A 230,686-nucleotide genomic window follows, 5' to 3' on the forward strand; every position below is an offset into this window, starting at 1 on the left:
GCCATTATAACATTGGTACAGTCTATGGCATGTTAGGTAATTATTTCTACGCCCATAAATTTTTAACCAAAGCAGAAAAATCACAACAATTCTGTGATGATTTTATTACTGGGATCATTAAAAATAATATCGGTGATATTTTCCGCCAAATTGGTAATTTCAGCGAAGCTCTTAACTATTTGCACGAAGCAACAATTCTATTAGAGCAAAGTGGGCCAAACTCTCCCACTGCTCTTTCTTGGTTAAATATAGCTGAAATAAAAGCAAAACAGACTCATTTTGATGAAGCATTAAGTATTCTCAATTACCTTTTTCCTAAAATTCAAGACCAACCACGATATCTAGGTTTTTATTTTAAAATTCATGCAGAAATAGCAAATGGATTAAATGAGATTGGTGATGCAGAACATTACCATCTGCTATCTATTGAAAATATGAAACAGTGCCAAAATGATTATGACCATTCCGAAATGATCTTAGAATATTGCCAGTATTTAACCGGATATAACCAACATTCAAAATTGGATGCTTATATTGAAGAAGGGCTTAATATTGCTAAATGCATTGAAAGTGATAAGCTAATTGATGGCTTTAACGACATCATCTTACTTCGTATTAAAGACATTGAAAATATTGAAGTAAGGGAAAAACATTATCAATCATTAACTTCTTCTTTACTCAACTCAAGAAGAGAGCTATTGAAAAGAGAAAGTGATTATCTACAACAACTTTATCGCTTAAATACGGCAAAATTAGAACTCAGCACGATGAAGTCACTGTCTCAAAATTTATCAGTGATTAATAAAATCGGTCAATACATTAATAATAATACTGATATTCAAACTATTTTACCGCAAATACAAGAAGACTTATCTACGTTATTTCAAATTGATATGCTTGGTTTAGGTTTCTATGATAGTGAAAAAGATAGTATCACCATTCATTATTTAGATGATAAAAAAGCTGCACATCCTCCCTATATTTCTCCTTGTCATACACAAGCAACTTACATGAGTTATTGTATCAAAAGTAACTCAGCTTTCTATTTTAATCATATGAATAGCGAACAAAAAGTTGCAATGCTTGGAGAGAGTTGCGACCCTCAAGTAGAGTTTAAATCTGTTATGTTCTCTCCAATTAAAATTAATGGCGAGATACAAGCAGGTTTTACCCTACAAGCAAAAGAAAGTTATCAGTACCAAGCTTTCCATTTTGAGCTTTTTACTCAACTGATAAACTACATTTCTATTGCGCTTGAAAACCAATTTAACCGCAAGCAGCTTTTACATCTCTCACAAACAGATCATTTAACTCAGTTATTAAATAGAAAATCTCTTGAGGCGAATTTTAAACAATTAAAATCTCAGCACTGCCAGAATTACACCGGCATTATGATTGATATTGATCACTATAAAGAATATAACGACACTTATGGCCACGTTGAAGGTGATAATGTTCTAATTCAGATCAGCCATTTAATTAAGCAGCAGTTCTACGGTCTAAATCAGCAGGTATATCGCTATGGTGGAGATGAGTTTTTTATACTAGCTTCTGATATCTCTCAAAAAAGCCTGAATAAAAAATTACAGTCAATTATTGACTAGTATACAAGCCTTATTGATCCCTCATCATGAATCAACGTGCTCCCCTTACCTTTCTGTTTCTATCGGAATTAGTCAAATTATCGATCATCAACATATTTTAACTCTTAATCAATTAATTGAACGTGCAGATAAGGCTCTTTATACCGCAAAAGAGAAAGGTCGAAATCAATATCATCATCAATCAGAGGGTGAGATATTATACCAACTCAGTTGATTATGTTATGATTTTATATCGATTTTCGCGTAGAAATAACAATGAAAAAGATAGAAATAAATAGCACGATTACAATAAATGATTCATCTAATAATTCATTATTAGAAACGTTAGAAGATCAAGGTATTATAGCTGAATCTCAATGTCGAAATGGTGATTGCGGTAGCTGTCGTTGTACTTTAGTTTCAGGGGAAGTTAGTTATTCAACGTTTCCCCTAGCCTTTTTAGCGCCTAATGAAATCTTACCTTGTGTCTGTAAAGCAGAAACTAGCTTAGTAATAAAAGATCTTAATTATCAATTATTCAATGATAGAAAAACAAAAAACGACTCTAAATAGAGCCGTTTTAATCGCCATAAATCTGAGTTTAATTTAATGCACTTTGGGGCACATAAATCTCAGACTCTCTATTTAATGACTCATAATGACCAAACATAGGTTTCTTTTCTAAACATCGACGTAGCATATCTAACATTAAAGTTGATAATATAGAGCGCACTTCATTATAACTGTAATCTCTTTTTAGACTAACTAGCTGCCCCCATTCACCGTAAGAGGTAGATAAAGCGACTGCAACTTTGCCTTGTAACATAGGGCCTGACGACAAACCTATAGCTGTTTGAGTACGTTCACGTGTTGCAGCAGCTAATGCTAAGGCAGCGGCAAGTGGGTCTTGTCCTGCCATTTGTTGGTCGACTTGAGAAGATAGGATCCAACCCTGCTTCATATGAGATCTGACCTGCTCATCTTCCTGCAGCCAATTAGTTAACCAACCACCTGTTGATTGTTCTGCTACTGTGAAGCTAAGTGAGAATTCATTTAATAACGCACCAACATTAGGCAATATAGATTCGTCAACGCTAACTACATTATCCCCTAATAGATGATACATCTTTTCTAAAACAGGAAAACGACCATCATGATTTGCAGGGCCAAATAATTTAACCTCAATAAAAGGTAATGAAGAGCGATAGCCAATTTCGAATCCATGTGGTAAACGAAGTTGTTGTAACTTATCTTGAATACCAGATTCTGACAAACCAAAAGTAAATAGACGGCTGCATTCAGAAGCTTCTACCATTGGGTGCCATTGCTTCATTCGAGGTAATATCTGATGCTCAGTCATCACTTTAAATTCAGATGGCACACCTGGAGTAAAAATCACAATAGACTTATTAACTTCAATAAAGAAGCCACAAGCAGTACCCACAGGGTTATCAATTAGTTGCGCCCCTTCAGGTAACATCGCTTGCTTGATATTACTTTTTGGCATTTCCTTGCCCTGCTCTAAATAACGAGCTTGCATTCTATCTAACCAATATTGAGACATCACCAATGGTGCATTTAACACCTTAGCCGCAGCCTCGCTAGAAATATCATCAGACGTTGGCCCTAAGCCACCATTTACAATCACAACTGACGCACTTTTCGTTTGATGCTGAATCTCAGCCACTAATGCCTCAATATTATCACCCACAGTAGAGCGGTTAGATAACTTAAAACCATGCTGATAAAATAATTGAGATATCCATGCCGCATTAGTATCTACAATGTCTCCATGTAGAATTTCTTCACCTGTGCTAATCATTGCTACTTGCAACATGCACCTTTCCTCTTTTGATATTTCTATAATTGACTTTAATTTATCATATTAATCGATTTAAAAAACCTATGTCACTTTAAATTTCGATCAGCATCATCCCTACCACTAGGTGTAAATATTTAATTACATCGAGTGTAATTTAATTATTACAATAATTTGAATTAACAAGAAATAAAAAGTACATTGCACTCATTGATAAAATCATCAAATTTCAATTTATTTAGCATAGAAGTATAGATATATGAAAACAAAAGTACTCGGAAGCTCATTAATTATAGCAGGAACAACAATAGGTGCAGGTATGTTAGCCTTGCCTCTGGTATCTGCTAGTTTAGGATTCTTTACAGCAAGCTTATTAATGGTTGGGATCTGGGCTATTATGAGCTATACAAGTTTATTGATGCTAGAAGTACACCAACACGGCGAGCGTAATGCGACACTCCACAGCCTAGCATTTCAGTTTTTGGGGAAATACGGACAACTCATTGCTACATTTGCTATGTTATTTCTCTTCTACGCTCTTTGTGCAGCCTATATCGCAGGCGGGAGTGAGCAGTTTCATTCAAAAATAAATTCTATTACACCATTTGAGTTATCAAAAACAGCTTCTACTGTGTTATTTACTGTTATCGTTGCGACCGTTATCTCACTAGGAACCAAGGCTGTCGATATTATCAATCGTGGTTTATTTACCTTAAAACTGGTCATGCTGGTTTCTATTTTAGTTTTTTTAACACCAAATATTACAGGTGAATACTTATTATCATTGCCTGTTCATCAAGGTGTTTTTATTACTGCATTACCTGTAATCTTCACATCATTTGGTTTCCACGGCAGTATTCCTGCCATTGTAAACTACCTAGAGTTAGACATTAAAAAAATCAGATTAAGTTTATTAATTGGCTCATCCCTTCCTTTGATCATCTATCTTTTCTGGCAAGGGATCACTTTAGGTCAATTATCTCAAGCTGATTTTGAGCAAGTCGAAGGGCTAGGACATTTTATTCTAACCATACAGCAATCTATCGATATGTCTTTTATACAACAAGCATTATCATTGTTTGCTGATTTGGCTTTATTGACCTCTTTTATTGGTGTTAGCTTGGGCTTATTTGAATTCCTTCGTGATTCTTCAAAAAAATGGCAACAATCTTCAATTATTACGGCTTTGCTAACTTATACACCACCAGTCTTATTCGCAATTTTCTATCCTGAAGGCTTTATTCTCGCGCTTGGATACGCAGCAATAGCTCTAGTAATTCTAGCTTTATTTTTACCAGTAGCACTGACTATATCTGCACGTAAGATCCACAAAAATGCAGCTTACCAAGTCGCAGGTGGCAACATTGGGCTTTTTGTTGTAACCATGTTTGGCTTCATTATTATTGGTAGTCAAATAATTAATTCTCTCTAAGTTCTCGCAAATAGATTTTTAACATTCAGTAGCTAAAACTGCTTAACACTCCAAATAAGGTTTGCCTCTCTTATAAAAATAAGATTAGCAGACCTTTATTTGTTTTATGTTTTGCATTTTATCTCTAATAGTAGATAATTGTGATCTAGCTCGGTATTTTATTAAGGACTTTTCGTGAAAAAACAAGCAATCGCCAGTTTGCTTTTAGGGTGCGCTGCTTCAACACAGGCACTAGCATTAGATACTAACAGTGCGTATGACATAAATTATCAAACGGATTGTTCTATAGATATTTACTCTAGCTATTGTTCCACTGCATCTTTTGACTTTTCACCAATGCGCTTAGATAGTGACATTACTCCCTCTAAAATTGCTGAATCTGATTCTTTTTCAACAGATCAAACTCTGCCTCATTATTTGCGAGTTTCTGATGAACGTGATTGGGATTACCTAATGGAACAATCTTATACCATCCTAGGTTTAAGTGTTGCGACTGTTGGTCTAATGACCCTACTTCCAGAAAGCATTACTAAATGGGATTCAGAGGATTCTAGTTTTAAGAATATCGGAAGTAAATGGAAAGATAATGTAAGTTCAGGCCCTGTATGGGATAAAGATGAGCACTTTTTAAATTACGTTATGCATCCTTATTTTGGTGGGGTGTACTACACTGCTGCACGTCACGCTGGCTTTAATGAATTTGAATCCTTCTTATACTCAACAACAATGTCTACATTCTTCTGGGAATACGGCGTTGAAGCCTTTGCAGAAGTTCCTTCTGTTCAAGATTTATTTGTAACGCCTTTCTTTGGTGCTGTTGTTGGTGAACTAATGTTACAACAAGAATTAAGCATTACTGATAATGGCGGTGAAGTAATGGGCTCAGAAACGCTAGGTAGTGTAAGTTTATTCTTCTTAAACCCTGTTGGACATATCCACTATTGGGTAACTGACGCTTGGGGTGATGATACAGAAGTAAACCTTGCTTATAATGCATGGTTTAGCAATGGAGATGCAGCTCAGTTTGCTTACGATGCTGGAATGCCTTATACCGACCAATTTGTTGGCTTAGAAGTTAAATTAAAATTCTAATAAGTAATTATAATTATTGGAATTAAACTAATTAAGGGGATCCGTTGCGATGCCCTTTTTTATGAATTTATACCAATCACAGTAAGTAAGTGAACAGAAATAGCGAAGGAAAAATGCTTGAAAACAAGGCGGCACTTTTCGACAAATAGTTTCGATAAGTAGTTATTCTACAATCAAAAATTTTAACCCAGTTATCGAGTATTTTAACCCGCTAGGATGATCAGTTATTCACTACGATTGGTATGATAATACCAACTATTTCATTACTCCAAGTGTAGTAAAAAAAGAGCATCGGTTAATATTAGCATTGTTGAAAAAACAATCAGATATAACCGTGTTGATTGTTCAATATTGAAAATATAGATTAAAGGTTTATATTCAGTAAGTAGCCATAAAATAACCAAAAGTAATATTTTCAATAAAGGTATTATTTCTATAAATAGCATAAGAGTAAATATTATAGCTATATACCCATAAATCATAAAGGTATTGCGGATTAACTTATTTACCTTGATGTAAAGAAATTGCAACAAGCCAATTGTAAATGCTAGTGTAATACTAATTATAATTGTATTCATCTACGCTCTCCGCAATAACTATTTCCAGATGTGTGGCAGAAAAGGCAAAGGTTTGTTTTTCTAATCACCTCGGTGATACCGTAAATACTGAGAAACACTTTCAGGCTCAATTTCAAATATATGTTCATCTTTAAAACGCACCAATAGTAATGATACTTATTATCATATGAGTATTTGGAAATTATTACTACCTCTAAATTTGACGATCTTTCAAAAATTGAAGGGGTATTATAAAAAAGCCGCTAGCTGTTAAGCGAGCGATATTAAATCGTTGCGATGCCCTTTTTTATACCATTGCCATTAATTAAATGGTCTATTTATTACGCAGGAAAACCACTTAAGAGCAAGGCGAAAATTCTGATAAGTAGTTATTCTACTTAAATAATTTTTAACGAAGCTATTATGTGATTTAACCAGTAATAATGACTAGAGAATTACTGGAATTGGTATTATGAACTCAAAATATTACAGACACAAAAAAGCCGAGATAAAAATAATCTCGGCTTTTTTGTGTCTTAAAGAGATTTACAGCAGCATTATGCAGCTTTATAAATCACTTTATTACCAGCAAGTTGTTCACGAACAACTAGGTTTTCTTCAACTAGCTTTTTCAAGCCACCTGTAGCCCATGCTGCCGCTTTTGATTCTTCTTGACCTGCTGCTAGACCAATATTCTTTGAATTGATCCCTTCAGGGTTCTGACAAACAACATCAAATACAGTCTGTTGCTTTGGCGTTAGAGCGATGTCTGTCGCTACTGTTGCCGCTTTAGGCGCTGCTGTAGCTACTGCTTCCACTTTTGTCTCAACTGGTTTAGCTACTTTTGCAGGTTTAGCTGCTTTTTTCACTTCAGTTGTTGGTGCAGATTTCGGTGCCGTTGCTTTGATGCGTTTATGCAGCTTAGACTGTACTTTACGTTTGTGAGCAATTTTCATGAAACTTAAACTCCGTTGCGCTATTTCTACTTTGAAGCAATCAAGGCTCAAAAATGATAGCGGAAAAAAGATGTCAATTCCTAAAATGAAACTCATAATAGTTGTATCGGAATTGGCGAAGCGCGTTTTATACCAAAAAACGAGCAATATTTATAGAGATGGAAGCACTGTATGGCGAAAAGTGCGGCACTTTTGCCAAATTACTTACCAAAGGGGCATTTCATCCGCCACAAATGGGTTAGTTTTACGTTCATGACCAAATGTAGATTCTGGCCCGTGACCCGGAACAAATTTCATCTCATTACCTAAAGGCCACAATTTTGTTTTAATTGAGGCAATCAACGTTTCATGATCTCCTTTAGGGAAATCAGAACGACCAACACCGCCTTTAAATAGCACATCACCAACAAATGCCATCTTTGCTTCTTGATTAAACAAAACAACGTGACCCGGTGTGTGACCCGGTGTATGTACTACATTTAATTCTTGATTACCAAATTTAACTACATCACCTTCATTTAACCATGTTGTTGGTTCAAATGCGTCAGTGTGAGGAAAACCAAACATATGGCTTTGTTTTGGTAATCCTTGCAACCAAAAATTGTCTTCTTTATGAGGGCCAACAACTGGAGCATTAGTAATTGCTGCTAACTCCTGTGTACCACCAACATGATCCAAATGACCATGAGTTAATACCAAATTCACAACTTCAATTTTAAGCGCATCAATCGCTTGTTTGAGTAATTTCACATCACCACCAGGATCAATAACGACACCTTTCATGGTTTCATCACACCATACAATTGAACAGTTTTGCTGGTAAGAAGTCACTGGAATAATTTGGTATTGTAAGCTCATAATTTTCTCTTTCTAAAATAATTGCGCTAAGAATAACACGGCGATTATTGTAGGGGAATTATTCAGGCATTTGGCATATGATTCCAATGATTATCCCACATAACATTTGTTTGATGGCCTTCCACATAACCCTGTTCAGTTCGACTGACGATCTTTCCAGTCCCTGAGCTGATATACCATTGTGGTGTTCCATTGTTACTTGTACTGATCACAACACCAGACGCATCAGATAGAGCCGCGATTTCAATCAATTGATTCGTTGCTAAATTCCACACGCCATAACAGTTTCCTCTAGGAGAAGTCGCCACCACATGCTCACCAAGCACTGCAATACTTGCCACATAATGATTAAATCGAAGCCACTCTTCTGGCTCAGCATTTAACTGTACTAATGGTCTACCACGTTGATGTATCGCAACAAGTGGCATGCCCTCTTCAGGCTCTCCACGGTACTGCTGGCCACACAACACTCTGCCATCATCAGTCAATGAAAGATGCCGGATACTCAGCTTATGATCTGGTAAACCAACACGTTCAAGTACCTTCCCTGTTTCTGTAGAGAGGTAAACCAAAGCGGGATTCATCGAATCGATATTCATAGGAACTCGCCCTTGAGTATGAACACCGCCAACGCCAATCGCTAATGTTACTTCATCAACGCGTATTACCTCATGAGGACCAATACCAAACCCTGAGAACTCATTAACTTTTATAAGCTGAGATCCCTGTAATTGATACACACCAATAATGCCTTGGCTAGTTTCTTTCTCACCTTCTGTCGTATAAAGCGTTAAGCCGTCAGAAGAAAATACTCCATGCCCATAGAAATATCGATTAGGCCTTGATGGGGTAATGGGATAACTCACACCGGTTTTTATATTAAATAATTGCATGTAATTACCCGGACGTCGAGCAAAGGCAACCGCCAACTCGCCATTAGGCGTAATTGCAACTCCATGCCCTCTTTCTGGTAAAGGTATCGAATGAATCGGAGATCCTTCTTTATTCGCAACAACCGCACCAAAATTCCCATTCGAGGTTCGAGAACAGGAGATCAATGCAGGTCTATTATCTACCCCAGAAATCGACGAACATGCAGTAAGCCATGGCGATAAAGCAATAGATCCAATCCCAGCTTTTAATATGCTTCGTCTTTGCTTATTAATCACCATCGGTTGCATTAAACCCTATAGCAATGTCTAATTCTATAGCTACTTCTTCATGAATTAGGTATTTCAAATATTCTAATTTATTGTACAAAGCCAAGGTGTTTTGATAACCAGATTTAGTCTGTAATTCAGCAAATAACGATGATGATTGAGGCCATGTCTCTAGCGTAGAGTTAAAATGGTCTTCAATTCTTTCTGCTAAATCTGAATGACCTTGCTCTTGTAAATAACGATTAAGCCCAACACCATTTGCCAAATACAGATCACGCATAGCCACTACATTATATTTAAGCCAAGTCAGTGAAGTTTCTGAGCGCCACGATTCAGAAAAATAAGGTCGAGGCTGCCCCACTTTTGCCAACGGTCGACTGAGCTTTTTCATACTATAATCAAGTTGATTCGCAAGCAGAGCAATGTACTCATTTAACCACATAGTTTCATCTAACTGTGACCATGGGTTGGCCTGCCATGCTTGAGCAATCTTACTCGTATTAAGTGCCAAATTTGCAGTAATCGCTTGGCCTAATTGACACGAATCTACTTTTGGTAACGTCGATGAAGGATCAAATAATAACCATTCCACCGCACCTAAACCTTGAGTCGTAACACTCTGTTGTTGGATCAACTCACTATCCCAAGTTTGATCTTTTTTCAACAGTTGAGACATTTTACGCCCAGTGGTGTTTTTCTTATCAGGCCAAAATTGAATATTCCAATTTAAGCTCAATGCCGCTTCTGGCCCTCTCTCCTGACCTTGCAATGCCATCCACGATTGCATGGTCTGCTGCCATTGTATAACCACCGTCTCTTTTGCTGTTTGATTCGTACAATACCCTTCAAAACTCTCAGCCAATCGTTGACTAGATTCAAACAAACGTTGAGCAGATTGCTGTTCAATATAATAAACATGGTCAATCATATTTGTTGAATCAGGGATTTGATTCGCATCATTGGTGCTTTGGCAGGCTGTAAGTAACACTGTGCTGCTCAATAATAAATACGTTGTTTTCATGACCAACTCCTTATAACGAATCTAAAAATGCCAATAACGCCTTGCGATCTTTTGTTGATAACTGAACCACGTTATCGCGGGCTTGCTGTGCCTCACCACCGTGCCATAAAATCGCTTCTAGCGTATTTCGAGCTCGGCCATCATGCAGCATTTCGGTATGGCCATTCACTTCTTGTGTGTAACCAAGCCCCCATAACGGTGGCGTTCTCCACTCTTGGCCATTCGCTAAGAATTCAGGTCGATTGTCAGCAAGACCTTCGCCCATATCATGAAGTAACATATCCGTATAAGGATGAATTAACTGATTAGATAACGCCGGTCTGTCTTCAATTTTTGCTGTCTTAATATTCGTTTTATGACAACTTTCACAGCCGATATCTTTAAATAACTGTTGTCCTTTAATTACTTGAGGATCTTGAACATTTCTACGAATAGGTACAGCTAAATGCTGTGAATAAAACTCGACAAAATTTAAGATCTTGTCACTCACTTCTGGAGCTCCACCATGAGGCAGTTTTTCACAAATAGTTTGAGCTTGAGTGCAATCATCTTTAGGAAACATATTACTGGTTAAGCCTAAATCACCATTAAATGCCGCGGCATTCTGTTGCATTAGCGTTGGCTGCCCTGCTTTCCAACCAAAACGACCTAACGCTAACTCTTGAGCCTTAGCATCCCATACTTGATTAGCTTTACCTGAAATCCCTTTATTCTCTTGTTTCTGTTGCTCAGCAAAACCTAAAATTGTAGATTCAGGGATAGATTCTAATAAACCTAAACCAATCATTGGTGGAGCAATACGTGCAGACATCAATACATTATCTGCCATATCTCCATACGCTAGCTCTGTAATGGATAAATTGGGCTTACGTAACGTGACAACGTCACTATCAGAAAGCGTAATATGTTGTGATGTGTAAGTTATATGGATTTGCCCTTCTGGTTTAGCTCCAGATAGTGAAAAATCTTGTAACTGACCACCATAAATAGGCTCAGGGATCACCCCTTCTAAAATGACACGCCTTTTTTGCTCAGGAGTTAATGCTGGAATACTTAAGCGCACCAACATGGATACCGCATTTGTATCTCCCTCTCTCGGAGCATGACCTCGACCATCTTTAATATGACAATTCTGACAACCATTAGTATTAAATAATGGCCCTAAACCATCTCTCGCATCAGTAGAGGCTGGAGCTTGTACCCAAGGATTACGGAAAAAACTATTACCCACACTAAAATCTAATCGCTTACTCATAGGTAGATTTGCTGCGGGTAAAGAAAATGCGTTTTGGCCCTCCTTCTTCACACTCGTTTTACCACCAGACGTGATATCCATAGAAGTGTTACTTGAAGAAGCAGAGAAAGAAAGAGTTGAAAGTAAAGCTATTGCTCCAAGCATTACAGGTTTCATAATATCTGTATCCTGATAAATATTGCGCTTATCGATATACCTAATGTCGGTATAATTATATTTGTTTTATTTTGTATCAATAAGGCCAATAGTTGAAAAATAAAAGAGCTCAATCACTATATCGGGGGGAGTGATTGAGCTAATACCTATTTTTTAGATTGGTATAATGGTACTACTGCTTTTTCTTAAAATTCATGATCCGCAGTATCAGGATTTAAGCTTGTAATGCCAATTACATTTGCTGCACGCTCAATTGACGCCGTTTGCAACACCAAAGACATGATTGATTTGTTCACCAATGCATTACCCGCTGCATTATCTGATGCAATCAACTGATCAAAATGTTGGTTATCTTTTTCAGCCGCTGATACTAACGTACCAACTTGAGTGCGCGTTGCATCAAACTGCTGTTTAATTTCTTTCGCTGCTTTTTTATCTTCTTTAGCAACAAGATCATGGATACTTGGGCCAGATAATAGAGAGCCATCAGCACGCGTATAAGTACCTGTATATACGTTATAGATACCTTGCTCATTATAATAATGAGAGTTATGCGTGTTATCAGAGAAACAATCGTGCTCATCTTCGGTAGAGTTTGCTTCTAATGCCACTTTCATACGCTCACCAGCCAGTTCACCCAGCGATAATGAACCCATGCCAAACAACATTTTGCGTAAACCTTGTGTTGAAGACTCAGATAGCAGCTCAGCGCGGTAGTTTTTCTCGCCTTCTTTCCATTGTTTTTCCATCCAAGCAAGATCTTTAATTAGCAATTCAGATGCTGATTTTAAATATTCAGCACGACGCTCACAGTTACCATTAGTACATGCAGAGCCAATAACATAATCGGTATATGGACGCTCACCTGCACCTGCATTCGTACCGTTTAAATCTTGGCCCCATAAAAGAAACTCAATCGCATGGTAACCAGTTGCTACGTTTGCTTCTGAGCCACCAAGCTCATTAAGATCAGCCAATTTATCCGCTTCAATGCTTTTAACATCCAGAGTTTCTGCACCAATTTTGATTGAGGTAGAAGCAATGATATTTGCTTTAGCGCCATCATTACCTAATTCATATTGGTAATCATCAGCAACATAATCAATTAAGCCTTCATCTAATGGCCATGCGTTTAATTGCCCTTCCCAATCATCAACTACCGCATTACCGAAACGGAACACTTCTGATTGTTGGTAAGGAACTCGCGCTGCTTTCCATGCTGTTTTAACCGTTTGTAAGCCTTTCTCAGATGGGTTATTCAAAAAAGTGTGAATGGCTTTATCAAGTTGCTGAGCTGTCGTTAGTGAATCACTGTATACCGCGTGTGCAATATCAGCATAATGCTCTACCACATCCGCTTCTGTTGCTGCATAAGAAAAAGTCGGTAAAACAAAAAGTGATGCTGTAATAATGTTTCGAGCAAATTTGACGTGGTTCATAAATCGTCCTTGTTGAGCAAATGAATAGACTATGTGAATCAATAATTGAAATCTGTAAGAATTCATTAATGATAATAATTTTTATTTGCGTAATATACTTAAATCAAATAGAAATGCAAATATTTATCATTTAGATTAACCAAAATGCTGGAGATACAAAAAAGCCCCGTACAACGACGAGGCTTGTAATTTAACCAGCTAGGATGACCAGTTATTTACTACGATTGGTATTACTTATCTAAATTCAATTTATGACCATGATTTACTTTAGATTGTAAGTAGTGCTCATTCCCTTTTTTTACATGGGCGTGCGTATTCACAACCTCATCAAGTTTTATACCAAACCCTTGAATATCCTGTATTTTCTTAGGGTTATTGGTGACTAACTTAATAGTCGTAACCCCTAATGCTGCCAACATTTGTGCCGCTTCTTCAAAGTCACGTAGATCATCACCAAAACCTAAATGATTGTTGGCTTCATAGGTATTCATACCTTGGCTTTGAAGCTCATAAGCATCTAGCTTATTATATAAACCAATACCACGCCCTTCTTGACGTAAATATAAAATAATTCCGCCACTTTCTGACATTCGATTAATCGTTTCTTCTAATTGCTCACCACAATCACAACGTGATGAATGAAAAACATCACCCGTTAAGCACTCAGAGTGCATACGAACTAATGGTGTTGTTTGTGTTTTATCTGCTTGATTAAAAATGACAGCAACGTGCTCTTTTTCTGTTTTTAATCCCTCAAATGAGAGCATTTCTGCAGGGATATTACTTTGCTGCCCTACCATTAATTCAATACGAGCTCTTACGTTTGCCATGCTGATTTACTGCCTTTTTCAATGAGAAGATAAGTCTTCTACGATTTAATCAGATAAAAAGATCATAATACCAATCTAAATAAGTGACACTAACTTAAATTAGATGGCTATAAGCATACCTAGTGAAAAAGCAAGAATCAAAAAAAAGGCCTAACAAATGTTAGACCTTTATAGATAAATGACTTATTTATTACATTGCTGCTTTAAAAATACTCACAATTTCTTCATGAGTTGCTTGTTTAGGGTTAGTAAAACCACACGCATCTTTTAATGCATTTTCTGCTAGTGTATCAAAATCTTCTTCTTTCGCATTTAACTCAGTAAGGCCCGCAGGAATACCAACATCAGTTGACAATACCTTAATTGCATCTAGTGCAGCTTGAGCTCCTTCTTCGTTTGTCATACCTTCAACGTTTACACCCATTGCTTTTGCAACATCTTTTAGACGCTCTGGACATACTTTTGCGTTGTAGCTTTGTACGTGAGGAAGAAGAATTGCATTACAAACACCGTGTGGAAGGTCGTAAAAACCACCTAACTGGTGTGCCATTGCATGAACATAACCTAAAGAAGCGTTGTTAAATGCCATACCAGCCATGAATTGTGCATAAGCCATTTGCTCACGAGCTTCAAGGTTTTGACCATCATTTACTGCTGTACGTAAGTGCGCTTGGATTAGTTCCATCGCTTTAATCGCTACTGCATCTGTAATTGGTGTTGCTGCAATTGATACATACGCTTCGATTGCGTGCGTTAATGCATCCATACCTGTTGCCGCTGTTAATGATGCAGGCTTAGCAAGCATTAACTCAGGATCGTTCACTGACATTAATGGTGTTGTATGCTTATCAACGATAGCCATTTTAATGTGACGAGCTTCATCAGTAATGATACAAAAACGTGTCATTTCTGATGCTGTACCCGCTGTTGTATTGATAGCAATAAGTGGCATTTGAGGTTTTGGTGATTGATCAACACCTTCATAATCTGCAATTTCGCCGCCATTAGCCGCAACTAGTGCCACGCCTTTCGCACAATCGTGCGGAGAACCACCACCTAGAGAGATAACAAAATCACACTCATTTTCTTTTAAAATTGCAAGACCTGCATTTACATTGCCAATCGTTGGGTTTGGTTGTGTACCATCATACACTGCAACTTCAACATTACGCTCTGCCAGTAAATCAGAAACTTGCTTTACCATACCAATAGCAACTAATACATTATCAGTAACGATTAACGCTTTTTTGTAGCCTTGAGATTTAATGCTGTCCATTGCTTCTGTAAGACAACCTGCGCCCATAAGGTTAACCGTAGGGATAAAAAATGCACTCATAACTAACTCCAATAATTTGATATATAAATTTTAAGAACTGACTATGTTGTACCACTTTTTAGTTACACTTACTTTTGATCTAAAACAACTTATGCAACGGGTTTATTTCTTTGCAACAAAAACGTGAACTAGAGCATTAACACTAATGCGTGAGATCACATAAAAACACGCTAATTTATTGATAACAAAGATAATAAATAATAGATAAGAAAAAAGCCAACAAATCAATTCATTGGCTTTTGGAAGTAATGGGATAACTAAACTGCGATTAAGAACGCTTTGGCTGCTGGTAAGTTTTACCTGCGGCTTGGTACGTTTCTTTTTGCTTGATATCGAACATTGCGTAGAAGAACCAAGCAACGAATTTAATGACATCGTCACCTTCGTTCATGATCCACTCAGCAAGCTCTTGTGCTTCGCCGTTTTCGTCTTCATCATTAAATACATGATAAATACGTTGCTCGCCTTCAACTTCAGCAAGACGGAATTGACCTGCTAGCGATTGTGCAGCATCAACGATTTCTTGGTCTTCACACGCTTTTAATGCTTCTAGCACTTGAGGAAGGTTTTCTTTTTGGCATAGTTCTTTAACTAGTGTTTCAAATTCATTCTGTTGCATGATTATTAAGCTCTTTTTATTCAACATGTAATCTAGATAGTGCAATTTTAGCAGCAATAAAAATTTATTCGATAAGAATTCGTTTTAATCCTTGATATTTCGTCTTCACTTTGGCTTTATGGAGTTATTAATTACTTATTATTGAATGGATTCAGATGTCAGACAAATTAGATACCAAATACGTTACCGCTGGTCGCAGTAAAAAATGGACAAAAGGCGTGGTAAATCCACCCGTTCAACGTGCCTCTACCGTAGTTTTTAATACTGTTGCTGAAAAAACACACGCAATGATTAACCGCGCAAAACAGACTCTATTTTATGGTCGTCGTGGTACTGAAACCCACTTTGCCCTGCAAGATGCTATGGTTGAATTAGAGGGTGGCACAGGCTGTGCACTATACCCTTGTGGTACCGCTGCGATTGCGAATGCGATTTTGTGTTTTGTAAAAACGGGCGATCATATTCTAATGGTTGATGGCTGTTACGAGCCGACTCGTGATTACTGTGACACCATCTTGAAGAAAATGGGTATTGAAACCACCTACTACGATCCAATGATTGGCGAAGGCATTCGTGATCTAATCAAACCAAATACCACGGTGCTATTCACTGAATCCCCTTGTTCTATCACGATGGAAGTGCAAGACGTTCCGCTTCTTGCTCGTATCGCGCATGAGTCCGATATTGTCGTCATGCTTGATAATACGTGGGCCGCAGGTGTGAATCTCTCACCTTTTGACCATGGTGTTGATATCTCTATTCAAGCCGCAACTAAATACATTGTCGGTCACTCTGATGTGATGCTAGGTACAGCAGTAGCAAATGAAAAACATTGGGATCAATTGCGTGAACAAAGCTATTTAATGGGCCAATGCATTTCACCTGATGATGCTTATCTTGCTATGCGTGGTTTGCGTACTATGGGCGTTCGTCTAAAACAACATGAAGCAAGCAGCCTTAAAGTAGCGAATTGGTTAGCTGAACATCCACTTGTTGATCACGTTCGTCACCCTGCCCTTGAAAGCTGTCCGGGTCACGAGTTTTATCAGCGTGATTTTAAAGGCTGTAATGGCTTGTTCTCTTTTGTTCTAAAACAGTCTGACACCAAAGCAACAACCGCCCTACTTGATGGCATGAGTCATTTTAGTATGGGCTATTCTTGGGGCGGATTTGAAAGTTTGATCCTAGCTAATGAACCAAAAAGCTTTAATGCGTTAAGAACGGTTGCTCATCCTCAGTTTGAAGGCACATTAGTCCGAGTTCATATTGGCTTGGAAGATGTGGATGATTTGATTGAAGATTTAGATCAAGGTTTAGCTCGATATCAAGAGATGTTATCTGCTTAATTCAATGATAAGAGATGGTGTCATGTGGGATAAAACCACGCTAACATTTAGTTATTGACACCATAGTCGTTTGTTAATTCAAAATCAAATTCGTCGGGAAAAAGGGCTTGCCCTTCTTCGTTTTGATTTGGGAATACAACAACCGCTAATTCATCATCTTCAAGACCAGTCGTCCAACGGCTATGCCATTTGTTTAATGAAATAGACTCAGCTTTACATTTTTGTATAGTGTAACCATTGCTTGATATGCATCTCGCTTTCTACTTTCTTTGGAATTGGCGAGGGGTATCGTTAAATTATTTTAACCAATAGCGGTCAAAATCTTCCGGGAGGCCTTCCCACGATTTGATCAGGTTCATATCATTTGCACTCAAACGCTCATACGCATCAGAATAATGATCAACCGCAACCAACCACGCAAAGTCTTCATCGTATTTAAATTTCATATCAAAGCTGCCATCAGGCTTTAATTCAAAACGTGCTTTGTTCCAAGGAATATCAGACTCATCTTTTTTCATTAACTTATAGAGTGCTCTGAATGCTTCTGCACACTTAGCATTTTCATATTCCTCATCAATCTGATTCACATCAAAGTCAAACGAGTTATCATGTAATAAATACTTATTTATGTACGTACAATCTCCTCTTTCATTAAGCATTCTAAAATAAAAAAATGCACTATCCCATTTTTCTGGCAATGCATTAAACATTGATTGCCCAATGTGATGATAAATATTTATTTCATTCTCAAACATAACGAACCTACTAATCTAATTAGGGAATCTAAACACTTCCGGTTTTTCTATACCTATTTTATATTCACCAAATATCGTACTTGTCACCTTGCTATCACTATGCCAGACGCACTAAAAAGGCCGCTTGATAGCAACCTTTTGGCATTGGCGATACAGGGCTATCGTTAAATTATTTTAACCAATAGCGGTCAAAATCTTCTGGGAGGCCTTCCCACGATTTAATAATGGTAACAATCCCTGAATCTAAGAGAGCATCAAATAAATCAGATTCTTGTTTTTTTCCAAGGTCAAGGCCTTTATAGAACGCAAAGTCTTCATCGTATTTAAATTTCATATCAAAGCTGCCATCAGGCTTTAATTCAAAACGTGCTTTGTTCCAAGGAATATCAGACTCATCTTTTTTCATTAACTTATAGAGCGAAAAGAATGCATCTGCGCACTTAGCATCTTCATACTCACCATCAATCTCATCCACATCAAAATCAAAATCAAACGAGTTATCATGCAATAAATACCCATTTATGTACGTACAATCTCCTCTTTCATTAAGCATTCTAAAATAGAAATACGCACTATCCCATTCTTCTGGTAATGCATTAAACATTGATTGCCCAATGTGGTGATAAATATTTATTTCATTCTCAAACATAACGAACCTACTCATCTAATTAGAAAATATAAACGCTTCCGGTGTTTCTATACCTATTTTATATTTACCAAATATCGTTCTTGGCACCTTGCTATCACCATCGTAAGCGAACTTGATTTCCACTACCTTGACCGCGTAAGGTAAAATCTACATCATATCTAATGTTACCTGAAATAATGCTTAAATTTGATAGTGTTACGGAATATTCATCGCATTGGCGATACAGGATTTCGTTCAATTATTTTAACCAATAGCGGTCAAAACCTTCCGGGAGGCCTTCCCACGAATTAATAATGTCATCAACCCCTGAATCTAAGAGAGCATCAAATAAATCAGATTCTTGTTTTTTTCCAAGGTCAAGGTCTTGAAACCACGCAAAGTTTTCATCGTATTTAAATTTCATATCAAAGCTGCCATCAGGCTTTAATTCAAAACGTGCTTTGTTCCAAGGAATATCAGACTCATCTTTTTTCATTAACTTATAGAGCGAAAAGAATGCATCTGCGCACTTAGCATCTTCATACTCACCATCTATTTTATTTGTATTGAAATCACAATTCACACCATTCATAAAATAGCCTTCCTCATAAACACAATCTCTTTTTTCACTAAGCATCATTAAATAAAAATACGCACTATCCCATTCTTCTGGTAATGCATTAAACATTGATTGCCCAATGTGATGATAAATATTTATTTCATTCTCAAACATAACGGACCTACTAATCTAATTAGAAAACATAAACGCTTCCGGTGTTTCTATACCTATTTAATATTTACCGAATATCGTACTTGGCACCTTGCTATCACCATCGTAAGCGAACTTGATTTCCACTACCTTAACCACGTAAAGTAAAATCTACATCATATTTAATGTTACCTGAAATAATACTTAAATTTGATAGTGTTACGGAATATTCATCGCATTGGCGATACAGGGCTATCGTTAAATTATTTTAACCAATAGCGGTCATAAACTTCCGGCACGCCATCCCACGATTTGATCAGGTTCATATCATTTGCACTCAAACGCTCATACGCATCAGAATAATGATCAACCGCAACCAACCACGCAAAGTCTTCATCGTATTTAAATTTCATATCAAAGCTGCCATCAGGCTTTAATTCAAAACGTGCTTTGTTCCAAGGAGTATCCAAATCATTAGTTTGCATCATTTTAAATAAACAATCGAAAGCTTCAAATGTTTCAGAGTATTCATCTTCATCAACATCAAAACCAAAAAAATCATTACCTTTCATATAAAACTGTTCAGATAGAGCAGCATTATCAACTTCAAGCATTTTGAAAATAAAATAAGCCCTATCCCATTTGTCTGGTAATACATTAAACATTGATTGCCCAATGTGATGATAAATATTTATTTCATTCTCAAACATAACGAACCTACTCATCTAATTAGAAAATATAAACGCTTCCGGTGTTTCTATACCTATTTTATATTCACCAAGTATCGTACTTGGCACCTTGCTATCACTATGCCAGACGCACTAAAAAGGCCGCTTGATAGCAACCTTTTGGCATTGGCGATACAGGGCTATCGTTAAATTATTTTAACCAATAGCGGTCAAAATCTTCTGGGAGGCCTTCCCACGATTTAATAATGGTACCAATCCCTGAATCTAAGAGAGCATCAAATAAATCAGATTCTTGTTTTTTTCCAAGGTCAAGGCCTTTATAGAACGCAAAGTCTTCATCGTATTTAAATTTCATATCAAAGCTGCCATCAGGCTTTAATTCAAAACGTGCTTTGTTCCAAGGAATATCAGACTCATCTTTTTTCATTAACTTATAGAGCGAAAAGAATGCATCTGCGCACTTAGCATCTTCATACTCACCATCTATTTCATTTGTAGAGAAGTCACAATTCACGCCATTTATAAAATAACCTTGCTCATACTCACAAGCCCTTTTTTCACTAAGCATAGTGAAATAAAAATAAGCACTATCCCATTCTTCTGGTAATGCATTAAACATTGATTGCCCAATGTGATGATAAATATTTATTTCATTCTCAAACATAACGAACCTACTAATCTAATTAGAAAATATAAACGCTTCCGGTGTTTCTATCCCTATTTTATATTTACCAAGTATTCACTTGGCACCATGCTAGACGCACTAAAAAAGCCGCTTGATAGCGACCTTTTGGCATTGGCGACACAGGGCTATCGTTCAATTATTTTAACCAATAGCGGTCAAAATCTTCCGGGAGGCCTTCCCACGAATTAATAATGTCATCAACCCCTGAATCTAAGAGAGCATCAAATAAATCAGACTCTTGTTTTTTTCCAAGGTCAAGGTCTTGAAACCACGCAAAGTCTTCATCGTATTTAAATTTCATATCAAAGCTGCCATCAGGCTTTAATTCAAAACGTGCTTTGTTCCAAGGAATATTAGACTCATCTTTTTTCATTAACTTATAGAGCGAAAAGAATGCATCTGCGCACTTAGCATCTTCATACTCATCATCTATTTCATTTACGCTAAATGCATTAACTTTATTATCAATAAGATACCATTGTTTATACGTACAATCCCCATTTTCACCAAGCATTCTAAAATAGAAATACGCACTATCCCATTCTTCTGGTAATGCATTAAACATTGATTGCCCAATGTGGTGATAAATATTTATTTCATTCTCAAACATAACGAACCTACTCATCTAATTAGGGAATCTAAACTCTTCCGGTGTTTCTATACCTATTTTATATTCACCAAATATCGTACTTGGCACCTTGCTATCACCATGCTAGACGCACTAAAAAGGCCGCTTGATAGCAACCTTTTGGCATTGACGATACAGGGTTTCGTTCAATTATTTTAACCAATAGCGGTCAAAATCTTCCGGGAGGCCTTCCCACGAATTAATAATGTCATCAACCCCTGAATCTAAGAGAGCATCAAATAAATCAGATTCTTGTTTTTTTCCAAGGTCAAGGCCTTGAAACCACGCAAAGTCTTCATCGTATTTAAATTTCATATCAAAGCTGCCATCAGGCTTTAATTCAAAACGTGCTTTGTTCCAAGGAATATCAGACTCATCTTTTTTCATTAACTTATAGAGCGAAAAGAATGCATCTGCGCACTTAGCATCTTCATACTCACCATCTATTTTATTTGTAGAGAAGTTACAACTCACACCATTTATAAAATAACCTTGCTCATACACACAATCTCTTTTTTCACTAAGCATCATTAAATAAAAATACGCACTATCCCATTCTTCTGGTAATGCATTAAACATTGACTGCCCAATGTGTTGGTAAATATCACTTTCATGATTAAACATATAATTAATTCCTAATTTGAAAATATAAATTCTTTCGGTGTTTCTATCCCTATTGTATATTCACCAAGTATCGTACTTGGCACCTTGCTATCACCATCGTAAGCGAACTTGATTTCCACATCGACTGACTGGTTATCTTTTAAACTTGATTTCCACTTCCTTTCCATATTCGTCCATTTACTACCTTTACCACGGTTCAGTGATTTTAGTTGTGGAACAATGTTAATTTTTTCAGCTGGCCCCATAAAGACTGCAGCGACAGCGTGTCCCCCATCATACGCTTCACTCTTTCCTTCACTTCTTGCTATGGCTCCACCATTTTTTATCTGTCCATTACCATCTCGATGTACTTTATTACGCTCTTTATGTTTTAACGATGATAACTCTAGCTTTCCTTTAACACTTATTGTCCGACCTAATCCATCAGTTTCATAGGTATACATCGCTTTCTTTCCATTATGTATACACTCAACTTCATAAATCGTATTGGGCTTAGGGTTATTTAATGTCTCATTCCAATTATCTTTTATCCCTGCCTTTTCTTTAACAACAGGTTTGACAATCTTTTTCTTTTTCTTTGATTTCTCAAGGATTCTCTTTATTGGTACTGCATCAATGGCTTTATCTACCCATTTACCCGGGATAGCAGCAGCAGCTACCATTGCCGCTGTTGCTAACGATGGATTAGCAACAAACTCTTTTCCAGCATTAATACCATCTACAACACTCGCTGCTGGTGTTAGCGATAATACTCCAGACAAATCACGATTTTCTGAATGTTTTACATAACCTTCGACAAAACGTTCATCGTTACCATAGCTCGGGTTTCCACCTTGAGGGGCAACCATTGCTTGATATGCATCTCGCTTTCTATTTTCTTTGGTGTCAGCTTGCTCTTTTTCTGTTTTAGCTGGCTTAGGTGGCTCTTCCACTGGACGATAAGCGCCGCCTACTTGACGTACTTTATTCTCTCCTAACTGGTGCTGCTTAATGAGATAATTAAAATGACCACGTAAGATAAAATCCACATCATATCTAATATTACCTGAAGGGTCTAAAACTCCGTCGTGAAACGGTAGCTGCTCTACAAGTAAAATGTCATAATCATCTAAACGACTCATCAGTCTCGTTTTTTGATAATACGATCTTAATAAATAAGGGTGAACAACCTTAGGGATATCCTCATATTTTATCTGAAATAAGGTTTTAATTTGATAGTGCATCAATATATTTCATTCATAATTTAACGTGAATAAATCGTATCAAAGTTTTGAAAATCAAATTAACTGAAAGACTAGTGATAATACCTAAATGAAGAAAAAGTAGATCTTAGTTCAGAGTATCCTTATTCTCACGTGCAGCCACGCAACCGCCTTTACGCTCGTTTTAAGCGAAGTTATACCAATAGTAGTAAATAACTGGCCATCCTAGCTTGTTAGAATAATCGATAAAATCCACATTTTAACTGACGCCATAACAGTTTCTGGCGTGTCATTCCTCCCCTACATTGACAGACGATGACATTTATTTTGTGAATTGGTTGAGTTCTTTGCAATACTTAGGCGACATAATTGAATAGCTCAATATGTTTTAGAAGAGAGAATTATTTGGATAAGATATGAAGGCTATTTCTGCTGACAAAAACAGCCTAATTTTGAATGTTATTAACGCTTTCTTTCTTGCTTTGTTAGTTCAAAATCAAATTCGTCAGGGAAAAGGACTTGCCCTTCTTCGTTTTGATTTGGGAATACAACAACCGCTAATTCATCATCTTCTAAACCAGTAGTCCAACGGCTGTGCCATTTGTTTAATGAAATAGACTCAGCTTTACATACATCCCATTCGCCTGTTGCCCATGCTTCTGCAAACTCTTTATTTGGCCATACAGGAACGCAATCTTCTTCTTCGGTATTCAACATCACACAACCGTGTTCATCAGTCAAAATCCAAATTTCACGATTAGCGACAACTTCTTTCATAAAGTAAGTAAAACGCTCTTCTTCATGAGAATTTACGATTTTGTCCATTGCTTGTTGATCTAGTTGGCTCATTACCAATTCCTATCAGTGGGAAAGACTTTCCCGTGCATAATACCAAAAAAAGCCCACACTGCGTATGACAATGTGAGCTTCAATTAGAGTTTATAGCAATCTTTGATTAATATTCGACTACTTTAATTTTATGGAACATGCGATAGAGCACGGGAACCACGATAAGGGTTAGTATTGTCGCAAATCCTAAACCAAACATAATGGTTACTGCCATTGGTTTGAAAAAGGTATCTGGTAGTAGCGGGATCATACCTAAGATGGTTGTTATCGCCGCCATACATACTGGACGAACACGACTCAATGCCGCATCAACCACCGCATGGTATGGTTCTTTGCCTGAATGTATTTCTATCTCAATTTGATCACAAGAAGTACGATGCCGTTTTTCAACAGCATGCCACTTAAACTCAAGAAGCCAAGCAATGCCATAAAGCCAAATGGCGTATTAAGTAAGAGTAAACCGCTAGTTACACCAATGAGTGCCAATGGCACTGTTAACCAAACAATCACCGACTCTTTCACGCTATTGAACAAGAACACAGTCACTAAGAACATGAACAGATAGCCCATTGGCATAGTTTGGAATAACGACGCTTGAGCATCACGTGACGATTCATATTCACCGCCCCATTCTAAGCTGTAGCCTGTAGGGAAATCGATTTTCTCTATTTGTGGTTGTAAGCGCTTTTGCAGTGTCGCCGCCGTTTCTTCACCTAGAATATCTGGGTCTGCCATTACGGTTAACATACGTTTACGGTTTTTACGCACAATCAGTGGATCTTCCCAAATCACATCGTAGCCCAATACCACTTGTTGTAATGGAATGTATTGTGATAATGCAGGGCTCCAAATCTTCATCCCTTCAATGGTGCTGATATCAACACGTTCACTTTCAGGTAAACGAGTCACAATTGGCATTAGAGTTGTACCATCACGGTAAACACCAATCGCTTTACCAGAGAACGCCATTTCAAGCAGTTCATTGACATCTGTTTTTGAAATACCGTAACGACGTGCCTGACTTTCATTAAATTGAGGCTCCAGTACTTTAGTACGCTCACGCCAATCATGACGAACGTTGGTTGCACCCGGATCGTTATGCATCACTTCAATTACTTGTGCAGCTAAGTCACGTAAAATGGTTGGATCAGCACCCACAATTCGCGCTTCAACTTTGGCACCACCACCTGGCCCCAATTCAATTTGCTTTAATTTGTATTGGATTTGTGGATAGTTGGCTTCTATATGTTGACGGAATTTAGCCATTAATGAAGGTAAAGCGGTGTAATCATCAACACGTGTCATTATCTCACCATATGCAGCATAGCTCTTCTCTGGTGCATAGGTCAGCATGAATCGTTGCAAGCCTTTACCTGCTGTTGTGGTTACGTGATCAATATGTTCCTGCTCTAAAATCCACTCTTCTAATTCTTTAAGTGTGTCATTAGTTGAGCGAATATCGGTTCCTTCTGGCATCCATACATCTACCAAGAAAATTGGGGTTGTCGATGATGGGAAGAACGACTGTTTAACCTTGGTAAAGCCATACATGCTGCCGCCAAGTGCAATAACCAAAATAATCATGGTTACCACTGAGTAGCGCATACAAAACTCAAGGAATCGCTTATAAATAACAAAGATCATTCCGTTGTATGGATCTTTTTCTTCTTGCTTTTCACCTTCTTTTTGTACTGTTTCTTTAAAGAACAGAGACGCAAAGAATGGCGTAAGAGAGATTGCAGTGAACCAACTCAACATTAATGAGATCAATAGAACGGTAAATAACGTTCCACAATATTCACCCGTTGCATCATCCGATAAACCAATCGGAGCAAAGGCAGTTACAGCAATAACGGTTGCGCCAAGTAGTGGCCATTTAGTTTGCGTGACGATATCGGTCGCAGCTTGCAGTCTCGTTCGGCCTTTTTGCATACCGATAAGAATACCTTCTACCACCACAATGGCGTTATCAACCAACATCCCTAATGCGATAACTAATGCACCTAACGAGATACGTTGCAGATCTATCGCAAAGTACTTCATGAACACGAACGTACCACACACTGTCACTAATAGGATTAACCCAATAAGTAGACCAGAGCGAACACCCATAAAGAAAAGCAATACGATGATAACAATGGCAACCGCTTGAGCAAGGCTGACCACAAAACCACTCACCGATTTATCGACTTCTTTTGGCTGGCTGTATATTTCAGAAATATCAATGCCAATCGGTTGTTGATCTCGCAGCTCTAGCATACGTTGGTCAACTTGTTTACCGATCTCAACAACGTTAACACCTGCACTAAAAGAAACGCCCATGTTCAGTGCAAAGTTACCATTAAAGTTAACCAAATTACTTGGTACTTCAACATAACCTCGTTTTACTTCAGCAATATCTTTTAAGTAGATTAAACCTTGAGCACCGCCTTCTGTGATGATCAAGTCACCAAGCTGTGAAACGTCTTCAAACTCACCAGTTGGATGAATTTGAATAAACTCTGAACCGATTTTCACAGCACCAGCATTAGATACGGTATTTTGATTTGACAGTAGACTATAAAGTGTTTGCGGTGAAATGCCTAAGCTTGTCATGCGTTTCAAAGAGGCTTCAATAAAGACTTGCTCTTGCTGAACGCCAGAAACAGAGACCTTACTTACGCCATCAACCAATTCGAGTTCACGTCGTAAATAATCAACATAATCCAGTAATTCTTTATATGAATATCCTTCTCCCGTAACAGCAAGAAGTACCCCATATACATCACCAAAATCATCAATAACAGTAGGCTCTCCAACTCCTGGTGGTAATTGGCGCTTTAAGTCATTCACTTTACGACGTAATTCATCCCAAATTTGTGGTAAATCATCCGGCCCATAGTTGTTTTTCATGGTGACGGTAATTTGCGACAAACCTCGACTAGAAATTGAATTCACTTCATCAACATAGGTAAGCTGCTGAATGGCTTTCTCTAATGGGTAAGTGACCTCTTCTTCAACTTGCTCTGGCGTTGCCCCCGGATAATTAGTTACCACCATGGCATCTTTAATGGTAAAAGCCGGATCTTCTAAACGTCCAAGACCAAAAAATGCCGATGTACCACCAATCATGAAGATCAAAGCCAACATCCAACTAACCACTTTATTATTAATAAAGTAAGCTGCGATTCCTTTTTCTTGACTCATTATTTCTCCTCCTTATTGATAATATTCACTTCGATACCATCACGTAAACGAGAGACGCCCGCAATTACAATACGATCGCCTTTTGAAATACCATCAACGACTCGTAATCCAAACGAGGAAGCTTTTGTGGTCACTACTTTTTGTTTTCTTACTTTACTGTCGGGATCTATTACCCAAACGTATTTTTCGTCTTTATCAAGCGCATCACCATCTTCATTGAAAACAGCTTCAATAGGAATGATCATTCCAAACTGACTTGATTCATTCAATGCACTTTGTTGGGTTGTGACTTCTACCGCCATTCCATCTAAAATAAATTGATCTTCAGGCATCGGCATTGTCAAAGTAACAAGGTATGCTCCTGAATCAGGATCAGGCTCTGTAGTGTATTCTTTTACTTTTGCCTCATAAGACGATCCATTATCCAAACGAACGGTCGCGTTTATCTTTTCGACAACGCCACTGTTTGGCTGCTTTGAATACAATTTATCCGGAACTTGAACAATAATATCCACTGCATTACGATTATGAATATTTACGATCTGTTGCCCTACTTGAATGTTCTCAAATTGCTCAACACTAACCCGTGAGATAATTCCATCTATCGGTGCTTTTAATTCAGTAAAACTTAGACGAAGTTTCGCCAACTCTAAATCTGCTAAGGCAATTTGACGCTGTGCAGCTAACTCATCAAATTGGGATTTTGCAAGCAAGCCTTTATCAACTAACGGTTTTGAGCGTCGATATTGACTGTTTGCTACGTTATATCGTGCTCGTGCATTATCAACATTGATGTTGTAATCTGTTTTATCTAACACGGCTAACACTTGGCCTTTTTTCACCGTTTCACCGGCTTTAACATTAAGGTTAGTGATCTCACCTGAAAGGCGAAAGCTTAAATGAGAACGATCGGCTGCCGTTGCAACTGCTGGCAGGTATAACTTATCACCAACTAACCCTGAATCTATGGTTTTAATTTCGACTTTTGGCAGCTCAATCACCACATCAACAGGGGCTGGTGTACAACCACTGAGTATCAAAGCGGTGGATATTAAAGAAAGCGTCATTAACTTTTTCATGCTTACAATCCTCTTTCCTTAACCCATTTACGCACTTTCATGCCTTCTTCTAAACTAGCGATACCCGAAATAACAATTCGTTCTGCATCGTTTAAGCCTGAAAGCACTTGACGTTTTTCACTCAATTTCACTTCAACTTTTTCAATTACGCCATTTTCGCCAACTCGCCATACATAGGCGGCTTCGCCTTCATACTCAATAGCTGATAGAGGTAGCTTTTCATTCTCGCCACTTGGAATAGTAACTTTAACCTGACCTGACATGCCAGGAAGAATACCTAAATCAGTGGGTCTAGCCATACTCATTTTAACAGTATAGCTCGATGTTTTACTGTCGGCTTCTGTATCAATTTCTTCAAATTCTAAAGGGAAATTAACATTAGGGAACGAATCAAAAGAGACGGTAGCGACAACTTCTGTAAAGCTGAATCGTTGTAATAGATAATCAGGAAGTTGGAATACCACAAAAAATAGATCATTGGTTTGAATATGCATGATCGATTGTTTTGCGTTTACGTATTCAAAGTTTTCGGCTGGTAGTAAAGAGATAGTGCCATCATAAGGCGCGATAAGTTTGCTATAACTTAAATTTGCGGTTGCTTGATCTAATGTCGCTTTCGCTGTTTTACGGTTAGCTACCGCAGTATCGTAATCTTGCTCTGAAACGACTTTATCTTTACGTAGTTTTTTCACTCGCTGATATTGCACGTCTATTAATTGATATTGCGCTTGGGCTTGCTTTTGAATTAAACGATATTCATCAGGGTTAATCGATGCTAATAACTCCCCTTTTGATACCTGCTGTCCTGCATGCACATCAAGTGTATTTAGTTGTCCTGGAACTCTAAAGGCTAATACTGCCTTGTCTCCCGCTTCCGCTTGTGCTGGGAATAGTCGAGATGTTTCATTATTGCCAACAGAAACTGTCATTATTTTAGCTGGGCGAGATTCAGGCTCTGCTATCACAGGGGCTTGTTTATCACACCCCGCTAATAAAACGGAGCCCAGAACTACTGCAATGGCCGTTTTCTTGAACATATACTGTTCCTTATTGAAATTATTGATATAGAAAGAATTATTGCTGATTTCTTTCTTTTCATCCAACTAATATATGAGATTTAGTTATTAAAATTCTGGATTTAATTCTTTTTTATGATTACTAGCTTATTAGTATTCATCAATACAATTTAATCACCTTGATCACATAGTTCAAAATATGGTTCTCTATTAAATGGCTTTCAGGTTGAATTAAGCATCCATTGTTATTCTGCTCCTATCCTACCTCCATACTAAATATCAAACACTTACTCATACCAAACTATACTACACTCAATTCATTTACATTAAAGACACAAATATAAAAAAAGCACTCATTTTACTGAGTGCTTCTTAAAATTATAGAATAAATTTAATTATTTACAGATTTATTCCATTTCAGCGATTTTGACCTTCCATGTATCTGGACCAATTTGGTGAGCATTCGCTCCCGTTGAATCTACCGCTACCGTTACAGGCATGTCTTCAACATCAAATTCATAGATGGCTTCCATTCCAAGCTCTTCAAAAGCAACAACGCGTGCTTTTTTAATCGCTTTAGATACAAGGTACGCAGCACCACCAACAGCCATTAAGTACACCGCTTTTTTGGCTTTAATAGAAGCAACGGTTGCAGGGCCACGCTCTGCTTTACCTATCATTCCCATTAGACCCGTTTCTAACATCATGTCAGTAAACTTATCCATACGTGTTGATGTCGTTGGACCAGCAGGACCTACCGCTTCATCACCGACGGCATCAACAGGACCAACGTAATAAATGAACTTGCCATTAAAGTCGACACCTTCTGGTAAACCTTCACCACTTTCAATCATGCTTTGTAGGCGTTTATGAGCAGCATCACGACCGGTTAAAATCTTACCGGTTAATAGAACCGTTTCACCAGTTCGCCATTCTTGTACGTCAGCTTTGGTCAGTTCATCAAGATTCACACGGCGAGTATTTGCACCGGCTTCCCAAGTAATATCTGGCCATTCTTCTAATTTTGGCGGCTGTAAGTCCGCAGGACCTGAACCATCAAGGGTGAAATGAACGTGGCGTGTTGCTGCACAGTTAGGGATCATACAAACAGGTTTAGAGGCTGCATGAGTCGGTGCAGATTTAATTTTTACATCAACAACCGTTGTTAAACCACCAAGGCCTTGTGCACCAATGCCCAGTTTATTTACTCGGTTAAAGATATCAAGACGCAGTTCTTCTTCTGCATTCTCTGGCCCACGGTCAATCAATTCTTGAATATCAATATGGCCCATTAATGATTCTTTCGCTAATACGGCTGCTTTTTCTGCTGTTCCACCAATGCCTATTCCAAGCATACCTGGCGGACACCAACCTGCGCCCATTAATGGTAAGGTTTTTTCTACCCACTCAGCAATATCATCTGATGGATTTAACATCACCATTTTAGTTTTGTTTTCAGAACCGCCGCCTTTAGCTGCGATTTGAATTTCCACTTTATTACCTGGCACCATGTTAATGTGCACAACCGATGGCGTGTTGTCTTTAGTGTTAATACGCTTGCCTGCAGGATCGGACAATATTGAGGCACGCAGTGGATTATCTGGATTAAGATACGCCTGTCGTGTACCTTCATCTATCATTTGCTGGACAGTCATATCCCCTTCCCAGCGAACGTTCATACCGATGTTAACAAAACAAGTAACAATCCCCGTATCTTGACAAATAGGACGACGTCCTTCTGCTGACATACGTGAATTAATTAAAATTTGAGCAATAGCATCTTTAGCTGCTTGGCTTTGTTCTCTGTTATATGCTTTTTCTAGTGCTTGAACGAAATCAAGTGGATGATAGTAAGAAATATATTGCAGTGCATCAGCAACTGAGCTGATCACATCTTCATTACGGATGATAGTTTCTTTACCAACAGTCATCATTAGACCCTCTTATATATATGCTTCCATAGCGGTGTGAAGTGTGTTTTTTATATTATGACGTGAGTAATCGCCATCTATTATTATCTATTAGAACTCGCAGTATGATACTCTTGCTCTCCATTCAAGGCTATCGTTGCTCATCACATTCTGGTTATAAAACTCAAAATGAACAATCAATTAGACACAAAGTTACATCTCTCCCTACTTGATTATCAATCGAATTCCGTGATTGATTTATTTTCTGCTATAGAAAACCAACCTTGGGCGATGCTGCTTCATTCATCCGCTCAGGACCACATTGATAATCGTTATGATATTTTAGTCGCAGACCCTATAGCTACATTACAAACTCATCATAATGTGACTCGTATTAATGTGATAGGTAAACAACCTGTCACCAGTGAGGCATGCCCTTTTCAGCTACTTTCTCATTATCAAGAGCGCTTGACTCCTCATTGCAATTCAATAAAAGATCTCCCTTTTATTGGTGGAGCATTAGGTTACTTCAGTTATGACTTGGGTCGCCGAGTGGAATCTATTCCTAATATTGCTGAGCAGGATATTTCAACCGCGGATATGGCTGTTGGTATTTACGATTGGGCACTAATCGCAGATCATAAAGCCGCTACACTTACTTTGGTTCAACCTGAAGGTGCTGATCGCCTTTATTGGTTACAGCAATTTGTCGCTATAAAAGAAAAAAAAGAGTCTTTTTCTTTACAAACTGAATGGCAATCAAATATGACTCAATCAGAATACGCTGCAAAATTTACAGTAGTTCAAGAGTATCTTCACTCTGGTGATTGTTATCAAATTAATTTAGCTCAACGTTTTCACGCTCAATATCACGGTTCTGAATGGCTTGCCTACCAAAAACTGGCAAGTCATAATGGCGCTCCTTTCTCTGCATTTATTAGGACACCAGAAGTAGCTATCCTTTCTGTCTCACCGGAACGATTTTTACAAGTAAAAGACAAACAAATTGAAACTAAGCCGATTAAAGGGACACGCCCTCGCTCATTAGACGGTGAACTTGATATAAAAGAAGCTGAAACTTTACGTAACAGCCCCAAAGATCGCTCTGAAAACCTGATGATTGTTGATTTATTACGTAATGATATCGGTCGAGTCGCTAAACCCGGCTCGGTTAAAGTGCCTAAATTATTCGATATTGAGTCTTTTCCTGCGGTACATCACCTTGTTAGTACTATCACTGGCGAATTAAAAACTGAATTTTCTTCAAGTGACCTATTAAAAGCTTCCTTTCCTGGTGGCTCTATCACTGGTGCACCAAAAATTCGAGCAATGGAAATTATTGAAGAATTAGAGCCACACCGTCGTAATTTATATTGTGGCAGCATTGGTTACCTCAGCCGATGTGGAACCATGGACACTAGCATAACTATACGAACGTTAATTGCTTATCAAGATACTTTATACGCATCTGCTGGTGGTGGAATTGTTGCTGATAGTGAAGTTGAACTAGAATATGAAGAGACGCTGCATAAATTGAGCAAAATATTACCTATTTTATAATTAAGGATCCGGCTTATGGATACGCATTTGATCTCTCAACTTCTCTTACATCAGCCGAATTCTTATAGCAAAGAATTACTCTCTCATCCTCGCTTCCAAAATAGCAATTTTAAACCTGCGGCGGTTCTTGTTCCTATTGTTCAAAGACCGTCGGGTTTACATTTAATTCTTACTCAAAGAGCGTCACATTTACGTCATCATCCAAGTCAAATTTGCTTCCCAGGAGGTAAGGTTGAGCCCTCTGATTTATCCCTAATTCATACTGCTATTCGTGAAACAAATGAAGAAATAGGGATCCTTCCATCGCAGATCAAACCATTAGCAAAACTTAACAATATATCAACAGTTTCGGGCTATAAAGTAACCCCTATCGTGGCACTCATAGATGAAAATTATACCACCGCAATCGATTACGGTGAGGTTAGTAGCACATTTGAAGCACCGATCAATCATCTAATTAACCCTAATAACACCTTTAAACACCACGTATTTAACAAAAAGCACACGTATGATCTAATTTTAATTCCATTTGATAAAAAATTGATATGGGGGATGACTGCCGAAATCATTCATTCCATGAATTACATTTCAACTTAAAAAAATTAGCATTATTGATAAGTTTTACTAATATCAAAGTCACATCTATTGTGATCATTATCAATTATTTTTCGATCTCGCTTCCTCTTTTTTCATTATCCGATCTGGGTCAAAGTTTTTCTCGTCAAAATAACGACAATAGCGCCGTTCCCAAAATTCCTGTTCTAAAAATTAAGAGTATAATTATTATGCAAACAACAAATACTGCATCAATAGGTGCAAAAAAAGCAAAGTGGACTTATAAAGATTTCACTTGGTGTCTTTCTCTTTTCGGTACTGCGGTAGGTGCTGGTGTTTTATTCCTTCCAATTAAAGCTGGCGCTGGCGGTTTTTGGCCTCTAGTTATCCTTGCATTAATCGCTGCACCAATGACTTGGTTTGCACACAAAAGTTTAGCTCGCTTTGTACTATCAGCTAAAAATCCTAATGCAGATATCACTGATACTGTAGAAGAACATTTTGGTAAAACTGGCGCGAACCTTATCACTTTTGCCTACTTTTTCGCGATTTACCCAATTGTACTTATTTACGGTGTTGGTATTACAAACACGGTAGACTCTTTCATGGTTAACCAACTAGGTATGGAATCAATTCCACGCTGGTTACTTTCAGGTGTTCTTATCACTCTGATGACATGTGGTGTTGTATTTGGTAAAGAACTTATGCTGAAAGCAACTTCTGCAATGGTTTACCCACTTGTATTCATCCTAATGGCATTGTCTATCTACCTAATCCCAGGTTGGAATACTTCAATGGTTTCAGTTAGCCCTGATTGGAGCTCTATGCCTTCAATTGTTTGGCTAGCAATCCCTATCATTGTTTTCTCTTTCAACCATAGCCCAGTTATCAGCCAATTCTCTAAAGAACAACGTCGCGTATACGGTGAAGATGCAGTTGCTAAAACTGACATGATCACTGGCGGTGCGGCTATGATGCTGATGAGCTTTGTTATGTTCTTTGTTTTCTCTGTAGTTCTTTCTCTATCTCCAGAGCAACTAGCACAAGCACAAGCTGAAAACATCTCTGTTCTTTCTTACTTAGCTAACGTTCATGAATCTCCACTGATTTCTATCATGGGTCCTATCGTTGCTTTTGCTGCTATTACTTCAAGCTACTTCGGTCACTTCCTTGGTGCTCACGAAGGTCTTGTTGGCCTTGCTAAGTCTCGCTCTAACGCTCCGATTGCTAAGCTTGAAAAGTTCTCTCTTATCTTCATCGTTGTTACTACTTGGATCGTTTCTATTGTTAACCCAAGCATCTTGGGCATGATTGAAACAATGGGTGCGCCAATGATTGCTGCAATCCTATTCATAATGCCTGTATTCGCAATGCGTAAAGTACCAGCTATGGCTAAGTACAAAACTTCAGCACCTGTGCAAATCTTCACAGCATTATGTGGTGTTGCAGCGATTACTTCTGTAATCTACGGCGCTCTTTAATAAAGACTTTATAAAACCTTGTAAGGTTTAGCTATACGAAGTTAATAATAATGATAATAAAGCCCCCTCTTTTTGGGGGCTTATTCGAGGTAATAACATGATTAGTGTTTTTGATATCTACAAAATCGGAGTTGGTCCTTCTAGCTCTCACACCGTTGGTCCAATGAAAGCAGGTAAAGAGTTTATCGACGATTTACGTGGCATGGGCAAACTACGTGATATCACTAAAATCACTGTTGATGTTTACGGTTCATTATCACTGACAGGGAAAGGTCACCATACTGATATCGCTATCATTATGGGTCTGGCAGGTAACACGCCAGAACACGTAGATATTGACTCTATTCCGGGCTTCATCGCTCGTGTTGAAGAAACAGAGCGCTTACCTGTGGGCATGCACTGCCATACGGTTGAATTTCCAAAAGAAGGTGGAATGAACTTCCACACATCTAATCTTTCACTTCACGAAAATGGTATGCAGATCCATGCGTGGATTGATGGTGAGGTGGTTTACTCTAAAACATACTACTCTATCGGTGGTGGTTTTATTGTTGATGAAGAGCACTTCGGTAAAGAAGTTGAATCATCAATCCAAGTTCCTTACGCATTTAACACAGCAGAAGAGCTAGTTAACTTATGTAAAGAGAATGGTTTATCTATTAGTACATTAGTGATGAAAAACGAACACGCTATTCTTGCAGAGGATGACGTTCGTACTTACTTTGCTAAAATCTGGAAAACCATGCGTGACTGTATGGAAAAAGGCATGAACACTGAAGGTATCCTTCCTGGGCCTCTACGTGTACCTCGCCGCGCAGCTGCACTTCGCCAACAACTACTCACTTCTGAAAAGACATCTAAAGATCCAATGGAAGTTGTTGATTGGGTAAACATGTACGCATTCGCTGTAAATGAAGAAAACGCAGCTGGTGGTCGTGTAGTTACTGCTCCAACAAATGGCGCATGTGGCATTATTCCTGCTGTTTTAGCTTACTACGATAAATTCATTCAAACAGTTACAGAGAAAGATTACATCCGTTACTTTGCAGCTTCAGGCGCAATTGGTGGTCTTTACAAGCAAAACGCTTCAATCTCTGGTGCTGAAGTAGGCTGTCAAGGTGAAGTCGGTGTTGCCTGTTCTATGGCTGCGGCAGGTCTTGCTGAATTAATGGGCGGAAGTCCTGAGCAAGTTTGTATGGCTGCAGAAATTGGAATGGAGCATAACCTTGGTTTAACTTGTGATCCTGTTGCAGGCCAAGTACAAGTTCCTTGTATCGAGCGCAATGGTATTGCTGCTGTTAAAGCAATTAACGCAACTCGTATGGCACTTCGTCGTTCGTCTGCCCCTCGCGTTTCTCTTGATAAAGTAATTGAGACTATGCTTGAAACAGGTAAAGACATGAACGCTAAATACCGTGAAACCTCTCAAGGTGGTCTAGCAATTAAAGTTGTTTGTTAAGAAACATAAACTTTATTAAACAGTAAGGGCGCATATGTAGCGCCCTTTTTATTTTCTATCACTCCTATCAAACTTCTTCTATACTCAAATTAGTTAATAAATTGGTGAATAAAACACCTTTGCTATTAACAAATGACTCAGTTGCTGTAATAATACCTTTATGCAAATAATTAGTATATTTCTATTATGAATAAGAAAAAACATACGCTTTCTCCAAGAGCACAAAAGTTAAGAGCAGAATGGACAGGGATGGAAAGTAATCATCGCTTTATTTCTCATTCATTTAATTGCGTTAAAATCCATATTCATACACCAGATGATGGCATGTATAACCGCTCTGTCGGTTGTTTAAAAGAAGGCAGAGAAAAGGCCTTGAAAGAGGCAATTAAGCAACGCAATAAAGTTGGTAAAGAATTATGGGGTACTTGTTGGAGTATGGTACTCAACTACCCTAGCTTATTCGAACGTCTACCACACAGTCTAGAACCAGATATCATCACAAAAAAACGCACCTTACTTTCAGGGGAAGTTCGTACCACTGATTATTATATCGTTCGATGGAAAGAGTTAGTTGATGGCGAGTATAAGCCTAAAAGTCGTTTATTCTCTCATGGAAATGGGAATGATAAATTAAGTGCTTACAGTAAAGCCAAAAAAGTTATGCTTGAAGTAAACAAAGAATTCTTACCAATTTTGAAAAAAATGGGCCGCTTTAATATTGTTAAAGTACATTAGAATCAAACTGTATATAAAATGGCTATCGTATTGACAGCCATTTTAACTTATACACAATATTTATTAAATTTGACTCATTAATAACAGAAGACCAAAGATTAACGTCAGCCCTAATGCAATTTTCCCACCTTCAGCTTCATAAGTATGAATCGATAATTCCGCCGTATTTTTGTCTTTCTTTCTTAGCGCTACTACCATCGCCAATGGAATAAAAATCGCTAGAAATACTAAGATCACCCCCGCATAACCCAATACTGACAAAAACTGGTCAGCGGCAAGACTTGCACCTAATAGTGGAAGAATAAAAGTACATACATACGTCACGACTTTATTGTGTGAAATCATGTCTTTATTTTGATTGTACAGCGCCATTGCCACACCAAGAAATGACGTCAATAGTGCTAATGAAGTAAAGATAGAAAGGATGATTTCAATATTTTCATTCTTTGCACTAAAGGTTTGAATTAGATCTGAAATATTAGAGAAGTGAGTCAACTCATCAGCATTTAGATTCCCAACAACTGCATAAAGCCAAACTAAATAACAAATTAATGGAATGATAGAACCCAAAATAATCATATTTCTTAGCTGTTTACTTGTAGCTTCTTTATTGTAAGCAACAAGTGATGGGATCACCGGCATTGAAGCAAAACTAGTAAACAAGATAGTACTTGTGTTGAATAACCTTCCAGTATCAGTGTTAGTTACCTGCATTAAATTATCTGATGAAATGCCAGGAACTAATATCACCAAGGTAATCGCAAGCATTGAAATCATAAACAAAAACAAAACACGATTTAGTTTATCGATAATTTGAGTACCACAAACGACAAATACACTCGCTACTAATGTGAAGCCAATTTGTGCCGTTTCTATACTCATCTCAATAGCAAGCATTGAGAATATACGCTTAATTAAGTCTGCAGCACCTAAAATATAGGCAATCAACATACAAATAAGCAGCAAATAAAATAAGGTATTCGTGATAATTTGACCACCTTTACCTAGCGTTCTATTTGCAACCGTATTTATACCAAAAGCTAATTCTGTTTTAGAGCATGCTTCGGTTAACAATAATGCTGAGTATGTTGTCCCTGCACAAATAACAAGCATCAGTAACGTGCTGTAAAAAAGACCAAATTGCGCCAATACCATTGGAATAGCTAGCATTCCAGCGCCAAGTGCCGTACCTGATAAGATCAATGCACTGCCAAATAATTTAAAATTCATTACTTATTCTTAATTTTATAGATTGGAGGCTCATAAAGAGCAGAAAAGAGGTACTCTACTCATAAAAAGTAGAGCACTATATAATACCAATTCCATTAATTATCTGAACATTATTACTGGTTAAATTACTCAATAGTTGCGTTAAAAATTATTATTGTAGAATAACTACTTATAAGAATTTTCGCCTTACTCTTAAGTGATTTTCCTGCGTAATAAATAGATCATCTAATTAGTGACATTGGTATAGCTAGATAACTTGTGAGATCAGTAAGAAATTACCGAAGATGAACGAGAAGATCAGCATTGCCACTCCTCCTTCAGCTAAATAGCTTTTTGCTTGGCCATCTGTTTGTCTAAGCTTAATTACCATAGCGAGTGGAATGAATACCGCTAAGAAAACTAGAATAATTCCAGCGTAGCTTAATACTGATAAAAATTGGTCCGCAGCAAAAATAGCGCCTGCAAGTGGTAAAATAAAACTGATCACATAGGTAACAACTTTGTTTTGCTTAAACGTATCTTCATTTTGTGTAAACAGCGCCATTGCCACTCCTAAGAAAGAAGTCAGTAATGCAAGTCCTGTAAAGCTCGATAACACAAGATTGATAAACGAATGCTCAGCACTAAATACTGAAATTAGCTCGGACACATTCGAGAAATGCGTAATTTGCTCTGGGGTTAAATTACCTACCACCGCATATAACCAAATTAAATAACAAACTAGAGGGATAGAAGATCCTATAATAACCATATTTCTCAATTGCTTAGGCGTTGCTTCATGGTTGTAAGAAACTAATGAAGGAATAACAACCATAAAGCCAAAGCTGGTAAAGATAATAGCACTGGTCTGTATTAGTTCTGATGGATTTGAATTAGATACCTGAGTCATATTATCCAATGAGATACCTGGAACCAAAAATACAAGGGTCAGCAATAACATAAATAACATGATGGCAAATAAAGCACGGTTAATCTTATCAATTACTGCGGTTCCAGAAGCAACAATCACCCCTGCAATTAAGGTAAATGCAACTTGGCTTTGCACTAAACTTAGATCGAATCCGATATTTCGGAGTAATTTATTAAGCAGGTCTCCTGCGCCTAAAATGTAGGCCATCAGAAGACAAATAAGTAAAGCATACAGCAAGCCATTAGTAACTAACTGCCCCCCTTTACCTAAACTTTTACGAGCGATGGTGTTCATACCTAAACCACCACCCACATTAATACTTGCCTCTAACAGCAATAAAGCAGCATAAGTTGTTCCGATAAAAATAAACAACATTAACGCCGTTCCCCACAGTAGGCCAAATTGAGCCAAAACCATAGGAATTGCAAGCATGCCTGCACCCAGTGCAGTACCTGAAATAATAAGAGAGCTGCCGATTAATTTTAAATTCATAATTGTTCCTTCGTTTTTATTCGAGTTTGAACTTTCGTTCTAGTTTATTTTTAGTTTTAGCTTTTCAAATTCAACGCGCGCAAAAATACACCACAAATAAGGGCAAACGGTTGAAGTTAGAGCTGATTAATTACGAATAAAAACGGAGAAATCGAAAGTACGAGAGGAAACGAGACGCGAGAAACTGAAACGAAAGGAAGCGTGGAAAAGTAATTGCTGTCGATGTAGAGCAAGTAGCGTGTGGTGAACCTTCTGTAGGCTCTAATAATGGGCCTGATGTTAATTGAAAAATCATGTGTACATCCTAATTAGTCACATTCCATTTTATAAAAACGTCAATAAGTCCTTTACTGAACGAACTACCAATAGATAGTTCGATCCATTCTATATAATGAGGTTGTCAATGCAACCCCTTAAAGTACAAGTTTTTCCTATGCTTCTTTCTCAACTAGGTTATTTATCCATTTCTTACTTTTTAAACATTCCAATAACTATCTAAAAAAACGCCCCAAATCTATCATTAAGATTTGAGGCCATAACATCTCACCAGGTTAAAGAGAGTGTATTTATTATTCGAATTTAAAGGCTACTATTTTATTTCAAATACTTAACGTGGGCTTCCATCTCTTCACCTATCTCTTTACGCATGTTCATCAGTTTAATTGCTGATTCACGTAAATGAATATCTTCATCCGTTTGAGGGATCCACTCTGGCACCTCTGTCGGCTTGCCGCTCTCATCCACAGCGACCATAATAACGATACAATGGGTTGTTAATCGATTTTCAAGCTCTTTAGGATCACTGGCTTGAACATCAATCGCAATGTGCATTGAGGATTTACCAGTATAGATAACCTTTCCTGTTACTTCGACCAGATTACCGACATGAATTGGCTGAACAAAACGAATACCACCAGCATAAGCTGTTATACAGTATTTACCACTCCACCCAGCTGAGCAGGCATAGGCAGCTAAATCGACCCATTTCATTACCGCACCACCATGAACCTTACCACCAAAGTTTACATCACCTGGTTCTGCAAGAAAACGTAGTGTTACTTCGCGTTTATTCTTACTCATCTTAATTTCCTTTTGCTGCTAACTATGAGCTATATAAATTTAACTGACTTTTTATATTGTTTTTCTAGTTCACTCACGCCTAATCCACTGCGTTTGGTGACTTTTATTTGTACTGGAATACGTTCTTTCATCGCTTCAATGTGGCTTATCACACCGATCATTTTTCCTGATGCATTTAAGTTATCTAACGCATCAAGCGCCATGTCTAATGTTTCACTGTCTAGCGTACCAAATCCTTCATCTAAGAACAGTGAATCAATACTTGTTTTGTGACTGACTAAATCAGAAAGCGCCAAAGCCAGAGCCAAACTAACAAGAAAACTCTCACCGCCAGACAAGGTTTTAGTATCACGAACTACATCACCCTGCCACGTATCTACTACTTGTAATTCTAGACCATCACTGGCTTTGCGTTTAAGTTCATAGCGACCATGCAAACGAGTTAGTTGCTTATTAGCTAAATAAACCAAGTTCTCTAACGTTAATCCTTGGGCAAACTTACGGAACTTGTCGCCTTTCTGCGAACCAATTAATGAGTGTAGATATTGAATATCATCATACTCAGATTGATACGCTTCAATCGCTTCAAACAAGGCTTTTTGATTAGTTTTACGCTCGCTGTCTGAACGTAATGCTTGAGCTATTTCACCCTCTCGCTTCACTAATGTTTCGGATTGAGATTTCACTTGAGCTAACTCAGCCTCAACTGTTTCTCTTGGTATTAATTGCCACTCAACGGCTTTGGGCTCTTGGTAATGTTGTTCTTTGGTTTGCTGTGCACTCTCTAGTAGAGCAATAGTTCGCTCAATCGCTTGTTGTATTTCAGTTTTTAAGCTTAGTAGATGTTGGCGATCTTCTTCTGAAATCAACGCACCTTGGAATAACTCAAGTGTTTCAAACGGACTGTGCGATAGTGCTTCTCTCCATACATCAGAACGCTCTGCTGATAGCTTTTTACTGCTTACATGATTCTCTTTAAGGTTATTTAGTTTGCCATCTAAAGCCGCAAGATCTTGCACCAATACGTGCAATTTCTGCTGTTCAACATCATAAGTTTGTTCTGAGGTATTCAACTTATCTGTCATTACAAAACGTGCGGTTTTGATATCTTGTGTTCCAAACAACTCAATACGTTTTTGCTGATGTTGTTCCAACTCACTAGCCAATCTTTGCACTTCAGTTTGAGAAACCTGCTGTTGAGAGTTTAGCTCTTTCAACTGTTCAGCTAGATGACCTTGATCACTTTGCATTTTTTGCTGCTGTTGAAGCAATGCTTGACGATTTTCAACTTGTTGCTGAATTTGTTGTAAATCTTGCTCTTTTTGCACAAACCAAGATTGAATTTGAGTAAACTCAGGAGTAATAAACCCTGCTTGCTCAATCTCTGTGGTTAACTGTTGATTCAATTCTGTTTGATGTTGTTGTAACTGCATTAATTTTTGATTGTCATCTTGCAGTTGCTGAGTTGCTGCTTGGTATGATTGACGATCATAATTAAGATCTTTATTTAACGTATCGAGACGATGCTGAACTTGTTGTAATTGAGTTTGTTGAACTCGGCGCTTTTCATCTGCTTGGCGTAATTGTTTTATCTGCTCACTTAAAGTAAGTAACGACGCTTCACATTCAGTAATAAATTGAGTAATACCATTGGTATCTCCCAAAGCCAAAGTGAGTTGCGTGACTTCCATTAATGCTGACCATTGTTGCTTGGTCATTTTTGCCGTTTGTTGCCATTGAATTAATTGAGTTTGGGTGTGCTCTTGTTTTACTTTTAATGAATCTAGCTGCTCACGTACCGATTGACCTTGCTCTACAATCTCAACTCGCTTTTGTTCTGCCTCTTTTTTACGCTGTATCGTTACATTAATATCTAATGCTTGCGCTTTTTCTAGTAACGGATGATGCGTTGAGCCACACAATGGACAATCATGATCTTTTTCTAATAGAGCACGATACTTAACGAGATCACCTTCTTGCTCAATTAGCGTCGTTAAATCTAAGATTTGCTGATCTTGCAGCTTACAGGCAATAACAAGTTCAGCACGCTGCGATTCTAATTTTATAATCGTGTCACTCTGCGTTTTTTGGTCTTCGCTTAACGTCTTTTGCTCTTTTTCAGCACGTAAAAACTCATTATTAGTATGATTCAGCTCTACACGATAATGATGACGAGTATTAAGTGCATTGATTTGCTCTGTTAATTCCGTTTCAGTGCCTTTTTCTTGTTGCTGTTTAAATACAAGTTCAGCGTTTTCCGTTGCTTCTGTTTCATTATTTAATGTGCTTTGAATTTGCGTTAATTCCGCATCTTTTAAACTTACGTTCTCAAGTAAAGTCGCGATTATTTTATTGGCTTTCTCAACTTTATTAGCTAAAGATGCAATATCTTTATCTTGCTGTAAAATATAACTAACTTTAGTCTTCCATTGACCTAAATAACGATCTAAATTCAAATCTGATTGATGCGTTTCTACATAGCTATTCAGTACTGCTAATTTAGACGTTAATTCTGTTAATGATACCTCTAGTAGTTGTTGTTTATTACTACCATCTTGAAGACGAGTATTCACTTGCGTGAGTTGTTGCTGCTTTTCTTGCGATTGTTGAGTTAACTGTGCAATTGCAGTATCTAATGGTTGCACTGAATCATTAATCAATATTTCTAACGATTTACTCTCAACCTTAATGCTATCAAATACTTGTTTTAATTGCGTAACAGTTAACTCAATAGCAACTTTCTCAGCTGATGCCTTCTGATGTAATTGCTCAGTCAGTGTTAGCTCTTTTACGACACCATCAAAGCGAGTTTGTGCTTCTTGCCATAATTGATACGGTACGCGCAGTTTTTCTGCTGGCTCACTTTGCGCTAAACGATGTAGCTGAGTACTCGCTTCTTTTTGCTTATCTAACGCGAATTGGTTCTTTTCAGCCGCTTGCTGCCATTGTTGTTGATTTTTCGCATCTGCAATCCACCACTCTAGATGAGCTTGCCACTCTGCAACTTGAGCTTGCTGTTGTTTTTGATTGGTTTGTAATTCAGATTGTTCATCGATTAATGCTTGCTTGTCTTCTTCAGAAAGCAGCTCAACACCTTCAGCCTTGGCTTTAAGCTCTGCTAACTTCTGCTTTGACGCAGTGTAATGCTCATGCACTTTTTCGGAGATCTGACCGTAGATCTCTGTGCCAGTGAGTTCTTCTAATAAACCGGCACGATCATTAGCATCTGCATTTAAAAACGCCGCAAACTGACCTTGAGAAAGCATCATAGATTTTGTAAAGCGAGAGAAATCAAGACCAGTAATCGAGTTGATTAGCTCATCTTTCTTTTTGACTTGTGTTGCTAATACTTTTTCAGAATCGACTTCTGCAAGCTCAACTGTGGCTGATTGTAAATTACCATCCACTTTGCCACGAGAACGACGTTGGCTCCAAAACGCACGATACGCTTTGCCTTTCACTTCAAACTCGACTTCAGCCGAACACTCCGCTGTACCACGCGTCATGATCTCATTGCTTGATGTTGAGATACCACCGAGACGAGGGGTTTTATGATAAAGCGCTAAACAGATCGCATCTAAGATTGTCGTTTTACCTGCACCTGTTGGGCCGGTAATCGCAAACAATCCATTTTCAGCAAAAGGAGACGCTGAGAAATCAATTTTCCACTCACCTTTTAATGAGTTCAAATTTGAAAAACTTAGGCTTAAAATTCTCATGCATCACCTTCTTGTAAATCGGTATCTTTATGTTCTACTTCTGACAAAATCTGTTTAAATTTCATTGTCATTCTTTCTGCGCGTTGCTGCTCTTTTTCTGTCTCAAACGTCTCTTGCTCTATCCGCTTGGTAAATACATCAAAAGGCGTTAACTCCGCTAGAGTTTCTGTTTTTTCTTGCGCTAACGTTTGTTCACTGCGATTTCTAGCTCGACGCAATTGCAGCACTTCAACGTTAAGATCTTGAGTTAAAGATTGAATTCGTTGTTGTAGATCAGACAGGTAATCTTGTACTTCTACTTCGATACATAACCATGTGGTTTCTTCGCACTCTTTAAATTGTGCTAACTCTTGCTCTATTGTCTTTAAATCGCCTTTTAATGCTTTCATTTGCTGAAACATAGGCACATTAATCGGGGTAATTTGAGTTACGTTTGCTTTGTTAAACTCCACCATCACGACTTGTTTTTGAGATTTAAGCTCATCAAAGCTCAATGGAATTGGCGAGCCTGAATAACGGATGTGATCAGATTTTGCAACCAGTTGAGGACGGTGAATATGACCAAGGGCAATGTAATCAGCGGGTGGAAAACCATCGGCAGCAAAGCCATCCAATGTGCCAATGTAGATATCACGAACTGAATCTGATTGTTTAACACCTAGTGCCGTTAGGTGACCAGTAGCGATAATAGGTACATCAAGATCTAACTCAGATCTTAGTTCTAGCGCTTTTTGATACAGTTGATGATAATGTTGTTTAATCGCTTCACCGAGTGCTTGTTGCTTCTCTACACCGGTTGAACCCGCCACGCTAGTGACAACGTCACGTGGTCGTATAAACGGAACCGCACATAAAATAGCGCCGACAGAACCGTCACTGTTTGGAAGTGTTAATAATTGAGTCGATAAATCATCATTAGTATTAGCAATTACTCGTGCATTTAAATGTGCTAATAGTTGTTTTGATTCATTGAGTGTCGATACAGAATCATGATTTCCACCAAGCACGATCAATTCGCAATTTACTTTGTTCATCTCCACCACAAATTGGTTATACATTTCACGCGCATAACTCGGTGGCGCGCCCGTATCAAACACATCTCCGGCAATGATCACCGCATTAATGGCATTTTCTTGAACTTGCTCAAGCAACCAGGCAATGAATTTTTGATGCTCATTACGGCGGCTTTTTGTGAAGAAGTTTTGACCTAGGTGCCAATCAGAAGTATGTAAAATACGCATAAATATCAACTTGTTTGATGGATAGAGAAGACGATACCTCTTTTATACCATCTGGGAGAGAAACTATGTACTTTTATAAGCTTTTAAACTTAAAACTATTAGCACGTGTTGACCTTACTTCATGCTGTTATACTTTGTTTAATAAACGTCAATTCCATCAATAATAACAACATGAGTATCTAATTTGCCATCTCCTGAAAGCCTAACGTTTACCACCATCAATATGTTCAACTTTGTTGAGCCGCCTAATGCGTATTACGATTTTGAAAATATACTAACTCAAGATGAATGGCTGAAGAAACAGGGCTGGTTTAAGGATAAGATCACGGCATTAAACTCTGATGTGATTGGATTTCAAGAAGTCTTTAGTCCAAGCGCTTTAAAGGCTTTAGTTAACGAACTTGGTTATTCATATTTTGCCACTGTCGATGAGCCAAAATCTGAAGATGGTTATGTCTTTAATTCCCCAGTGGTTGCCTTTGCTTCACGTTACCCAATTCTAAATGCTCAACCAGTGATTGCAGAACCAGAGCAATTAAAACGATTCGGAATTGAGTTTGAATTTAATCGTGTGCCTGTCCATGCCTCTATTGAACTGCCTCATCTTGGGATTACTGACTGTTATGTCGTGCACTTCAAGTCTCAGCGCCCTAAAGAGCCAGAAGAAAGTGATGTAACGGATGAAGTCAATAGCTCACCTCTTCATCAACTGCATGATGAACAGTTAGGCTCTTGGCTTTCGACTGTTCAACGTGGATTAGAAGCTAATATCTTACATAATCATATAATTCAACAACGTAAAGAATCAAACCAACCCGTTATTATGATGGGTGATTTTAATAAACCTTTGTTTCATGATGAATTTAAAGGGCTACTGTCTCATGAGTTACGATTTGATAAATTTAGTACTGATTATTTAACTCGATTTCAGCTTAAAGACAGTTGGGATATTTACTGTGGATTAAAAGGCGCAGATTTATTGGAAGAGCGAGTAAGTACCCATTATTACGGAGCAAAAGGCTCGGTATTGGATTACATACTGCTATCTAACGAGTTTGATAGTTCATTTTCGGGCAATATTTTAGAAGTTATTGATTACACAGTAACAGATCAGCACATTGTGAATCCAAGATTTGATATTGATCAATTCAGTACGGATCATGCGCTAGTTTCGATTACTGCACATATACGACAAGCATAAAAAAGACGTTTGATATCTTACCTATTTGGATAATATCAAACGCCTGATATTCAATATGAATATACCAGTGAAACTAAGCTAAACGCTCATCTGCAATTATTTTTCCATCTTTAATGTTGATAATGCGCTTTGTTCTCTGAGCTAGGGCATTATCGTGAGTTACAATAATTAAGGTTCGTCCTTCCTGATGCAGTTCATTAAAGAGCGCTTCTATGTCTGCCCCTGACTTTGAATCCAAAGCCCCTGTTGGTTCATCAGCCAATATAATTTGAGGATCATTAACTAAAGCTCTCGCAATCGCAACACGCTGTTTTTGCCCACCAGATAGCTGATTCGGTTTATGATTCATCCTATCACCTAGCCCAACTCGCTCTAGTAGAGCTGCCGCTTTCTTTTTCCTTTCTGCGGATTTAACTCCACGATAAACCAAAGGTAATGCTACATTCTCAAGTGCACTCGCATACTCTAATAAATTAAAGCTTTGAAATACAAAACCAATGCTCTTATTTCGTATTCCTGCTAGCTGGTGACTACTCAAGGCTGATACATCTTTACTATCCAGATAATATTCACCCATTGTCGGGGTATCTAAACAACCTAGCATATTCATCAAGGTTGATTTTCCAGATCCTGATGGCCCTAAAATCGAAAGAAATTCCCCTTTTTTAATTGAGAGAGATACGCAATCCAAAGCTCGAACTTCTTCTTCTCCGCTCTTATAATGCTTGCTAATATCACGCAACATTACTAAGTCTTCAGATCCAGATATAGCTGTATTGTTATTACTATTCACTTTGTAATGCCTCTAATGGGGTTATTCCTGCGGCTCTATTTGCGGGGAACCAAGCGGCTAAGATACCGACAAATCCTAAAGCAAATATAACTAAACCAACAATAGGTAAAGAGAGTTCTGGTTTTGGCTGGCCTAGTTGATCATACAAACCATTTCCAGTCAAAGGGAGCGTTTGCATTAATACAATCAACAGATAAGTTAAGCTTAAACCCAACATACCTCCAAGGCTCATAGTAAACAATGATTGTGTTAAATAGTGTAGACGTATGGTTGTTGGAGTTGCCCCAATTGCCATTCTGACACCAATATCTTTAGTCGCTCGTTTAACTGTGGCGTACATTACATTTGCAATCCCAATCCCTGCGACCCCCAAGGTAACTAAACCAATAATGCCTAAAAAACTTTGTAAACCAATTAAAAATTGTCGCATGGTTTTTTGTCTTAATAACATATCTTGAACTTGAACCAATTGATCATCTTCAATGCTTGCACCATACTTTCTAGCAATCACTTGTTTAACTGTTTTCGCAACTTGTATGCGATCTGCACTCGCTATTGGCTCTATATTAATGGCAGAAATGGCACTGTTTTGATGAAAACGCTTCCAAGTAGTAAACGGTACAAAAAGAGACTCATTAAGTGGTATACCTTGCTCTATATTTGCACTACTGCGCTTAATTAAACCAATGACGGTAAACTCTTCACTGCCTACTTTTACGTTTTTTACCAACCGGATCAACCTCTAATTTCGGAGTATTAATCCAATCAAAGTCATCCGACTCATTGAATAAAGAAATAGCGGCGCTTTCACCTAATATAATCACTTTACGCTGTTCTTTGATATCTAAAGGATTAAACCATCGCCCTCCTGGTACTATTTCTAAGCCAGTTAATGCTTGATAGCCAGGGAATACGGCAAGTGGGTTTTGCCAAGTCCGATGATCTTTATAACTTGCACGTTCATCCCAAATAGCACTTGCTTGAGCATGCTTTACACTTGGTAAGGCTTTTATTACATCTAAGTCTTCCGATTTAATCTGCAATTCTTTACCTGTGTAGAAATTGCCTGAATTTATAGTGGCATAACCTCCGGTAAGGTAGATTAACTTCCCATTCCCATTCTCTGAGCTTCGGATCAACCCCTGACGTAAGCCTTCACCGGCAGCAAGCATGGTGGCTATACATAATGTCGCCCATGCAACTGCTAAGATAGTTAAACTCAAACGTACTTTCTCAGCAGCCATTTCTTGAAATATTTGTCTCATTGGCAACAGCATTATCAAGCCCTCGCACTTAAGGCAATTACAGGAAGTAAGTTCGATGCTCGACGTGCAGGAAAGTACGCGGCTAACAATGCAAATACTGCCGTTACTCCTAATGATATTTTAATGGCATCGAGTGTGATCATTGGTTCGCCAAGCCATTCAGGCATACCAATCATATTTAATAGCATGACTATGCCATAGGAGAACATAACTCCAATGACGGTTCCGCACACAACGAGGATCCCTCCTTCTATTAAAAATTGGCCTAAAATATTATTAGGTGTTGCACCTATCGCAAGTCGAACTCCAATTTCTCTAGTTCGTTCAGTTACTGATAAAAACATTATATTTGCAACACCTAGTGAGCCAACAGCTAGAGTCATGGCACCACTTGCTCCTAAGAACAGTTGAATACCCCTTAATAGTTTTTTAAAAAATTCAGCTTCTTGTCCAAAGTCAGGCATATACATCGCATCTTTATCATTAGGATCAAAATGTTGCTGATTAGCAAAAAATGACAATATACTCTTTCTTAATAGCAAACCAGAAACACCTTCAACAGGAGAAATAAGCAACATATTCGGTTTACTTTTCCATAAATCACTAAAGGTTGTACTTGGGATCATTGCTTGACTAGCATCATCATTTAATGAAATCCCACCTTCATTTTTCTTTGTAATACCAATAACGTTAAAAGGGATACCATTAATATTTAAAGAGCTTCCTATATGTAAAGAACCTATCTCTGCTAACTGCCAACCAACCAAGGCAACACGGTTATGATTAACCAAATCACTACGGTTAATTTGTCGTGAACCCTTGTTTAGTTTCACATTTCGCAATTCAATAAATTGATCATCGATACCAGTAACATTACCGGGTAAAGAGCGACCTTGATTATCCGTAACGCTAGCATCCCATTTACCATATATCACTGATATATTCTCAATCGCGGGGTGATGAAGCATTTGGCGAGCTTCTACTTCAGAAGGCAAGATCAATCTTCTCACGGGCCTTCCTTTCCACTCCTTGGTAGTTTGTCCAGGAAACACTATCTGAGTATCACTCATTAATAGGGCAAAAGATTTTGTATTTGTCTGATAGAACCCCTCACCAAGAGCAACTAAAACCAAAACTGAAATAATGCCCCATACAATTGCGAGGATAGCCAGAAAGCTTCTCAAACGATGAGCCAATAAGGTCTGTATCGTTTGAGATAATAAAGCTATCATGATTGCAATGCCTGTGAAATCAAGGTTATGGTTTCATTATCTAATTTACCAACAGACTTAAGTAAAGAAATACGATATTGCCAATATTGATAAAGCAATGATTGCAAAGTATTTTTACTGCTAAACAAACGATTATGTGCATCAATAACATCAGATGCTTCAGCCATACCTGCCTTATAAATCGCTTGTTTACTTTTTAACACTCGTTCTCTCGACGCAACTTGTTTCTCTGCCATTTCAACACGTTGCCAATTCAACGATAGCTGAGTATATCGGTTAGAAATGGTACTTTTTATTCCGATCTCTACCGCTCGAACATCTTGTCTAGCACGATGAACTTTTAACTTAGCACGATCAACACTGGCTGCTGTTGAACCATTTAAATCAAGAGGTAAACTCAAGTTTAAATTGGCATTCAGTTCATCATCTGAGTGAGTACTGTCGCTATATCCCACAGACCCTGTAATCGTAGGGTAATAACCTGTTTTAGCCTGCTCTGTCTCCAACTCTGCAATTCGAATACTCTGTTTTGCCGCTAATAATTCAGGGCTATGATTACTTGCTAATTTCAGCCACTCTTGTTTACTGTTCACTATCAATTTCGGCGGTGATAAGTTAGTAGTCTTAATTTCATCAACTTGAGTAGGTTCCATATTGATTAACCCAATCAAACTAGCTTTTTTATCTTCAACTCGTGAGCGACTCGCTAATATCTCTGCTTCTTCATCAAGATGGTTAGATCGCATATCCTCCAACTCAACAGATTGAATTTTCCCAGCTTTGTAACGTAGCTCAATGATACGTAACATTTTTGTGCCTTCATCAAACTTTTGCTGTGCTAAACGGAGATCTCCTTGAGATTGAGCAAGGTCAAGGTATGCATTAATTAATCGTTCAGCTAACTCATTATGACTCTGTTTTACTTTCAATTGAGAAGCTAATAATGAGGCTTGAGATTGATCAAGTACTGACCATTTGCTGCTATCCCAAATGGTTTGATTTAGCCTAATTCCGTAATTATTGGTATTATCACTACCTTCATTCCAAGTAGAACCTGCAGTAATCTCTGCACTCGGAAGTAGAGCGCTTCTACTTAAGCGTATTTCAGTTTCACTTATTTTTTCATCTAATTGTGACTGTAAATACGTTGGGTCATATTGCTTTGTCGCTTGCCATGCATCTTCAATAGTTAACGCATAACTCATCGTACTTACGCTATTAACCATAAGACTAAAAGAAAGAAGGCGAAGAGCATTTTTTGCTGAGGATTTATCACGCATTTGGTTCACCCATCATCATACTCATATCAACAATCTCTTCACCCTCAGCTAATCCAGAAAGTACTTCTACCATGACTCCATCAGATAAACCGAGTGTCACCGCTTTAGGTGAATAACCATTTTCACTCTCATCAATAACCCAAACCTCTGGCTCATCTCCATTAAATTGTAATGAACGCTCTGGGATAGTGATTACATTGATTGATTGTTGAAGAATAATTTGAGCCGTTGCTGAAAAACCTGAACGAATAGTGATGTTCTTTGGAAATTGGATCTGACCAACTTCAACTTGAAAACCATTATCAAAGCTTTGTGAGCTGTTGGTGGTTGTTAAGTTTAATGTCTCTGACTGCACTGCAACTTTACTTAATTCTCCTGACATCACAATATCTGGATATGGAGCTAAAATAACGGTTACTGGAGTTCCAACAGTTAATTGAGCTGCATCATGCTCACTAACACTGCCTTTAAAAATAATATCGCTCATATCTGCAATCGACATCATCTCCGTCGCTTCTTGATTCGATACTGTAGATATAATGGGCTCACCAATTTCAACTTTCAAATTTAGTATAGTACCGTTAATTGGCGCGACAATTGTTGAGTTCAATTTAGAATTACCAACAGAAGACTCTCCACTACGGATAAGATCAAGATTTTGTCTTTTTTGCTGTACATCTGCCTTGCTAGATTTCACATCAGATTTAGCTTGAATATATTCTCCATAATTTTTAGGAATAATATTTTGCTCAATTAATTGGTTAAGGTTCTCTAGCTTTTTCTGCGCTGATTCTAGTGTTGCTTCACTTTGCATTAAATCCGTATTTGCTAGCATTAATGCAGCTGGCGTTGGGTTTGGTCGAACTTTAATTAATGGTGTATTAGCGGTAACGACTTCACCAACTTGATGATATATTTCTCCAACAATTCCATCTATTTGCGATTTGATTGAAATGGAATGAGCAGGAACAACATGACCTACAGCTACTGCTTTCTTCTCAACAGAGCCAAGAGAAGCAACCACAAACGGTAATGCCTCATTTTGTACTGCTGCTTGTGTTGAAAAATAATACCCTGCTCCGGCAATAGATGTAGATAATAAAGCCATAAAGAGCCAACGCTTTTTCATAATGAATTCCATATAAAAACTGAATGATAATATTAATAAACATAGGACAAGCAGAGGTTTATTATGTTCAATCCAACTATAATAATATATTTTTATAAAATAAAATGTATGGATTTGTATAGATTTGTATTTATACCAACCTGAAATAAGCCAGTGGCGAGATAATTACGTAAAAGATTTGATTAAAATAAGAAACAAAAAAGGCGTCTAAGTATATAGACGCCTTTCATCATTTAACGAATATACGTTAATTATTCACCGCGGTAAGTACAACCTGCAGTACATGTTTCTTTAATTTCTATTTTGCTTAGTAATGGAAGGCTCGGTTTTACTTCGTTCCAAATCCATTTAGCTAATACTTCACTTGTTGGGTTTTCTAACCCTTCAATATCGTTTAAGTAGTAGTGATCAAGACGATCATACGTTGGTTTAAATGCCGCTTTAATTTCAGAGAAATCAATAACCCAACCAGTATGTTGATCAACTTCACCTTCAACATATAGACGAACTAAAAAAGAGTGACCATGAAGACGACCACATTTATGACCTTCTGGTACATGTGGTAAATGGTGTGCTGCTTCAAACATGAAGTCTTTATATAGTTCAGTTGTCATTAGTTAAAATCTCTATTACCTATATTATGAAGCAGGAATAGTACTCTACTTCCCTATTCTTCGACAAGTAAGTTCCCAATATGCAGCCATTATTGGTGGTTTTTTCGCCTTTTGACACGTGAAAATTGATTCATCTCCTGAATTTTTACCTTTATAGAGCAACAACACTTGATGCGAGCGACAAGAAAGGTAATATGTCTCTCTTGAAATGAAAATATTCGTGCATGTAGCACAACAATGGAGAATGTAATTAACATGACTTACGCGCCTGTAACAGACGTATTAAGCGGCAAACTAGCGGTTGACAGTGAAGTAACTGTTCGCGGTTGGATCCGTTCACGTCGCGACTCTAAAGCGGGAATTTCATTCCTAGCTATTTATGACGGTTCTTGTTTCGATCCGATTCAGGCCGTAGTTCCTAATGACTTAAATAATTACAATGAAGAAGTCCTAAAACTAACAACAGGTTGTTCTGTTGAAGTAACAGGTACTATCGTTGCTTCTCCTGCTAAAGGCCAAGATTTCGAACTTGCTGCAACGGCAGTAAAAGTAGTTGGTTTAGTTGAAGACCCAGATACTTACCCAATGGCGAAAACTCGTCACTCAATTGAGTATTTACGAGAAGTTGCTCACCTTCGCCCACGTACTAACGTGATTGGCGCGGTTGCACGTGTTCGTAACTGTCTGTCTCAAGCGATTCACCGTTTCTACCACGAGCAAGGTTACTTATGGATGTCTGCACCACTAATCACATCATCTGATGCTGAAGGTGCTGGTGAGATGTTCCGTGTATCAACACTTGATCACAACAATCTACCTTTAGATGACAAAGGCAATGTTGATTACGACAAAGATTTCTTTGGTAAAGAAACATTCCTTACAGTATCTGGTCAATTAAATGCAGAAACTTACGCGTGTGCATTAAGCAAAGTTTACACATTTGGCCCGACTTTCCGTGCTGAAAACTCACACACAAGTCGCCACCTAGCTGAATTCTGGATGGTTGAACCTGAAGTTGCTTTTGCTGATCTAGATGATGTTGCGAAACTGGCTGAAGACATGCTTAAGTATGTATTCGAAGCGGTTCTTGCTGAACGTCGTGATGATCTAGAATTCTTTGCTTCTCGCATTGATAAAGAAGCAATCACTCGTCTAGAGCAATTTGTTAGCTCTGATTTTGCACAAGTTGATTACACTGACGCAATCCAAATCCTTATCGACTCTGGTAAGAAATTTGAATTCGACGTTGAGTGGGGCATCGATATGTCTTCTGAGCATGAGCGTTACCTTGCTGAAGAACACTTCAAAGCACCTGTTATCGTTAAAAACTACCCGAAAGACATCAAAGCATTCTACATGCGTCAAAATGACGATGGTAAAACAGTTGCTGCGATGGACGTTCTTGCACCAGGTATTGGTGAGATCATCGGTGGTTCTCAACGTGAAGAGCGTTTAGACGTTCTTGATGCTCGTATGATTGAAATGGGTATCGACCCTGAACACATGACTTGGTACCGCGATTTACGTCGTTACGGTACTGTGCCTCACGCAGGCTTCGGTCTTGGCTTTGAGCGTCTAGTGTCTTACGTAACTGGTATGGGCAACGTTCGTGACGTTATCCCGTTCCCACGTACTCCACGCTCAGCTAACTTCTAATTGGCTCTATCTCAATTGAGATAAGTAATCTAGAAGACAGAAATACAAAAATGGCGACCAATGCGGTCGCCATTTTTTTATAACTAATTATTATTCTGCTACTGCTGTTACCAGAAACGGACTCGACCTGTATCAATATGAACAAAGTTGCTACCTGGGTAATACCCTACTCCGCCCGCTTTTAATGATAACGCCGCTTTCCTTACCTCTGCTAATGGTACACCTTCTAAGCGAAAATCCATCGCTTTCCCAAGCATATGTAAACTTTTTTTAGCAACACCGCCTGACTTCGCACTTAGCATTTCATTCGTCGCCGGAGAACGGTAACCCGAGATAATTTGCACTTGAGTATCACAACCAATTATTTTTTGAATCGCTGATAATTGATCAAATAATCCCGTATCCATTGCTATGCTTTCATTGCGACGAAAATCGCGACACAAATGATTTAATTTTGCTAGTTCATCATTCTGATAGCCTAAGCCATTAAAATATTCAGTGTGTAGCTCTTCACCTGTGTGTAAATTATTTAAAGCTAGCTTTCGAGGCGTCTCTTTAAATTGAGAAGCAAAAGAAAATGATGGGAAGGCACTTAAACCAACAACAGCAATACCGCCAAGAAATATCTTACGACGTAATGGACTAAACTCAGACATGTAGCAAATGCTCACTTATAAACAAAATAATCAATAACTGAGCAAAAGATACACATTTAATTATTCATGGTCAAATAACAGGCAAACAACTTTTTCCTGTTTATTCAAATTTTCTAGCATTTACTTGTTAAATGATAATGACTTAGATTAATTTAACGATGAATGTTAAAATTAAGTCAATTTCTGGATTTACTCCATTTATCATATTTATATATGTCATTTCTAAATTGAATCTGATTTTTATCATCAACCCAAGCAGTTTGATAAATTGTATAAACTAATATCCGCTTACCGAGCCCTACTGTATTGGTCTTTGGTAATTGATGATACTTTTTGTAATCTTGAGCTGAAAATTGAGATTCCTTCATCAATAATTGTGCAAATTCAGAAGCTCTTTCTACTCGAATACATCCTGAGCTATATGCTCGATGCTGCTTTTTGAATAACGATCGGGATGGAGTATCGTGTAAGTAGATTGCATTTCTATTAGGAATATTAAACTTATAGCGACCTAGTGCATTTGAATTTCCTGATTTCTGTCTTAATTTATAAGGGAAATTATCGACTGTCATCGTATCCCATTCAATCTCATTAAGAGGGATCACATCATTACTCCGCCAAGTAGGGAGCACCTCATAGTTATGCGTTAATAGATAATCTTGATTATTAAAAGCTTTTGGCAAAATATCTTCTTTCATGATTCTTGTTGGTACTCTCCAATTCGGATTAAATACGATTGAATCGAGTCGTGAAGATAGCAATGGTGTTTTCCTCGCTGGCTTTCCAACAATCACTTTACTATGAAACAACAGCTTATCTTCTTGCCAATACCCCATTTCATAGGAAGGTATATTAACTAACACAAAGCGGTTCTTTTTATCTTGCCATAAGCGTAGTCGTTGAATATTTAACGCCATAATCCTTACGCGCTCTTGTGCTGACATATTTAACCAAAATATCGTTTTTGGTCCAATAATTCCATCAGAGACTAAGCCATGCCGAGTTTGAAATTGTTTTACTATACCAACTAACTCAGAGTGATAAATACCACTAATGTCTTGAGAAAGACGTTCAACATCCTCTTGATTTAATTCACCAGAAACTTGAAGGCGTAATAATAAAGTCTGATTAGATAAGACTTCATTCGGCTTAATTACGCGAGAAAAAGGCATTTTATCAACGGGTACATGATAAGGGTCATAATACGATAATAATTGCTCATATAATGCCGCGTATTGTGAAGAATTAGGCGGTAACGTTTGAGTGATGTTCTCTAATTCTTTATTTTCGAATGCTTGATGTAATTGAGTGATTATTTGTGGTGATGGCTCCCCTAGATGAGTTTCAAGCCGTCCACCAAAAAACCAACTAGTTCCCTTCTTAGATATTAACGATTGATAAGTCAGTAAATAAATTAACGTATCCGTTGCTAAAATATCATACTCTAAGCCAATGGCCTGTTGCAGTAGATAGTAACGATTTTCAAGCGCGCTGTTAAGATCGGCGAGTATTAATAGAGCAAGCTGATTCTCTAAATCTTTTTGTGCTTTATCTGAGTTCCACTGACGTTGAGAATTAGGATATAACATAGAAACAGCTTCAGGATAAAATAACTGCATATCATATTTGTTAATATACTCGTCCACTCTTGAGGCCTGGCTCAAAAATGACACCGACATTAAGCATATAAAACACAAAGCCGTTAACTTACCCATTAATATCCCTTACAAAATAACAACACTACATTCATAGTAGTCTCAATGCTTTGAAGATCAAGATATTATCCTTGAATACCACCGTCTATTTGACAGGAGTCTTAAATTAAAGAATCAATACTCAAGCCCAGAGTAAAATTGCTAAGATCTAGATAAATAACAAAAAAGGCTAGAACATAAGCTCTAGCCTTTATTTAAAGTTGATTTAAATAGTTATTAGCTATTTAAGTAGATATATCATTCAATATTATTGAACAACTTCACCACTCTCAATAACCGTTTTACGAACTAGTTTTGTAAATTCAATGACTTCTTTTCGGATCTCTTCTTCATTTACAGTTAAGATGGCACGATCTTTCATGATCACTTTACCATCAACAATGGTATGACGAACATTACCAGAGTTTGCTGAGTAAACTAATGCCGAATATGGGTTATAAACAGGCATCATATTTGGTGCTGTTGTATCAACGACAATAATATCCGCTAATTTTCCGACTTCAATTGAACCGATTTTATCTTCCATATGAAGTGCTTTTGCTGCACCCATTGTAGCCATATCAATAACTTTGATTGGAGGCATTGCAGCACGGTCTTTATTGACTAATTTATGTACTTTAGCTACTTGGTTAAACTCATCAATAATACTTAATGTATTACCAGACATTGGGCCATCAGTACCTAGCCCGATGCGAACGCCTTCATCATACATCTTAAGAGCTGGAGAAACACCTTTAGCCGATTTGATATTAGCGCTCATATTATGAGCAACACCCATGTCAGATTGTTTCACTAATTCGATGTCCTTATCATCAACTAAGATCATATGAGCTCCGATTAAGTTCTTGTTCAGCGCACCGATGCTATCCATGTACTGAACTGGAGACAAGCCATTTGAACGTTTTGCAATTTTCTCTTCTTCACGATGAGATTCAGCTAAGTGGATCATAACTGGAACATCAAGCTCTAAAGACAGTTTAGCCACTTTTTGCAAAATTTCTGTTGTATTCGTATATGGTGCATGAGGAGCAAACGCAGGTGTAATACGGGGATGATCTTTATATTCTTCAATAAAGTTTAAGGCATATTGAATGCCCTCTTCTGCATTTGCAGCATCAGCAACAGGGAATTTGATAACGCTTTCACCTAAAATGGCACGCATACCAATTTTATCAACCGTTTTAGCGACTTCATCTTCAAAGTAATACATATCAGCATAAGTCGTAACGCCGCCCTTAACCATCTCTACGTTACCTAAGTTAGCACCAATACGAACCATATCGCGTGATACTAACTTTTTCTCTAAAGGGAAAATATAACGATGGAGACGATCTGGTACATCATCAGCTAGTGAGCGGAAAACCGTCATTGAAGCATGCGTATGTGTGTTAATTAAACCAGGTAAGACAATGTCACCATCAACATCTAATACTGTTTTTGCTGTGTAATCCTTTGCTAGGCTTTCATCACCAACTGCAATAATTTTATTACCCTTTATTGCAACAACACCATTCTCAAACGTTTGCTTAGATTCATTCATGGTAAGAAGTGTTGCATCAGTGATCAACAAATCAACTTGCTGAGCTGCAAACGCAGAAAAAGCAGTAAACGCATTTGCTGCAATTGCTGCCGCTACTATTGTCTTTTTTAAATACATGGATAACTCGCTAAAAGTAAGGATAATATTCAAGGTGGGATGGTATACGTTAATTTTCTTTTATCAAGTAAATTATCAATAGAGAAAGTCAACATTCATTCAAAGTAGTGATCAGCTTCATACTTTCGGTAATTAACTTCTCTCTATAAAATACAAAAAACCGTACGTAAAACCTTTAACGTTTTAAAGTTAAGTAATTGGTTTTAATAAAATGTAAATGTTAATTCGCTCAATAAATTATTTTAACTCACATGAACTGGTTAACATTACGCCGTTTTTTTTACTTTAAAACTTATTAACAATATGTAAATATCCTCTCGATTTTTGAAACAATAGTGAAACATAACAAGGATTCACCCAAAGGTGAGCACAACATTCTGGAGAAAACCCATATTATGAAAAAGTCACTTTCAAGCAGAATATTTGTAGGTCTGTTCGCAGGTCTATTAATTGGTACAGCGATACAATATATGTTTAATGGCATCGCTTTCTTTGATTCATTTCTATTAGGAACCGCTGAAGGCGTTGGTGGGATGTTTGTCTCATTGATCAAACTGCTAGTTGTTCCTTTGGTCTATGTTTCAATTGTCTGCGGTATTGTTGAATTAAAAGATATTGCTTCATTTGGTCGTCTTGGTGGTAAAACTTTTGCTTTATACCTTATTAACACCATCATCGCGATTACAGCAGCACTTACTGTGGGTATGATTTTTGCCCCAGGTGCAGATGCTAATCTAATGGGAACGATTGCTGCAGGTTCTGTTGAATTAAAAGCAACAGAGACTCCTGATATCTTCTCACTGATTACGAATATTGTACCTAGCAACCCTGTTGAAGCATTTGCAAGTGGTGATATGCTACAAATCATCTTTATGGCGATTCTAACTGGTCTTGCTATTCAAGCCTTGGATCACCGTGGCGGTCCTGCAATCAAAACATTTAAAGTCGCTAATGAGATCATGATGAAGCTAATCAGCTTAGTGATGAGCCTTGCTCCTTATGGTGTATTTGCACTTATGATCCAACTAGGTGCAACATTAAATGCTAATACTTTAATGTCTGTTGCGGGTTATGTTGCTCTTGTTATCTCAATGCTGACTTTCTGGATTTTCATTTTCTATCCATTAATGGTGAGCATTACGACAGGAATTTCTCCAAAAACATTTTTGCGTGCGGTACGTGAGCAGATCTTGTTCTCTCTATCAACAGCAAGTTCAAATGCAACAATTCCAGTAACTATGCGTACACTAACAGATAAGTTAAATGTATCTAAATCTGTAGCAGGCTTTGGGGTTCCGCTAGGTGCAACCATGAACATGTCTGGTGTATCTATCTATATTGCACTTGCCGCTATCTTTGTTGCTAACGCATTTGGTCAACCTATCGATTCTGCAGATTTATTTACTCTAGGGTTTACTATTCTACTACTTTCAATCGGTGCCGGTGGTGTTCCTGGTGGTGGTGTTGTTATGGTCGGTGTTATCTTGCACCAATTAGGTCTTCCACCTGAAGGTCTTGCTATTGTTGCTGCCGTTGACCGTATTAATGATATGTTCTGTACGTCTTCTAACGTAGTTGGTGATACAGCAGTAAATACTATCGTTGCCAAGTCTGAAGGTGCTATTGAAGTAGCAAAAGAAGATGAGACATTTACAGAAAAAGCTAATAGCTAATAGTTTGAATAAAAAAAAGCCACTACTTAATAGGTAGTGGCTTTTTTATTATATAAAGAAAAGGAGATTATTCGCCTTCTACCTCAGCATCAACATCATTACGTTGGTTGTGTTGAACACCTTGTAAGAAATTACGTAAAACTTGATCTTTACAGATACGGTAGTGTTTATGATCTGCCTTGCGGAAAAATGCACTTAGTTCATGCTTACTTAAACGGAAGTTAACTAGCTTCATCAGGTCTAGTACATCATCTGCTTTTAAGTTTAATGCAATCTGTAGCTTCTTAAGAATAATATTGTTCGTTAGCTTTTCTTCAGGCTTTGGTTGCTCGCCTTCGCGCTTACCACGACGATCATTAATTAAGCCATTTAGAAACGTTGCTAATTGAACATCTTGACAGCTTTTGTAATCTTTATCGTCATCTGCTTTTAACCAGTTACAAACTTGCTCACGAGTTACTTCTAGATCTGCTGCTGCAAACAGTGCAATCATCTTAGTATCATCAAAGTCAAAAGCGTAGCGAATGCGTCGTAAAATGTCGTTATTAGTCAAGGTATATCCTAAATGTCTTAATTTAAATGAGGGGCAGACTATAACTTGTTATCCCTCTCGGTAAAAGATTTATGTGATCTCCACATACAAAAAACCCGAGAATTACCTCGGGTTTATTTTAATCTTTTACTAATGTATTAAATTACATTTGGCGTAATGCATTAATACGCTTATCTAATGGTGGATGACTCATTAATAATTCAGTTAATGATTTTTTACCATTAATACCAAATGCCATCATAGAGCCTTCTAGTTGAGATTCTTGTCCCATACGTAGACGTTCTAAAGCAGCGATCATTTTTTCTTTACCAACCAATTGAGCTGCACCTGCATCGGCATGGAATTCACGATGACGGCTAAACCACATCGTTAAGAAGCTTGCTAAGAAGCCAAAGGCAATTTCAAGAATGGTAGAAACGATGAAATACGTCATGAAACTACCGCCTTCGCCCTCACCTTCTTCATCGCTTGATGTGAAACCACTCACTGCATTTGCAATCATACGTGATAAGAAAATAACGAAGGTATTCACGACACCTTGCATTAACGTCATTGTTATCATGTCGCCATTCGCAATGTGACTCACTTCATGAGCAAGAACCGCTTCAGCTTCATCACGAGTCATGTTGTGAAGTAGGCCTGTAGATACCGCAACTAAAGAATTATCACGCTTAGCACCAGTAGCAAAAGCATTCATATCAGGCGAGTCGTAAATTGCAACCGTTGGCATACCAATACCAACCTGTTGAGCTTGACGAGAAACCGTCTGCATTAGCCAATGTTCTGTTTCATTGCGTGGTTGCTCAATAACTTCACCGCCAACAGAACGTAGTGCCATTGATTTTGACATCATTAGTGAAACAATTGATCCACCAAAACCAAATAATACCGCCATAACCAGCAACCCAGAAAGGCTACCTTGTTGAATCCCCGTAACAGAATAAACAATATTCAGAACAATACTGAATACAATCATTACCGCTAAGTTTGTTGCTAAAAACAGCGCAATACGCTTCATTTATATTTTCTCCAATTAATAATAAACTCTACTTATTTATTCTATATTCTTAAGTAGACACCCTACGTATTTGTGACACGTTTTAGGTATAAGCATAAGATAGTGCCATTTAGCTCAATTACAAGGGCTTGACGCACTTTGATACACTTTCTTGCTCTCTATTTATCTTTATTCTTACTTTTCCATGATTAGAAGAGTAAGAATAACTTAGGAATATTAGACTTAAGTCGTATTGTGATCATTTCTCTTTCACTTTACTTTGTCATTATTGATTTAAAACATAATGCTCAAGGATCGAACATGACAGAAAACGAAACGCACTTAATGGCTATTGATATGCTTTGTTGCCATCTAGGGTTATCAAAAGAAGAAGCGCAAAAGCAACTTGGGATCCAATCTCAAACGGATTTGCAAACTCAAATCATGGAAACTCAAGAGGCGTTGATGGGTTTAAAACGATAAGAACTGAAGCTATTTATTTCTTAAATCTATTTCAAGCAAACACTAAAAAAGCGGCTCACTATATAATATAGTGAGCCGCTTTTTAAATTAAAGTAGATTAAATATTTAAGCAGTTACTGTTGCAGCTTTTGGTTTCATTTCACCAACAGGTAAGACTGTACGACCGTATTCAGCGTTAATTACTTGCGCCATAGAGAAGTACATTGCACTTAAACCACAGAAGATACCTTCATAACCTGCAATGTGACCAATTAACTCGCTACCAGTGAAATCACGAATCGCTAACAAAGCAAATAGAATGGTTAAGCTACCAAAGATCACCTGCTTAGCTCGTGGGTAGTTAAATGTACCTAAAAATAGGAAAAACGTTAGTACGCCCCACATTGAAAGATACCAACCCATAAACTCTGGTGATGTTGCTTGGCCTAGACCCATTTCTGGCATAATAATTAAGCCAACAAGAGATAACCAGAAAAAGCCGTAAGAAGTGAACGCAGTAGTACCAAATGTATTACCCTTTTTATATTCCATAATGCCAGCAATTACTTGCGCAAGACCACCGTAAAAAATACCCATCGATAAGATCGCAGTATTTAAAGGGAAAAAGCCCGCATTGTGTAGGTTTAGTAAAACAGTTGTCATACCAAAAGCCATTAAGCCTAATGGAGCTGGGTTTGCAAGTTTGTTTGACATTTAGATGCCTCAAAAAAAAGTGTAATGATTAAAAAAATGTTTAGGAAGCGCATTCTATTTATCAGTGACAAAGATCACAAGTGTCATTTATGGAATCTTACATTTCATTTATTGCACTTTTTAAATTAAAGGGGGTTTACAGTTATTTTACAAATAAGAACACTCTCTTTCCCCTCTTCTATTTAGACACAATACTTAATTACGATTAAACTAAAGACCCCTGCTTTATCTATAGAGAATCTTCATGGAATTGGTGTTTTCCCTACTACAGCAATTAAGTGTTTACCTCGTACTTGCTTACCTATTAAGTAAGACGCCTTTATTTCTGCCTATTACTACTATTTCAGGTCGCTGGAGCCATCGCTTTCTTTGTTACATCATCTTTTCTGGCTTCTGTATTCTAGGTACTTACTTTGGTTTAGCAATTCAAGACGCCATCGCAAATACAAGAGCAATTGGTGCTGTCATGGGAGGAGTATTAGGCGGACCTTTAGTTGGTTTCTTTGTTGGTTTAACTGGCGGACTTCACCGATACTCTATGGGAGGATTTACCGATCTAGCCTGCGCTATTTCAACCACATCTGAAGGACTTCTTGGTGGGTTATTTCATCTGTATTTTGTTAGAAGAAATCAAATAGAACAGTTATTTAGACCAAGAACTGTTCTCATGATTGCTTTTATTGCTGAACTTCTACAAATGGCTATTATTTTAATCGTAGCCAAACCATTTGATCAAGCTTACATCCTTGTCTCTTCTATTATCCTACCTATGATTGTAGCCAACTCTGTTGGTGCTGCCATGTTCATGAGTATTATCCAAGATAGAAAAACGATTTATGAAAAATACTCCGCAGCATTCTCCAATAAAGCACTTAATATTGCACAACGATCTGTTGGTATATTAAGCCAAGGTTTCAACCAAGAAAATAGCAAACAAATCGCTGAAATCATCTACGAAGAGACCGGTGTTGGCGCTGTATCTATTACTGATAAAGAGAAAATACTAGCCTTTATTGGCATTGGTGATGATCACCATTTACCAGGAACCCCTATCGCTTCTGATTACACTCGCCAAGCGATAAAGCAAAGTAAAGTAATGTACATAGATGGGGATGAATACCCTTATCAATGCTCTATTGATGACAAATGCAAACTCGGCTCAGCATTGGTTATTCCTCTAATTGGGGTAAATAATGAGGTTATTGGTACTATTAAACTGTATGAGCCAAAACTGAAGTTATTTTCCTATATCAATATTACTCTTGGAGAAGGTATTGCCAAATTACTCTCTAATCAAATTTTAGCTGGTCGCTATTTGCAGCAACAAACCTTATTAACTCAAGCAGAATTGCGTTTATTACAGGCTCAAGTTAATCCACACTTTCTGTTTAATGCATTAAATACCATTAGTGCAGTTATTCGACGAGATCCAAATCGCGCTCGTGAACTAATTCAACATTTATCTCAGTTTTTCCGCCGAAACTTAAAGCAAAACTTTGAGCAAGTCACATTAAAAGAAGAGTTACATCACGTACAATCCTATTTAGAAATCGAATTAGCTCGGTTTTCAGATCGATTAACAGTAACGGTTGATATCGATGAGAGTTTATACGACTTAAAGCTTCCTACATTTACTCTTCAACCTTTAGTTGAGAATGCTATCAAACATGGAACCTCTAACATGTTTGAAGAAGGAGAGATAAAAATCAACGCTTATCTATCCCATCATCAAGTCATCCTTGAGGTTATAGATAATGCAGGGCTGTACGTAGAACAAACTAACAGTGATGGTTTAGGCACAACCATCGTTGATAAACGTTTAAAAAATCAATTTGGTGAGGCGTTTGGGTTAACCATGTCTTGCATTGAAAACCAACAAACCAAAGCTACTATTCACTTACCACTAGAGACGATAAATCATGCTTAAAGCGATTGTGATTGATGACGAACTATTTGCTCGTGAAGAGTTAATTGAACAATTAAATGAAATTGGTCACATTGACGTTATTGCCGAATGTGGCAACGCTATTGACGGATTAAAGCAGATTAATCAGCTCAAGCCTGATGTGGTATTTTTAGATATTCAAATGCCAAAGATTACCGGAATGGACTTGATTAGCATGCTTGATCCTGAAACCATGCCAAATGTGGTTTTTGTTACCGCTTATGATGAATTTGCAGTAAAAGCCTTCGAGGATAATGCCTTTGATTATCTACTCAAGCCTATTGAACCTCGCCGCCTTGAAAAGACAGTCAAACGCTTATTAGCTCTAGAAACCAAGCTAGATCTTACGCCTATCACTCAAACTGAAATTGAGCTGATCCCATGCTCTGGCCACAACCGTATTCTTCTACTTCCCTCTCAAGAGCTTGAGGTTGCAAGTATTCAAGCTTCAGGGGTTCAGCTACTAACAAAAACAGAAGCCGCTTGTACACAATTAACATTGAAAGTACTTGAAGAGAAAACGCCACTCATTCGCTGTCATCGACAATTTCTGATAAACCCTCATTTTATTCGAGAGATTAAGTTACATGAGAATGGCACGAGTGAGATCCTCACTCAAAGTGGGCATATAGCTCAAGTGAGTCGACGTTATCTTAAAGAAATCAAAGAACGATTGGGGATTCATGGTTAGTTTTAATTTACTCATACAAACCAGTTAATATTACTCAAAACCACTTAACATTAAATAACACCGTTTAACCTCTCATCACAACCACTCACCTTTTTTGGGCGTGAACTCTTTACGCCCACCAGTATGATAACCAGCATATAAATTTGTTTATTTAATTAACCAGTAATTCAAACAAGGAATAAATTATGGTTTGGTTTCTAACCTGCGTTGCAGCACTTATCGGTGGTTACTTCATCTACGGTGCGTTTATCGAAAAAATCTTCGGTATTAAAGAAGACAGAAAAACCCCCGCTCATACAAAAACAGATGGCGTAGACTTTGTTCCAATGTCGACACCAAAAGTATATCTAGTTCAACTTCTTAATATTGCAGGCGTCGGTCCAATTTTTGGCCCAATCATGGGTGCCCTTTACGGCCCTGCAGCTATGTTATGGATTGTACTAGGTTGTATTTTTGCAGGTGCTGTACACGATTACTTCTCAGGTATGCTTTCTATCCGTAATGGCGGAGCGTCAGTTCCAACGATTACTGGTAAGTACCTAGGTAATGGCGCAAAACACTTTATGAATGTGTTCGCGATTGTTCTGTTACTTCTTGTTGGTGTGGTATTTGTATCTGCTCCTGCAAGCATGCTTACAAACCTAATGAATGACCAATTTGATTTAGGCATCACAATGACGGCGATGGTTGTTATCATTTTTGGTTACTACATCATTGCTACGATTGTTCCGGTAGATAAAATCATTGGTCGCTTCTATCCGTTGTTTGGTGCACTACTAATATTCATGTCTGTTGGTTTGATTACTGCAATTGCACTTTCAAGTGACCACTCTGTTCTTGGTAGCTATGAGCCAAGCCAAATGTTCACTAATATGAATCCAAACGACTTACCATTATGGCCTGCTCTATTCATCACTATCGCTTGTGGTGCTATCTCTGGTTTCCACGCAACACAATCGCCACTTATGGCGCGCTGTATGGAAAATGAAAAAAATGGTCGCTTTGTATTCTACGGAGCAATGATTGGTGAAGGTATTATCGCTCTTATCTGGTGTGCAATTGCTCTCTCTTTCTTCGATGGTATGGAAGCACTTCAAGCAGCAGTTGCAGACGGTGGTCCTGGTAATGTTGTTTATACTGCATCATTTGGACTTCTAGGTACGTTTGGCGGCATCCTTGCTTTCTTAGGCGTAATCATTCTACCAATTACCTCAGGTGATACTGCGTTCCGTTCAAGTCGTTTAATCCTTGCTGAGTACTTCAACATGGAACAAAAAACACTGCGTAACCGCCTACTTATGGCCCTACCATTGTTTGTTCTTGGCGGTATCTTGACTCAAGTTGATTTTGGTATTATCTGGCGTTACTTCGGCTTTGCTAACCAAACAACAGCAGTAATGATGTTATGGACAGCTTCAGCTTACCTGCTTCGTCACAATAAACTTCACTGGGTTACCACGGTTCCTGCGATATTCATGACAAGTGTTTGTATCACTTTCATTCTAAGCAACAGTCAGTTAGGTTTTGGTTTACCAATGACGCTATCGACTATCACAGGCGTTGTCTCTGCGTGTGTAATTGCTGGTCTAGTGATTGTAAAATCAAAAGGCAAAGGTGAGATTGATTCAGAAGAAGAGAGTCTACAATCTTAAACTAATGTTATAACTTTCCCCCTATAGCTTTAGACTTAAGCCGAAACAAAAAAAACGCCAGTGATAATAACCACTGGCGTTTTTATAATTTGTACTTACTTTGTATTTATTGACAGCGTTACTTCTGTTTCGCAGCGATTGCGGCGTAATCACCAAGCAATTTAGATAAAACCGGCAACCAATTCAATGCATCTGTTGGTGGTTTCGCCAAAATCTGCTCAACCAATTCACAGTGTTCCTCTAATGATACCGCTTCTTCTAAGTTAAATAACATTGCATAAGCATGCCATAAAACAAGACGCATCATACGTAAGCTATTTTGTTGTGAATTATCAGACTCTGAAAATGCATGAGTCACTTCACCAAGAGCAACAGCAGCAAGACGAAGCATGGCATCTAGTTGAGCCGTTTGCATACGATCTTGATTGGCTGTTTCTTCTTGTTCAAACGTAAAGATCTCTTTTATTGTCTCTTCAGGAACCATGCGACTAATCACACGGTGGCTGAACTCTTCAAGATCATGACGTGGCATTGTTACCAAACAAGAGAAAGTATAATCACGTTCCATTTTACTCTCCTACTTTTTAAGCTTAGTAATACCAGCTTTCTTTTGGATCACGTTCTTCAAACGCATACGACGCTCTGCAGAAGCCTGATCTTGATTCGCATTGGTTACATTATTAGTACGACCTTTACGATTTTTAAATCCTTCTTTCGTGTTCACTTTTTCAATGTAAGCATCACGGCTCTTAGGCTCGTAACCCGTTTGAACTACACGGTGAATACGTTGCTGAATTAGTGTTTCAACTTGAACAACTGTTAGCTCTTCTTCACGGCTAACAAATGAAACTGCATGACCTTTTTTACCAGCACGACCAGTTCGACCAATACGGTGAACATAATCTTCTGCTAAGAAAGGCATATCGTAGTTAATTACGTGTGGTAAGTCAGCAATATCAAGACCACGAGCAGCAACATCCGTTGCAACCATTACACGAGCTTTGCCTTCTTTAAACTCTTCTAGTGCACGACGACGAGCACTTTGTGCTTTATCACCATGACAAATAACCGCTTTAATACCATCAAGCTTAAGCTCTTTAACGATGTTATTTGCTGTTTCTTTATAGTTTACAAATACCAGAACTTGCTGCCAGTTTTTACGACCAATCAATTCTGATAATAATTCGGTTTTACGCTCTTCATCTACAGGATAAACAACGTGAGCAATAGTCGATGCTGTCATGTTTTCACGATCAACAGAAACACGTTTTGGACGACGTAAAATATCGCTCGCTAACTTGTTCATTTGTGCTGAAGACGTCGCAGAGAACAGCATGATTTGTGGTGCAGAGTTCACTTCCATCATGATATTACGGATAGCATTAACAAAGCCCATATCTAACATACGGTCAGCTTCATCGAATACTAAAAATTCAAGATTAGCGATAGAGATATTGCCCTCTTCGATGTGCTCTTGAAGACGACCTGGAGTCGCGACCAAGATATCAACACCTGGATCCAATGCTCTCTCTTGAGAAGACATTTTCTTACCGCCAAATACAGCGGTTACAGATAATGCTGTATATTTTGTGTAATCAGCAATGTTTGATGCGATCTGCTCTGCTAGCTCACGAGTTGGCGCTAAAATTAACGCACGAGCTGAACGACGTGTTGCTGTTTTTTTAGAATCAAGCAATTGCTGAATAACAGGCAATGCAAATGCAGCCGTTTTACCAGTACCGGTTTGAGCATTCGCAAGAATATCATGACCTTTACGTGCCAAAGGAATGGCTTTTTGCTGGATTGGGGTTAATTTCTGATAACCACATTCAGTTAATGCTTTTACGACTTCAGGTGAAAAACCTTGAGATGAAAATGACATAAAGTGGATTCCTTAAGCGAACAGTCTATGTATTCAATGATCTATAATTTAGCCGCGCATTATAGATGATTTACGGTGAGTTAGCGCACATTTTTTGTTATTCCATCATAAAAAAAGGCAGAAATACCAAAGTATCCCTGCCTTTTTACTGATTTATTTTTAAAACACCGTGATTAGTGAAGTTTTAAGTTTGGACGAAGCACTCGGTTAATACGGCCAACCAACATAATCAAGGTTGTTTTAAATACACCATGCAGTGCAATTTGGTGCATACGATACAATGAAATGTACACAACACGAGCAATACGACCTTCAACCATCATAGAGCCTTTAGTTAAATTGCCCATTAAGCTACCAACGGTTGAGAAGTTACTTAATGAAACTAAAGAACCGTGATCTTTATAAATATATGGCTTCATTTCACGGTTAGTCATTTTAGCAACGATATTCTTAAAAGCATGACTTGCCATTTGGTGTGCTGATTGTGCACGAGGTGGAACAAAACCACCTTCAGGTTTCTCGCAACACGCTAAATCACCAATGACGAAAATATCATCATCACGTGTTGTTTGCAGCGTTGGCTTAACAACAAGTTGGTTAATACGGTTCGATTCTAAACCTGCGATCTCTTTCATAAAATCAGGAGCCTTGATGCCTGCAGCCCAAACCATGATTTGAGCAGGAATAAGCTCGCCATCTTTAGTATGTAAACCTTCAGAATCGGCTTTGGTTACCATCGTCATCGTTCTAACGTTTACACCCAGCTTTGTTAATTCACTGTGCGCAGCTGAAGAAATACGAGGAGGAAGAGCTGGAAGAATACGCTCACCCGCTTCAACAAGGTTTACATTTAATTTTGCAGAATCTAAATCACCGAAGCCATATAAACGTAGCTCTTTAATCGCATTATGAAGTTCAGCAGAAAGCTCAACACCCGTCGCACCTGCACCAACAATCGCTATATCAACGGTTTTTTGTGTTGGATGCATATGAAGTTTTAAGAACTGATTATTCATTTCCGTACGGAAGCGATGTGCTTGCTCTGGGCTATCAAGGAAAATACAATTTTCACGAACCCCAGGAGTATTGAAATCATTCGATGTAGAGCCAATCGCAAGGATTAAATAATCGTATTCAATCTCTCTTGTTGGGATGAGTAACTCACCATGCTCATCTTTAATTTCAGCCAAAGTAATAAATTTACGATCACGATTAATATCGCACAAGCTACCCATTTGAAAATCAAAAGAGTGATTTTTAGCATGTGCACGGTAACTGATTGCATCAACGCCTTCATCTAAAGAGCCTGTTGCTACTTCATGAAGTAATGGTTTCCATAAGTGACTTGCTTTACGATCAACTAAAGTAACTTCTGCGCGACCTTTACGACCTAATGTACGACCAAATTTAGTAGCAAGCTCTAGACCACCAGCTCCACCACCAACAATAACAATCTTAGTCATTGCAATCTTCCTCTAAAAAATAAAAAACGGCATTAACCTAAGTAACTCAGATTAAAAAATTTGTGCTCTCTTTGTTTTGCTAACTCGCAGTACAAAAAATAAGAGTCTTGAGGAAACAGCGTTCACGTTACGCTAACTTGAGCAATTTATGCTTCTTTTCTTTGTTTTTTGCATTATATAACCCTATTTCTGATGTTATCAAGCAGATATAGATGTTATGCAGAAGATTTTTTTAGATGTGTAAAATAAATAGGTAAATTGATCGAAATTGTAACAGCAGATCGTTTCTTTGGTTTAGATCAAAAAACCTCACGATAATGTGAGGCTTTTATTATGTTACTGAGGTTTTTTGGCATCAAATCAAATGAATCAATATAGGCACTAAATGAGCGTTTCAGCTTCTTTAAAAGCTTTCATTACCTGTAGATGCTGAGAGATCTTCTTAAATTTATGCGTTTCATTCTCATCCCAAATAATTTGATAATATGGTTCAAGCTCTGTCGCCGTTGCTGAATTATCACGAATCTCATCACTTCTTGATAAAATACATAAACAATTTTCTTTATTTTTATTACGGAACTTCTCAACACACTTGGTTGCAATATCAGTATACTCTTCAGGACGATCGATACGACCTTCCATATTCACTTCTGGATGCAAGTTAGGATTAAACATAACCTGACGAATACCGCATAAAAAGCCAATGCGTTCAGCCCAAAAACCACCAAGGCCAACACCACAAATAATTGGGTTTGGATCACCAGCTTGTTCTATAACCTTATGCACTTCTTTCAATAAGTACTGCATGTCATGTTTAGGATGCAGAGTGCTGTAGTTAATAAAGCGCACATCTTCATCAATAAACTGAAGCTGCATAATCTTTTCATGATTACCTGGGCTTGTTGAGTCGAAGCCGTGAAGATAAATAATCATGTATTCCCCCTGTTTCCTGAATAAGAATTTTCCATATAGTAAATTTAATCTACCATGAAAAATAAGGTTTTAAAGCCCTTAGCTTGAGCAATAATGAGAACAGTGATCTAGCCTAGATAATTGCCGATTTATTTCTTAATTAATGGTAATAATTTCTTGAGCTTGTTCATTTCTCGCTCAGCCAGTTCTTGATAACAACTATCCTTGAGCAACTGATAACCTAACGAAAACCATAATGCGCCCATAAAACAGACCCAAGGCGTCCAGTATTTAACGGCGTACTTCCATTCATTATCATCAAGATCTCTTTGCATACAATAACTATGGATAACTTCATCGACATCAAATTGATTGGCAATGATCATCGTTGCTAAGTCTTGGCTCGGGTCCCCGATAGAAGCGTATTCCCAATCAATTAAGCCATACCCTTGCTCTTTAACAATAATATTATAAGCACCAATGTCGAAGTGGCATAAGCAAGGTTCAAACAACGGCCGTTCATCTTCTTGAGAGAAATAATCAACATAAGCGTGCATTTCATTTGTTTGGTTTTCTGGTTCTAATGATGACCAATAGCTCAAAATTCGTAATTTCAAACTCATCACATCATTAATAAGCTCATCATCAAACCCATTCGTTGTAAGTTGATGAACCGACGCTAATAACTCAACAGCAGCATCTTTGGCTTTATCAAGTGCAATGACTTCTCCTTTGAACCATTCAACCAACAAACCCTCGCCATTTGAATCGTAAACCTTAGGTGCAAAAGGCACTGCGTCTAATGCAGTTAAAATCTCACGTTCTTTATCTCTATCTGCACCAAGTAATGTCGCTTGTTCAGAAACAGGTCGCCAAACAAAAGTCCCCTCTTTCGCTTCGACTTTTAAACAAGCATTAGTTAATCCACCAGACAGTAACGATACTTTGTGAGCATTTAATCCAAAACCATCAAAATTAATATCCATATCTACTCCATAAATCTCGTAATAACATAATCTTATAAAAGTTTATCACAATTATTCAAGAGCTTTTATTTTGTCTCAAATTTGCATTAGAAATTGATTTCAAAATCTTAATAGTTTTAGCTATTCAAATCTAAAAAATTGGATTACTATCCGCGCCCTACGCGTCTCTTTAGGCTTAACTATTATACAGTTCCTCATCTGGCGTACTTCTTATACCAATCACAGTAAGTAAGTGATCAGAAATAACGCAGGAAAAGTGCTTGAGAACAAGGCGGCACTTTTCAACAAATAGTTTCGATAAGTAGTTATTCTACAATCAAAAATTTCAACGTAGTTATCGAACATATTAACCAGTTAGGATGAACAGTTATTTACTACAATTGGTATTATATACCTCTCCAAATAAGCGGTTAATCAAACACTTAAAGTAGACTGGTGTTATTTTGGATAGACTATAATGTCCTCTAACGCTTTATATACTGATTTATCTGGCTATTACGATTTAATGTGTGCTGATATCGATTATCAAGAGCAAAGTAACTTTGTTCGCCGTATACATCAAATCTTTGGTAATCAAGGAAGAGATTATCTCGATTTAGCTTGTGGTACAGGCCCACACGTTAAACACTTTATTAACTATGGATATCGAGCAAAAGGGTTAGACATCAACCAACCTATGCTTGATATTGCAAAGCAACGTAACCCTGATGCTGAATTTATTTTGCATGACATGAGTAACTTCAAAGTTGAAGAACCTCTTGATTTAATCACCTGTTTTCTCTATTCCATTCACTACAATGCGAATATTGAAAAGCTGTCAGAATGCATTGCCAGTGTTCATGCAGCATTGAAGTCAGAAGGCGTACTGTGTTTCAACTCTGTAGCAAGAAACAAGATCGACAATCGCTCATTTGTAAAACATCCGGCAGAGCATGAAGGCAGCCAGTTTTCCTTCCAATCAGGTTGGAACTATTGCGGTGAAGGTGAACAACAACACTTATTACTAAAAATAGAAAAGACAACGGATGGTGTAACAGAAGTTTGGGATGACAAGCACCCAATGGTTGCGGTTGATTTTGAGCAGTTGCAAACACTGTTAGAACCTTACTTTGAGGTTCATATGTTTGAACATGATTATGAAAAGATCACACCATTAAATGATGGTTCAGGCAATGCTATCGTTGTTTGTGTGAAGAAATAATCCATACCTAGAGTTTAGAGTTCAAAAACAAAAAATCCGCCAACAAAGGCGGATTTTTTCATTCTGATTTATCGACAATCAAAATTATAGGTAGTTAGCATCAACTAGTTCGCTGATCTCTACTTTTTTCACTTCAGGGCGGCTGTCTAACCAGTTAGCAACTAGAAGCTGCTCTTCTGCTGTTGCTGAACGGTAGCGCTCAGTTGAACAGATAAAACCTTCAAATAGCTCTAGGCCACCACCACCAAAACATAACTCAATGCTGTTGATGTAATCAATGAAGTCATCTACGAATACATCATATTGATCAAAATCTTTAAATTCAGTAGTACAGCTCACTTCAAAACCAAGAATAGCGAACTCGCCTAAGTATAATTTCTTACGAATACGACGGTTTTTATTTTCTAACTTATTCAGTTTCATAGCATTTCTCTCTTTGATTTATCTACTACCTTTATACTCCTTTCCACCATATTTCCCAAGCTTTGATTGCAAGAAATTAATAAGTTTATATAAACAAAAAAGCCAGAGCAGTTTCCCACTCTGGCTTTCATCTCATCAAATTAGAGTTTAGTAATTACCAACCTAATAAGCTTTTCTCTTGTTGTTTACGGATCTCAGTCTCATCAGCCCATTCGATAAGGCCAGTTTCTAGATCCATTAAACGCATTGTCATTTTGTAGTAAACGTCTTTGTCGCTACCTGCATTTTTCACGATGCTAGAAAGGTTGCCATAAAGCATGTATTGAGCGCCGACCATTTTACCAAATTGAACCGCTGTATTTTGGTTTACTAATTCATCATTATTTTGGAAGTTAAGTTGTGAACGTACCGCTTCTACGCGATCCATATCTACAAAACGGAACTTACCAGAATTAAGTAATTTAGTACTGATTGAATCTGTTACTGATTCAGTATCAATGTGCTCACTAGTTTTGTTCTTAATGCTCTCAACAAAAACAATTGGACGATTGCCTTGAGTAATTTGAGCAACTGAACCTGATGACAGCATACTTTCTGTCATTTCTGCAGCAATTTTTTGTAGATCAGTTGAACCAAAGTCTACTGTTGTGGTTTCAACGGCTTGGGCGTCACCATAGCTTACTTTGTTAGAACAGCCACCGAGTAATACAGCTAAGCTTAATAATGCAATAACACTTTTTTTCATTTTTCATTTACCTCTAGTGAGTGTTTCAAATTATTCTAATGTGCGGATTTGAACACGGAATTGAGTCGCTTCTGGTTTCATAGCAACTCCCTGAATACTCATTGTATCTAAACCACGAATAATAAAGGTACGCCATGGTGAATCTGAACCAGCAACTTCTAAGCCTTGAGCATCATACCAATAAAAACGATATTGAAGACGTTGGTCTCCTGAAAATTTACTGGTAACTGCAACAATACCGCGAGCTAATCCATTGTTATACTGAGTATTAATCTGGTCTACCGCTAATCGATAGCCCAGGACATTATCGCCAAATAAGACTTTTTGTGTACCGCTATCAACACTTATCCCCGCAGTTTGACTTGAACTACAAGCCATTAATGCAAATGGTAATAATATTGCGATAAGCCATTTTTTCATTATATTTCCCCTAGTTGTTTATACCACCATGTGACCGCATTCCCTTGTCTTGATACCCAAACCACTACGGTATGACCTTTTTGTATAGTAAAGTCTAGTTCATGATTTAAATATTGAATTCGATTCGATCCTGCATTCACATTTTGGCTTGTTACACTCACTGTTGATGGCAATGTTTGCCAACTACGAGTATCTGGCTGTTCTGTTAAAGAATTAAAGATGGTTAATACTACATTTGCCAACTCATCTTCTTTTGCTTTTCTTGACGTTTTTCTTAATTCATCTTTTGCAAATACTCGTAATGCCTGACGAAGCACCATAGCTGGCATACGTTCACTCAGATCATTTCTCGCCATTAACGTAACATCTGAAATTTGATCTGATACAGAAGCATTACCGTTTAACTTAAGAGGGGAAAACGTTTCATTTTTCATTTCCTGATAATACGGTAATGCTAGATTATATTGAACAAAGTCACCTCGACTATCCCACATTGGCAATCGTAATCTCCAATCAGATAACTGCGGTAGCACCCCTTTCTCATCAATAATAATAACTCGACTTTGAGAGCTATTTGGAGCCTGATACGCACCATATTTTTGCTCTAACATCTTTATGTCGTTACGCATTCCTAATCGACGAGCAAGACGCTGAACCGATTCAATCACAGTTTTATTATTCGGAGCAACCGCTAATGCACGCTTATAATCAATATAAGCATCACTAAAATTTCGATTAACCTCAAACAATAAACCTGAATAATAAAAAAGGTAGCCGTTTTGTACTGCCGCTAGATCGCCAGTTACATCTGGGTAGTTCGCTAGAATCGCTCCAACATTAGCATCTACCCCTTTCTTTTTAGCCTCTTTCTCAGCTAATCGTAATTCTTTCTCACGATCTTTCTTTGCTTTTTCTTGAATATAATTGGCTTTCCGAACTTCAACTAAAGCGCCTTCCAAATCATTATTTTGTAAGTAGTTCAATGAAAGATAAAGATGTAGATAACCTAGTTCATAATCAGCAGGCTTATAAGCAAGTAAATTATCATTAGTCACCAAAGAGCCTACTTGGTTCGCAGAATCTGATACTGAAATTACCGCTTGCTCACTCTGTATCCTGACCGCTTGTTCCGCAGCTTCAAAATCAGATTGGCTTTTTGCATACTGCTCACTGAGTAAACTAATTCGCCCTTGCTCTAAGTTAGCTAAAATAGTCCCACCGACCTCAGACGTTTCTTCTGTGTATGCCTGTTGTGCTCTCCCACTTTTAACTAATTGATAAGTATCGGCAGTTTGAGCAGAGTAGTGACTAAAGAGATTACCAACAGATAGGTTCGCACACCCTGATAGCAACAGAGTGAAAGAAAGTATGATGGTTTTTTTAAATATCGACGTCATTAAAATAGAAAAACTCTCAGTAGAAAAAAGTAAGGCTCCGAATATAGGAGCCTTATTAGAGATCTATTAACTTAGCAGCATAGGGCCTAATGGACGACCGCCAACAAGGTGCATATGAATATGGTATACCTCTTGGCCACCGTGTGGATTACAGTTTACAATCAAACGATACCCATCTTTAGCAATGCCTTCTTCTATCGCAATTTTTTTAGCAACAGTAAATAATCGCCCCATAACTAATTCATCTTCAGCCTCGATGTCATTTGTCGTTGGAATCAACTTATTTGGAATAATTAGCACGTGGCTTGGCGCTCGTGGATTAATATCACGAAATGCGGTCACTAAATCATCTTGATACACAACATCCGCAGGGATCTCTTTACGAATAATCTTACTAAAAATCGTTTCTTCAGCCATGAAATCTCTCCAATAAAACACAGTTTTTTATTTTCTATTCGCTCTAGTATGCGTCACAACTTTCTCAAAAACAATAATTTGAATGTTAACTTCATGACAAAAAACCTTACATTTAACAGAATGGCAACTCATTAAGATACAGAAAAACTCATGACTTATTATTAATTTTATAGACAGACTCGCAATATTGAAATGTAAAAAAACATAATATAGTTATTTATTGTCAATAATTAAGGCTTAATGTTATTCATATCATTAGTTATTATAGCCTGAATAAAATAAATAATTAGAGAGAGATAGAACATGAATAGTTCGGTAGTACGTCGAATGTATGCAGGATTTTCACTTATTGTGATTTTGTTTATTACGACGGTGATTCTTATGCTCAATGGAACGAGTAATATCCACAAACAAATGCAATCTGTCTCTTCTGACTCTATGCCATTAGTTAGTTTATCTAATGAAACCAGTGTCGCTCTTTCTTACCGCAGATAAGTTGTTTAAAGATTTTTTAACCACTCGCAACCCTGCACAAATGCAGCAGGCAAAAGAGAAATTTACAATCGCAGAAACTGGATTTAAGCAAACATTCCAGAATTTAGTTAATAAAGCTCAAAATCAAAATATAGGAGCTCAACAACGTTCTGAGTTAGCAACTCTTCAAAATGCTTATTTTAATGAAGCAAAAATAGCAATGAATAACTATCAAGCACTCCTTGTTGCTGAAAATAACAAACAGCAAGCAACACGGAGTTTTCAACGTCTTTATACTGAGCTAAGTGTTCGTATGAAAGAATTTGTTGATGATCAAGAAAGTATTGCTGTAAAAGTTATGGCGAAGAGCTATTTTGTAAAACTAGAAGATGCAGAAGGAATAACTTCTGATGCACTGGCAAGTAATGATATTGAGCTTGTAAAAAAAGCCGTCAATAAGAATAAAAAAGCCGTTACTCATTTAAACTATGCTTATCGTGGTTTAGTTAATCAAGCACCAGAATTAAAAGAAATGTTTGATGATTCTGTAGCTAAATTCAGCTTAGAAGTAGGTAAAAAAGAAGGTATTTTAAACACTCACTTTACTTATTTAAATGCAAAAAACACCTTATATAGCAACATTTCTACCCTAGCTAAACAAATTGATACTTCAATCGTGATTCTTACATCATTTAACGAATTGGCCACTAGAGACCTTCAAGACTCTTTAAATAAAGCCGATACCATTTATCAACAGAGTTTCTATAAAGCTATCATCTTAGGTTGTTTCGTTTCTTTATTAGCAACATTCATTGGTTTCCATTTAGCATCATCAGTAAGAACACCGTTACAAAACATGCTTAAGATTTTAGAGTCATTAACCTCTGGAGATATGACCCAACGAATCAAAACAAAGCACAACACTGAATTTAGCCGAGTTTCTCGACATATCAATACTTTAGCGGATAATTTACAAAAAGTATTATTGCAGTTAAATGGCGCTTCTGATGAGTTAACTGCAGTAGCTCAAAATAACAGTGCAACGGCAGAAAAAGCCAAACAACAACTGCTTAATCAACGTGAACAAACAACCAGTGTCGCTGCTGCTATGACTCAGATGGAGCACTCCGTTGTTGAGGTGGCATCAAGTTCAGAAAGCTCTCTACTCAAAGTTCAAGAAGTAGAAGCCGCCTCTGAACATGGTCAGCAAGTAATGCAAAGTAATTTACAAACGATTGAACAATTATCAAGCCGCCTTGATGAGTCAGTACAAGCTGTTGGTAATTTACAAAAAGTCAGCGGTGAAATTGGATCTATTCTCGATGTAATTAATAACATTGCAGAACAAACGAACCTACTTGCACTTAATGCAGCAATCGAAGCAGCACGCGCAGGCGAACAAGGCCGCGGCTTTGCCGTAGTTGCCGATGAAGTTCGTATTCTTGCTCAACGTACAGCAAAATCGACCTCTGAAATTGAAGTGATGATTGCGAATCTTCAATCAAGCTCAAAAACCACCACCACAGTTATTGAAAGCTGCGTTGTTGATATGCAACAAAGCGTCACCCAAACTAACGAAGCCAACAATGCAATGGTGATGATCCAAAGCCTGATTGATGAGATAAGTCACATGAGTAACCACATCTCTCAAGCTGCTAACGAGCAAAGCGCCACAACAACAGAAATTGCACGTAGTCTTGAAGATATTAGCCACATTGCAGAAGAGAACCAAACCGCAATGAATGATATTGCCAATGTCAGCTCAACACTTAATGAATTAGCTCATCAGCAAAGTGATATCGTTCATCAATTCAAAGTCTAGTTAACATTATTTCAATAAGTGAAATAAAATATTTACCTTTTGCGTACATGATACTATCATAATCATAGTCTTACATATCTGATGTATTTATAAGGAAATAATTTATGAAGAAGTTGTCTATTTTAATCGCTGCGACATTAGCTACTGCTGGTTTAACTGCACCTGCACAAGCCGAGTTTTATTATGGTGCAAAACTTGGACTGGGCTTAATGAGTGACGCTTGCTCACTTTCATCTCCATGTGATGATGACTCTTTTGGTTACGGTGCATACGGTGGTTATAACTTTACGGAACGACTAGGCCTAGAGCTTGGACTTGATGCCATTGGCGATTTTAAAACAAATCACAATTACAAAGGTACTAACTACAGCACTGATAGCATGTTGAGCGCGATTTCTATTGCTCCTAAATATACGCTTCCATTAACAGAGTCTGTAGATTTATTTGCTAAAGCTGGTGCAGCTTTCATGAGCCATAGCGAAGCAGAAGATACTGTATTTACAGTAGGTTTTGGTAGTGAGTTCGAATTAACTCAATCTTTAGCGCTTCGCCTTGAATACCAATATTTTGATGGTATTGAGGATAAGTTCATCAATGATGTTGCCTCTCACTTTACCTCTATTGGTTTAACTTATACCTTTGGTGGGTCTTCAGATTCAGCAGCGGCGGCAACAGCTGCTGCTACAACCGCTGCGGTTGCTGAAACAGTGAAAGAAGAACCAATTGTAGAAAAAGTAGTGCAAGAAGAGAAAGTTGTTGTTCCGACGTATATCACAAAACAGCAGCAACAGAAAACACATCAAAACCTATTTGCTAACAACAGCTCTGAGCTATCAGCCGCTGCAGCCTCTGAACTAGAGCCTGTATTAGCAATTTTACTTGCACACCCAGAAGCAAAAGCAACTATTGTAGGCCATACTGATTCTTCAGGTAGTGAAGCGTATAACCTACAAATTTCTGAAAAACGAGCTCAAACTGTTGCTGATTACTTTGAACAAAAAGGCGTATCATCAGAGCAACTAACGGTTAGTGGTGAAGGTGAAGCAAACCCAATCGTAACGAATACAACACGAGAAGGTCGAAGCCAAAACCGTCGTGTTGATATCACGGTTCCAGGTTTTGAGTACCAAGTTTTAAATAAATAAAACGAATGTAATTAGTTAAATAATCAAATAAAGGGCAAGAGTTAATTCTTGCCCTTTCTACTATCTACTTTATAGAGACTGAAATAATAAATACGAGTGCTTAGGGATCTCAAACGTAAACTTCCCTTCAAGATTACTGCTCTGCTTCGCTGAGGTCAGTTCAACCCATTTATTATTTGATTTTAAAGAAATTTGAACAGGCTTATTCGATTTATTAATAGCAACTATGCCGCTATCTCCCCTCATAAACACCAAATGATCATCACTTGCTTCAATTATCTTTTGCGGTTTTCCATACATTGCATGATAAAATGCAATCAACTGCGCCATTTTTTTACACGACCACTCATCTTTCCATCTAGGTTGGCCTAATGTATTTTTTATACCACTAATCTCCAATTCAGAATAAATTAGCGGGATCCCACCTTCTCTACCAAATAAATACGCATAAGCTAACCATTCATTTTTCTCTGTCATCACTAAATTCTTAAACACATCATTATTAGGAATATCGTGCGTGACAGCAAAGGTGATAGCTCTAAGCGGTGAAAGTGCCATACCATAACAATAAGGATCAATTAAACTCGATAGTGAGCCTTTCTTTTCAAATGCTTGGTGTAAGGTATTAAATAATGGAAAATCATAAGCCCCTAACCTTGTTTCTTCCAAGTAAGGGCTTAAGAAAGTTTCATATTCTTCTTTTGTTGCTCCACCGTCTGTAATGATCTCACCAAAGATATGTACATCTTTTGCAATCTCCTCATCCCAGACTTTATTGAGGTGTTCTAGTGTCATATGTTTCGCGGCATCGATACGAAACCCTTTTACCCCAATTTTTTTCAATGCTTTTAGATAAGCACGTTGCTGGGCAATGACATGGTCACTGTCTGATAATGTTGGTAAACCGGGATCATGCGCTCCACCTGAAATACGGCCATTTTGCACTTCCCATTTATCATTCCAGTTTTCAATCCCAAACGCTTCTACAAAATCAGATTCAGAAAATAACGGTTTAGATAAATCACCAAATAATCTTAATGGCTCATATTTTTCAGGATAACGTGCATAATCTTCTCTATCCCATTGATTTGGATATTCTAAATCTGCTCTAATATCTGATTCATTTGCCATGTGATTAAACACCACATCCACATAAACCCAAATATTAAGCTCTGCTAATCGAGTAACCATACGTATAAAATCAATAGTATTACCAAGTGCATTATCAATTAAACGGTAATCTTGTGGCTGATATCTCTGCCACCATTGAGTCCCTGATGGCAAGCATAAGGACTTCATCGCTGGTGATACCAATACAGAACGATATCCTAAGCTGGCAATTAATTCAGCCTGTTCAGTAATATGCTGATAACTCCAATCAAACGCATGAAGAATGATATTACTAACTGCGGGAACGTTACCTGAATGCCATTGTGTTTGCTGGCTCATTATTTTTATCCTTTTGCATAACATCACTCAATTATAAAAGCCCTGATTTTACTGCCCTCCTCCCTAACTCTATAAAATGGAGTAGGAGTCATAAGGCGTAGAGCCAAATGCAAACACAAGCTTTCGCTGATACCGTATTATCAACCAATTATTAATGTCTTTTATAACAATAAATTATCTTCAATTGGAATAAAGCGATCTGCCGCCTCAATTAAGGAGTTTGCGGTTAAATTGGCTACACCATACACTTCAACTTCTTTGTTAAAACGTGACTGAATTCGCTTAACGAGTAAGTCAAAATCACCATCACCAGATAAAATAACCACAATATCCGCCTGCTCAGCCATCTCAATCGCATCAAGAGCAATACCTACATCCCAATCGCCTTTTGCTGAGCCATCACGACGTTGGATAAAAGGCTTAAGCTTTACATCAAAGCCAATACCACGAAGGATATTATGAAATTGCTTCTGTTTATCATCACTACGTGCGATAGCATAAGCATTAGCACCGACAACTTTACGGCCATCAGTCACTTTTGCCCATAATGCGTTGTAATCAAAATGACGTTGGTAGACATCACGCGTGGTGTAGTAAATGTTTTGTACATCAACAAGAATTGCAACCGTTTTCATATTTCACCTTCCTAGGAAATTATCCAATGAGTCTATATGAATCCCTTTAATTTAGGTATACTTCGCGCAAATTTTGTATTGGAAAGACGGTAAAATGACTAAAGGCTACTCTTGTATTGGATTGGTAAACCCAAAAACACCTGAAAACGTAGGCTCGGTAATGCGAGCGGCAGGCTGCTATAATGTAAACTCTGTATTCTACACGGGCAGACGTTACGATATCGCAAAGCAGTTTTGTACGGATACAAAAAGCCAGCATCTTAACGTTCCATTGATCGGCGTTGAAGATCTAAAAGACATCATTCCTTTAGATTGCGTACCTGTTGCCGTTGACCTTATTGAAGGTGCAAAACCTCTACCAGATTACAAGCACCCACCACGTGCGTTTTACATTTTTGGCCCAGAAGACGGCACATTGAAAAAAGAGATCACTGATTTCTGCCGTGAGACTATTTATGTACCTACCAATGGCTGCATGAACTTAGCCGCAGCGGTAAATGTGATCATGTATGATCGCATGGCAAAAGGCGAAAACTTCTCCAACCATAAATAATCTACGTTAAGCTAGATGAATAAAGGAACTCGACATGTTTGATTTATCACGTATTTCGGGTTTCGAAAACGCATCAATTACTCAAACCGATACCCTACAAACCTTGTGGGGCGGTTATGGTGAATTGGTGCGTTTGCATTTAACCCAAGCACCCACCTCTTCTATCATCATTAAACAAATCACCTTACCAAAGCCTAAAGTGCATCCTAGAGGCTGGAATACCGATTTATCGCACCAACGTAAACTCGACTCATACCAAGTGGAACTCAATTGGTATCAAAGTTACGCCAATTCGGTTTCTGAGCATTGCCCTGTTCCTCGCTGCTTATACGTAGAACAACGTGATAACGAACTCATTTTAGTATTGGAAGATTTAGCCACTTGCGGTTTTCCAATCGTAAAAACTGGACCATTACAAACCAGCGCCTCAATAAATGAAACCAAAGCCTGCTTAACGTGGCTTGCAAATTTTCATGCAGCGCACCTTTATGTTGAACCGATTGGCTTATGGCAAACAGGTACTTATTGGCATTTAGACACTCGCCCTGATGAGCTGGAAGCCTTAACGGATTTACCATTAAAACGCGCAGCAGTTAAGATTGATGACACGCTCAAAAATACCCGCTACCAAACCTTGGTTCATGGTGATGCTAAGTTAGCGAATTTCTGCTTCTCTGAAGATGGTAATCAGGTAGCCGCTGTGGATTTTCAATACGTAGGAAAAGGCTGTGGCATGAAGGATGTGATCTTATTTATCAGCAGTGCAGTTTTACCAGAAAACTGTGCGGAGCTTGAGAGTGAGCTGTTAGATCATTACTTTACTCAGCTTAAAATCGCCCTATTGCGTTTAGGCCACACAAAAGCAAGTAACGATATTGAGCAAGAGTGGCGACCACTGTTCAGCGTTGCTTGGGCAGATTTTCAACGCTTTGTTAAAGGCTGGAGCCCAGATCATTGGAAGATAAATGGGTATACGGAAGGGCTTAAAGAAAGAGCGTTGGGGGTGTTGTAGGGAAAAGGTCGCAAGTGAGCGACCTTTTTTTGTGGGGATTTAGTGGCTAATTGATTTTTGGACAAAAATTAGTTTCAGAAAATCGAACATTAGCGATTCATGAATAACTAAAAGTAAGGAAAATAGCTGTACTTGACGCCCAACGAAGATAAGGAGAAGCGCTACCTAATACAGCCTATGCAAGACAATTCACTCAATTAACTCTTTCCCTAATAGAACATCAAGCTCTGTAGCTAACACCGCTTGACCTTTCTCTTTTCTAAATAATGTTACGTAAATGCTAATCACCTCACTGGGCGATAGCTTTGCTGTTTTGGTGGTAGCTCCTCGCTTGTCGATTAGCTTCCCTACAGCATTTTTTTCTGCCACACCAGCATTCATTCGTCTCTTAATTCGTCGATAATTTGAATTGGTTAGCTGACACAATTTATGAGTTGTGATCATCTTACCGTCGTATTCAATGAGGTGCTTTTTGAAATAAGTGGCTGCGGTCTAGTTACCTCTGTTGCAGATATCGCGGCAGCTAAACAGGTCTCCCCTAACCGCTTAGAACTATAACAATATCAAAATGGGGTATCAATTAGAGCAAATCGTAGTATTCCATACTACAAGTGTGGGATCTATGTCGCACTGGCTGAATATTCCTCATGTCCGATTGTCTCAAAGGTGATTGCAACCAATTGACTATAATGAAAATAGGCGTATATATTCCCGAAACATAACCTGTTTGGAGAATAAAATGTCGATAGAAAGCGTTGTTGGCTGGGCTAACAAGCTAAAGAAGAACTTCTGGTGGCGTCACGCTCTCAGATTGGCAGCAAATAAAGGCGAACTTGATGACGGTGATCTGCAATTACTGTTTGCTCTTTCTAAAGAAGAAGCAGGTTTGCAACCACAAAGTGATGCTTATGCGGCTAGCATAGCTTTGCTAGATCTAGCAGGCTTTGGCGAAGAAAAGCATCCAGTAAAATTGGCATGTATTAGCAACGTTGCTAATGTTTCAGCGCTTGCCCCGAACAAATCCATTGCATTTGAAAGCGAAGGACTGACCGCAATTTATGGCGATAATGGTTCGGGTAAATCTAGCTATGCAAAGATTTTAAAGAACGCCTGTCTTACTCGCGGTAGTACTCCAAAAATCCTCTCGAACATCTACGACGCACAAATCGGTGAGCCTGCTGCGGACATTTCTCTTTTGATTGGCGAGGACAAGCACGACATTCCATGGCTTCTCTCTGGAAGCTCACATGAAGATTTGAAATCGATTCGAATTTTTGACAACACTTCGGCGGCGCATTACATCTCTGACGAGGACTCGATTGATTACAAGCCTGCGGGAATGAAATTATTGTCTCAGCTAATGAGGGCTTGTGATTATGTAAGAGCCGCAAACGAGTCAGAGAAAAGACCATATAACGTTGCCGCTCCGTTACCTCAATGTAGACCTGGAGGTAAAACAGCAGCGTTTGTATCTAGCTTGTCTGGCGCCACAAAATCAGAGGCCGTTGATGCCATCTGTCTGAGCAAAGAAGAAGATGAGTCAATCCCAGAATTAAAAGCAGAACTTGTTAAGCTGCAGACCAGTACACCTGAGCAGCTTAGAAAAGGGTTTAGTGACCGTCGAAAAGAGCTAACCCCTCTTAGTGCTTATTTTAATCAACTAAGAGCCAAACTCGATGAAAAGCAGTTTGAGACGATAAAACTCAATTACGATGACTATCAAACCAAACAGGCAGCAGCAGAGATAGCTCGCAAGCAGGCAATTGAAGGTCACGAACTATCAGGCATTTGCTCACCTGAGTGGAGAGAGATGTGGAATCACATTCAGACATTCGTACTAAAGCATAATGCGACATTATCGTTCCCAGCAGCAGCGGGCGAAGCCTGCCCTACTTGCTTGCAACCTGTCTCAGAAGCATCTGCCGAAAAACTAAAGCTATTTAACGACTATCTGCAAGATAAAACTCAGATGGAAGCAGGCAAAGCCAAAGTTAAATTTGATAGTTCAATTGCGGCTCTAAGGCGACTGTCATTCAACCTAAAACCTTATGAGTTTATTCTAGGCAAGGTGGCTGAATTTAATCCAGAAATCAGTAAGAGTTTTATCGCACAGGAAGAATCATTCAAGGTTCTCTGTTCGAATCTTACTAAACAGGTACCGGACTTCTCTATTGTTCCAATTGATTACAAAGCGCTAGATTGGATCAACGGGCAAATTGTCTCTTTAAAGGCCAAAGAAGATGCAGTTAAAACCAATGAGGGGTTAACTAAGCAGATCGTTACTGCGTCACAGGCTATTAACGAACTTGATGACAGAAAGCTGTTTACATTATCTAAGCAAAACATTCTCCACGAGATTGAGCGCCTGAAGATGATTGGTTTATATAACGCTGTCACTCAATCTTGCTTATCAACAATCATAACAACTCAAACAAACAACATTGCTAAAATGGGTGCTATTGGCGAGCTTAGCAAAGTGTTTGAGGCTGAATTGAAGAAACTTGAGTTTAGAAACTTCGATGTAGGCACTGAAACTCGCGGCTCTCGCGGCAGGCAAATGTTGAAGTTTAGTATAACAGGCAAGCGAAACAACATTTCTGACATCGCCAGTGAAGGCGAGCAAAAGTGCGTTGCTTTGGCTGGATTCATGGCTGAACTTATTGTTGATGACCGAAAATCAGCGATTGTTTTTGATGACCCAATTAACTCTCTCGATCATAAGTGGCGAAGAAAGTTTGCTGCCCGCATCGCAGAGGAAGCACAAAGCCGTCAGGTCATTGTGTTTACCCATGACATGTCATTTTTAGTCATGCTCGGAGAGGCAACTAAAAAGGCCAATTCGAAGTACTCGGCTATTTCAATTGTTAAACGTGGGAAGCTTGCTGGGTTCCCTACATCTGAGCCGCCGTGGGATGTTAAATCAACAAGCGATCGAGTCAAAGATCTAAACAAGATAATGGTTCCTTTGAAGCAGCTTGAAGATGCCGGAGATGTTGACAGCTATGAAGCTATGGCCAAGTTAACGTATAACAAGATGCGTGAAACATGGGAAAGACTTGTTGAGGAATGGCTATTTAAGAAAGTCGTTGAAAGATTTGGTCGAAGTGTGAAAACACAAAGCCTCAAGGATGTTGTCGAAAAGGGAGGTATCACCCCAGAAGACTATGCTGCCATCGAGGAAGGCATGTCGAAGTGCAGTACTTTTATGTATGGACATGACCAAGCGCCTGAGCTGAATGAAGGCGTGCCTGACTTTGCAGAAGTTGCAGATGATTTCGAGAAGCTAAAGGCTTACTTTGCTGCTCTAAAAGCGCGCAGAACCAAAAAATAGCGCTTAAATGATAAAAAGCTCACTTCGCGAGAGGTGGGCTTTTTCTAGCCTAGAGTGGAGAGAGTTATTCTGATATCTGATTGCACATTTGGTACATGCCGCATCGCTTGTTTGGGTATCTGTCTTTCTTAGGTTCTGGTTTAGGTTCTTTAAATACAGGGCAACTTTTACTTTTTTCAATAGAGTTAATTTTGGTTCATCGCGATTAGCGGGAACTAAAAACAAAAACGATAGTAAGTGATATGGTTTAGTCGCCAAACAAAAATCATACACAAACTACCGTTTCCATGCCGAATCATACTTTCCTATCTTCATTCTGGGAAAGCTTTCAAAGCTATTTCTTGGCCCACACAATAACAAGCCTGAGATTAGCTAATATAAGCCCTGAAATTACTCAAGCACGGTAATAAATATGTATTATGAAAATAAAATGACTTCCTCACCCTTCCAAAATTACAGTGCATCGCTCAGTAAAACATCTCCTAGTTTTACTTAAAAAAAACTCCCCAGCACAAAGTACCAGAGAGTTTTATTGTAGATCTAATTTTTGCTTTAGCTCTTAATCTAGCTACAAACTAACGTAATTAGTTAACTCGCTTAGTCGCTACCTTTGGCTTATCAACTTCCGTCAATAATCCTTTAAGTAGACTTCCACTGCCTAACAACAAAATAATCGTAAACGGCATTGCTGCAATAATGGTGATTGATTGCAGCGCTTGAATTGATTGAGTACCACCAACCCACAACATAATCATGGCAATAGCACCAGAGATCACAGCCCAAACCACTTTCTGTTTAACAGGTACTTCTAATTTACCACCCGCTGTCATGCCATCAATAACGATAGAGCCTGAATCCAACGTTGTCACAAAGAAAACGATGATCAGTGCTACCGCAATAAAAGATAAAATATCCCCGAACGGATAAGCATCTAGCATATGGAACAAGCTTAGAGAGACATCGCTAATACCTTGTTGAGCACCCAATAACCCTACTTTATCCATCACTTGTTGAATAGCCACACCGCCGAAGATTGACATCCAAGCCGTTGTTACCATTGTCGGAATAAGCATTACACAAAGAAGGAATTCACGAACCGTACGGCCTCTAGATATACGCGCTACGAACATACCAAAGAAAGGTGCATACGCAACCCACCATGCCCAATAGAATACCGTCCAACCATGCAACCAAGAAGTATCTTCACGACCCGAGGTTTGACTTAGCGGAATAATATTTTTCACATAACCCGTCAAAGCAGTAACTAATGAATCCAATACGGTTGTGAAATTCAATACCGCAATTAAGCCAAGGAAGATAAAGGCAATAACCATATTCAGGTTACTAAGAAACTTAACGCCGCCATCCATACCACGCAGAACAGAAATGATCGCCAGACCCATGATCAATACGATAACCGCCTGCTGAAGATAGATGTTATTGTCCATTCCGAAAACATGGCTAATACCACTAGCCGCTTGCGTACCGCCTAACCCAAGAGACGTAGCAAGACCAAACAAGGTAACCAATACGGTTAAGATATCAATCACATCACCAGTTTTACCCCAAACTCGATCACCTAATAGTGGATAAAACACCGAGCGCATTGATAATGGCAGCCCTTTGTTATAAACAAAATAAGCAAGACAAAGCGCTGTCATGCCATAGATAGCCCACGCATGTAAGCCCCAGTGGAAAACAGTTGCACCTAATGCTAGCTCACGCCCTGCTTCAGTATAAGGTTCTACATTAAGCGGAGTTCCAAACCAATTGGTAAAGAATGCGGTTGGCTCTGCAACACCCCAGAAAATAAGTCCAATACCCATGCCAGCAGCAAATAGCATCGAGATCCAAGAAGCTTTTGAATAATCAGGCTTCGCACCCTCACCACCTAATCGAATTTTACCCAAAGGTGAAAACGCGATAATGACGGCAACGATTAATAATATGTTAGCTCCCCACATAAAGAGGAAGTCGAAGTTTGATAATACAGAGCCTTTAAGGGAATCAATGGCGGCTTTTGCGTCTGCTGGAGGTAGTGCAAGAAGAGTGATAATGAAGAGAAGAGATAAGCCGACTGAGGCTATAAAAACTGTGTTATGGACATCCATGCCCCATTTACTGATGTTATCTTGACCGACTTCATAATCTGTCGATTCAATACTGTATTTTTCTGATTTAAAACCCATAAACGATAATGTTCACATATCCGGCTAAGCGAACAGCTAGACGAATATAAGGACAACTCCTTATCCAATTACTATTTGATTGAGTAGCGGTACCATATAAATAAACATGATAAGAATCACCACTGTAGGTGATTAATTGCTCTTTTTCTCAATCCCAAGTGACGAATTATAACACAAAATGGGTAGTTATTGGTGAATTGGTATTACCACAAGTGTTTAGAACGAAAACCATACACAAACGTTGAGGCTATGAATGATATAAATATGACATCAAAAGCCAAAATAAAAACCCAACTATTTAGCGAATCCATCTCAGTAAATGCCCATGACCAAACATTAACCATATAAAGTATTGGAATAGCAAATAATATTTGAAAAATAGAGAGTACTTTCCACGCTTCACTTTTAAAGATTGGCTTTTGATAAACATACCCATACGAAGCTAATATCGAAACGGAGCCTCCAACTAGCACATACAGTGATTGAAATAGACCGCCAATACCCTCTTTATAACCTATCACTACACAGCACAAAGCGACAATTATGCATTGACCCAATAATATAATTTTCCACATACGCCTACCCTTATCAATCCATTACTGTCAGCTCTATTACTGATACTTGTTACGCTTGGTTTTATCATATACAGGAACAAAGGGTAACCATGCTCTTTAAAAAACTAGCAGTACTCACTCTTTATGCGCGTTAAAAAAATAACCCAAATAGATTAGCAAAACTAATGCTTTTTATTACACAAAAACACAATGAAATCACATTAATAAAATTCAAGCTTAACTTTTCAGCAACTTAAGTAACCTTGCTGATACTTAATTGAACTATTAACTAAAATATTACTAATGGTTAATTATTGGAGTATTTAATCTAATGCGACATAAATCACAGAGAGTAAATTACAAAACAAACAAACCTCACAGCATTTAAAAAAATAACAGTGTTAAATGCCACCTAAATAATAAATAGCTAGGTGAAATAACTAATATGGATAATAAAACAAGTATATTAAACCAACCAAAACCATTTAAGATGATATTTTTCATTGAACTATGGGAACGATTTGGTTACTACGGACTTCAAGGGATACTCGCCGTCTACTTTGTAGATAAACTCGGTTTTAGCATGCAAGACTCTTTTGTTACCTTTGGTGCATTTGCTGCCTTAGTTTATGGCCTTGTCTCTGTCGGTGGCTACGTCGGAGATTATGTTCTAGGGACTAAACGCACCATGGTCTTTGGTGCTGTCGTTCTTGCTCTCGGTTATTTCTTAATGGGGTTCTCTATTTTGAATCCTAATTTTATCTATTTAGCGCTGGGCTCTATCGCGGTTGGTAATGGTTTATTCAAAGCAAACCCATCAAGCCTATTAGCCAAGTGTTATGAAAAAGGTGACTCACGCTTAGATGGCGCATTCACTCTTTATTATATGTCGATTAATATTGGCTCTTTAGTTTCGCTTTCTCTAAGCCCTGTCATTGCGAATAATTACGGTTATGAATATGCCTTTCTGATCTGTGGTCTAGGTCTTGTTGCCAGTCTATTTAGCTACTTTGCATTACGTAGCACAGTGCAAGGTATTGGCTCTGAACCTGATACCCTGCCACTCAATAAAACCAAAGCCTTAATTGTTTTGATCGGTACTGTTGCATCGACTCTAGTGTGTGCATGGTTACTGCAAAATATTATGATGGCGAACTTAGCGCTAGGTGTGATTGGTGTTGGTGTGGTTGGCTTCTTCTTAAAAGAAACCTTTAAAGAGACAGGCGAACAACGTAACAAAATGATCGTCGCTTTCATTCTTATGCTACAAGCGATTATTTTCTACGTACTATATGCACAAATGCCAACGTCACTAAACTTCTTTGCGATTAATAACGTTCACACTGAATTGTTCGGTATTGATATTAACCCTGTTAGCTTGCAAGCGTTAAATCCATTCTGGGTGGTATTCTGTAGCCCTATCTTGGCTTACTTATACACTTACTACGGTAACCAAAATAAAGACTTATCTATGCCTGGTAAATTTACTGTTGGTATGTTTATGTGTGCCTTTGGTTTCTTATCTGTTGCTGCAGCAGGTAATTGGTTTGCAGACCAAGCCGGTATGGTTTCTGTTTGGTGGATGGTTCTGGTTTACTTATTCCAAAGCTTAGGTGAGTTGATGATCAGTGGTCTTGGCCTTGCAATGGTAGCAAGCTTAGTTCCGCAACGTTTAATGGGGTTCACTATGGGTGCATGGTTCTTAACTCAAGCGGCGTCATTCATCATTGGTGGTTACATTGCAACATTCAGTGCGACTCCTGAGCATCTTACTGATCCTCTAGATACTCTGCCTGTCTATACTGAGCTGTTCCAAAATATCGGTTTTGTGACTCTAGCGGTTGCTATCGTAATGGCGATCACTGCACCAAAACTGAATCGTATGATGACAAGTTCACAGCCTGAAGAAGTTGAGCTGGTTGAACAACATTAATTATGTATTCGGTCAATGACTTAATAGACAAGTTATTTAATAGAAAAGTTACTTAATAAAAAAAGCAGAATGAAGCGTGATGCTCATTCTGCTTTTATTACTGAGTGTTAAGCAATAAGCTGATCTGAAATATCTTTAAACGAAGTAAAACAAGTATCAAAATCATATGGTTCAGCGCTATATACCATCGGAGCTACAAAAGCGTCAAAACGATTACGAAATTCCACGTTAATTTCTAGTTCTACTAATCCCAGCTTTAACTCATTTTTCGGATCGTCGACAAACTCTTGATGTTGATTCCCATACCGTCTCTTATCTTCCTCCAAAACGACATCAAACATCGGTTTTAATACGTCCATATCAATTTCATGTTCTGCGCTAATGCAGTGAACATCATAGATATGACGAACTAGCGTTTCGTCATCCTTACGCTTTGGATCTCGCTTGACTGACATGGTGCGGCGCAACATAGAAAGCACTTTTTCAACTAACGTCGAATCAATAGAAATACACGACATTGCGCTTACTTCGGCAGGTTGTTTATAGCTCTGTGCTACTAATGATGAGATCGAGCGTGATTCGATATCCTGAATCTCAATAGTCTCGATAAACTCCAACTTAATATAAGGTCGTAAGCACGGTGCTTGATGATATTGTTGCGGATATTCTATTTCTATTTCAACATAGCGATAATTATCACTTACTGATTTATCACTGTAATTTAGATAAGGGTGTTCAACTAACTTAGCGATGAGATATTCGACTAATGCCTGCGTGCCTTCCTCTTCGCTCCATTGCCCTTATCGAGAAATTCTTGAGTTGGGATCAATTTTATATCGACGTCTTCCGACATTCTTAATATCTTAATGTTGGACTTAGCTAAAGCTGTTCCACCTGAAAAGACAAGTTGATGATGTTCGCTTTCCACATTTTCCAACATGGCTAGCAGTGACACTACCCAATAGTCTTTTTCCGTTATCGACGGATTACCTAATTCAAGCGCATCAGAAACTTCAAGAAACTGTTTCTTAAGTTTTGGTATGCTCATTGTCGATTACTCAATACTCTGTTACCAACCTTAAGGCTACGGTTGAACAGCTTAGGATCCCACTTGTATTTGATTGACGCTGGTATTTGGGTTGACTGTCCATTAATGCTCTTCAAAGACATAGCATCCATCTCAAAGTCTACACCGCGCAATCTTAGTATCTCGCGCATAATTGCGTCAGTACCACCAGGATTCGTTGGCATCGGTTTATTAGTTAGGCTGTTGATTGTTGACTTGGTGTATAAGCCATAGCCGATTTTCATCAGCACACCTTTATCTACAAGCTGTTTCAAGACACGACCAACTTGGTCATAGCTTGCATCGTTGTAAAAATCTTTACGTTCGAATACATAGCGACGAGAACGCTTTATTTTTTGATAAATACGGTCGGCTGCTGTCATGATTCACCCTCCTACATAATGCTTGAATTTAGTATACTAGAAGATCACTATTATTTAAAATTCTTACGGCATAACATCAAAAAAAAATACGACATAACTGAACAGGTAAATAAACATATCCAATTGTTTATATTGAAATTAAAACAAATTAAATTTTCTTCACTTACTGATTTATTTTTTATCGACCTAACTCTCAATGGCATCAATTCGCGAGATAGAAAAGCAGAATAAATTTAGTCCTCATTCTGCTTTTTATTACTGCATTTGTTTATTGTGTTCTAACTATTGGTGTATAAAACTCAAATCACTTAAACGGATTCACCTTCATGTTACTCAGTGTAAAGGCATACACATCTGCCATTAAATCCATTGATTTTGAAATTGGCATTCCTGCACCATGACCTGCATTCACATCAATACGAATTAACACAGGGTTATCGCCTGATTGCTTGGCTTGCAGCTCTGAAATGAATTTATAGGAATGTGCAGGTACAACGCGATCATCATGATCAGCGGTTGTCACTAAGGTTGCAGGGTATTCCACACCCTCTTTTACGTTGTGCACTGGCGAATAATTTAACAGGTATTCAAACATCTCTTCACTTTGCGCTGAGGTACCAAAGTCATACGCCCAACCTTCACCTGATGTAAACGTATGATAACGAAGCATATCTAATACGCCGACGGCAGGCAGAGCGACTTTAAATAACTCAGGACGCTGCGTCATACACGCGCCAACTAATAACCCGCCGTTTGAACCACCACGAATCGCAAGATATTCTGAGCTTGTATAACCTGAATCTATCAAATATTCCGCAGCTGAAATAAAATCATCAAATACATTTTGTTTTTTCTGCTGTGTTCCTGCTTTATGCCATTCTTTGCCATATTCACCACCTCCGCGAATATTTGGGACTGCATAAACACCACCTAACTCTAACCAACTTGCCATTACTCCACTAAAGCTTGGAGTTAGGCTGACATTAAAGCCACCGTAACCATAAAGAATCGTTGGATTTTTACCATCTAAGACAATCCCTTTTTTATGCGAGATAATCATAGGAATTTGAGTACCATCTTTTGAGGTGTAGAACACTTGAGTAGACTCAAACTTTTCACTCTCAAACGGTGAGGCTGAAGGTAAATACAGCTCGATATGACCCGTCTTAGCATCAAATTGATAAATGGTCGGTGGCGTTACGTAATTGGTAAAGGTAAAGAACAGATCGGTTTGCTCTCGCTTGCCAGAAAAGCCTGTGACTTGTCCCTCTCCCGGTAGTTCGATCTCTCTTAGTAAATTACCTGAGAAGTCATATTGTTTCACTTGGCTTAGCACATCAACCATATAGCTTGCGAACAAGGTTCCACCGCCAACGCTGATTTCAAGAGGCTGTAATTGCTCTGGAATAACATCGGTCCAATCGCATGTTACTGCGTTATAAGAGACAATTTTACCGTTTGGTGCATTCAAATTAGTAAACATTAGCAGACGAGAATCATCATTTTCAATCACGTAGGTATCTGAATCAGTATGATCTAACACGGTAATTCTTGTTGAGTTCTCACAGCTTAAACGCTCAAGATAAAGTTTGTTACCAGAGGTTGATGTCGCTGCCGTAATAACCAAGTACGCATCGTCTTCTGTTGTATATCCACTGACATAACGATGCTTCTCTTCTTCTTTAGCACCAAACACCAAAACATCGTCTGCTTGCGGTTTACCTATCTCGTGAAAATAGAGTTTATGTTGATCCGTTCTTGCCGATAATTCACTGCCATCTGGCTTATCATAGCTTGAGTAATAAAAACCTTTTGAGCCTAACCATGAAATATCGGTGAATTTAGCATCTACAATCGGCGCTTCAATTTGTTCTTTGGTTTCTGTGTTTAATACGAAGATCTTACGCCAATCACTACCTGCCTCTGAAATCGAATACGCTACTAATGAGGTGTCTTTTGAAAAGCTAACAGATCCTAGAGAAGTGGTTCCTTCTTCACTGAAAGTGTTTGGATCGAGAAAAATTTCGATTTCTCCGCCTTCTTTTGAGCGATACAACACACTTTGATTTTGTAAACCATCATTTTGATAGAAGTAAGTGTAATCACCTCGTTTGAATGGCTGTGAGGTTTTTTGATAATCCTGACCTTTTGCGATTAAAGCCCGAATATCATCACGAAAATCGATATGTGAAAGAGTGTCAAATGTAACGTTATTTTGTTTATTTACCCACGCTTCTGTTTCTTCGCTTCTGTCATCTTCTAACCAACGATATGGGTCAGCGATGGCATGAGAAAAATAATGGTCAACCGTTGAGTCTTGCTTTGTTAAAGGATAAATCATGGTACATCCCTATTTATAATTAGTTATCTATTTGTAGAATACGCTCATTAAAAATAGGAATACAACTGTTTGATGGTTTAAGGCTAGTTATTGACGTCTAGGGTATTAAGATCCAGTCTATGGTCGATTCATTAAGGCTTTTGGTAAGTTTAGGGTGTTTATTAAACAGCTGATTTTTTGGGTTAAATCGTTATGATATCTCGATCACAGTTTTTATAAAATTTAGATCTAAGTTTGTCGACAGATTGATGAATTAGCACTATTTTATCTCGAATCCACATCAATCGTGATTTGGATAATTTTCGAGCACTAGATTACTCACAAAAAACCGTCCGCATACACTATTTATACTCTATTAATTTTAAGTTAAACCCGTCTGAACCCCTCAGTACGGGGAGTTTTTGGTGCGCGTACTTAATAATTGACTCTGTTTTTATTACGGACAATAGAAATGAAAAAACACTTCGAGCTTATCGATAAACCCACTTTTTTCGGCGCAATATTACTGCTTTGTGCTGTTGTAATTCCTCTACTGGTATTTCCAGAAGAAGGGGCTGCGTGGATAGCCGTTGCTAAAACATTTATGACCGACAAACTAGGCTTTGCTTATTTAGGCCTAGGTTTGGCGGCATTTTTCTTCATGATCTACATCGTTTTTTCTGATATCGGTCAGATCAAACTGGGTGACCCAGATGAAAAACCTGAATTTGCACTGGCGTCTTGGGCGGCAATGTTATTCTGTGGTGGTATCGGTGCTAGTATTTTGTACTGGGGTACTATTGAATGGGCATATTATTACCAAAATCCACCATTTCAACTAGAAGCTGGCAGTGAAGAAGCAATCCGTTGGGCTGCGACTTATGGCCTGTTCCACTGGGGTCCAATTGCTTGGTGTATCTATATGATCCCTGCAATTCCAATCGCTTACTTCTTCTATGTGCGTAAACAACCTGTACTAAAAGTTTCTGCTGCACTTATGCCTGTTATTGGTGAAGCAAACAGTTTTGGTAAGTTAGGTAAAGTCATTGATGTACTGTTTATCTTTGGTTTATTAGGCGGCGCGGCAACGACCTTAGGGTTAGCAGCACCACTGATTAACGAAGGTATTAGCTACCTATTTGGTATTCCTGCAACAACAGGCAGCCAGATTTTAGTACTGATGGTTTGTACCGCTATCTTTGCTTACTCATCGTACATGGGTATGGACAAAGGCATTAAGATTTTAAGTAACATTAACTTCTGGGGTGCGTTAGGTTTACTGCTGTTTGTATTAGTTTGTGGCCCTACCATCTTTATGCTGGAAACCGGTCTAGATTCAATCGGTCGTATGCTGTCTAACTTCTTTGTGATGGCAACATGGGCAGAACCTTTTGGTGGCATGGGTACGTTTGAAGATACGCACTTCCCACAAGATTGGACTATTTTCTACTGGGCATGGTGGTTAGTATTTGCGCCAAGCATGGGTCTGTTCGTTGCGCGTATTTCACGCGGAAGAACAATTAAGCAAATGGTTTCTGGTGCGGTTTTCTTTGGCTCTTTAGGCTGTTCAATGTACTTCATCATTTTAGGTAACTACGGTTTATCACTACAGTTATCAGGTGAGTTAGATGTGGTAAGCGTTCTTAATACTGAAGGGGCAACTCGTGCCATCTTCGCCATTTTAGAAACACTGCCGTTTAGTACTTTCGTTATTGCTTTATTTACCTTGTTATGTGTAATTTTCACCGCGACAACGTTTGACTCTATCTCTTATATTTTAGCGTCAGTAGTACAAACAAACGTGACTGAAGATCCAATGCGTTGGAACCGTCTGTTCTGGGCTTTCACTTTATCATTTATGCCATCGGCGTTGATGTTTATGGGCGGCTTGGCAACACTACAAACAGCGGCAATTGTTGGTGGTTTACCGCTATTAGTTATCGCAGTTATGCTAATGATCTCTGGTGTTAAAGCGGCAATGCTAGACTTATCACACCAAGATGATTATGTAGATCCTGTGATCAACATTTCTGACTTACCAGATGTAGATCCTTGGAGTAAAGAAGGCCAAGCATTGGCTCGCTTTGAGCAGCTACGTGATAACGCAATTGAAGCAGCCGATCTTGAACGTGAAGCTAATGACGCGATTTGGATGCTGAAAAAACAATTACGTAAAGAAGCATTAGCACGTGGAGAATCAAGCGTTGATTTAGGCGATGCGCCTGATGAAATCATTGAGAAATTACGCCAATTAACGGATGACTCAATGAATGCTAAAGATGCGAAACTGGCAGCGTCTGAGCTTGCTCAAGAAGCACGTGTTTCTTTTGATGATCTAATGCGTCAAAAGGGTGAAGACGAAGCTTTACAAGCGAACGAAGATGTTAAGTTAGCGATTAAGACAAGATTGAATTCAACAAGTTAACCTAACCTTATGGTTAATGCCTGCTATGAATTCGCAGGCATTAACCCTTTTCGCTTTCTCTTTTCATCGATTTACAAGGCGCTACCTCATTCCCAACACAATCGCCGCTACACCCGATACTGAACACATCACTAAAGACACCTTTCTTATTGTCTCTTTATCTATTTTATCCACCACTTTCATTGCAACCAAATAACCAATATATGACGCAGGTAATAATGGTAAAGTAAGATAAAAATGCGACATGCTCATATAGCCTGCTGGTACTTGAACTATCAGTGAAATAACACTACTCACCACAAAGAACGCGGATAAATTAGCACGAATTAAATTTGCCTCTTGATGCTGTAATAATAACGCCATTGGAGGCCCACCAATACCTGAACTGGTGCCAAATAGACCAGAGAAGAATCCGGCAATGGTCATTCTTGAGTTATTCGGCTCGATACGAAATGGCAGCAAGCTAATCGCAACAGCAAGTAATACAACCACGCCAATCCAAAGTGACAGCAGTTTTGCGTCTACATAATAAAGCAGTAAACCACCACATATAGAACCGGGAATTCGACCTAAAAAGGCATAACCTAATCCACGAAAAGAGACATTTGCTTTATGTTTATAGGCATTAATAATGGATAAGAATAAACCGACAATTACGATGGGTGCAGGTACATAGCTTGGAGAGATTAAAAATAATAGTGGAGCAGTAACAATGGCTAAGCCAAAACCAATGGCGCTTTGCACAAATGAGCCCATAAAAATCAAGATCATTGCAAAGAGTAAACCAAGATCCATCAGTGGTAGTTCCATAAAAAATGCCTTCTGATTATTAATATAAAACAGAAGGCATTATGAACTAGATTTTAGAAAGGAAATAGCAGTATTACACTCTTTACCCTTTCATTATTATTCAACCGATTGCAAAGTTTCCCACGTCACTTCACAGTCGCCTTTCGCTGCTGAAATAAACGCAGAATCACCAGTGATCATCACTGACATCTCCATCGTTCTTTCTAATAATGCAGAAAATGAGTGAATTTGCTCAGAGTCAAAACGAACCACATCAACAGGGTATTGTTTATATTTGCTTTCGTTCTGTTTCCACCACACTTCAGATTTCGAATTAAAGCTGTATACCTTAGTGACTTTGGACTGACGCGATGCTTTTTTCATGCGCTCAGGATCAGGTTCACCGGCATCAATCCAAAGAGAGATCGTATCGTCGTATTCACGCACCCAAATATCAGGCTCATCAATCGCTGACAATCCTTTCGTAAACGTTAGGCGCTCTTCTGCATTCAAACAAAATGCCAATACACGAGCCATCATACGCTCTTCACTTTCTGATGGGTGCTGAGCGATGGTTAAACTGACTGAATCATAATGGTCACGGTTCATGTCCGTTAGAGCAATACGAAATTTGTAGATGGTTGGTTTGATAGCCACTGGCTTTCCTAACTATTGAGAATTGCAGGCATTGTACGTGATATACAAAATAAACCTAATTTATTTCAGAGCATCACGAATAAAGCCATTTGCTTGTTCAAGTTTGCTTCTCGCTTCTGAAGCAGAAATATCAGCCAAAATCATCAAGATTGCCGTTTTACAGTGACGGTTACATTCAAACAGTGATTTTTCAGCTAACTCTGCATTACAACCAGTAGCTTCAACGACTATGTTTTGTTGACGCTGTATTAATTTAGCATTAGTCGCTTCTACATCAACCATTAAGTTACCAAACACTTTCCCCAGTTTAATCATTGCGCCAGAAGTGATCATGTTAAGAACAAGTTTCTGAGCTGTTCCCGCCTTCATTCTCGAAGAGCCAGTTACAACCTCAGGACCAACAACTGGTGTTATCGCAATATCAGCTAATTCTGTCATTGGACTATTGGCATTACAACTAATACAAGCAACCGTTGCTCCAACTGATTTTGCAAATGTCATTGCTCCAATAACATAAGGAGTTCTACCACTTGCAGCAATACCTACTAATACATCATTTTGATTAAAATCTAATGCTTGTAAATCTGAAGCGCCAAGATCTCGATTATCTTCAGCGTTCTCAACTGCTTTTAAAATAGCTTTATGGCCACCAGCAATTAAACCAACCACCATTTCAGGATCTGAGCCATAAGTTGGAGGGCATTCACTTGCATCTAAAATACCTAAGCGCCCAGAAGTACCTGCACCACTGTAAATTAAACGTCCACCTTGTTGAAATGCTTTAGTTACCGCATCCACCACTTGCGAAATCTCAAAGATAACCTCTTCTACTGCGAGTGCTACTTTTTTATCTTCAGTATTGATAACTTTTAACATGTCAATTGTAGATAAAATATCAATGCATTCACTTTCTTTATTTCGACTCTCTGTTATCAACTGAGTTAAATCAATTTTCATTATAATCCCTACAAGCTAGAGTGTTCATATACACTAAATATTAATACAATTAATGTTTTTTTTGAACCAATATCAAAATTTTCACTAACTACAATTATATATTTAAAATAAAAGTAACTATTGATAATAATATCACATGTTGGTATTTAAAAAAACACTAGGAGGAATTACAAATAATAGAACTATCAATTTAAAGATATTAATATTAATTACTGTAAAACCTATTTCAATTTATATTATTTTACGTATAATCCGGTCGCTTATAATTATAAAGGAAGGACAAACAATGAAATCTATTCTATTTTCGTTTAAAGGACGTATTGGCCGTAAACAATTCTTTTTAGGTATAGGCTGTATGTTATTGCAAACACTAATCTTATTTCTATTATTATCAATGACGTTTAATCCAGAAACACCAGTTCCTGGGCCAGCAGGTTTTGCTATATTAGCTATCATGATGATTTTAAATACATGGCAATCTTTTGCTCTTTATACTAAAAGATTTCATGATAGAAATAAAAGTGGTTGGTGGGTGCTAATAAGCCTTGTACCTCTTATTGGTGCAATATGGATTATCGTTGAGTGTGGTTTCTTAAAAGGCTCAGACGAAGAAAATAGGTTTGGTGAAAACCCTATATTAAATAAATAGTCTTGAACATTTAATATACAAATAATGGAGTTTTAAATCGAATATACAACTTAAAAACTCCATTTTATTTGTGCGTATAATAATGTGCTTGGGCTCTCACCAAATACACTATTATTTTTTCCATCAAAATATTGTGCTACACCGAGAAGTTCCCAATCATCCGCTAATGAATAAGTCTGATTCACACCTACAAAATACGAACCATCACCGTAATAACTATTCATGAAGGTGAACCTCGATAATGGCGATATATCCACACCTAAGCTTGAATACCATGTCCAATGGGTAAAGCTAAGGGTTCTGGCACTAAGTGGAAGGTTAAGATAAGCCATTGCATTGCCAGTACCTTGAGGCTCAGAGATATACATGAGCGAGCCTTGAATTACCCAGTTTTGAGTTCCATCAAAGCGATAATCCATCTCAACACTTGATACACTTGATGCGATTAACTCTTCTTGTTGGGTGCTACCTTCTAATTGATAGCTATCTTGTGTCGGCTCAAACCAACTGAACTCACCACGTAACCCTGCGCCATAAATATCCCCAGCAATACCAGCACCAACTACATAATCTAAGTGAGATTTACCTAGCAGAACCTGCATATCCCACCCTTGATGATTAAACAAATAACGCGCCGCATAGCTGTTTAATTCACGGTCGCTATTGGGGTTAAACACCACATCAATCGAACTTGCAAAGCCAAGTCTTTTGGTGACCATGATTGCATCGGTTCCCGGACGTTCTTCATAATCAAAATCATAAATTGAATACGAGTTGAAGATATCATTTGGGTTCCATACGGTTGTCATTCCCCAATTAATACGAAAACGTCCTGCTCGAAATTGCCAATCATCTTTATTCCAGTTGAGGTAAGCGCGATCAAATTGCGAGTTCCCTACCATTCCCTCTTTATCTATCCAATTTTTAGATAAATCAACATAGCCGGGATCATAAGAGATGAAATCACCATAATTTGGATACTCTGCGCTATCACCAAATAACAGGCGATTACGCATCCCCAAATTCACTCGTAACTGATCATTAACTCGGTATTCAAAATTAAAACGTTGATGAACGATGTGATCAAAAATAGTATCGCCAGAATTAGGGATGGTGCTGGTCGCCATGTATTTTACATAGCCGTTTAGGTCCCAATCTTTCTCAGGGGCTAAACCAGGAATTTGAGCATAGCTCGATAGGCTAATTGGTAATAAAAAAGGCACGAACCTTGTGAATGCTTTCTTCATCAGTTCATGCCCTCTTAGTGATACCTATTCTAGATAAGTATTATGTTTGTTCGATAACAGTCAGGTTACGACAGTTCCTTAAACTTTATCAACAACTCTTTCTGCTCTTCCGTCAGATTCGTCGGTGTTGCCACAGTAATTACGACCATTAGATCACCCGTCGCGCCTTTACGACTCTTCACGCCTTTTTCTTTCATGCGGAACTTGCGACCATTTTGTGTTCCTGCTGGCACTTTTAATTTAAAGCGACTTTCTAAGGTTTGGATCTCAACCTCTCCACCTAATGCAGCTGTCGCAAAATTAGTGGTTACAGGACAAATTAAATCATTGCCTTCACGTTTTAAATGGGTATGTGGGCGAATGTTAATTTGAATTAATAAGTCACCGGCAGGACCGCCATAAGCACCTGACTCACCTTTACCAGCAAAACGAATTTTTTCACCGTCTTCAATACCCGCAGGAACTTTTACATTAATTTTTTTGCTTACACCATTAACGGGCAATTCAATCACTTGCTCACAGCCATTAATCGCCTCAGCAAATTCAACGGTTAGATTAAACTGACGGTCTTGCCCCTTTTGAGGACGAGGCTGACGCTGTTGAGAGAACATATCGTCAAATCCACCACCAAATCCTCCACGGCCTCGACCGCCGCCGCCAAATCCACCACCAAAAATATCTTCAAAGCCACCGTAACCTTGACCTCCGCCAAAGCCACCTCCGCCACCATTTTGGAATGCTGCATGACCATAGTCATCATATTGACCACGCTTGTCGGCGTCAGTTAGAATTTCGTAAGCTTCTTTTATTTCTTTAAACTTATCTGCTGCATGTGCATCACCCTGGTTCTTATCTGGGTGGTATTTCATCGCAAGACGTTTGTATGCTTTTTTGATCTCTTTCTCTGTGCTGTTTTTTTGCACACCAAGAACATCATAATAATCACGTTTAGACACGACTTAACCTCGTCAATGAATAGAAACAGGGTAAGAGATAGCTCAAAAACCTGTTATTGAATAAATCTAATCAGTGAAGTTTATGTCCTATCAGATTTAGGTCAAGATCTATCTCACATTATGCGATAAGTTCCTGTCATTTATCCTCTTTAAGCATACCATCTTCAAATACTATAACTCGTTTTGCTCTCTCAAATACTCTGGAATCATGGGTTGAGAAGATAAATGTAGTGCCCTCCTCTTTGTTTAAGCTCTCCATAATATCAAGTAATTCAGCGGTACTTTTAGCATCTAAATTGGCGGTGGGTTCATCAGCCATAATAAAACGAGGCCTTGGTGCTAATGCTCTTGCTACAGCGACCCGTTGCTGTTGCCCACCAGAGAGCTGTGCTGGCCTTTTATGCTGTTGTTGCTCTAGTCCCACTTTTTTTAATAGCTCTTGAGCTCTCTGTTTACACTTGCTTTCAGCGTGACCCTGTAACTGCATAACGAACTCTACATTCTCTAATGCAGTTAAAACAGGCAATAAACTGTAGTCTTGAAAGATAAATCCAATATTATCTCGACGAAACTCGATTAGCTGCTTTTCATTCATTAATGTCAGCTCATTCCCATCAATGTTAACCGTTCCCGAACTCACTTTATCAATGCCACCAAGCATATTAAGCAATGTTGTTTTTCCTGAACCTGATGGGCCAATTACGGCAACAAATTCACCTTGTTCAATGTTTAAATCAAGATGATCAACCGCATGAACAGGGAACTCAGATTCTGGATTATAGGTTTTGCATAACTGTTCGATTTTTATCGTCATACTTTTGCCTTATTGTTTCTCTGCCATAGCTTCAACGGGATTCTTTTTAATGATTTGATGTGCAGGGTATAAACCTGAAAAAATACTAACAAGCCATACCATTGTAAAGACAGTGACATAATCATTTAAAGAGACACTTGGGTATAAGGTAGAATCAACACCAAATGCATTCAAGCCTTCAGCCATTGTATCTAGTGGTATACCAGTTTGATTAAGAACATAAATAAAGAAGATCGAACAGATCACGCCTAATCCTGCCCCCACGCCTCCAATAAATCCAGATTCAAGTATGATTAAACGACGTATATTGGTTTTTTTCATACCAACAGCCATTAAGACTCCAAACTCTCTGGTTCGCTCAAAGACAGACATTAATAAAATATTAATAATGCCAAAACCCATTGCTGCAACGAAAATAATAAGAATAATCTGATTACCCGCATCCATCGAGCTCATCATGGTTGATAACAATGGCTGCAATTGAAGCCAATCTTGTACGATATTGTTGCTTTTTGAATGGTTATTTAAAGAAGGAGCAGAAAAGGTCTTATTTAGTTGATCGCTAAAAGCGCTAACTTGATCTTCAGCGTGTAATAAAATTGCAATTTCATGATCAAAATATACTTGGCCAAGTTGTTGAATATCCGTTTTTCTGACATATACATTAGCATCATCAAACGTACTGGATGAGGTTTTAAAGATCCCTCTCACCCGAAACGCTGCACCAGTCACTTCGCCAGTCGTATCCGTAAACGTAAGCACTATTTTAGAGCCAACTCTCAGCTTTAAGCGATCCGCGGTTTTCTGTGATACCAAGATAGGGTTACGCCCTTTATCATCAAGCCATTCCCCTTCAAGAATATGCTCTGCAATTGGTGTTATCTTTGGCTCTGACTCTAAATCAATGCCATTAACTTGAATACCACGAGTGCTGCGTGCTGACGCTATCATGCCGTTAACTAAGGTTCTACTTGTCCACGCTTTTACCTGTGGTGCTTGTTCTAACCACTTTGTTATTTCAGCTTCATTATCGATCACCAGATTAATGTCTGGATTTAATGCATAATTTTTTTGATGGATTTGGATATGACTGGTTTGCCATTGGATGGTGTTTTTAACGAGGTTATCGATAATACCATTCATAAATCCCATCATTAGCATCACACCAACGACTCCAAAGATCATCGCACCCAGCATGATGGAGGTTCGTAATTTATTGCGCCATACATTGCGCCACGCTAATTTAACTAGCATGCGAACCTCCTTTTAGTGCTGAAACAATATCTAAATGATAAATACGCCATAATGGATAAATAAGACAAAGCAGCAATAGACCTATCACGATCATAATTTGATCAATAAACAGCCATGAACTAATTAATACAGGAATAATAGGTTCATAGCCCATTTCAAGCATGGCTTGTGCCGTATTTCCGGTTAAGGTAATAGGATTAATATACAAATAGCCTAAGATTGGTGCCGCGATAATCAGCCCAATAACAATACCTAACAAGCCTATAAAAAGGGACTCAAGAGCTAATAATTTTAATAGCTTTGCTCGAACCATTCCTGTCGCTAGCATCACACCAAATTCACGTTGTCTTTCCAAGGTCATCATTAATAAAGTAGCGAATAGACCAAAGCCAACAATGCCATATAAGATGTACATCATGATAATGCCGCTCACCCGATCAATTTGGATCTGCTGTTCCATTTCAGGGCTAAGATCATTCCAAGGTCGAACGGCTACATTTGCTCCATAACCTATTTGTAGATCATCCACCGTTTGCGGCAATTGAGAAAAATCACGAGTATGGAGTACCCAAGCGGTGACTTGATCTTCTGTGCTAAATAAATTGGAGGCTTCTTTGATGGGTAAATAGATAAGTTGATTGTTCAGCTCTGGCATCGGAAAATGCACAATGCCTTTAATTAGGTATAGCCCTGCTGCGGTTTGACCTCGATAACCCTGCCCATACAACACAACCTCATCACCAAGGGTAAGATTAAAAAATTGGGCAAGCCCTTCAGATATCAGTATGGCTTTGTCATCTGATGAAAAATAATCCCCTTTAATCACTTTATCTGCCAAACCTGAATAGGCAGTTTCTGGTTTTGGATCAACGCCCACTACCATGACGCCTTTTGATTTATCATTCGCAGCGGCAAGCGAAAAGGTTTCAATTCGTGGGATAGCAAACTCAATATTAGGCTGTTGCTTGGCTGGTTTGATAAATCCATCGCTCATTGGCAATAAATCATCAATGCTTTGGCTTTCTTTAAACTCGGGATTTTGCAGCTGAATAAGACCGGTAGATAAACGCGCCGCATTCTCAATATTTGCTGTGTAACTTCCCTCTTGGATGCTTCGCATTAATAAAGAGAGCAGTAAGGCCAATGCTAGAGCAGAGGCCGTCAATATGGTTCTTCGTTTTTGTCGCCATAGGTTTCGCCAAGCTAACTTAATGAGCATGTTTACCGCCTAAAAATAAAATGATTGAAGATTAATTACGTAATGACTTCATTTGACCTTGCGAGAAAAACTCATCGTTAATAAGAAAATTAAATTGCGCTTTATGAGTGATCATTTCCGTTTTATTACCTGATTTGTCCGCTGGTACCATTTCCATTCGAGTTGCTACCATGCGATTTCCCATTTCTTTAATATCATAGGTTGTCATCGTATTAACTAACTCATCGAACTCATCATATGACTCTACTTTGCGCTGTAAAAACGTCTCTTGTGAGATCCACAAACGCACTTTACTCCATACCACTGGAGCATCTGGTTTTGCTATTGCATCAATCACCCACGTCTTATCACCATCGATCACTTCTTGTTTCACCATTTTATGATCGTAATCCACCACGATAGAAGACTGGTTTATCAAATCATCATTGGTAAAATCTGAACCCATCCATGATTGACCAAGCATCGATGGGGCTATTTTTATCACTCGTTCAATATTTGGTATCCAGCTCCACATCTCTTTATCACGCTTAAGAGAAGCACTACCGCGATCTTTCGCTGGCCCTGTAATTAATACTAGAGAGAGGTTTTGTTCTTTAGTCCAACTCTTCATGCTCATGCTACGTGTCCAATCAGGACGTATAATGTTCATGGTTAATTCTGTGTAACTCGAATCACCACGCATTTGAGCATCCGATTTCTCAACAATAATATTCGCACTAAGTTTTTCTGCTGCAAACACATGCCCAACAACACCGAAAAAGGCAAAAAACAGTACAATTTTGATGATAAATTTAATTTTTTGTTTCATATAACACCCCAGCCATGATGCTTAATTTCTAGGCATATAATAGGATATTTAGGCTGGGTATTTCGTGACCTCTAAGACGAAATTATCTAAATCTCTGTCATGAAAATGTCAAATTCGTTCCATAGCATTCATAATACGATCGATTAATATGGTTAGCGCTTTGGGTTGAAATTTTCGCTGCTTATAAACCAGATAAGATTGCCTTGGTGGAAATTGATATTCAGAGAAAACCTCAACGAGATCCATCTCTGGCGTGACAAGATGAATGGGTAATCGCGCCGCGCCTAATCCTTTAATAACCGCATGCATGACTTGATCCAAATCGTTCACTTGCAGACGAGGGTGTACATTAATCTGTTTTAGCGTTTGCTTTGCATCAGTATAAGTTAAACTTTTCTGGTCATCTAAGCGGATCCAATCAATGGTCTCTATGTCTGTTACGTCATTATTTAGCCAATACGCTTGAGAGACAAACACGCCATGCTTTGCTAAAAATAGCGGACGAGCGATCATTCCTTCTGCTCGGCTAATATCAAAAGTTAGAACTAAATCTCGATCAGTCTCTGGTAAAGCATCTTCAGCACATAAATTAACTTCTATTTGAGTGTGTGGAAATTCTAATAAGAAATCAGTAATCAGCTCTCTAACATAGGTGTTATAAAAACGATAAGGCAGAGATAAACGTAACGTGCCTGTTACTTCTTCTTTGTGATCTTTTAACTGATGGCAGTGACTTTCTAAGTCGGTAAACTGACTTTCAAGCAGTTGGTAGTATTGTTGGCCCGTTTCAGTAGCAACAAGCTCTCGCCCCTTTTTTTCTAACAAGCGAACGCCGAGTTTTTCCTCCATTAAAGAGAGTCGTCGGGACACGGTTGATACTGGTAGTTTTAACTCTTTTGCTGCACCTTGTTGAGATCCAAGCTGAACCACTTTACAAAATAAAAACAGATCATCAATACTTCCAAATATGGAATTCATGGTTTTATTTCTCGCTATTTTTTATCATTAATGAAATTAATATACTTTACTCTATCGAAACAAGCACGGTTAGTGTTAAAAAATAATTCGTTAATAAAGAGAGAAATATGTATGAGTAAAAAACAGTTTTGGGTATCCGCTTTGCTTTCTTCTATCACAATGGCGCTATTAATGTCAGGATCAATGTCTGCAATAAGAATGGGAGGTGTAAGCCTAGAGTGGGTATCCGCTTGGATAGACGGCTTTACTATTGCATGGCCAGTTGCGATTGTGGCAAACCTTACAGTACTTCCTAAGATCCGCCAACTTGCCGCTTGGTTATGCCGAGACAAAAACACTCAAGTTGCCACGGCATCATAGTTATTTGTTAATTAAAACCAACGCTTTACTCTACTGGTATATTCAACAAATTCGTCTCCAAACAAGGTAACCAACATTTTCTCTTCTGGTTCAATTTGAAAGCGATTTATATAAAGAACAAAACCTAGCGCACTCACCAAACCAAGTGGGTGTTGGGTATAAACAACACTACTTAACAAAGCTAATAATAGACCAAGGTACATAGGATTTCGGGTGTATTGATAAATACCAGAGCTAACTAATGACGAGCTACTTTCTGGTTTAAGTGGATTCACCGTTGTTTTGGCTTCTCGAAATTCTTTTACTCCCCATAAAGCAATTACTCCACCTAGAACAATCAAGCTAATGACAAGAACATAGCTCAACCAAGGCAAGTAAAATAGATTAAAGGGAGCAATGTAGTCAAAAACAAATACTGTCATCATAAATAACAGCATTACTAACGGTGGTGGAACTCTCAGTTCTAATTTTGATAGCATATTTTATCCTTAAAAATGTGGTATATTCTTTCCATATTATTGTATTAACTTTAACAGTCGAGATTAAGATGTCATCAGATTTTTATGGCTCTAGTGCCGCCTATGCCCGCCAAGAAAGTGGCTATCGTGAAAAAGCATTAAAATTATACCCTTGGGTTTGTGGTAATTGCGCGCGTGAATTTGTGTACTCAAACTTACGTGAATTAACCGTTCACCATAAAGATCATGATCATACTAATAACCCAAATGATGGTAGCAACTGGGAACTTTTGTGTCTTTTCTGTCACGATCATGAACATTCAAAATACACAGAGCATGATCAGTTTGGGTCAGAAATTAAAGCTGGTGAAGATGATCACCAAGGTGCAACTCACAACCCGTTTGCCGCTTTAAAATCAATGATGAAAAAATAATTCTCATTATATACTTATATGACCTTTCTATTTCACGGAAGGTCATTATCCTCTTCTTACCCCACTAACTATTCAAGCCTCATAATGAAAATCCAAAACAGCCCAATAACTCAACATCAATTCAATGGTGTCGATTTCTATCTAAAACGCGATGATCAGCTCCATCCTCAATTCTCTGGTAACAAAGCTCGAAAGTTCATGGGATTATTGGATGGAGATTTTCCTAATATCACGACAATCATTGGCTATGGATCTCCACAGGCAAATTCTCTGTATTCATTAGCGGCCTTAGCGACATTAAAAAACTGGCAATTAGATTTTTATGTCGACCACATTCCTTCATTTTTGCAAGAGAGCCCAAAAGGAAACTACCGTGCAGCATTAGCACTTGGGGCAAATATTATTGCTCTAAATACACTTGAAAATGCAAAACAAGATGATGGTTCAATATTAAACAGTTTGGATTATATTCAACAAGTACGACAGCCCAAAGAGCATGAACTCTTTGTACCAGAAGGTGGTCGTTGTGGCCTGGCAGAAAGTGGCGTAAAGCAATTAGCTCAAGAACTTATCCTTTGGAAAAATGAGCAACAATTATCGCAGCTGACTGTTGCTCTACCCTCTGGTACAGGAACAACCGCACTCTTTCTTCATAAGCATTTAAAAGCACACGATATCAAAGTCATTACCTGTGCTTGCGTTGGCGGAAATCAGTATCTCACAGATCAATTTTTGGAGCTTGACGAAACCGACCATCCAGATATATTAACACCAACTAAAAAGCATCACTTTGGTAAATTATACCGCCATGATTACGACATTTGGCAACAGCTTAAAACACAAACAAACGTTGAGTTTGAGCTATTATACGATCCATTAATGTGGCGCTGCTTAGTCGATTGGATGCTAAACAATACAGAGCAAACGCTAGTTTATATCCACCAAGGCGGTTTGTTAGGTAACGAAAGTATGTTACCTCGATACCAACGAAAATTTGATTGAAGCATAAATAATCAATCTTCTATTCAGCCTGCATAACCTGGGCAGATACGAGTAAAGCACGTATAATCCTCTCAATTAATTTTAGAAAAGACGTTAACATCATGATCATTTTCACTACCAATTTCGGCGATATTCACATTGAGCTAAATAAAGAAAAAGCACCTGTAAGCTCAAAAAACTTTTTAAAGTACTGCCAAGACGGTTTTTATGAAGGCACCATTTTCCATCGTGTTATTAAAGGTTTTATGATCCAAGGCGGTGGTTTTACTACTGATATGCAAGAAAAAGAAATGCGCGCCCCTATTGTTAATGAAGCTAATCGTGGTTTAAAAAACTTAAATGGCACTATCGCAATGGCTCGTACTGATGCACCTCATTCTGCAACCAGTGAATTTTTTATCAATATAGCAAATAACACCTTCCTTGATCACACTGCAACCACAAACGCTGGTTGGGGCTATACGGTATTTGGTGAAGTGACGATTGGTATGGATGTAGTTAAGAAAATTGCCAAAATTAAAACTAAATCTGTCGGTGAATTTGACGATGTTCCAAAAGAGATCATCATCATTGAAAAAGTAACGATTACTGAAGATTAAATAATCTCATCATATTAACGAGGCATAAGTAGCCTTTGCTTATGCCTATCATCAATACCTCCTAATAACACATTCATCAATAAGATACTACGACTCACTGACAAAACTTACAAACCCAGACATTACATTACAAAATCGCGACAGATCTATAAAACAAAACCCTGTACATTAGCCCACAGTATTTCAGTCTTATACGGTTAGTGCTTCATCAAGAATAAACCTTTCCTATATGTATAGAAAAATACAAAAAATAAGTCACATCTTATTTAACACCACTTTTTCTGATTAATTAGAATAAAAGCACCCCTAAATTATGTATACAAAAATGCAAGTTTTAGTGTGCTCCAATAACTAATTATCAGTAAATAATCATTACATAATAACAATTAATAGGTCTTATTTTGAAACCAGGACAAACAGGTCTTCGCCGCGTTGTAGATGCAACGGGATATTCAATGAAAGGATTAAAAGCAGCTTGGATTAATGAGGCTGCTTTTAGGCAAGAAATTATTTTAGTTCTTATTCTTTCTTTTATTGCTTTCCAATTACCAGTAAGTCATTTAGAACTCGCTCTTCTTATTGCTAGCTTGCTTCTAATTGTTATTGTTGAACTTATTAACTCTGCTATAGAAGCTGTTGTCGATAGAATCAGTGATGACTGGCATGAATTAAGTGGTAGAGCTAAAGACATTGGTTCTGCTGCTGTTTTTGTTTCTCTCTTCTTAGCATTTGTTGTTTGGGCTTTAATTTTAATTGATAAACTATGAAAAACAATAAACCACTAATGAATAGAAACCTACCTTTTGTTGCTTTCACTCTCTTACTTGCTATCTATTTTATTACCGTTATTAATATTTCGCTTTATAAAGAGTTAAATAATATTTTAGGACAACTAGATAATGTAAAAATAGGGTTTATTCTCTCTATTCCATTCTTCTTTTTGGCCATCTTCAATTTACTATTTACTCTTTTTACTTGGCCAAAATTTAGTAAACCTTTTTTTATTATTATTACAATAATATCAAGTGTCGTAAGCTATGCTAGTTATAACTATGGCATACTTTTCGATCAAAATATGATCGTTAATATTGTAGAAACTGACAGTAGTGAAGCCACCTCTTATTTAAGTACCTACTCTGCCATCTGGGTTCTACTAATGGGAGGGATCCCTTCTCTTTTAATCTTCAAAGCTCCTCTACCAAAGCGCATTAAACTTGTGAAGTTGGTCTTAGCAAAAATAGTCTCAATACTGGTATCTATTGCTGTTATCGGAGTTATAGCTAGCCTATATTATCAAGATTATGCCTCTGTCGGTCGTAATAATACGATCTTAAAAAGGATGATAATCCCTAACCAGTTTATATCCAGTACTGTTGGCTACATTAAAAAAGCCTATTTTTCAGAGCCTATTCCGTATAAGCAAATAGCCCTAGATGCCAAGCAAATAACAAAGCTACAGGATAAAAACAACACAAAGCCGACATTAATTGTTTTTGTGGTTGGAGAAACAGCACGCTCACAAAACTATCAGGCAAACGGCTACCCTCGCCCAACTAATCAATATACTCAAGACCTTGATATGGTGTCTTTTCAAGATGTTGATGCCTGTGGTACAGCAACGGCTGTCTCTGTCCCTTGTATGTTCTCTGCGTTAACCCATCACACCTTTGATCGCAATAAAGCAGATAACCAAGATAACCTCTTAGATATTCTACAACGTGCAAACATATCTCTATTGTGGAAAGAAAATGATGGTGGTGATAAAGACGTAGCCAAAAGAATCAACAAGATGTCGGTTGATCGCTCAAGAAAGGATGCTGTGTGTAATGGAAGTACCTGTTATGACATCGCTCTTTTAGAGAATTTCGAACAAAATGTTGACGACCTAACGGGTAATAGAATGATTGCTATGCACTTAATTGGTAGTCATGGACCAACTTATTACCAACGCTACCCACAAGATAAAGCGACTTTTCAACCTGATTGCCCACGTGCCGATATTGAAAATTGCTCAATAGAAGAGATCGTTAATACTTACGATAACACCATCCTCTATACAGATTACGTCATCAGCCAAACTGTAGCTAAGTTGAAATCATTACAAGATAGATACAATACAGCCCTGATTTATGTTTCTGATCACGGTGAATCTCTTGGTGAAAATGGCATTTTCTTACATGGTTTACCCTATAGCCTCGCTCCTGAGTATCAGACAAAAGTACCTCTTATGGTGTGGATGTCTCCAAGCTTTAAAGAAAGTAAAAATGTGAATTACGACTGTTTACAACGCCGCTCACAGCTACGTAACAGTTATTCCCATGACAATATTTTCCATTCAGTTCTCGGCATCATGGATATTGAAACAAAAGAATATAACAAGACATTAGATCTGTTTAGTTTATGCCGAACATCATAGAGAAAAATTACATGAAAAAAATACACTTTGGGCCATTGCAGCCCATCATTACCTTTGCTCTCATCGCCTTTAGTATTCTAACTATTTCACGCTTAGGTCTTACTATTTGGCTTTCTGATCGCGTATCAAACGTTAACGGTTGGAGTGACGTTCTATTACAAGGAGCGAGGATAGATATTGCTACATTATGCTGGTTATTTATTTTGCCTTCATTACTTGCTTCGTTAATACCAATGCGCGGTATTATTGGCAAGATTTGGCGACTAATCTTACGTATTTGGTTAGTTCTTGGTTTGTGGATCATTGTCTACATGGAGTTGGCAACACCTTCCTTTATTATGGAATATGATTTACGACCAAATCGCCTTTTTGTTGAGTACCTTATTTACCCAAAAGAAGTTTTTGGCATGCTATGGTCTGGCTATAAACTTGAACTTTTCATTGGATTTATTGGCTCTACGCTAACTTTATTCTTTGGTTGGATGTTAAGTGGGAAAGTCACTCAACGTCACATACCAATGAAGATTTACCTACGTCCTCTTCTGGCAATTGCAGTATTACTCATTGGTGTTTTAGGCGCTCGTTCATCTCTTGGTCATCGTCCTATTAATCCAGCGATGGTCGCTTTTTCAAGTGACCCATTAATTAATGACTTAGTATTAAACTCTTCTTATTCACTATTGTTTGCTGTTAATAATATGAAATCAGAACGCAGTGCAGACAAATTCTATGGCAAGATGAATAGCGATAAGGTGATCGAGTTGGTAAAAAGATCATCAGCAAAATCAAATTCTTTTGTTGATGGTAAATTACCAACGTTAAACCAAAATATTGCGACTTATCAAGGTAAAAAGAAAAATCTAGTTATCTTGTTACAAGAGAGTTTAGGTGCTCGATTTGTTGGTGAAATGGGTGGTTTACCACTAACACCAAACCTAGATAAATTACTAAAAGAGGGTTGGCGTTTTAACCAAATGTACGCAACAGGTACACGCTCTGTTCGTGGTATTGAGGCGATGATTACTGGTTTTCCACCGACACCATCACGCGCCGTTGTTAAGTTAAGCAAAAGCCAAACTGGATTTTTCACTATTGCTGATTTACTTAAAAATGAAGGGTACCACACACAGTTCATCTATGGTGGTGAATCTCATTTTGATAACATGAAAAGCTTTTTCTTTGGAAATGGATTTGAAGAGATCGTAGAAGAAAAAGATTATATAAATCCTGAATTTAAAGGTTCATGGGGAGTAAGTGATGAGGATTTATACAATAAAGCCCATGATGAATTTACTCAACTGAATAAACAAGATAAACCTTTTTTCAGTTTGGTATTTACTTCAAGTAATCACAGTCCCTTCGAATATCCAGAAGGAAAAATTGAGCCCTATGATACAGAGTTTAAAACTCGTAATAATGCCGTAAAATATTCAGATTATGCTTTGGGGACTTTCTTTGATAAAGCCAAAAAATCAGAGTATTGGGACGATACCATATTTATTATTATTGCAGATCATGATGCTAGAGTGTATGGATCTCAGTTAGTACCTGTCGCTCACTTCCATATTCCTGCACTTATTTTAGGAAAAGGTATCGAGCCAAAAATTGATGAGCGATTAGCTAACAACATTGATATACCGCCCACTCTTCTTTCTCTAATAGGTGTTGATGCATTAACACCTATGATTGGACGAGATCTAACTAAACCTCTGGCAAAAGAAGATGAACGCGCAATGATGCAATTTGATAAGAACTTTGGTTATTTAACCAGAGATAACTTTGTTGTTTTCTCTCCAGGAGAAAAAGTAACCAGTTATAAATATGACTTTTCAGATAAGACATTAACCCCTAGTGAGGTCGATAAATACTCTCTAGATAGAGCAAAAGCAAATGCCTTGATTGGATCGATGGCTTATAAAAATAATTGGTATAGCTCTAAATATTAGATTAGCGCCATTTATCATAGAGCTGTTCTTACATACTAGAAATAAAAAAGGTTGCGATTTATTATCGCAACCTTTTTATTGTCTCATTGTCTTGAAATCTGTTCTTAATCTATAGTGATAAAATTACCCCAGCTATCGCCGCACTCATCAAGTTTGCTAATACACCAGCAGTAATCGCCCTGAACCCCATTTTAGCTATGAATGGACGACGCTCAGGAACAAGACTTCCCAAACCACCAATCAAAATAGCCATCGTTGAAATATTGGCAAAACCACACAATGCGAAAGTCACTATTGCAACTGAATGCGGACTTAATTGATCTTTCACTTCCATCAATTGAATAAAGGCAACAAATTCATTCACAACAATCTTATTACCAATTAATGAACCAGCAAGAACAGCTTCGTTCCACGGTACACCTAACAAGAAAGCCACTGGGGCAAATAAATAACCAAGGATCAATTCAAAGCTCAAATTAAAACCAAATAAATCACCTACATGACCAAGCAAGCCGTTTAATAGTGCGATCACACTCACGAACGCCAATAAAGTTGTCCCGACTGCTACTGCAATACGTAAACCAGACATTGCACCATCAGCTAATGCTTCAAATACATTAGTTGCGTGATCGATTTCTACTGAAGTAATCTCATCGTCATTGTTCTCTTCGTCACCCGGTGGCACCATCATTTTTGCCATTAATAAGCCGGCAGGTGCTGACATGAATGCCGCTGAAATAAGAAAATTAAGATCTACGCCCAGTGAGGCATAACCAACCATAGTACCACCAGCAACTGACGCTAAACCACAAGTCATTACTGCAAAAAATTGCGAATCACTCATGTGCTTTAAATACGGTTTAACTACAAGTGGAGCTTCAACCATACTTACAAATATATTTGCTGTAGCTGCAAGTGATTCCGCACGGCCAGTGCCCAATAAACGTTGTAACCCACCACCGATAAAGTTGATCACTTTAGGCATTATACCAAGGTGATAAAGTGCTGAAATTAATGCTGAGAAGAAAATAATGATCCCAAGAACATTAATCGCAAACACAAAACCTACTTTACCAGTCGCTAACCCACCAAACAGAAATGCGATACCTTGTTGACCGTAATCAATGATGCCTGAAACACCTGCGGTTACTGAGTTTAAGACCTCTTTACCAGCAGGGACATAAAGTACCAACAGAGCAAATAAAACTTGTAAACCAAACGCCAAAGAGACAGTTCTTAAAGGGATATTACGGCGATCAGTCGAACAAAGATAAGCAAATAGTAAAATGGATAAAATACCAACGAGCGATGTCATGATAGAAACCTGTGCTATCGAAAATGAATCCGCATTCTAATGCGCAAAGGTTTGCGTGCAAGTCGGGTTTGCTAACACCCTGTTAATGGTGACTTAGATCACACTCCGTAGGTGTTTTTAAGTTATTGATTTATAAAATAACTTGAAGTCTAAAAGTAAAGATTATTGCCATATGGAAAAGATATTTTTTTCAAGGCAAATAATTAACATAACACCTTGATTAAAAAGGAATCATTATCTAGGTGATAATTTAACCAATAATGTATTGTGCTCATCATTTCTAATTACAGCTTTACCCATTTCATCAGAGCTTTATCCCAATATGGTTGTGGACCAATATGCTGACGTAAGAAATCAATAACAGCGCTTATCTTTCTTGGTAAATGCTTACGGCTTGGATATACCGCATAAATTGGCATTTTTTGACTTGCTTTCCAATCGGGTAATAGCTGAATTAATTTACCATCATTAAACTCATTAGTTAGCAAATAACTGGCTAGATAAGCCACGCCCCACCCTGAAATAGCAGCATCCCTTACCGCTTCTGCTAAATCAACACGATAATTTCCAGACACCTTAATACATAATGCTTCGTTGTCTTTAGTAAAATCCCAATTGCTGTAATCGCGATGACAACTTTGATAAGTCAAACAATTATGCTCTATTAAATCTTCAGGATGGTGAGGAACGGTTTTATCAATTAAATAACTAGGGGCTGCTGCAAGTATAAAGTGTGAATCAGCTAATCTCTGTGCTACATACCCTTCTGGTAAATCTTCAAAATTAGTAACCCATAAATCTAAACCATCTTTTAACATATCAGCACGATGATCAAACAATCTAACTTCCACTTGAAGATCAGGGTATTGATGACGTAATTTATCTATTGCTGGAATAATATGCATAGTACCGAAAGATTGGGATAAACCTAAGCGTAAAACCCCTGCGACTTCATCTCGCTCATCATCCATAATGGCACTGGCTTCAATCATCGCACTGTGCATCTTTTCGCAATACAAATAAAATTGTTGTCCTGCATCGGTAAGCGTTAATGATCGTGTCGTTCTTTGCACTAACTTAACGTTAAGATCGGCCTCTAATATCCCAAGCTGCTTGCTTACATGAGAAGTTGACACTCCCATTTGTTTTGCGGCAGACGTAAAACTCCCCGCTTTTGCTAGAGTGTAAAATATCACCATTTGACTGGCACGTTCATGCATCATTGTTCCTTTAACACTAAGGATAATTAGGGCGCAGATAATACCATTAGTAAAGAAATTTACCGAAAAATATCCTAATTCCAAAAATTATCACAGTAAAAAGCCAACCTCTTAACAATATAGAAACTGTAAACACCTTCATCACATTAATAAAATGCAACATAAAGTGACTCAAATCACTAAATTTAAGTAACAATATTATCATTTCACAGCAAAGTGAGGCACAGCACATTAAAATATATTTGATTAAGCCAGAATCACGCAAATATTATTTTATTGCGGGGGATTTATGAAGGAAGTGCAGTTTAGAACGATTGATCGACTATTTATAAAAATGTCAATTAATGACAAGATGTGGGTGGTTTTCATTTTATTTTTGATCACAATAACATCGACAGCGGGCGCTCGTTATTTCGACAGCATTGAACAAATTGAAACTCAGTCTATTACTACTGTCGAATACAAACTTCAAGGTATATTAACTAATCCGGATGTTAATACACTCCCATCATCTCTGCATAAAAGTAATAATATTCAAGCGACTCAATACAAAAATGGTATTGTTACATCAAGTGCATCTCATTCCTCTGGTCAAGTATTTTCATTAACAGAAAATGTGCGCTCATTGGAGGAGAATAAAAAACAACAGGCCCTAATTTCCTTCTTTCTCACTTATCTTTGGGCAATTCCTTTTGGTATTTTCATTTATTGGGTTGCCACTTTTCTTGGTGGTGCGCTGTGGGTTCTATATACAACCACAGAGAAAATTGGTGCCGGAGATCTTACCTCACGCCTAAACTTTCACCCAGGCCGTGATGAGTTTGGGATCATTGGTTGTGCTTTAGATAAATCAATGGACACACTTACTGATCTTGTTGTTAGTGTTAAAGATAATGTAGAGACTCTTACTAATACTTCGTCCTCTTTTGAAGAGGAAATGAAAAAAAGTGAAGAACAAATAGCAAACCAATATGCATCTCTAGACTCGGTTGCTACTGCGATGGAGCAAATGACCGCATCGGCACAAGAGGTTTCAAATATTGCGCAAAAAGCAACAGAGCAAACAGATCAAGATGCCAAGCACGTAGATTCCAGTAATCAACGAGTTCAAAAAGCTATTAATGAAATTGGTCAGCTTTCTCAATACATTGAGCACACCTCCCATTCAGTGGCAACTCTGAATGAGAATACCACCCAAATTAATGACGTCATTACAACAATCAATGCAATTTCTGAACAAACGAATCTATTGGCATTAAACGCTGCCATTGAAGCAGCTAGAGCTGGAGAGCAAGGTCGTGGTTTTGCCGTGGTGGCCGATGAAGTTAGAACGCTAGCAAGCCGTACTCAAAGTGCAACCGTAGAAATTCAAGTAATGATAGAAAAACTGCAATCAGAAAGCCAAAATATTGCCAATATCACCAAGCAAACAGTCAGCCAAGCCCATAGCAGTAGTCATTTGATTTCAGACATTGGTAATAATGTAAGTACCATTGCTAACTCTTCGACGACTTTAATGGATATGAGTATTCAAATTTCAACCTCTTCTGAAGAACAAAGTGCAGTAGCTAATGACATAGCCTCTGAACTCAGTGATATTCGACTTCAATCAAGCACGATAAAGGCAGTGGCTGAGCAATCATCAATTAAGATATCTAACATCACACAAGCCTCACTCTCTCTTGGGGAAGCATTAAAACATTATCGTACTATTTAATTCTAGCGCTAATGCAATTCATTAACTTTATAAAATTAGGTCAATATAATAAGCATATTGACCTAATTTTCATCCATAAAACCACTTAGGTTATACCTTTTCAAACGTTACTGTACTCTTCACTATTAATGATAAAAACTCTGTTGAATCTGATTTTTTAGTAGAGTTTTGCAAAGTTTGTTTGTTTCGATTTAAACGTTCTCTTAGCTCTTTCATCTCTTCTTGAGTTGAGCTAATTTTCTCATTAGAAACTGAATTTTCCATTTAAATACCTTTTACTATTAATTTAATACCTCGTATTATTATTCAATATTTTGATATTCTATAATTAATAACTATCTGATAAATAGATGGGTCTAACCAACGGACGAATGAACTATGTTTAATCTTCAACAACTCGAAACACTGGTACTGTGTGTAGAATGCGGTTCATTCTCTGCTGCTGCTCGAAGATTAGGTAAAGCACAATCTGCAGTTAGTACCGCAATCGCAAACCTAGAAATAGATGCTGGAATTGATATATTTGATCGCTCAACTCGCATTCCTACATTAACGCCTCATGGAAAGCGCCTATATACCCACTCTATTCATTTACTTTCACAAGCAAAAGAGATGAAAGCTATGCTCCACTCTTTTAGTGTCGGAGTAGAAGACACATTAACAATCGTAATAAATGAACTCTTACTAACACCTAACTTTTTTAATATAATTAATAGTTTCTATCATGAATTCCCACATACTGAATTACATATCAATACAGCAGATAATAAAGAAATTAGTCAATTAATTGCACAAGGAAATGCATCGATCGGCTTTATGCTATGTGAAGATTTTATCCCTCAAGACGTTGAGTTAGGCCTAGTAGGATACTTACCAATTTCAGCAACTGCAGCAATAGAGCATCCACTGCATGAGCAAGTATCAACGACACTTGATGAACTAAAAGGATTTCGTCAAATATTACTCAATAATATGCAAGGTCCTTGGAATATCCATTTCTCACCATTAATCACTAGAACTAATGATTTAAATACACTTCAATCACTTCTTGCTGCGAATAATTCTTGGAGCTTCGTTCCTGATCATATCATTGAAAAAAACAACGCTATAAAAATAATCGAACTTGATTCAGAAGAAAAAAACTGGCTATTACACATAGATCGAGCTGTACCTAAAAACAAAAATATGGGTCAAGCATTTACTTGGCTTTATCAAAAATCAATTCATATGTTTGAAGTACAATCAGATAAATAAATGTACGTTACAGATACCTTAAGCTAGATTATTTTTCTATAAAATATTCAGACAAGATTTCATGCCATTCTGTCGTTTCACGTATATGTAATAAGGCTCGATTAATCTCTTCAGCATAAGGACTACCTTCAATCAGAACTAATCCGTAATTTTGTTTTTCAAGTTGATAAGGAAGTACTGTAAAATCAGAAAAACGCCCTGCTGTTTTCCCTTGTTTTATCATATAACGTAAGACGGCGTCGTCTGATACAACCGCACTTATTTCATCATTATCTAAAGCTATTAATAGATCATCCATCGTGTTGTATTTTTCATGTGCAATACTATGATCACTTAAGAATAAAGAAGATGTGGTCGATTTTAATGCTCCTGTTTTTATTTTAGATAGGTCATTTACGCCTTTCACGTCAAATCTTAATTGCTCTAAAGTTAACGAACTTGCGAGAATTGCTGTAATACTGGCAATAAATACCGTAGAAAACATCGCAAGTAATACTGTCATCATACGAGCTGGTAACGTTTTGAACTCAAAATAATTAAAAGGACCTTTACTAATGAATAAAATGCCTAAAATAAGTGCTTCAGCTAAACGCCCCATTTTCGTTGGCATCGAATATAGCTTATCGTTCTTCTTATGCTCTAAACAGTAATAAAAGCTACCCACCATCATTGCAACGAAAAAAAATGCGCCAATAACTTTCCACAATTTACTGTTTGTTATCACACTGATAAACGAATCCCAATAACTTTGTTTTTTTACTGCAATAGCTAAATGAGTTTCATAAAAGGAATGAGAGAAATCGACGTGTTCTTCACGATCTGGGGTTATTGAAATACAAGAAACACCGACATCAATAATCTCTTTTTCCGCCGACAGTAAGAGATCTTCTAATTCATAATTTTGAACAGAGTAACCGACTCCCATAGTTTCAGCTATTCGCTGCCATAGCATCATACTTAAACCATTCCGATCTTTAACTTCTGCATTAAAGATAAAAGGTGGGCAGTGATACGTACCGACTTTTAGGGTTCTCGCTTGAACTTGATTTGGTAACGTAACTAAAAATAAAGTCGCACATAAAATAGTCAATAAACGTATGTGATAACAATATCTTTTACTTTCATCTAGCATAGTATTCTCCCTAATACGTGGTATCACGCTCTAGGGTAGTTCGAAAAAGAGATGAAATAGAATGTACAATATCGAAATTACCCTACCGAATTGATTTCTCTTACTAAAATGTAGCAGCTGAACAACATTTTCTCGACTAGTTATCCATATTAATTAAGATCTTTAGCCAAATTCATTATGAAAAAAGTCTATATCTCTGAGGTAACTCAACATTTTAAAAATCAATATTAATGAGGTGAGACTTAAATCAATTCATCAATAAAGCGACTATCAAGACTTATAAAGTAGGACACAGAATCAATATTCTAGGATACACTGTAGATATTAAATTTTGCTCAATAATTAAAATAAACATCGCTCATCTAACACTAATTACAACACGACAGTTCACCTTCATCATTGATAACTAAAAAGAGAATATATTTTGAACGACTTATCGAAACTAACCGTTAGAACTCGACTTATTATCGGATTCGGGCTCACCCTTTTCCTTATGTTGCTATTAACCATACTAGGCATCCAAAAAGTAAATATTATCGATCATACGTTAACGGAAATTACAGATGTTAACTCCGTAAAACAGCGTTATGCCATTAACTACCGTGGTAGCGTTCATGACAGAGCGATTGCAATCCGAGATATCGCAATTGCAAGAACACCTCAAGAAATATCCAAATTGGAACAAGAGATTAATCAGTTGAAAGAATTCTACCGAGATTCTGAAAACAAGATGAATCAAATGCGCTCACAAGGTGTAATGTTCACCAGTGATGAACAACGAATTTTATCGAATATAGAAAATATTCAACAGCAAACATTACCTTTAGTTGAACGTATAATTAATGATAAAAAATCAGGTTCAGTGATGACTGATACCATTTTAGACTCAGCTCGTCCTGCCTTCATACAATGGTTAAAAGTGATTAATGAGTTTATTGATTATCAAGAGGCTCGTAACCAAGAGCTTACTCCTGAAGCACGAAATGTTGCAGGTGGTTTCCAACAGTTAATGCTTTGGTTAAGTGCATTTGCTTTAACGTTATCTTTATTTATTGGCTTCCTAATTGAACGCAGCTTCCGAACATCTCTAGGTGGTGAACCATGGCAGTTATCTGAAATGATCAAAAAAATATCAGAAGGTAATTTATCACAATCATTTGATAAGCCAGAAGAAGCTGTTGGTATTTACCGTTCATTAATTACTCTTAATGATAAAGTCGGCTCTGCAATTAAAAACAGCAGCGAGATATCAAGCCGAGTAGCCCTATCTTCAGAGCAATTAACCGTTGTAATGCAAAATACGGCAAACAATGCTCAACATGAGTTAGCGCAAGTAGAAGAAATCTCACACTCAATTAGTGAATTATCTAACACATCAAGAGAAGTGACCTCTAACGCTACGCATGCTGAAGATGAAATGAAAAAAGCCATTGATAGTGTTTCACAAGGTAATAAAGCCTTAGATGAATCAATTTTACTGACTCAAAATATTAATGAATCAGTACAGCAAACAGCAAATATGATTGCTGAGCTAAAAACTAATGCGATGGATATTGGTGAAGTAACTGCTGTGATCAGCTCTATCTCAGATCAAACTAATCTTTTAGCGCTAAATGCCGCAATTGAAGCCGCCCGTGCTGGTGAATATGGCCGAGGCTTTGCCGTGGTAGCTGATGAAGTACGTAATTTAGCCTCTAAAACACAAGAATCAACACAAAGTATTCAAGACATCATCGCTCAACTACAGGCTCAATCAGAAAAAGCCAATGATAATATGATCAGTAATGTGGAGTTAATTCAAGAATCAGTGGTTTTATCTGAGAATGTAAAATCATCTTTTGATTATATTTCCAATTCTGTCGAATCGATTTCAAAAATGAATTCTTTGGTAGCTAGTACCTCTCAAGAGCAATTTAATTTAACCGAAAAAATTGCATTGAATACCACTAATACTTTTGATCTAGTAAATCAAAATGTCTCTGCGGTAAATCAAACACAACAAGCCGCAAAAGAGTTATCTCAACTAGCTATAGAACAAAAAGAAGAGTTAGCTTACTTTAAAATGTAACTCGATAAAATAAGGGCAATCACACTTATGATTGCCCTTAATGTTAATTCCCACTCCACATTATTACGCAGAGAAGCACACAAAATTACTGTCTTCATTGTTGATTCTATTGTAGAAATACAATCGTTCATCATCAATAAGGAATTTTAAATCCGCTTTAAACCCTTTAAGGGAGTCTGCATCTCTGACAAAAATAGGGGAACCTTCCGGCTTTTGATACCAATCAATACTCTTATAAGCGAGGGATATTCTATTCTTTTGTACTGTATACGTCATGTCAAACAGCACTTCATATTTTTCACGTTTCCCTGTTTTAAGTACTAATTCTCCTGATTGAAAAATGGTTAAATTAGAAGAGGAAGCAAATGTTAAAACATTACGTTCACCAATTTCTTGGTATTTCTTATAGGGCTCTGATGTGAATTTTTTTGATAACTCATGACAAGACCAACGCGTCCCTGATAGCTCTGAATCATCAAATTTCCATTGATAAAAACCAAAGATAATCAAAAAGACTAACAGCATAACATTGATTATTCGCATATTCGTTTCGCTCTTTTTAACGCTTCTGTAATAACAATAGGAAGCTCATCAAATGAAAACTGGCTTAACGTGTAATTACCATTACGATGACTATTTTTTGCCATCATATAACCTTTTAACGAATAGATGTCGTCATCATAAACAGAGCGATATATTCGAATATACATATCAGCATGGCAGGTAGTTAGGGGTAAAGATTCAAGCTGGGATTTAATCTCAGTAACATTCATACTTTCTTTAGTTTTATTCAATAAATAGAAATCAGTATTGCTTATCTCAAAATGCTGATAATCACTTTTAACAAGAAAGTGGGGAATCGAGGAGGCTTTCCCGTACCAATATACTCCCCCAATAGCAATGAGCAGGCATAGCGTAATAAGTACCGAAGCTATAAATCGCTGTACAGATATATGTTGATGAACTGAAACTAGGGCATCTTCCATCACTGCTTTTTTATTATGGTTTAAGGCTGGATCTGCCATTTGGGTGTTATTACTTTCTTTGGAAGAGAGCTCATTGGTTTTTTCTTGATGAGATGTAACCGAAGCCTCTTCATCGATGGTAAGTAAATAACCTATTTTACTCACTGTTTTTAACGTAATACCGTTAGCTTGTAATTGCGTAAGGTTTTGTCTTAATCCAGAGATAACATTCGTTAACGCTTGATCGGTAACAACAGATCCTTCCCAGCATTTATTAAAAAGTTGATCACGCGAAACGCTTTGTCCTTTTTGCTCAAGAAGTAGCGTGAAAACATTGTAAGGTAATGGTCTCAGTATTATTGTCTGCCCAACATGATTGATTAGCGTCCTAGTTTCTGGGTCTAAAGTCAAATTAGCGATAATTATTTTCTGCATCTAAGCCTTATAACAATAAAAGAGTCTATTAATTTTTAGGAAAAAGTTAATAAAAACAAGCCTAAAGAAACTTTTATGAGCTTATTTATAAAGCCTGAAGTTTACCTCATAAATAATACAAATCAACGCCTTGCTACTTTTTCCGCTTTAAGAATAAAGAAATTTAATAATAATCAAGACGTTAAAAGCAACTGAGCTTTCAACATATTTAGTTATCAATAAATATAAATCAAATAAAAATCAAATATGTGAATTTCATTTAGTTTAAATTATCCAACCTCTTATAATTTTTCTAACTTTTATACACTCAATTTAAACGAGATTTACATGAAAAAGATTGTATTTTTATTAGCCCTATTTTCGGCATTTACTCACGCTAATGATGACATTTCAGGTTTTTACTTAGGTGGTGGTTTTGGTACTACTAACTATGATGATGGTGGTGCATTTGATAATACATCGATTTACACTAACGAAGATGATAGTACTTTAAAATTAATTGGTGGTTATCAATTTAACCGTATCGTTGCAGTAGAAATGCAATATACTAATTACGGCGATATTACCTTGAGCCATGTAAATTCGACTCAAAAAATTGCTGTTGAACCGTCTTCTATCTCACTTGCTGCAAATTTAGGTTACACCTTTGATAGTGGTTGGCGACCATTTGCTATTGTTGGTCTAGGCTCAACTGAATTTGAAACAAAAGTTCAGGGTCTCTCTGTTAGTGATAGTAAAACATCATTCCACTTCGGTGCAGGGGCAGAGTTCGCACCAAAAGCACTGGAAGGCTTAGCTTTTCGTGTGGCTTATGAAGGTGATGTTTTCGTAGAAGAAGGGGTAAGTAATTACGGTTATAACGAAGATTACGCAATGACTGTTGGTACATTTTACGCTGGCGCAACTTACAAATTCTAATAATAACAATTGTTAGTTGGCAGATCGATAAAACGGGGAGCATATATATGCTCCCCGTTTTCTATGGATTTGACTAACGGTGATGAATCAATATTAAGCCATATTCTAATCTCATCGAATAAAAATCAGCTAACTCTTCATCTCCCTCATCATGACAATCAATACACATTTCTTTTGGATCAGACTGTTCATGAGGAAGGTGACACTCTACACACTCCATATTCTCACTCTCTTGGTGCTTCATGTTATGTTGTTTCCCTTCTAAATTTGATAACACATCATGACACTCCACACAGCTTTGATATTCGAATGCAAGGTCATCTGAAGGTGATTCATCTTGATGGCATTGTCCCGAGCAGGTCTCATCTAATAGATGAAAATTAGCGAGGTTGTCCTCTTTAGGGTTAGGCAACTCATCTGCCACCACGAATCCGTTAGTGGTGATAATGAATAATACCGTAGTAGCCCATCTAATTATATTCATGAACTCGCTCCTTATTATTCCTCTGTGCTTTTTTATCTCTCTGGATCGCCTCATGACAAGTCGCACATAAATCAATTCTGAAGGTTCTATTTATACCAATAATTGGATCAAATTCTTTATGCAAACTATGACAAGCAGAACAAACAAGCTTTGTCGCATGAGTATCATGTGTCCATTCAATATTTCGTAACTGTTCAGGAGAATGGCATACAATGCATTGTTTATTTTGTTCAAAAATTGGGATTTCACTATCTGTATTAAATGGAATAATTGTTGTTAAATTAGTCTCTTTAGGATGCACCCCTTTATTACGATGACATGCAGTACAATTATTATGAAATTCAGAACTAACATGAGCTCCTACAGTAGTAATAGCATCAATATCTTTAATTAGACGCTTTTTTTGATGGCATCGGATGCAGCGTTGATTTTCTTTTATCAAGATTTTCATGTCATCATCATTAGTCACTTGCCTAGAAAAGGCTTTAGGTACGAGTTCGGTTAACTCACCAATTGCAAAGTCAGAAGAATAAGAAACTGATGCGGTCAACATTACCCCAAGCAGAACGCATAGAAACCGAGAAATTGTTTTAACCATAATCGCTCTCTTTTTAGGTTAATGACTTTTCTTGGTAAAGTAGAGTCAACATTAACTGACCCTACTTCATTAAACGATTCGAGTTATTAACATTATTTAAACTCAAGATTCAATACACCTCGATGGAAGATATGATTAATTTGTGAGTTATCAAACACTGCAATTCCAAATGGATATTCTTTTGATAAGTCATTAAATTGCACATCTTGCGTTTCTGCATTCTTTCCTGTTGTTACAAGTTTACGCTTCATCTCCAATATCCATACACCATCTACCCACATAGCACCAACTTCTATATCACCACGAGATCCCATAAAAGGTTTACCTGTTAGACCTGGAATTCTGTCAGTTTTATTGTAGTCAATGGTAAAAGGAATTTTCTCAGAATCTACAATAAGCAAGGTTTCATCAGTCAAGGTTTCTGATACATACGCAGGTTGGCCGTCTTTTATATTATTAACATAACCACCACCTGTTTTACTATCTCCTTTACGTCCCCACCCTTTATTCGCTTTTGGATCGGTATTACTATCAATGTATTGATCATCTAATTGATTATGGACAGCAGTTCTTACCCCTTTCCAATGCCACATATCAATATACTCATCTTCTTGCGTGTATTTACGCGCAGGATTTTTATCTTTATGACCCGCATTCATTCCTTTTTTGACACGATGACAGGCGTCATTACAGCCTTTTTTAGCAAATCCTTTAGTATTTATATCCCAAAAAACAGCAAATTTATCTTCATAGTAAGTATTATCATGTCCTGTGCTGTCTTTGTTTGATAGTTGCTTCCAAGTGCCATCTTCTTGTTTTATCCAAGGAAATCTATCAATACTTTTAGTTGGGTCGGCATAACTAAATAAGAAATAAATATACTCATCGTCATATAAGGACTTCATTTCAACGCTTGTTTTTTTTATTCCTTCATACCCATTATTTGGTTTGTACGGTAATTTATTTAACTTTTGAGTAATTGATGCTGCTTCTTCCCATATAGCATCAACATTTCCATCAATGACAATATGTGAATTAATCTTACTACTTTCTAAAGTACTCCCTTTAGCTTGTACTGTACTAGCTGGGACTACAGCTAAAGCGACTATGATAGATACTGCAATAATAGAAAACTTCATTGCTATTCTCCTTGTGTTCATTCATCTATTTTATGGACCTAACCTTTTCGTTAAGAAATCTTGTTATACCAATCTAGGCAAACGTTGTTCACATGGATGCATGAAAATTGATGCGAATATTATTTAGGCTGGTATTAACATAAAGCTTAGTAATGATACAAATAGTTACAATTGATTAACATCAAAGAAAGGGAAGAAAAATACATTGGAAAGATAATTAGCGAGTTATTTTCAGCCTTAATGATTCAACATGAACCTTATATAAAGGCTGAAAATAACTACAATTGGCTAGGCATTGATTTCTACATTTACCAAGTTTGATTTTCGGCTTATCAACTTACTAATTAAGATTGCGGTACATACAGGTAAAAACCAACTCGCATGTGCTTCAAACATTGGAACATAATCATTTAATGGCGTAGCTAATGATTCAGGCAACAACCCAAGAATATGCAATGCATCTAAACTACCAAATAGAAGTGTAATACACACAATTGTCACATAAGTAGCTACATTTTGTTTTGTGGTTGGTAAAAAAAGTGCCGCTAATACCAAAGCAATGGCTATTGGACATAAAATAAGTATTGCAGGTAAACTAATTGCTAAGATTTGCTCTAAGCCGAAGTTTGCTACTACTCCTGTTAATCCCGTCACTATAATAGCGGTAATCGCAAATGGAGAGCGGAATGTTTGCTGATAATATTCAGCACATGCATTAGTTAAACCTACCGTCGTTGTCAAACACGCAATAATAATAATACCCGCTAATAAATATTGTCCTAGAGGACCAAATATCTCAGCAACATAACGAGTTAATAGCTCACCACCATTAGTTGTGCCTTCAGCAATTGATGCAGAAGTCGCACCAACATAGGCCATTGCTAAATAACATGCTGACATTAGTAGTGCATAGATAAACGTCACTTTAAGAGTAGCTTGAAAAATTTCTTGTGGCGATTCACAACCTTTATCTTGAATGGCTTTTATAATGATCCAACCAAAACCAACAGCAGCAATCGCATCCATGGTCATGTAACCCTGAATTAAACCACTGGTTACCGCTTTAGCTTGATAGGCCGCACTTGGTTCATTTAACACTCCTAATGGTGTAATAATGGCAGCTACAGCTAATGCCGCTAACATCAATACCAATAAAGGTGTCATTATTTTTCCAATATAATCAACTAGCTTTCCACGCTGAAATGCCAAAATCAAAGTGGCCCCAACAAATAATACTGAAAAAATTAACAAATAATCACTTGATACAAATGGTTTAATTCCCATTTCATAAGCAACGGTTACCGCTCTTGGCATACCAAATGCGGGCCCAATTGCAGTAAAAAGCAATACCCAAAAAGCACCCGCTAGTGACTTTGGTAACGCTTGAGTTAATTGCCCACTAGAGCTAAGTCGTCCTAATACAATCAGAGTAAGCGCAGGAAGGCCTACCGCGGTAAGTAAAAATCCTAACATAGCAGGGAGAAATTGAGTTCCAGCCTCAAGACCAAGAAATGGAGGAAAGATGATGTTTCCTGCGCCAAGAAACATGGCAAACGTCATTAAACCAATCGCAAGTAAGTTGTGTTTTTTCATGTAATAGTCCTTATACTATTGGGCTTCACCCTAGTAGCTTTTTTATTATGGACCGTCAGATTGGCTAAAGAAAAACAAGAAGAAAATGAAGAAGTTCCCCGTCAGCCTGGCTGACGGAAGTGCCGCCAGCCTAGTTAATAATCACTAGAATGACCGCAATAATAGATGATGTTACACGCGACACAGCACCGAGCATCATTTTGCACAAAGCAGAAAATTGTAGGGCTGTAGAAGAAAACATGGATATATCCTAGTCATTTATAGTGGTAACCAAATCAATATATAAGTAATAATTTATAAAGTAAATAATAAAACAATTGAAAGTACTAAATTCATTGATATCAAACTCTAAGCCACTTTGTCTATAGTGAAAAACCAAGGCCTTTTCAAACAACCTTGGCTTCATTCATTTTGCGCATCTATTCTGATTCTGGTTGCAGCAATAGAACTTCAATGATCTCTTTTTTACTATGACGCTCAGGCAATTGTTCCCATACTTCTCCCCATGTTCGATTAACGACTCGACCACGCTTAACTGCTGTTCGAGCTAACATCATTTTTGCCCAACTTCTCACATAAACGTAACTTCCAACATCTAAAAACGATTCTGCATCATATGAATTACCTAAGACTAAATTACCATACCACGGCCATACAGCCATATCTGCAATGCTATATTCATCACCCGCTATATATTGATTCTTAGCCAACTGCTTATCTAATACATCTAGCTGACGTTTTACTTCCATCGTAAATCGATTAATAGGATACTCAAACTTCTCTGGTGCATAGGCATAAAAATGCCCAAAACCACCACCAAGATATGGAGCAGAACCATGTAGCCAAAACAACCAATTCATCACTTTTACGCGTTTTTCAGGATCTTTTGGTAAAAATACATTAAATTTTTCAGCTAAATAAAACAAGATTGACCCAGATTCAAACACTTCAATTGGAGTCTCTTGTGAAAAATCAACAAGAGCTGGAATTTTAGAGTTAGGATTCACATCCACAAAACCTGATGAGAATTGATCACCTTCGCTAATTTTAATTAAGTGTGCGTCATATTCTGCTTTCTCGATACCTAACTCTAACAACTCTTCAAGCATGATGGTTACTTTCTGGCCATTAGGAGTCCCCATAGAATAGAGTTGCAGAGCGTGCTTACCGACCGGCAATATTTTTTTATGTGTTGAACCAGAAATCGGACGATTAATCTTTGCCCACTCGCCACCACTTTCACTATCAAATGTCCACACTTTAGGTGGGATGTATTGCTTTTCCATACTGACTCCTAACACCATTATTATTAATGTTTAACTTCAACCAAAAATGACTCTTTCATTCGTCTCTTTATTTAAAATTCTGCGGATAAAGAGATCGGTTGGCTTTTTCATCAAACTCAGATTTAAACTCAATGTCATTAGCGATATTTCGAGCCTTTTCAACAGCTGGGCGATTATTTACGTTATCAAACCAACGTTGAATATTTTTATAAGGGGCTAAACCCTCTTCGCCCAAAACAACTGTCGCTTTATCTATCCAGCCCCATGCAGAAATATCAACAATACTGAACTCATCTCCAACGATAAATTCACGGCCTTCAAGATGACTATCTAACACTTCGTAATGACGCTGTGCCTCTGATAAATAACGGTTAATCGCGTAAGGTATTTTTTCAGGTGCAAAATGACGGAAGTGAACAGATTGCCCAGAAAATGGCCCTAAACCAGACGCAATAAATAGCAACCATGAAAGAATTTCTGCACGATCTTCAACTTTACCACCAAGCTTTCCTCTTGTTTCTGATAGATAAAGCAAAATAGCGCTGGAATCAAAAACACGAACTCCATCATCAACGATAGCAGGAGCCTTTCCGTTAGGGTTAATCGCTCGATACTCCTTTGTATGCTGCTCACCTTTTAGTGTATCTACTGGCATTAATTCAAATGGAAGTTCAGTTTCTGTTAAATATAGAGCGACTTTCATTGGGTTTGGCGTTTGATGAAAATAAAACTTAAGCATATTGATATCCTTTAAATTATGAAATAAACCAACATTACAGCCATCTTGTGTGCGTTGGTGTAGAAACAATATAACTAGACTTGAACGATCGTTCAAGATAATATTTGAACAAATGTTCAAGAAAGTTTATCAAGGTATCTTTTTATGGCTAAAAATTCGAAGTTTGATCGAGTTCAAGTTATTGATAAAGCAGTTGATCTTTATTGGGAGAAAGGATTTCACGCAACATCGATGCGTAATCTTCAAGAAGTAATTGATATGCGCCCTGGAAGCATTTATGCCACATTTGGAAGTAAAGAGGGGTTATTTAAAGAGTCGTTACAGCGATATACCCAGTTAGGCATTTTGCATTTACAGCAATGCTGCAATGAAAAACAGTCTCCTCTACTAGGATTAAAATCATTTATCCATCAGATTGTGGTTGAAAAACGCTCTAGTTCACCAAGCGGCATGTGTATGTTGGTAAAAACAATTACTGAGTTAACGAATGAAAATGAAGAACTGTTAGCTGAAGCCAAACGTTCTTTAAAAATCATGGAAACTGAATTTGAAAAAGTATTAAAACAAGCGCAAGTGATTGGAGAAATCGAACAAGGAAAAGATACAAAGCAACTTGCTCAATTTGTTCAAGTACAAATTGCAGGATTAAGAACATATGCTCGCACTATAGATAGCGATTTTCCATTGCAGAAAATGCTTGATAATATGTTTACTCATTACCCATTTTAATCGTAATTTACTTGTGTCAGATAGTATCGGCACAAGCAAATTACAATGGATTATAGATATATTGATGAACTAGTAAATTAGATTTCATTGGTGCTTTATCTCTTATACCATTGCCATTAATTAAATGGTCTATTTATTACGCAGGAAAACCACTTAAGAGCAAGGCAAAAATTCTGATAAGTAGTTATTCTACTTAAATAATTTTTAACGAAGCTATTATGTGATTTAACCAGTAATAATGACTAGAGAATTACTGGAATTGGTATTAGTCCTTCAGAGTAAAAATTACAAGACCGAATTAAAAAAGCCCTGCTTCGGATAACCAAAACAGGGCATTTCTATTCTCTTTCTATTTATAAAGCTCTATGCAGAGACATTTTCCTTTAAGAGTTTTTATTATCGATAGTATCTTCAACTTGAGTTGCATCGGCAGCTATACCCATAGCGTCACCTATTAAGCTGTTTTTACCATTCAGTAAGTCGCCAAGAGTACCTGTTTTATCATCAACTAAGCCAAGATCACGGATCATGGCATCAACCATAGGCGCATTCGCACGATAGTTTAATGCAGCGCTCGTAATTTGTTCTGCTAGACCACCAGAATTCGCATTACTTACTGCTCCTGAACCTGATGTTGATCCTGCATTACTGTAACCTTGTAATATCTTAATGCCTTCAATATTTTCAAGTGGTTTCACTGAATTAGCAACAATCTCAGGTAATACTCTTAAAATAGCTAATGATTTTTGTAATTCTATTTGCTCTGAATTTAGACTATTATCTGCTGCATATAAAGCACGCTTACCTTCTGCTTCTACTGCTAGAACTTTTTCATCAGCTTCAGCTTGCAATTTTTTAGCATCAGCATTTGCTCTAGCTTCAATAAGTACAGCTTCTGCTTTATCTTGTGCTGCTTGTTTGCCAGCTTCAGCTTGAACAGTAATACCTACAGCTTCACGTTCCGCTTCTTTCTTCGCATCAATAATTTCAATTTCTTTACAACGGTTCGCCGTTGCAACTTCTTTTGCCGTAATTACTGCTTCTTCTTTCTCTACTTTAGATTTTTCAGCATCAGCTGCTTTAGCACGAGCTGCTGATTCTTCTTCTGATTTTTGAGCAATCGCAATACGCTTATCTTGCTCAGATACTTCTATATCTTTTTGCTGTTGAATACGAGCCTGCTCTAATGTCTTAAGCTTTTCAATTTCTTGTGCTTCAATCTGTTTAGCTTTTTCGATTTCAGCCAGTTCAATTGTACGCTGCTTAGAAATCTCAGCTTGACGCTCTTCTTGCTCACCTTTCTCTCGTTGCTTAACAATCTCAGCTTGTTGTTCAACACGTTTAAACTCTAACGCTTGTTGTTGTACTAACAGGGCTTCTTCTTTCTCTTTTTGAATGGTTAATGATAATTTTTCAGCTTCTAAGTTTCTTTGTTCAATTAAAATACGGTTCTCTTGCTCAATATCATTTGTCTCTTTACGCTTTTTCTCAATGATATTTGTTAAACGAGCACGACCTTCTGCATCAAAAGCATTGTTCTCATTAAAAAATTGCAGCTCTGTTTGGTCAAAACCAGTTAGCGATACTGATTCTAATTCTAAACCATTTTTCTCTAAGTCATTCATTACATTTTGTTGCACTTTTTGAACAAATTCAGCACGTTGCTCATGCATTTCAATCATTGTCATCTCAGCAGCTACTGCACGTAGAACATCAACAAACTTAGACTCCATTAATACTTTTAACTCTTCAACACGCATCGTACGTGTTCCCAATGTTTGTGCTGCCATTGAGATCCCTTCTGAGTTAGGTGCTACACGCAAGTAAAAATCAGCTTTCACATCGACACGCATACGATCTTTAGTAATTAATGCATCTTTTTGAGTTTTTCCAACTTCAATACGTAGTGTATTCATATTCACGGGAATAGTCTCATGCAGTACTGGTAATACAATTGAACCACCGTCTTTTACTACTTTCTCTCCTCCCATACCTGTACGAACAAAGGCGACTTCTTTAGTTGCTCGCTTATACAGCTTGGCAAAAATAATGCCTATTGTAATTAAAGCGATTAAGACTACTCCAGTGATTACCATAGTAAACTGTAGATTATGCTCAAATAACGATCCCATTTCTAATTTTCCTTCAAAGTTAATCAATGTTACTAAAATATATCGGATGACGGTCTAAATGTTTAAAGATAACAATAAAACCCATACGGCTGAGAGAGTTTAATAATTTTTGAGAATCCAAGTAAATCCAAATATTTACCTACTTAATTTTCATCAAGAATTAAAATAATTCAATTTAAAATGGATCCTTACCAATTACAGAACAGTAAGAACATATAAAAAACATTGACAACCCATATTTAGAACATGAATCAATTTAAAGTTCACCATACTATAATTGTAAAAATTAACAGCTTATTATTTCATAAAAATATAATCACCAATGTAATTATTATTCATTATCTTAATAGTTCTTTCAATATAGAAAATTCAAACAATAGTAATTGCATAAATTAAATATAATATTATTTACCACCTATAGTGAAGTGTCTGGGTTACTCTTGGTATCGAATAATTCAATTGCCAACCAACTATTAGTTAACTTTTCGACTAATATCACTTGCTTTCCTTGTTCAAAGATCTGTTCTTTACATTCAGGTTCTACTAATACGTAATGCTTTTGATTAAATTGGTCATGAAAAACAGCTTCTGCTGCATTACCTTTAGAGGCTTTTCCAATGGTAATCGTCGCTACTTGTCCTGAAAAACTACTCAATGAAATTGCAGAACTCTCATTTTTTGGAATGATTTTTACAATACTCTCTGCTAAATATCTAGTGATAAAAATAGTACAAACAAAACTAATTGGTAGACTGACAAATAGTGGAATAACGAATATAAAATTCAAAATACTACCAACTACACCAAAACTACAGAGTAAAAGAATAGACCAAACTAAAAAAGGGAGACGATGATAATGCAGCCAGCCTAATATAGAAGACAAGCTAAAACTAAATGACCTAGGTTCAACTTCTATATCAATTGAAAATAATTCATCTAATAAGCTAGAAAAGCTAAACCCAATTAAGAATACAATCCCTTCTAACAGAGCAATAGCCACAACCAATGTTAGTGCTAATGTGTATGGGAGGTTTAAATCGGAAAAGAAAAAATCTAACACAAAAAAATCCTTGAATATTAGCTAAAATATTAATCAACCCTAACTATATCCTATCATTAGCAATGATCATATTTAAACTCGATACACTGTTAAATAATTCATGTTAATTTTTCCCTATAGAACCAATATAAATTTTATCTAGTTCTTAGCCTTACAGCGTTTCATTTGATCAAATTCTATTATAAATTTAGATTCCTCGATTAACAAAAAACAATTTTGTACAATATTTACCATGTCTATATCGCTTATTGTTATTAAGATAACTATCATCTAAATCTCTAAAGGTACACTTATATGACTCTATTTCTCGCGATGGCAATGTTTGCATTCATTACTTCCCTCTCTCCTGGTCCGGTAAATATTCTGGCTACTATCACAGGAGCGAACCATGGCTATGTAAAAACCATTCCCCATATTTTTGGGGCGACCCTTGGATTCGTCTCTATTCTTATACTCTTAGGATTAGGCCTGATACAAGTTTTAGATGATTCTCATGTAGCAACATCCGTTTTAAATTATCTTGGTAGTACTTTCCTGCTTTATTTAGCTTATAAAGTAGCGACTAGCGATAGAACGGAACAAGACAAAAATAAAAAAGGCAATGCTCCAACTATGACTCAAGGCTTGTTATGCCAATGGTTAAATCCAAAAGCTTGGATTGTTTCTTTATCTGGTATCACCGTTTTTTCTAGTAATGGTGTGATTCCTCTCGAAGACCTTGGCGCATTTAGTGTGATATTTTTTATCGTATGTTACTTCTGTATATCCACGTGGGCTCTATTAGGGTTAACTATTGGTAAATACCTTGAGCATCCAATCCATTATAAAATTTTTAACCGGATCATGGGATCTTTGCTTGCCTTAACAGTAGTATATGTATTCTTCATATCAAAATAACAATGGACGTTATATTGACTAATTCAAAAACACATTTTTTAAGACCTTCTATTCTTCCGTTTGAACTACGTTATTCAAATGATTCAAATGCCTGCTATAAAAAACACTCGCATCCAGAGTTTTCTATTGGTGTCGTAGATAATGGTGTTAGTGAATACATGAATCAAAACTCAAAACAAGAAATAAGCACAGGCTCTACTGTAATCATCAATCCTGAAGCAGTACATTCTTGTAACCCAAAACGTGGGACTAATTGGAGCTATAAAATGCTTTTTGTTGAGCCTGATTGGTTAATACAATTGCAAACAAGCATCTCTGGTATTAAGCACAATGAATTTCAACCCTTTCAGAAAAATCACAGCCGATGTCCTGCTCTATATCAGAGCTTTCAATCGTTAGCACAAATATTGATTGAAAACGAATCGTCATTATTGGTCGAAGAATCAGCGATCGCTTTTTTCTCTACACTTATCTTTAATGAGCTTAAAACATCACCACCACGCCACATTATTTCCACACAAGCAACTCATCTCGCATACCAATACATTTCAGATAATGTTGATAAAAATATGTCTATCTCTGAAATAGCGAGGGAGTCTGGTTTGAGCCATTTTTACCTTATTCATTCATTTAAAAAACAATACGGAATAACACCGCATGCGTACCAACTGATGATGAAGATAAATAAAGCCAAAACCTTACTAAAAAAGGGAAATGATATTGCCTCTATTGCTACAGATCTTGGGTTTACCGATCAAAGTCACTTTCATCGTCATTTTAAAAGCATCGTGGCTGCAACACCAAAGCAATATAAAATAGACAAACACTTATTGATTAATGATTAATGATTTACTATCCACAATTTAGCTAAATCACACCAGCCAAAACCATTCATTCTTATCTCTTTTAGGCTTTCAGATGTGATGAGTTCAAACGAATCTTTCTTAACGATATCAATAACGTCTATCTGCTGTAGCCAATCATACAGTCGTTGAAGTTCTTTAACAGCTTGCGCCAAGTCTGGAGTATTTTTTATCTCAGACACTTTATTTAAAAAGAAGCCGTGATCAGTTTCTTTAACCATTTGGTTTTTAAAAGGGTAAAGGGATAAAAAAGCCAAACGACTGTATAACCGATCACTTTCTTCAAGAATGCTACACAATGTGGTATCAGCTTGATAATGGTAGTCACCATAAAGCACCTCTTGTCGTGTCTGAGATGGAAAAAATGTATCTGCTAAGGCTTTGCATTCATTATTATTTTCATAAGTCACTAAATTAGAGCTATTCAAATTACTGCCTTGTTTTTTTATTATCATAAATAATGAATGGTATTTACTTTTATACGTAACCGTCTTCTCTGGAAATGACAAAATTAACTGATTTTGAGCACAAACTTTATCTTTTGCCCATTCTTCATATACCCACAAATCCACTCTTTCTAACAACGGTAATATTAAAACATAGTGATCAAACCTGCCTAATCGGATCATTCTTGGTGACAATACTTCAACCTGAAATGGGCCTGAGCCAACAATCCTATCTGTTGATAAATGAGTAGGATAAATAGATGCTTCACTTCGAGCTAATAATCTTGGTAGATGGAAGTCACCTTCAGATAAAGTAATTTCCACACACTCTTCAGAAATAGACGTTATCTCAGTGAGATTTAAATAAAGTGAATGCCAGTAAGAACTGGCTATCAATTTGGTTAAGCAACGTACTACATCTTTTGCCGTTAACGGATTTCCGTCATGGCACACAACTCCACTTCGAAGATAAAAGCGCCACTGCGTTGCTGAAAGATCGCTTTCCCAGTAATGAGCAAGATCAGGACAAATGATATCATTTTCAATACTCACCAAACGTTGAAAAATTTGAGTAACCAAATAGCGCTCGGTACGACAGATTGCTTTATAAGGTAATAACGAGCCAATTTTCCGATGAAAAGGCATACAAACCGATCGTGGTACCGTTTTATTAGAATGAAGAAGATACTTTTTAAGCTCAATAGAAGCGTTACGTCCACCAAAGCTTAGTATATTTAAAACAGAGTCAGTATTACCAGAATCAACCACATTCAATACACAGTCATAACACGCTTCAATGGGTTCTTTAAGACACTTCAATTTTGCTTTTTTGCTGCGGCCAGGCGTTGCTTCCCATTCAACCCACCCCGCATTAACTAATCTCTTAATCACAGTTTGAACATGGCGCTCACTGATCTTCAATAACCATGAGAGTTCTGTGATATTACAGCTTGATGCTACTGGTCCATACTTACGAAAAAGTATGTCATAAACCTCTAGTTTTCGTTTTATATTTTCCATAGCTCCAAATTCTATCTTTTTGTTAAATGAGCATATCCGTTAGTGATTAACGTTTGCTCTAGTATAGACAATACCTGCCCACTGAGCTCGGTATTAAGCACTGAGGAGGTTTTAACATTGTTTAGTAATAATGCTGAGCAATGATCTATTTCATGTTCAAAACCACCACCACTGTTATGCATAATTGTGTGAGTCTGATCTCTTAAATGCACATCAATTCTTGATGGGTTCCACCATTTATCATGTATGACGATCTCAACGCCATCACCTTTTAAAATGGCATGTCTTGGTAAGTTTTTTGAAATTGACGCGCCTATTTTTCCTTTAATTTTACCTTCAAATAGAAACTCTACATTTTCATCAACTCTCCATTCAGGGTGCTCCCCAGTTATAGATACCGATGGCGTTGGAACATTTTCCCCAAAGAAATGGCATAAATCACAATAAAACCAAACACCATATACCCCAACATCAAGAGTCGCTCCTCCTGATAATTCAGGATTAAATACGAATATATTAGGATCATACACATTTTCATTACCGAAAGAGGCTTCTATTGAATCCACGACAATCTCGTGTTCATTCATAAAAGTCTTCAACTCTTGATAAGCAGGAAACACAACGGTTTTCATCGCTTCAAGCAATAAGACGCCATTATCTTTAGCAAGTTGTTGCATGTCTTGCCAATCTTGGTAGTTAGTAAAAGCAGGCTTTTCAACTAAAACGTGTTTATGGTGAGAAAGAAATAACTCAACAAGTGGCCTGTGGTAAGGGTGAATCGTCGCCACATAAACAATATCAACGGTAGGATCCGTCGCTAATTGCTCATAATCTCCATAATGTGATATCACCTTATAGGTAACAGCAAACTGCTCTGCTTTATCACAATTTCTAGCCGCAACGGCTTGTAGCTCACCTAATTTACTGTTGTTAGTTAAATCTTGAGCAAATCGATGCGCTATATTCCCAAGTCCTGCAATACCCCATTTTATTTTTTTCTCATTCATTATCTCATCCTATTCTTTTTTAATTGAAATAGTGTAGTCACCTCAACATAAAAGAAAAATAGAACAAATAAGCTCACTTGTTCCTATTTAAGAAGAATCAGAATATATACTAATAATATAAAAGCCCTGCTTAAATTATTCAGCAGGGCTTTTTATAAGCGACTATATTTTTCTAAACTGCATATAAGTCAGAATAGAAAGTAAAGCAAAGAAGGCAGGATCGCTCCATCCAAAGCCAACAAATATTCCTGTAATTCCTGCATACAAGGTAATAATCAAGCCCAATAGGTTCGTGATCAACAAAGCTAGAAACAGCTTTTTCGCTATAGGATTATCTCCTATATCACGCAGTAATAAACTAATGGCTGCGATACCACCAAGGAAAATACTGGTATGTTGTGACAAGAACACTGCGTATTGATCGTTTAGCTCGACACCATACATTGGCCATATTAAATGCGGACCAAAAAACAACGCCAAAGCAAATACGGTATAAATTGCGCCATGTACCGTTAGAAAAACTTTATTATTCAACATAACTTAACTCCCTTTATTTAGCCACTGGCCCATTATTAATCATAGTTAATGGGATATTTACGTCAAAGATCTGACCACGAACTTCCTTCACCCCCATATCTTTTAATCGTGCAGCATGCATTTCTAAATAGTTTTGAGCTGTTATCTCATCCTCAAATAAGTAGATACCACCACCTAGCTGGTCTTTTTCATTCTCAGTCCAAATTTTCCAGATCACCCCAGGTTCATGATTAATTGATTCAGCTAAACCAACCAACATTGATGACATTTCTTCGCCAAACGGGCCTGAAAATTCAAAATCAACTTGTAGTAACTTACTCATAACTCTCTCCAAAAATACAGCAGAAGCAATAAAGGAGTAATACACTTCATATTACCTCCCTTGCGATAGATGCTATAATACCTACAAAAATTGAACAGAAAAGTTCATAAAACTGCGTATAACTGTGAGTATTTTAGACGGATGAGATTAAAAACAACGTTAGACCAATGGTTAACTTTATTTGAAATAGATAAAGCGGGCAGTATTCAAGCAGCCGCTATTGCACTAAATAAAAGCCATACCACGCTCATTTATGCCGTAAAAAAACTGGAAGACCAACTCGGGGTTTCATTACTTAAAGTTGAGGGACGTAGAGCGGTATTAACGGATGATGGGAAGTCATTATTACGCAGAGCACAATCAATGCTTGAGCAAGCAAAAGCGCTTGAAGAGATCAGTACACAACTATCTCAAGGCATTGAAGCTGAAATCACGGTCGCGATAGATCACCTATGTGATCGTTCATGGTTATATTCCGCCATGTCTGAATTTCTTGACGACAACAGTACGACTTCGGTTCAAATCATTGAAACCTCACTCTCTAAAACAACCAATATGGTCACCTCTGAAAGCGCCGATATTTCTATTATTACTCTGCCTATTACCAATCATTCTTGTGAGGCTTTTGGTATGGTTGAGATGTTTCCCGTTGTTGTAAAACACCACCCATTAGCATCACTTTCTAACCCTTGTCTGTCTGATTTAATAACCAACAATCAAATTGTCATTCGAGATTTGGGCTTAGATAATAAACAAAATGCAGGTTGGCTAAAATCAAACCAGCGTATAACCGTTGATAATTTTGATCATGCATGGCAAGCCACTAAGCAAGGATTGGGGTATTGTCGTCTTCCATTGCATATAATTGAACATCATAACGATAAAAATATGATAATTTTAGATATAGAGGGCTCGACCAGTTATCAAGTTCCCTTACACCTCACACTACCAAAAGGCGCTAAAACAGGTCCTGCTGCCAAGTGCCTTTATCAATTGCTGATTAAATCCGTACAAACAAGAATCATACCACCACAGAACTGATAGAGTAGTGGCATACTACTATAAAAATAGAAAAATAAGCGCCCTTTCTATAAAGGATAATTTAAATGCCTCTACTAGTAAAAAAACCGTCTTCATAGCTCGATATTTGCGAACTACCTATGCTATGGTTCTTTTGTTAATAAGGAATCCAATGAACGATTATGAGCTTTTCATCAAAGTAAATGATGCTATTTTACTTGAGTTTGATGTGTTTAAACCATGGGAAGAAAACGTTACTTTTAAATATTCAAAATCAATTAATGGAGCGATTTCCGATTTCGGAACCACAAAGAAAGCTACTCACTAAAGTACTTGAGAAAAAAAGACCAAAGAAAAAGAAAAAGAGAGCAATATAAAAGCCATTATTACCTTAATCATAATGGCTTCTTATTACGTTAAGTTTCATAATTAACTGCGTTATTTTTAATTAAAACAACCTATTTTTGAGAGCGAATAATTTCTTCATCCATCCATTTAAGTAACTGTTTAATTGCTTTGGATAAAATCTGATTCTGTCTAACAATATAACCTAAACTTGTTGTTGGGAATTTCGGTAAAGAGGTTACCTTCGTCTTCAGACTTTGTTTCATGTAAATCGAGAACTCAGGGACGATCGCAACACCAAACCCCGCCTCAGCCCAATCAATTTGAGCATCGACACTACCTACTTCCATAATGCGATATTTAGGTAAATTCAATGAAGGTAATGCCAAATCCAATAAGTCACGAGTTCGCGTATCATGCCCTAATAATATCAACGTTGGTTCTTCATCTAATTCAATATTAGGGTTCTTTTTTGCCTGCTGCCATAGCTCTAAGTTATCACCTAATGCACACCATTTTATTTGCTGAAGTTCAGTAAAGTGCAGTGGCAGACTCTCTTTTTGTGCAATAACGAATCCTAAATCTGCTTCTGCACTTTTCACTAGTTCAGACGCTTGTGAAGAGGTGGTATTAAGCAGAGAAAAATCGATACCAGGGAATTCTTGCTTAAATAATTGAAATGGACCAATCAATAATAAACGGGAAATAATATCACTCGCAGCAATGGTTAACGTTCCTCGACTCAGATCATTAATCGCATTCAAGTCAGCTTGGCAAACTTGTAGTGCCATTAATGTATTTTGACTGGTTTCTAATAATCGAACGCCAGCTTCAGTTAAATGAAATGGATTTCTCTCAATCAATTTCACTCGCGTTGAATTCTCTAACTGTTTGATATGTAAACTAACATTTGGTTGTGTCATGTGTAGGACCGTAGCGGTTTTACCAAAATGTTTTAACTCTGCTAATGTCACAAATGTTTTAAGCCAATGAAGGTCAAGCATTCCCATACTCTCTTTTTGAATATATTTCACCCAATATGATATATGGATTTCTTATCAAGTCGATAATTATAATTAATTTCTCATATTGCATTATTGGGATTAGCATAGCGTCTTAATCATTTAGGAGTTTGTGTTATGCCGTCTATTGTTGTTGTTGGTGCTAATTGGGGCGATGAAGGTAAAGGCCGTATCGTTGATTTTCTTGCTGCGGATGCGTCTGCAAGTATTCGTTTTCAGGGCGGTAATAACGCCGGTCATACTGTGGTAAATGACTTCGGTACCTTTAAACTTCACCAACTCCCAAGCGGTATTTTTAACCCAGACTGTACAGCGGTTCTTGGCCCAGGCATGGTAATTAGCCCTGCGGCATTAAGCGAAGAAATCGCAGAAGTTAAAGCGGCTGGCATTGAAGTAAAAATGCACATATCTGATCGTGCGACGCTTTGTCTCCCTCTTCATGCGCTTGAAGATACACTTGAAGAATTACGTTTAGGCGACGGTGCTTACGGTTCAACTCGTCAAGGTATTGCTCCTGCGTACGGTGACCGTGTAATGAAAAAAGGCATCCTTGTTGGTTGGTTAATGCAACCTGAAGTATTGCTTGAGCGTATTCAATTCATGCTTGATTGGAAAATGCCACAACTTAAAGCGCTATACCCAACATGTGATTTCAGCCAAACGGCAGAAGAAATGACAGAATGGTTATTAGAAGTAAGTGCTCCTTGGCGTAAATTTATCTGTAACGTAACTGAACCTCTAAAAGTAATGCAAAAGAACGATGCAAATTTATTGTTTGAAGCACAGTTAGGCGCTGGTCGTGATTTAGTTTATGGTGAATATCCATGGACTACCTCTTCAAACGTAACCGCAGCTTATGCTGGTATCGGCAGTGGTTTACCTGCGTTACGCCCTGAACGTATTATTGCCGTTGCTAAATCTTTCAGCTCATCTGTAGGTACAGGTACGCTAGTTACTGCAATGGAAGAGCAAGATAACTTCCGTGAAGCGGCTAACGAATATGGCGCAGTAACAGGTCGTCCACGTGATATGGGTTACTTTGATGCAGTTGCAACACGCAACGGTGTTGAGCTACAAGCGGCAACTGAAATTGCATTAACAAAAATTGACTGTTTAAGTGGTATGGCGGATCTTAAAATCTGTACGTCTTATGCTGGCGAACACACTGAGAACCCAATCTGGCCTCAAACTTCAGCACTAAGCCCTGTTTACGAAAACATGGAAGCATGGCAAGAAGACATCACTGGTTGTCGTACTTTTGAAAGCCTACCAAAAGCGGCTCAAGCATATGTATTACGTATTGAAGAGCTAATGGGCGTGCCAGTAAGCATGGTTTCTGTTGGTCCTGAACGTGAACAAATGATCATCCGTTAATCTGAACATTATTAATATACGTTAATGATTGACGTATAGAATAAAAAATTAAAGCCGTGCCATCCTATTGTGTGAGAATTTTAGGTGGTACGGTTTTTTATTATCAAACCAATAATTCATTTCAATCTATCTCATTAGAGGCACAACAAATCTAATAAATAATCACTATGACCCGATTCATAGTTGAGCTAGAGATCTAATTTTTGACTCAAAACTCAACAGAGTTAGATTGAAAAAAGAGGAGTTCAGGTACACTCTGCATTTAATATTTATAAACCAAGGATAGGAAATGAATTCGGTTCGTTTTGGAGAGAAGCTAATCACTCCATCTAAATTATTATGTATTGGCCGTAATTACGTTGCCCACATTAATGAATTAAATAATACGATACCAGAACAAATGGTGGTATTTAATAAACCGAATTCATGTATTTCTTCCACACTTTCAGCTTTTCACCAAGAGCGCCTACATTATGAAGTAGAGATCTGTTTTCTTATTGAAAAAGAACAGCTATCTGCCGTTGCAATAGGTTTTGATTTAACCAAACGAGATTTACAATCTGAGCTAAAAAGCAAAGGGCTTCCTTGGGAGCGAGCAAAAGCATTTGATGGAGCAGCCGTGTTTAGCCGTTTCATCCCTCTTGATGGTATCGACATTAATCAACTTCAAATTGAGCTATTCATTAACAGTATGAGAGTCCAATGTGGCCAAGTTAGCCAAATGATTTACTCTCCAGAAACAATCCTTGCTGATTTAAAATCCTATACCCAATTGTATGATGGCGATGTCATCATGACTGGTACACCTCAAGGCGTAGGTGAAATTCATATGGGTGATATTTTTCTTAGCCGCTTAAAGTTAGATGGAAAGACACTTATTGAGGCTGAATGGGTAGCGAGGTAGTTTTTCAATCCAGAGTCATTTTATAAACATAAAACAACCACTTAAGAAACCATTAAATAATAATTCTATCATTATTTTCTAACATGCTGATTATTTATTCTGTTCTGAAGCTTTAAACATGGAAAACTGGATATCACTACTATAAAATCCGCCTCCTAATTTATAATTCAAAATAAAATAATGATTGATATTACTATTCTTCCTGTTTATTTAACTGCTGTTATCGCCCTGCTTCTTTTACCTGGTCCAGATATGCTATTAATTGCAAGTTCGAGTATGAGTTACGGCCGTAAAGTGGGATTGTTTGCGAGTTTAGGTAATGCGACCTCGGGGATTATTTTAACTCTACTTGCTGCTTTGGGCGTATCTGCATTAATTGCAATGAGTCCTTTAGCTTTGCAAGCCTTGCATTTACTTGGCGGTATGTATTTATTAAAGATGGGCTGGGATTGTATTCGAGCAGAAGCTGATGAAGCGCCAGAATTACAACAAGGTTCAACAATGGCGACCACGTTTTACCAACGTGCTTTAGTCAGTAATCTATTAAATCCTAAAGCATTAGTTTTCTTTGTGATGTTTTTACCGCAATTTGTTTCTACCAATATTGCAGCAACCTCTGGTGAGCAAATGCTAGTTCTTGGGTTATTGCTAAACGTACTTGGTTTGCTGTTTAATCTAATCTTAGTCGCTTTAGTAGGCACGCTTGGAAAGTCATTAATTAATAATGTGAAATTCAGAACCTATCAACATAAATTCATGGGAGGTATTTTTATGATTCTTGCCTTATGGATGTTGAGTTCTTTTGTGACAGCGCTTTAATACAATTTAGCGATATACATAAAAACGGTGAGCATTGAGCTCACCGTTTTTGTTTCTGACCTATCTATTGATAGCTTAGCCTCTTTAGCACTCTTGTTTTTAAACTAGGCTCTTTTGATGCTCTGTGATCAAATGTTCCATCGCTTCATTTGCTTTAGCTTGAATTATCAAGTATTCATCTGTTGGTGAAATATCTACCACCACTTCATAATAACATTTCAATTTCGGTTCCGTTCCTGATGGGCGAACAATAATACGAGAGCCGTCTTCTAAATGATAAATCAGCACATCACTGGCTGGTAAATCAATTGATTCTGTCATGCCATTTGAAAGATACCGTAACGACGCTTTTAGATCTTCAGTAACACTGATATTTACTCCAGCGATTTGCTTTGGTGGGTTTGCTCTAAGTTTATCGCCAATTGGTGGAGAATTAGGATCTAATGCAATACTTTGTTGCGCGTTTACATATAAACCGTGAGTACGATAAATCAATTCTAACTCATCCCAAACACTCTTACCTTGAGTTGAAAGCTCAGCAGTTAATTGAGCAAAAGCAACTAAAGCTGATAATCCATCTTTATCCCACACTTCACTACCTATGGTGTATCCAAGCGCTTCTTCATACGCAAAAAGAAATTGCTTCTCATCACTCTGTTTTTGCATTGCGACATTAGTCAGCCATTTAAAGCCAGTAAGTGTCTGGAAATACTCTGCACCGTTTTCCTCAGCTATTTTCTTTAATAAACGAGAAGACACAATCGTATTACCAACCAACTGCTTAGTTGAATCCGTGTGCTTCAACAAATAATGTCCAAATAAAATACCAACTTGATCTCCTGTCAGCATTTGATAACTACCATCTACTTTTCTCGCAGCAAGGGCAAAACGATCCGCATCGGGGTCATTAGCACACGCAAGTTCAGCTTGTACTGAATCTGCCAGTGCGATCACCATATCCATTGCTCCTTTTTCTTCTGGATTAGGGAAGTTTACAGTAGGGAAAGTACCATCTGGCTCTTTCTGCTCAGCAACACTAAAAAAATGATCAAAACCTGAATCTCGCAACAGGGTTTCAGCCATATCAGCACCAACACCGTGCATCGCGGTATAAGCAATCGAAATGGCAGATGGATCCGTATGGTTTGAAAGTAATGGGTTACTGTTCATCGCATTACGATAACTTTGGTAATAATCATCATCCAACCACACCAATAAGCCTTTTGCTTCCGCATCACCAAGCGACATTAACGGAATTGGCTTAGTCGCCGCAATATCTATTTCATTAGCAATACCAGAATCGTGCGGCGGGATAATTTGCGCACCATTTTCCCAATACACTTTAAAACCATTGTATTCTGGCGGATTATGGCTTGCAGTAACCACCACTGCGCCTGCTGCATTAAACTTCTTTATGCCATAAGCAACAATTGGAGTCGCTGCTACTTTCTTGGTTAAAAAGACTTTAATGCCCAGAGCAGTTAAAACACTAGCGGTATCACGAGCAAATTGTTGCGAGTCAGTACGACCATCATAACCGATAACAACGCCTCTTTTGCTTGCATCAATAATGTGTTCAATTAAATAATGACCTAAACCTGTCGCTGTTTCTTGAATCACGAGTCGATTCATTCGGTTAGGCCCAGCTCCTACCATACCACGCAACCCTGCAGTACCAAATTGCAGACGAGAAGAGAAACGATCTTCTAATTCTGAAACATTATTACTATCAACAATGCATTGAAGCTCTTCACGTGTCTTTGGATCTGGATCTCTAGTTAACCACTCTGTTATTTTTTGCATCATAATAAAAACCTCTTTACTGAATATGTCACAATTCTAAATGATATTTATTATCAATTACATGAGCGCAATCGCTAAACTCATGTAAAATTAAACATGAACAAATTATAGCTCTAATACATAACTATCTTTACTCAGATAATACAAAAAACAACTATCTCTTATTTTCCTCTTATTTTTACGTTAATAAGTGATAGAGTAGAAACAGAGTGAAATTAATATAACCTATTTATTTGTAAGGATATTATATGAAAATTGCAATGTTCAGCACCAAATCTTATGATGAGTTTTCTTTTAGCCGAAGTAATGAGAAGTATCAGTTTGAGTGCCAGTATTTCAACTTTCAACTCACAGAAAGTACGGCTCCTATTGCCGATGGTGCTGACGTTATCTGCGCTTTTGTCAATGATGACTTATCTGCACCAGTGCTGGCTAAACTGGCTTCTCAAGGCACCAAATTAATCGCAATGCGTTGTGCAGGTTTTGATCGAGTTGATCTTGATGCAGCAAAAGAACTAGGACTACAGGTTGTTCGTGTTCCTGCTTATTCTCCAGAAGCGATAGCAGAACATGCAGTGGGAATGATGATGTGTCTTAATCGCCGTTTTCATAAAGCATATCAACGAACTCGTGATGCTAACTTTTCTCTAGAAGGCTTAACTGGCTTTAACTTCTTTGGTAAAACAGTGGGTGTTATTGGTTCAGGTAAAATTGGTCTTGCAACGATGCGAATCCTAAAAGGGTTAGGGATGGAGATCCTTTGCTATGACCCATATCCAAATCAAATTGCTATTGATTTAGGAGTAAAATACACGACCTTAGATGATATTTTCACCCACTCAGATGTAATCACATTACATTGCCCACTAACCTCAGAAAATACACATTTATTAGACACCTACTCATTTGAAAAAATGAAAGATGGTGTGATGATCATCAATACAAGTCGTGGTGGGTTGCTTAACTCAGCCAATGCGATTGAAGCATTAAAAGCAGGCAAAATAGGCGCGCTTGGGTTGGATGTTTATGACCACGAGAAAGAATTATTCTTCCAAGATAAATCAAACGACATTATTACTGATGATGTATTCCGTCGTTTATCTGCCTGTCATAACGTCCTCTTTACGGGACACCAAGCATTCTTAACAGACGAAGCATTAGAGAATATTGCTAGCACGACACTGGTGAGTATTGACGCCTTCATTAAAGGTGAAGTGTCTGGTAATGAGTTGATTCAGGCGTAATAATGATAACTCCCTCATGAATATAGTGCATGAGGGGGTTATAGTAAAAAGACTAGATTATCGTAGTCGGTTTAGTACCACTTGTTGATCAAGATTCTCTTGATAATCGGTATATTCAAGTCCTTTATCAAATACAAACTCTGTCACTAAACGAGTGACTAATGCTCTTAATTCATCGGCATTCCATGGTTTTTCAATATAACTTTCAATGCGAGCTCGGTTAATCGCAATAATGGTATCTTGATGAGTGGCTTGCCCTGTTAGCAGCACCTTCTTAGTTCTTAAAAAGCGGTAGTCGTGAGACACATCCGTTAATAACTCCACACCACTTTTACCCGGCATCACATGATCAGACAACACTAGTGCAATGTGCCCACCTTCACTGTCCAATTCATCCATTAAATCTAATGCTTCATCTGCCGACTCACACTCTTCAATGTTTATCCATGATTTGAGTGGGGCGAGATCTTGCAAAACGGCACTCAGCACTTCCCTTTGATCGTCTACACAAATCAGATTAAGCTTTTCCATGACCGTCCTCCACTGGCAATTTAATTCTAAAAATAGTTTTTTCTTGATTACTTTTTACTGCAATCGAGCCACCGTATCCACTCAAGATCCGCTTCACGATAGCCAGTCCTAACCCTAGCCCAAAAGAGAGTCCGCCTTTTTTGGTGGTAAAGTTAGGTTGAAATATTTTACGTCTCGTCGCTTCATCAATTTCTGGTCCATTATTGGCAATAGTAACGAGAACAAAGCGATTTGACACTCTGGTAGAGATCTCAATCTCTGGTTCTTGTACTTTCTCCATGGCATCGCTGGCATTTTTGATAATGTTCGCCCATATCTGCACAAGCTCTGTGGCTGATGCTTTCACCATTGGCATAGCAGCAGGGCTTAAATGCACAGATACACGGCGTAAATCACTTTGCAGTAAGACTAAGGCTTTATTGATACTGTCATTCACATCTAAGATTTCATCGGTATCAATGTCTGTTCGACCTAACTGTTTTACTGAGCGAACAATCCCAACGGAGTGCCTTGCAGCCAAACGCATGTCGTGTAGATCTCGACCTATGTTCCAATACCTCACTGCTTGCTCTGGACTTTTAAGCCAAAATTGAGAAAGGTCCCCCTCTGGTACTGCACGAGCTAATTCTCGTGCGGTATCTCTATCAATACCGTAGCTAACTTCAAGCTCTCTGCCTCGTTTTCTTACTTCAGAAGAGCTAATATTTTGGCCATTAATTAATCCTTGATCGACAAAACTACTCGCTTCTGGATGTATCTCTTCAAGTAATTCTAAAATAATAGATTGAAGTCGCTCTGTTTTACTGCTCAATACCCCTACTGCATTATTGAGTTCGTGGGCAATTCCCGCCGCTAATTGTCCTAACGTTGTCATTTGCTCTGCTGAATATAACTTTTGTAAGGCTTTCTCTTTTTCAATAGATTCATGCATTGCTCTGCGTTGCCTACGAGAAAGTTCATTAACAATAATTGGTGTAAATTGAGCGGTTAAAGGACCATAGCGCTCTAACTCAATTGCGGTTGTTGTAGAGTCAATCCAACTCAATTCACTTTCTGTTTTACTCACCACCGTTGACGAAGCAATTAAGGTTTCAGAGAAAAAACTGTGCACCCCAATAAACGCCCCTTCAGAAGCACTAAATACCTTAACTTGACTCTCACCATTCTCTTCTAAATAAAATCCTTCTAGCTCTCCTGAACAGACGTAATAGAGACGATCATTATCTGCCCCTTGCTCTAAAATTGTTTCTCCCGCAGGAATAACGACTCTTCGCTCAGGTTGGCTAAAATAAGCATCAATCAAACGCTGTAGTTTATCTTGATTCATAAGCTATCCAATATGACCAACAGTGTGAAGAACCCATACCATCACGAAACTTAATAAGACGCCTATTACCCCTAAGATTACGCCTGTTTTCGCCATTTGGCTGCTTTCTACATTTCCTGTTGCGTGTGCTAACGCATTAGGTGGCGTACTGATTGGCAATGACATACCTAAAGAAGCAGCAAACGTTACGATTAAGATAAGCGTTAGCTCTCCGCCAAGTGGTGTCAGTGACGTCATTGATGTACCTAAAGCCGCCATAATTGGCATTAATAAGTTAGCGGTTGCTGTATGTGACATGAAGTTCGCCATGATTAAACATAAGAAAGCCGCACCAAATAACACAACATAAGGAGAGTAAGCATCAAAAGGAATGCTATGAACCACTAATTTAGCTAAGCCTGTCTTATCTAAAGCTAAACCAAGCGCAATACCACCCGACACTAACCATAGAACATCCCACGAAATTTTCTTAAGATCTTCTTTATTAATGATCCCAGTAAGAGAGAACACCGCCACTGGAATTAATGCAACCGTATATGAATTCATTCCATGGCTTGACCCCATTAACCATAAAATGATCGTTCCTGCGAAAGTAATGTACACCATGATAGCTTTTGGTGTTTTTAAGAACTTACCTTTAATATCTAAATTCATTGATGTTTGTTTAGCTGGATATAGATAAACAATTAAAAACCAAGCAAGCGCCATCATTACAATCACAAATGGCACACCAAATACCATCCATTCACCGAAAGTAATTAAGTTATCACCCACTAGATATTTTAGTGCGATTGCATTCGGGGGCGTTCCAATAGGCGTTCCAATACCGCCAATGTTCGCTGCAATAGGAATACATAAAGCAAACGCAACTCGACCCGGGTCTTTAGGACCAAATACAGCGATTACTGGCGTTAAGATCGATAACATCATCGCAGTTGTCGCAGTATTCGACATGAACATCGAGAAAATGCCCGTGATCAGCATCAACCCTAACATTACAAATTTTGGATCTGTACCGAACGGTTTAAGTAATACTCTGGCTAAATTGACATCTAAGCGATATTTTGTTGCCGCCATTGCGAGGAAGAAGCCACCTAAGAACAGCATAATGATAGGACTGGCAAAGGTTGCCATGATGTCGCTGTAATTGAGTAGTTCTCCAAAATGAGGGGCATCTTGATTCATTTTAAATAAGATAAACCCTTTGTCAGAAACCATTAAAAGTTCTAAAACAATGATGACTACTGAGGTTGCATAAATTGGAATAGGCTCAAATACCCAACACAATGCTGCCAATAAAAAGATAGCAATGACACGCTGCTGAATAATCGTCATACCTTCAAAAGGAAAAGCTGACAAAGGCATCAAAAGAATGATGAGAGGGATAATTGTTGGGATTAAATACTTCATGTATTGACGCATAACGCTACCGACTTCCATAGAACAATAAAAGGTAATAACGAGAATTATCCCCTTAACCACTCATTCGGTATAACGTGTTAGATCAATCATTATTTCGAAATAATAATAAATATGAAGCTTTGTGACAGAGGTAGCATAAAAAAAGAGCTGCATTTCTGCAACTCTTCTCTATTAAGCCTGATGTCGATAACTTAAAAATTAAGACTCTTTTTCAGTTTTCTCTGCTTTTGGTTTTTTACGTTTATCAGTAATTGCCCATTTTCCATCAATGTATAAACCTGTCCAACCTGATGGCTTTCCATCATTTTCTGAACGCACGTAGTTTTCTTTCGTCTTACGACTAAAGCGAACTACCGCAGGCTTACCATCTGGATCATGTGTTGGCGCTTCCGTTAAGTAAGTAAACTTAGGAGACAGACGCTCTTTGAAGCGTACTAGCTCTTCCACTAATGGTGCACGTGTTTCACGTGATTTAGGGAAAGTGCTTGCAGCTAAGAATAAACCTGACGCACCATCACGCAATACAAAGTACGCGTCTGATTTTTCACATTCCAATTCGGGAAGATGAACAGGATCTTCTTTTGGCGGCGCAACTTCGCCATTTTTAAGGATCTTACGTGTGTTTTTACACGTTTCACTCGTACAATCCATATATTTACCAAAGCGGCCGTTCTTAAGTTCCATATCTGAGCCACATTTGTCACACTCGACAATTGGACCATCATAGCCTTTAAGTTGGAATTCACCTTTCTCGACAATGTAACCATCACAGTTCGGGTTATTACCACAAACGTGCAGTTTACGATCTTGATCGATTAGGTAAGGGTCCATTGCTGTTTCACACTTAGGACAACGTTTCTTCGCACGTAACGCTGCGGTTTCTACGTCTTCTTCAAGAACATTAATAATGCCCTCTTCATTGCCTAAGTTAATGGTTTTCTTACAGCGCTCTTTTGGCGGTAATGCGTAACCTGAACAACCAAGGAATACCCCAGTTGATGCGGTACGAATACCCATATTACGATCACACGTCGGACATTTAATATCAGTTTCTACGATATTATTTGGTGACATACCGCCTTCTGATTCATCAAGCTCAGCTTTAGCTATATCATCAGTGAAATCTTGGAAGAACGCGTTAAGTACATCTTTCCAATCTTTGTCGCCTTCAGCAATCTTATCTAAGTTGCCTTCCATACGCGCGGTAAAGTCGTAATCCATTAAATCATCAAACGATTGATTTAGACGGTCTGTTACGATTTCACCCATTTTCTCTGCATAGAAACGACGAGTTTCAACACGAACATAACCACGGTCTTGAATCGTTGAGATGATTGATGCATAAGTTGATGGACGACCAATGCCTTTTTTCTCAAGTTCTTTAACCAATGCCGCTTCTGTGAAACGCGCTGGTGGCTTAGTAAAGTGTTGTTTTGGATCAAGCTGTTCTAGTTTTAGCTTATCACCAAGTTGAACGGCTGGTAATAATTGGTCTTCGTTTTTACCCATTGGACGTTGCACGCGAGTCCAACCGTCAAATTTAAGGATACGACCTTTCGCTTTTAGGGTAAATTCATCCGCTTTTACACTCAATGTGGTTGAATCATATTGTGCTGGTGTCATTTGACACGCCACAAATTGATTCCAAATTAAGTTGTAAAGTTTATGTGCGTCCGCTTCCATTCCTTTTAGGTCATCTACTTTCACATCAACGCTTGAAGGACGAATCGCTTCGTGGGCTTCTTGAGCGCCTTCTTTACTACCGTAGGTAATTGGAGCAGCAGGTAAATAACTGTCACCGTACTCTGAACCAATAAACTCACGTAACGTCTCTACCGCTTCTTTACTTAAGTTAGTTGAATCAGTACGCATATAAGTGATGTAACCCCCCTCATAGAGGCGCTGAGCTAACATCATGGTCTTTTTCACACCGTAACCTAAGCGGGTACTTGCCGCTTGTTGCAGTGTTGAGGTAATAAATGGTGCCGACGGCTTACTTTTTGTTGGGCGATCTTCACGCTTACATACTTCATATTCTGCTTTTTCAAGAATACTTACTGCTGCTTCCGTATCCGCTTGCGTTAGTGGTTTAAATACAGAGCCATTACGCTGTGCGACTTGAAGACGGAAGTTTTCTTTGCCTGCCGTTAATGTATCTGCGTGAATATCCCAAAACTCTTCAGGGATAAATGCATTAATTTCACGTTCACGCTCAACCAGCACTTTTACTGCAACCGATTGAACACGACCTGCTGATAAACCACGAGCAACTTTTTTCCATAGCAATGGTGATGCCATGAAGCCAACAACACGGTCTAAGAAACGACGTGCTTGCTGTGCGTTTACACCTGGCATGCTTAACTCACCCGGAGTTTCAAACGCCTGTTGAATCGCATTTTTTGTAATTTCGTTAAAAACTACTCGTTTATAGCGTGAATCATCACCACCGATGATCTCGCGAAGGTGCCACGCAATAGCTTCCCCTTCACGGTCTAAATCGGTTGCGAGATAAATAGTGTCTGCGTTTTCTGCTAATTTCTGTAATTCAGCAACAACTTTTTCTTTACCCGGTAAGATTTGGTAATTCGCAGCCCAATCATTATATGGGTCAATACCCATTTTATTAATTAGGTTCTTTTTGTCTCTTTCTTTCTTAATGCGTGCTTTTTCTTCAACACTCATGCCTTTAGTCGATGCAGCTGTGGCTTTCTTGCCTGTGCTTGTCGAGCCCATAGGCAAATCACGAACGTGACCTACACTGGATTTTACGATGAAGTCCTTGCCAAGGTATTTATTAATTGTTTTAGCTTTGGCTGGTGACTCCACGATAACTAGAGATTTACCCATAATGTCTCACTAACGTCCTCGTGCTGAAATACAAAACTGTCGAAAATAACAATATCCACAGCTATAAATTGAACTTTTATCTATATATTACTATTGAGGGAGGATGCCATCACGTCAACCTCTTTTTTTACAATTGCTTCTGAATGGTCGCGCTTTGGACAGTTGTTAAGTAGATGTAATGATCATCTAATACTTTTTCAAGCGCCCTCATTTCGGTCAAATCTATTAACATTTACTGACTAATAGCTCAAAAAGTTCATTCAATATCTTGCACTAGCTCACAATAAAATGGCTATTTATTCTGAAATTTTTATTTTCATACTCATGATTTACATCAATTGTCTTTTAAAATTTTTATGCTTAAAATCCCTCTTTTATATAACAAAAAATGAGTGACGTATGAACGATAAAAAATCCATTTCTGAGGCTGATTTACTGTTAATAGCCAATCAAATCATTCAAGATCACGAAAATTATGTTGACGGTATGCGTGCAACGAGTGTCGAAGAAAAAGAAGAAATATTAGTATTTAAAGGCGAGTACTTTTTATCAGATCAAGGCTTACCAACAGAGAAAACAACCGCTGTTTTTAATATGTTTAAGTACCTTGCTCACCAGCTTTCAAAAAAGTTTACTATTAAGTGATTTTGCTAATAAAAAGTAATAAAAAAGGCTGAATAATTCAGCCTTTTTAAGTTAGTCACTACTGCTTATAAACGTTATATAATTGGGCGTTGACCTTTACTGATTAATCGCATAAACACATTTTCTGCAGACTTCCCTGCAACTCCTGCAATTTTATCACTTAACTTTTTCTTTTGAACATAATGAATAGCTAAGACTTCACGTTCTTCTTTACATGCGTTTGTTAAGTAATCATCTGACGTTTGAATTGCGTCAATTAAACCTAATTCTAGTGCTTGTTTTCCAAACCAATGCTCACCCGTTGCGACTTTTTCAAGATCTAATTCTGCACGGTGCTCATGGATGAAATCTTTAAATAATACATGAGTTTCTTCCAGCTCTAATTGGAATTTCTCACGAGCTTTGTCACTGTTTTCACCAAACATTGTTAGTGTACGTTTGTATTCACCAGCCGTCAGTTGTTCAAACTCAATATCATTTTTCTTTAATAATTTACTGAAGTTTGGAAGTTGTGCAACAACACCAATCGAACCAACAATTGCAAAAGGAGCAGCAATGATTTTTTCACCAATACACGCCATCATGTAACCGCCTGATGCCGCAACTTTATCGACTGAAATCGTTAATTTAATACTAGCATCACGTAAGCGATCTAATTGCGATGAAGCAAGGCCATACCCATGAACCATACCACCACCACTTTCAAGACGAAGAAGAACCTCATCTCCCTCAACGGCAACGGCTAAAATTGCCGAAACTTCTTCACGAAGTCCTGCAACTTCTTTTGCATCAATACTGCCATTGAAGTCCAAAACAAATAATCGAGCATCACGGGTTAAGGTTAATTCACCAGATTTCGCTGCTTGTTTGACCTCTTTTTGTTTTGCTTTTTCAGTTTCTTTATCTGCTTTTTTCTCTGCTTTTGCGCGCGCTTTTAATTCAGCCTCATCAAATAAATGATGCTCTAGCTCTGTCACTGTCTCTTTGTATTGCTCTGTTAAATTAGTTATTTCTAACTCACCTTTTGCTGCTGCAGATTTTCCACCTACCGCTTTCACCGCTACTAAAATGGCGATAATCGACACAATCACCGTGGCTATCTTCGCTAAAAAGAGACCGTAATCAAACAAAAATTCCAATGTAATACCCTCTTAAGTATGTTTCGTGTATTGTACCTAACTTAACCCTAAGTTAATTCACCTTATGATAGAAATTCGCACTAAATGCGCGTTTTTACATCAATACACTGCAAAAACAAGCAGTCTTATTTATGGTGAGCGTTGAAATACAAGGATTACAGAGTGGACTATCAGGTTTCAGCTGACGCATTAAAAAACAAAACAATTCTGATTACAGGTGCTGGAGATGGCATTGGTAAACAAGCGGCATTACATTACGCACAACATGGTGCAACTGTCATTCTACTTGGTCGTACCGTGGCTAAATTAGAAGCCGTATATGATGAAATCGAGGCTGCTGGTTACCCTACTCCAGCAATTGTCCCTCTTGATTTGAAAGGTGCAACCAAACAACACTACATTGATATGGCTGAAACAATTAAAAGTCAATTTGGTCAACTTGACGGGCTATTGCACAATGCAGGACTACTTGGCATGTTAAGTCCATTTGAGCAATTCGAAGAAGCAATGTTTGATGAAGTAATGCAAATTAACGTCAAAGCACAATTCTTAATGACTCAAGCTTTACTGCCTGTTTTACAGCAATCAGATGATGCTCGTATTATTTTCACTACATCAACTGTTGGACATCAAGGTCGTGCTTTTTGGGGAGCTTACGCTATCTCGAAATTTGCTACTGAAGGCATGATGCAAACATTGGCTCATGAAATGGAAGGCACTCAAGTAAAAGTAAATGCCATTAATCCGGGTGGCACCCACACTCGTATGCGTGCACAAGCTTTCCCTGCTGAAGATATTAGCTTACTAAAAACACCAGCTGACCTTATGCCACTTTATGTCTACTTAATGGCACCAGAAAGTTGTGAAGTTAATGGTCAATGTATTGATGCACAACCGAAATAGTTGCGAATATTAATATAAAGTACAAAAAAGGGTTGAAACCATATGGCTTCAACCCTTTTTATTTGTTTAATTCTCGCTTAGATCAGGAATTCAACTTAACGCTGTCTTGGGGCTGATTTTGGCGCTTTACCATTTGGTGAGAATTTACTTCTTACTGGTTTAGCTCCTGGTGCTGGCTTCTTACCTTTGCCATTTGACTTACCTGTAGGCTTTCCTGTTGGTTTACCTGTAGGCTTAGCATCACCAGTTGAATTACGCTTTGCAGAAGGTAAAGAGCTACCTACTGGTTTTTTGTTGTTACGACCACGACGACCTGAAGGTGTATTACGATCTTCAACTGTACGCTCATCATGACGTTTTACTGCACGACGGATCTTTTGAGATTTAGATTTAGCACGCTTACGTGACTCTTTATCTAGATCTAATAAACTTTCTTTTTCGTGTGGTAATTCAACCATTTCACGTAAGTAGTTTACTTCTTTAAGCTCAAGTTCCATCCAACCGCCACGTGGCAATCTTTTCTCTAGGAAAATATCACCGTAACGAACACGCTTCAGACGACTTACCGTTACGCCTTGAGAATCCCATAAACGACGAACTTCACGGTTACGACCTTCATTGATTACAACGTAGAAAGTATGATTCATACCTTCACCGCCAGCGTACATTACGTCTTCAAAACGAGCTTCACCATCTTCCAGTTTTACACCTGAAACAAGGTTTTTAATCATTTTGTCGTTAATATCACCGAATATACGACACATATATTCACGTTCAACTTTACGGCTTGGGTGCATTAGGCGGTTTGCTAGTTCACCATCAGTGGTAAACAAAAGCAAACCCGCGGTATTTGCATCTAAACGACCAACAGATACCCAACGAGAATCTTTGATTTTTGGTAAACGATCAAAAACGGTACGACGACCTTCAGGATCGTGGCGAGTACATAACTCACCTTCTGGTTTGTGGTAAGCAAGAACACGACAGATTACTTCAGTAGACTCTTTTACCGATACAACATGGCCATCGATACGAATTTTCGCATCAACATTTTCTAGGCGATCACCTAGTTTTGCAATCTGGCCATCAACACTAACACGATTAGACTGAATCATCGTTTCTAATTCACGACGAGAACCAAGACCTGCTCGTGCTAATACTTTCTGTAATTTTTCGCTCATTTTTTACCTTATTATGTCGCCTTCACAGGCGTCAATTAGCTTTTATTAATCAAGGACCTATCTGAATAAGATAAGATTCCTCAATCACTTTAAAATTCTATAGAGGCTGATTATACAATAAGGTTGTGACGAATGGTAAAAAATTAAGCACAAATTTATTTCATGATGACATTTTCAGTATGATGATGGAGCTGCTTTATAAAGCAAGTCGCTTATATCTATCAAGTAAATAATTGCACAATTAAAATGCTCAAATATTTATTTCAGATTGATATTACTTAGACCAAAGGAGAACCATATGAAATCGTTATATAAAAAATTATCAACATTTGACCTAAACAATCTAGATGAAGAGGCACAAAAAAAATCAACAACACGAATTTATAGAAAAGCTGTACGATTACTGCATAAAATCAAATACACCGAACCTTTTACAGCAGTTAATTGAAGCACGTAAACAGACTATTTTATCTAAATTAAGTAACACAGATACAGGTAACCTTTCTTATCTATTTTCGACAAAAGAAGCCATAGAGCTCATAGGGAAGCACCCCTGTAGTATCTTACCTAAACATTATTTTATGATAGAACAACTTGCACATAAATTATTTGGATGTTTATTAAGATGTTGGACTGAGTTTGAAATTTTCCGAACCATTCAACATTCATCAAATAACTACCACATATATTCTAAACAAGAGCATATTAATTCGGAATCAAACATCATTAATGAAGACTATCACTATGAAATAGTTAATGATATTTCAAAGGATAAACGTCTATTTTATACCGATTTTTGCGAACAACCACTGTTACTGTCCGACGCCATTGTCTTAATAAATATAACAACATTTATTAAAGAACATAAATGGTATGAAATGCTTAGTATTCTTGACATCTCATCAAAAGGAGAGCATTTTATTCTATACCAATTAAAGACAAACAACAGTTATCCTACCATTATTTCTTCAGCGCTTATTGAACCATATCAAGACAAAGCAAACTGGCTGTTCTTTAATGATTTCTTCCAAACCAAACATTGGAAAAGTGAAGGAATAACAGATTCTTTGCTATCTTTTTTCCCTAACCTGAAAACAAAGTACTCTAACGCCTCCTCATTAGGTCACTCTAATTTATCCAGTTCAGATCTAGAAAATGCTATTTTTTCTTCTATAGTAGACAAAAGAAGTGTATGCGGAGTTATCCGATTTACCATCAATGGACCACGCCCTAAATTAAACCAGTATATGTATTTAGCTCAAAAAGGATTAGCCAATGCACTCTACAACTCAGGAAGAGAGATGATCTTTTCTATTATAGAGCAACCCGCAATGGTTTTGTTTTACCAAGCAATAAATAATGATAACTGCTGCACACCCTTTCTTTTCACTAGCCAACAAGATATCAACAATTCAGGATTAATCACATATAAAGGGATCTGCTTAACTAAGCATACAAGTAATGTGTTCAATCAATATGATTTGAAATCTTATAATGCTAAAATTATAAAAAGAAGAAAAGATTTAAAACAACGATGAGTTTCTTATAAATGTTAATTGGCTTCCCTAAAGATAATCTATTGCTATTTATTGCGGTATTCATTTTACTATGGGTAGCCTTCTTTATCCGATCTTTATTTAAAGATCGGATGGAGGTTGATCCTAAAATCTACTACCCCTACATAGGGTATTCTATTTTTATAGTCATTTGGATTTTAACCAACTTCTATTTTCAATCTGAACTATTATTAATCTTCAGTGAAAAAATTGCTCTTTATATGGCAATAGCGGCCAACCTCGCTTCATATTTTGCTTTTGCTTTTGCCTTTCTTTTTTCTTGTCGTCTCGTATCTACTAGAAAAGATAAAAAAATGGCATCTTGGCAGGTAGTTTTATTTTACGCAGAAACCGCCTTTGCTCTCGCTATCAACTTAATACCTAATTTAACGGTTACTAGTGTAACCATTATTGATAAAGGTGTTTTTACCATTAATTTTGGACCATTTGCTTTTATTTTCTTTATCAATGCCTTTGTCTTTATTGGCTTAATCATCCATAATTTTTTACAATTAAGAACAAGTAAACTAAAACTTAACAAAGAAAAATCCATTTATTTATTATTTGGCATTCTTATTTTTATGTCTTCAACCATCATATCTCAAGTTATTATTCCTATCGTATGGGGGGATTTCTCTTTTGCATGGCTTCCACCCGCACTTTCTGTAACTGAATCCGTCCTTATTGGCTATACCCTACTCTTTCATAGATTATATAGCCTACGTTATATTTCATACTGGGCATGCTCATACACGATTAATATAACTATATATTTAATACCTATTATTCTTATTTATTTAACAAATGACAATATCAACTTACTATATACTTGCATTTTTCTTATTATATATACCGGATTATTTTGGGAAAAAACGCTTAAAAAATCAAAACTAGTTTCTAGTCTGTTAATTTACAAAAACAAGAAAACACCTGTAGAAGAAATATATGATATTGCTGATGAATTCAAATACTCTAGTCAGCATGCTATGATCAAGTTAGCTACACTTCTAGATACTCCACAAGAAGAATTATTACTTGTTGGGAAAAATACCAATTATAATATTTTTATTCCACATCTTAATCAATCTAATTCGGCACTAGTTAAAGACGAACTAGATTACCAAATACATTATTCACCAAATTCCAAAGTATCAAGCTATTATGATGTTCAAAAAGAAATGGACTCTCAGAAAACAGCATTGATTTTACCTATTTTTGGGAAGAACAAACTAGTATCTCATTTATTGATCTCCCCAAGTAAACGCAATGGTTCTACGTTTTCAAATGAAGAAATCACCGCAATTCAGTGGGTATTAACCAAAGTACAGGGCTATATTGAGAGTGAACGTAAAGTAAAACAATCTCAAGCACTTGCAAACTCAATAGCTCATGAAATGAGAAATCCTTTATCACAATTACAGTACCATTTTGAGCGCATTGCTTCCCACTCAGATGAAACTAGTATAAATAGTGAATTAGAACAGGGAAAACTTGCCATTCAGCGAGGAGCACAACTAATTGATATAATTCTAAGTGAAGCAAAAAACAATGAAATTAATAACTCTTTATTTAAGCATTATTCCATTGCAGAACTAACTCAACAGTTTATTAATGAATATGCCTTTGACTCAAAAGAAATTAAAAATCGGATTGATCTTGAACTCAATCAGGATTTTATTATTAATGTAAACGATACACTCTTTGGCTTTATTATTTTCAACCTAATACGTAATGCTATCCATTACTTCGATACTTCCGATTGCGTAATATCGATTAAGTTACAGAAAGGTAAGTCGTTCAATACATTAGTATTTAGAGATACGGGCCCTGGGATCTCGTCTAATATTTTACCTCATATTTTTGATGAATTTTTTACTCATAACAAAGAAGGTGGTAGTGGTTTAGGCCTTTCTTATTGCTTAAGAGTAATGCATTCATTTTCTGGGAACATTGCCTGTTATTCTCAACAAGGCAAATTTACTGAATTTGTCTTAAGCTTTCCAACAATTGAAGTTAAACAAAAACATACAATAAATTGTCCAGAAATCAATAATATTGCTAATAAAGAAAATCATGCTGAAACAATGAGCAATAACATAAAAACAATCCTCATTGTTGATGATAAGAAAGTACAACGAATGTTAATTCAGACTTTTATTACTAATAAAAGTTTTCATATTCTCCAAGCAGAGAATGGTTTGGAAGCGGTTCGTATTGTAAATAATACTCACATTGATCTTATTTTCATGGATTCCCGTATGCCAGTGATGAATGGAACTGAAGCGGCTGAAAAAATTAAAGCTACTCACCCATCAATCCCTATTATCGCTCTGACTGGTGAATCTGGTCATGAAGAGATACTAAATATCACATCGATAATGGATGCTTATTTAACTAAGCCAATATCTAAACCACAATTACTGCAAACTCTCGAAAAATGGATAAAAAAATAGCCAGACACTGCTGGCTATTTACACACTCTGTTATTTTTAATTATTGAAATGGGCTAGGATCACCAGCACCAATACGAACCACATTGATTTCATCGTCACTAAAATCAACTACGGTTGTTGGCTGTTCACCTAAATAACCACCATTCATGATTAAGTCGACAGCATGCTCAAGTTGATCGCGAATTGCTTCAGGATCAGACTCAGCCACTTCATTACCAGGTAAAATCAAAGTCGTTGACATTAATGGTTCACCTAACTCCTCTAGCAGAGCTAAGGCTATTTTATTATCAGGGACACGCATACCTATCGTCTTACGTTTTGGGTTCATCAAACGACGTGGTACTTCTTTGGTTCCCTTAAAGATAAACGTGTATGCGCCCGGTGTATTATTTTTTAATAAACGGAAGACGCTATTATCAACACGAGCATAAATTGATAACTCAGAAAGATCGCGACATAACAAAGTAAAGTTATGCTTATCATCTAAACGACGGATCTGACAAATTCGCTCTAATGCCTGTTTATTCTCAAGTTGGCAACCTAATGCATAACCTGAATCGGTTGGATATATAACCACTCCACCATCACGAATGATAGCAACCGCTTGGCTAATTAAACGAACTTGTGGGTTATCTGGATGTACATAGAAAAATTGGCTCATTATTCCTCCTGCCTAGCAGGTCATTATTATATTAATTATTATCTAGAGCGAGTTTACTCAAATGTTGGTAAATCCCATTCTTGCCATACTGGTACTACCCCTTCAGGTAACCATAGATTTCTTCCAAGCTCAGTCCAAGGCGACGGATAATGGAAATCTGACCCTTGTGATGCTTGTAACTCATAATGAATCGCATAATCTGCAAGCACTCGACGCTCTTGCACACCTTGTTGTGGTAATGCGACTTCCATTGCATCCCCTTTTGCTTCAACAAATGCCGCTAATAATCGCTTAACCCATTTTGCCGTTAAATTATATCGTCCAGGATGAGCTAATACTGCCGTTCCTCCTGCATTATGAATAACATTAACCGCTTCTTCGATTGAGCACCAATCCGGCGGAACATACCCTATGTTATTGCGTGTTAAGAACTTTTTAAATACCGCTTGCATGGTTTTTGCGTGACCTTGGTCAACTAACCACTTGCCAAAATGCGCTCGTGTCAATGAACCGCCATTTGCCAGAGTCAGCGCACCTTCATATGCTCCCACATAACCGGCTTTCTCAAGACGCTCTGCCATTTTTCGTGCTCGTGAATCTCTACGTTGCGCTTGTTCTTCTATCAATGCAATTAATTCAGGGTGATTAACGTCAACATTAAGGCCTACAACATGAATATCCTTGTTGCTCCATAATGTAGAAATTTCAATACCATCAATTAAATGCACTGGTAATGCTTTCTCTTTAATCGTTTGGTGGGCTTCTGCTAAGCCGGCAACGGTATCGTGATCGGTGATAGCAAGCACCTTTACATTAAAAGTAACCGCTCTTTCTACTAATTCGGCAGGAGACATGCGTCCATCCGACGCCGTTGTGTGACTATGTAGGTCTATTTTCATAATAATTCTTGACTTTCACCTCGCGTACTAGTTTACTGATACGCAGTTAAACACTTTCTCAATAAATAATTGATATTATCTTTGTTTTAATAGTAGGTACTTTATGTCACAGCTTAGCAAACAACAAGCATTCTTAAAAACTAGCGTGATGACTAAACGTTGGTGGCACTACTTCGGGTAGTGTTTTGTGCTTAATTAATTTTGACATAAAAACCTTGCCCGCCATCTAGCGGGTTTTTTTATGTCTTAAGTACAACCAATCAGTAAAGCTAATAATAGATGAAAATCTAAACAGTCAGTCATTCAGCCCTCACAAGTTTTAAGAAAAGAGTGGCAACAAAAGTGAAATATGCGACTATGAAAACCAATAAGAATGTAACATCAATTCAACGTATTAGCATGGAGGCTGGAATGCAGTCAGTAATGTCCAATGATGGTCAGCTAGAAGTTCTTTCCCTTGACGTTCCATACGTTTCCGATCCAACCCAACTTTACTCTACCTTGTGTGAAAATAAAGAGATGAGCTTGTTGCTCGAAGGGGCTGAAGTAAACTCTAAGCAAAACATTATAAGCTTAATGCTGATTGATGCTGCGGTACGAATTCATTGTTTTGATAAAGACGTTACCTTAGAAGCCCTAACACTGAACGGTGAACGTTTATTACAGACCTTAGCGCTATCTCTGCCTTCTTCTTTGATTACTCTTTCTTCTCAAACTCTACTCACGCTGCACTTTCCAGAGATTAACCAAGATCTGGATGAAGACAGTCGTTTACGTGAGCTTTCTTCTTTTGATGCTCTGCGTTTTATTCAAAATCACTTTGATGTAACTGGGTTACCCTCTAATGCACTATTTTTAGGCGGTTTATTTGCTTATGATTTAGTAGCGAATTTTGAAAACCTTGGTAATGCAGAGACAACTAATAGTTGCCCTGACTATGTGTTTTATGTAGCGGAATCACTTTTGGTCATCGATCACCAAACAGAGTCTTCGGTACTTCAGGGTTCACTGTTTAATGCTGATGAAAAAATCAAAACCAGTGTTTCTGCTCGACTCATTGAAATAAAAGAGTTCTGTTCAGAGCCACACACAGTTCCTGCAGCACCGACGCTACAAAGCTGTGACGCGATCCCAAGTGTCTCCGATGAAGATTTCTGTCAAACCGTATTAGATTTAAAAGAATTTGTTATTAAAGGCGATATTTTCCAAGTTGTTCCTTCTCGTCGATTTACTCTTCCTTGCCCTGCGCCATTAGCGGCTTACCGTGAACTGAAAATAGGTAACCCAAGTCCTTATATGTTTTATCTGCAAGATCGCGATTTCACCCTGTTTGGTGCATCGCCTGAATCTGCATTGAAATACGGCAAAGAAACAAACCAAGTTGAGATTTACCCAATCGCAGGCACACGCCAACGTGGTAAAAACAGCGATGGTTCTATCAACCATGATTTAGATAGCCGCATTGAATTAGAACTGCGTTGTGATACCAAAGAAAACGCAGAACACATGATGCTAGTTGATTTAGCTCGTAATGACGTGGCTCGTATTTCAGAAGCAGGCACTCGCTATGTGGCTGATTTATTAAAAGTCGACCGCTACAGCCATGTTATGCATCTGGTTTCGCGTGTTGTTGGCCAATTACGTGGCGATCTTGATGCCCTTCATGCTTACCAAGCTTGTATGAATATGGGGACATTAACTGGCGCACCAAAAATTCGTGCAATGCAGCTCATTCGTGACGTAGAAAAAACACGCCGAGGCACTTATGGTGGCGCTGTAGGTTATTTAACGGGTGATGGCAATATGGATACTTGTATTGTTATTCGTTCAGCCTATGTTGAAGACGGGATCGCTCAAGTTCAAGCAGGCGCAGGTGTGGTTTATGATTCCAACCCACAAGCTGAAGCTGATGAAACTCGTGGAAAAGCACAAGCGGTGATCTCTGCGATTCAAAAAGCGCACTTAGCTCAACCAGCAAGCACTAAGGAGAAAAACTAATGGCTCATATTGTATTACTCGATAATTTCGACTCCTTTACTTATAACTTGGTTGATCAATTTCGCTCCCTTGGTTACCCAGTCACTATTTATCGAAATAGTTTATCCGCCGCGGCTTTTGAAGAGGCGGTAAATAAACTAGAAAACCCAATCGTTGTGTTATCACCAGGTCCTGGTGCCCCATCCGAGGCAGGCTGTATGCCTGAAGTCATTCAACGCTTAAAAGGCAAAGTACCTATGATTGGAATTTGTCTTGGTCATCAGGCAATTGTTGAAGCATATGATGGTACGGTTGCAGGTGCTGGTGAAATCGTTCATGGAAAATCTGCAATGATGAGCCATAACCAACACGCAATTTTTGACGGTTTACCAAACCCACTCTCTATTGCTCGTTACCACTCTTTAGTCGCAACAAAGGTAACCGATCAATTAACCATTACAGCAACCGTTGATGATTTAGTCATGGCGGTGATCCAAGAAGAAGATAAAGTGTGTGGATTCCAATTTCACCCTGAATCTATCTTAACGACTCAAGGTGCTGAGCTACTAATTAATACACTAAACTGGGCTTTAAATTTAGATTCAAGCCATTCAGATAACAAAGAATAAGGATAAGGATATTCTCATGACTCAAATTGAAGCCATTTTTACTAAATTGTACGACCAAGTTTCTCTTTCAGAAGCGGAAAGCCAAGTTCTTTTTGATGCAATTATTAAAGGCGAGTTAGATCCGATTCTACTTACCGCCGCGCTAACTTGTTTAAAAATAAAAGGCGAAACGCCTAACGAGATTGCTGGCGCTGCAAAAGCTCTGCTCGAAAATGCGAACCCATTCCCTCGTCCAGATTATGATTTTGCAGATATCGTAGGCACAGGTGGTGATGGTTCAAATACAATCAATATTTCCACCACAGCAGCCTTTGTAGCAGCAGCCTGTGGATTAAAAATCGCAAAACACGGTAATCGTGGCGTATCAAGCAAATCAGGTTCTTCTGACTTATTAGATTCTTTTGGTATCAACTTAGCGATGTCAGCAGAAGACACACGTAAAGCGGTTGATGATTTAGGCGTTGCCTTCTTATTTGCTCCTCATTATCACGGTGGTGTTCGTCACGCGATGCCAATTCGTCAAACCATGAAAACACGCACCATCTTTAATATCCTTGGTCCGTTGATCAACCCTGCTCGTCCAAACATTGAGTTAATGGGTGTGTACGATGAGTCACTGGTTCGCCCTATCGCAGAAACCATGGTGAACATGGGAATGAAACGCGCAGCGGTTGTATTTGGTTCAGGCTTAGATGAGGTTGCCATTCATGGCCCAACAACCGTCGCTGAAATTATTGATGGCGAAATCAAAGAATACACATTAACGCCTGAAGATTTTGGTTTAGACACTCATCCGCTTGAAGCAATTAAAGGCGGAGAACCAGAAGAAAACAGAGCCATTATTACTAATATTTTGACAGGTAAAGGGACTGACGCCCAACTGGGCGCGATTGCGGTTAACGTTGCTCTATTAATGCGCCTGTTTGGACATGAAGATTTAAAAGCCAATGCGCAAAAAGCCATTGATGCGATGAACTCAGGTAAAGCATTTGAGCTAGTTCAACAACTGGCTGCACGAGGATAAGAAAGATGACACAACAATTATCTGAGCACATCTCAGTAGAAAATACCCAAATGGCTGAAGTGCTAGTTAAAATTGTCAAAGACAAAGCGATTTGGATAAGTGAACGTAAAGAAAGTCAGCCTCTAGATACCTTTAAGAATGGCCTAACAAATTCTGATCGCAGTTTTTATGATGCATTAAAAACGGGCAAAACCGAGTTTATTCTTGAGTGTAAAAAAGCATCGCCATCGAAAGGATTAATTCGCCAAGATTTTGATCTTAACTACATTGCTTCAGTCTACAACAAACACGCCAGTGCGATTTCTGTGTTAACGGACGAAAAGTATTTCCAAGGTAGTTTTGATTTCTTACCAATTATTCGTGACCAAGTTAATCAGCCTATTCTATGCAAAGATTTTATGATTGATGCATACCAAGTGTATTTAGCTCGCCATTACGGTGCTGATGCGATTCTACTAATGCTTTCTGTACTTAACGATAAAGAATACAAAGAACTTGCAGAAGTCGCTCATTCATTTGGGATGGGTGTGCTCACGGAGGTCAGTAATGAAGAAGAGTTACACCGAGCTGTTGCATTAGAAGCACAAGTAATTGGGATTAATAACCGTAATCTACGTGATTTATCTACCGATTTGAACCGCACGAAAGAACTTGCACCACTGCTACCAAAAGGCACAACGATCATTTCTGAGTCTGGTATCTATAACCATCAGCAAGTGAAAGATCTAGCGAAACACGCAACAGGTTTTTTAATTGGTAGCTCGTTAATGGCAGAAGAAAATCTAGAACTGGCAGCTCGAAAAGTGATTCTAGGTGAAAACAAAGTCTGTGGGTTAACTTCTATTGAAGATGCAAAAGCAGTCTATAACTCAGGTGCAGTGTATGGCGGATTGATCTTTGTAGAAAAATCACCTCGCTCTGTTTCACTAGAGACAGCAAAAGCCATCACTCAAGCAACCACATTAAATTATGTGGGTGTTTTCCAAAACGAGACAATCTCTACTGTTGCACAACGAGCAAATGAGCTATCTCTTGCCGTGGTTCAACTGCATGGTTCTGAGAGTGAAGAATACATTGCAGAGCTAAAAAAACAGCTACCCGTGTGTTGCCAAGTGTGGAATGTTATTTCTGTGTCAGATGATGCACAAAGCATTTCCCTTCCTCAAAGCCTTGCTGATAAAGTGTTGGTAGATTGTAAAGTTGGCACTCAAGCCGGTGGTACTGGTGTTAGTTTTGATTGGAGTAAACTGCCACATAACGACATTATGCTGGCCGGTGGCTTATCACTCGACAATACCAAAAAAGCTGCACAACTTGGCTGTTACGGATTAGATTTCAACTCTGGTGTCGAATCAGCTCCAGGTAAAAAAGATCACAAAAAATTACGCGCCGTATTTAGCGCATTACGAGATTATTAAGGAAAATATCATGGCAAAATTAGATGCCTACTTCGGCGAATATGGTGGTCAGTACGTTCCACAAATTTTAGTTCCAGCACTTGATCAACTTGAGCAAGCTTTCATTGACGCTCAAGCAGACGAAGATTTCCGCGCTGAGTTTATGACGTTACTGCAAGAGTACGCCGGTCGTCCTACTGCCCTTACGCTTTGTCGTAATCTAACCAAGGGTACTAAAACTAAATTGTATCTAAAGCGTGAAGATTTACTGCACGGTGGCGCTCACAAAACTAACCAAGTATTAGGTCAAGCCCTACTCGCACTACGTATGGGTAAAAAAGAGATCATTGCTGAAACTGGCGCAGGTCAACACGGTGTTGCGACGGCTCTTGCTTGTGCTCTACTTGGTTTAAAATGTCGTGTTTACATGGGTGCTAAAGATATTGAACGTCAAAGCCCAAATGTATTCCGTATGGAGCTAATGGGCGCAACAGTGATCCCTGTTCATTCAGGTTCATCAACACTAAAAGATGCATGTAATGAAGCACTACGTGACTGGTCTGCAACTTATGAAACTGCGCACTACCTATTAGGTACAGCCGCTGGCCCTCACCCATTCCCAACGATTGTTCGTGATTTCCAACGAATGATTGGTGAAGAAACAAAAATGCAGATCCTTGCACGTGAAGGTCGTCTTCCTGATGCCGTTATTGCTTGTGTTGGTGGCGGTTCAAACGCCATTGGTATGTTTGCTGACTTCATTGAAGAAGAAGAAGAGGTAAAACTGATTGGTGTTGAGCCAGCCGGTAAAGGTATTGATACCGACCAACATGGCGCTCCACTTAAACATGGTAAAACTGGCATCTTCTTTGGTATGAAAGCACCATTAATGCAAGATGAACATGGTCAAATTGAAGAATCATACTCAGTATCTGCTGGTCTTGATTTCCCATCGGTAGGTCCACAACACGCACATTTAAATGCAATTGGTCGTGCTGAATATGGCTCAGTGACCGATGATGAAGCGCTAGAAGCATTCCAAACGTTAGCAAAAGGCGAAGGTATTATTCCTGCATTAGAATCGTCTCACGCTCTGGCTTATGCACTTCAACTGGCGCACGCTGAACCAGAAAAAGAACAACTGTTAGTGGTTAACCTATCAGGCCGTGGTGATAAAGACATCTTCACTGTTCATGACATTCTAAAAGAAAAGGGAGAAATCTAATGGATCGTTATCAAGACCTCTTTGCTAAATTAGCAGAAAAAAACCAAGGTGCCTTTGTTCCTTTTGTAACGATTGGAGATCCAACCCCTGAGCTTTCTTATCAGATCATGGAAACGTTAGTTGAGTCAGGTGCCGATGCCCTTGAATTAGGTATTCCATTCTCTGACCCTCTGGCGGATGGCCCGACAATTCAAGGCGCAAACATTCGTGCATTAAACAGCAAAACAACGCCTATTGTGTGCTTTGATTTAATCGCAAAAATCCGAGCCAAATACCCTGAAACCCCAATTGGTCTATTAGTTTACGCTAACCTTGTATTCGCAAACGGCATCGATACTTTCTATGCTAAATGCCAACAAGCCGGTGTAGATTCTGTGTTGATTGCAGATGTTCCAACCAATGAATCAGACGAGTTTAGAGCAAGCGCGATTAAGCATAATGTTCACCCTATCTTCATTGCTCCACCATCAGCATCAGATGAAACGTTAGAAACCGTTGCTAAGTTAGGTGGTGGCTACACTTACCTTCTTTCTCGTGCTGGTGTTACAGGCGCAGAAACTAAAGCAGGTATGCCAGTAGCTCAACTATTAGAGCGCTTAAATCAATTTGATGCACCACCTGCTATCTTAGGTTTTGGTATTTCAGAGCCTGCACAAGTAGAAGAAGCAATTAAAGCCGGTGCAGCAGGAGCTATTTCAGGCTCTGCTACAGTAAAGATCATTGAGCAACATCAAGATAATCCAGCCGCTTTACTTGAGGCTCTTTCGTCGTTTACTTCATTGATGAAAGCTGCAACACAAAAATAACATTTAACACATTACCTTACCCCAAAAGAGCTCATCACGAGCTCTTTTTTTATTTATCACTTTTCTCACTGCTTTATTACGTTAAATATTAATTAGAGTCCGTTTACTAACATAAGTAATAATAAGTATCATGGCGCACAAAAAAGAAACAAACACCCTACATAAAACTACATAAAATGAGATCTATTTGATAAAACTATTGATAGATGTAAATATTGCGTGTAAAACAGCTCCCAATATATTTAACCAATAAATACATATTTAACAAGACATACAAACTTCGTCTTGTTACAAAAACAGCATAGAGGTAGATAAAGTGTTACAACAAAAAGGACTTCTCAACAATATTGGCGTTCAAGTCGTTATTGCAATGATCGTAGGTACCATGGTTGGTGCAACAATGGGGCAATCTGCCGCTATGTTTGCTCCATTAGGAACCATCTTTATTAACCTAATTAAAATGCTGGTTATTCCACTAGTTGCGGTTGCTCTAATCTCTGGAGCTGCAGGACTAGGTAATAGCAGTAATGCAGGTAAAGTTGGTTTAACAACTTTAGGTTACTTCGGTATCACTTCAGCACTTGCTGTTGCACTGGCGCTGTTCATGGGTGAGATTTTTGAACCAGGCAAAGGCATTGATGTCTCTGGCGTTGAAGGTATGTTCTCATCAGCGTACGCCGCAAAAGGTGAACTGCCAACTTTCTGGGCAACTATTACAGGAATGATCCCTACCAATGTATTCCAATCATTAAATGAAGCAAATATTCTGCAAATTCTTGTTTTCTGCTTATTTTTTGGTATTGGTCTTTCTAAACTAGAGAAAAAACGTCGTGAACCAATGCTTAATACGGTTAATAGCATTGTCGATATAATGGTTTGGATGATCAACAAGGTTATGATCATTGCTCCTATTGGCGTGTTTGGCTTAATGGCTGAAGCAGTAGGTACATTTGGTTTTGGCGCATTAATGGTCGTATTTAAACTGTTTGTGGTTTATATCGTAGCTATTCTTGTATTTGGTTTTATCGCTTACCCGTTAATGGTTGGCCTACTAACTAAAACCTCTGCAAAGAAATTTCTGATTGCAATGAAAAAACCACAAGCGGTTGCATTATCAACTGCGTCATCAATGGCAACACTTCCTGTAACTATGGAAACAGTTGAAAAAGACTTAGGGGTTCGTAACTCTACTGCCTCGTTTGTTTTGCCATTAGGTGCAACAATCAATATGTCTGGTAACGCAATTTACTACGGCCTAGTTGCTATCTTCTTCGCACAACTGTTCAACATTGACCTATCAATTGGGGCTTATGTTGCAATCATCGTAACCTCAACGTTAGGTGCCGTTGGTCAGGCAGGCGTTCCTGGTCCCTCTTTCTTAGTTGTTGCTGTTCTGCTTGCTGCTGGTATTCCAATTGAAGGCCTACCGCTTCTATTCGCATTAGACCGTATCTTTGACATGATCCGTACTGCTCTTAACATCACTGGTGATGCTGCATGTGCCGTAATTGTTGACTCTATGGTTGAAGAAACAATAGAAGCAACGACAGAAAATAAAGAAGCGTAAATTCATTACTTCTTTACATCAGATATTATTAAGCCAACTCACACTTGCTCTTTCTAGTTGAAAGCATAATGAGTTGGCTTTTCTTTTTCACCAACAAGCACGCATAAAATGTAACAAGTAATTTTTAGCGATTCCCTCCCCTGTAAATTTTAGATACACTCGCTACATAATTAATTATTGGCTCAACCTATAACTATGAAACAGATTTTAGATTTTATCCCACTGATTATCTTTTTTACCCTGTACAAAATGTACGATATTTACACTGCAACAGGTGCACTTATTATAGCCACAGCTGTTCAACTTATTTTGACTTATGTTCTTTATAAGAAAGTTGAAAAAATGCAGCTAATCACCTTTCTTATGGTGACCGTCTTTGGTGGCATGACGATCTTCTTACATGATGACAACTTCATAAAGTGGAAAGTAACAATCGTATACTGCGTCTTTGCGGCAGGTTTATTAGTCTCTCAAATTATAGGTAAACCTGTAATTAAAGGCATGCTAGGCAAAGAAGTAACGCTAACTGATCCTCAATGGAACAAGATCAACTATGCATGGATCTTATTCTTCACTGTATGTGCTATTGCTAACTTATATGTAGCATTTGAAATGCCATTAGATGTATGGGTTAACTTTAAGGTCTTTGGCTTACTTGGGCTCACCTTCTTATACACATTGCTTACAGGTATGTACGTTTATAAACACATGCCAAAAGAGGCAAAAGAAGAGCAAGAGTAATCTTAGTTTCCTATACACAAATAAAATCAAGTAAACGATTGAATAATAAATAATTTTATAAATTAAATTATCATCAAAAACTATAATAGAGCTCTCTGAGCCGTGCTGTTTTATCGCACGGCTTTTTTATATCTGTTTTTTTATGATAGACTGCCGCCAATTTCATTTTTGCTGTATTGGAACCTACTTTGACTACCCCAGATAACCTTGGACAAGCCCCTAAAGGCCAACTTCTTCTTCGTACTCTTTCTATGCCAGCAGACACCAATGCCAATGGCGATATTTTTGGTGGATGGATCATGTCTCAACTCGATTTAGCTGGTGGCATTTTAGCCAAAGAAATTTCTGGCGGCCGTATTGTTACCGTATCTGTTTCTAGTATTACCTTTAAAAAGCCAGTAAAAGTAGGTGATGTTGTCTGCTGTTATGGCGAATGTATAAAAATTGGTCGTACTTCTATGTCGATTAATTTAGAAGTATGGATCAAGCCAGTAAAAGAACACGGCATTGGTGACCGTTTTATGGTGTGTGATGCCACATTCAATTATGTAGCTATTGATGCTAAAGGGAAACCGCGTCCAATCAAAAAATAGAAAAAAAGCAGAAGACAACCTTCTGCTTTTACTTATTTTTTAATAAATAAAGCTATTAAAAAATAATAACCTATACTATTTCATTGCTGCTTTAATTAATGCTTTTACTGTTTCAGCATCACTCGCGGTATCTACCTTAGTAAAATAGGTCAATGCTAACTCTTCAGGTTGGTCAACATTTGTAATAACGAGATAATCATCTTCAACACCATAGCCTAACAACCTTTTTGATACTTGCATATTGTCCTTTGGTGAACCAACAATCACAATTGACTTTGCATTGGCAAAGCGTTCCTTTTCTAATGAAGAATGCTGTTGAAGCACAAGACTTGAATCTAGCACAACCATTGCATGATTACTCGAGGCATAGAGCGCCTTTTCTCCCGATGTAGATTCAACGGGCCCTTCCATACTAACCATTTCTGTTACTACATCAAGCGACGAGTTCGTTGCATTATCCACTAACAAATGAACTGGATTTGCCAGTGTAGAAACAGAAAGGAACGTTGCGACAGTTAAAGTCAATATTGATGTCATTTTCATAATTTAAGTCCTAATATAGTTATCGGTTTAACGTTCCAGTTTCATGAACTCGATACAACTTACCTGATCTGCCCTCAACACATTTTGTCTCAACCAAGAAGTTTTTTGACGTTGCGTAAGTATCATAACTTGCACTGTAACCTGGAGACTTTTCAACTACCGTTAGTACATTACTGTCATGATCCGCATCATATTGACCACGATCCATACTTAAAGTATGTCTAAATATCTGCTCCCTAAGACCTTTGTCTGGTTTACAGTTGCCCGAATTTATAGTTTCTCGCCAAATGGTAAATGAACTAAAATCAATGTCACGCCAAGCCGACTGACCTATTTTATTATCAACAACGCTACTAGATCCTGAATGAACTTCAGTATTAAAAGCAGATATAGGCCAAATTGCATCTACGTTAAGTTTAAATTCAGAACTAGACCCCGTATCTGATGTTAACTCAGTGCCATGAACTGTCATTACTGTTTCTTCAGTTGAGTATCCACTTTCATAGCCCACCGCAAAATTAACTGAAGCACCTTTAGCATCAGTAGCTATACCACCATCAACGCCAAATGTAATGCTTGTTGATTTTGCAATATCTAATGTTTTATTTTGAGTGCTTGTTTCAGGGAAAAATTTATCTAGTCGCCAATAACGTGAATTGGTATCCCCACCCGGTATTGCTGGATTATTTTGAGAATTAACAGTTTGTATTTGTGTTTTTACGTTATTAAATACATTATTTAATTGTCTGTAGCCCCAAGCATCCCAACTAGCAACTAAATTTCCTTTTATATCGTTGTTATTATAATTTGGAGCATGAGAGCAAATTCTCGGAGTGATCGTTCCAATACAACGAAAATTTTGTTCTCTAAGTTGAGCTCCTCCAGTTGCATAAACCACATAGGTAGTCTCATTACCACCAGATAGCATAACTAGCTCAAGTTCATTGGTAATATCTACCTTTTCTGTCATTTGAGCCCAAGGATTATAACCATTTGGATATACACTGTATTTAAATGGATGCAATGAAACTTCTATTTGTCCACGACTTAAAGGGACGTAAGTACAAGTATTTTGCGATTCAATTTCTGCTAAGTCTAACCTTTTTAACTTAGCATTCGCTATTTTTACTCGATCATTATACAACTCACAAATGTCTTTTTTTGATGCTCCAAAAGGATTCGAAACGATTGGATTTATTTCAATCACATTAGCATTAACACCTAATGAACAAAATGAAGTAATAATCACACTGGATAATACTCCAAATTTTACGGGCTTATTATGGATATAACTGAACATAAGATCTCCTGATTAGTAATTTATAAACTATTCATAGCCTTAACAATATTCAGACACCCGAAAATTAAAGCTATATAAATAATTGAGAGAAACTTAACTTTACAACTTAATAAAACTACAAGCTTTAATATCAAAGAGATTACTATAGAAAAAACAAGAAATATCTTTTAATTTGAACAAGCTAATGTAGATTATAATATTAATTTATGATTATCTTTCATTTACTGACTAATTAAAATTTAACTACTCAAATGCATTATAGCAACGAAAATAATATGATATTCAATAAATTGAAATATGTTTTGTTCCCCTAACCATCTTTATATTAATCACTTAAATTAAAATAAATAGACTTAAATCCACATAACACTTTTGCAAAATTCGCACTAATATTAATTCCACAAAGAATTTAACGACATTTTATTAGAAACAAAATCAATAAACCGTCGATGTAATAAAGTCATCTGCTTCCTATTAGAATAGACAAGGTGTACATCTAAATTCTTAGCTTCCCAATCCGTTAATAGTTGAACAAGTTTTCCAGATTGAATTAAAGGCCAAGCACACGCTAGAGGTTGATAACTAATTCCAGCACCATCTAAGGTAGCTTTAAGTAAGATATTAGAATTATTGGCAATCAATCTCCCTGAAATAGCTACATTTTCATTTTCGTTTTCACGGTAAAAACTCCACTCATGTTTACCAAAATAACTAAAAGAAAGGCAATTATGTTCAATTAAAGATTTGGGGGTTGTAATCTCAACCTCATTGGCTAATAAATACTGAGGACTAGCGACAATAACTGAGCGACAAATACCAATTTTTTTCGCAACAATATTAGGATCTAAATCGTTACTAATTCGAACGGCTAAATCTATTCCATCTTCAATTAAGTTAATATGTTTATCTGCAACAATAAGTTCAATTTTAACTTGAGGCCCAGGGCAACCGCATGAGTGGTTAAATTTTAACCTCTGAGAAAAAACCTGCCGTTAAAACAGATTCAAGCATTGAAGTATTCATCATGCATCGCTTTTGTTTACCCACGATACTCAGTTTTGTGGGCTCAGCTCTGAGCATGTTCAAGCTCATGTGTCGTAAGCAGGAAAGGTTTTCGGCACCATTATCTTTGAATATAGAGCAAGCATCTTCATTCATGCTGACATCGAGTACCCAGTGCATTGATTCGATCCCCCAATGCTCTCTGACCGCCACTGCTGCTTGCTCTGCACTTAATTCTTTTGAGCTAATGTAATAACGATATTCTAGACTGGGCTGTTTTCCTTTAATGGCACGAAAGCTTTCAATCATGATGATACTTTTTAAGCCTTTCCAACGAGAAAAGTTACCTTCTAGAGCTGTACTTGGTAATACATAACTTTGACGTGATTCAATACGGCCATGACCTTGCTCAAGGTTAATGAGTTTGTTTACTGTAGAGCGTTGATTTGAAAATGCTTTTTCAACAGATTTGCGTAGCGAGCCTTGATTGTTTTTTACTGCTAATAAGTAGTCTGCGCCCTTATCTATTATGACTTTGGCTATTGCCGTTTGGCATGCCATGGCATCAATAGTCACTAATGCGCCTTTAATATCAAGCATCTTAATAAGCTCTGGAATAGCTGTTATTTCATTACTTTTTTGCTCTGTTTTTAACTGCCCTAAAACCAATTTGTTTGAAGAGGCGTAAGCACTCACCATATGGATAGTACTTGAGCGGTCGTCTCGATCATAAGAGCCACGAAGTGTCTTGCCATCAATAGCAACGACTTGGCCTTGAGTTAAAGAATGCACTGAAGACATCCAAGAGACGAAGCATTGATGAAATTGCTCTGGTTCAATATTTGAAACAATCCTAGCAATCGTATCATCGACAGGAATGTCATTTAAAAACATACCATTACGTTCAAACCAAGCGTGATGACCAAGAATGTATTCTCTAATATCAAACCAGCCTTTTGCTCCTGCAATAACAGCACACATTGAGCCGAATAGAACTTCAAAAAGGCAATAGGTTACTTTTGCACCTTGTCTTTGGTCTGTTATTTCATGAAAGTGTTCTTTAAAATGGTCAATGTGCATCGAATTCTCCTCGTTAAAGGAGGTATATGATCACAGGTAAATCTGATCGTCAAATCGATCGTTTAATTGATTAAAAAACATTCGTGATCTTGCCCTGACTTGAGGCCACAATGTACAAAATTCATTAACAGCTTCTAGTAAAAAAACATCAACCATTGCGTATGAACTAGTAATACGTAAGCGACCCGATAATGTGTCATTTTGGCGATCTATAATTGTATTAATATCACCCGTTAAAAAATCTATTTGATAAGCTCGTTGTAATGTTTTTTCACCTGCTTGGGTCAAACTTTGATTTCGTGTTGTTCTATGTAATAAACGTGTTCCAACCCAATCTTCTAATTCACTTAAATATCGAGAAACTTTGGTTCTTTCAATATCTAATAACTTTGCTGCTCCCGATAAGCTTCCTTGCTCCACAATCGTAATAAATACCTTTAATGCACTTAATCTGTCCATAATTCGAGGTTCTCTTATTTTATAAAAACTGAATAATGACTCTAATTCATGGTTAATTTATATCCAAGCCATCTAATTTTGAATAAGAATCACAATAATTAATAGTAAGAGAGAGCACTTCAAGATTAACAACAACAGCTTCCTTGTGAACATGTTAGGATCACACCAAGAACTGGTCGCTCAATTCCTAAAAATGCGTAGTTATTAGAAATTTTCTGATTAATTATCAAAAAGCTCTGGTTTATAGTCTGAGCTTTTTTTATGATGGGGTATCAATGATGATACAAAATAAAAGGACTCACCATGTGGTATGTAATTTTTTCTCAAGATGTTGAGAATAGTCTGGAACGTCGTTTAAGTGTTCGTGAAAAACATCTAGAGCGCCTTACTTTATTACAAAATGAAGGTCGTTTATTAGTTGCAGGACCAATGCCAGCAATCGACTCGGAAAACCCTGGAGAAGCAGGGTTTACTGGTTCAACCGTTATTGCAGAATTTGATTCATTAGATGCAGCTAAAGAATGGGCAAACAACGACCCATATATTGATGCAGGGGTTTATGCGAATGTAGTCGTGAAGCCATTTAAAAAAGTACTTCCTGCTTAATAATATAAATTTAAACTATAAGAACTATAATGAAAAAACTTATTCTTACCGCGTTAAGCACCCTACTACTTTCTGGCTGTGCCTCTAACGAACAGCAACAAGAAATTGAAATGCTAGCTGATTATCGCGCTAGTATTCTTTCGAGCACCCTTCCACTTGAGATTGGATCACTAACTTTACTTCAAGTAAAAGAAAGACAAGGTGTGGTTGAAATGGTCTTTTTAGATAGTGGTAATGGCGACACGAATACGAACCAGATTATAGAAACAAGTATTACCACTTACTGTAATGATAATGAAATTCGACCGGTTCTAGAAAAAGGGGTTGCTTATCGTTATTTGATCCGTAATTCACGCGGCCAAAAACAAAATGACATCTTAGTTACTGAACAGTCTTGTTTGGCGCGAGAAGCAATAGACGTAACTAAATGAACCAACGTGAATCGATAGCTAATTTAGCAAAAAGGTACTAGCCTATTAATAGCTAGTGCCTCTACATACTGCAATATCTAACTATTTATTCGTATTTGAAACTAAAATAGGTGATTCAAAACGAGCACAGTTAGTATTTAATAGAAAAGCTCTAATCATATAAATTACTTCCACTAAAATAAGATTTTGTTCAAACACTTGATCAGCAAGGTTTGAAAAGCCATAGTCTCATCAGCATCAAAGTAAGCTAGATATCAAATTGAAAAAGATAATTTCTTTTTAAAGATAATAAAGTGTTCTAAGCTTAAGTTGAAGGCCTTGTCGCTGAAAGAGAGTACGATATGAAACAGATATTTCTTATTTTCTGTCTACTATTCCCTAGAATGTCAAACGCAGAAATAAAATTAGTTACACTGGACTATCCTCCATATATAACTCAAAACAACGATCAATTAGATGGTGTTGCTGTTAGGCTAATAACGCATATCTTTCAACAGATGAGCACTCCTATAACAATTGAAATTTTACCATGGGGAAGAGCTATAAGCTCTGTTGAAAATGGTAGTGCTGATGCCATTTTTACAGCATTTAAAACACCATCTAGAGAAAAGTTTGCCGATTATAGTAAGGAAATTCTGTTTAATCAGACTATTAGAATAATTAGATCAAAGAGCAGTACTGTCAATTGGGAAAAGTCGAGAATTGGTGAATATAGACTCTGTGTAGTTAATAACGTGAGTTATGGCTCGTGGTTCGACAGTATGTTGGATAAAAAGCAATTTAAAGCAGTCTATAAAGTGGATTTTGCAGAGCAATGCGTCTTAATGATATCTTCCAAAAGGGCTGATTTTTGGGTTAACAATGAACTTGGTGCTCGATTTATTTCTGCTAATATGGGGGTAACAAATAAACTTCACTTAGAGGAACCTCCAGTAGAGTCAACTCCAAGCTATATTGCATTTTCTAAAAAAAATCAGCACATAAAGTTAATAAATAACTTTGACCAAATTCTTAATTCAATGAAAAAAAGTGGCACCTATCAAAAAATAATCGACCAATATTTCAATGAGTTAGAGATAAGTAAATAATACTTAAAAATAAAAAACATTGTGAAGAATATGAATATCATGCATCAATTAATATTAATACATGATATTTAAAGTTCCCTTTCTACTAATAAGTTCTCTTTATATAATTCAATATATTAACGGGTAAAACACATCACTTTTAAGCCGCTTTCAGGATTAATATCTGCAAACTCTGGCGGGTTATCTAAACGCTCTACAAATTTTAATTCAGGCGCTTCTTCTGCCATACCATCAATCAAGAAATCAGTAGATACCGCAGGGGAATTCACACATGCCAATACTTCACCCGTTTCGCTCAATAAGCTTGGTAAACGACGCAAGATCTTCTGATAATCTTTGGTTAACGCAAAGCTGCCTTTTTGGAAACTTGGCGGGTCAATAATGATCAAATCATATAAGCCTAATTTCTTAATCTTACCCCACGACTTAAATATATCATGTCCCAAGAATTTAACTTTAGACAGATCATGTTCATTTAAGCGGTGATTATCACGACCACGACCTAATGACGCTTTCGCCATATCGAGGTTAACAACTTGCGTCGCACCACCAGCAATAGCAGCCACAGAGAAACCACACGTATACGCAAATAAGTTCAATACCGACTTGCCTTCACTGTGTTCTTGAACCCACTGACGACCATAACGCATATCTAAAAAGATACCCATATTCTGGTTCTTTTTCAGCTCTAGTTGGTACCTTAAACCGTTTTCTTCAACGACAGGGAACGTATTTTCTTCTCCCCATACCACTTGTGTTGGCGCTAATTCTTGATAACGATGTTGCAATAAGATAGAAGTCCCTTTGGCATTCATCCATAACTCTGAGTCTGCAAATGCTTTTAGTCTAGCTTCTAACTCTTCTACAAATTCAGGTTCTTGCTCTTTAAATAACGCCACAACTAGTTGACCTTGAGAGCCTTGGCCATTCGAATCTTTCGCTTGTAACCAATCTATCGTAATTTGCTCTAATCCTTCAAAGCATTGACCACGACCATGAAATAAGCGGCGTAATTCACCTAATGGTTGAGTCAGTTGCTGTTCAAGATGCGTAAATAACGTGTTTAATGCTTCTATTTTCATTATTTCTTCTTAATCTCTGGCCAAGTTAATGTCCATGGCGCTTGCCATTGGGTTAATCCTGCTTGAATGGTTTCATTTTCCCATTCCGCACCTTGCTTTGGTAATTCAGCAAACTCAAACGCTTGCTCTTGATAGGTAAATCGCAAGGCATATGCATGAAGGTAACCACGATCAGCCTTAGACGAGCTATAAATTGAATCACCTAAAATACCAGAACCTACGCTTTTTAAAGCCACTCGAATTTGATGAGTTTTACCAGTGTGAGGTTTACATAAAAATAGGCGATTACCATCATGCGCGGCAGTTGAAAAAAACTGAGTAATCGCTGGGTTTTCTTTACTGTTGATCAGCTTCCATGACGCTCTACGTGAACGCTCCATATCGCCAATAACCAAACCTTGTTTTTTCTTAGGCTTTTTATCCCCAATGGCTAGATAGTATTTCTCAACTAAACGCTTCGCGAAAAGTTGTGATAATTCACTTGCGGCCGACTGATTACGACCAATAAGCAACAACCCTGATGTCATCTTGTCTAAACGATGAATAAGATAAAGCTGTTTATCACCAGTGACTTTAGCTAGCTCAATCAATAGTGATGTATCACCATCGTCTTTATGAACGCTAACATTAGGGTGTTTATTGATAACAAGAAAATCTGAATTTTGATAAAGGATATCGAACATTGGCGCTCCTAAAATTGAGCGCAGAGTATAGCGAGGATGGTATCTCAATTCCAATAAAAACGCCGATCAGATGATCAGCGTTGATTTATTATTTTTACAATTGAAGAAAATTATTTATGACGTTCTTTTAGTTTGTTAATCACATCATCAAACGACAAGCCTTGATCTTGAAGCAGAACAAACAAGTGATACATCAAATCTGCTGATTCACACACTAGCTCCGCCTTGTCACCCGACGTCGCTGCAAGCGCGACTTCAACGCCTTCTTCACCAACTTTCTGCGAAATACGTTTGGTGCCACGGGCATAGAGACTTGCTGTGTAAGATGAGTCAGGATCAGCATTCTTACGCTCGGCAAGTAACTGTTCCAACTGATGAAGCCACACCAATTGCGTTTCTTCGGTTTTATCGCCATCCCAACAGGTGGTTGTTCCTGTGTGGCACGTTGGGCCTACTGGATTAACTTTAATAAGCAAAGTATCGTTATCGCAATCTAGAGAAATATTAACTAGATTCAAGCTATTGCCTGACTCTTCGCCTTTGGTCCATAAACGATTTTTAGTGCGAGAGAAAAACGTAACCTTCTTTGTTTCTAATGTTTTCGACAGTGCTTCTTGATTCATGTAACCCATCATCAATACTTGGCTTGAACCAAAATCTTGAATAATAGCAGGCACTAACCCATCCACTTTTTCCCAATCAATTCGTGTTGCTAATTCTTGTTGGCTCATCGGCGCACCTCTACATCCTGTTGGGCTAAATATTCTTTTAATTCACCAATATTGATGATTTGTTTGTGGAATACAGATGCAGCTAATGCACCGTCCACGTTTGTTTTTTTATAGGCATCAGCAAAGTGAACCATTTCACCTGCACCGCCTGATGCAATTAATGGCACATGACACACTTCTCGTACCATTTTTAATTGCTCAAGATCGTAACCATTACGCACACCATCTTGATTCATCATGTTCAATACAATTTCACCCGCACCGCGTTTTTGAACTTCTTGCACCCAATCTTTGGTTTCCCATTTGGTTGCTTTGGTACGCTCTTCATCGCCGGTAAATTGGTAAACTTGGTATTTACCCGTTTCTTTATCAAAGTAAGAATCAATTCCTACAACGATACACTGAACACCAAATTTATCTGCAAGCTCTGTGATAAGTTCTGGATTCGCCAGTGCTGGTGAGTTAATTGATACTTTGTCAGCACCAAATTCTAAAATCTTCGCTGCATCTTCGGCGGTTTTAATACCACCTGCCACACAGAATGGAATATCAATCACTTCAGCTACGCGTGCTACCCAGCTTTTATCAACTACACGACCATCACTTGATGCGGTAATATCATAAAATACCAATTCATCCGCGCCCTCTTCTGCGTAACGCTGCGCCAGAGGGACAATATCACCAATGATCTCGTGATTACGAAATTGAACGCCTTTTACTACTTGCCCATCTTTTACATCAAGACAAGGAACTATTCGCTTTGCCAACATTGGAATGCCTCCTCTGCGGTGAACTTGCCATCAAGCAATGCTCGACCAACAATCACTCCTGCAACACCAGAGCCTTTAAGCGCAGCGATATCATCCAGAGAGCCTATGCCGCCAGAAGATTGGAATTGCACTTGTGGGTACTGTTTACATAGGTCTACGTAAAGTTCTACATTCGAGCCTTGCAGCGTGCCATCGCGTGAGATATCAGTACACAATACATGTTTCAAACCAACCGTTAGGTAATCTTCAAGCAATGCTTCAATCGTTACGCCTGAATCTTCTTGCCAACCTGAAATAGCAACGTTACGAGTGCCGTTTTCATCAATGTTGATATCTAGCGCTAATACGATTTTTTCTGCACCGTATTTTGCCATCCAACCTTTGACAAGCTCTGGCTGTTTTACCGCTGTAGAACCAACAACCACACGTTGTGCACCAGCGTTTAATAAATCTTGTACATCCGCTTCGTTACGTACGCCACCACCAATTTGAATATTGGCAGGGGTGCTTGCTAACAAACGAGCAATCAAATCTAACTGACGTGCTGTTGTGTCTTTTGCACCCGTTAAATCAACAAGGTGTAGCCAATTTGCGCCGGCTTGGTGATACAGATTAAACTGCTCAGCCGGATCAACTTTATATTCTGTTACTTGCCCGTAGTCGCCTTGAAACAGACGAACCACTTGGCCTTCAATTAAATCTAATGCTGGAATGATCATAAATATCCTTATTAACAGAGCCGAGAACATTCGCTACGCTCATTACGAGATCCGAGGGACGAGTAAGAGCCCTAAAACCTCGAAGCGAAGCGACCTCGCACCTCGTCCCTGCTCTTATAGCTCCAAAAAGTTCTGAATAAGCTTTGAACCCACTTTACTTGAACGCTCTGGGTGAAACTGAACACCGTAATAATTACCCACTTGTAATGCGGCGGTAAACGGTTGTCCATAGTCACAAGAAGCAATGGTGTAATCACCCACTTGCATGCCAAAGCTGTGTACGAAGTAAAAGTAACTGTTCTCTGGAATGTCTTTAAACAGCGAATTACCTTCAACGGGTTTAATTGTGTTCCAGCCCATGTGAGGTAGTGGTAAATTACCAGTTTGAAGCTTACGAACTTCACCATCACATAAGCCTAAGCAATCCACAATTTGATCTGCCTTTTGACCTTTCTCTTCAGAGAGTTTACCAAGCAGTTGCATACCTAAACAGATACCCAATAGCGGCTTTTCAACTTGTTTAACCAACTCAATGAGATCACGCTCAGCTAAGTTTTTCATCGCTTCGCTTGCTGTTCCTACTCCCGGTAAAAACAGCTTATCTGCTGCTAATACCACTTGTGGATCTCTGCTTATCGTAACGTCATAACCCAAACGCTCAATCGCAAATCTCACTGACGATACGTTAGAGCAACCTGTATCAATAATAACGACATTTTGCTTTGTCATAGTCACTCCTACAATACGCCTTTTGAGCTTGGCAGTTCATTACCTTCCACTTTAATCGCTTGGCGTAATGTACGACCAAACGCTTTAAATAAGCTTTCAATAATGTGGTGATCATTATGACCAGCAGAAGAAAGGTGTAACGTACAAGCAAGCGTATCTGTAAGCGAGCGGAAGAAGTGAACCACCATTTCTGTTGATAAATCACCCACTTGATCACGACTAAATTCCGCATCAAATTTCAGATATGGACGGCCAGATAAATCCAGCGCACATTGTGCTAAACACTCATCCATTGGTAAGCTAAAACCAAAACGACCAATGCCACGTTTATCACCCAATGCTTCTTTTAACGCTTCGCCTAGTGCTAGAGCCGTATCTTCAATGGTGTGGTGATCATCAATGTGTAAGTCGCCCTCTACATTGATCTTCATTTGGAAACCGCCGTGCGTAGCGATTTGATCAAGCATGTGATCAAAGAAACCAAGGCCGGTTGAGATTGTATTACCACCCTGCTCATCCAAATTAACAAACACTTTAATGTCCGTTTCTTTAGTCGTGCGGATCACTTCTGAAGTACGCGCATTTACGGTTAGATCTTTTAATATCGCAGGCCAGTTCATTGTCTCAGGGTGATATTGAATGCCACGGATTGCCATGTTCTCTGCTAATTGAAGATCCGTTTGACGATCACCAATCACAACCGAGTGTTGAAAATCAACTTTTCCTCCTTGAAGATACTCTTTTACCATGCCCAATTTAGGTTTGCGGCATGAGCAATTGTCTTCTTCAAAGTGAGGACAGATCAGTACATCATCAAATTTAACACCTTGAGATTCAAAAAACTCCATCATCATATTGTGTGGCGCATCGAACTCATCTTGTGGGTAGCTATCTGTTCCTAAACCATCTTGGTTCGTTACCATCACTAAACGATAACCTGCATCTTGAAGAGAAAGTAGAGATGGGATAACCAAAGGTTCAAACTTTAACTTGTCTAAACGGTCTACTTGAAAATCGACAGGCGGCTCAACAATTAAGGTGCCATCACGGTCGATAAATAAAATCTTTTGTTGTTTGCTCACAGGAACGTCCTTTTAATTTTTCTAATTCTATTCTTATACCAATCACAGTAAATAAGTGTTCAGAAATAGCGAAGGAAAAATGCTTGAGAACAAGACGAAATTTTTCGATAAGTAGTTATTCTACAATCAAAAATTTCAACGCAGTTATCGAGCATTTTAACCAGCTAGGATGACCAATTATTTACTACGATTGGTATTACAAGCCCCAAGCCTTATTCCTAAGCTTGGGGATAAGATTACATTAATTGATTACGAATAAATCCAAGAGTTTTTTCACACTCTTCGCGATTACCTACGCTGATACGCACACAATCTTTAATTGGTGAATTACGTAAAATAATACCGTGATCCCACGCTGCTTTAAACACTGCATCGCCATCAGAGAATTGCACTAATAAATAGTTTCCCCAACCTTCATGGACGGTGACACCATTCAATACCATTAACCCTGCGTGTAAATAAGCACGGTTAGCACTTAAATCAAGCATCTGGTATTTCATTCGAGCTAAACCTGCTTCAGATAAGGCTTGAGTCGCAATTTCAGCCACAGGAACTGGCACTGGGTATGGCGCAATCACTTTAAGTAATACATTAATCAGTTCTTCATTGGCTAATGTAAAACCACAACGTAAGCCAGCCAGTGCAAAGGCTTTTGATAGTGTACGAAGAATCGCAAGGTGTGGATAATCAGCCAGTAAATCGACCGTAGACTTCTCCATACAAAAATCGATGTAAGCTTCATCCATTACCACAATTGCGCGATCTTTTGTCATCTCAAGCAATGAAATAATATCTTTACGATTAACAATGTTGCCTGTTGGATTATTTGGGCTACACACAAACACGACTTTGACGTTTTCTAAGCTTTCTTCTATTGTAGGAAGATCTAACTGCCAATCAGAAGTTAGTGGTACGGTTTTCGTCTCTACACCAATGCTTTCTGCACTGATTGAGTACATCCCATAGGTTGGCGGGCAATATAAAATCGCATCTTCATTTGGCTCACAAAACGCACGAACTAATAGTTCAATACCTTCATCAGCACCACGTGACGTTAGCACTTGCTCTGGTTTTACATTTGCATAAGCCGCATAAGCATTGATCAACTCTGGTGGTTGACATTCACTGTAACGGTTAAGGCGTGCAAAATTGAATTTGTATTCATTATCAAATGGGGATTCATTGGCGTTTAACCACACATCTCCTGTGCCACCAATACGACGAGCAGAGAGATAAGGAGTTAATGCTTGCACTTGTTTTCTGGCTAACTTTTCCATCATGAATTCCTATTGATTCGCTTCTAATTTAGCTAATTTTTCAATTCTGATTGTAACCGCTCGTTTGTGAGCATCAAGTCCTTCTGCATCAGCCATTGTTACCACTGTCGGAGCTAAGCCTTTTAAGCCATCTGCTGTTAATTCTTGTACCGTCATGCGTTTAGAAAAATCAGCCAAACCCAAACTTGAGTAGGTTTTTGTATAACCATAAGTTGGTAATACGTGATTGGTTCCAGAAGCGTAATCCCCTGCTGATTCAGGCGAATAATTACCTAAGAAAATAGAGCCTGCATTATCCAGTAGTGGCAGCAATTCACGTGGGTTTTTAGTTTGAACTATTAAGTGCTCAGGACCATAAAAGTTTGAAATTGAAACACATTGCGTTAGTGATTCAGCAATAATTAATAAGCTTGAACCTAGTGCTTTACGTGCAATATCAGAGCGAGATAACTCTTTTAGTTGCTTCTCGATTGCGTCTGCCACTTGATCAGCAATGATCGGTGATGGAGTGACAAGAACCACTTGTGAATCCGGACCGTGCTCTGCTTGGCTTAAAAGATCCGCAGCAATAAAATCAGGATCTGCCGTTTCATCCGCAATAACCAAAACCTCAGATGGACCTGCTGGCATATCTATCGCTGCGCCACGGAAATCATTAGATACCTGACGCTTAGCTTCAGTGACGTATGCGTTGCCAGGACCAAAAATCTTATCCACTTTAGAAACAGATTTAGTACCGTAAGCCATGGCAGCAACGGCTTGAGCACCACCGATGTTGTACACTTCATCAATTTTACATAGTTTTGCAACGTATAAAATTTCATCTGCAATTGGTGGAGGAGAACACAACACCACTTTTTGACAACCGGCGATTTGAGCAGGAATACCTAACATTAATACCGTTGATGGTAATGGCGCACTGCCCCCTGGAATATACAGACCCACTTTATTAATCGGCATTATGATTTGCTCACACACCACACCTGGTTGTGTTTCTACTTTAATTGGTTGCGGTTTTTGAGCTTTGTGAAATTTAGAGATATTACTATACGCTTGTTGTAGCGCCGCTTTCATCTCTTCAGATAAACGTTCACTTGCTGCTTCTATCTCTGATTTAGATACTCGAATCGACTCTGGTTTCACACCATCAAACTTTTCTGTTAACGCTAATACGCCAGCGTCACCGTCTTGTTTAACGGTATTAATCACGCTAGTTACCGCAGCAGTAATATTTGCGCCTTCGGTAATAGCAGGACGTTGTAAGACAGTATCTTGCTGTGAATCGCTAAGTGATTGCCAAACTAGGGTTTTCATAATGGTTACTCCATCATCTTCTCAATTGGCAATACAAGAATAGAGCTCGCACCCAGTGCTTTTAGTTGCTCCATTGTTTCCCAGAATAGATTTTCAGTACTGACTAGGTGAACCGCCACTTTTGCACCATCACTTGATAAAGGAAGTACTGTTGGATCTTCTGCACCTGGTAGTAATGATTTAATCGCTTCTAGTTTATCTGTTGGCGCGTGTAGCATGATGTATTTAGATTCTTTGGCCTGAATACACCCTTGCATACGTGTTAGAAGTTTTTCGATTAATGCTGCTTTATCTGCGTCAAACTCACCTTCACGTTGAATTAATGTGGCTTTAGAGCGGAAAATCACTTCAGCTTCTTTTAAGCCATTTGCCTCAAGAGTAGCGCCTGTCGATACTAGATCGGCAATCGCATCAGAAAGGCCTGCACGTGGAGCAACTTCAACAGAACCATTTAAAATACAAGTTGAGAACGGAATACCTTGCTCGTCCATAAAGCTTTTAAGTAATTGTGGGTAAGTCGTTGCGATACGTTTACCAGCAAGATCTTGTGGACCGTTGTACGTTTCATCTTTATCTATAGCAATAGATAAACGACAACCACCAAAATCTAAACGGCGCAGAGTGGTAAATGCTGAAGGCTCGCCCAATGCTTTACGCTCTAGACGCACTTCTTCTAATTCGTTTTCACCAATCACACCTAAGTCAACGACACCATCCATGATTAGACTTGGAATATCGTCATCACGAACTAACAATAAATCAATTGGCATATTTTCAGAATGAACCACTAATCGCTCACCTGAGATATTAAATTTCATACCGCAACGCTTAAATAGCTCTTGGCACTCTTTAGATAAACGGCCTTTCTTTTGAATCGCGATACGTAAACGTTGTGATGACATAATCTCTTCCTTGTAAAAATGTAATTCTAAATTTGTTGTTAACTATCAATTGCTCAATTTTTTGGTCATAAAACGAAAAAACCCTCAGAAGTTTTACCTTCCGAGGGTTTGAAATTGTATTCATCGGAAGGAAATTCTAATTGCCTTCCCGGATATGCATATCCTCCCGAAAGACTACTCAGGATGATGGTGATGATGGATGTTCAGACCTTGAATACGCATAATTATAAACCTTTAGTAACAAATTGATTTTGTTTTTAACCTTGTAAACACATTATCAAACTGTGGTTTTATTTCAACAAAAAAGATCATTTTTTTTAAAGAAAGTTTTAATGCTGTGAAAAGTTTAATAAATACCCTAATATTTTATTTTTATTCAGACGAAAAAAAGCCAGTCGTTATGACTGGCTTAATAATTTAGCTTACTTTAAATCAAGAGATTAGAAGTAGTAGTACGCTGCTGCGAATACGTAAGTTTCTTCTTCGTTGCCTTCGCCCATGTCTAGATCTTGACGTACGTCGATACCCATGTCCATGTTTTTAGCCATTGTGTACATAGCTGCAACGTTCATGTAAGAACGATCAAGGTCGCTTGCATTATTTTCTTCTACTGTATTAGCTGCATAACCCGCGGCTAAAGTTAGCTCTTCGTTTAATGCATAACCCACAGATAGGTAGTAACCTACATCTGTCTTATCAGTAGCATTTGTACCTGTTAGGTCACCTTTGTCGCCGTTATCAGACCATACGTTAGCACCTAGTTTAACGTCACCAAATTTCACGTTACCAGATACAGAAATTACACTGTAATCAGCAGCATCACGAGTTTCGTAACCTACATAAAGGTTGTAGATTTCTTGCTCAACACCTACATAACCATTGAAGCCTTTATCACCAGCACTGTGGTCATCATCAGTTTCAAAGTAAGACACACCGTATGCAAAACCGCTTGTAGCACCTTGGAACTTAAGTACGTTAAATGCATCTGACGCATCACCTGCAGAAGCACCGAACTCGTATGTGTTGTCGCCAGCGCCGTCAACTTTATCTAAGGCTGTATCATTTTCCCAACCGAAAGATGCAATACCGTAACCAGTATCAAAACCTAACCAAGCTTTATCTACGTCTGTTGCTGGTCCAGAGTTCTTCTCTGTAGAAGATGCATGCTTAGTTGCACTGTCTGTTGTGTAGTTCAACATAAAGTCTGTTTCAAAGTAACCAACGATACGATTGTTACGGTAGTTAACTGCTAGAGTTAGGCCAGTAGCCCAATCATCATAAAATGCTTTAGTACCAGTGTCGTAGTAACCACCAGCGCCAACAGAACCAGATACTGAAAATTGATCTTTATGCATAGAGTCAAATGCAAACATATCTTCATTTTTGCTGTTTTGGCTGCTAGTTTGAACAGCAAATGCTGAAGTTGAAATACTTGCGATTGCAAGTGCTATAAGAGTCTTTTTCATAATAAATCCACTGCCTTTTCTTAGAAAGATTTGGAAATCCGATTTCCGGTTCCCTATTTTATATTCCATTACGGCCACATCTTATTGTGCAACTCGTGATGTCTTTAAATCTGGAGCATACTTTGCTCAAGATTTATCTTGATGTCAACGGAGAAAGTCAAGGAAAGTAAAAAATAATAAAGAGTTCTAATACAACAAGTTATAAGATACGGCGTAAATTTGAGACGTAGATCACGCGGATAAATATAAATAAATATAAAACAAAACAGTGAAGGTAACAGAAAAAGATCGAAAAACCCTTTTGCGGAAAGCACTCTCAGTATAAAAAAAGGTAAAAGCATTCTTGTTGGGGCGTTATTTGATATCTGCTGTGTTTTACTTTAATACACACAAAAAAAAGCTAAGCAATTCTTTAAAAAATCACTTAGCTATTAATATATTTAGCTAATAATCAGATCTGTAATAAAATTAATTGTGATCTATGATCCACTTTTGAAAGGCTTTACGCTCTTCTTTATTTGTTTTTAGGTAAAGAGATTGAAGCTGACTTAGGTTTGAAAGCTTAGCATTTTCTGAATTATTGCCTTTTTCTGTCGACTTAGATGCTGTTACTAACGCAGAAGAAGAACCAAAAATAATGCCCTTATCTTGGTTGTACTTTTCAAGCATCACTTCAAGATCGTAATAAGGCATAAAACCGTCGTTTGGCTTTAATTTTTCTTGTCTATAATTAATTTCATTATCTTTGTTATCAGTAATTAACCACTCAGGTGCAGTTTTAAACTCTCTCTTTGCTTTTTCATAACTATAAACTTTTGGCGCATTAACAGTGAGATCGCTATCTGGAACATTAATTGTGATTATAAATGGAGCAGAATCAAAAATTTTCTTAGTATTACCATTACCTACTTGCTTACTATATCTCAACATTAATTGTGTGGTTTTAGCATCTAAAGTAATTTTTTCTCGCTTTTCTTCTACTTTAACCCCATCGACAAAAAGAATCTCTATCCCTTTTTTGGGTGTTATTGTTGCCGCTTGTAGTGATGATGCAAATAGCAGCCCTAATAAAACAACCTTTCCTTTCATTATCTGTTCCTTAAATATAATAGCTAAAAAAAAACCACCCTATATAAGGGTGGTTCAATTATATCTTAATTAACTAAGATTAGAATGATGCTTTAACACCTACAGCAAAACCAGTTTGGCTGTCGTCGTTACTATTACCACCAACTTCAGCATAAGCTGTAGTATTTGGAGCAATTGGGTAACCAGCATTTACATACCAAGTATTAATATCATCATTTGCATCAACATCATCTGAAGATAAGCTGAAACCTGTAGCTAGAGCAACTTTATCAAGCTGGTAAGTAGCAGAAAGTCCAAGAGTATTTGTTTTAACAGCTTCGTTATCCATAGTATAAATAGCAGCTGCTAAACCTAGGTTTTCAACACCGTTAAAACGAGCTTCGGCACCTAATAAAGTTTCAGTGTTTTTAGCATCATTTTCACCAGAACCACCTAGAACTGTAAAATCAAAATCAGCTACACGGTAACCAACACGAGCATCAAAATAAGTTGAATCAACACCTACTTCTGTAGAGTTGTTTTTATCTTGAGCAATTGCTGCTGTTGCATAAAAATTATCTTGGTCAAAGTCCCAACGAATTACTTCATCGCCGCAGTACATGTCAGAGCCATTAAAAAATGTTGTGATACCAAATTGGTAATCTGAACCGATACCTGCGTCATCAAGAGCAGTACAAGTACGACCAACTTTAATTGAACCCATAGAATCAGAGTAAAGTGCTACGTATGCATCACCTTCGTTTGTGCCAGTATCTTGTAGTTCAAAGAAACCACCAAATTGTAAATCATCATTTACAGCGTAACGAACATCAAACTTAACATCAGCATCTTGGATTTCTTGTTGAAAATCGTGACCTTTTTCAGTTTTTTGTAGGTAAACAACTTCAATGTCGCCGCCCATATCAACTGTAACACCACCTTCGTTGTAAATTTCAAATGCTTGTGCTGAACCAACTGATGCTGCTAATACTGATAATGCTACTAGAGTCTTTTTCATAATAATCCACTGCCTTTTCTTAAAAGATTTGGAAATCCGTTTTCCGGTTCCATGTATTTATATAATTTCTTTGACATCGACCAGCACATCTAACTGTGTGATTAATCAATGTTTCTAAATTTCGAGTGCTACTTTGCAAAATCTTGACTCACATGTCAACGGCTAACAAAAAGATTCATAAAAAAACATAAAGACAGCAAAACCAAAGACTTAGCCGTAAATGACCATAAATGAGACACGGTTCGAACATGGAAATGAAACAATATGTAAAGAATTATTTCGCAGTAAAAAAGAATATCAATCTGTTAATCCCATCTACAAAGTAATAAATAAGAATAAATGACTTAAAATTACAAGAATACAGAACTTTAACTCCATCTAAAAATTAACATTTAGATATTTCATCTTAGTTCATTCTATTTTCGTGACCTACATCCCGATTTAATTACATAAGAATCCATTCTTTGCAGAAGATCACACTCAAGGTAGCGTGCTATAATGGATTTTCTTATATTACTAGAGTTAAATCATGCTGAACAAAGCGGTTACTGATTGCATACGAGAGAGCTATAAAACACTACAAGATCAATTACCCGGCTTTATTCCTCGCCGAGCACAAAACTATTTAGTAGCAGAAATCACTAAATCTCTAGCAGGAGAATATAGTGATACGCATCGCATGATTGTTGCAGAGGCAGGTACTGGGATTGGTAAATCACTCGCTTATCTACTTAGTGTCATCCCATTTGCTAAGTTAAATAATAAGAAAGTCGTGATTTCGACTGCAACGGTTGCACTGCAAGAACAGCTAGCGCATAAAGACCTACCATTTTATCGTCGTATCTCACCATTACCTTTTTCTTTTATTATTGCGAAAGGCCGACAACGTTATTGCTGTAACCATAAACTCGCTTTATTAGTTGAAACTAACCATGAAGAAGATAAACAAGCAGCCCTATTCACTGAAAAACCTAAAAAGAAAGATTTAGATCTTTTGAGAAGAATGTATAAAGCATTATCCGAAGGTAAATGGGATGGAGATATAGACAGTTGGCCTACCACTATTCCCTCTTCTATATGGCAGAGTATTGTTTCTGATAAATACAGTTGCCATAACGGGTTACCTATGCACCGTGATTGTGCCTTTCAAAAAGCCCGTGAGCATCTTGATAAAGCCGACGTTGTTATAGCAAATCACAGTCTTGTTATGGCAGATATCGATCTTGGTGGTGGTGTCGTTCTTTCTGAACCAGAGCAAACTATCTATATTTTTGATGAAGCTCATCATCTTCCGAATGTCGCTCGTGAACATTCATCAGCAGCAGCAAGCTTAAAGGGAACATCATCTTGGCTGGAGTCGCTAAATAAGTCTGTTAGTAAATTTTGTAATCTAGCAGATCAAAAACGCGTTAATCGTTTTCAAAATACGTTACATGATAACTTACAAGAGCTAATTCCCTCGTTAAATCAACTAAGCAAGCAATTCGATCCCACTCTCTTTAATAGTGATGGCATCTATCGCTTTGAACATGGGGAAATTCCAACATGGTTAGCCGAACAATCAAAAGATTTAAAAGATATCTCAACGAAAACAAATCAAGCCTTAGCAAAAATTAGTGATTTAATCTCTGAACGCATGAAAGATGGCGAATTAGCACCAAGAATGGCAGAGCCTGCATTGGCTGAGATGGGCTTCTATCTACAACGACTAGAAAATCTCGCACAAGTTTGGTTCTTAATGGCAAAACCAAACAGTGATAAAGGTGCTCCACTCGCTCGTTGGCTAGAACAGAGTAAAGATAGAGAAGGCGATGTTATCATTAATGTCTCTCCACTAGAGGTTGGCTGGCAATTAGATCAAAATTTATGGAGCCGAGCAGCTGGAGCAGTTATTGTATCTGCAACTATGCGTGCGCTTAATAGCTACTCTTTCTTTTGCAAGCAAGCGGGAATTTCTGAAAAACAAGAAGATGGCGTGCGATTTTTATCACTCGCTTCACCTTTTAATTATCAAGAAAACTCTCAATTAGTTATTCCTAATTTACCAATGGAACCATCAGCTCCAGGTTTTACCGATTTATTAATAGAAGAGCTTCCTTTCTATTTAGCAGATCAAACCTCAAGCTTGGTGTTGTTCTCCTCATATTGGCAAATGAATAAAGTAGCAGAAGGCATAGAGGGAATTGCTAAAAAGCATGGGTGGAGTTTACTTATCCAAGGAAAAGAGTCTCGACAAGAAATCCTAAAAAAACATAAAAAACTTTGTGAAGCTAATAAAATCAGTATCTTATTTGGAACAGGGAGCTTTTCTGAAGGGTTAGATTTACCTGGTAACCTCTTAACTAATTTAATTATAACCAAAAATTCCATTTGGTGTTCCAACCTCTCCAGTAGAAGAAGCGCACTCAGAATATATTGAAAGTAGAGGCGGAAATCCGTTTATGCAGATAAGCATTCCTGAAGCGAGTAAAAAGTTAATTCAATCCGTAGGTCGATTACTGCGTAAAGAAGAAGATTCTGGTAGAGTTGTCCTTCTTGATCGCCGCGTTATAACTAAACGTTATGGTAAAGCGCTTTTAGATGCATTACCTCCCTTTAAGAGAGTGATAGAGTAAGTGTGGCTATTAACGGTCATACATTACGATACTAGGGTCTGTTGCCCTAAACTATACTAATAATAAATAAGAGCTTATATGGAATTTCTTGAGCCTAGTACCCTGATTGTTTTGGGATTAGTTGCCTTTATTGCTGGATTTATTGATGCTGTTGCTGGTGGAGGTGGAATGCTAACCGTACCTGCATTACTATCAATTGGTTTACCACCGCATATAGCTTTAGGCACTAATAAGCTTGCAGCTACTTTTGCATCATCAACCGCTGCTTTAACCTATTTTAAAAAGAAACTGTTTGATCCTACCTTTTGGAAAGCCTCCTTTATTGCTACTCTCTGTGGTGCAATCTTTGGTACATTATTAGTGAACTATATTTCAACTGAATGGCTAGAGAAAGGATTACCTTTAGTTATTCTTTGTGCTGCTATTTATACTATCTGGCCTACTCGGATTGCATCTGAAAACAATCAGTTACCCAAAGTAACTCCTAAACTAAAAAAACAGCAGACAATACAAGGCTTAATATTAGGATTTTATGATGGTGTAGCTGGACCTGGAACAGGGGCTTTTTGGACGGTAAGTAGCATGGCTATGTATCGACTAAATATTTTATTAGCTTCTGGATTAGCCAAAGCAATGAATTTCACCAGTAACTTTACCTCTTTAGTTACTTTTGCCATTCTTGGTCATATTAACTGGGCATTAGGGTTAACAATGGGGATCTGCTTGATGGCGGGAGCTTTCATTGGTGCTCACTCTGCAATTCGTTTTGGCTCTAAGTTTATTCGCCCTGTATTTGTCACTGTTGTTTGTATTTTAGCAGTAAAATTAGCATTAGATGCTTGGTTCTAAACCTACTGAATTCATTTCGAGGCTCCTATGATAAACCTCAGTTCTATTGAAATAATGCTTGAGCAGTTAAGTAAAACAGCAGCAGAGATCGATCGTCGTCGAGGCGAACAACGCTTGCCTCTTTTTGATGAACGTCTATTTGGCTGTCGTAGTCGCTATCTTGTGCCTTGTATCACCGAAACTAAATCAACACTGGCTTCTATTCAGCGAGAAGAGAAAGCGGGGATCCTCACCAGCCAACGTGCAGAGTATTTAACTCAAATGCTAGTCGCCCAAATAGAAGCTGTTCAACGTGAAGTTGCCACTCAACGTATTCGCTCTAATGAACCTCGTCCAAAAGGCAGTTATAAAAAACCAATTAGTGATATGTACCAAGATTTGGCGCAACATCAAGAACTGGGAACGTCGACTCAGTCAAATGGTTCGAGAACAAGAGCACTCTGTTAATCATTGCCACTCTTTTTCTCAGCAACAAGAATTGCAGAAAACACTCCTTGCAACAGAGAAACGATTACAGCGCTGTAAAGATGCAATGAAACGATTAGAACAGCAAATTACTTATAGAGAACAACATGATTAAGCACTCTAAACACATTGAAGCCGAAGCAACCCTTGAAGTTGAACAAATAACTACACCTAGCCCGTTAGATAATGCTCCTGATGAAATTAAACTGGCAGTGGATTTAATTTATCTACTCGAAAATAATAATGTAGATAAAGAGACTGTAATAAAAGCCTTAGAAATAGTGCTAAATGATTTTAAAAAAACAAGACACCTGTCTTAAAATAGAAACAGATTTATTACTCTTATCTCTATAGAAATAGTTCTATTTATTTTATTTACACTAAAACTTAGATCTATTTCTCAATTAATTTCCCTCGCAAATTATTCCGCTTCCTTAATCACATCTTCCGACTTATTCTTTATCCATAAATAGATTTTTAATAATAAAAAAATCAATAATAAATGACAGCATCATTTAGCTAGGGTAAATATGTTTTCTTATAACTTAATTCTTTCTGATATATCAGAAGAGGATCGCTTAGGCATAGATTTAACTTATGAACCTGAGTTTGAATCCATTGAAAGTGAAATACAAAAATCAACGGATATATTTGCAACCAGTAAAACTGACTGGAAAGAAGTTCATAATAAATCATTGAATTTACTATCAAATAAAAGTAAAGACTATCGTTACCTTTATTGGATACTATTATCAATTCAGAAGGGACAACTTCCTATTGACCCACTGCACTTAGTATTAATAATTAATGATTTCATCAGTAAGTATAATATTGAAATATATCCATCAAGAAAGAAAAACTTATATTCAACTATAAATCAAATTATTCAAAAACTTAGCGACATTATAAAACCTTTTATAGACAATATTAACGGACCTTATATCAGCAAATGATTTAATTGAAATATTAATACTTTTAGACAACTCAATAAATGAAATTTTTAATGAAAACACCGATAATATTTCATCTATTATTAACTACGTAAAAAGCCATAAAAAAAGATTGAAATCAGTGGATAGTTCAAAAACAGAAGCCTTAAATTCACTCGATTATAATAAACCAATACAAATAGAACCAACAAAAGAAAGCACATCAATTTCGTCTAGTGAAATTACTAATGACCGCGAGGCAAATAAAGCTTTACGCCACTTACAAGATGTCGCTCGTTCACTTTCAAAATATTGGTTAACTGAACGTATTAATAATGAGAAAGCATATCAACTTAGTCGTACATTAACATGGTTAACTATCACACAAGTTCCAGCAAGTAATAGTAACGATGTCACAATGTTAAAACCTGTTCCTCAAACAAGGAAGCAACACTTTAATAAACTTAAAGCGGACTCTGATCATGTGGGGCTATTAATAAATCTTGAAGAAAGCCTATCAAAATCACCTTTTTGGCTCGATGGGCATTTTATGGCTTGGGAAAGCTTAATTGAACTAAACCATCATGATGCAGCTCAATGTATTGTAGATCAAGTTTCATTATTAATAAAAAAACTACCTGAAATTACTCACCTAAAATTTGATGATAATTCTGAATTCTCTACTTCAACAACTAGGTCTTGGCTAGAAGAGCATTGCTATCAAGAAGATAACTCTAAAGTCACTGAGAACATTAATATTATTGAAAAGAATACAGAAAGTGAATGGGATCTTGCATTACAAAATGCACAATCATTACTAAACCAGAAGACTCTCACTGAGATATTACAACCTTTGGTGAATGGTCACCATCTATCTCGCTCAAATCGAGAAGCTTTTTTTTGGCAATTTTCACAGGCTAAATTGTTATCGCAAGCACAGAAATACGATCTAGCAAGTGCTCTTTTAGGTTGGCTTGATTCTCAATATTCTCACAAGGTGCTAACTCATTGGGATCCTTCACTTGAAGAACGCTTACTCGAACTATGGTTATCATGCCAACAAAAGTTGCCTTCCAAAGAAAAAAACAATCAATTAACTACCACGTTACGTGAAAGACTCTGTTGCTTAAATCCAATGCGAGTTCTTAATTAAAAAACTAGGAGACCCCATGTCAAAAGATGGATCTGTAGCGCCAAAAGAGCGTGTAAATGTGACATTTAAACCCGCAACAGGTGACACAACAGAAGAACTTGAGTTGCCACTAAAAGTGATGGTTCTTGGTGATTTTACTCAACAACATGATGAGCGAAAACTCGAAGACAGAAAGCCTTTCACTGTTGATAAAAATAACTTTAATGATGTTATCGAAAAACAAAATCTTAATATTGAGTTTGGTGTAAAAAATCAGCTACAGGATCATGAAAAAGGCAATGATGAAATACCAGTGAATCTTACCTTTAAGAATATTAATGATTTTAATCCTGCAAGTATTGTTGAACAAGTTCCTGAACTTAAAGGCTTAATGGATTTAAGAGAGGCTCTTGTCTCTCTTAAGGGCCCACTCGGTAATGTACCTGCATTTAGAAAAGCCATTGAAGACGCTTTAGTAGATGAAAATGCACGTGAGAAACTTTTAAACGAACTTGGCTTAGCAACAGAGAAGGAGTAATCCAATGTCAGAGACCAGTACATTACAAGAAGCACAAAGTGAAACCACCGTAGGCCTTCTTGATCAAATCGTTGCACAAACTAACCTTACACCAGAAGATGAAACCTATGGTATAGCAAAACGAGGAGTCAGTGCTTTTATTGAAGAGTTATTAAAACCTCATAATCAAGAAGAGCCTGTAAAAAAAGCTTTAATTGATAAAATGCTAACTGAAATTGATCAACGTTTAAGTAAGCAAGTAGATGAAATCCTACATCACTCTTCTTTTCAACAGTTAGAGTCTTCATGGCGTGGGTTAAAACTTCTCGTTGACCGCACTGATTTTCGTGAAAATATCAAGATTGAAGTTATCAGTGTATCTAAAACCGATTTATTAGAGGACTTTGAAGATGCCGAAGAAATTACCCAATCCGGTCTCTATAAGCACATCTACACTAATGAGTTTGGTACATTTGGTGGGCAACCTGTTGGTGCTATTATTGGTAATTATGATTTTAGCCCTTCTGCGCCCGATATTAAAAATCTGCAAAATGTGGCTTCAGTAGCAGCAATGGCTCACGCTCCATTTATTTCAGCAGCTGGACCTAAATTCTTTGGATTAGATTCTTTTGAAGGGTTACCTGATCTGAAAGATCTGAGTGATCATTTTGAAAGCCCTCAATATACAAAATGGCAAAGCTTTCGGGAGCAAGAAGACTCGCGCTTTGTCGGGTTAACACTGCCAAGGTTTTTACTGCGTCAGCCCTATGATCCTGAAGAAAATCCGGTTAAAACATTTAATTATCATGAAAATGTCTCCACTACCCATGAAGATTACTTATGGGGAAATACTGCATTTACTATGGCTTCACGCATTACTGATAGCTTTGCTAATTTCCGTTGGTGCCCAAACATTATAGGTCCTCAATCAGGTGGAGCAGTTGAAGACTTGCCTCTTCATCACTTTGAAAGTATGGGCGATATAGAAACTAAAATTCCAACCGAGGTCCTAGTTTCAGATCGTCGTGAGTATGAATTAGCCGAAGAGGGCTTCATAGCATTAACCATGCGTAAAGGTTCCGATAATGCGGCCTTTTTCTCTGCTAACTCAGTTCAAAAAACGAAATTCTTTGGTAACTCAGAAGAAGGGAAAAGTGCTGAACTTAATTATCGATTAGGTACTCAACTTCCTTATCTATTTATCATCAGTCGCTTAGCTCACTATATAAAAGTATTACAGCGAGAGCAGATCGGCAGTTGGAAAGAACGAACTGATTTAGAGCAAGAATTAAATGGTTGGATCCGACAATTCATAGCAGATCAAGAAAATCCACCAGCAGAGGTAAGAAGCCGTCGACCTCTCAGAGCTGCAAATATTGAAGTATCCGACGTAGAAGGAAATCCAGGCTGGTATAAAGTCAATTTATCAGTTCGACCACACTTTAAATATATGGGTTCAGATTTCACTTTATCTTTAGTCGGAAAATTAGACCAAGAATAATTCACCCTCCCCTGAGATTACAACATGGAATGAAAGACACGTAAGTCAGGGGAGTTTTATTACTTAATGATACTTCATAAGAAATTTAAATACATAATTTCTCGAGGAATAAGAAATGTCATCACAGCGACTATTTGAACGGCTATTAGCCGGGACGACATCACATAATCTGGCATCAAATACCCAGACAATTACTGACTCTATTCATACTCATGTGACTCAATTGCTATCAATTCGACAAGGCGCTGCATTGATCCGTCCTGACTTAGGGTTACCAGATCTCAATATGTCCCATATGACACCCCACGACGCTATTATGTATGTTAAAAAAGAAGTCGAACGAGTAATTACACAATATGAAACACGAATTACCAATATAAAAGTTCATTATCTAGGGGATATCCATAGCCCACTTCATCTCTATTTTGATATTCAAGGCGATATTTTATTAAATGGCCAATTGGTTTCAATTTCATTTACTACAGAAACACATGCTAAGAATAGAAAGCTAAACAATAATCATATTCAAGGTGCTGCATGAGTTTTAATCAATATTATCAATCAGAATTAGTTGCCTTACGTGAACTTGGAAAGTCCTTTTCAGAAGAGAACCCTGCTCTAGCACCTTTCCTAGCCCAAGAAGGACTTGACCCTGATATTGAGCGCTTATTTGAAGGATTTGCTTTTTTAGTTGGCCGTTTGCATCAACGATTAGACAATCAACTTCCTGAGTTAACCCACTCTTTGATGAGGTTAATATGGCCGAATTATGTTCAAGCTATACCAGCAATGAGCACCTTAAAGTTAACACCTTCTGAAGGATTAACACAAAAAACAACTATCACACGTGGAACAGAAGTACTAAGCCAAGCAATAGAAGGCGTACAATGCCAATTCAAAACCTGCTATGATGTTGATATATATCCAATTTCAATTCATTCATCTTCATTTACAGCTAATGGTAATGGAGGGATATATCAACTTCAAATCGAATTAGCTTCAGGGGTTAATCTTCATTCATTGGATATGAAGAAACTTAAAATTCATTTTAATGGTGATAAAGCCAGTTGCCTCTCTTTAATAATGGCGCTGTGTTCAACGACAACTCAAGCCGAATTTTGTGCATTAGACGCTGAAAAATCCCTCATCAATCGTTCAACATTTCCTATTGAGAGTATTCGATCCGTTGGTTTTGCAACTGAACAAGCTATTTTTGACTATCCTCTTAACACTTTCGAAGGCTATCGTCATATACAAGAGTTTTTTTGCTACCCTGAAAAATATTACTACATTGACTTAACTGAACTTCCTATTTGGCCAGCTCAGTTTAGTGAAGGCTGTAAATTTATTGATATAAAATTCACCCTAGCTAATATTACTCACAAACCTTTTTATGCAAGTCGAGTTCAGCCTGAGCTGTTCTGCACCCCTATTGTGAATGCTTTTAAAACAGATACTCAACCTCTTTTATTAAATCATCGTAAAGATCAATATAAAGTAATTCCAGCCTCATTAAACGATAACAATAGTACTATTTTATCAATTGAAGAAGTTCATGGTTGGAATCCTGGGCAAAAAGGTCGTATCAACTTCTATCATTTTGAATCATTTGAACATAATGACGCTAATAATCACTCAAATTATTACAGTATTAGGCAAGAAAAAAATATTGTAAATGGACATTTTGATACTTACTTATCATTTCGTACTCAATACAATTCTACCAATAATATAACGGTATCATTAACAGTAAATGCATGTAATGGAGCATTAGCGCAACGTTTACCTATTGATTCTATTACTGAAAGTACATCACATACGACAGGAGCAATAGCTTTTACAAATATTCGCTCTGTCACTCCTTGTTATGCTCCGCCAATCGAAAAAGATGGGTTATGGTCACTGATTTCAAACATGTCCCTCAACTACCTTTCACTTACTAAGCCAGAAGCCTTTAAACGAATTCTATTAGCTTATGATTTTGCAGGACAGCAAGATGATGCTAAAGGCAAAAAACACCAACGCTTGATTGATGGCATTAATGATATAAATACAAAGCCTGGAGACATGCTCTATCAAGGTTCTCCTGTTAGAGTAATGAATACACATTTACACCTAAATAGTAAACACTTCCTCTGTGAAGGCGAATTATACTTATTCTCGGAGGTGATTAATGAATTTTTATCACTGTATATCAGCCTGAACTCGTTCAACCGACTCAACGTAACAAGTACTGATGGAGGCGACTATTCATGGCTACCACGAATGGGGCAACAACCTCTTATTTGACTCCCAATTTATCTATAGATCAAACTCTTCCGATTGATATTACTATTCAAGATATTGGTCATTTATCATTAATGAAAGCTCTTGATCATATCTGTAATCAATTAGCTCAATCTTATGATATTACTCATGATGAAGCTTATAATCGTATTCAATTTATTGCGAATCCATCTCAAGGTTTTGCCGCTAGAGAGATCCAAGCAATTACCATAGATTCGCATTATGACGGCTTACCAAAAATAATTTTGACATTAAATATGCTGTCACTAATTGGAGCCTCATCGCCCTTACCGCATTATTACAACGATTATCTATCTCAAGATGAGAATAATATTCTTAAACCTTTTTTAGATATTTTCCATCATAGATTACATCGGCTTATCCGCAATGTATGGCAAAAATATCGCTATAATGCGGCATTCAGAGAAGGAGCTAATGACCCTTTTTCTCAACATATATTTGCATTGCTTGGTCTTAAAAGCCAAGAATTAAGAGAAGATAATACAATAGATTGGCCTCGCCTATTCCCTTATTTAGGCTTGCTCTGCCAGCGAGTACGCTCGGCAAACACTATAGAGGCACTGTTACGTTACTACTTCCAACACGCTGATATATATATCGAAGAATGCCTCTTCCGTCATTGCTATATACCAGAAAAGCAACGATGCGAATTAGGACAACGTAACTCAGCTCTCGGTAATAATTCTGTCTTAGGAGATCGTGTACCTGATCGTGCCAATAAATTTAGGATCCACATCAAACAACTTACGTGGAAAGATTTCCATTCATTTTTAACCGATAAACCTAATTGGATTACTCTCAATCGATTAGTGCAATTTACAGTAAAAGACCCTCTTTCTTTCGATATTCAGCTTCATTTAAAAAAGGGAGAGCCTCGCCCATTAAGACTCTCTCACTGTAATGAATGCTGCTTAGGGTGGACTAGTTGGTTAGGCTCTGATGCAAATGAAGGGCAAATTACACTTTCAGGGAAGACATTATGATTAACGTAGAATTACCTCAATTAATAAAAACATTAGATAAAGAATCTCACTTAGCGTTAGAGCAAGCAGCACAACTGTGCGTCACTCGTGGAGGAAACGAAGTTCTCTGCGAAGATTTCATTTTAGCCGCATTAAATAACCCACAAAGTTTTTGGAATAAAGCATGTCAGCAATATAACGTCTCTACCGAACACTTAATTGAAACATTACAACACGGTAGAAAAAGCACGTCCTCTGAAAGTAACCACCCCGTACTTTCGACTGCTTTAATTGAATGGTTACAAGAGAGTTACCTATATTCGATGCTTGAAATGAAACTCCCTGAAGTACTCGCCGCTAATTTATTATTAACCTTACTGACTCATCCCAATAAATATGGTCACACTCCATATTATCGAGAATTAAGCATTATTCCTGCCGCATTATTAAAGCAGCAAGTAGAAGGTCTTATCGATTCTGTGACTCAAAACGAACATACAAATCATGAGCACCAGAGTGCATTAGAGGCCTACACCACCAATTACACTCAACTCGCTAAAGAAGATAAAATCGACCCAGTATTATGCCGAGACAGTGAGATCAGGCAAATGATCGACATTTTAGCTCGTCGTCGTAAAAACAACCCGATGATTGTTGGCGAAGCTGGAGTAGGAAAAACTGCGTTAGTCGAAGGTTTGGCCATCAAAATAGCACAAGGTGAAGTTCCTGATCTTTTACAAAATGTTTCTCTTCTTTCGCTAGATTTAGGCTTATTACAAGCCGGCGCAAGCATTAAAGGTGAGTTTGAACGCCGTTTAAATCTCGTGATTACTGCCGTTCAAGAAAGTCCAAGCCCCATCATTCTTTTCATTGATGAAGCCCACACCTTAATTGGTGCTGGTGGACAAACCGGGAGTAACGATGCGGCGAACTTATTAAAACCCGCGCTCGCTCGTGGTGAATTACGAACCATTGGCGCGACCACTTGGTCTGAGTACAAAAAATACATTGAAAAAGATCCTGCTTTAGCACGTCGATTCCAACCAGTAACAGTTCTTGAACCTAGCGTAGAACAAGCCGTCACCATCTTACGTGGACTTGCTGAACGCTATGAAGAGAGTCACGGCGTTTATGTCCGAGACGATGCCATTATTGCCGCAGCTGAATTGTCTTCTCGTTATATTAGTGGGCGTCAATTGCCAGATAAAGCCATTGATCTGCTCGACACGGCTTGCGCCCGAGTAAAAATCAACCTCAAAGCCAAACCAGAATCGTTAGAAGCGCTTTTGCATACCATTGCAATTACCCAGCGAGAATTAAATTACGTTGTAAGAGACAAACAAGCTGGAATTGATATCGAAGAAAGCCTCATCACTCGTCTTAAAGACACCTTAGTCCAAACGCAACAGCAAGCTGACGATCTAGAACAGCAATGGTGCGAGCAAAAAGAGTTAGCAGAAGCCTTACTGACTTCACGAATCGATATTTCACAATGCGATGAAGAAGCAGAACATGAACGCTTAGTTTGCAATCAACAAGACATTTATCAGCAACTCACTAATGCCCAGACTTCGGGTTCTCTGGTCAATTATGAAACCTGCCCTTCTCTTGTTGCAGAAGTGGTATCTCACTGGACAGGGATCCCACTAAGCACTTTACAACGCGGACAAGCAACGCAAGTACTGAACATAAAACGCCAACTTAAAGAACAAATTAAAGGTCAAGACCAAGCCGTTATCGCACTAGAAAAAGCGATTCAAGCTACTGCAGCTGGTCTTAATAACCCAAATGCTCCAACGGGAGTTTTTCTGTTTATCGGCCCAAGTGGCGTTGGGAAAACACAAACCGCACAAGCAATTGCTGATCTTATGTATGGTGGTGAGCAATTTCTTACCACCATTAATATGTCTGAGTTCCAAGAAAAACATACTGTTTCACGATTAATCGGCTCACCTCCAGGTTATGTTGGTTACGGTGAAGGTGGTGTATTGACCGAAGCTGTACGTCAACGTCCCTATTCTGTCATTTTATTAGATGAAGTAGAAAAAGCAGATCCTGACGTAATGAACATTTTCTATCAAATTTTTGACAAAGGTGTAGCGAATGATGGAGAAGGGCGCGAGATAAACTTTAAACAAACCTTAATTATCATGACCTCTAACTTGGCATCAGACCAAATTGAAGCCCTGTGCAGCCAAGAAGAAAAACCCACCACTGCCGAGCTAACCAAAGCCATTCGCCCAACGCTAAATCAATACTTTAAACCAGCACTGGTTGGTCGAATGAACGTCGTTCCTTTCTTCCCGCTTGAGCTAGATAGTATGGAAGCCTTGGTGACTATTCGACTAAACCAACTGCAAGATCAGCTTCTACAACAAGACATTACGCTAGATTATGATAAAGACATTGCCCATCACATAGCTCAAAGCTGCACCTTAACCGAAACTGGTGCTCGAAACATTGATGCCATTATTAATCATCAATTAAAACCTGCGTTTTCATCTCAAATTTTATTGGCACTTGCTCGAAAAGAGCCATTACATCAAATCACTCTTGCTATCGACTCTGATGGACAAGTTTGCTGTGAATTTGGAGAGTAACTATGCCAGAACAAGGTGGGCTTACTCAATGTTGGTTATCTGGGGTTCTTAAACACAGTGGTGCTCAAAAAGTCATTTGCTTTTTATCTCAAGCCTCGGGAACTCAACTGTTTAAAATGGCAGAAGGTTTCACACAAACAAATGGCGATAGCAAAATCAAACTCGTTTCTGTCGAGCAGAGCCAACACGCCAATCAACGTATTAATACAGACTATAGCGAATTCAATACCTTAACGCTTTGCATGAGTGAAGGACGTAATTTTAACCTTCATTTCAGCCAGTGTAGTGATGAAATTAAAGACACCCTATTTGATCATTCTGAACATTATTCACTCACTGATGGTGAAGTTGAATTCATGCCATTAAGAAATGCTCAAGGGCGTGTTTCAGGGGTATTGATGTTCTATTTTTCACGTTTTACTTGTTATCAAAAGAGCGACAGACAAACCATTAATACGCTTAATTCATTGGCAATTGATCGCTTAGCATTCGCCTTAAAAAACCAACATCATTCTTTGGAAGAAAAACTAGCTCCTCAATCACAATCGGCTCATATTCCTTCTGACTTAAATATCATTGGAGAAAGCCAAGCGATTAAAAACGTACGATTAACTATTTCTAAAGCACTGCATATAAATCGTAATGTGTTAGTTACTGGTGAAACCGGCAGTGGTAAAGAGCTAATAGCCAAAGCAATTCATCAATTTGGTAACCGAAGAAACGAGCCTTATATAATTCAAAATTGTGCATCTATTCCTGAACATCTATTAGAGAGTGAATTATTTGGTTACCAGAAAGGCGCATTTACTGGAGCCGATAGAGATTATATTGGATTAATTCGTTCAGCAGATAAAGGCATTCTATTTTTAGATGAAATTGGGGACATGCCATCCTCACTTCAAGCCAAATTGCTGCGCGTATTGGAAGAGAAAAAGGTACGCCCTCTTGGCTCAACCACTCTCTATGATGTTGATGTAAAGATTATTTCTGCAACTCATCAAGCATTAATAAAAAAAATAGAACTCGGTGAGTTTCGTCAAGATCTCTATTTCCGTTTAGCCCAATTTCCCATAGCGCTTCCTCCACTAAGAGAAAGAGATGGAGATATTGCGCTTCTTAGTCGCTTTTTTGCAGCTAATTACTCCCAAGAGCTTCACCAATCAACACCTGAATTAACTAAAGGTTTTCTCGAATATCTAACTACGTATTCATTTCCAGGCAATATTAGAGAATTAAAAAACATTATAGAGCGTTGCTGTATGGAAGATCCTGATACTCAACAATTAAATAAACCCATCATCAGCAAGGTGCTCAGCGATATTATGCTAATGACGCCTAAAAAACAGAAAGAAACAACACTCACAGGCAGTCTTTCTTCTCAAATAGAGCAGTTTGAAAAAACAGTACTGACGACTTATTTAGAAAAACATCAAGGACATTTACAAACAATTGCCAACCGACTCGAACTATCAAAAGGTTCACTCGATTATCGATTACGTAAATTTAATTTATCAGCAAAAGAATGGAGATACTAAGCATGTTGTTACGCTTTTCACTGATCACGACCCTACTTCTACTCTCAGCATGCAGTAATTACGATGACTATCGCCCTGTTGGTAATCCAGAACCACAAGAACAAATCACTTTAATTTCAGAGGAAGAATAAGATGGAATTAATTTTTGACATTATTCAATCACAAGATCTTCCTATGGATACTCTTCCTACTTTCACATTTAAAAAAGCCGGAGGGACTATAGGTCGAAGCAGCGATGCTGATTGGTATATTGCGGACTCTAAGCGCCAATTATCAAATATTCACGCCTCAATTAGTTTTGATAATGAACAATATTTCATTACTGATAGCAGCACTAATGGGACTTACCTAAACGGCCAAGAAGCTTCTTTAAATAATGGTGAGCTACATCCTATTTCTCATGGTGATGTATATGAACTTGGGTTTATCAAATTGAGAGCTCGCCTCCTCCAAGATCCAACTAATTATATTTCTCCTAATACGAATAATAATCCATCATTAGATCCATTAGCGAATCACGGAACAGAACAAGCCCCCTCTGTATTTGACATGATCCCTGATGATAGCTTTTTAAGTAATACTCCCATTGAAGAGTTACTCAATAGTGATGAAGATATCATTTTAAAACAAGTTGAAGAGACTATTCCTTCTCAATTGATCATGGATGATGCATTACTTAAAGAACAATTTATTTCACCAGTATTAAATGAAGACGTTATTAATGATGATATTGAATTAGAGCCTCAACAGATAAAACCCAAAGCAACCACACAATCAACATCAAATAGCTCAACTCATTTAAATTCATCTTCTCATATAGAACAAGCTCCTAGCAATAACGAGGCATATTTAGCAGCACTATCCAGAGGCCTAGGCATTGAGTTAGCTGATTTAGATGATCCAGAACAAACTTTATTTGAAATTGGGGCAGCTCTACGCAGCTCTATAAGTGGCATACAGCAACTGCTTCGTACTAGAACTGAAATGAAAAATAAGCTGACGGCGAACGCTACTACAATTCAAGCTCAAGGTAATAATCCAATCAAATTCAGCCACGATGTAAACGATGCACTCAATGTCATACTTCATCATAAACCAGGATACTTACAAGGTATTGAAGCTATCAATCAAAGCTGTAAAGACATTCAAGCAAATCAACTTGCTATTCATGATGCTTGCCAAAGCACTTTAGATACTCTTATTGAAAAACTGTCTCCTCAAACCTTAGTTTATCGATTTGTTCAAGAAGGCGTCCACAGTAAATTTGGTAAAGCCGATGCGCAATATTGGCAGTCATATATAAAATTACACGAAAAAATAAGCAAAGATCCAGATTGGAGAAATGCTCTATTAGAACAAGATTTTGCTAAACAATATGAAACTCAATTACAAATGCTCTCTGCTGCACTGCGTGTGTAATAGCTAATATATGAATGATTTAAAGGATGTAATCTAATGAAAAAATTGTTTCTTCTCGTTACCATATTTTTTTTGAATGCATGCAGCAGTGCTCCAGACCCGACTTATGTTGCGCTAACTCTTAACGCTTCAGCCAATCTAAACCCGGATCATGTAGATCGCCCCTCACCACTAGTAATTAGGGTCATTGAGATCTCATCAATCACTAGTTTTGAGAATGCTGAATTTTTTGATTTATACAATAATGCCCAATCAACTTTAGGTGCTGATTTTATCGCTGAAGAAGAGATGATTCTACGCCCTGGAGATCGGAAAACCATTAAATTACAACTCGATGCCAAAGGGCAATACCTTGCAATTATTGGGGCTTATCAACATATAGAAAATGCTAAATGGCATTACATATATACCGTTGAGCAAGAAGAAGCACAGAAGATCGAGCTCATTGCCACAGATAATGCCATTGTAAAATTAGAACGTGTGAAAAAAAAATCATCTTCACTAAAAAATAGCACTCGTATTTAGAGGGAAAATAAATGCAAAAAGTCATATGGAAAGAAGGCATGTTATTACGCCCTCAGCACTTTCAGCAAAATGATCGTTATTACCATAATCAGTTGCAAATAAGGACTCAACAACAGCATAGGTTTAATTGGGGATTTCATTCATTAAGTTTTGATACCCACCACCTATCCGTAGGTAAGATAGTGATCAGTCAAGCATCAGGGGTTCTTCCTGATGGGTCTTTATTTGATATTCAACATCAAACCACTCCTATCATATGGGAATCCAACGCGCCTGAAACAAATCTCAATCTTTACTTAGCTATTTCACTCTCAACGTTAAATAGCCCAGAAGCTCGTGAAGAAAAAGAAACAGAGATTAATACTCGCTACATTTCCTATGACCTGACTGTTGCTGATAATAATGCACAAGAACAAAACTTACAGACTATCAACTGTGGTGAACTCGATTTCCATATTATTACCGAGGATGAAATTGACAGCCATTGGGTAAAATTAAAATTATGTGAAATAAAACAAGTCACCCCCGAAGGAGCAATTCAACTAAACCCTCACTTCGAAGCTAGCTTTATTAATGGGCTTAACTCCTCTTTAGTTCATCGTGCTTTACGAGAGGTCCTCACATTACTTAGCCATAAAGCCGATATATTAGCAGAACGAATTACCCAATCAGGCCATGCAACATCTGAAATTGGAGATTTCTTACTACTACAATTGCTTAATAAGTACGAGCCTCAATTTCACTACCTAAACAAATGTAGGTCTTATCACCCTGAAGAACTATTCTTACTTTTAACTTCGCTACAAGGTGAATTATCCACCTATGACTCGACTCACCGAAGAGCAAATCTAGAGATAGCATATAACCATAAAGAACAAGGAGAATCTTTTGAAACTATTCTATTTCAGCTCCGTAAGCAACTAAATCAATCTTTAAAACAAAATGCATTTGAGATACCCCTTCAAAAAAGAAATCATGGTGTACTCATCGCTCCAATTTCAGACGAAAGTTTATTACAAGAAGCTACCTTTATTCTTGCGGCTCGTTCTCATACTGATGCAGAAAGCTTGCGTAAACAATTACCGCCACAACTTAAAGTAGGCCCCGTTGAAAAAATACGGAACTTAGTAAACTTGCAACTGCCAGGAATAACTTGTCGTTCTCTTTCTGTTGCTCCAAGACAGGTACCATTTCATGGTGACTACTGCTATTTCACATTAGATCTCAATGCTAATGATCGCTCTCAATTAGCTCAATCCGGGGGATTTGCCTTCCATATAGCAGGGGATTTCCCTGACTTATCTCTTTTCTTTTGGGCAATAAGGAATAGCTAAAATGAACAGCAGTAGCATGGATGATCGCACAGTCCTAATCACTCAAGAACCTAATCAAGTTAACCCAACTCTTACTCAAAATGTAGGGGCACCTAAATTCGACCAACTTCAAGACCGTATGGTTTATGCTGCTCGAATTAAACCTGAGGAATATAATTTTGCAGGAAATAATCCATTAATTAGTGCAGCCTCTTCTTTATTGTGTATTACCTGTGATTTAAAAAAAGAAAGCTATCAAGACATTGAACTCCTTAAACCCAAATTAGTTGAAGAGCTAAAATCTTTTGAGTTTCAAGCCCTTAATTCAGGAGTGGAAAATAACTATGTCGCACTATCACGCTACCTATTATGTACATTTGTTGACGAAATAATTGTAACTACCCCTTGGGGTGCTGAAAGTCATTGGGCTTCACAGAGTATGCTAAGTAGTTTTCATAATGAAACCTATGGTGGTGAAAAATTCTTCCTATTATTAGAAAAATTAAGTCGAAATCCAGCAAAATATCTAGACCTTCTAGAATTAATGTATTTATGCCTTAGTTTAGGATTTGAAGGGAAATATCGTGTTTTATCAAGAGGATTAATAGATCTCGAAGCGATTCGCGATTCACTGTACCGTCAAATTCGTTCTTTACGCAGTAGTGAAGAGTCTAGCTTGTCTCCTAATTGGTGGAACCTAAGCAAGTACAGCGTCACAAATTAACACGACAAACATCATGGATAGGCATTATTTGCGTTGTCGCTTTTTCTTTGTCTGCCATTTATGGCGGGTTTTACTATGTATTAAACCAACAGTCAGAGCATGTTATTCAAGTATTTCAACAGATTGAATTATAGGATTTTCACGGATGAAATCATTTTTTAGCTCACTATTTACTCTTTTTAAAAAAACATGGTGCTGGACTTTATTATGTAGCTTAGTTATTGCATTGCTAATCTGTTTGTTTGGTAAGCATATAGCTATTGCTAACATTCCATTAATTGAAACCACCACTGGTAAAATACTGACAGTTTTCATCTGCTTGTTACTATGGGGGGCCTTAAACCTTACCCTTTGGTGGCTAGAAAAGCGTGAAGCACAAAAAGAAGAAAATAGAGAAGCGTACGAAGCTGCACAATCTGAACTGGCTTACATACAAGAACACAGCTCCACCCTAAAAGAAAAACTAGACACAGCTATTGCGACTATCAAACGCGCAGGGTTATATGGAAAGCTCAATGGTAATGTTAAATATCAATTGCCTTGGTATATGGTCATTGGCCCACAAGATAGTGGCAAAACGACATTACTAGAATGCTCAGGCTTAGATTTTCCACTAAATCAAACCGATGGGCACTACACCAGAGATATTCAAAATAGCCAATACTGTGAATGGTACTTTGCTAATCATGCTGTTCTACTAGATGCTGCGGGGCGTTTTTTTGACCAACATGAGCACCAACTTAGTAAACCTATTTGGAATCGATTCTTAAAATCCTTACGAAACAAACGTCGTCGTCGCCCAATTAACGGCGTAATTTTAACAATAGACATTACTACATTGCAGGCTCCTGATGAAAGTAGCATAGAACTTCAAGCTCGTTATGTTAGAGAGCGTTTGCAAGAACTAAGGCATGAATTAAGTTCAGATATGCCCATCTATTTTCTTTTAACTAAAATGGATAAAGTAGAAGGTTTTGAACCTTTCTTTGCCTCTCTTTCTCGCGAAGAAATGGATCAAGTTTTTGGTATTACCTTTAACGAAGGAGAAGGACAACAAGCAGATAAAATAAAACAGGAATTTGAAAAGCTTATTTTACGAGTTGATTCACAGGTTATGTCACGCTTACATGATGAGCGCGATGTAATGAAAAGAGCTGAGCTATTGCAGTTTCCAAGGCAGCTGAGTTTTCTTGCAGAGCGTCTTGCTCTATTTTCTGAACTCGCCTTTACTAAAACACGTTATCACCAGGCATCACATCTACGTGGATTGTATTTAACCTCAGTGCCTGCACCTACTAATATTCAAGCCGACTCAACTACCTCTAATATCGGAAAAAATATTGGTATTAGTTCTCGAGTATTACCCACTTATCAACATCAACGAGGTTTCTTTATTCGTAAGCTCCTAGATGAAGTTATTTTTCCAAATAGTGAGTTAGCAACACTCGATCAGCATTATGAGAAAAAGATAAAACTAAAAAATATAGCAATTTATGCAGCCTCTTTTACTCTTGTTATTGGATTTGGTTCATTATGGGCTACAAGTTTTTTAACTAACCATCATAAGCAGCAACAATTACTCGCTTTAACTCAAGATTATAATCAAAATATCGTACATTTATCACCTTTAGCCCCCTCAATTGAGCTATTACCCACTCTTAATGCTCTATTAAAAGCGACTCAAATCTATCCTGAAAACAATAATGCCTTTTCAGAAGAAATCTCAGGTCTTCAGCAGGGTCAAAAATTAAGAATCGCAGCAGAAAATGCTTATCAACAACAATTAATTACTCTTCTTCTTCCAAAAGTGACAGGGGAACTTGAACATCAGGTCACAAATAATCAAGAAAACCGAGAATTTCTAACGCCTTCATTACGCGCCTACTTAATGTTAAATCTACATGAACATTTAGACAAAGATTATTTAAAACAATGGATGGGGCTACATTGGTCTTATCTATACAGTGGCTCAGCAACCGAGCAAAACTCACTACAAACTCATTTCTCAAATCTATTAAACATTGGTTTCGAACCAGTATTGCTCAACGATAATTTGGTTGCTAAATCTCGCAAATACCTTAGAGAGGCTGATATTTCAGAAGTGGTTTATCAGCAATTAAAACAAGATGCAAAAGAAATAGATTTACGAGATATTAAACTAGGTGATTATTTAGGAGTAAACCAAAGTATCTTTAATAACACCACTAGCGTTATCCCTGGCTTATATACACAAAAAGGCTATCAAAGCGTCTTCTTAAGTAAAGGGTTAGATCAAGTAAAACAACTAATCGATGAGAATTGGGTGATAGGTTTATCCAGTGATTTAAGTACTAACGAAATTCGTTCTCTTTACGCTAAAGTGGAAGACTTATATTTCCACGACTATATCCGCTATTGGAAAGAAGCGGTTGACCAATTACAAATTAAACCATCTAAAAATATAGATGAAGCAATATTGCAGATATCGAATATTACTGGTTCAAGTCAACCAATTTTAAAGCTACTTAATTTAATCCGCGAAAACACAACTTTTATAGACCAAACTCAATTAGCTTCAAGCGCTGTAGAAGTGACAAAGAAACTACCAGTTAGCACTAAGCTAAAAAAGGTAGCCTCACTTGGATTACACAGTGTTGAGGAGCGATCACAAAGTGCGAGAAAAGCAGTAAGTAATCAATTTGAGCCCCTTAATTTACTTTTAACCGATAAGGCACAAGCAACAATCCCTCTTGAAGATGCACTTGTTGTAATCAACGAGTTAAGTGGGCGGCTTTCTATGGTTAAGTTCTCCCCAAACCCTGAACTTTCAGCATTCAAAATTGCACGAGATCGGATGCAAGGGATCCCCAATGAGTTAAACGACATTCGAGTTATGGCTGAAACATTACCTCAACCTCTACAACAATGGTGGAAACAGCTTTCTAATAATGCTTGGGGGATTGTATTAAATCACTCAAGAGAACACGTTCAAATGGCATATCACGATAAAGTAGTAAACCATTACGCTATTGCCCTCTCTGGTCGTTATCCATTTAAAAATAGTAATCAAGACGTAAATATTGCTGATTTTGATGAGTTTTTTCAAAATGGAGGCATTCTAGATAACTTTTTTGAAGCTTATCTTGCCTCATTTGTAAATAAACAAAAAGGAACATTTACACAAAAAACCTTACATGGCCATTCACTCGGACTATCTAAGTCCTTTTTGAATCAGTACAGCTATGGATTAACGATTCAAAAAATGTTTTATGGCTCTAAAGGTAAAGAAGCCAATGTTTCTTTTCGTATTGCTCCGTTTGAGCTTGATGCTAGCGCACTTCAATCCACTTTTTACTATGGTAAAAATAAATTTGCATATCGTCATGGTCCAATTCAGAAAAAAAGCTTTACGTGGCCTATAACCAATCAACGCCAATACGTTAGCTTTGTTCTTCAAGATTTAAGCGGTGCTAAAGTTGTTAATCAACAAAACTCTGGTCCATGGGCATTTTTCCGAGTATTAGATAAATTTAACGTCAATAAATACCGTGGTCATGATGTCATTAAGTTAGATCTTGAAAATAAAGGAATGAAAGCAAAATACTTAATTTACAGTGATCGCACTCCAAACCCATTTAATCGTAAGCTCTTAAGTAGTTTTTATCTTCCAAAAAGGATTAATGGATGAGTCCACAATTTCAAACTGCTTATTTTTCAGAAGAAGGAAAAGTAAGGGATAAAAATGAAGATGCTATTTTATCCTTTACAGATCAGCGAATCTGGATTGTTGCAGATGGTATGGGAGGTTATGAATACGGTGAGATTGCAAGTAACATGATCACCGACGCTTTCCGTTCTGAATTATTATATGGCACTTTAGAACAGAAAATTGAGAAAGCAAAACGTATACTATTCAAAGTAAACCATCATTTAAGTCAAGAAAAAACCCTTTCTCACTGCGCTATTATTGGCAGTACTGTTTGCATGCTGATAGCTCAGAATGGTCATATTGCTTGTATATGGGCAGGTGATTCACGTTGTTATTTATTTAGACATAATAAGCTTTATCAAATATCCAAGGATCATACTCGCCAACAACATGGCAAAGAAGCATTAACTCAAGCGATAGGGATGGGAACGAACCTGCTAATTGAGCACTGTATTATTCCATTACAACATCAAGATACATTTCTACTTTCTAGTGATGGCGTTCATAAATATTTGGCAAATTCAATGATAGAGGCATGTATGGCTCTGCCTACGGCATTAAAAGGGTGCTACCACTTAAAAGAGCAAGTATTACTTACCGAAGCTAATGATAACCTATCAGCTATCATAATTAAGGCAAACCAATGACGGAGTTAAATATTGATCATTTTTTGGCGACCGAACCTGAAATAAAAACACCAGAAATATCACTAGAAAATAACCTAAAGCCATTACCTAAAATAGTTAATAATCGTTATAAAATATTACGCGTTTTAGGCATTGGCGGTATGGGTGTTGTTTATCAAGTAGACGACCTATTACTAAAAAGTATTGGGGTGCCTCAAAGTGAAATGGCTTTAAAAATACTAAATAGTGAAGTGTCTGTATTTAATGATTCAGATCTGCTTTTAGTAAATGAATATGTACAAGCGAATCAGTTGCATCATCCAAATATTGTTCCAATACAACATTTAGCATTATGCGATGAATCTCAACGAGGGTTTCTTGTCATGCCTATGATCAAAGGAGAGTTACTTTCTTTATTACTTGATTCGCCTTTTGAGAACATCCCTGATGAACACCGATTAAAGTACGCTGTTACCTTAATTAATTGCGTAAATCATTGCCATAAACAAAAGGTGATTCATGGTGATTTAAAACCTAGTAATATTCTGATTGCAGACAGTAATGAACTGTATCTCTTTGATTTTAGTATTAGTAGAAATATAAATTCTGATAAGAACAATTTTACGGTAAACTTTAATCAAGTTCACGCTTGGAGTAGTGATTATGCTGCACCAGAGGTACTTCAAGGCAACGCTCCAACCATTAAAAGTGATCTCTACTCTCTTGCCATTTTACTTTATAAACTACTACTTAAAACTCACCCATACCAACAAAATGAAAAAATGTTAGAAGTCAGAAATAAGGAGCAACAGAAGCTACATCAACTGCTGTTACAAGGTATGGCTCCTGTACCTGCTGAGCGAATACTAAATTTTAAAGCTTTAATACTCTTATTCAAAGAAATGAAAAAAAATCTATCTTCAGATAAAAAAATAGCTATTTTACAAAAAGTTGCTTCTGTATTCTCAATGAATAAAAATAAATCTTAGGCTATTTGTTCCATATCATCAGTACTGAAACAAGATATCTGATTACGACCTGCTGTCTTTGAATCATATAAGGCTAAGTCAGCACGTTTGTAACTTGCTTCACTACTATTACAAATATCAGTTACCCCACCACTTATAGAAACTTTAACTTCATCATATAAACTGACAGCGGCACGTAATCGGTTTAAAATAACTTCTGCTTCTTGCAATTGGGTATTAGGTAAAATAACTGCAAACTCCTCACCACCAATACGAGCAACAAAATCAGATTTTCGGCTCTCTGAACGTAAAATTTCTCCTACTTTAATGATTACTTTATCCCCTACATCATGACCATATTTATCATTTACACGTTTAAAGTGATCGATATCGACAATAGCTAAACAAGAAGTAGCAAACTCTTTTATTAGAGACCCATCACCAATAGTTTCTGAAAACTCTCGTTCAAATTTACGACGGTTCCAACATTGAGTTAATGAATCTCTTTCACTCAGCTCTCGAAGACGATTTTCTAATTCTTTACGAGCAGTAATATCGACAAAAGAAGCAATGTAATACTCCATTTTTCTATCTTTACTCAAAATAGCTTGAATACGTAAGATCTCAGTTAGTAAGGAACCATCTTTTCTTTTATTTGTAACCTCTCCTTGCCACAGTCCCTCATCCCTAATCGTCTCCCACATTCGAGAATAAAAGGCTTTATCATGATAACCAGATTGAAATATAGAAGGCGATTTGCCTAGCACTTCACTCTCATGCCAGCCACTCAAGCGAGTAAACTCATCATTTACTTTAATAATTCGGTTTTTTTTATCGGTAATAACAATTGCTGACATACCATTTAATGCAGCTAAAGCTAATTGGCTTTCTAGACTTGTTGTTCTATGTTTTGCAATATAACGAGCAATAATCGCAGATAAAAACACGATCAACAGCATGGTTACTATAGCTTCATATTTAATCAATAGTAGATCGCCATTTGATGCTTCAAATTTTATATCTTTATTACAACTTAATAGTAAATACATGGTACTGCTATCAAATTCTCCACCTAGTGTGAGCTTAGAATATGAATAATATTCATCACCTTTAACAAACTCTCCCTCACTAGTCTGTTTCATTAAATCCCATAATTTAGGCATTTCAATTAAGATATTATAACTATCTCGCTCAGAAATAAGGTGTCCTAATGTTTTCCTTCGATCTTTTGAGGCTAAATAGTAACCAGCTTCGTTAATGAACTCGATTTTGTAACCATCATCTATTGAATGCTCAACTTGCGCTACAATTCCATACACATTCAAATTAAAAAATAAATGACCTTTACGCTCTCCATGTATTTCTACGGGTGTAAATATACGTAATGAAGGCTGAGGAGGCATAACAACCTCACCATATTCTTTCTCTAAATCTATTCCAAAGAAGCCTAAATTGCCGGCTTTAAGTGTCTTAGCGTAAATAAAGTAATCGCGTAATGATTTGTTCTGTAATTTAGGTATTGGAACTATTGAGATTTCACCATCAATATCATCTACACGAGCGACCTCTTGCCCTTCAGTATCAATAAAACGAACTTGGGAAATATAAGAGTAATTAGTGGCAGTTAAAGACAATAGTCCTTCTAAAATCGCTCTATTTTTGATAGAAGGAGATTCAATAAATTGCAGTAAAACACGGCTATCAGACAAGAGCTTTAATGAGGTACCCAACTCAGAAGCGATTGAGTTAACCTCTTTTTTACTGTAGACAAGTTGATGTGTCGCTTCTATTTGTCTTTCATTATGAATTGAGTTTAACTCAGTACTATACTGTTTATTAAAGTATAGGATTGGCGTTATACCAATCAACAAGAAAGTAATAACGAAATATTGAATTTGTTTGAGATGAATTCGATTAATCAAAATTAGGCCAACGATTATTTTTATAATTTTATTTTTCGCTATATTCTAACAAATAATCAAAAAATATTAGTGATCATACTCTAATAACCCTCATAAATGTGTTGCTTAATTGTTTTGTATTTTGACGTCATTTTAATGTCACTCATACCTTATCTCCAGTACAGTGATACATTGAAACTGTATTCTCATACAGGTACTGAATGATTAATGAACACAAATAATCATTAATATCATATTTCGGGCATTTATTAATCACTTGATTGTTTTTTTACTTTTTCTTCTTGCAATATACCTAAGGTTATTCAATAATCATCTCGTTCTCAGGAACAACAGAATCTATGGAGGCCCTGGTCCTCCCGCAACACTAACTCGTGAACTCGGTCAGGCCTGGAAGGGAGCAGCCGCAGCGGGCGACGTGTGTGCCGGGATGTGGCTGGGGCTTCCACCCAACTGACGTTTGCAAAATTACTCATATCGATACCCCCTCTAATATACTAAATCCCTTAAAGCACTAAATTCTAATAGACATAACTCTTTAATCATTCTTTTTGATTAATATCACTGATAACGTCGAAAAACGTATGAATGAAGCACTTAACAAAGCCAATAGAATTATTTTCTGACGTTGCTTAAAATATAAGAGCCTCGAAAGCACACCTTCTGATTAGTTAAAGATCAGCCTCTCCCATCACTCCTAATCTCAAGATAAAAGATCTTAAAATCTCAATCAATCTCACACATTTTTTTAAGTATACTTACTCATTCAAGTAAATTTGTTAATTACTTCCATATAATTCATTAACCTAGTTTATATATCTACTCATTAAGATCACTATCATTTATTACTGAATTTACTATTAGAGAGCAGTATGCTTATTCAAAAGAATGGGATCTTTTTATGCTTAGCCACCTTGTTTATCAGCGGCTGCAATGACAAATTAGACATTACATTCAATCAAAGTGTTGGTTTGGTTGAAGAAACAGAAATTGAAATAACAGAGGCATTAAAAGGCATTGCGATTATTGATAATTTTGAATGGAGAAACAAACCGAGTGATTACTCTGAAGGTGAAGACAGAGTAACATGGTATAAAGTTAGACTAGAAATGAGCGCAGATGAACTTAATCCTAACTATTCTATTCCACAAATATCCAAAATAATTAAGAATCACTTCGCTTATCAAGAGCAGGACATCACTCTTACCATTGATATTTTTGAAAAGAATAAACAAATATTAAAAACATTAGCCATAGAGGAAGGCGTTCAGATAGCCACAAAACTTGATTGGAAAAAAGCCAGAACTAATATTTTTTACTTTGATATTGATAAAGAGACATTTAGCTACCAATCAAAACGTAATTTTGTTTGTGCTATCAGTGTACCTCTTAAAACTAAGATACCCACTCTTACCTATCAATATCATCAAAAGCCCGAACTAGACGGCATTGAGATTATTAGGGCAAATAACGACAACCAAAATAATTTAACTTTTGAGGCGTTAAACCTCAAAAAACTCACGGGCTTACCAGTTGATGATGATCTCTTTACAATAAAACTGCAGTCGACATCGGCTAGTGGCGAGAAATATGGAAAAGCCTTTTTAATATTTAAACATCTCGGAGATACTAGATTCAATAAATATGCAATATATGACAATGTAAGCGTGCCTGATAATGCTACAAAAGAAATGTGTGAGGAGCTATTAAAGGTAAGTACTAATTCTAATCTTTTTGGTGCTGCAGGTCACTTTACTGCAAATGGGAATATTAGATCTATCAGAATGGTATATTAATTTAGCGTATAGTATTAACCAGACAGCAGCATAGTAAATGAGCAACCTTGCTACAAAAATCAATGTAACTTTGTTTACTAACATTGGTTTTATTGCGATCTGCCCTGTAATTTATAAATCACTTCTAGCGCATTTTTTTTTCTATTCTAATCTTAATTCACATCAATTAAAAAGATGGTTGATGTCTTTTGAATTACCTTTAAGGATATGAAATGGAACATTCAAATTTAACAAAAAAACATAATTATAAATTTGCTCTCTCTACTCTCACACTCTCTTGTTTAATGGCATTTAATGCACAAGCTTCGGTTAATTGTGATCCACTTTTAGCATGGGATGCTGGGACGGTATACAATGGTGGAGAAGAAGTAAAACAAGGAAATAATGCTTATAAAGCAAAGTATTGGACTCAAAATAATGACCCTGCCACCGCAGGGCAATGGGGTGCATGGCAAGATTTAGGTGTATGTTCAGGAGAAGCGATTAACGTTGCACCAAATGTTGATTTAACCTCTCCTAGCGTGACTGATAACATTACAACGGGAGATGTTGTCACATTAACCGCTTCAGCGGCTGACAGTGATGGCTCTGTTGCTCTTGTTGAATTTTCCGTTGATGGCGTTATTATTTCTTCAGTAACAACCTCCCCTTATAGTGCGATTTGGACAGCTACTGAGGGTAATCATACCTTTAGCGCTCAATCTTATGATGATAAAGGTGCTGTTAGTCTCATTAGTTCAGTCTCAGTTAATGTGGCAAACGTGCCTACTGATAATGCCGCACCAACAGCGAGCCTTAGTTTATCAGCATCAAGTGTTGAACTTGGGGCAACGGTTACCTTAACAGCTGACGCCTCCGATTCTGATGGCACTGTCGATAAAGTTGATTTCTATATAAATAATGCGCTTGTCGGCACTGCAGCAACAGCTCCTTATGTTCTTCAATATAAAACGACAACTGCTGGTTCACTTTCTGTTTATGCGAAAGCAACGGATAATTTAGGCGCAGTTGCCAACTCAGTGGCTGCCACATTAACCGTAACTAGCTCTCTTCCTATTGCTGACAATTGTCGCCCTGATGGTTTATACCAAACAGAAGGCGTTAATGTTCCTTATTGTACAACTTATGATAAAGAAGGCCGTGAATTAATGGGAGCGGATCACCCTCGTCGTGTGATTGGCTACTTTACAAGTTGGCGTGATGGTGGCGATGAACAAAACAGCTACCTAGTTAAAGATATCCCTTGGGAACAATTAACACACATCAACTATGCATTCGTAAGTATTGGCTCTGACGGAAAAGTGAATGTTGGTGATGTAAACGATCCAAATAATGCAGCAACAGGTAAAGAATGGGCAGGTGTAGAAATTGACCCAACTCTTGGCTTTAAAGGCCACTTTGGTGCGTTAGCAACTGCAAAAGAGAAACACGGCGTTAAAACATTAATTTCTATTGGTGGATGGGCTGAAACAGGCGGCCACTTCGGCGCAGATGGTAATCGTGTTGCTGATGGTGGCTTCTATAGCATGACAACCAATGCCGATGGCAGCATCAACCACGCAGGTATTGAGAAATTTGCAGCATCTGCTGTTGAAATGATGCTTAAATACAAATTTGATGGTTTAGATATTGATTACGAATACCCGACTTCTATGGCTGGTGCTGGTAATCCAGACGATAAAGCGTTCATGGAACCTCGCCGTCAATATTTATGGGCATCGTACCAAATATTAATGAAAACACTACGTGAAAAACTAGATGCTGTTTCAGCTCAAGATGGACAACATTATATGCTGACCATTGCTGCACCATCTTCAGGTTATTTATTACGTGGTATGGAAACCTTTGATGTTACTCAGTACCTAGATTACGTCAATATCATGTCTTACGATTTACACGGTGCATGGAATGATCACGTAGGCCACAACGCCGCATTATATGACACAGGTAAAGATTCAGAACTGGCTCAGTGGAATGTTTATGGCACAGCAGCTTATGGTGGTATTGGTTACTTAAATACCGATTGGGCTTACCATTATTTCCGTGGTTCTATGCCAGCTGGTCGTATCAATATCGGTGTTCCTTATTATACTCGTGGTTGGCAAGGCGTTACAGGTGGTGACAATGGTCTATGGGGCCGCGCACCATTACCTGATCAAACTAAATGTGACGCAGGAACTGGCGAAGGCGAGAAAAATAACTGTGGTTACGGTGCTCTAGGTATCGATAACATGTGGCATGATAAAAACTCATACGGGCAAGAAATGGGCGCAGGCTCTAATCCTATGTGGCATGCTAAAAACCTTCAAGAAGGCATCTTTGGCTCTTACGCTAATATTTACGGTTTAGATCCTGTAAATGACCCTGCTGACCAATTAGTAGGGACTTATACTCGTCATTACGATAATGTCGCAGTTGCTCCTTGGCTATGGAATGCAGAGAAAAAAGTCTTCTTATCAACAGAAGATAAAGCTTCAATTAATGTAAAAGCTGACTATGTCATCGATAAAGAAATCGGTGGTATCATGTTCTGGGAACTAGCAGGCGATTATAGCTGTTATGTTCTTGATGCAAATGGTAAACGTACCTCTGTAGATGCTACTGAAGCTGCTTGTCAAACAGGAAATGGTGAGTACCATATGGGTAATACCATGACAAAAGCTATTTACGAGAAGTTTAAGTCTGCAACTCCATACGGCAATACTGTCGCTACTGGAGCGATTCCAACGGAAACCGTTAATATTGCTGTGAATGTCGGCGGATTTAAGGTTGGTGACAAAAACTACCCAATTAATCCGAAAGTTACATTCACCAATAATACTGGCCAAGATCTTCCTGGTGGAACAGAGTTCCAATTTGATATTCCAGTTTCTGCGCCTGATAACGCAAAAGATCAATCTGGTGGTGGCTTACAAGTCATCGCATCTGGTCATACACGTGCAGATAATGTTGGTGGCTTAGATGGCACAATGCATCGTGTTGCATTTACTCTTCCAGCTTGGAAAGCGCTTCCTGCAGGTGCTGTTTATGAACTAGATATGGTGTATTACCTACCAATTTCTGGTCCTGCAAATTACTCTGTTAAAATAAATAACACAGAGTATGCGTTTAGCTTTGAACAACCTGATTTACCTTTAGCTGATTTATCAGCTGGTGGAAACCCGGGTGGTGGCGATAATGGTGGAAACCCTGATCCAGGTTGTGATGCCGCAGGTGTCGTTACTTATCCGGATCTTCCACAAAAAGATTGGGCAGGCAACCCTAGCCATGCGAATACCGGAGATAAAGTCATTCACAACAATGTAATTTATCAGGCAAACTGGTGGACAGCAGCGGTACCGGGAAGTGATGGTAGCTGGACTAAAGTATGTAACCTTTAACTTTTATCGTTATTAATGAAATAATAAAACGAACAGCAACCACTTGCTGTTCGTTTTTTATTTAAGACGATTTAAGATTATATTACCCAATTAAGATATATAAAAAGGCTGAACATGATTCTAATGCCGATCATTTAAGGTAAATATGATCGGTTGACCGATCCTTTTTAGATGTCAAAATCCAAGTGTATTTTATGCACTTGGATTTTTTTATGGATGTTTCTCAAGCTCTAAACATAATCAATGACTGGAAACCTAGCAACGTTGAGACACTCGCTGATTTACTTCCAATCCATCTGATTGATGAGGCTTATTCTCTCACTGATACGGTGACGATGAGGAAGCGAAAGCTTACTCTTGAATCAATGGTATGGTTACTTGTTGGTATGGCTATCTATAACAATAAATCCATGAAGGATTTAGTTAATCAGCTTGATATCGTAGACCGTACAGGTAAAGCTTTTGTCGCGCCTAGTGCCCTTACTCAGCGCCGAAAAAATCTAGGTGAAGCAGCAATGAAAGCAGTCTTTGAGCGAATGACAAGTTCCTGGCTTAAGAGTGCTAATCTTCCTAAATGGAATGGGCTAACTCTCTTAGGGGTTGATGGAGTTGTATGGAGAGCACCTGATAACCAGCAAAATGAAGAGGCTTTTTCTCGCCAAAAAGGAACTCAATACCCACAGGTAAGAATGGTTTGCCAAATGGAGCTAAGCAGCCACCTTATTACAGCGAGCGCTTTCGATAATTACAATACAAATGAAATGATATTGGCAGAGAAGTTAATAGATAGTACACCTGACCATAGCGTAACCATGTTCGATAAGGGGTTCTATTCATTAGGATTACTACATAAATGGCAGATGACAGGCTCAGAGCGTCACTGGTTAATTCCCCTTAAAAAAAATACTCAGTATGAAATAATTCGATCGCTAGGTCGTAATGACAAACTTGTTATTCTTCGAAGTAACCCAAGAGCAAGAAAACTGTTTTCTGATTTACCTGAAACGATGACAGCTCGTCTCGTGACTCGAAAAATTAAAGGAAAAGATTATCAAGTTCTGACGTCAATGATTGACCCATTACGTTACCCATTAAAAGATATTATTGGTCTTTATGAGCATCGTTGGGAAATAGAATTGGGTTACCGAGAGCAGAAACAATACATGTTAGGAAGATCGCTTAACACTACGAAGTCGTCTGCCTGAATTAGTGAAACAAGAACTATGGGGTATCTTGTTGACTTATAATTTAATTCGCTATCAAATGGTAGAGCTTTGCTTTAATTTAAAAGGAAATTATCTCCCTTATCAATTGAGTTTTAATGGGACTCTTGCTCATGTATCTGCGTTATTAGTTGGTTTACCACACTCAACGCCAGGAGCGATCCCTCGACAATTAAAAGGCTTCCATCAGATGGCTGAAAGCTTAATACTTGATAGGCGAAGAGAAAGAACATTCCCTCGAATGGTAAAACCAAGACCTCAACGATATGCCAGAAATAAGAATGCCGTTCACCCTTAAGTGAACGGCATTACTGAACATGATTCAGCTTTTTAACATCATTTTATTGCGTATTTAGAACAAAGATCTTCAATGAGTAAAGGTTTATCGAAATAATAGCCTTGAACTAAATCACAATTGTATTCGATGAGTTTATTCAATTGCTCTTCAGTTTCAACCCCTTCTGCTACCACTATCATTTGACATGAAGCTCCAATTGCAACAATCGCTTTAACTAAGGTTTCACTCTGCTCATTGATAAATAGACTATTAATAAAGCTGCGATCAATTTTAATCTCAGTAATGGGTAAAATATTTAAATAACTTAATGATGAATATCCTGTTCCAAAATCATCAAGTGATATACCAAAGCCTAGTTGTTGTAATTGCTGAAGTACTGGAGAAACACTTTTTAAATCACTAATCAAAATATTTTCAGTGATCTCTAAAGTAACTCTTGAGATATCAATCCCTGTCAGCTTAACAATCTCCATAACCCTTGGGATAAAGTTCGGCTGAATAAGCTGTTTAGGCGACAGATTAATAGAAACCATAACAGCCTCTTTGCCATTGGGCATAAATTTCAAGATATCTTCACAAGCTCTTTGTAAAACAAAATCACCTATCGAATATATCATGCCGATTTCTTCAGCAACTGCGATGAAATCAACAGGAGATACAAAACCTAGCTTTTTATTATTCCAACGAGATAATGCCTCAACACTACGAAGTTTACCCGTTTTTATGTCTATTTGAGGTTGATAAGTTACAAATATTTCATTGTTAATGATCGCTGATTTTAACTCTTCTTCTAAGCTAAATTCATAATTGACTTGAGTATCGATACTTTTATCAAAGAATAAAGCGCCACCTTTTTGATTGGCTTTCGATTTATATAAAACAATATCAGCCTTAGAGATCAAATCGAGTGAGTTATCTGCATCACTTGGGTACATCGCGACACCAATACTCGCACTGGTTGTAATAGATTTACCATTGATCATAAAGCCGTCTTCAAAAACCGTCTGAATCAATTTAACCTTTTCCTCAGCATCATTTTTTGAGATTAACTGTGGAAAACAAAAAACAAATTCATCACCACCAAAGCGTGAAACAATATCATCATTAACTATGAGAGCTTTAAATTTCTTGCTAATACACTTTAATAACTCATCACCGACTTCATGACCAAAACGATCATTTATTTTTTTAAAGTCATCTAAATCAACAAACATAACCGCTAAATACTGGCCATTTAAGTGAGCATGCTGAATACCTGACTCAATTTTTGTTTCTAACATAACTCGGTTTGGAAGCTGAGTTAAATCATCATGCAATGCCATATGTTGCATTTTATTTTTTGTTTCTTCTAGTAACATAAAGTCACTTTGAATGCGCTTTTGAAACTTTTTAAAACGTCTTCCAACATATTTACTCACGCCTAATGAAAGCGCAGTTAAAACAAATGCTAAGCTAAAAGTAAGAATAAGTATTTTGGCCAATTCCATTTCATTTTGATTAACCAGTAACACTTCTTTCTCTTTTAATAAGCGTTTATTTTCGTCAATATATACTCCAGCACCAATTGCCCACCCCCAATCCTGATAGCCTTTGATATAACTCAATTTTTCAGCATGCTGTGAAGAGTTAGGTTTAAATGCACTAAGGTACTGCATGAAACCATCACCAT

Annotated in this window: 195 protein-coding genes, 1 other RNA gene, 10 pseudogenes and 1 other annotated feature (2 of these 207 running past the window's edge); of the genes and pseudogenes, 88 read left to right on the forward strand and 118 right to left on the reverse strand. The window is 37.7% G+C overall.

Annotated features, from left to right (window positions below; translation table 11 throughout):
- The 3 genes in view from ACU5DF_RS12370 to yfaE are tightly spaced (at most 41 nt apart) and all read left to right on the forward strand, a layout consistent with a single transcriptional unit that may run on beyond the window.
- Positions 1 to 1,604 carry the 3' portion of a sensor domain-containing diguanylate cyclase gene (locus tag ACU5DF_RS12370; RefSeq protein WP_446713084.1) on the forward strand. It extends 265 nt beyond the left edge of the window, so only the last 1,604 of its 1,869 coding nucleotides appear in the window; its start codon lies off the left edge, out of view; its stop codon occupies positions 1,602 to 1,604.
- Positions 1,597 to 1,818: a diguanylate cyclase domain-containing protein gene (locus ACU5DF_RS12375; protein ID WP_446713085.1), complete on the forward strand. Its 222-nt coding sequence runs from the start codon at positions 1,597 to 1,599 to the stop codon at positions 1,816 to 1,818. Before ACU5DF_RS12370 ends, ACU5DF_RS12375 begins: the two co-directional genes overlap by 8 nt.
- A 41-nt stretch (positions 1,819 to 1,859) precedes the next feature.
- Positions 1,860 to 2,156, forward strand: a complete 297-nt coding sequence (gene yfaE, locus ACU5DF_RS12380) for a class I ribonucleotide reductase maintenance protein YfaE (protein WP_446713086.1) — start codon at positions 1,860 to 1,862, stop codon at positions 2,154 to 2,156.
- Positions 2,157 to 2,184: 28 nt separating this feature from the next.
- On the opposite strand, the gene ACU5DF_RS12385 is transcribed toward yfaE, so the two are convergent.
- A complete protein-coding gene (locus ACU5DF_RS12385; protein ID WP_446713087.1) occupies positions 2,185 to 3,420 on the reverse strand; it encodes a CinA family nicotinamide mononucleotide deamidase-related protein in 1,236 nt (411 codons plus the stop codon).
- A 241-nt stretch (positions 3,421 to 3,661) separates the two neighbouring features.
- Between ACU5DF_RS12385 and ACU5DF_RS12390 the strand changes: the two genes are divergently transcribed.
- Entirely contained in the window at positions 3,662 to 4,834 is a 1,173-nt protein-coding gene (locus tag ACU5DF_RS12390; protein WP_446713088.1) for an aromatic amino acid transport family protein, read from the forward strand.
- A 174-nt stretch (positions 4,835 to 5,008) separates the two neighbouring features.
- The gene (locus ACU5DF_RS12395) at positions 5,009 to 5,926 is read left to right on the forward strand and encodes a DUF3943 domain-containing protein (RefSeq protein ID WP_045101918.1); all 918 of its coding nucleotides are present in this window, start codon (positions 5,009 to 5,011) and stop codon (positions 5,924 to 5,926) included.
- Positions 5,927 to 7,040: 1,114 nt separating this feature from the next.
- Here the strand turns inward: ACU5DF_RS12395 and ACU5DF_RS12400 are convergent.
- From ACU5DF_RS12400 to ACU5DF_RS12440, 9 genes are all read right to left on the reverse strand, one after another.
- Positions 7,041 to 7,439, reverse strand: coding sequence for a hypothetical protein (locus tag ACU5DF_RS12400; protein WP_045101916.1), 399 nt, complete (start codon positions 7,437 to 7,439; stop codon positions 7,041 to 7,043).
- 204 nt (positions 7,440 to 7,643) lie between these two features.
- Positions 7,644 to 8,297, reverse strand: a complete 654-nt coding sequence (locus ACU5DF_RS12405) for an MBL fold metallo-hydrolase (protein WP_446713089.1) — start codon at positions 8,295 to 8,297, stop codon at positions 7,644 to 7,646.
- A 62-nt stretch (positions 8,298 to 8,359) separates the two neighbouring features.
- Positions 8,360 to 9,478, reverse strand: a complete 1,119-nt coding sequence (locus ACU5DF_RS12410; RefSeq protein ID WP_446713090.1) for a DUF1513 domain-containing protein — start codon at positions 9,476 to 9,478, stop codon at positions 8,360 to 8,362.
- Positions 9,459 to 10,478, reverse strand: coding sequence for an imelysin family protein (locus tag ACU5DF_RS12415; protein ID WP_446713091.1), 1,020 nt, complete (start codon positions 10,476 to 10,478; stop codon positions 9,459 to 9,461). Before ACU5DF_RS12415 ends, ACU5DF_RS12410 begins: the two co-directional genes overlap by 20 nt.
- Positions 10,479 to 10,488: 10 nt before the next feature.
- On the reverse strand, positions 10,489 to 11,889 hold the full coding sequence (locus ACU5DF_RS12420) for a di-heme oxidoreductase family protein (protein WP_446713092.1): 1,401 nt from the start codon (positions 11,887 to 11,889) through the stop codon (positions 10,489 to 10,491).
- Between the two features lie 185 nt (positions 11,890 to 12,074).
- Positions 12,075 to 13,328, reverse strand: a complete 1,254-nt coding sequence (locus tag ACU5DF_RS12425; protein ID WP_446713093.1) for an imelysin family protein — start codon at positions 13,326 to 13,328, stop codon at positions 12,075 to 12,077.
- Positions 13,329 to 13,558: 230 nt separating this feature from the next.
- Complete coding sequence (locus ACU5DF_RS12430) at positions 13,559 to 14,158, reverse strand: GTP cyclohydrolase II (RefSeq protein ID WP_045101910.1); 600 nt, start codon at positions 14,156 to 14,158, stop codon at positions 13,559 to 13,561.
- 190 nt (positions 14,159 to 14,348) lie between these two features.
- Positions 14,349 to 15,494 carry an L-threonine dehydrogenase gene (yiaY, locus tag ACU5DF_RS12435; RefSeq protein ID WP_045101909.1) on the reverse strand — a complete coding sequence of 382 codons (1,146 nt, stop codon included), beginning with the start codon at positions 15,492 to 15,494 and terminating at the stop codon, positions 14,349 to 14,351.
- A 268-nt stretch (positions 15,495 to 15,762) separates the two neighbouring features.
- Positions 15,763 to 16,113: a hypothetical protein gene (locus ACU5DF_RS12440; RefSeq protein ID WP_446713094.1), complete on the reverse strand. Its 351-nt coding sequence runs from the start codon at positions 16,111 to 16,113 to the stop codon at positions 15,763 to 15,765.
- Positions 16,114 to 16,268: 155 nt separating this feature from the next.
- Between ACU5DF_RS12440 and ACU5DF_RS12445 the strand changes: the two genes are divergently transcribed.
- Positions 16,269 to 17,459, forward strand: coding sequence for a cystathionine beta-lyase (locus tag ACU5DF_RS12445; RefSeq protein WP_446713095.1), 1,191 nt, complete (start codon positions 16,269 to 16,271; stop codon positions 17,457 to 17,459).
- 47 nt (positions 17,460 to 17,506) lie between these two features.
- Here ACU5DF_RS12445 and ACU5DF_RS12450 read toward each other — a convergent pair.
- From ACU5DF_RS12450 to ACU5DF_RS12515, 14 genes and pseudogenes are all read right to left on the reverse strand, one after another.
- A pseudogene (locus ACU5DF_RS12450) lies at positions 17,507 to 17,680 on the reverse strand (DUF2750 domain-containing protein); the annotation flags it as partial.
- 75 nt (positions 17,681 to 17,755) lie between these two features.
- The gene (locus tag ACU5DF_RS12455) at positions 17,756 to 18,214 is read right to left on the reverse strand and encodes an immunity protein YezG family protein (RefSeq protein WP_446713096.1); all 459 of its coding nucleotides are present in this window, start codon (positions 18,212 to 18,214) and stop codon (positions 17,756 to 17,758) included.
- A gap of 169 nt (positions 18,215 to 18,383) precedes the next feature.
- The gene (locus ACU5DF_RS12460; protein ID WP_446713097.1) at positions 18,384 to 18,863 is read right to left on the reverse strand and encodes an immunity protein YezG family protein; all 480 of its coding nucleotides are present in this window, start codon (positions 18,861 to 18,863) and stop codon (positions 18,384 to 18,386) included.
- 238 nt (positions 18,864 to 19,101) lie between these two features.
- On the reverse strand, positions 19,102 to 19,575 hold the full coding sequence (locus tag ACU5DF_RS12465) for an immunity protein YezG family protein (protein WP_446713098.1): 474 nt from the start codon (positions 19,573 to 19,575) through the stop codon (positions 19,102 to 19,104).
- A gap of 239 nt (positions 19,576 to 19,814) precedes the next feature.
- The gene (locus ACU5DF_RS12470) at positions 19,815 to 20,261 is read right to left on the reverse strand and encodes an immunity protein YezG family protein (RefSeq protein WP_446713099.1); all 447 of its coding nucleotides are present in this window, start codon (positions 20,259 to 20,261) and stop codon (positions 19,815 to 19,817) included.
- Positions 20,262 to 20,430: 169 nt separating this feature from the next.
- Entirely contained in the window at positions 20,431 to 20,904 is a 474-nt protein-coding gene (locus ACU5DF_RS12475) for an immunity protein YezG family protein (RefSeq protein WP_446713100.1), read from the reverse strand.
- A 157-nt stretch (positions 20,905 to 21,061) separates the two neighbouring features.
- Positions 21,062 to 21,535 (reverse strand): immunity protein YezG family protein, encoded by a 474-nt coding sequence (locus tag ACU5DF_RS12480; RefSeq protein ID WP_446713101.1) that lies wholly within the window; start codon positions 21,533 to 21,535, stop codon positions 21,062 to 21,064.
- A 168-nt stretch (positions 21,536 to 21,703) separates the two neighbouring features.
- Positions 21,704 to 22,177 carry an immunity protein YezG family protein gene (locus ACU5DF_RS12485; RefSeq protein WP_446713102.1) on the reverse strand — a complete coding sequence of 158 codons (474 nt, stop codon included), beginning with the start codon at positions 22,175 to 22,177 and terminating at the stop codon, positions 21,704 to 21,706.
- Between the two features lie 11 nt (positions 22,178 to 22,188).
- Positions 22,189 to 23,400: a DNA/RNA non-specific endonuclease gene (locus ACU5DF_RS12490; RefSeq protein ID WP_446713103.1), complete on the reverse strand. Its 1,212-nt coding sequence runs from the start codon at positions 23,398 to 23,400 to the stop codon at positions 22,189 to 22,191.
- Between the two features lie 441 nt (positions 23,401 to 23,841).
- Positions 23,842 to 24,228, reverse strand: a complete 387-nt coding sequence (locus ACU5DF_RS12495; protein WP_023603139.1) for a DUF2750 domain-containing protein — start codon at positions 24,226 to 24,228, stop codon at positions 23,842 to 23,844.
- 106 nt (positions 24,229 to 24,334) lie between these two features.
- Positions 24,335 to 27,414, reverse strand: a pseudogene (locus ACU5DF_RS12500) (efflux RND transporter permease subunit).
- On the reverse strand, positions 27,414 to 28,493 hold the full coding sequence (locus tag ACU5DF_RS12505; RefSeq protein WP_446713104.1) for an efflux RND transporter periplasmic adaptor subunit: 1,080 nt from the start codon (positions 28,491 to 28,493) through the stop codon (positions 27,414 to 27,416). Before ACU5DF_RS12505 ends, ACU5DF_RS12500 begins: the two are co-directional and overlap by 1 nt.
- A 2-nt stretch (positions 28,494 to 28,495) precedes the next feature.
- Complete coding sequence (locus ACU5DF_RS12510; protein WP_446713105.1) at positions 28,496 to 29,530, reverse strand: efflux RND transporter periplasmic adaptor subunit; 1,035 nt, start codon at positions 29,528 to 29,530, stop codon at positions 28,496 to 28,498.
- A gap of 386 nt (positions 29,531 to 29,916) precedes the next feature.
- On the reverse strand, positions 29,917 to 31,443 hold the full coding sequence (locus ACU5DF_RS12515; RefSeq protein ID WP_446713106.1) for a fumarate hydratase: 1,527 nt from the start codon (positions 31,441 to 31,443) through the stop codon (positions 29,917 to 29,919).
- Between the two features lie 165 nt (positions 31,444 to 31,608).
- Here ACU5DF_RS12515 and pabB point away from each other — a divergent pair, with 165 nt between their 5' ends.
- The 5 genes from pabB (at position 31,609) to ACU5DF_RS12540 (ending at position 37,209) form a co-directional block, all read left to right on the forward strand.
- Positions 31,609 to 32,979 (forward strand): aminodeoxychorismate synthase component I, encoded by a 1,371-nt coding sequence (gene pabB, locus ACU5DF_RS12520; RefSeq protein WP_446713107.1) that lies wholly within the window; start codon positions 31,609 to 31,611, stop codon positions 32,977 to 32,979.
- A 15-nt stretch (positions 32,980 to 32,994) separates the two neighbouring features.
- On the forward strand, positions 32,995 to 33,576 hold the full coding sequence (locus ACU5DF_RS12525; RefSeq protein ID WP_446713108.1) for a CoA pyrophosphatase: 582 nt from the start codon (positions 32,995 to 32,997) through the stop codon (positions 33,574 to 33,576).
- A 188-nt stretch (positions 33,577 to 33,764) separates the two neighbouring features.
- Positions 33,765 to 35,015 (forward strand): aromatic amino acid transport family protein, encoded by a 1,251-nt coding sequence (locus ACU5DF_RS12530; protein ID WP_446713109.1) that lies wholly within the window; start codon positions 33,765 to 33,767, stop codon positions 35,013 to 35,015.
- 97 nt (positions 35,016 to 35,112) lie between these two features.
- Entirely contained in the window at positions 35,113 to 36,474 is a 1,362-nt protein-coding gene (locus tag ACU5DF_RS12535; RefSeq protein WP_045101894.1) for an L-serine ammonia-lyase, read from the forward strand.
- 186 nt (positions 36,475 to 36,660) lie between these two features.
- Positions 36,661 to 37,209, forward strand: coding sequence for a hypothetical protein (locus tag ACU5DF_RS12540; protein WP_045101893.1), 549 nt, complete (start codon positions 36,661 to 36,663; stop codon positions 37,207 to 37,209).
- 63 nt (positions 37,210 to 37,272) lie between these two features.
- Here ACU5DF_RS12540 and ACU5DF_RS12545 read toward each other — a convergent pair whose 3' ends face one another.
- From ACU5DF_RS12545 to sbcD, 5 genes and pseudogenes are all read right to left on the reverse strand, one after another.
- Positions 37,273 to 38,439 (reverse strand): amino acid permease, encoded by a 1,167-nt coding sequence (locus tag ACU5DF_RS12545; protein WP_446713110.1) that lies wholly within the window; start codon positions 38,437 to 38,439, stop codon positions 37,273 to 37,275.
- A 247-nt stretch (positions 38,440 to 38,686) separates the two neighbouring features.
- Positions 38,687 to 39,841, reverse strand: a complete 1,155-nt coding sequence (locus ACU5DF_RS12550) for an amino acid permease (RefSeq protein ID WP_446713111.1) — start codon at positions 39,839 to 39,841, stop codon at positions 38,687 to 38,689.
- Between the two features lie 594 nt (positions 39,842 to 40,435).
- Positions 40,436 to 40,921 (reverse strand): acyl-CoA thioesterase, encoded by a 486-nt coding sequence (locus ACU5DF_RS12555; RefSeq protein WP_446713112.1) that lies wholly within the window; start codon positions 40,919 to 40,921, stop codon positions 40,436 to 40,438.
- A 29-nt stretch (positions 40,922 to 40,950) separates the two neighbouring features.
- Positions 40,951 to 41,526: pseudogene (locus tag ACU5DF_RS12560) on the reverse strand (SbcC/MukB-like Walker B domain-containing protein); the annotation flags it as partial.
- Between the two features lie 3,110 nt (positions 41,527 to 44,636).
- Positions 44,637 to 45,881 carry an exonuclease subunit SbcD gene (gene sbcD, locus ACU5DF_RS12570; protein ID WP_446713113.1) on the reverse strand — a complete coding sequence of 415 codons (1,245 nt, stop codon included), beginning with the start codon at positions 45,879 to 45,881 and terminating at the stop codon, positions 44,637 to 44,639.
- A gap of 184 nt (positions 45,882 to 46,065) precedes the next feature.
- Between sbcD and ACU5DF_RS12575 the strand changes: the two genes are divergently transcribed.
- A complete protein-coding gene (locus ACU5DF_RS12575) occupies positions 46,066 to 47,082 on the forward strand; it encodes an endonuclease/exonuclease/phosphatase family protein (RefSeq protein ID WP_446713114.1) in 1,017 nt (338 codons plus the stop codon).
- A gap of 73 nt (positions 47,083 to 47,155) precedes the next feature.
- On the opposite strand, the gene ACU5DF_RS12580 is transcribed toward ACU5DF_RS12575, so the two are convergent.
- The 6 genes and pseudogenes from ACU5DF_RS12580 to queD form a co-directional block, all read right to left on the reverse strand.
- Positions 47,156 to 47,827: an ABC transporter ATP-binding protein gene (locus ACU5DF_RS12580; protein ID WP_446714233.1), complete on the reverse strand. Its 672-nt coding sequence runs from the start codon at positions 47,825 to 47,827 to the stop codon at positions 47,156 to 47,158.
- A gap of 40 nt (positions 47,828 to 47,867) precedes the next feature.
- Positions 47,868 to 49,152, reverse strand: a pseudogene (locus ACU5DF_RS12585) (ABC transporter permease).
- A 2-nt stretch (positions 49,153 to 49,154) separates the two neighbouring features.
- The gene (locus tag ACU5DF_RS12590; protein ID WP_446713115.1) at positions 49,155 to 50,372 is read right to left on the reverse strand and encodes an ABC transporter permease; all 1,218 of its coding nucleotides are present in this window, start codon (positions 50,370 to 50,372) and stop codon (positions 49,155 to 49,157) included.
- Entirely contained in the window at positions 50,369 to 51,652 is a 1,284-nt protein-coding gene (locus ACU5DF_RS12595) for a TolC family protein (protein WP_446713116.1), read from the reverse strand. The genes ACU5DF_RS12590 and ACU5DF_RS12595 overlap by 4 nt, the downstream gene beginning before the upstream one ends.
- Positions 51,645 to 52,793: an efflux RND transporter periplasmic adaptor subunit gene (locus tag ACU5DF_RS12600; protein ID WP_045101883.1), complete on the reverse strand. Its 1,149-nt coding sequence runs from the start codon at positions 52,791 to 52,793 to the stop codon at positions 51,645 to 51,647. Before ACU5DF_RS12600 ends, ACU5DF_RS12595 begins: the two co-directional genes overlap by 8 nt.
- Before the next feature lie 239 nt (positions 52,794 to 53,032).
- On the reverse strand, positions 53,033 to 53,395 hold the full coding sequence (gene queD / locus ACU5DF_RS12605) for a 6-carboxytetrahydropterin synthase QueD (protein WP_061002237.1): 363 nt from the start codon (positions 53,393 to 53,395) through the stop codon (positions 53,033 to 53,035).
- A gap of 255 nt (positions 53,396 to 53,650) precedes the next feature.
- On the opposite strand from queD, the gene asnS reads away from it, so the two are divergent.
- Positions 53,651 to 55,051 carry an asparagine--tRNA ligase gene (gene asnS / locus ACU5DF_RS12610; RefSeq protein ID WP_105063158.1) on the forward strand — a complete coding sequence of 467 codons (1,401 nt, stop codon included), beginning with the start codon at positions 53,651 to 53,653 and terminating at the stop codon, positions 55,049 to 55,051.
- A gap of 107 nt (positions 55,052 to 55,158) precedes the next feature.
- Here the strand turns inward: asnS and mepK are convergent, their stop codons facing one another.
- The 3 genes from mepK to ACU5DF_RS12625 all read right to left on the reverse strand — a co-directional run bounded on the left by mepK (position 55,159) and on the right by ACU5DF_RS12625 (position 59,079).
- A complete protein-coding gene (mepK, locus tag ACU5DF_RS12615) occupies positions 55,159 to 55,707 on the reverse strand; it encodes a peptidoglycan L,D-endopeptidase MepK (protein WP_446713117.1) in 549 nt (182 codons plus the stop codon).
- 176 nt (positions 55,708 to 55,883) lie between these two features.
- A complete protein-coding gene (locus ACU5DF_RS12620; protein ID WP_446713118.1) occupies positions 55,884 to 57,353 on the reverse strand; it encodes a L,D-transpeptidase family protein in 1,470 nt (489 codons plus the stop codon).
- Between the two features lie 316 nt (positions 57,354 to 57,669).
- Positions 57,670 to 59,079, reverse strand: a complete 1,410-nt coding sequence (locus ACU5DF_RS12625; RefSeq protein ID WP_446713119.1) for an amidohydrolase — start codon at positions 59,077 to 59,079, stop codon at positions 57,670 to 57,672.
- A gap of 395 nt (positions 59,080 to 59,474) precedes the next feature.
- Here ACU5DF_RS12625 and ACU5DF_RS12630 point away from each other — a divergent pair, with 395 nt between their 5' ends.
- Positions 59,475 to 60,752: a dicarboxylate/amino acid:cation symporter gene (locus ACU5DF_RS12630; RefSeq protein ID WP_446713120.1), complete on the forward strand. Its 1,278-nt coding sequence runs from the start codon at positions 59,475 to 59,477 to the stop codon at positions 60,750 to 60,752.
- A 67-nt stretch (positions 60,753 to 60,819) separates the two neighbouring features.
- On the opposite strand, the gene ACU5DF_RS12635 is transcribed toward ACU5DF_RS12630, so the two are convergent.
- On the reverse strand, positions 60,820 to 61,305 hold the full coding sequence (locus tag ACU5DF_RS12635; RefSeq protein ID WP_446713121.1) for a YehS family protein: 486 nt from the start codon (positions 61,303 to 61,305) through the stop codon (positions 60,820 to 60,822).
- A 142-nt stretch (positions 61,306 to 61,447) separates the two neighbouring features.
- Complete coding sequence (gene htpX, locus ACU5DF_RS12640) at positions 61,448 to 62,323, reverse strand: protease HtpX (protein WP_446713122.1); 876 nt, start codon at positions 62,321 to 62,323, stop codon at positions 61,448 to 61,450.
- 300 nt (positions 62,324 to 62,623) lie between these two features.
- Here htpX and ACU5DF_RS12645 point away from each other — a divergent pair, with 300 nt between their 5' ends.
- Positions 62,624 to 62,785, forward strand: a complete 162-nt coding sequence (locus ACU5DF_RS12645; protein ID WP_446713123.1) for a heat-shock protein HtpX — start codon at positions 62,624 to 62,626, stop codon at positions 62,783 to 62,785.
- Between the two features lie 105 nt (positions 62,786 to 62,890).
- On the opposite strand, the gene ACU5DF_RS12650 is transcribed toward ACU5DF_RS12645, so the two are convergent.
- Positions 62,891 to 63,478: an acetate uptake transporter gene (locus ACU5DF_RS12650; protein ID WP_045101874.1), complete on the reverse strand. Its 588-nt coding sequence runs from the start codon at positions 63,476 to 63,478 to the stop codon at positions 62,891 to 62,893.
- Positions 63,479 to 63,722: 244 nt separating this feature from the next.
- Between ACU5DF_RS12650 and ACU5DF_RS12655 the strand changes: the two genes are divergently transcribed.
- The 3 genes from ACU5DF_RS12655 to ACU5DF_RS12665 all read left to right on the forward strand — a co-directional run bounded on the left by ACU5DF_RS12655 (position 63,723) and on the right by ACU5DF_RS12665 (position 67,766).
- Entirely contained in the window at positions 63,723 to 65,405 is a 1,683-nt protein-coding gene (locus ACU5DF_RS12655) for a LytS/YhcK type 5TM receptor domain-containing protein (protein WP_446713124.1), read from the forward strand.
- Positions 65,398 to 66,114 carry a two-component system response regulator BtsR gene (btsR, locus tag ACU5DF_RS12660; RefSeq protein WP_045101872.1) on the forward strand — a complete coding sequence of 239 codons (717 nt, stop codon included), beginning with the start codon at positions 65,398 to 65,400 and terminating at the stop codon, positions 66,112 to 66,114. The genes ACU5DF_RS12655 and btsR overlap by 8 nt, the downstream gene beginning before the upstream one ends.
- Positions 66,115 to 66,299: 185 nt before the next feature.
- A complete protein-coding gene (locus tag ACU5DF_RS12665) occupies positions 66,300 to 67,766 on the forward strand; it encodes a carbon starvation CstA family protein (RefSeq protein WP_045101871.1) in 1,467 nt (488 codons plus the stop codon).
- A gap of 118 nt (positions 67,767 to 67,884) precedes the next feature.
- Here ACU5DF_RS12665 and ACU5DF_RS12670 read toward each other — a convergent pair whose 3' ends face one another.
- From ACU5DF_RS12670 to ACU5DF_RS12690, 5 genes are all read right to left on the reverse strand, one after another.
- Positions 67,885 to 68,334 carry a hypothetical protein gene (locus ACU5DF_RS12670; RefSeq protein WP_045101870.1) on the reverse strand — a complete coding sequence of 150 codons (450 nt, stop codon included), beginning with the start codon at positions 68,332 to 68,334 and terminating at the stop codon, positions 67,885 to 67,887.
- 9 nt (positions 68,335 to 68,343) lie between these two features.
- On the reverse strand, positions 68,344 to 69,648 hold the full coding sequence (locus ACU5DF_RS12675) for a DEAD/DEAH box helicase (protein ID WP_446713125.1): 1,305 nt from the start codon (positions 69,646 to 69,648) through the stop codon (positions 68,344 to 68,346).
- Positions 69,649 to 69,821: 173 nt separating this feature from the next.
- The gene (locus tag ACU5DF_RS12680) at positions 69,822 to 71,111 is read right to left on the reverse strand and encodes an NAD(P)/FAD-dependent oxidoreductase (RefSeq protein WP_446713126.1); all 1,290 of its coding nucleotides are present in this window, start codon (positions 71,109 to 71,111) and stop codon (positions 69,822 to 69,824) included.
- A 381-nt stretch (positions 71,112 to 71,492) separates the two neighbouring features.
- Positions 71,493 to 72,044, reverse strand: a complete 552-nt coding sequence (ycfP, locus tag ACU5DF_RS12685) for an alpha/beta hydrolase YcfP (protein ID WP_446713127.1) — start codon at positions 72,042 to 72,044, stop codon at positions 71,493 to 71,495.
- A gap of 128 nt (positions 72,045 to 72,172) precedes the next feature.
- The gene (locus ACU5DF_RS12690) at positions 72,173 to 73,009 is read right to left on the reverse strand and encodes a phosphotransferase (protein WP_446713128.1); all 837 of its coding nucleotides are present in this window, start codon (positions 73,007 to 73,009) and stop codon (positions 72,173 to 72,175) included.
- A 457-nt stretch (positions 73,010 to 73,466) separates the two neighbouring features.
- Between ACU5DF_RS12690 and ACU5DF_RS12695 the strand changes: the two genes are divergently transcribed.
- Positions 73,467 to 74,210: a class I SAM-dependent DNA methyltransferase gene (locus ACU5DF_RS12695; RefSeq protein WP_446713129.1), complete on the forward strand. Its 744-nt coding sequence runs from the start codon at positions 73,467 to 73,469 to the stop codon at positions 74,208 to 74,210.
- A gap of 84 nt (positions 74,211 to 74,294) precedes the next feature.
- On the opposite strand, the gene ACU5DF_RS12700 is transcribed toward ACU5DF_RS12695, so the two are convergent.
- From ACU5DF_RS12700 to hinT, 5 genes are all read right to left on the reverse strand, one after another.
- Complete coding sequence (locus ACU5DF_RS12700; RefSeq protein WP_446713130.1) at positions 74,295 to 74,633, reverse strand: YggL 50S ribosome-binding family protein; 339 nt, start codon at positions 74,631 to 74,633, stop codon at positions 74,295 to 74,297.
- Positions 74,634 to 74,787: 154 nt separating this feature from the next.
- Positions 74,788 to 75,378, reverse strand: coding sequence for a penicillin-binding protein activator LpoB (gene lpoB / locus ACU5DF_RS12705; protein WP_446713131.1), 591 nt, complete (start codon positions 75,376 to 75,378; stop codon positions 74,788 to 74,790).
- A 30-nt stretch (positions 75,379 to 75,408) separates the two neighbouring features.
- Positions 75,409 to 75,798, reverse strand: coding sequence for a YcfL family putative periplasmic lipoprotein (locus tag ACU5DF_RS12710; protein WP_446713132.1), 390 nt, complete (start codon positions 75,796 to 75,798; stop codon positions 75,409 to 75,411).
- Positions 75,798 to 77,195, reverse strand: a complete 1,398-nt coding sequence (locus ACU5DF_RS12715; RefSeq protein ID WP_446713133.1) for a COG3014 family protein — start codon at positions 77,193 to 77,195, stop codon at positions 75,798 to 75,800. The genes ACU5DF_RS12710 and ACU5DF_RS12715 overlap by 1 nt, the downstream gene beginning before the upstream one ends.
- Positions 77,196 to 77,261: 66 nt before the next feature.
- Positions 77,262 to 77,612, reverse strand: a complete 351-nt coding sequence (gene hinT, locus ACU5DF_RS12720; protein ID WP_045101857.1) for a purine nucleoside phosphoramidase — start codon at positions 77,610 to 77,612, stop codon at positions 77,262 to 77,264.
- Positions 77,613 to 77,915: 303 nt separating this feature from the next.
- On the opposite strand from hinT, the pseudogene ACU5DF_RS12725 reads away from it, so the two are divergent.
- A pseudogene (locus tag ACU5DF_RS12725) lies at positions 77,916 to 79,908 on the forward strand (methyl-accepting chemotaxis protein).
- 104 nt (positions 79,909 to 80,012) lie between these two features.
- The gene (locus ACU5DF_RS12730; protein WP_446713134.1) at positions 80,013 to 81,053 is read left to right on the forward strand and encodes an OmpA family protein; all 1,041 of its coding nucleotides are present in this window, start codon (positions 80,013 to 80,015) and stop codon (positions 81,051 to 81,053) included.
- Positions 81,054 to 81,122: 69 nt separating this feature from the next.
- On the opposite strand, the gene ACU5DF_RS12735 is transcribed toward ACU5DF_RS12730, so the two are convergent.
- Positions 81,123 to 82,502 carry an alpha-amylase family protein gene (locus tag ACU5DF_RS12735; RefSeq protein WP_446713135.1) on the reverse strand — a complete coding sequence of 460 codons (1,380 nt, stop codon included), beginning with the start codon at positions 82,500 to 82,502 and terminating at the stop codon, positions 81,123 to 81,125.
- Positions 82,503 to 82,663: 161 nt separating this feature from the next.
- The gene (locus ACU5DF_RS12740) at positions 82,664 to 83,137 is read right to left on the reverse strand and encodes a LabA-like NYN domain-containing protein (RefSeq protein ID WP_045101853.1); all 474 of its coding nucleotides are present in this window, start codon (positions 83,135 to 83,137) and stop codon (positions 82,664 to 82,666) included.
- A gap of 94 nt (positions 83,138 to 83,231) precedes the next feature.
- On the opposite strand from ACU5DF_RS12740, the gene ACU5DF_RS12745 reads away from it, so the two are divergent.
- Both ACU5DF_RS12745 and ACU5DF_RS12750 read left to right on the forward strand, forming a co-directional pair.
- The gene (locus tag ACU5DF_RS12745; RefSeq protein ID WP_446713136.1) at positions 83,232 to 83,690 is read left to right on the forward strand and encodes an RNA methyltransferase; all 459 of its coding nucleotides are present in this window, start codon (positions 83,232 to 83,234) and stop codon (positions 83,688 to 83,690) included.
- Between the two features lie 34 nt (positions 83,691 to 83,724).
- Positions 83,725 to 84,702 carry a phosphotransferase gene (locus tag ACU5DF_RS12750; RefSeq protein ID WP_446713137.1) on the forward strand — a complete coding sequence of 326 codons (978 nt, stop codon included), beginning with the start codon at positions 83,725 to 83,727 and terminating at the stop codon, positions 84,700 to 84,702.
- Between the two features lie 189 nt (positions 84,703 to 84,891).
- Here the strand turns inward: ACU5DF_RS12750 and ACU5DF_RS12755 are convergent, their stop codons facing one another.
- Positions 84,892 to 85,146, reverse strand: coding sequence for a hypothetical protein (locus ACU5DF_RS12755; RefSeq protein ID WP_446713138.1), 255 nt, complete (start codon positions 85,144 to 85,146; stop codon positions 84,892 to 84,894).
- 295 nt (positions 85,147 to 85,441) lie between these two features.
- Here ACU5DF_RS12755 and ACU5DF_RS12760 point away from each other — a divergent pair, with 295 nt between their 5' ends.
- On the forward strand, positions 85,442 to 88,033 hold the full coding sequence (locus ACU5DF_RS12760) for an AAA family ATPase (RefSeq protein ID WP_446713139.1): 2,592 nt from the start codon (positions 85,442 to 85,444) through the stop codon (positions 88,031 to 88,033).
- A 584-nt stretch (positions 88,034 to 88,617) separates the two neighbouring features.
- On the opposite strand, the gene ACU5DF_RS12765 is transcribed toward ACU5DF_RS12760, so the two are convergent.
- Both ACU5DF_RS12765 and ACU5DF_RS12770 read right to left on the reverse strand, forming a co-directional pair.
- Positions 88,618 to 90,222, reverse strand: a complete 1,605-nt coding sequence (locus ACU5DF_RS12765; protein ID WP_446713140.1) for a BCCT family transporter — start codon at positions 90,220 to 90,222, stop codon at positions 88,618 to 88,620.
- Positions 90,223 to 90,425: 203 nt separating this feature from the next.
- Positions 90,426 to 90,797 carry a hypothetical protein gene (locus tag ACU5DF_RS12770; RefSeq protein WP_446713141.1) on the reverse strand — a complete coding sequence of 124 codons (372 nt, stop codon included), beginning with the start codon at positions 90,795 to 90,797 and terminating at the stop codon, positions 90,426 to 90,428.
- Positions 90,798 to 91,221: 424 nt separating this feature from the next.
- Between ACU5DF_RS12770 and ACU5DF_RS12775 the strand changes: the two genes are divergently transcribed.
- Entirely contained in the window at positions 91,222 to 92,709 is a 1,488-nt protein-coding gene (locus ACU5DF_RS12775) for an oligopeptide:H+ symporter (protein WP_446713142.1), read from the forward strand.
- A 107-nt stretch (positions 92,710 to 92,816) separates the two neighbouring features.
- Here the strand turns inward: ACU5DF_RS12775 and ACU5DF_RS12780 are convergent.
- The 3 genes and pseudogenes from ACU5DF_RS12780 to ACU5DF_RS12790 all read right to left on the reverse strand — a co-directional run bounded on the left by ACU5DF_RS12780 (position 92,817) and on the right by ACU5DF_RS12790 (position 96,499).
- Positions 92,817 to 93,751, reverse strand: a pseudogene (locus tag ACU5DF_RS12780) (nucleotidyl transferase AbiEii/AbiGii toxin family protein).
- A gap of 2 nt (positions 93,752 to 93,753) precedes the next feature.
- Entirely contained in the window at positions 93,754 to 94,158 is a 405-nt protein-coding gene (locus ACU5DF_RS12785; RefSeq protein ID WP_122035115.1) for a DUF6088 family protein, read from the reverse strand.
- 304 nt (positions 94,159 to 94,462) lie between these two features.
- Positions 94,463 to 96,499, reverse strand: coding sequence for a prolyl oligopeptidase family serine peptidase (locus tag ACU5DF_RS12790; protein WP_446713143.1), 2,037 nt, complete (start codon positions 96,497 to 96,499; stop codon positions 94,463 to 94,465).
- Positions 96,500 to 96,950: 451 nt separating this feature from the next.
- On the opposite strand from ACU5DF_RS12790, the gene ACU5DF_RS12795 reads away from it, so the two are divergent.
- Entirely contained in the window at positions 96,951 to 98,903 is a 1,953-nt protein-coding gene (locus tag ACU5DF_RS12795; protein ID WP_446713144.1) for a BCCT family transporter, read from the forward strand.
- An 81-nt stretch (positions 98,904 to 98,984) separates the two neighbouring features.
- On the opposite strand, the gene ACU5DF_RS12800 is transcribed toward ACU5DF_RS12795, so the two are convergent.
- The 3 genes from ACU5DF_RS12800 to murQ all read right to left on the reverse strand — a co-directional run bounded on the left by ACU5DF_RS12800 (position 98,985) and on the right by murQ (position 101,306).
- Positions 98,985 to 99,698, reverse strand: coding sequence for a sulfite exporter TauE/SafE family protein (locus ACU5DF_RS12800; RefSeq protein WP_045103288.1), 714 nt, complete (start codon positions 99,696 to 99,698; stop codon positions 98,985 to 98,987).
- 111 nt (positions 99,699 to 99,809) lie between these two features.
- On the reverse strand, positions 99,810 to 100,349 hold the full coding sequence (locus tag ACU5DF_RS12805; protein WP_446713145.1) for a YaeQ family protein: 540 nt from the start codon (positions 100,347 to 100,349) through the stop codon (positions 99,810 to 99,812).
- A gap of 60 nt (positions 100,350 to 100,409) precedes the next feature.
- Positions 100,410 to 101,306 (reverse strand): N-acetylmuramic acid 6-phosphate etherase, encoded by an 897-nt coding sequence (gene murQ, locus ACU5DF_RS12810; RefSeq protein WP_446713146.1) that lies wholly within the window; start codon positions 101,304 to 101,306, stop codon positions 100,410 to 100,412.
- A gap of 286 nt (positions 101,307 to 101,592) precedes the next feature.
- Here murQ and ACU5DF_RS12815 point away from each other — a divergent pair, with 286 nt between their 5' ends.
- Positions 101,593 to 101,955 (forward strand): DUF805 domain-containing protein, encoded by a 363-nt coding sequence (locus ACU5DF_RS12815; protein ID WP_446713147.1) that lies wholly within the window; start codon positions 101,593 to 101,595, stop codon positions 101,953 to 101,955.
- A 50-nt stretch (positions 101,956 to 102,005) separates the two neighbouring features.
- Here the strand turns inward: ACU5DF_RS12815 and ACU5DF_RS12820 are convergent, their stop codons facing one another.
- The 7 genes from ACU5DF_RS12820 to ACU5DF_RS12850 form a co-directional block, all read right to left on the reverse strand.
- Positions 102,006 to 103,202, reverse strand: a complete 1,197-nt coding sequence (locus ACU5DF_RS12820) for a hypothetical protein (protein ID WP_446713148.1) — start codon at positions 103,200 to 103,202, stop codon at positions 102,006 to 102,008.
- Between the two features lie 65 nt (positions 103,203 to 103,267).
- A complete protein-coding gene (locus ACU5DF_RS12825) occupies positions 103,268 to 104,158 on the reverse strand; it encodes a DnaJ C-terminal domain-containing protein (protein WP_446713149.1) in 891 nt (296 codons plus the stop codon).
- A gap of 136 nt (positions 104,159 to 104,294) precedes the next feature.
- Positions 104,295 to 104,972 (reverse strand): ABC transporter ATP-binding protein, encoded by a 678-nt coding sequence (locus ACU5DF_RS12830; protein WP_446713150.1) that lies wholly within the window; start codon positions 104,970 to 104,972, stop codon positions 104,295 to 104,297.
- Between the two features lie 9 nt (positions 104,973 to 104,981).
- Positions 104,982 to 106,226: an ABC transporter permease gene (locus ACU5DF_RS12835; protein ID WP_446713151.1), complete on the reverse strand. Its 1,245-nt coding sequence runs from the start codon at positions 106,224 to 106,226 to the stop codon at positions 104,982 to 104,984.
- Entirely contained in the window at positions 106,216 to 107,445 is a 1,230-nt protein-coding gene (locus ACU5DF_RS12840; protein WP_446713152.1) for an ABC transporter permease, read from the reverse strand. Before ACU5DF_RS12840 ends, ACU5DF_RS12835 begins: the two co-directional genes overlap by 11 nt.
- A 31-nt stretch (positions 107,446 to 107,476) precedes the next feature.
- Positions 107,477 to 108,253: an outer membrane lipoprotein-sorting protein gene (locus tag ACU5DF_RS12845; protein ID WP_446713153.1), complete on the reverse strand. Its 777-nt coding sequence runs from the start codon at positions 108,251 to 108,253 to the stop codon at positions 107,477 to 107,479.
- Positions 108,254 to 108,361: 108 nt separating this feature from the next.
- Positions 108,362 to 109,231 (reverse strand): LysR family transcriptional regulator, encoded by an 870-nt coding sequence (locus ACU5DF_RS12850; protein ID WP_446713154.1) that lies wholly within the window; start codon positions 109,229 to 109,231, stop codon positions 108,362 to 108,364.
- 111 nt (positions 109,232 to 109,342) lie between these two features.
- Here ACU5DF_RS12850 and ACU5DF_RS12855 point away from each other — a divergent pair, with 111 nt between their 5' ends.
- Positions 109,343 to 109,591, forward strand: coding sequence for a DUF2798 domain-containing protein (locus tag ACU5DF_RS12855; protein WP_446713155.1), 249 nt, complete (start codon positions 109,343 to 109,345; stop codon positions 109,589 to 109,591).
- An 11-nt stretch (positions 109,592 to 109,602) separates the two neighbouring features.
- Here the strand turns inward: ACU5DF_RS12855 and ACU5DF_RS12860 are convergent, their stop codons facing one another.
- Positions 109,603 to 110,070 carry a methyltransferase gene (locus ACU5DF_RS12860; RefSeq protein WP_446713156.1) on the reverse strand — a complete coding sequence of 156 codons (468 nt, stop codon included), beginning with the start codon at positions 110,068 to 110,070 and terminating at the stop codon, positions 109,603 to 109,605.
- 68 nt (positions 110,071 to 110,138) lie between these two features.
- Here ACU5DF_RS12860 and ACU5DF_RS12865 point away from each other — a divergent pair, with 68 nt between their 5' ends.
- The 6 genes from ACU5DF_RS12865 to ACU5DF_RS12890 all read left to right on the forward strand — a co-directional run bounded on the left by ACU5DF_RS12865 (position 110,139) and on the right by ACU5DF_RS12890 (position 116,446).
- Positions 110,139 to 110,483, forward strand: a complete 345-nt coding sequence (locus tag ACU5DF_RS12865) for a YajD family HNH nuclease (RefSeq protein WP_105054534.1) — start codon at positions 110,139 to 110,141, stop codon at positions 110,481 to 110,483.
- 84 nt (positions 110,484 to 110,567) lie between these two features.
- Positions 110,568 to 111,485: a 1-aminocyclopropane-1-carboxylate deaminase/D-cysteine desulfhydrase gene (locus ACU5DF_RS12870; RefSeq protein WP_446713157.1), complete on the forward strand. Its 918-nt coding sequence runs from the start codon at positions 110,568 to 110,570 to the stop codon at positions 111,483 to 111,485.
- Between the two features lie 101 nt (positions 111,486 to 111,586).
- Positions 111,587 to 112,084 carry a peptidylprolyl isomerase gene (locus tag ACU5DF_RS12875; protein WP_446713158.1) on the forward strand — a complete coding sequence of 166 codons (498 nt, stop codon included), beginning with the start codon at positions 111,587 to 111,589 and terminating at the stop codon, positions 112,082 to 112,084.
- A 401-nt stretch (positions 112,085 to 112,485) separates the two neighbouring features.
- Positions 112,486 to 112,851, forward strand: a complete 366-nt coding sequence (locus tag ACU5DF_RS12880; RefSeq protein ID WP_446713159.1) for a diacylglycerol kinase — start codon at positions 112,486 to 112,488, stop codon at positions 112,849 to 112,851.
- Complete coding sequence (locus ACU5DF_RS12885) at positions 112,848 to 114,500, forward strand: phosphoethanolamine transferase (protein ID WP_446713160.1); 1,653 nt, start codon at positions 112,848 to 112,850, stop codon at positions 114,498 to 114,500. The genes ACU5DF_RS12880 and ACU5DF_RS12885 overlap by 4 nt, the downstream gene beginning before the upstream one ends.
- Before the next feature lie 11 nt (positions 114,501 to 114,511).
- Entirely contained in the window at positions 114,512 to 116,446 is a 1,935-nt protein-coding gene (locus tag ACU5DF_RS12890) for an LTA synthase family protein (RefSeq protein WP_446713161.1), read from the forward strand.
- Between the two features lie 109 nt (positions 116,447 to 116,555).
- Here ACU5DF_RS12890 and ACU5DF_RS12895 read toward each other — a convergent pair whose 3' ends face one another.
- Positions 116,556 to 117,761: a NupC/NupG family nucleoside CNT transporter gene (locus ACU5DF_RS12895; RefSeq protein ID WP_446713162.1), complete on the reverse strand. Its 1,206-nt coding sequence runs from the start codon at positions 117,759 to 117,761 to the stop codon at positions 116,556 to 116,558.
- A 284-nt stretch (positions 117,762 to 118,045) separates the two neighbouring features.
- On the reverse strand, positions 118,046 to 118,984 hold the full coding sequence (locus ACU5DF_RS12900; protein WP_045101823.1) for a LysR family transcriptional regulator: 939 nt from the start codon (positions 118,982 to 118,984) through the stop codon (positions 118,046 to 118,048).
- A 286-nt stretch (positions 118,985 to 119,270) separates the two neighbouring features.
- Here ACU5DF_RS12900 and ACU5DF_RS12905 point away from each other — a divergent pair, with 286 nt between their 5' ends.
- Positions 119,271 to 120,698 carry a methyl-accepting chemotaxis protein gene (locus ACU5DF_RS12905; protein WP_446713163.1) on the forward strand — a complete coding sequence of 476 codons (1,428 nt, stop codon included), beginning with the start codon at positions 119,271 to 119,273 and terminating at the stop codon, positions 120,696 to 120,698.
- A gap of 90 nt (positions 120,699 to 120,788) precedes the next feature.
- On the opposite strand, the gene ACU5DF_RS12910 is transcribed toward ACU5DF_RS12905, so the two are convergent.
- Positions 120,789 to 120,962 carry a hypothetical protein gene (locus ACU5DF_RS12910; RefSeq protein WP_446713164.1) on the reverse strand — a complete coding sequence of 58 codons (174 nt, stop codon included), beginning with the start codon at positions 120,960 to 120,962 and terminating at the stop codon, positions 120,789 to 120,791.
- 114 nt (positions 120,963 to 121,076) lie between these two features.
- Here ACU5DF_RS12910 and ACU5DF_RS12915 point away from each other — a divergent pair, with 114 nt between their 5' ends.
- Complete coding sequence (locus tag ACU5DF_RS12915) at positions 121,077 to 121,952, forward strand: LysR family transcriptional regulator (protein WP_446713165.1); 876 nt, start codon at positions 121,077 to 121,079, stop codon at positions 121,950 to 121,952.
- Between the two features lie 28 nt (positions 121,953 to 121,980).
- Here ACU5DF_RS12915 and ACU5DF_RS12920 read toward each other — a convergent pair whose 3' ends face one another.
- The gene (locus ACU5DF_RS12920; protein ID WP_446713166.1) at positions 121,981 to 123,084 is read right to left on the reverse strand and encodes a transporter substrate-binding domain-containing protein; all 1,104 of its coding nucleotides are present in this window, start codon (positions 123,082 to 123,084) and stop codon (positions 121,981 to 121,983) included.
- 421 nt (positions 123,085 to 123,505) lie between these two features.
- Between ACU5DF_RS12920 and ACU5DF_RS12925 the strand changes: the two genes are divergently transcribed.
- The gene (locus ACU5DF_RS12925; RefSeq protein ID WP_080889788.1) at positions 123,506 to 125,152 is read left to right on the forward strand and encodes a methyl-accepting chemotaxis protein; all 1,647 of its coding nucleotides are present in this window, start codon (positions 123,506 to 123,508) and stop codon (positions 125,150 to 125,152) included.
- Positions 125,153 to 125,215: 63 nt separating this feature from the next.
- Here ACU5DF_RS12925 and ACU5DF_RS12930 read toward each other — a convergent pair whose 3' ends face one another.
- The gene (locus ACU5DF_RS12930) at positions 125,216 to 125,695 is read right to left on the reverse strand and encodes a hypothetical protein (RefSeq protein WP_446713167.1); all 480 of its coding nucleotides are present in this window, start codon (positions 125,693 to 125,695) and stop codon (positions 125,216 to 125,218) included.
- Positions 125,686 to 126,552, reverse strand: a complete 867-nt coding sequence (locus ACU5DF_RS12935) for a winged helix-turn-helix domain-containing protein (RefSeq protein ID WP_446713168.1) — start codon at positions 126,550 to 126,552, stop codon at positions 125,686 to 125,688. The genes ACU5DF_RS12930 and ACU5DF_RS12935 overlap by 10 nt, the downstream gene beginning before the upstream one ends.
- 327 nt (positions 126,553 to 126,879) lie before the next feature.
- Here ACU5DF_RS12935 and ACU5DF_RS12940 point away from each other — a divergent pair, with 327 nt between their 5' ends.
- Positions 126,880 to 127,470, forward strand: a complete 591-nt coding sequence (locus ACU5DF_RS12940; RefSeq protein ID WP_446713169.1) for a porin family protein — start codon at positions 126,880 to 126,882, stop codon at positions 127,468 to 127,470.
- Positions 127,471 to 127,543: 73 nt separating this feature from the next.
- Here the strand turns inward: ACU5DF_RS12940 and ACU5DF_RS12945 are convergent, their stop codons facing one another.
- The 6 genes from ACU5DF_RS12945 to ACU5DF_RS12970 form a co-directional block, all read right to left on the reverse strand.
- The gene (locus tag ACU5DF_RS12945; RefSeq protein ID WP_446713170.1) at positions 127,544 to 127,954 is read right to left on the reverse strand and encodes a cytochrome c3 family protein; all 411 of its coding nucleotides are present in this window, start codon (positions 127,952 to 127,954) and stop codon (positions 127,544 to 127,546) included.
- Positions 127,941 to 128,507, reverse strand: coding sequence for a cytochrome C (locus tag ACU5DF_RS12950; RefSeq protein ID WP_446713171.1), 567 nt, complete (start codon positions 128,505 to 128,507; stop codon positions 127,941 to 127,943). Before ACU5DF_RS12950 ends, ACU5DF_RS12945 begins: the two co-directional genes overlap by 14 nt.
- A gap of 137 nt (positions 128,508 to 128,644) precedes the next feature.
- Complete coding sequence (locus tag ACU5DF_RS12955) at positions 128,645 to 129,691, reverse strand: ethylbenzene dehydrogenase-related protein (RefSeq protein ID WP_446713172.1); 1,047 nt, start codon at positions 129,689 to 129,691, stop codon at positions 128,645 to 128,647.
- Between the two features lie 288 nt (positions 129,692 to 129,979).
- Positions 129,980 to 131,284: a branched-chain amino acid transport system II carrier protein gene (gene brnQ, locus ACU5DF_RS12960; protein WP_446713173.1), complete on the reverse strand. Its 1,305-nt coding sequence runs from the start codon at positions 131,282 to 131,284 to the stop codon at positions 129,980 to 129,982.
- Between the two features lie 419 nt (positions 131,285 to 131,703).
- A complete protein-coding gene (gene yghU, locus ACU5DF_RS12965; RefSeq protein ID WP_446713174.1) occupies positions 131,704 to 132,570 on the reverse strand; it encodes a glutathione-dependent disulfide-bond oxidoreductase in 867 nt (288 codons plus the stop codon).
- Between the two features lie 67 nt (positions 132,571 to 132,637).
- A complete protein-coding gene (locus ACU5DF_RS12970; protein WP_446713175.1) occupies positions 132,638 to 133,309 on the reverse strand; it encodes a glutathione S-transferase family protein in 672 nt (223 codons plus the stop codon).
- Between the two features lie 144 nt (positions 133,310 to 133,453).
- On the opposite strand from ACU5DF_RS12970, the gene ACU5DF_RS12975 reads away from it, so the two are divergent.
- Entirely contained in the window at positions 133,454 to 134,038 is a 585-nt protein-coding gene (locus ACU5DF_RS12975; RefSeq protein WP_446713176.1) for a TetR/AcrR family transcriptional regulator, read from the forward strand.
- A 383-nt stretch (positions 134,039 to 134,421) separates the two neighbouring features.
- Here ACU5DF_RS12975 and ACU5DF_RS12980 read toward each other — a convergent pair whose 3' ends face one another.
- The gene (locus ACU5DF_RS12980; protein WP_446713177.1) at positions 134,422 to 136,170 is read right to left on the reverse strand and encodes a flotillin family protein; all 1,749 of its coding nucleotides are present in this window, start codon (positions 136,168 to 136,170) and stop codon (positions 134,422 to 134,424) included.
- Between the two features lie 415 nt (positions 136,171 to 136,585).
- The gene (locus ACU5DF_RS12985; RefSeq protein WP_446713178.1) at positions 136,586 to 137,230 is read right to left on the reverse strand and encodes an OB-fold-containig protein; all 645 of its coding nucleotides are present in this window, start codon (positions 137,228 to 137,230) and stop codon (positions 136,586 to 136,588) included.
- Positions 137,231 to 137,524: 294 nt separating this feature from the next.
- Between ACU5DF_RS12985 and ACU5DF_RS12990 the strand changes: the two genes are divergently transcribed.
- Complete coding sequence (locus tag ACU5DF_RS12990; RefSeq protein ID WP_446713179.1) at positions 137,525 to 138,127, forward strand: LysE family translocator; 603 nt, start codon at positions 137,525 to 137,527, stop codon at positions 138,125 to 138,127.
- A 14-nt stretch (positions 138,128 to 138,141) separates the two neighbouring features.
- A complete protein-coding gene (locus ACU5DF_RS12995; RefSeq protein ID WP_446713180.1) occupies positions 138,142 to 138,972 on the forward strand; it encodes an AraC family transcriptional regulator in 831 nt (276 codons plus the stop codon).
- On the opposite strand, the gene ACU5DF_RS13000 is transcribed toward ACU5DF_RS12995, so the two are convergent.
- The 4 genes from ACU5DF_RS13000 to ACU5DF_RS13015 all read right to left on the reverse strand — a co-directional run bounded on the left by ACU5DF_RS13000 (position 138,969) and on the right by ACU5DF_RS13015 (position 142,322).
- A complete protein-coding gene (locus ACU5DF_RS13000) occupies positions 138,969 to 140,456 on the reverse strand; it encodes an ABC transporter substrate-binding protein (RefSeq protein WP_446713181.1) in 1,488 nt (495 codons plus the stop codon). The two genes, ACU5DF_RS12995 and ACU5DF_RS13000, sit on opposite strands and share 4 nt — an antisense overlap.
- Before the next feature lie 11 nt (positions 140,457 to 140,467).
- Positions 140,468 to 141,463 (reverse strand): Gfo/Idh/MocA family protein, encoded by a 996-nt coding sequence (locus ACU5DF_RS13005; protein ID WP_446713182.1) that lies wholly within the window; start codon positions 141,461 to 141,463, stop codon positions 140,468 to 140,470.
- 162 nt (positions 141,464 to 141,625) lie between these two features.
- Positions 141,626 to 141,997 carry a hypothetical protein gene (locus ACU5DF_RS13010; RefSeq protein WP_446714234.1) on the reverse strand — a complete coding sequence of 124 codons (372 nt, stop codon included), beginning with the start codon at positions 141,995 to 141,997 and terminating at the stop codon, positions 141,626 to 141,628.
- Between the two features lie 16 nt (positions 141,998 to 142,013).
- A complete protein-coding gene (locus ACU5DF_RS13015; protein ID WP_446713183.1) occupies positions 142,014 to 142,322 on the reverse strand; it encodes a monooxygenase in 309 nt (102 codons plus the stop codon).
- Positions 142,323 to 142,463: 141 nt separating this feature from the next.
- Between ACU5DF_RS13015 and ACU5DF_RS13020 the strand changes: the two genes are divergently transcribed.
- Complete coding sequence (locus ACU5DF_RS13020) at positions 142,464 to 143,363, forward strand: LysR family transcriptional regulator (RefSeq protein ID WP_446713184.1); 900 nt, start codon at positions 142,464 to 142,466, stop codon at positions 143,361 to 143,363.
- Positions 143,364 to 143,514: 151 nt separating this feature from the next.
- Positions 143,515 to 143,670 carry a hypothetical protein gene (locus ACU5DF_RS13025; protein WP_446713185.1) on the forward strand — a complete coding sequence of 52 codons (156 nt, stop codon included), beginning with the start codon at positions 143,515 to 143,517 and terminating at the stop codon, positions 143,668 to 143,670.
- Positions 143,671 to 143,800: 130 nt separating this feature from the next.
- On the opposite strand, the gene ACU5DF_RS13030 is transcribed toward ACU5DF_RS13025, so the two are convergent.
- The gene (locus ACU5DF_RS13030) at positions 143,801 to 144,691 is read right to left on the reverse strand and encodes a LysR family transcriptional regulator (RefSeq protein WP_446713186.1); all 891 of its coding nucleotides are present in this window, start codon (positions 144,689 to 144,691) and stop codon (positions 143,801 to 143,803) included.
- 135 nt (positions 144,692 to 144,826) lie between these two features.
- Here ACU5DF_RS13030 and ACU5DF_RS13035 point away from each other — a divergent pair, with 135 nt between their 5' ends.
- The 3 genes from ACU5DF_RS13035 to ACU5DF_RS13045 all read left to right on the forward strand — a co-directional run bounded on the left by ACU5DF_RS13035 (position 144,827) and on the right by ACU5DF_RS13045 (position 147,806).
- Positions 144,827 to 146,083 (forward strand): adenylosuccinate synthetase, encoded by a 1,257-nt coding sequence (locus ACU5DF_RS13035; protein WP_446713187.1) that lies wholly within the window; start codon positions 144,827 to 144,829, stop codon positions 146,081 to 146,083.
- Positions 146,084 to 146,372: 289 nt separating this feature from the next.
- Positions 146,373 to 146,987: a fumarylacetoacetate hydrolase family protein gene (locus ACU5DF_RS13040; protein ID WP_446713188.1), complete on the forward strand. Its 615-nt coding sequence runs from the start codon at positions 146,373 to 146,375 to the stop codon at positions 146,985 to 146,987.
- 180 nt (positions 146,988 to 147,167) lie between these two features.
- The gene (locus ACU5DF_RS13045) at positions 147,168 to 147,806 is read left to right on the forward strand and encodes a LysE family translocator (RefSeq protein ID WP_446713189.1); all 639 of its coding nucleotides are present in this window, start codon (positions 147,168 to 147,170) and stop codon (positions 147,804 to 147,806) included.
- 99 nt (positions 147,807 to 147,905) lie between these two features.
- Here the strand turns inward: ACU5DF_RS13045 and ACU5DF_RS13050 are convergent, their stop codons facing one another.
- Complete coding sequence (locus ACU5DF_RS13050; protein WP_446713190.1) at positions 147,906 to 149,612, reverse strand: phospho-sugar mutase; 1,707 nt, start codon at positions 149,610 to 149,612, stop codon at positions 147,906 to 147,908.
- Positions 149,613 to 149,857: 245 nt separating this feature from the next.
- Here ACU5DF_RS13050 and ACU5DF_RS13055 point away from each other — a divergent pair, with 245 nt between their 5' ends.
- Positions 149,858 to 150,853 (forward strand): 2-hydroxyacid dehydrogenase, encoded by a 996-nt coding sequence (locus ACU5DF_RS13055; protein WP_446713191.1) that lies wholly within the window; start codon positions 149,858 to 149,860, stop codon positions 150,851 to 150,853.
- A 57-nt stretch (positions 150,854 to 150,910) separates the two neighbouring features.
- Here ACU5DF_RS13055 and ACU5DF_RS13060 read toward each other — a convergent pair whose 3' ends face one another.
- The 4 genes from ACU5DF_RS13060 to topA form a co-directional block, all read right to left on the reverse strand.
- Positions 150,911 to 151,384 carry a response regulator gene (locus ACU5DF_RS13060; protein ID WP_446713192.1) on the reverse strand — a complete coding sequence of 158 codons (474 nt, stop codon included), beginning with the start codon at positions 151,382 to 151,384 and terminating at the stop codon, positions 150,911 to 150,913.
- Positions 151,371 to 152,711 (reverse strand): ATP-binding protein, encoded by a 1,341-nt coding sequence (locus tag ACU5DF_RS13065; protein ID WP_446713193.1) that lies wholly within the window; start codon positions 152,709 to 152,711, stop codon positions 151,371 to 151,373. The genes ACU5DF_RS13060 and ACU5DF_RS13065 overlap by 14 nt, the downstream gene beginning before the upstream one ends.
- Before the next feature lie 3 nt (positions 152,712 to 152,714).
- Positions 152,715 to 154,133 carry an SLC13 family permease gene (locus tag ACU5DF_RS13070; RefSeq protein ID WP_446713194.1) on the reverse strand — a complete coding sequence of 473 codons (1,419 nt, stop codon included), beginning with the start codon at positions 154,131 to 154,133 and terminating at the stop codon, positions 152,715 to 152,717.
- A gap of 198 nt (positions 154,134 to 154,331) precedes the next feature.
- Positions 154,332 to 156,980, reverse strand: coding sequence for a type I DNA topoisomerase (topA, locus tag ACU5DF_RS13075; RefSeq protein ID WP_446713195.1), 2,649 nt, complete (start codon positions 156,978 to 156,980; stop codon positions 154,332 to 154,334).
- A gap of 399 nt (positions 156,981 to 157,379) precedes the next feature.
- Between topA and ACU5DF_RS13080 the strand changes: the two genes are divergently transcribed.
- Positions 157,380 to 157,625, forward strand: a complete 246-nt coding sequence (locus ACU5DF_RS13080; protein WP_045101788.1) for a YciN family protein — start codon at positions 157,380 to 157,382, stop codon at positions 157,623 to 157,625.
- A 74-nt stretch (positions 157,626 to 157,699) separates the two neighbouring features.
- Here ACU5DF_RS13080 and sohB read toward each other — a convergent pair whose 3' ends face one another.
- Complete coding sequence (gene sohB, locus ACU5DF_RS13085) at positions 157,700 to 158,764, reverse strand: protease SohB (protein ID WP_446713196.1); 1,065 nt, start codon at positions 158,762 to 158,764, stop codon at positions 157,700 to 157,702.
- 162 nt (positions 158,765 to 158,926) lie between these two features.
- Here sohB and ACU5DF_RS13090 point away from each other — a divergent pair, with 162 nt between their 5' ends.
- Entirely contained in the window at positions 158,927 to 159,667 is a 741-nt protein-coding gene (locus ACU5DF_RS13090; RefSeq protein ID WP_446713197.1) for a YciK family oxidoreductase, read from the forward strand.
- A gap of 95 nt (positions 159,668 to 159,762) precedes the next feature.
- Here ACU5DF_RS13090 and rluB read toward each other — a convergent pair whose 3' ends face one another.
- The gene (gene rluB / locus ACU5DF_RS13095) at positions 159,763 to 160,848 is read right to left on the reverse strand and encodes a 23S rRNA pseudouridine(2605) synthase RluB (protein WP_045101785.1); all 1,086 of its coding nucleotides are present in this window, start codon (positions 160,846 to 160,848) and stop codon (positions 159,763 to 159,765) included.
- A gap of 347 nt (positions 160,849 to 161,195) precedes the next feature.
- Here rluB and ACU5DF_RS13100 point away from each other — a divergent pair, with 347 nt between their 5' ends.
- Together ACU5DF_RS13100 and ACU5DF_RS13105 are read left to right on the forward strand one after the other, a co-directional pair.
- Complete coding sequence (locus tag ACU5DF_RS13100; RefSeq protein ID WP_446713198.1) at positions 161,196 to 162,386, forward strand: acyl-homoserine-lactone synthase; 1,191 nt, start codon at positions 161,196 to 161,198, stop codon at positions 162,384 to 162,386.
- Positions 162,387 to 162,397: 11 nt separating this feature from the next.
- Complete coding sequence (locus ACU5DF_RS13105) at positions 162,398 to 164,857, forward strand: ATP-binding response regulator (RefSeq protein WP_446713199.1); 2,460 nt, start codon at positions 162,398 to 162,400, stop codon at positions 164,855 to 164,857.
- A gap of 40 nt (positions 164,858 to 164,897) precedes the next feature.
- On the opposite strand, the gene ACU5DF_RS13110 is transcribed toward ACU5DF_RS13105, so the two are convergent.
- The gene (locus ACU5DF_RS13110) at positions 164,898 to 165,518 is read right to left on the reverse strand and encodes an L-threonylcarbamoyladenylate synthase (RefSeq protein WP_446713200.1); all 621 of its coding nucleotides are present in this window, start codon (positions 165,516 to 165,518) and stop codon (positions 164,898 to 164,900) included.
- A 53-nt stretch (positions 165,519 to 165,571) separates the two neighbouring features.
- Positions 165,572 to 166,417, reverse strand: a complete 846-nt coding sequence (rnm, locus tag ACU5DF_RS13115; protein WP_446713201.1) for an RNase RNM — start codon at positions 166,415 to 166,417, stop codon at positions 165,572 to 165,574.
- Between the two features lie 411 nt (positions 166,418 to 166,828).
- On the opposite strand from rnm, the gene ACU5DF_RS13120 reads away from it, so the two are divergent.
- The 9 genes from ACU5DF_RS13120 to yciA all read left to right on the forward strand — a co-directional run bounded on the left by ACU5DF_RS13120 (position 166,829) and on the right by yciA (position 176,376).
- Positions 166,829 to 168,415 (forward strand): anthranilate synthase component 1, encoded by a 1,587-nt coding sequence (locus tag ACU5DF_RS13120; protein ID WP_446714235.1) that lies wholly within the window; start codon positions 166,829 to 166,831, stop codon positions 168,413 to 168,415.
- Positions 168,415 to 169,023, forward strand: a complete 609-nt coding sequence (locus tag ACU5DF_RS13125; protein ID WP_446713202.1) for an aminodeoxychorismate/anthranilate synthase component II — start codon at positions 168,415 to 168,417, stop codon at positions 169,021 to 169,023. Before ACU5DF_RS13120 ends, ACU5DF_RS13125 begins: the two co-directional genes overlap by 1 nt.
- 16 nt (positions 169,024 to 169,039) lie before the next feature.
- Complete coding sequence (gene trpD, locus ACU5DF_RS13130; RefSeq protein WP_446713203.1) at positions 169,040 to 170,047, forward strand: anthranilate phosphoribosyltransferase; 1,008 nt, start codon at positions 169,040 to 169,042, stop codon at positions 170,045 to 170,047.
- A gap of 5 nt (positions 170,048 to 170,052) precedes the next feature.
- Complete coding sequence (gene trpCF / locus ACU5DF_RS13135) at positions 170,053 to 171,465, forward strand: bifunctional indole-3-glycerol-phosphate synthase TrpC/phosphoribosylanthranilate isomerase TrpF (protein WP_446713204.1); 1,413 nt, start codon at positions 170,053 to 170,055, stop codon at positions 171,463 to 171,465.
- Between the two features lie 10 nt (positions 171,466 to 171,475).
- A complete protein-coding gene (gene trpB, locus ACU5DF_RS13140) occupies positions 171,476 to 172,669 on the forward strand; it encodes a tryptophan synthase subunit beta (protein WP_446713205.1) in 1,194 nt (397 codons plus the stop codon).
- Entirely contained in the window at positions 172,669 to 173,475 is an 807-nt protein-coding gene (trpA, locus tag ACU5DF_RS13145) for a tryptophan synthase subunit alpha (RefSeq protein ID WP_446713206.1), read from the forward strand. Before trpB ends, trpA begins: the two co-directional genes overlap by 1 nt.
- A 316-nt stretch (positions 173,476 to 173,791) precedes the next feature.
- Positions 173,792 to 175,042 carry a dicarboxylate/amino acid:cation symporter gene (locus ACU5DF_RS13150; RefSeq protein WP_446713207.1) on the forward strand — a complete coding sequence of 417 codons (1,251 nt, stop codon included), beginning with the start codon at positions 173,792 to 173,794 and terminating at the stop codon, positions 175,040 to 175,042.
- A gap of 195 nt (positions 175,043 to 175,237) precedes the next feature.
- Complete coding sequence (locus ACU5DF_RS13155) at positions 175,238 to 175,783, forward strand: septation protein A (RefSeq protein ID WP_446713208.1); 546 nt, start codon at positions 175,238 to 175,240, stop codon at positions 175,781 to 175,783.
- A gap of 251 nt (positions 175,784 to 176,034) precedes the next feature.
- Positions 176,035 to 176,376 carry an acyl-CoA thioester hydrolase YciA gene (gene yciA / locus ACU5DF_RS13160; protein WP_446714236.1) on the forward strand — a complete coding sequence of 114 codons (342 nt, stop codon included), beginning with the start codon at positions 176,035 to 176,037 and terminating at the stop codon, positions 176,374 to 176,376.
- 75 nt (positions 176,377 to 176,451) lie between these two features.
- On the opposite strand, the gene ACU5DF_RS13165 is transcribed toward yciA, so the two are convergent.
- The 5 genes and pseudogenes from ACU5DF_RS13165 to ACU5DF_RS13185 form a co-directional block, all read right to left on the reverse strand.
- Complete coding sequence (locus ACU5DF_RS13165; protein ID WP_045101768.1) at positions 176,452 to 176,919, reverse strand: hypothetical protein; 468 nt, start codon at positions 176,917 to 176,919, stop codon at positions 176,452 to 176,454.
- A 19-nt stretch (positions 176,920 to 176,938) separates the two neighbouring features.
- Positions 176,939 to 178,219 carry a hypothetical protein gene (locus ACU5DF_RS13170; protein WP_446713209.1) on the reverse strand — a complete coding sequence of 427 codons (1,281 nt, stop codon included), beginning with the start codon at positions 178,217 to 178,219 and terminating at the stop codon, positions 176,939 to 176,941.
- A 392-nt stretch (positions 178,220 to 178,611) separates the two neighbouring features.
- Entirely contained in the window at positions 178,612 to 179,145 is a 534-nt protein-coding gene (locus tag ACU5DF_RS13175; protein ID WP_446714237.1) for a substrate binding domain-containing protein, read from the reverse strand.
- Positions 179,146 to 179,179: 34 nt separating this feature from the next.
- Positions 179,180 to 180,301, reverse strand: a complete 1,122-nt coding sequence (locus ACU5DF_RS13180; RefSeq protein WP_446711344.1) for an ISAs1 family transposase — start codon at positions 180,299 to 180,301, stop codon at positions 179,180 to 179,182.
- Positions 180,302 to 180,552: 251 nt separating this feature from the next.
- Positions 180,553 to 180,760: pseudogene (locus ACU5DF_RS13185) on the reverse strand (LysR family transcriptional regulator); the annotation flags it as partial.
- Positions 180,761 to 181,063: 303 nt separating this feature from the next.
- On the opposite strand from ACU5DF_RS13185, the gene ACU5DF_RS13190 reads away from it, so the two are divergent.
- From ACU5DF_RS13190 to ACU5DF_RS13200, 3 genes are all read left to right on the forward strand, one after another.
- The gene (locus tag ACU5DF_RS13190; RefSeq protein WP_045101765.1) at positions 181,064 to 181,366 is read left to right on the forward strand and encodes a YciI family protein; all 303 of its coding nucleotides are present in this window, start codon (positions 181,064 to 181,066) and stop codon (positions 181,364 to 181,366) included.
- Positions 181,367 to 181,395: 29 nt separating this feature from the next.
- Complete coding sequence (locus ACU5DF_RS13195) at positions 181,396 to 181,797, forward strand: GspS/AspS pilotin family protein (RefSeq protein ID WP_045101764.1); 402 nt, start codon at positions 181,396 to 181,398, stop codon at positions 181,795 to 181,797.
- Between the two features lie 341 nt (positions 181,798 to 182,138).
- Complete coding sequence (locus ACU5DF_RS13200) at positions 182,139 to 182,885, forward strand: substrate-binding periplasmic protein (protein ID WP_446713210.1); 747 nt, start codon at positions 182,139 to 182,141, stop codon at positions 182,883 to 182,885.
- 116 nt (positions 182,886 to 183,001) lie between these two features.
- Here ACU5DF_RS13200 and ACU5DF_RS13205 read toward each other — a convergent pair whose 3' ends face one another.
- From ACU5DF_RS13205 to ACU5DF_RS13265, 13 genes are all read right to left on the reverse strand, one after another.
- Positions 183,002 to 183,967: a class I SAM-dependent methyltransferase gene (locus tag ACU5DF_RS13205; RefSeq protein ID WP_446713211.1), complete on the reverse strand. Its 966-nt coding sequence runs from the start codon at positions 183,965 to 183,967 to the stop codon at positions 183,002 to 183,004.
- Positions 183,967 to 184,650, reverse strand: coding sequence for a TIGR01621 family pseudouridine synthase (locus tag ACU5DF_RS13210; RefSeq protein ID WP_446713212.1), 684 nt, complete (start codon positions 184,648 to 184,650; stop codon positions 183,967 to 183,969). The genes ACU5DF_RS13205 and ACU5DF_RS13210 overlap by 1 nt, the downstream gene beginning before the upstream one ends.
- Before the next feature lie 110 nt (positions 184,651 to 184,760).
- Positions 184,761 to 185,381: a bifunctional phosphoribosyl-AMP cyclohydrolase/phosphoribosyl-ATP diphosphatase HisIE gene (hisIE, locus tag ACU5DF_RS13215; RefSeq protein WP_446713213.1), complete on the reverse strand. Its 621-nt coding sequence runs from the start codon at positions 185,379 to 185,381 to the stop codon at positions 184,761 to 184,763.
- The gene (hisF, locus tag ACU5DF_RS13220; protein WP_061002089.1) at positions 185,378 to 186,151 is read right to left on the reverse strand and encodes an imidazole glycerol phosphate synthase subunit HisF; all 774 of its coding nucleotides are present in this window, start codon (positions 186,149 to 186,151) and stop codon (positions 185,378 to 185,380) included. Before hisF ends, hisIE begins: the two co-directional genes overlap by 4 nt.
- Positions 186,133 to 186,870 (reverse strand): 1-(5-phosphoribosyl)-5-[(5-phosphoribosylamino)methylideneamino]imidazole-4-carboxamide isomerase, encoded by a 738-nt coding sequence (hisA, locus tag ACU5DF_RS13225; RefSeq protein WP_446713214.1) that lies wholly within the window; start codon positions 186,868 to 186,870, stop codon positions 186,133 to 186,135. The genes hisF and hisA overlap by 19 nt, the downstream gene beginning before the upstream one ends.
- Before the next feature lie 114 nt (positions 186,871 to 186,984).
- The gene (gene hisH, locus ACU5DF_RS13230) at positions 186,985 to 187,599 is read right to left on the reverse strand and encodes an imidazole glycerol phosphate synthase subunit HisH (RefSeq protein ID WP_446713215.1); all 615 of its coding nucleotides are present in this window, start codon (positions 187,597 to 187,599) and stop codon (positions 186,985 to 186,987) included.
- Positions 187,600 to 187,607: 8 nt separating this feature from the next.
- The gene (gene hisB / locus ACU5DF_RS13235; protein WP_446713216.1) at positions 187,608 to 188,681 is read right to left on the reverse strand and encodes a bifunctional histidinol-phosphatase/imidazoleglycerol-phosphate dehydratase HisB; all 1,074 of its coding nucleotides are present in this window, start codon (positions 188,679 to 188,681) and stop codon (positions 187,608 to 187,610) included.
- A gap of 236 nt (positions 188,682 to 188,917) precedes the next feature.
- Entirely contained in the window at positions 188,918 to 189,958 is a 1,041-nt protein-coding gene (gene hisC / locus ACU5DF_RS13240) for a histidinol-phosphate transaminase (RefSeq protein WP_446714238.1), read from the reverse strand.
- Positions 189,959 to 189,967: 9 nt separating this feature from the next.
- The gene (hisD, locus tag ACU5DF_RS13245; RefSeq protein ID WP_446713217.1) at positions 189,968 to 191,272 is read right to left on the reverse strand and encodes a histidinol dehydrogenase; all 1,305 of its coding nucleotides are present in this window, start codon (positions 191,270 to 191,272) and stop codon (positions 189,968 to 189,970) included.
- 5 nt (positions 191,273 to 191,277) lie between these two features.
- Positions 191,278 to 192,174 carry an ATP phosphoribosyltransferase gene (hisG, locus tag ACU5DF_RS13250; RefSeq protein WP_446713218.1) on the reverse strand — a complete coding sequence of 299 codons (897 nt, stop codon included), beginning with the start codon at positions 192,172 to 192,174 and terminating at the stop codon, positions 191,278 to 191,280.
- Positions 192,175 to 192,246: 72 nt separating this feature from the next.
- Positions 192,247 to 192,373: a sequence feature (His leader region), on the reverse strand.
- A gap of 241 nt (positions 192,374 to 192,614) precedes the next feature.
- Entirely contained in the window at positions 192,615 to 193,640 is a 1,026-nt protein-coding gene (locus ACU5DF_RS13255; RefSeq protein WP_446713219.1) for a porin, read from the reverse strand.
- A gap of 468 nt (positions 193,641 to 194,108) precedes the next feature.
- Positions 194,109 to 194,729, reverse strand: coding sequence for a YccT family protein (locus ACU5DF_RS13260; RefSeq protein WP_045101751.1), 621 nt, complete (start codon positions 194,727 to 194,729; stop codon positions 194,109 to 194,111).
- Positions 194,730 to 194,808: 79 nt separating this feature from the next.
- Complete coding sequence (locus tag ACU5DF_RS13265) at positions 194,809 to 195,726, reverse strand: porin (protein WP_446713220.1); 918 nt, start codon at positions 195,724 to 195,726, stop codon at positions 194,809 to 194,811.
- Positions 195,727 to 196,255: 529 nt separating this feature from the next.
- On the opposite strand from ACU5DF_RS13265, the pseudogene dinG reads away from it, so the two are divergent.
- The 21 genes and pseudogenes from dinG (at position 196,256) to ACU5DF_RS13370 (ending at position 220,422) form a co-directional block, all read left to right on the forward strand.
- Positions 196,256 to 198,341, forward strand: a pseudogene (dinG, locus tag ACU5DF_RS13270) (ATP-dependent DNA helicase DinG).
- A gap of 78 nt (positions 198,342 to 198,419) precedes the next feature.
- Positions 198,420 to 199,190, forward strand: a complete 771-nt coding sequence (locus ACU5DF_RS13275; RefSeq protein WP_446713221.1) for a TSUP family transporter — start codon at positions 198,420 to 198,422, stop codon at positions 199,188 to 199,190.
- A 27-nt stretch (positions 199,191 to 199,217) separates the two neighbouring features.
- A pseudogene (locus ACU5DF_RS13280) lies at positions 199,218 to 199,770 on the forward strand (primosomal replication protein).
- Complete coding sequence (rsmS, locus tag ACU5DF_RS13285) at positions 199,763 to 199,975, forward strand: pleiotropic regulatory protein RsmS (protein ID WP_446713222.1); 213 nt, start codon at positions 199,763 to 199,765, stop codon at positions 199,973 to 199,975. The pseudogene ACU5DF_RS13280 and the gene rsmS overlap by 8 nt, the downstream one beginning before the upstream one ends.
- A 210-nt stretch (positions 199,976 to 200,185) precedes the next feature.
- Entirely contained in the window at positions 200,186 to 200,608 is a 423-nt protein-coding gene (locus ACU5DF_RS13290; protein WP_446713223.1) for a type VI secretion system ImpA family N-terminal domain-containing protein, read from the forward strand.
- 43 nt (positions 200,609 to 200,651) lie between these two features.
- On the forward strand, positions 200,652 to 201,737 hold the full coding sequence (tssA, locus tag ACU5DF_RS13295) for a type VI secretion system protein TssA (RefSeq protein ID WP_446714239.1): 1,086 nt from the start codon (positions 200,652 to 200,654) through the stop codon (positions 201,735 to 201,737).
- 16 nt (positions 201,738 to 201,753) lie between these two features.
- Positions 201,754 to 202,254 (forward strand): type VI secretion system contractile sheath small subunit, encoded by a 501-nt coding sequence (tssB, locus tag ACU5DF_RS13300; protein WP_446713224.1) that lies wholly within the window; start codon positions 201,754 to 201,756, stop codon positions 202,252 to 202,254.
- Positions 202,255 to 202,258: 4 nt separating this feature from the next.
- Entirely contained in the window at positions 202,259 to 203,734 is a 1,476-nt protein-coding gene (tssC, locus tag ACU5DF_RS13305; RefSeq protein ID WP_446713225.1) for a type VI secretion system contractile sheath large subunit, read from the forward strand.
- Positions 203,735 to 203,849: 115 nt separating this feature from the next.
- Positions 203,850 to 204,275, forward strand: coding sequence for a type VI secretion system baseplate subunit TssE (gene tssE, locus ACU5DF_RS13310; RefSeq protein ID WP_045101743.1), 426 nt, complete (start codon positions 203,850 to 203,852; stop codon positions 204,273 to 204,275).
- Positions 204,272 to 206,023 (forward strand): type VI secretion system baseplate subunit TssF, encoded by a 1,752-nt coding sequence (gene tssF, locus ACU5DF_RS13315; protein ID WP_446713226.1) that lies wholly within the window; start codon positions 204,272 to 204,274, stop codon positions 206,021 to 206,023. The genes tssE and tssF overlap by 4 nt, the downstream gene beginning before the upstream one ends.
- Positions 205,987 to 207,024 carry a type VI secretion system baseplate subunit TssG gene (gene tssG, locus ACU5DF_RS13320; RefSeq protein ID WP_446713227.1) on the forward strand — a complete coding sequence of 346 codons (1,038 nt, stop codon included), beginning with the start codon at positions 205,987 to 205,989 and terminating at the stop codon, positions 207,022 to 207,024. Before tssF ends, tssG begins: the two co-directional genes overlap by 37 nt.
- Complete coding sequence (gene tssH / locus ACU5DF_RS13325) at positions 207,021 to 209,603, forward strand: type VI secretion system ATPase TssH (protein ID WP_446713228.1); 2,583 nt, start codon at positions 207,021 to 207,023, stop codon at positions 209,601 to 209,603. The genes tssG and tssH overlap by 4 nt, the downstream gene beginning before the upstream one ends.
- Positions 209,604 to 209,605: 2 nt before the next feature.
- Positions 209,606 to 211,138, forward strand: coding sequence for a sigma-54 interaction domain-containing protein (locus tag ACU5DF_RS13330; RefSeq protein ID WP_446713229.1), 1,533 nt, complete (start codon positions 209,606 to 209,608; stop codon positions 211,136 to 211,138).
- Between the two features lie 2 nt (positions 211,139 to 211,140).
- Positions 211,141 to 211,269: a hypothetical protein gene (locus ACU5DF_RS13335; protein ID WP_446713230.1), complete on the forward strand. Its 129-nt coding sequence runs from the start codon at positions 211,141 to 211,143 to the stop codon at positions 211,267 to 211,269.
- Between the two features lies 1 nt (position 211,270).
- On the forward strand, positions 211,271 to 212,557 hold the full coding sequence (tagH, locus tag ACU5DF_RS13340; protein ID WP_446713231.1) for a type VI secretion system-associated FHA domain protein TagH: 1,287 nt from the start codon (positions 211,271 to 211,273) through the stop codon (positions 212,555 to 212,557).
- Between the two features lie 36 nt (positions 212,558 to 212,593).
- Complete coding sequence (tssJ, locus tag ACU5DF_RS13345) at positions 212,594 to 213,082, forward strand: type VI secretion system lipoprotein TssJ (RefSeq protein WP_446713232.1); 489 nt, start codon at positions 212,594 to 212,596, stop codon at positions 213,080 to 213,082.
- Between the two features lie 11 nt (positions 213,083 to 213,093).
- A complete protein-coding gene (tssK, locus tag ACU5DF_RS13350; protein WP_446713233.1) occupies positions 213,094 to 214,416 on the forward strand; it encodes a type VI secretion system baseplate subunit TssK in 1,323 nt (440 codons plus the stop codon).
- Between the two features lies 1 nt (position 214,417).
- Positions 214,418 to 215,119, forward strand: a complete 702-nt coding sequence (gene icmH, locus ACU5DF_RS13355; protein WP_446713234.1) for a type IVB secretion system protein IcmH/DotU — start codon at positions 214,418 to 214,420, stop codon at positions 215,117 to 215,119.
- Positions 215,120 to 215,264: 145 nt separating this feature from the next.
- Positions 215,265 to 218,786, forward strand: coding sequence for a type VI secretion system membrane subunit TssM (tssM, locus tag ACU5DF_RS13360; RefSeq protein WP_446713235.1), 3,522 nt, complete (start codon positions 215,265 to 215,267; stop codon positions 218,784 to 218,786).
- Complete coding sequence (locus ACU5DF_RS13365; RefSeq protein ID WP_446713236.1) at positions 218,783 to 219,454, forward strand: PP2C family protein-serine/threonine phosphatase; 672 nt, start codon at positions 218,783 to 218,785, stop codon at positions 219,452 to 219,454. Before tssM ends, ACU5DF_RS13365 begins: the two co-directional genes overlap by 4 nt.
- Positions 219,451 to 220,422: a protein kinase domain-containing protein gene (locus ACU5DF_RS13370; protein WP_446713237.1), complete on the forward strand. Its 972-nt coding sequence runs from the start codon at positions 219,451 to 219,453 to the stop codon at positions 220,420 to 220,422. Before ACU5DF_RS13365 ends, ACU5DF_RS13370 begins: the two co-directional genes overlap by 4 nt.
- Here the strand turns inward: ACU5DF_RS13370 and ACU5DF_RS13375 are convergent.
- Entirely contained in the window at positions 220,419 to 222,323 is a 1,905-nt protein-coding gene (locus ACU5DF_RS13375) for a sensor domain-containing diguanylate cyclase (RefSeq protein ID WP_446713238.1), read from the reverse strand. The two genes, ACU5DF_RS13370 and ACU5DF_RS13375, sit on opposite strands and share 4 nt — an antisense overlap.
- Positions 222,324 to 222,668: 345 nt before the next feature.
- On the opposite strand from ACU5DF_RS13375, the gene ffs reads away from it, so the two are divergent.
- From ffs to ACU5DF_RS13395, 4 genes and pseudogenes are all read left to right on the forward strand, one after another.
- An RNA gene (ffs, locus tag ACU5DF_RS13380) (signal recognition particle sRNA small type) lies at positions 222,669 to 222,765 on the forward strand.
- Between the two features lie 427 nt (positions 222,766 to 223,192).
- Complete coding sequence (locus ACU5DF_RS13385) at positions 223,193 to 224,116, forward strand: hypothetical protein (protein ID WP_446713239.1); 924 nt, start codon at positions 223,193 to 223,195, stop codon at positions 224,114 to 224,116.
- A 212-nt stretch (positions 224,117 to 224,328) separates the two neighbouring features.
- Entirely contained in the window at positions 224,329 to 227,496 is a 3,168-nt protein-coding gene (locus ACU5DF_RS13390) for a chitinase C-terminal domain-containing protein (RefSeq protein WP_446713240.1), read from the forward strand.
- 212 nt (positions 227,497 to 227,708) lie between these two features.
- A pseudogene (locus tag ACU5DF_RS13395) lies at positions 227,709 to 229,017 on the forward strand (IS4 family transposase).
- Positions 229,018 to 229,055: 38 nt separating this feature from the next.
- On the opposite strand, the gene ACU5DF_RS13400 reads toward ACU5DF_RS13395, so the two are convergent.
- On the reverse strand, positions 229,056 to 230,686 hold the 3' portion of the coding sequence (locus tag ACU5DF_RS13400; protein WP_446713241.1) for a bifunctional diguanylate cyclase/phosphodiesterase. 856 nt of this gene lie beyond the right edge of the window; 1,631 of the gene's 2,487 nt are visible here — the last part of the coding sequence; its start codon lies beyond the right edge, outside the window — the gene reads right to left on this strand; it ends in the stop codon at positions 229,056 to 229,058.

The sequence above is a fragment of the Aliivibrio wodanis genome (genome assembly GCF_052920805.1).

Excerpts from the sequence above, each read along its gene's own strand:
- yfaE (WP_446713086.1), top strand. The coding sequence starts at position 1,860 with ATGAAAAAGATAGAAATAAATAGCACGATTACAATAAATGATTCATCT.
- ACU5DF_RS12385 (WP_446713087.1), bottom strand. The coding sequence starts at position 3,420 with ATGTTGCAAGTAGCAATGATTAGCACAGGTGAAGAAATTCTACATGGA.
- ACU5DF_RS12390 (WP_446713088.1), top strand. The coding sequence starts at position 3,662 with ATGAAAACAAAAGTACTCGGAAGCTCATTAATTATAGCAGGAACAACA.
- ACU5DF_RS12400 (WP_045101916.1), bottom strand. The coding sequence starts at position 7,439 with ATGAAAATTGCTCACAAACGTAAAGTACAGTCTAAGCTGCATAAACGC.
- ACU5DF_RS12405 (WP_446713089.1), bottom strand. The coding sequence starts at position 8,297 with ATGAGCTTACAATACCAAATTATTCCAGTGACTTCTTACCAGCAAAAC.
- ACU5DF_RS12410 (WP_446713090.1), bottom strand. The coding sequence starts at position 9,478 with ATGCAACCGATGGTGATTAATAAGCAAAGACGAAGCATATTAAAAGCT.
- ACU5DF_RS12415 (WP_446713091.1), bottom strand. The coding sequence starts at position 10,478 with ATGAAAACAACGTATTTATTATTGAGCAGCACAGTGTTACTTACAGCC.
- ACU5DF_RS12420 (WP_446713092.1), bottom strand. The coding sequence starts at position 11,889 with ATGAAACCTGTAATGCTTGGAGCAATAGCTTTACTTTCAACTCTTTCT.
- ACU5DF_RS12425 (WP_446713093.1), bottom strand. The coding sequence starts at position 13,328 with ATGAACCACGTCAAATTTGCTCGAAACATTATTACAGCATCACTTTTT.
- ACU5DF_RS12430 (WP_045101910.1), bottom strand. The coding sequence starts at position 14,158 with ATGGCAAACGTAAGAGCTCGTATTGAATTAATGGTAGGGCAGCAAAGT.
- yiaY (WP_045101909.1), bottom strand. The coding sequence starts at position 15,494 with ATGAGTGCATTTTTTATCCCTACGGTTAACCTTATGGGCGCAGGTTGT.
- ACU5DF_RS12440 (WP_446713094.1), bottom strand. The coding sequence starts at position 16,113 with ATGCAACAGAATGAATTTGAAACACTAGTTAAAGAACTATGCCAAAAA.
- ACU5DF_RS12445 (WP_446713095.1), top strand. The coding sequence starts at position 16,269 with ATGTCAGACAAATTAGATACCAAATACGTTACCGCTGGTCGCAGTAAA.
- ACU5DF_RS12455 (WP_446713096.1), bottom strand. The coding sequence starts at position 18,214 with ATGTTTGAGAATGAAATAAATATTTATCATCACATTGGGCAATCAATG.
- ACU5DF_RS12460 (WP_446713097.1), bottom strand. The coding sequence starts at position 18,863 with ATGTTTGAGAATGAAATAAATATTTATCACCACATTGGGCAATCAATG.
- ACU5DF_RS12465 (WP_446713098.1), bottom strand. The coding sequence starts at position 19,575 with ATGTTTGAGAATGAAATAAATATTTATCATCACATTGGGCAATCAATG.
- ACU5DF_RS12470 (WP_446713099.1), bottom strand. The coding sequence starts at position 20,261 with ATGTTTGAGAATGAAATAAATATTTATCATCACATTGGGCAATCAATG.
- ACU5DF_RS12475 (WP_446713100.1), bottom strand. The coding sequence starts at position 20,904 with ATGTTTGAGAATGAAATAAATATTTATCATCACATTGGGCAATCAATG.
- ACU5DF_RS12480 (WP_446713101.1), bottom strand. The coding sequence starts at position 21,535 with ATGTTTGAGAATGAAATAAATATTTATCACCACATTGGGCAATCAATG.
- ACU5DF_RS12485 (WP_446713102.1), bottom strand. The coding sequence starts at position 22,177 with ATGTTTAATCATGAAAGTGATATTTACCAACACATTGGGCAGTCAATG.
- ACU5DF_RS12490 (WP_446713103.1), bottom strand. The coding sequence starts at position 23,400 with ATGCACTATCAAATTAAAACCTTATTTCAGATAAAATATGAGGATATC.
- ACU5DF_RS12495 (WP_023603139.1), bottom strand. The coding sequence starts at position 24,228 with ATGAGCCAACTAGATCAACAAGCAATGGACAAAATCGTAAATTCTCAT.
- ACU5DF_RS12505 (WP_446713104.1), bottom strand. The coding sequence starts at position 28,493 with ATGAAAAAGTTAATGACGCTTTCTTTAATATCCACCGCTTTGATACTC.
- ACU5DF_RS12510 (WP_446713105.1), bottom strand. The coding sequence starts at position 29,530 with ATGTTCAAGAAAACGGCCATTGCAGTAGTTCTGGGCTCCGTTTTATTA.
- ACU5DF_RS12515 (WP_446713106.1), bottom strand. The coding sequence starts at position 31,443 with ATGATGACTGTTGGTAAAGAAACTATCATCCGTAATGAAGATGTGATC.
- pabB (WP_446713107.1), top strand. The coding sequence starts at position 31,609 with ATGAACAATCAATTAGACACAAAGTTACATCTCTCCCTACTTGATTAT.
- ACU5DF_RS12525 (WP_446713108.1), top strand. The coding sequence starts at position 32,995 with ATGGATACGCATTTGATCTCTCAACTTCTCTTACATCAGCCGAATTCT.
- ACU5DF_RS12530 (WP_446713109.1), top strand. The coding sequence starts at position 33,765 with ATGCAAACAACAAATACTGCATCAATAGGTGCAAAAAAAGCAAAGTGG.
- ACU5DF_RS12535 (WP_045101894.1), top strand. The coding sequence starts at position 35,113 with ATGATTAGTGTTTTTGATATCTACAAAATCGGAGTTGGTCCTTCTAGC.
- ACU5DF_RS12540 (WP_045101893.1), top strand. The coding sequence starts at position 36,661 with ATGAATAAGAAAAAACATACGCTTTCTCCAAGAGCACAAAAGTTAAGA.
- ACU5DF_RS12545 (WP_446713110.1), bottom strand. The coding sequence starts at position 38,439 with ATGAATTTTAAATTATTTGGCAGTGCATTGATCTTATCAGGTACGGCA.
- ACU5DF_RS12550 (WP_446713111.1), bottom strand. The coding sequence starts at position 39,841 with ATGAATTTAAAATTAATCGGCAGCTCTCTTATTATTTCAGGTACTGCA.
- ACU5DF_RS12555 (WP_446713112.1), bottom strand. The coding sequence starts at position 40,921 with ATGAGTAAGAATAAACGCGAAGTAACACTACGTTTTCTTGCAGAACCA.
- sbcD (WP_446713113.1), bottom strand. The coding sequence starts at position 45,881 with ATGCGTATTTTACATACTTCTGATTGGCACCTAGGTCAAAACTTCTTC.
- ACU5DF_RS12580 (WP_446714233.1), bottom strand. The coding sequence starts at position 47,827 with ATGTTGCGTGATATTAGCAAGCATTATAAGAGCGGAGAAGAAGAAGTT.
- ACU5DF_RS12590 (WP_446713115.1), bottom strand. The coding sequence starts at position 50,372 with ATGATAGCTTTATTATCTCAAACGATACAGACCTTATTGGCTCATCGT.
- ACU5DF_RS12595 (WP_446713116.1), bottom strand. The coding sequence starts at position 51,652 with ATGCGTGATAAATCCTCAGCAAAAAATGCTCTTCGCCTTCTTTCTTTT.
- ACU5DF_RS12600 (WP_045101883.1), bottom strand. The coding sequence starts at position 52,793 with ATGGAATTCATTATGAAAAAGCGTTGGCTCTTTATGGCTTTATTATCT.
- queD (WP_061002237.1), bottom strand. The coding sequence starts at position 53,395 with ATGACAACTGAACTATATAAAGACTTCATGTTTGAAGCAGCACACCAT.
- asnS (WP_105063158.1), top strand. The coding sequence starts at position 53,651 with ATGACTTACGCGCCTGTAACAGACGTATTAAGCGGCAAACTAGCGGTT.
- mepK (WP_446713117.1), bottom strand. The coding sequence starts at position 55,707 with ATGTCTGAGTTTAGTCCATTACGTCGTAAGATATTTCTTGGCGGTATT.
- ACU5DF_RS12625 (WP_446713119.1), bottom strand. The coding sequence starts at position 59,079 with ATGTATTTAAAAAAGACAATAGTAGCGGCAGCAATTGCAGCAAATGCG.
- ACU5DF_RS12630 (WP_446713120.1), top strand. The coding sequence starts at position 59,475 with ATGAAAAAGTCACTTTCAAGCAGAATATTTGTAGGTCTGTTCGCAGGT.
- htpX (WP_446713122.1), bottom strand. The coding sequence starts at position 62,323 with ATGAAGCGTATTGCGCTGTTTTTAGCAACAAACTTAGCGGTAATGATT.
- ACU5DF_RS12645 (WP_446713123.1), top strand. The coding sequence starts at position 62,624 with ATGACAGAAAACGAAACGCACTTAATGGCTATTGATATGCTTTGTTGC.
- ACU5DF_RS12650 (WP_045101874.1), bottom strand. The coding sequence starts at position 63,478 with ATGTCAAACAAACTTGCAAACCCAGCTCCATTAGGCTTAATGGCTTTT.
- ACU5DF_RS12655 (WP_446713124.1), top strand. The coding sequence starts at position 63,723 with ATGGAATTGGTGTTTTCCCTACTACAGCAATTAAGTGTTTACCTCGTA.
- btsR (WP_045101872.1), top strand. The coding sequence starts at position 65,398 with ATGCTTAAAGCGATTGTGATTGATGACGAACTATTTGCTCGTGAAGAG.
- ACU5DF_RS12665 (WP_045101871.1), top strand. The coding sequence starts at position 66,300 with ATGGTTTGGTTTCTAACCTGCGTTGCAGCACTTATCGGTGGTTACTTC.
- ACU5DF_RS12670 (WP_045101870.1), bottom strand. The coding sequence starts at position 68,334 with ATGGAACGTGATTATACTTTCTCTTGTTTGGTAACAATGCCACGTCAT.
- ACU5DF_RS12675 (WP_446713125.1), bottom strand. The coding sequence starts at position 69,648 with ATGTCATTTTCATCTCAAGGTTTTTCACCTGAAGTCGTAAAAGCATTA.
- ACU5DF_RS12680 (WP_446713126.1), bottom strand. The coding sequence starts at position 71,111 with ATGACTAAGATTGTTATTGTTGGTGGTGGAGCTGGTGGTCTAGAGCTT.
- ycfP (WP_446713127.1), bottom strand. The coding sequence starts at position 72,044 with ATGATTATTTATCTTCACGGCTTCGACTCAACAAGCCCAGGTAATCAT.
- ACU5DF_RS12690 (WP_446713128.1), bottom strand. The coding sequence starts at position 73,009 with ATGGATATTAATTTTGATGGTTTTGGATTAAATGCTCACAAAGTATCG.
- ACU5DF_RS12695 (WP_446713129.1), top strand. The coding sequence starts at position 73,467 with ATGTCCTCTAACGCTTTATATACTGATTTATCTGGCTATTACGATTTA.
- ACU5DF_RS12700 (WP_446713130.1), bottom strand. The coding sequence starts at position 74,633 with ATGAAACTGAATAAGTTAGAAAATAAAAACCGTCGTATTCGTAAGAAA.
- lpoB (WP_446713131.1), bottom strand. The coding sequence starts at position 75,378 with ATGAAAAAAAGTGTTATTGCATTATTAAGCTTAGCTGTATTACTCGGT.
- ACU5DF_RS12710 (WP_446713132.1), bottom strand. The coding sequence starts at position 75,798 with ATGAAAAAATGGCTTATCGCAATATTATTACCATTTGCATTAATGGCT.
- ACU5DF_RS12715 (WP_446713133.1), bottom strand. The coding sequence starts at position 77,195 with ATGACGTCGATATTTAAAAAAACCATCATACTTTCTTTCACTCTGTTG.
- hinT (WP_045101857.1), bottom strand. The coding sequence starts at position 77,612 with ATGGCTGAAGAAACGATTTTTAGTAAGATTATTCGTAAAGAGATCCCT.
- ACU5DF_RS12730 (WP_446713134.1), top strand. The coding sequence starts at position 80,013 with ATGAAGAAGTTGTCTATTTTAATCGCTGCGACATTAGCTACTGCTGGT.
- ACU5DF_RS12735 (WP_446713135.1), bottom strand. The coding sequence starts at position 82,502 with ATGAGCCAGCAAACACAATGGCATTCAGGTAACGTTCCCGCAGTTAGT.
- ACU5DF_RS12740 (WP_045101853.1), bottom strand. The coding sequence starts at position 83,137 with ATGAAAACGGTTGCAATTCTTGTTGATGTACAAAACATTTACTACACC.
- ACU5DF_RS12745 (WP_446713136.1), top strand. The coding sequence starts at position 83,232 with ATGACTAAAGGCTACTCTTGTATTGGATTGGTAAACCCAAAAACACCT.
- ACU5DF_RS12750 (WP_446713137.1), top strand. The coding sequence starts at position 83,725 with ATGTTTGATTTATCACGTATTTCGGGTTTCGAAAACGCATCAATTACT.
- ACU5DF_RS12755 (WP_446713138.1), bottom strand. The coding sequence starts at position 85,146 with ATGATCACAACTCATAAATTGTGTCAGCTAACCAATTCAAATTATCGA.
- ACU5DF_RS12760 (WP_446713139.1), top strand. The coding sequence starts at position 85,442 with ATGTCGATAGAAAGCGTTGTTGGCTGGGCTAACAAGCTAAAGAAGAAC.
- ACU5DF_RS12765 (WP_446713140.1), bottom strand. The coding sequence starts at position 90,222 with ATGGGTTTTAAATCAGAAAAATACAGTATTGAATCGACAGATTATGAA.
- ACU5DF_RS12770 (WP_446713141.1), bottom strand. The coding sequence starts at position 90,797 with ATGTGGAAAATTATATTATTGGGTCAATGCATAATTGTCGCTTTGTGC.
- ACU5DF_RS12775 (WP_446713142.1), top strand. The coding sequence starts at position 91,222 with ATGGATAATAAAACAAGTATATTAAACCAACCAAAACCATTTAAGATG.
- ACU5DF_RS12785 (WP_122035115.1), bottom strand. The coding sequence starts at position 94,158 with ATGACAGCAGCCGACCGTATTTATCAAAAAATAAAGCGTTCTCGTCGC.
- ACU5DF_RS12790 (WP_446713143.1), bottom strand. The coding sequence starts at position 96,499 with ATGATTTATCCTTTAACAAAGCAAGACTCAACGGTTGACCATTATTTT.
- ACU5DF_RS12795 (WP_446713144.1), top strand. The coding sequence starts at position 96,951 with ATGAAAAAACACTTCGAGCTTATCGATAAACCCACTTTTTTCGGCGCA.
- ACU5DF_RS12800 (WP_045103288.1), bottom strand. The coding sequence starts at position 99,698 with ATGGATCTTGGTTTACTCTTTGCAATGATCTTGATTTTTATGGGCTCA.
- murQ (WP_446713146.1), bottom strand. The coding sequence starts at position 101,306 with ATGAAAATTGATTTAACTCAGTTGATAACAGAGAGTCGAAATAAAGAA.
- ACU5DF_RS12815 (WP_446713147.1), top strand. The coding sequence starts at position 101,593 with ATGAAATCTATTCTATTTTCGTTTAAAGGACGTATTGGCCGTAAACAA.
- ACU5DF_RS12820 (WP_446713148.1), bottom strand. The coding sequence starts at position 103,202 with ATGAAGAAAGCATTCACAAGGTTCGTGCCTTTTTTATTACCAATTAGC.
- ACU5DF_RS12830 (WP_446713150.1), bottom strand. The coding sequence starts at position 104,972 with ATGACGATAAAAATCGAACAGTTATGCAAAACCTATAATCCAGAATCT.
- ACU5DF_RS12835 (WP_446713151.1), bottom strand. The coding sequence starts at position 106,226 with ATGCTAGTTAAATTAGCGTGGCGCAATGTATGGCGCAATAAATTACGA.
- ACU5DF_RS12840 (WP_446713152.1), bottom strand. The coding sequence starts at position 107,445 with ATGCTCATTAAGTTAGCTTGGCGAAACCTATGGCGACAAAAACGAAGA.
- ACU5DF_RS12845 (WP_446713153.1), bottom strand. The coding sequence starts at position 108,253 with ATGAAACAAAAAATTAAATTTATCATCAAAATTGTACTGTTTTTTGCC.
- ACU5DF_RS12850 (WP_446713154.1), bottom strand. The coding sequence starts at position 109,231 with ATGAATTCCATATTTGGAAGTATTGATGATCTGTTTTTATTTTGTAAA.
- ACU5DF_RS12855 (WP_446713155.1), top strand. The coding sequence starts at position 109,343 with ATGAGTAAAAAACAGTTTTGGGTATCCGCTTTGCTTTCTTCTATCACA.
- ACU5DF_RS12860 (WP_446713156.1), bottom strand. The coding sequence starts at position 110,070 with ATGCTATCAAAATTAGAACTGAGAGTTCCACCACCGTTAGTAATGCTG.
- ACU5DF_RS12865 (WP_105054534.1), top strand. The coding sequence starts at position 110,139 with ATGTCATCAGATTTTTATGGCTCTAGTGCCGCCTATGCCCGCCAAGAA.
- ACU5DF_RS12870 (WP_446713157.1), top strand. The coding sequence starts at position 110,568 with ATGAAAATCCAAAACAGCCCAATAACTCAACATCAATTCAATGGTGTC.
- ACU5DF_RS12875 (WP_446713158.1), top strand. The coding sequence starts at position 111,587 with ATGATCATTTTCACTACCAATTTCGGCGATATTCACATTGAGCTAAAT.
- ACU5DF_RS12885 (WP_446713160.1), top strand. The coding sequence starts at position 112,848 with ATGAAAAACAATAAACCACTAATGAATAGAAACCTACCTTTTGTTGCT.
- ACU5DF_RS12890 (WP_446713161.1), top strand. The coding sequence starts at position 114,512 with ATGAAAAAAATACACTTTGGGCCATTGCAGCCCATCATTACCTTTGCT.
- ACU5DF_RS12895 (WP_446713162.1), bottom strand. The coding sequence starts at position 117,761 with ATGACATCGCTCGTTGGTATTTTATCCATTTTACTATTTGCTTATCTT.
- ACU5DF_RS12900 (WP_045101823.1), bottom strand. The coding sequence starts at position 118,984 with ATGATGCATGAACGTGCCAGTCAAATGGTGATATTTTACACTCTAGCA.
- ACU5DF_RS12905 (WP_446713163.1), top strand. The coding sequence starts at position 119,271 with ATGAAGGAAGTGCAGTTTAGAACGATTGATCGACTATTTATAAAAATG.
- ACU5DF_RS12910 (WP_446713164.1), bottom strand. The coding sequence starts at position 120,962 with ATGGAAAATTCAGTTTCTAATGAGAAAATTAGCTCAACTCAAGAAGAG.
- ACU5DF_RS12915 (WP_446713165.1), top strand. The coding sequence starts at position 121,077 with ATGTTTAATCTTCAACAACTCGAAACACTGGTACTGTGTGTAGAATGC.
- ACU5DF_RS12920 (WP_446713166.1), bottom strand. The coding sequence starts at position 123,084 with ATGCTAGATGAAAGTAAAAGATATTGTTATCACATACGTTTATTGACT.
- ACU5DF_RS12930 (WP_446713167.1), bottom strand. The coding sequence starts at position 125,695 with ATGCGAATAATCAATGTTATGCTGTTAGTCTTTTTGATTATCTTTGGT.
- ACU5DF_RS12935 (WP_446713168.1), bottom strand. The coding sequence starts at position 126,552 with ATGCAGAAAATAATTATCGCTAATTTGACTTTAGACCCAGAAACTAGG.
- ACU5DF_RS12940 (WP_446713169.1), top strand. The coding sequence starts at position 126,880 with ATGAAAAAGATTGTATTTTTATTAGCCCTATTTTCGGCATTTACTCAC.
- ACU5DF_RS12945 (WP_446713170.1), bottom strand. The coding sequence starts at position 127,954 with ATGAATATAATTAGATGGGCTACTACGGTATTATTCATTATCACCACT.
- ACU5DF_RS12950 (WP_446713171.1), bottom strand. The coding sequence starts at position 128,507 with ATGTTGACCGCATCAGTTTCTTATTCTTCTGACTTTGCAATTGGTGAG.
- ACU5DF_RS12955 (WP_446713172.1), bottom strand. The coding sequence starts at position 129,691 with ATGAAGTTTTCTATTATTGCAGTATCTATCATAGTCGCTTTAGCTGTA.
- brnQ (WP_446713173.1), bottom strand. The coding sequence starts at position 131,284 with ATGAAAAAACACAACTTACTTGCGATTGGTTTAATGACGTTTGCCATG.
- yghU (WP_446713174.1), bottom strand. The coding sequence starts at position 132,570 with ATGGAAAAGCAATACATCCCACCTAAAGTGTGGACATTTGATAGTGAA.
- ACU5DF_RS12970 (WP_446713175.1), bottom strand. The coding sequence starts at position 133,309 with ATGCTTAAGTTTTATTTTCATCAAACGCCAAACCCAATGAAAGTCGCT.
- ACU5DF_RS12975 (WP_446713176.1), top strand. The coding sequence starts at position 133,454 with ATGGCTAAAAATTCGAAGTTTGATCGAGTTCAAGTTATTGATAAAGCA.
- ACU5DF_RS12980 (WP_446713177.1), bottom strand. The coding sequence starts at position 136,170 with ATGGGATCGTTATTTGAGCATAATCTACAGTTTACTATGGTAATCACT.
- ACU5DF_RS12990 (WP_446713179.1), top strand. The coding sequence starts at position 137,525 with ATGACTCTATTTCTCGCGATGGCAATGTTTGCATTCATTACTTCCCTC.
- ACU5DF_RS13000 (WP_446713181.1), bottom strand. The coding sequence starts at position 140,456 with ATGGAAAATATAAAACGAAAACTAGAGGTTTATGACATACTTTTTCGT.
- ACU5DF_RS13005 (WP_446713182.1), bottom strand. The coding sequence starts at position 141,463 with ATGAATGAGAAAAAAATAAAATGGGGTATTGCAGGACTTGGGAATATA.
- ACU5DF_RS13015 (WP_446713183.1), bottom strand. The coding sequence starts at position 142,322 with ATGAGTAAGTTACTACAAGTTGATTTTGAATTTTCAGGCCCGTTTGGC.
- ACU5DF_RS13020 (WP_446713184.1), top strand. The coding sequence starts at position 142,464 with ATGAGATTAAAAACAACGTTAGACCAATGGTTAACTTTATTTGAAATA.
- ACU5DF_RS13025 (WP_446713185.1), top strand. The coding sequence starts at position 143,515 with ATGAACGATTATGAGCTTTTCATCAAAGTAAATGATGCTATTTTACTT.
- ACU5DF_RS13030 (WP_446713186.1), bottom strand. The coding sequence starts at position 144,691 with ATGCTTGACCTTCATTGGCTTAAAACATTTGTGACATTAGCAGAGTTA.
- ACU5DF_RS13035 (WP_446713187.1), top strand. The coding sequence starts at position 144,827 with ATGCCGTCTATTGTTGTTGTTGGTGCTAATTGGGGCGATGAAGGTAAA.
- ACU5DF_RS13040 (WP_446713188.1), top strand. The coding sequence starts at position 146,373 with ATGAATTCGGTTCGTTTTGGAGAGAAGCTAATCACTCCATCTAAATTA.
- ACU5DF_RS13045 (WP_446713189.1), top strand. The coding sequence starts at position 147,168 with ATGATTGATATTACTATTCTTCCTGTTTATTTAACTGCTGTTATCGCC.
- ACU5DF_RS13050 (WP_446713190.1), bottom strand. The coding sequence starts at position 149,612 with ATGATGCAAAAAATAACAGAGTGGTTAACTAGAGATCCAGATCCAAAG.
- ACU5DF_RS13055 (WP_446713191.1), top strand. The coding sequence starts at position 149,858 with ATGAAAATTGCAATGTTCAGCACCAAATCTTATGATGAGTTTTCTTTT.
- ACU5DF_RS13060 (WP_446713192.1), bottom strand. The coding sequence starts at position 151,384 with ATGGAAAAGCTTAATCTGATTTGTGTAGACGATCAAAGGGAAGTGCTG.
- ACU5DF_RS13065 (WP_446713193.1), bottom strand. The coding sequence starts at position 152,711 with ATGAATCAAGATAAACTACAGCGTTTGATTGATGCTTATTTTAGCCAA.
- ACU5DF_RS13070 (WP_446713194.1), bottom strand. The coding sequence starts at position 154,133 with ATGCGTCAATACATGAAGTATTTAATCCCAACAATTATCCCTCTCATC.
- topA (WP_446713195.1), bottom strand. The coding sequence starts at position 156,980 with ATGGGTAAATCTCTAGTTATCGTGGAGTCACCAGCCAAAGCTAAAACA.
- ACU5DF_RS13080 (WP_045101788.1), top strand. The coding sequence starts at position 157,380 with ATGAACGATAAAAAATCCATTTCTGAGGCTGATTTACTGTTAATAGCC.
- rluB (WP_045101785.1), bottom strand. The coding sequence starts at position 160,848 with ATGAGCGAAAAATTACAGAAAGTATTAGCACGAGCAGGTCTTGGTTCT.
- ACU5DF_RS13100 (WP_446713198.1), top strand. The coding sequence starts at position 161,196 with ATGAAGAGGCACAAAAAAAATCAACAACACGAATTTATAGAAAAGCTG.
- ACU5DF_RS13105 (WP_446713199.1), top strand. The coding sequence starts at position 162,398 with ATGTTAATTGGCTTCCCTAAAGATAATCTATTGCTATTTATTGCGGTA.
- ACU5DF_RS13110 (WP_446713200.1), bottom strand. The coding sequence starts at position 165,518 with ATGAGCCAATTTTTCTATGTACATCCAGATAACCCACAAGTTCGTTTA.
- rnm (WP_446713201.1), bottom strand. The coding sequence starts at position 166,417 with ATGAAAATAGACCTACATAGTCACACAACGGCGTCGGATGGACGCATG.
- ACU5DF_RS13120 (WP_446714235.1), top strand. The coding sequence starts at position 166,829 with ATGCAGTCAGTAATGTCCAATGATGGTCAGCTAGAAGTTCTTTCCCTT.
- ACU5DF_RS13125 (WP_446713202.1), top strand. The coding sequence starts at position 168,415 with ATGGCTCATATTGTATTACTCGATAATTTCGACTCCTTTACTTATAAC.
- trpD (WP_446713203.1), top strand. The coding sequence starts at position 169,040 with ATGACTCAAATTGAAGCCATTTTTACTAAATTGTACGACCAAGTTTCT.
- trpCF (WP_446713204.1), top strand. The coding sequence starts at position 170,053 with ATGACACAACAATTATCTGAGCACATCTCAGTAGAAAATACCCAAATG.
- trpB (WP_446713205.1), top strand. The coding sequence starts at position 171,476 with ATGGCAAAATTAGATGCCTACTTCGGCGAATATGGTGGTCAGTACGTT.
- trpA (WP_446713206.1), top strand. The coding sequence starts at position 172,669 with ATGGATCGTTATCAAGACCTCTTTGCTAAATTAGCAGAAAAAAACCAA.
- ACU5DF_RS13155 (WP_446713208.1), top strand. The coding sequence starts at position 175,238 with ATGAAACAGATTTTAGATTTTATCCCACTGATTATCTTTTTTACCCTG.
- yciA (WP_446714236.1), top strand. The coding sequence starts at position 176,035 with ATGCCAGCAGACACCAATGCCAATGGCGATATTTTTGGTGGATGGATC.
- ACU5DF_RS13165 (WP_045101768.1), bottom strand. The coding sequence starts at position 176,919 with ATGAAAATGACATCAATATTGACTTTAACTGTCGCAACGTTCCTTTCT.
- ACU5DF_RS13170 (WP_446713209.1), bottom strand. The coding sequence starts at position 178,219 with ATGTTCAGTTATATCCATAATAAGCCCGTAAAATTTGGAGTATTATCC.
- ACU5DF_RS13180 (WP_446711344.1), bottom strand. The coding sequence starts at position 180,301 with ATGCACATTGACCATTTTAAAGAACACTTTCATGAAATAACAGACCAA.
- ACU5DF_RS13190 (WP_045101765.1), top strand. The coding sequence starts at position 181,064 with ATGTGGTATGTAATTTTTTCTCAAGATGTTGAGAATAGTCTGGAACGT.
- ACU5DF_RS13195 (WP_045101764.1), top strand. The coding sequence starts at position 181,396 with ATGAAAAAACTTATTCTTACCGCGTTAAGCACCCTACTACTTTCTGGC.
- ACU5DF_RS13200 (WP_446713210.1), top strand. The coding sequence starts at position 182,139 with ATGAAACAGATATTTCTTATTTTCTGTCTACTATTCCCTAGAATGTCA.
- ACU5DF_RS13205 (WP_446713211.1), bottom strand. The coding sequence starts at position 183,967 with ATGAAAATAGAAGCATTAAACACGTTATTTACGCATCTTGAACAGCAA.
- ACU5DF_RS13210 (WP_446713212.1), bottom strand. The coding sequence starts at position 184,650 with ATGTTCGATATCCTTTATCAAAATTCAGATTTTCTTGTTATCAATAAA.
- hisIE (WP_446713213.1), bottom strand. The coding sequence starts at position 185,381 with ATGAGCCAACAAGAATTAGCAACACGAATTGATTGGGAAAAAGTGGAT.
- hisF (WP_061002089.1), bottom strand. The coding sequence starts at position 186,151 with ATGTTGGCAAAGCGAATAGTTCCTTGTCTTGATGTAAAAGATGGGCAA.
- hisA (WP_446713214.1), bottom strand. The coding sequence starts at position 186,870 with ATGATCATTCCAGCATTAGATTTAATTGAAGGCCAAGTGGTTCGTCTG.
- hisH (WP_446713215.1), bottom strand. The coding sequence starts at position 187,599 with ATGACAAAGCAAAATGTCGTTATTATTGATACAGGTTGCTCTAACGTA.
- hisC (WP_446714238.1), bottom strand. The coding sequence starts at position 189,958 with ATGGAAAAGTTAGCCAGAAAACAAGTGCAAGCATTAACTCCTTATCTC.
- hisD (WP_446713217.1), bottom strand. The coding sequence starts at position 191,272 with ATGAAAACCCTAGTTTGGCAATCACTTAGCGATTCACAGCAAGATACT.
- hisG (WP_446713218.1), bottom strand. The coding sequence starts at position 192,174 with ATGTCATCACAACGTTTACGTATCGCGATTCAAAAGAAAGGCCGTTTA.
- ACU5DF_RS13255 (WP_446713219.1), bottom strand. The coding sequence starts at position 193,640 with ATGAAAAAGACTCTTATAGCACTTGCAATCGCAAGTATTTCAACTTCA.
- ACU5DF_RS13260 (WP_045101751.1), bottom strand. The coding sequence starts at position 194,729 with ATGAAAGGAAAGGTTGTTTTATTAGGGCTGCTATTTGCATCATCACTA.
- ACU5DF_RS13265 (WP_446713220.1), bottom strand. The coding sequence starts at position 195,726 with ATGAAAAAGACTCTAGTAGCATTATCAGTATTAGCAGCATCAGTTGGT.
- ACU5DF_RS13275 (WP_446713221.1), top strand. The coding sequence starts at position 198,420 with ATGGAATTTCTTGAGCCTAGTACCCTGATTGTTTTGGGATTAGTTGCC.
- rsmS (WP_446713222.1), top strand. The coding sequence starts at position 199,763 with ATGATTAAGCACTCTAAACACATTGAAGCCGAAGCAACCCTTGAAGTT.
- ACU5DF_RS13290 (WP_446713223.1), top strand. The coding sequence starts at position 200,186 with ATGTTTTCTTATAACTTAATTCTTTCTGATATATCAGAAGAGGATCGC.
- tssB (WP_446713224.1), top strand. The coding sequence starts at position 201,754 with ATGTCAAAAGATGGATCTGTAGCGCCAAAAGAGCGTGTAAATGTGACA.
- tssC (WP_446713225.1), top strand. The coding sequence starts at position 202,259 with ATGTCAGAGACCAGTACATTACAAGAAGCACAAAGTGAAACCACCGTA.
- tssE (WP_045101743.1), top strand. The coding sequence starts at position 203,850 with ATGTCATCACAGCGACTATTTGAACGGCTATTAGCCGGGACGACATCA.
- tssF (WP_446713226.1), top strand. The coding sequence starts at position 204,272 with ATGAGTTTTAATCAATATTATCAATCAGAATTAGTTGCCTTACGTGAA.
- tssG (WP_446713227.1), top strand. The coding sequence starts at position 205,987 with ATGGCTACCACGAATGGGGCAACAACCTCTTATTTGACTCCCAATTTA.
- tssH (WP_446713228.1), top strand. The coding sequence starts at position 207,021 with ATGATTAACGTAGAATTACCTCAATTAATAAAAACATTAGATAAAGAA.
- ACU5DF_RS13330 (WP_446713229.1), top strand. The coding sequence starts at position 209,606 with ATGCCAGAACAAGGTGGGCTTACTCAATGTTGGTTATCTGGGGTTCTT.
- ACU5DF_RS13335 (WP_446713230.1), top strand. The coding sequence starts at position 211,141 with ATGTTGTTACGCTTTTCACTGATCACGACCCTACTTCTACTCTCAGCA.
- tagH (WP_446713231.1), top strand. The coding sequence starts at position 211,271 with ATGGAATTAATTTTTGACATTATTCAATCACAAGATCTTCCTATGGAT.
- tssJ (WP_446713232.1), top strand. The coding sequence starts at position 212,594 with ATGAAAAAATTGTTTCTTCTCGTTACCATATTTTTTTTGAATGCATGC.
- tssK (WP_446713233.1), top strand. The coding sequence starts at position 213,094 with ATGCAAAAAGTCATATGGAAAGAAGGCATGTTATTACGCCCTCAGCAC.
- icmH (WP_446713234.1), top strand. The coding sequence starts at position 214,418 with ATGAACAGCAGTAGCATGGATGATCGCACAGTCCTAATCACTCAAGAA.
- tssM (WP_446713235.1), top strand. The coding sequence starts at position 215,265 with ATGAAATCATTTTTTAGCTCACTATTTACTCTTTTTAAAAAAACATGG.
- ACU5DF_RS13365 (WP_446713236.1), top strand. The coding sequence starts at position 218,783 with ATGAGTCCACAATTTCAAACTGCTTATTTTTCAGAAGAAGGAAAAGTA.
- ACU5DF_RS13370 (WP_446713237.1), top strand. The coding sequence starts at position 219,451 with ATGACGGAGTTAAATATTGATCATTTTTTGGCGACCGAACCTGAAATA.
- ACU5DF_RS13385 (WP_446713239.1), top strand. The coding sequence starts at position 223,193 with ATGCTTATTCAAAAGAATGGGATCTTTTTATGCTTAGCCACCTTGTTT.
- ACU5DF_RS13390 (WP_446713240.1), top strand. The coding sequence starts at position 224,329 with ATGGAACATTCAAATTTAACAAAAAAACATAATTATAAATTTGCTCTC.